We start from the raw sequence: 230686 nt of genomic DNA on the forward strand, positions 1-230686 counted from the left end.
ACCTCGGTGATGCCAACCTCAGCGGTGCCAACCTCAGCAGCGCAAACCTCGGTGATGCCAACCTCAGCGGTGCCAACCTCAGCAGCGCAAACCTCAGCGATGCCAACCTCAGCGGTGCCAACCTCAGCGATGTCAACCTCAGAGGTGCCAACCTCAGCAGCGCCAACCTCAGCGATGCCAACCTCAGAGGTGCCAACCTCAGCAGCGCCAACCTCAGCGATGCCAGCCCCCAGGGGGGTGAGGACCTCAGAGGTGCCAACCTCGGCGGTGCCAACCTCAGAGGTGCCAACCTCGGCGGTGCCAACCTCAGAGGTGCCAACCTCAGCAATTACGGATTAGGTGGCGACTTCAATGCCGACCTCAGCGATGCCAAAAACCTTACTCCTGAGCAAGTTAAATCTGCTAATAGTTGGAATAAGGCAAAATATAGCGAGCATTTTCGTACCCAGCTTGGTTTACCACCACAACAAAATGAGTTTTTATAATTAAGTGATCCCACCAGACAAAGACGAACCCTGAAGCAACTTTCGGGAACTCTGTATCTAATTTTAAAAAATGGCATCAAAGAGCGATCGCAACGCTCAGAGATTGCTTCATTGGCAATGAGTTTTTATAATTAAGCGATCGCACCAAACAAAGACAAACTCTGCATCTAATCTGAGAAAATGGCATCAAAGAGCGATCGCTTGACTCTGAAATTCATTGCCAGGATGTCTTGATACAATTGGTCTGTGCTAGTAATGATAATTTTGCCATCTACCTGAAGTTTCTTGATGACTGCTAAGGTTCCCTTAACATTTAATCCCAGTCGAGTTGCTTCTTTTCTGGCTGCGAAGTCATCCAAAATTATGTAATTTGTTTGTAATTCAGTGCCTAAAGCAATGGCCTCTGATTCTCCTCTCCCTAGTCGCATATTTAGACGATTGGCTAAGGAAAGTAATTGAATTTCTTTGACTAAGATTTTCTCGGCATCAATTAAAGCTTTTACCTGCTGACTAGCTGCATCAGATTTAGCACTGATTTCTTCTGCAACAAAATTTGGCAAATAAAACTCATCGGAAGAATCTAGAAAAATATCGAGAAATTCCAGACGCGATAAAAAGATTAATGGAGAAGAGTTAAAAACAACCTTCACACACCCTACCAATACTTTTCTATAGCGATATCTTGTTCAGTCAAGTAGGAAAATTCCAGCCCCATCAAATCTAAGAGTTGAAGAAAGACATCAGGCTCTATTTCCATAATTTCTGCGGCTTTTTTCAAACTAATAACTCTCGAAAATAACGCCCCAATCACAAACAAAAATGTTTCTTTTTGCTCAATATTATTAAATAATGGAATTTCTGAGGCAACACTTCTTAATTCTTCCTTACTACTCATAAGTATTTCAAGCTACCGACTGAATATCTTCTAGATTATCCCAAACTTTTGCAAGCGATGTATACCGACAAGTCAACTTAACGTGAAATGGGCAGTTAGAAACCTCGTCTACACAAATTCGTGGTATTTATGGAAACCACCAGTTACTTCTATTGCTGTAAAACTGAAACCGTCCAAAGCCGAGAAATTGTCCGTGGGATTTCTCACCCACCGGGAACGCAGTCACACCTAGCAAGTAGACACCAGAAAAGCTGGGATTCTTCACAGGGCGAAGGGCGATTGTAACTGTCTGTCCCGGAGTGACAGGCGGTTCAAAGTTCACAGTAACAGTTCGTGTCTTGCGTTCTGCTGTGAGTGGGCCTAGTGTTAGCCGAGATTCTTTGCGATCGCTCGTTCCGACAAATGCGCGGGTATCATTAAGATCGTAGCGGATGTTTTCTGCTCCCTCTTTCTGGGTAATAGTTACCTTCTGGAGGGGTTCTCCAGCATTCTCCGGCACGTTAATCGTGAAATAATAAGTTGCGCCCCAAACATTCGTATCTTTGTAAGTAGTCGTTGCCTCAACAAGCTTCGGCGGTTGGACAAAGTAGACAATGCCATCTCTAAGCTGCACCGCTTGAGTCAACGGAACAGCAATTCCTCCAATACATGTTGCTAACGAAAGTGTTATCCCAAACAAAGTTGCAACGCGCATAATTCAGATATAAAAAAACGCCCTTATTTCAATTTTAGTTCTTTAGGAATAAGTGACTTGGGAATAATAGAAGCTTGTTTTTCCCCATCATAAGATTTCGTGTACCACCAAGCCCAAGCAATTAAAACTGCTTGAAAGGGAAGCCTGACTACGTGTACCCAAGGTGAATTTGGTATATGTTCAATCTTAATAAGATTAACCGCCATGTTAATATTGGCAGGGTAAACAGCAATAAAAAGGGCAAGAAGTCCCCAAGCAGCAGCTTGACTTACAGGCGGGACTAATAAACCGATACCACCCAAAATCTCATAAAAACCACTGAGATAAACTAATCCTAAAGGGTAAGGTAGTTGCGGCGGCACAATTTTGACATATTCTTCTGGAACAAGGAAGTGTGTTACTCCAACCACAATTATGCATATGGCAAGGATGACACGTAATATTTCCTTATATTTATTCATGGTTTTTGCCTTATTATATACTTCCCTCTATTAATTCAGTTTGACTGACGGATGTTAATCTGCCTTGAGTCAATAGGAGTAAAAACTGAAAATACTCTAATTCAATCAGAATAAATGACCTTCAAACAGAGATAAAATATTGTTTTTTAGAATTATCTCAGGCGAAAATTGACTAAATTTGTGGCAATTTGACCAGTCCAAAAGTCGCCGTATTCTGTGGAGCCTCTAGAGAAAGGAAGTTTTAGCGTGGGTGAATCTTTGACATATTTCATCCGAATCTGATATTTAGTTGGCTTAAAGTTGTAAAAACTCAAAATTCCTCCGTACAACGCGGAACCTGTAAGCTCAATACAATTTTTGCTATACCACTTGAATTTTGCATCCATCCAATACTCCAAACTTTCCCCGGACATAATTAAAGGAATATCTGATTCTTCTACAGTTCTGGTTGCATTTCTAGCAAAACTCATTTCCATAACCTTTCCATGTGGATTTAATATTTCTGGTACAAAATGAGGTAGTTAAAATCGATAACAAATTGATGAGTTATTAGTAATTCTTACTCCAAATTTTATTGGTGTTTCTTCCCCAAAGATTGGAAGATTATACTTCCCCTCTGACACTAAGGTTTCAAAGTAAATTCCATCGACTTCAATTCCACTACTGTTATTTGATTTCTCCGGTGCCATACAAGCTATTCTTCATTACCTACCACTAATTATTCATAAAAAATATGAGCGATGCCTTTAGCCGACTTGCACCATTCATCCAAGAATATATTTATCATCACCAATGGACTGAATTACGACCAGTCCAAATTGCCGCTTGTCAAGTTATATTTGACACCGACGCTCATTTGCTAGTTACTGCTGCAACTGCTGCCGGTAAAACAGAAGCAGCTTTTCTGCCAATTTTGACTTTATTACACGCCAATCCTACTGCAACTATAGGAGCATTATATATTAGTCCAATCAAAGCTTTAATTAACGATCAGTTTGAGCGCCTCAACGACTTACTAAAAGAAGCAGATATTCCAGTTTGGCACTGGCACGGCGATGTTTCTCAAAGTCGAAAAAACAAACTTTTAAAAAATCCTCAAGGCATTTTACAAATTACACCAGAATCTCTAGAAAGCTTGTTAATCAACAAAAATAACGACCTCCTTCGCTTATTTGGTGATTTAAGGTTTGTCATCATTGATGAAATTCACGCTTTTATGGGTTCAGAACGCGGCTGTCAAATTATTTGCCAATTACAACGTTTAGCAAAGTTGACGCAAAAGCAACCGCGCCGTATTGGTTTGTCAGCAACTCTTGGTGATTACTCACTAGCTGAAAATTGGTTGAGTTCAGGAACAGATAAGCCAGTAATTACACCACAAACTGACGGGATAAAACGCCAAATCAAACTAGCTGTAGAACATTTTTATATTAGTGATGAGGCAGATGAATCAGAGACGACAGCTTATGAAAAATATATTTTCAACCTTAGTAAATCTCGCAAATGCCTGATATTTGCTAATAATCGGACGCGTACCGAATCTGTAATCGCATCTTTGCGACAAATTGCCACAGAACAAGGGCTACCAGACATATATCATGTGCATCATGGCAGTATATCTGCTAGTTTGCGGCAATCTGCTGAAAATGCGATGCGTGAACCCAATAATCCTGCTGTAACCGCCGCCACTCTGACTTTAGAATTAGGCATAGATATCGGTCATTTAGAGCGAGTTATTCAGTTAGAATCACCCTTGTCTGTAGCTAGCTTTTTACAGCGCTTAGGACGTAGTGGCAGAAGAGGTGAAGCAGCTGATATGCGCTTTATTTGCGCTGAAGAGAAACCATTATCAGAAGCTTCTTTACCAGAGCAAATACCCTGGCAGCTTTTGCAGTCTATCGCTATCATTCAACTTTATTTAGAGGAGCAATGGATTGAACCAATTAGACCGATTAAATATCCTTTGAGTTTGCTGTACCACCAAACAATGAGTATTTTAACAGCATTAGGAGAACTTTCTCCTAATGCACTAGCTAAACAAATTTTTAGTCTGCCGCCGTTTGCTGCTATTTCTCAAGAAGATTTTCTATTATTGCTACGTTATTTAATTGATATTGGTCATATTCAGCATACTGAGCAAGGGAAATTAATTCTGGGTTTAGTAGGAGAAAAAGTTGTAAGGAAATTCCAGTTTTACGCTGTATTTGCTGAACAGCAAGAATATATTGTTAAGCAAGGTGCAACCCAAATTGGCAGTATTGTCACGCCGCCTGCTGTTGGCAATCAATTTGCTTTAGCTGGCAGAACTTGGGAAGTAGTAGAAGTTGACTTTAAAAAGAAAGCTATCTATGTTAAACAAGCCGAGGGAAAAGCTAGTATTTATTGGCGCGGTAGTGGTGGCACTATTCATACCAAAGTATTACAACGAATGCAGCAAGTTTTATTTGAGAATGTCGAGTATAGTTACTTGCAAAAAAATGCTTTGCAACGTTTACGTGAGGTTCGCCATTTGGCGCAGCAGGTTGGATTAGATAAACAAAATATCTTGCAATTAGAAAAAGGTAAATGCTGCATTTTTCCCTGGATGGGTACGGTTGCTTATCGCACCTTAGAAAGATTACTAAACTCTTACTGTCGAGAATCGTTGGAAATTACAAGTATTGGCGGAGTAAATCCTTATTATTTAACGGTTAAATTAGCCAAGGATAAATTTAAATATATTTATCGTGAAATTACTTCATTGTGCGAGCAAAGAATTACTTCAGAAGATTTGCTCAGTACTTCAGAAGCACTAGAAATTCAAAAATACGATCGATTTATTCCTCATCCACTTTTACGAAAAGCTTTTGCTAGCGATTCTTTAGATATGAGAGAACTCAAACAGCAAGTCTCGCTGTGGAGAGGAGAAAACGTAGCACAATAGTTAAATTATCTATAAATTTCTATATAGCCATTTTCAATCCGGTGAGGTACAGGTAAGCAAATAGATCTAACCCCCAGCCCCTTCCCTTGTAGCAGGGCTGTTTTATAGCACAAAAGATAAGAATTTGTCAATATCATTAGAAATAAACCTTTGGGCTTGGGTGATAGAAGAATAACCATTTCGACGCAAAAGATTAAGTCGGTAACCCACGTACCCGCTGATTATTCCCATAATTATAAATAGCAACACCAGCCAGAGTTGGTGCCTTTGCCCATCTTTGACTCGAAAATCTTTTACTTGCCGTAGTTATTCAATTAGATTTGCACCCATTGTTTTCATCCCCTCGACGCTTGTCATTTTACATCTTTTAGGGCATGAAACAGCCCTGCGCTAACAAAGGGGATAAAAGCGGTAGAGAGAAGTCTTAGCAAAAGTTTTTTAGAAGCGGCTTCCGAAATAAGCAATTTCAGAGTTGTATTTAAAATCTGTAAACTAACATAATTCAATTATGCTACATAAACTATTGAAGTCTTTTCGGGACTGACGTTAAAAATAACACTTCCATTTTCATCTACCTTCATTAGCGTAATAGGTCTGTAATATAGCGCTTCTTTTCAGGAATGAGTGACGCTTCTACATCGCTACCGATAGCTAACCGCAGTGGCTGATCAAATTTACTCAGATAATCATACGAAAAATCGATACATTTAGATACTTAATATGATTGCCCTAACAAAGACATTAGTAAAAACAGTAGCTGAACCACAACAGCTAGAGAGTATTGATTTACATGACTCGAAGCGAGCCGATTTTTTACAAGAAATAATTGAAGGTTTAGAAGACGGTATATTAATTTTAAGCCAAACTGGTGAAGTAGTTCATGCTAATGCATCTGCTCATCGCCTTTGTTGTCAATTTAATCAAGGCAATTTCAACCAAAATTTTGTACCACCAGTCATTTGGAATCTTTGTGAATCGCTACTAAGCAGTCGAGATTTGTTTTCTGATAAACTCATCATTCTATCGGATGAGATTGTAGTTGATAAGTCAAATATTTTTCGTATTCGGGTAAGACTGCTAGACTTAGATGGATTTGAAGTGCCTTGCTTATTAGTGACTATCGAAAACCAATATGAGTATCTGAAAAGTTTAGCAATCACTGAAGTTAAAAAATTTGAACTGACGCCGCGAGAAGGTGAAATTTGGTTTCTCTATAGAAGCAACTACAGCTACAAAGAAATTGCCACTAAGCTTTTCATCACCATAAACACAGTGAAAAAGCACATGAAAAATATTCACACCAAGCGACAAGTATGTATTGTAGTTGAATAGTAGTATTGCAATCAAAATTGATTTGTAAAATACAAATCAATAACTGTATTTTTGCATACAGTTATTTAACAGTTTGCTCGGAATTATTTAATAAGTAAAGCTAATAAACTAACAAAAGAGGTAATGCCAAAATAATTCATAATTATAAGACGCTACGCGTAGCTTGCTTCTCCGTATGAGTAGTAAAATTGCTGCCGCTGCCATATCAGTGGTAGCTCACTACTCTCCACGCTTGAATAGTTGACTACTAAATTTTTGATAAGCGTGTAGGCTGCTGTAGAGTGTCTTTAATCAGGGCTATTTCGTTCTAGACATAAACAAACCGCCCAGAACTAAAGTTCCGGGCTAATAGCCCAAGTTCACTAAAGTGGACTAAAAGCCTTTCTAGTCGTCTTTAGACGAATGAGTGCTATTAGCCTCAAAATTTATTCCGAGGTGGGCTAGATGAGAATGAAATAGCCCTGATCTTTAATTATGAATTATTAATTATCAATCACTAATTATTCGGTCAACCCTGGTATGAGAACAAAGTTTTACATGGCGACTGAATACTTTTTATAATTCGCACTAGTCGCAACAAGTAAAATCGTGAAAAGTCAGAATAATCGATAGCCGGTCAAATTTTTATGCCAGCTTGAACTACCGAGTCTCAGGAGTTTGTTGCAGGCGTAATAAGGTATTGTAAACCTGCCGTTTTAATGTAGTATTGTTGTTTTGTAATTCTACAGTAATTTTGTTAAACTGGTCAAAGCTCAAACCATTATCTGCAACAATTTTTTGAGCGCGATCGCAGTAATTGAAAGCGATATCTTGAGCCTTTTTTGGAAGACCATTTATGCTATTAGGATCGTTACAAACAATCTTGGGAATTTCTCCATTTCCAATAAGTTTTTTAATTTCTTCAAAAGCATTTTGACGGGCTGGCTCCATTGCTAGCACGGCTTGAGCATAGCTGTTGATTTCAGTATTGTTAACTATTGGTGCTGGAGTTTGACCATAAGCTTTTGAACTCAATGAAAAAGCGTTGGAAATCACACCCGCAGTAGCGATCGCTCCGAAAAAGAATGATTGTAAAAGGATTCGCTTTCGGCTAGGTCGGGAAAAGAAATCAGAAATTTTATTCATATAGTGTGTGACACAGAACTACATCAGGGATATTATAAGAACGTTGAATTATTTTCGGAGTTGGAAGTTCCAGCAACTGCTCAATACATCAAGCTTTTATATTTGATTGTCAATTTCCTCGGCATACTTGACAAAGTTCGACTATTTTAGTTTGGAGTGTTGACATTTCTGATGCTCCTTGCTTAAGGCTCACTTCCAACTCCAGTAGTAGGGGCAAGCAAGAAATTAACTGTTGCACAGAAAGAAGCTTGATTTCTTGCTGTAAAAAGTAGATCCGTTTGGGATTACCGATATCAGCAGCCTGAGCGATCGCTTGTTGATTGCGCTCACCACTTTCCATCATAATCTTGACCCACAGCCATGTGCGAAATTGTCCAATCAGTGTGGCAACTATCCGTAATCCCGGCTCGGAAGCATTGTTCAGATCCGCCAAAGTAGTCAAAGCTTTAGCTGTATCTCCTGTTCTGATTGCTGCTGCTAATTGTAAGCTATTTTGAGTAGTATTTCTTACTAACTTCGTAACGGTATCTACGTCTAAAGGCTTATTGCTACCTTGGACATATAGCCGTAACTTCTCTAACTCATTGTAGAGAAGGCGTGTATCATTTCCTACAGATTCTGCCAGCAGATGGGCAGTATTGGCATTTAGTTTCACACCTACAGTCTGGGCTGCTTGATTAACAGATTGCACCAGTAACTCGGTTTTCCAAGGGGGAATGAGGGGAAATTCTCGGAATTCGGTAGCAAATTGTTTCAACAATTTTGTGGATTTGAGGCGTTCATCTGGCTTGTTGCGGCTGGTGAGCAATAAAAATGAGTTTTCGGGAATGACAGGTAGCGATCGCACCAATTCTGCTAAGACATTCTCTGGACAGTGCTGACACAGAGTAGTATTTATCAGCCATACCAAGCGCCCACCAGCGCCAAAAGTGGGTGTCATCACCTGATTTAACCCCTGGATAGCGGCATCAGCTCGATCTGGGGTGAATGAAGTGTAGTTAAAACTTATCCATTGGGGATCGAGGACGCGATCGCGCAGTATAGCGATCGCCTTTTCTATGGCAAAATCGTCTTCACCCCAGTAAACATAGATTGGCATAGATAAACCTCGTGGAGGGAGAGTAGGGGGAGCAGGGGAGGCAGGGGAAGCAGGGGGAGCAAGCGAACAATTATTCTTTTCGTTCTCTTTATCTCCCATATGTCCTAATCAACTTCTATTACACCCAAAAACTAAATACTTTTTAAATGACTCTCTTAATCGGGGAAATTTTCCCTAAAATCTATCAAGTGAGAGCGTGAGGCTATGAAGATTGGACGACAACTATCAGACTTACTTAAATCGGCTAGCACGACTGACGTTGCCAGAAGCCTACAGATCCCAAGTCCAGCATATTCAGGAATCTTCCAAATTTCAGCCAAATTCTGGGTTGAGACAAGCAGCGTCCTTTCCTGGCTATACGCTAATTACACCGCCGGCAGGAGAAGAATCGCAAAACTCTGCTTTCTATGCCAAATTACAGGCTTACCAACAGGAACTTTTACAGTTGCCTGTAAACCGTGATTTGATTGTGCCTGTACCTCCTGCTAGCTTCCATGTGACTTTAGCAGATTTAATTTGGGATAATGCTTACCTTGATGCTGGCGAAAAAAATCCCAAATTTGACGAAGAGCTACACTCTTGTTTAGCGGAAATGTTTCAGCAATATCAACAATTGATGACAAACAGGAGTCATCCGATTAAATGGCAAATGCTGGGGCTGATACTGATGCCAAGAGCTGTAGCTGTTTGTTTAGTACCCCAGGATGAACGCTGCTACGAGGAAATTATTAAATTTCGCCGAACAATTTATCAAAATCCCAAGTTAATTGCCTTGGGTATTGAGCAGCATTATCACTTCACAGCCCATGTTACATTAGCGTATTTTGGGGAGGTTTCATCTGACTTAGACCGCACAAGTTTCAGCACAATGCTTAATCAATTGAATGAGCAATGGCTGTTTAATTTGCCAGAATTCTCGATCGATCGCGTCGAATTGCGAAAGTTTGACAATATGACACGCTATTATCGCGAACCAGACTGGCCAATTTTAGATTTTTGACTTGCTTTGCGTATCATCTGAACAACATTAAATTTGGGTTTACTAATATAGCGGTTCTCAGTTAAGTCCAATATAGACCTAACAAGAACAGCCCCTTCTCAACAAGGGAAGAGCAGTAAACCTCAAAGCCTCTCTCCTTAAAGGAGAGAGGTCAAAATCTATTGCATCCATAGACGTGTAGCGGCTTCCCGCAGGGTAGGAGCGATCGCTACAGGTAAGGGCTACTTAGCAAGAACAATAATATTTCCGATTTCTTAGAAAAATCGCGAATCTAAGCCTTTCATTTTTCACAAATCAAATAGAAATTTTATAGTTTTTTCTCATCTAAAATTCCGGTTGTTGATAAGCAAGGTAAACAGCTTCTAAAAATACATCAGGTGTAACAGCTTCTGGCAGCTTTTCTAAATTAATAATAGCTTTAACTTGCTCGGCTAACTTGAGAGATAGTAAGGTTCTTCCCTTTAATGACATTGCACCACGTCGCTGCAAATACTCACGAATAACAGCAAAATCATCTGGCATCAGTTGCGATAAATCAGCAACTTCAATTAACTGTTCGTGAAGTCCTTTTGCCTGTTCTGAAATTGTCAATGTCGCGGATGCAGTGGGTGTTTGACCTTGAATCACAATTGTGCCAGCAGCTAAATCACCTAAGCGCTTTTCGCGGCTACCCAACATAATTAAAAAAGCGCCAATAAACAAAGTCTCATCAAAGGGTCGCAGTAAGGCACGTAGCGTTGCTTGTTGTAGCCCGATTAGTCTCCCATCATCTCGAACCACGCGAATTTTAGCAACTCGTTTACCAGGAGTTTGCCCAAACCATAAGGTTTCAAAAATTACAAAATATCCTACGTAAATCACGAAACTGGTAAGGAATGCGATCGCCATCAACCAGAAAGTGGCTGCGGTACCGAAAATATCTACCCAAAAATCTCCTAACTGGACTGAAACGATAGACCAAGCTGTGAAAAATCCCACCAAAATCACAGCCAAAACGTGATAATCAATGAGCAAAGCCCAGGCACGATTTCCGATTCCAGCAAGAGTGAATTCTAGTTCTACGCTTTCCGGAGTATTATATTTAACATTATTAAAAAGGTGCATAATCGTCTTTATACTCTGGTTTAAATTTCGCGATCGCGTAACTTCAAGCCTAATCCTTCACGACGACTCCGCAGGTCATAGTAAATAACAGCTTTAATTGCTTGCCAGAACGGTACTACTAATGTAGCGCTTAATATAGTTAGAACTATGCTTACAAAAGCTGAAAGTATGGCGTAGGTAATGTTTTCCTTGCTCAAAGGTTTTAAATAACTCTGAATAATACTGCTTACAATACTAAATGGCAGTTGAATCGGTAGCGTAATTAAATAACCAATAAATAAAATTCCTACAATTCGCCATCCCTGTCTTTTTGTTAAATCCCAACTGCGGCTAATCGTTGATACACCATCTACATCATCCTCAATGGCCAATGGAAGATCGACCACAAAAAAGCGAGCCTGTAACAACAGTAAAAATGTAAGCAAGACTGGGAAAAAAATGATTGTTAGTAGTAATCCAATAACTATAAAAGTAGGATTTAGATTATTGCCAACTGCCGTATTGGTAGCGAAATAGCTGATAGTGATTCCAATAAAAAAAGAAAAAGGAATTACTAAAATAGCTATCAAACCTATACCAACAGCAAACATTATTAAACCCAAGATTAAAAATTGCCATAGGCGAGAATTCACAACACGGCGACTCTCTTCGATACTTTCCGGTTGATTCACCAATTCTCCAAAGGCTAAACGCGAGATAATTGCTAAAATTGATGCACATTTCGCCCATCCATAAATCGGCAGTAATGCCCAGACATAAGCAGTTAATGCCAGTTTTAGATACAACTTCAGATGAGAACGATACAGTCGCATTCCTGCACTCACTACATTCCCAATACTCAGTGGTTGTATAGGACTGGGAGATCCAAAATTTTCAGACATAATGGTAAATTCCCTTGAAATTACGGAGATGAATTTGAAGCTATCTTAAGCTAAGTTAAACTCAGTGTTCCCAAAATTCATGAATATTCAACGTTGGATTGCGCGACGAGAACCTAATTGGCAACGTCTGGATGCCCTATTAAGGCAGATAGAAAAAAAAGGGTTAAAGTCCTTAGGGGCAGCAGAAATTAGAGAGTTAGCGAGTTTGTATCGTTCAGTAGCGGCAGATTTAGCTCGTGCCCGCACTCAGCAAATCGGCAATACTTTGATACAAAGTTTACAATCTTTAACAACTCGTGCTTATACGCAGATTTATCAAGGTTCGCGGCGACAAGAATGGCAGGCAATCCGAGAATTTTACCGCTGGGGATTACCATCTGTAGTTCAGAAAACATTTGCATACATTGCTGCTGCGACGATGCTGTTTCTATTGGGGGCACTAGTAGCTTGGTGGTATTCCTGGCAAAACCCCAGTTTTTTGTCGTTGATAGTACCTGAAAGCTTGATTACTAAGGTACGAGATGAGCATAAATTGTGGATGGGGTCAATTGTCGGCGTTGAACCTCTGGCATCGAGCAGTATCACGATCAATAACCTGTCGGTGTCTTTTGGGGCTGTTGCTGGTGGCATCACGGCTGGAGCATACACAGCTTATTTGATGGTATTTAATGGCTTATTGATTGGTGCTGTTGGGACTTTGGTGGGTCAAAATAATCTGGCTTATCCTTTTTGGGCGTTTGTGTTTCCGCATGGTTCTTTGGAATTGCCTGCAATTTTTTTTGCTGGGGGTGCAGGATTTTTATTAGCAAGAGCAATTTTATTTCCTGGTAAATATCGCCGTGAGGATGCACTAAAATTCTACGGTTCTCAAGCGGTGCAGTTAGTTTTCGGGATTGTACCAATGTTATTTCTTGCTGGTGCGATCGAAGGCTTTTTTTCACCTAACCCCAGCGTACCTGATGCAATTAAATATCTAGCAGGAATAGGATTATTTATACTTTTGGTAATGTATTGTAGCCGCAAGCAAACATGATGACCGCAATTGAGAAGATTCTTACTATTGAGAAAGCTGATACGCTTGATAATGAGGATAGACGTTATCTTCACAAAATTTATGTTTTTAACTTGGTTAGACAGCAACTCTTGGCTGCTGGAAATTGGCGGAAAACGAATACTAATTGACCCTTGGCTGGTTGGTTCGTTAATTTTCAGCAATTTGGATTGGCTGTTTAAAGGTTCGCGATCGCAAAATCGCCCAATTCCAGATAATATCGATCTGATCCTGCTGTCTCAGGGTTTAGAAGACCATACTCACCCACCAACACTCAAGCTGCTCGATCGCAACATCAAGGTTGTAGCTTCTCCCAATGCTGCTAAAGTAGTACAGCAGTTAGGTTATACCCAGCTAACAGTATTGGCTCATGGAGAAACTTTCACTTTAACTAATCAAGTTGAAATCAAGGCTTTCCCCGGCTCTCCCATTGGCCCTACTCTGGTAGAAAATAGTTATCTCCTCAAAGAGTTGGAAAGTGGTTTAACTGTATACTATGAGCCTCACGGGTATCATTCTCCAGAACTTCAGCAAGCTACACCCATTGATGTAGTGATTACACCGTTTATTGACATGACGCTACCTTTACTTGGGCCGATTATTAAAGGACAAAATAGTGCTTTAGAAGTAGTAAAATCATTACAGCCTCAAGTAATAATACCTACGGCGGCTGGTGGGGATGTGGCGTTTGAAGGATTGCTGATGAAATTCATTCAAACTAAAGGAACTGCTGAGGAATTTCGTTCGTTAGTAGAGAAAAACAACCTTTCGACACGGGTGCTTGAGCCGAAACCAGGCGATCGCTTTGAACTACCATTAGAAAAACGAGCATTAACAATCTAAGTAAGAAAACAGATGCGGATTGCCATGTTATGAAAGCAACATGGCAACTACTAATTTTGTTCCATAGCTGAATTATCTTGCATATACACTTCTCTAATCGGAAAAGGAATTTGAATTCCTGCTTGTTGATAGCGCTTGTGCAATTTTTTGACAAATAGATGTTTACCCATACGCTGATCGAAGTATTCACTTACGCGCATATAAAGCGTAAAATCTATACTAAAATCATTAAAAGTATGAAATCTGATATATGGTTCGCTTTCTTTTAATTCCGGTGCAATTTCTTGCATAACTTCTTTAGCAACTTCTACAGTCACTTTTTCAACTTGTTCCAAATCGCTATTATAACTGACACCCACATCCATTGTTAAAGTAATTTCCTTTGCGGGTAAATGATAATTTGTGAAAATTGCAGAAGACAACTTAGAATTTGGAACAATGACTATATTATTTGAAATTTCTTTAATAGTCGTATTGCGCCAAGAAATATCTATGACATATCCCTCATGCCCAGCATCTAATTTGACATAATCTCCGGTTCTAACTTGCTTAGAAATAATTAAGTAAAAACCAGAAAATAAATTTGCAAGTGTGTCTTGAAGTGCCAAACCAACTGCTAAACCACCAATCCCTAAAGTTGTAATTATCGGTGTAATCTCAACACCTACTGTTTGCAATATGATTAATGTTCCCAAAATTAAAACAGTGACCTTAGCAAGGTTAGAAATTAGTGATGTGGGAACCCCTTCTGCTCTGCGAATATATAAATTAACAAAACCAGCAGTCAATTTAGCTAAGACTAGCGTTACAGAATACAGCAATGCCATCGTCAAAACTTTTTGCAGTACGATCGCAATATCTGGCTTGAGGGGTGCGCTCAAAACTGCCCAAAAAAAACCGCCAATCACAAACCAAATAAAAGTCATGCGGTGCAGAGAGTGAAATATAATATTACCCCCGGCAACTCGTTTATTATTAACGAATATTTCCAGTTTTTTGAAGATAACTTTTTCACCAATTATTCCAGCTAGGAAGCCAGCTAGAATAAATGCTATCGGCGGAATCCATTCCAGCATATAAATTTTAAATTTGGAATTTTAGATTTAGGAGAGCAGCATTTTTGCTGTGATTATGGCTAAATTTTACCTCGTTGTCGGATTAGCTGCTTGAGATTTTCTTTCCTTATGGACTTGCCAATTATTTACCACCCAGATTACATTGCTCCCCTACCTGAAGGACATCGCTTCCCGATGTCTAAGTTCCGACAACTCTACGAATTGCTGTTAGCTGATGGTGTAGCAAATCAAGAACAATTTCATACCCCCGAACGTCCGCCGCCAGAATTGATAGAGTTAGTCCATACTCCAAGCTACGTTCAAGCTTACTGTGAGGGAACCCTAGATGCAAAAGCCCAACGTCGCATTGGTTTGCCTTGGAGTCCAGCATTAGCAAATCGAACTTGTGTAGCTGTAGGTGGTACGATACTCACTGCTAAACTAGCACTAAGCCAGGGTTTAGCTTGTAATACGGCTGGTGGAACTCATCATGCCTTTCCTAGTTATGGATCTGGTTTTTGTATTTTCAACGATTTAGCGATCGCCTGTCGCGTTTTACAAAAACTTGGACTTGTGCAGAAAATCCTAATTGTAGATTTGGATGTGCATCAAGGAGACGGCACCGCTTTTATCTTCCAAGACGACGACAGCGTTTTTACTTTTTCCATGCACTGCGAAGTCAATTTCCCCGGTACTAAACAAAACAGCGATTTAGATGTTCCTTTGCCAGTGGGAATGGAGGATGATGCTTATTTACAAACTTTAGCGAATTATCTAGCAGATTTACTGTCTAAAGTCAAGCCAGATTTAGTATTTTATGATGCTGGTGTTGACCCTCATATAGGCGATCGCTTGGGCAAATTAGCTCTTACAGATGCTGGCATTTTTCGCCGCGAAATGCAGGTTTTAAGTACCTGTATGAGTAGCGGTTATCCCGTCGCTTGCGTCATTGGCGGGGGTTATGCCGATGATATGAAATCTCTTGTCTGGCGGCATTCCCTGCTGCATCGGGCTGCCAGTGAAGTTTACCAGCAGTATAAACTTTGATGCAACATTTCCTCAAAAGACTTCTGGCAAAAATATTGATTTATTATCTAGAACCACAAGTGAATTATTTGTGTTCATCTGTGATTTGATTTTCCTAAATAGAAAAACTTTGTCGGCAAAGGTAGTACTGGATGAACAACGGCAAACTCAGAATCTACGAACTAGCAAAAGAATTAAATTTGGATAGCAAGAAGCTATTATTAATTTGCGAAAAACTGAAAATTGTAGTCAAAAGCCATACCAGTGCAATCTCAGAATCCGATGCAGAACGTATTCGTTCAGTGGCAAATAAACTAATAGCAAAATCCTCGAAAACTAAAACAACCTCTGAAGATTGGGGCTATATGTTTATAGCTTCAGCAATTGATAGTTTTATCCGCCATCTTGAAGGTGAAGCTGCCCTGAAATCATATCCCGAATTTAGAGAGCGGCGCGATCGCGCCAATGAGTTAATCTATGAATGTGTCGGTAAAAAGCCTTCTCTATTCTATGTGCGTCGTAAAGGTGCAGGGAAAGAGGCAAGAGAAGAAATTTGGGATTTGACAATAGCAACAGACTCCGATGATTTTACATTACCCGCAAGACTTGAAAAGCTCAGAAAAACATTAGGATTTAGGGCGGCTGTACCAAAAGATGGACGCGGCGGTATAAAAATACTTTCAGCTCAATTGTTACAACCTTCACGGGGACACGCTGATAGCTATGCTATACCTTGCCGCTTGCGTCTCTTACCTAATCATCAGCATCATCTCGACATTCCACCCGCAACATTGAAACGCATTGCCGCCGCGCCAGTTTGTGGCGAAAATGTGCCCACAGAAGATCAGCTTAGAGCTTGGAAAGCGTTTTTGCAAATTGAGGAAAAAATCGCGAAAGCGCGTCAATTTTGCGTGCGTTATGTAAGTCATAACTATAACTTCAAAAGGCGGATCAGTTTTGAAATTGATGTAGCCTCAGCCACCCTTGACGGCTTTTATCAAAATACCCTCGATATAGACAATTTTTGGGAACGAGCAAGACGCACAAAAAACGAAGATTTGAAGCTTTTTGAAACTGCTCCCGTCGGAAAAAATTGGATTAGTGGTCGTCAATTAGGGACTGTTGAAGAAGTTGACCCCAACCGTTGTATTATCAGTCTCAGGCTAGAACGCGACTTAGCTGAATATATGGCAACCGAGCGTTATAAGTTGCCAGATACAGGATTTTTGTGTTTTGAGGCAGTTGGTGATATTCAGCAGATTCAGCGAAAGAAAAAAGCTTTAGATGATTTGAATAATGGTTATACTCAAAATCCCTATTTGGGTAACTTTTTATTCGATGCTTCTCAGGCTAGACAAATCAAAACAACTGTTGAACTACAACCACAAGATTTGTTATTATCTTCTGCTAATCCTGGCCAGAAAGCAGCAGTAGAAAAAGTACTTGCCGCAAAGGATCTTGTTCTCATCCAAGGGCCACCAGGTACTGGTAAAACTACCGTAATTGCCGAGATTTGCTATCAAATTGCTCTTCGTGGTGGGCGGACTCTAATTGCATCTCAAGCCAATTTAGCAGTAGATAATGCCCTAAGTCGATTAGTTCACAACCCAGTAATTCGGGCTGTAAGAAAGGGGAGAGCCGAGAAAGTTGGGGAAGAAGGACAGCCATTTTTAGAAGACCAAGTGATTGGCAGATGGTTAGAAAACACAGCGAATGACTGCGAAAATAATCTCACTCAACGGTTGGAAAATATCCAAATTTTCAGTAAATTACTAGGCTCATCACAAAGATTCACAGCCTACTTCCAAGCAGAGGAAGAATTTAATCAGCAACAAAACAAATTCTATAAAAACCAGGTAAAATTAGAGGCAAATTTTAAAACTCAAGAAAAGCTTTACAACGAAACCGTAGAAAAACAGAAGGAGGTTGAATTACTAAATACAAGACTGGGAAATATATTAAATACTGGCCCAAATATCAAATGGGAAGCACCAGAAATTACAGATTTTTTGCCGCTTCTTAAGCCTTATACAGAAGGTAATAGTTTAGTAGAAGAATTTTTAGCAAATGTTCGTCAAGCCATCAAATATACCGACGAACTTGGCTTAGTGCGCCCGCCACTTGGCGCTTTTGGTTTAGCAGCTTGGCTGCGTGAAACTGTAGCAAGAGAAATTTCTGGATTTAAAACTGCTTTGACTTATGCTCAAAATGCAAGTAAAGCTATATCAGAACTTGCAGCATCAGTACAGATTGTTCAACAAAATTTCGCCTCATTAAATCAGCTACAACCAGATTATCAGAAATATCTTGCTAAACTGCAAAACATACAGCAAACAATCCAGATATGGGAAAACCGCAAACGCGAAATAGATTATATTATCTCAGCAGTTAAAGAATGGAAATCTACAGCACCTTCTCTTCTCTATCAAACTTTAAAAGAATGTCATCAATCAGGTTTACCACTCACAGAGAATTTAGTAGACTTGCCACTAGGTTTGTTGATGTTTGCTAATACATTAAAATTATCAATAGTACCAAAAATATATAAAATTAACCTGCCAGAATGGGAGTTATTGACAAAAGCGATCGCTTATGAAATAGACGGAAATTTTACCGATCGGCAGGGTAAACAGCATAACTTTAGTTATTTTTTACAGCAAAATTTTAATCAGATTCCAATGGTGCTATCAAAGAGCGATCGCACTCAATGGGAGCAAACTTATCAGCAGTTTAACAATTATCAGCTACTCAACCCCAAACAGCGAAAATTATTAGTTGAAAATACCCAGGTTTTCTTAATTAGAATGCAACGGATTTATGGTGCATCGTGGGAATGGAATAATATCGACTCTACTCTCACCCGAATTACACAAGAATTGCTAGAGACTATTCTTGTAAATGCACGTCAATGCGTTTTAAAAGTCAAGACGGAAACTGAACAACAGCTTCAGCATCTGCAACGACTATTAAATGAACTTCAGAAAAATGAAATCAGTCAACAGCAAATATCCATTACTCAAACTGAAGCCGAAAAAGCACAGCAAGACGCTAATTTGCAATTTGGACGAGTTATTAATATCTTGCAAGAACTTAATCAACAAAATATTCCTGCTCAATTACGCATTCTAACTGAACAATATCTCGCAACACAATCAAAGATTTGGGAGCAGCCGCAAGAATTTTCAAATCAAGTTCATTCTTGGGGAACTTCCATTAGTCAACTTGAAACTTTAATTTCATCCTTAGAACCTTTTGCTATCTTGGAGACGATAAAAAATTCTCTTTATGAGCATTTATCAAAGGTACAAGAAGAAACTGAAAATTCTCTACAGCAGCTTCAAAAACTACAAATTAGCTTACGCGAATTAGAACAAAAATTACAACCGCAGCCGTCAGGAAGTTTAATAGAGCAAAGAAGCTGGTGGTTAACAGAATGGCAGGAAATACCGGATAAATTTAAGCTTGAAAATTCTAACGCTGATTTATTTAATCTAGAGTTTTTACGCAGGATAAATACTCAATTTGAGTCTTGGCAACAGCAACTCCAAAAAGACGAAATATATCTGAATAGATATCAGAGTTTTGTACAAGATTGGATAGGAAAATTAAGAAACCCAACTGAACGCGATCGCGACGATTTAAGACGCATATATTTAGATAATGCCAACGTCGTCGGTATCACCTGCGTTCAAGCTGCAAATAGAGGTTTTTCGGAAGAATTCAAATCTTTTGATGTCGTCATTATTGACGAGGTTAGTAAGTGTACTCCACCAGAATTACTAATCCCAGCATTGAAAGGCAAAAAGCTAGTGATGGTAGGCGATCATCGACAGTTACCACCAATGCTTGATACTAGCACTTTAGAAGAAGTTGCTCAAACAATTGGCAATACACGAGATGAGCTACAGTTTTTAGAAGAATCACTATTTAAAAGCCAGTTTGAATCTGCTGATGAAAGCATCAAACAAATGCTAACTACACAATATCGAATGCATCCATTTATTATGGGAGCAATCAATCAATTTTATGACGGTAAACTAGAATCTGGTATTTTGGAGCCAGACACAAAACGCGCACATCATCTAGCAGGCGAAATTATTCAAGAATCTCAGCATCTTATCTGGGTAAAAACGCCTATCGATAATCAGTTTTTAGAGCAGCGAAACGGAACTTCTTACTTTAATACTCCAGAAATCGATACCATTGAACGTCTGTGTCAGCAGTTCGAGGCTACCTGGGCTTCTAAGGTTGCTAATGGTGAACCAAAAAAAGAAATTGCCGTAATTACATTTTATGGCGCTCAACTGAGAAAAATTGATGAACGTCTGCAATCTGAAATTTTCCCTTCGCTAGAAATTCGCACTGGTACAGTAGACCGATTTCAAGGGATGGAAAGACCTGTTGTAATTGTAAGTATGGTTCGTAACAATAGTAAAGGAGATGTAGGATTTGCTAAGAAACCAGAACGAGTTAATGTTGCATTCTCTCGCGCTCAAGAACTTCTGATAATTGTGGGTTGTCATAATTTATTTACCCATCAATCAGGTAAAGTTGGAAGTATGTATTCTGAAGTTTCAAATATTGTAAGTCTACATGGAGGTTTCATTGATGTTTCTCGCCTCTTCGGCTAAACCTATTGATGACAATCTCAAAAATATGGTAGACGAAATTGAAGCGCAAAGTCCTAGTTTATCAGTTTTAGCAGCGCGTCAACTTCGTTATAGCTTACGTCAAACTCCTGTAGAACTAAATATCAAGGAACCCCGTCAGTTTAACGTACTCGAAGAATTTATTATTCGTGCTGCTATTGAATTTCAACCTCCGCCAACAGAGGATGAATTAGCCTCTGTACTTGGCCTTGATTCTGTATTTATTAAAACTACTACTACAACTCTTCGTTCGTTACAGACTCTATCACCAACATCGCCACTAACAGTTACTCCTGAAGGTCGCTCATTCTATGAAAAAGGGTCTGTACCACAGCCACCATATCCTATACAAATTAATGCTATTACAGACCCTTTAAGCGACAAGATAATCTTTCAATCTGAATCACTAAACGAGACAGTAATAAATTTGCCTGACTTGGCAGACTTTATAACTATTGATAATACAATTGCTGATATTGCTTCCTTACCGCTTGAGAAAATTAAAAAAAGTATTCAAGCTTCAGGTTTAGCACTTCATATCCCAGAAGAGGGAAAAATTGTTACTTCCTGTAAAGTAGTAGCTTCTACTCTAAAAATTTGGAAAAAGATATCTCTTTTCGTTATCTTTGATGCCCTTGAAGATAAATTGAGCATTCAAATAAGAAATGGAAAGCAAATTTTAGAGTCAGCATCCAATTGCTTAGAAGGACTACACACTGAAGGTAAAATATCTTTACAAGCATTATGTAAATTGTCAAATGAAACCGTAAATTTTGAACATGAAGCGTTTCTCAGGCAGAAAAATACTGAAATAGAAACTAGACTCGATAAAATTCGCAAAAAGGCGCTAGAAACCGCTAAAAAATCTGGTAAGAAAATAGATAATTCTACAGTAGGAGGGGAAGCCATACAGTTACGGGATGGACAGATTGCTCAAGCTTTTTCAGAAGTTTTAAATTCGGCTAAAAGTCAGATTCTAATCTATTCTCCTTGGATTAATCAGGCGGTTGTCAATGAAAAATTCCTAAATTTATTACAGAAATTAGCTAATCGCGGAGTTTGGATTTTAATTGGACATGGAATTGCGCGGCGGCAAGAAGATGAAGAGAAACCAATTCCACCAGAACTAGAGAAAAAACTTCGAGCGATAAAAACACCTGATGGTTTACCATCTGTACAGGTTTTTTGGTTGGGAGATTCCCATGTTAAAGAAGTAATAGTTGATAAACAAATCCATCTTTGCGGATCTCATAACTGGTTATCCTATCGCGGCGATTACCTACCACGAGGTGAGTCAGTTTATAAAGTTACAATACCACATCAAGTCCAGGAAGCTTATGAATTTCTCGCTAATCGCTTCCAAAATCACGCTCAAAATTTATGGCAAAATGCTCTAGAAAACCGCGATTCTCAACTTGCTGTAGAGTCTTTATGTGTGTGGGGTGCGCTAGGTATGGAAGATATTGCACTCAAAGAGATACAGAAAAATAATTGGTTTGAACTTCTGCCTGTTTGGTTGAATGTAGCACTACAGGGATTAAAGTCGAAAAATTTACCAGGTGATTCAGCAAGTTTTAAAACTGCACTTTCGTTACTGAGTCAGATTTCTATTGAAGAAGCTTTTATTGAATTATTGCAACAGGGATGGCGTAAAGTTATAGGTGCGATCGCTACTAATAATCCCAAAACTGCTTTCAACTTACTCAGTGATGAAGTCTGGGCGCAGTTTCTCCGTCTCAATATTGCCCAAAAGAATGATTCACCAGATCATTTTATTTCGCAATATACCTAAAATAGAAAAACATAGTAGGAAGTTTTTTCGATTAAATTAACTGTTTGAAATAATCAAGTTTATTAAAATAACATGATGCCAAACTCTACAGTGCGTAAATTCAACTAGTATATTTTTCATACTTCAGTAGTAATAATTTTCCGCAAGAGAGCCAGTAAATCTGTCGTCCTGATTTGGTATGAATTATTAACAAAATGATTCTTAACCTTTGATCGACTTAAAGGTAGATCCAGAGATTCGTCTTATTCGATACAATTTATAAGCAGAGAGAGCCGAGGAGAACAAGGTGGTTTTATTAAAAGGCTTTGAGATTGAGATTTACACTGGCACGCCTCAAGGTGAAATCGTTGGTCTCTCCGACAAAATTATTGCAGATTTGGATGGATTTATGCGGGAGCCAGATAGCCGCAACGTGGAATATATAACTCAACCATCCCCTATTTACGAAAATTTATTGTGTGCCTTGCTACGTCCCCGGCGGGAGTTGCGAAACTACCTCAATCGTTTGGGCGATTACACCCTAATACCGGGGAGTACTTTATCTTTGGGTGGAAGCGATCGCTTTCTACGTTCCGATCCAGCAAACCCCTATCATGACTACATTGAGAACACCTACGGGACAAAAGTAGTCACCGCCAGCGTACACATCAATGTAGGCATCAGCGACCCAGAAGTCTTAATGCGGGCGTGTCGAGTCATCCGTATGGAAGCACCTCTATTTCTCGCCCTCAGTGCCTCATCTCCCTTCCTGGATGGCAAAACTACTGGCTATCACTCCACCCGTTGGGGCGTCTTCCCGCAAACGCCTAGCCATGTGCCGTTATTTGCCAGCCACGCCGATCATATTCAGTGGGTGGAAGATCAACTCGTTGCCGGAACCATGCAAAACGTGCGGCATTTGTGGGCATCAGTGCGACCAAATGGCGATCGCCGTCCCTATGACCTAAATCGCCTAGAACTACGAATTTGCGATTTAGTCACAGATCCAATTGCCTTACTAGCTATTACTGCCTTATTAGAAGCGCGTTTGTTGCAAATAATCGAAAATCCCAGCATCGATCCTTTAAGCCAAAGTATCTTTTCTCCTGAAGAACTCGTTACCCTGACTGCTGAAAACGAAGCTGCTGCTGCTGCTGGTAGTCTTGATGCTCATTTGAGGCATTGGCAAGATGGTAGAAGCATCCTAGCCAGAGATTGGATTGCCCAAATGTACCAAGATGTTTGGACGATCGCTAAACAACAAGGCTTTAGCTGTTTCCTTTCTCCTTTGCACAAAATCCTCCGCGAAGGCAATGAAGCTCAACAGTGGTTGCAATTACACGCAGTCGGTTTTGACACTCACCGCGTCATCACCCAGGCTATTCTCGCCACCCAAGAGCGCGAAATCGAACTCGAAGACAAATTGTGTTCCTCCCTATTGGCTTAACTGAAAAGGCATGGGGCTTTGGTTATTCTCTTAGTCCCTAGTCCCTGCCCCATCTACTGTCTTCAGACAAATGGTAGATTTTTTTGAAGACACTACTAGCCCTAATAGACACAACCACTTACTATTTCCACATAAAACTTAATATTTACTGATTTTAACCAAATATCCTCTCAGGCATTGCTCTGGGAGGCTTTGGGCTTCGTTTTAAAAATCTAATCGATGGGCGATGCTTGATTATTATTAACAAAACCTATGAATCGCCTCTGCCTTTTGGTAGATTTAATATTGACATCAAATTTTTTTATACAATACGTAAATTATACGGTCAATGCCCCAGGTAGTTTTAGTTAACCCACAAATCCCTCCGAATACAGGTAATATTGCTCGTACTTGTGCAGCTACCGGTACAGAGTTGCATTTGGTGGGGCCTTTGGGATTTGAAATTAGCGATCGCTACCTCAAAAGAGCTGGCTTGGATTACTGGCCTTATGTCAAGCTACACTATCACGAATCGCTAGAAGCTTTTAAAACCTTACATCAGGAGCGTGGAGGCAGATGGTTAGGTTTTACTGTCGGTGGAAATTGTAATTATGTAAGCTTTCAGTTTCAACCTGATGATTGGCTGCTTTTTGGTAGTGAAACCACGGGCTTACCACCAGGAATTCTGTCAGATTGCGATGCTACTCTGTATATTCCCATGAGCCAACCGGGGGTTCGCAGCTTGAATCTCTCGGTGAGTGTGGCAATTAGCTTATTTGAAACCCGTCGTCAGTTAGGCTATTTACAATAGTTGTTTACATTCACAATCACAAGTAAATATACTTATAATATATTCAGAAATGTATTAGACGAGTTATTTTGTGGCTGCAAAAATTTTCTTGGTTACCGCAATAATATGTAAAACAATATACCGAAAATTGGGTTTATCTGTAAATTGTAGTGGAAGATACTTACAAGAGAGGGAAGGTTATTATAAGAAATTTGTATATAAAACTTCGGATATTGCCAAGTTTGAATGATAGATTTTGATGAATTTGCAACATCCTAAATTAGGGAGCAAAAGTGCTAAAACCGATTCATGTCTTACGTTTGAGTTATTTTTGCTCAAGGAACGCTAGAAGGCAGCCTAAAAGTAGCCGATAGTTAATACGGTTGTTTTTTAGGGAATAATCAACGTAAAGTCTCGTGTTGAAGAAGACGGATTGGGTAGAAATATCTTGAAGATATCTACAGCAGGGGACATAACTTTTCCAAAAGTCGTAGCAATTTAATTCTTAGCAGCGACTATGGACTTGGCAAATAGTTTGTCCAGTCCCCGCGATTGGCGCAAGACAAGCGTGGACAATGGTAAAGAGGAAAACGTCCTAAGTGGTGTTAGGAGTGGTTCGGACAAGTAAACACAGCAAATTTTAAGTTTTGCTCCCATGTGTGAACTTGTTTAAATCAGAGAAGCAGGTTAATCTTGCGTAAGCATCTCTGGTGAATGCGATCTCGATCTATCGTTCGTTGCGATCTAAATCATTGACTGGTATCCAACTGAAAAATCGAGGTCAGTTAAGCGCTAGTGATCATAGGAGGTCGTCTTTGAAACGAGCATTAAAAAAGAGAGTAAAAGCTGTGTTGAACAATAACCCCAGCAGCGATGATGCCCCGGTAGAACTGCTAAATGTGATGAATCCGAAAGTTAACCGCCGGGTGCGGACAAAAGCTGCCATGATTGGCTTGGCAATCTCTATGGGAGCAACCAGCCTTTTGGTGACTCGACAAAGCGATCAAGCCCAAGCAGCAGTGCCAGTAGGCAGCCAAAAGGCTTCTTCTTCGATTCCTGCTGTTCCTGACACTGAAGTGAAATTTGCCTCCACAAAGCTGGGGTCCCAAGCAGTCTCATCAGCGAGCGTGCCGGAAAATCCTGTTATCGTGGAACCAACGGCAGCCTCACAAGTGCCTGGGCTTGAAGCTAAATGGCAAGTTGCAGCAAATGGAATGTCTTCGCAAGTTCCTGCATCAGAAACCTTTTCTCAAGGAACAACGGTTTATAAAAATTCTACCTACGTGAAGCCCCAAGTGGCACAGGGATTGAACAATACCTTAGCCGAGACTAGTTTTCCAACAGTTAATAATCTGTCTGACTCTAGTGCTAATGGTGTTGGTAGTATAAATGCATCACTAGCTGCCCAGCCACAAACAGTGGCAACATCAACCGCAGCCAACAGTGAAATAAATGCACAACTTAAGGCGCAACAAGAGTTCGCACTAAATCGCTTACAAGAAAAATCGAACCGTTTAAGAAAGAGTCTGGCGGAGTTGCGGTCTGGGGAGACCAAAAATTTATCACAAGCTGATATAGAGTTGGCGCAGCCGACAACTGTAGTTGAGAAGACTCTATTAGCTAAGTCAGAGACTTCTAGCGATGCAAGCAAAGCGAGCCTGATATCGAAGTTAAAACAGAAGACACAGACGAGCGCACTTGTACCAGCTACACCAACAGTTATTGCTTCCTCGACTCATACAGCCTACGAAGTTAAGCCTGGAGATACACTAGCAGCGATCGCCAGCAGACACAACACTTCAGTATCAGAACTAGTTAAGGCAAATAACCTCAATAATCCAAATGAACTGCGAATTAGTCAAAAACTGATTATTCCTGCTGTTCAAGTTGAGGCAACTGTAGCGACTAAGCCAACTTTTGTAGAGTCCAGCAAAACTCCAAAGGTAGCAACCTCCCCTGTGAATATTGGTAGTGCCAACTCATATCTACCTAGTTCACAATCACCAACTATTGCCGACAAGAGTAGCGTTGTTGTTCCTACACCGGTAACTGTTCAGATTCAGGCAAATAGTGCGACCGACTTAGAAACACCTGCCCCCACTGTTAGGTCTTATGGCGTCGGTGGTGACATTCCAGTGCCACAAGCTTTTGCCGAAATTCAACAGCCTAAAACACCAGCAAATAGGGTAGCAAGAGGAAACAATAATAATGACCGTTTGCGGGGCTTACAAGGGGAAATTCAGAGATTACAGCAGAAATATCGCGCTCAACAGTCTGGTAACTTAGTTATGCCAGCAGCTACCGAGACAAATAATGCTGCGATGCTCACTCCTATTTCTACCCCTAATAATTTCCCTGTGCCCAACGTCGCAGTCCGACCGAATAGTGTAGCGATACCAATTCCAGTTCCTACACCTATTAGATCTAACTATAGCTTTGAGCCAATTAAGCCCCAATTCCGTGCTACTCTCCCGACTAACGAGCCAGTAAATCCAGATTTCTTGCCTAATCTAGGCTCTGCTAGTCAGTGGACTCCTTCTCGCAATCCATCTGGCACAAGGGTTGCAACGCCTACTGGAAGAGTAAATGCCTCTGACTCCTTAGGAAAGATGCGAGGAACCACAGTTTCTCCACAGATACTACCGCCTTTGGCAGCAGTGGATCAATATCTGCCCAGACCCATTGATGAACTTACACCCCCTCCATCTTCCTCAACCTTAGCTTACACCTGGCCAGCAAAGGGTACCCTTACTTCTGGCTATGGCTGGCGCTGGGGAAGAATGCACAAAGGAATTGACGTTGCTAACTCCACTGGTACGCCAGTCGTAGCCTCCGCTGAGGGTACGATAGAAAAAGCCGGCTGGAACAATGGTGGTTACGGCAACCTTGTCGAAATCCGCCATCCTGATGGCAGCACGACTCGCTATGCTCATAACAGCAAGATTCTGGTGCAAGCAGGTCAGCAGGTGCATCAAGGAGAAACAATTGCTTTAATGGGTAGCACTGGTCATAGCACTGGCCCACACAGCCACTTTGAAATCCACCCATCAGGAAAGGGTGCTGTTAACCCAATCGCTATGTTGCCAGCTCGTCTGTAATTATTGGCTGTCTGTAAACTAAATTATTGCCTTGTTAGTTGAGGGAGTTTACCTCCCTCTTTTACTTTCTATGACCTCAACAGGAACGGAATTTTAACAAAATTGCAAAAGGGGCTAGTCTTAAGCAAATTTGTATGCTATATTAGTTAATGACTTGAATATACCTGGCTCAGTAGCTCAGTTGGTTAGAGCACGGGACTCATAAGCCTGGGGTCGTTGGTTCAACTCCGACCTGAGCCACTTTAAAAATCAGTCTATATAGGGGTTTCAGCTTCTAGTTGTACATTATAAAGTGATATTATGTCCCTTTAAATAATTGTCATTGCAAGCAGAGCGTGGCAATCTCAAAATCTTGCTATTGCTTCATTTCACTTCGTTAAATTCACAATGACATACCGAAAATGATTGATCGGGCACGATGGGAAAAGCGATCGCTTGGTCAAAAAGAAATCCGATCGCAGTTTAGAATCTAATTTTTGCAGTGATTCTAAGCTTAAATGTAGAGCTTAAAGCGTAGGCGTAGCCCGTCGTAGACATCGCTTGATAATGAAAAGACGCAATTCAAGTTCAGAACTCGGAACGCCGAGTAAAAAGGTGGAAGTTCCGAGTTAAACCTTACTGTATGCTATTATAAGCAACTGGTTAACCGTCACTATCTAGGTAAATGACCTTTGGCTGGGTCGGCGGTTGGATTTGCGATACCATAGCTTCGCCCTCAGAAGGATATTTAATCGCGATGCTTCCAAACTAGCCGACTCTTAAGGATGTCTGCACCATGAATCTGGAACGATAACTAACCAAAACAGTACGATTGTTCTACTATAAACTAATTAAAGATAGTATTATTAAGGACTGTTTCATCAGAAACTCCTTCTTCGCCGCCCAATATGTCAGACAAACAGCTAGCAGCATCCTTGAATGGACATCTTCCGTACCCCAGCCACAACAGCCAGAATACCATTCGGATTCGGGGTGCTAGGCAGCATAATCTGAAAAATATTGACTTGGAATTGCCACGCGATCGCCTAATCGTATTCACTGGCGTTTCTGGTTCTGGTAAGTCTTCCCTAGCCTTTGATACCATTTTCGCTGAAGGGCAACGTCGCTATGTGGAATCCCTCAGCGCCTACGCACGGCAATTTTTAGGACAACTGGATAAGCCGGATGTCGAAGCCATTGAAGGCTTAAGTCCAGCGATTTCTATTGACCAAAAGTCAACGTCTCATAACCCGCGTTCCACTGTGGGTACGGTGACAGAGATTTACGACTATTTGCGGCTGTTATTTGGTCGGGCTGGCGAACCCCATTGTCCGATATGCGATCGCTGTATTGCACCCCAGACAATCGATGAGATGTGCGATCGCATCATGGAATTACCAGATCGTACCCGCTTCCAAATTCTTGCACCCGTTGTCCGGGGGAAGAAAGGCACACACCGGAAGCTTTTGTCAAGTCTGGCATCTCAAGGTTTTGTCCGCGTGCGAATCAATGGCGAGATCCGCGAACTGTCAGATTCCATTGAATTGGATAAAAACTTTACCCACACCATCGAAGTGGTAATTGACCGCTTGGTGAAAAAGGCTGATATTCAGGAGCGTTTGGTTGATTCCCTGTCTACGTGTCTCAAGCAATCGGGTGGGATTGCAGCCATTCTGGTGAGTCTGCTTGGTGACGACGGACAAGAAAAGGAAGAAGAATTAGTATTTTCGGAAAACTTTGCCTGTCCAGAACATGGCGCGGTAATGGAGGAACTATCACCGCGATTGTTCTCCTTTAACTCACCTTATGGTGCTTGTCCGCACTGTCACGGAATTGGGACTTTAAGAAGATTTGCGCCTGATTTGATAGTACCCGACTGGGAAGCGCCAGTTTATGCTGCGATCGCGCCTTGGTCAGAAAAAGATAATTCTTATTATCTGGAATTACTCTATAGTGTGGGGCAAATTTATGGGTTTGAGTTACAGACAAATTGGAGCAAGCTGACAGAAGAACAGCAGCAAATTATTTTGTTTGGAGAGAAAGACGAACGAGCCGCAGAAGCACAGAGGAAGCAGAGTTTTAAAGGTGCTATTCCAATTTTGCAACGGCAGTATGAGGGTGGTTCTGAATTAATTAAACAAAAATTAGAGCAGTATTTAATCGATCAACCGTGTGAAGTTTGTCTGGGAAAACGGTTAAAACCGGAAGCCTTGGCGGTGAAGTTGGGACAATATGGAATTTTAGAATTGACTACCGTATCAATTCGAGATTGTCGGGAGAGAATTGAGCAATTTAAGTTGAGCGATCGCCAGTTACAAATTGCTGATTTAGTCCTGCGAGAAATCAAAGCCAGATTGCAATTTTTGTTAGATGTAGGTTTAGATTATCTCACCCTCGATCGTCCCGCCATGACCCTTTCTGGTGGCGAAGCCCAACGAATTCGTCTAGCAACACAGATTGGTTCTGGTTTAACAGGAGTTCTCTACGTTTTAGATGAACCGAGTATTGGTTTGCATCAACGAGATAATGGCAGATTGCTCAAAACCTTAACGAAATTGCGTGATTTGGGTAATACATTAATTGTCGTTGAACACGATGAAGAAACAATTCGCGCAGCTAACCATATAGTTGATATTGGGCCTGGTGCAGGAATTCACGGCGGAAATATTATCGCCCAAGGTGATTTTGAGGCGTTATTAGCAGCAGAAGATTCTTTGACGGGTGCATATTTATCAGGAAGGCGAGTAATTACCACACCAGCAGAACGCCGAGAAGGAAATGGGCGTAGTTTGGGAATTAAAAATGCCCATCGCAACAATTTACAAAATATAGATGTAGACATTCCGCTAGGTAAACTCGTCTCGATCACTGGTGTGTCTGGTTCTGGCAAATCTACCCTGATTAACGAATTACTCTACCCATCTCTGCAACACCATTTAACAAAGAAAGTTCCCTTACCCAGACATTTGGATAAAATTCAGGGATTAAACGCGATTGATAAAGCGATCGTTATCGATCAATCCCCAATTGGACGCACGCCACGTTCTAACCCTGCAACTTACACAGGAATTTTCGATGCCATTCGAGATGTATTTTCCCAAACAGTAGAAGCCAAAGCTAGGGGTTACAAACCTGGACAATTTTCCTTCAACGTTAAAGGTGGACGTTGCGAAGCTTGTAGCGGACAGGGTGTGAATGTTATTGAAATGAACTTTCTCCCAGATGTTTATGTGCAATGCGAAATTTGTAAGGGTGCAAGATATAACCGCGAAACTTTGCAGGTGAAGTATAAAGATAAGTCAATCTCTGATGTTCTGAGAATGACAGTTGAAGAGAGTTTAGACTTTTTCCAGAATATCCCCAAAGCGATCGCGCGTTTGCAAACTTTATTTGATGTCGGCTTGGGTTATGTCCAACTAGGACAACCTGCAACTACCTTATCTGGAGGTGAAGCGCAACGGGTAAAATTGGCAACAGAACTATCTCGACGCGCTACAGGAAAGACACTTTATTTAATAGATGAACCGACAACAGGGTTATCTTTTTACGATGTCCACAAATTGTTAGATGTGTTGCAAAGATTGGTAGATAAAGGTAATTCAATATTAGTAATTGAACACAACTTAGATGTAATTCGTTGTTCTGATTGGGTGATAGATTTGGGGCCAGAAGGTGGCGACAAAGGCGGAGAATTGATTGCTGTGGGTACACCGGAGGAAGTTGCAAAAAATCCCAGGTCTTATACTGGGCAATATTTAAAGCAAGTTTTGAAGCAGTATCCGGCGGTGAAGAAGTAGAGTTTTTTGTCTCACGCAAAGGTGCAAAGCAAAGAATAGGAAAAAAAAGACTTTTATTAAGAAGCCCCTTTTTGTTGTTGAGTGCTATCCTTGTATGGATAGGCACTATACTTTAAGCATATATTAGGGAATTATCAAGAAATGAATATGCGTAATTTATTTCCTGGCTATTACCAGCCTACAGAGGAAGAGTTTGCTGAACTATGGAAAGAATGTATTTTTTCATTTGATACAAATGTTTTATTACGTATTTATCAGTATTCTCCTAAAACTAGGGAAAGATTTTTTGACATTCTTCACAAGCTTAAACAAAGGATTTGGATTCCATATCAAGTCGCTTACGAGTTTCATAAAAATCGTTTGACTAAGATATCTGATCAGTCAAAAGCTTACGACGATATTCAGAGAATTTTAGATAAAAATCTACAAAATTTAAAAGGTGATTTAGCACATTCTTGATCTGCAATCGGCCGATCGTATCTTGGAATTTAGTGCAGTAACTTGTTATAATGCTGCACTTTAGCTCTCTTTTTCTCTTTGCCAAAACTGCCGTAAAATCTCCCCTGGTTTACGATCCCAGGTGTCGATATGCTCGTATATCAAATTATCTTGATTTAGTTTATAAGTTGAGTAGCCATTAAAAAGCAAACCTGCTTTCCAGGGAACACGCAACACTCCCCGCACTGTCCACTTTGCTAAAATTGTGTCTTCGGTTGACTGATAAACCTCATGAACATCAAAGTAAATTTGGGTAAAAAATAGCCGAGCGTGAAATCGCAAAGTCCAAAATATAATGCGATAGTTAAATTTGTATTTGAATGTATTAACCGGGTCTTTAAAATAGATATCCTGTGTATAGATATCATAGGAAATATCTTTTTGAAAAAGTGTTGGTAAATCTTGTTTGAGAGTTTCAATTATCTGTTCCATCTGCGAATGACTGTGTAGTTTGAATTTTTGCCATCGCCCCCAACTACTATCAGCTAGAGGCGATGTCTAGGCACTTAAGTGTTAAACGCTAACATTAATGTAACGAATCAAGATTCTAATTACCTCACCACTGACAGGAGATGGTAAAAGTGGAGTCCATTCGCTCACTTCGGCAAAGCCAAGAACATGCAACTGGTGAACAATACTATTCACGTTTTTGGTAGCACCGCAGGCTATTAGGCGAACAGGTTGTTTGCCTTGAGGTGCATCAGGTATAGGCGCTTTGAGTAAATCTGAAACTGAAAGAGGTTCTATCATAGTCAGTATCACCTGATTTTTAGTTGGTGAACAAGCGATCGCACTCAAGTTGTCTAGGCGAGAGGCGCGATCGCTTTGTCATCTGTACACACCAAGTTTATTCTGAATCGAGGATATTTACAACCGCTGCGGTCTAATAAAAGACTTTAGCAGTCTAATAAAGAATAATTGCTGAAACAAAGTGTTAGTATCTGCCTTGCTACATCATGGATATTAACTGAGCATTTTAGTGGTGATTCGATGGAAATTGGCAGTCATGATGGCTGAACGCAATATTAGTAACAAAGAACTGGCTCTTTTAACTGGAATGAATGCTAGGTCAGTTTCTAGGCTAAAAGTTCGTCGTCGCCTTACTAGAATTGACGAATCTACGTTGAATGCACTTTGCAAAGCCCTGAAGTGTCAGCCAGGGGACTTATTGGTTTATGAAGAGGATAAGCCTGATATTAAAGAGAAATAGCCTGATAAAGACCATCACAGACCGACTACAATCTATTAAAGATTTCTCAAAAACCTTTCCACCTTGTGCCAAATAGAAGATGTCTTCTTGTTACTCACACCACCTGCACTCAAATCTGACAGAGTGGGAAATGATGCAGACTTAGCATAGGGGCCATTTCGCAAAACTTTAGCTAGGGTATTGTTATTTTCGCGCAAACCTTCGTAAAAAAAGAATACTTCTCCTTGAATGCCAAGTTGACGATTGTATTCAATTGCCTGCACCAGATATTCTGGACTAATACAATAACTGCCAAGCTTCATCAGTATTCCCGGCGCTAACTTCGGCAGCGTCGCATCTGTGAACTGCTGGTTTACCAGTTTATCAGCGATCGCCTGATAACTTCTAAAGTCACGGCGATAAATCTGCGGCTGAATCATATCAACTATTCCCAGGTTCAGCCATGCGGGTGAGTCTTGCAGATATTCCTGGAATGCCCAATCATGGATATTAGGTGCGATCGCTACTAATAAATTAGGATTCACCGCTTTTACCTCCCGGTAGAGACGCGCCAAGAAGTCAGTGAGAATATCTGCACGCCACTGTAACCAATGTCTATCCTTGGGGTTCTCTGGCGGATTGCGATCGAATTCCTGGCGATAGCGGGTGACAGTTCCCTCATCATAGCCACCTTCAGAGGGGAATGCTGGCAAGCGATCGTCTCCTTGAACACCATCCACATCATAATTCTTTACAACTTCCAGCACTAAGTTCAAGAAGAATTCCTGCACCTGTGAGTCGAGTGCATTCAACCATTCAAAGCCGTTTTTGTTTAGTAAGTTGCCGTTGCGATCGCGTGCAGCCCATTCCGGTTTTTTCTGTAAAAGTACACCACCATTCAAATTGTAGGAACTGGCAAAACCGTATTCAAACCAAGGAATAACTTTTAACCCGACTCGCCGCGCCTCAATTATCACTTCTTCTAAAGGGTCGCGACCTACAGACATAGGGTCAATTTCGACTCCAAATGTCTGCTGCATTGTTTGACTGGGATATAAAGTTACTGCCTTATTCCAAACAACGGGAAACACCACATTAAATCCCGTCTCGGCAAGGAAATCCATCGCCTCGGCAATGCGTTCCTTTGACCTAAGAACCTTACTATCAGTAGTAGTCAGCCAAATACCACGGGTTTCTATTATTGCCATTTCTAGAAATTGAAATTCTCGGCACTGCACCATCTAAACATTGACTAGCCGACGATACCGCGCCTGTATTATTGTGTAAATCCCATAGGCAACTAAACCTAGTGCCACAATACCCAAAAGCCATGCTCCGTTAGGCTGTTGCGCTAGCGTCTGTAATACTTCATCCAAACCTTCTGCGGTAGCGGCGTCCGATTGCCTTGCGGCTTCAATTAAAAACCAACCGATAATAGAAAATACTATACCCCGTGCCGCTAAACCAAATCTGGAAATCCTCATTACCCATTGAGCTTCTGTTTCGCTTAACTCAGTTAAATTGAGTTCTTTACGAAATTTGCCACTAAAAGCTTGATAAAACTGATAAAAACCTAGAGCAATTACAAACACCCCCACAGTTCCAACTAACCATTCACCAAAGGGTTGAGAAAGCAAACGTGCTGTCGAATCTTCAGTAGAATCACTACTATTTTTACCGCTGCCTGTACCCATAACAATTTGCACGGCACTTAAGGCTAAACTTGCATAAATCAAGCCATTAACTGCGTAACCAATTCGCACTGCCAAACCTTTGGCATCATTACCTTTATTTTCTGGGTCTTTAATTGCCTGTACAAAACGCCAGATTACGTATCCAATCAAGCCAATTGCAACTAAAGCCAGCAAAAATTTACCAAATGGCTGGTTGACGATTGTTTGAAGAGCGCCTTGGGTATCAGTTGTTTTACCACCCCTACCAAAAGCCGCCTGTGCTGCTAGTAGTCCAACTATACCGTAAACTACTCCCTTAGAAACATAGCCAAATCGTCCCAGTCGCTCAACCCACAATGAAGCATGGTTTGTCAACTGTTGTGTCATGAGTAGTTGGAGATAATTATTATATCTACTTTTACCAAAATTTACCCACGATTTACATCTACCGTAAGGCAAATTGTCTAATATTTTTGCAAAGAATCACTATAGTAATACTGTCTTTTAATAGATGTGAGGCTACTCAAAATAACATTACAGTTGTTAAGTACAGTATTACTATTTAGTGTTTTTTAATGCTGAATTTGGATTAATTATGTCTCTAATAGAAAGTTCTTGGAAACACGAATATCTAACTACCAATGGGGTAAAACTACACTATGTTACCCAAGGTGAAGGCCCTTTAATGTTGATGTTGCATGGCTTTCCTGAATTTTGGTACTCTTGGCGCAATCAAATACCAGAATTTGCTCAAGATTTTAAAGTCGTCGCCCTTGACTTGCGTGGCTACAACGATAGTGATAAACCAAATGAGCAATCAGCTTATGTAATGGATGAATTTATCAAAGATGTAGAGGGACTAATTAAAGGATTAGGATACCAAAAATGTGTATTAGTTGGCCATGATTGGGGAGGTGCGATCGCTTGGAATTTCGCATACACTCACCCCGAAATGTTAGAACAATTAATTATTCTTAACCTGCCTCATCCTGCCAAATTTGCTCAAGGATTACGAACTCCCCAACAATTGCTACGTAGCAATTACATATTCCTCTTTCAACTACCCTGGATACCAGAACTACTTTTACAATCTTCCGATTACCAAGCTATTGAAACAGCTTTTAAAGGTACAGCAGTTAACAAGAGTGCTTTCACACAAGCCGATATTGACGCATATAAAAATGCTGCGGCAAAACGCGGTGCCCTAACAGCAATGTTGAACTATTACCGCAATATTTTTCAGCAGAGAATGTTAAATCCAAATTGGGGCGTTCTGGAAGTACCAACACTGATGATTTGGGGAGAAAATGACACTGCACTCGGCAAGGAACTAACCTATGACACCGCAGCTTATGTCAGAGATTTTCAAATCAAGTATATTCCTAATTGTGGTCATTGGGTGCAGCAAGAACAGCCGGAATTGGTTAATCAGTATATGCGAGAATTTTTGAGGACTAAAACTAACAGTATTTACTAAGAAGTATAAATACTTATCAAAGTAGCGAAATTATGGCGAGTCGTGCAAGCTTTTAAAAAGATTTAACAGTGATTTAATATCGGCAGTTTTTTAGGCATTGTCAAGTAAAAATCGCCAGAAATCCGAATTAACGGCATTTCTTAGATTACAGTCATCCCTGTCTCATATCACAATCAACTTGTGAGGAGATAGATTGACCTTCTGAAGATTAGTGAGATAATAGAGTTGTGAGGGACAGAACGGACGCAACTTGATTATTTAAGGGGGAAAATTATGAAACTCCAGCTATTAGCGGCCATGGCCTTAGCAACTCCCCTATTGTTCATTAGCTCGGTTAGAGCCGAGAATCCGCAGGACTTACAAAAGCTACTTTCAACTGGGGAATGCATCCAGTGCAATCTAGCGGGAGCTAACCTCAGTGGCGCTCATTTAATTGGTGCTGACTTGAGAGGCTCGAAGCTCCAAGGAGCCAACCTTGTAGGCGCTAACCTCGAAGGTGCTGACTTAACTGGTGCAAACTTGGCAGGTGCCAACCTAACATCAGCTTATGTAAGCAATGTGAATTTGAAGCAAGTCAATCTCAACGGGGTAAATTTTACTGGCGCTACGATTCACGATTCTAATGTGTATCAAGCATCTATGAACGATCTCAATCTCACTGATGCGGAAATATTTAACACTGGAATCGGGATTGGTGGAGAAGATGCCGAGATTCCCGATTGGAAATAGGCTGAACTGAGTAGGCAGGTTAAAATAAACACAACATAGCTTTTTGCAGGTTTTAAATCAGGAAAACTGGTTTTTTGCCAGCATTATCCTTAAAATCTGCCTATACAAAAATAAAAAATGAACCCCCTCTGCCTTGTAATTACTTTACTATGACCAAAGCAAGGGGGGTTTCTTATTGAGATTGAATCGAATATCCGGGTAAAAAAGTGCTTTGCAAAGATTTGATGCGAGTAGAGACGTTGCATTGCAACGTCTCTACAGAGGTATTGTTTAGTTTACAGCAGCACTAACTAAACCATTGTGCCTGAGCAAAGCGATCGTACTTGGTTCGCGACCCCGGAAAGTTTTAAACACCTCCATTGGATGCTGACCGCCACCAAGTGCCAGCACCGTATCCCGATAACGCCGACCTGTAGCTTTTATAGCTTCTTCATCTTCTAGCCCAGCTTCTTCAAAAGCGGCAAAAGCATCAGCGCTCAGTACCTCGGCCCACTTATAGCTGTAGTAGCCCGCTGCATAACCACCCTCAAAAATATGTCCAAAAGCACATAAAATCGAATCTTCTGGAAGTGGTGGTAAAACGGTAGTAGTCTTAGCTATGCGATGACGCACATCTGACGGAGTTTCATTACTATCAGGGCTATAGCGGTAGTGTAGTTCTAAATCAAGACTGCTCATGTGGATCTGCCGCAACATAGCAGTACCACTCATATAATTACGCGCCGCTAACAGCTTTTGATAATAATGTTCAGGTAGGGCTTCACCAGTTTTGTAATGCTTCGCCATTCCAAAGAAAGTGGGTCGTTCATAGCACCAGTTTTCCATAAACTGGCTAGGTAGCTCCACTGCATCCCACTCCACGTTATTGATGCCTGCGGCTCCGGGATAGTCAACCTTGGTGAGCAGATGGTGCAATCCATGACCAAATTCGTGGAACAAAGTCTCTACTTCATAGAAAGTCATCAAACTCGGTTTCCCATCTACGGGAGGACTTTGATTACACACTAAATAAGCCACAGGTAAGCGGATGACAGTGACACCATTTTCAGTGATTTTGCCCCGATTGATGCATACATCCATCCAAGCACCACCGCGTTTCTCGGCTGGACGGCTATAGGGGTCTAAGTAGAAGTAGGCTATGGGAGAACCAGTTTCGTCAGCAATTTGGAAATAACGGACATCTTCATGCCATACTGGCGCTTGACCATCGGCAGAGGTAACAGTGACGCCAAACAGCCGCTTGACTAGCCCAAATAAGCCGTCCAACACTTGGGGAAGAGGGAAGTAGGGACGCAATTCTTCAGCGGTAAAGGCAAATTTTGCTTCTCGTTGGCGTTCTGCCCAAAAGCTGATGTCCCAGTGTTGTAAATCTGTAGCTTCTGCTGCTCCCTGTGCTGCTGCAAAAGCTTTGAGTTCTGCCAAGTCTTTGACAGCAGCATCATAACTAGCGCGGCGTAGTTCTTCTAATAGGGCGTTGACTGCCTCAACGTTGGGAGCCATTTTACTAGCCAGGCTCAATTGAGCAAAACTTTTAAAGCCTAATATATCTGCGAGTTCTTGGCGCAACTTCAAAATGCGCTCAATTAAGGGGTTGTTATCCAAATCGCCACTAGAAGCGCGAGTAATATGAGCTTTGTAGAGCTTTTCGCGCAAATCTCGACGGGTGCTGTGCTGCATGAAAGGGCCATAGCTGGGGAAGTCCAAAGTAATCCGCCAGGGGCCATTTTCTGGTGTGGCGTTTTCTTCTCCAGCCGCACGAGCAACTTGGGCTGCTAAACTCACTAAGCTTGGTGGTAAACCGTCAATTTCCGCTTGTGTTGTGAGGGTTAAGCTGAAGGCTTTAGTGGCATCAAGTACATGGTTAGAGAATTTGGTAGAAAGTTCTGCTAACTCCATCTGTATGGCGTTGAAACGCTCTCTTGCCTCTCCTTCTAAGCCAACGCCAGAAAGTTCTGCATCTCGAATGGCGGCTTCTACAATCCGCTGTTGGGCTAATTCTAAAGTTGCCCAACTATCACTGGTACGGAGTGCTTTAAAAGCATTGTAGATGGGTTGGCTCTGACCAAGCTTATTGATAAATTGTACCACTAGTGGCTGTACGATTTCATGAGCTTCGCGCAGTTTCGGGCTATTTTTAACACCCATTAAATGATTCACTACCCCCCAACTCCAAGTAAGCCGTTCTGTCAGCTTTTCTAAGGGTTCTACTAAATCACTCCAAGTAGGCTGTACATTAGCCTCTAAGGTGGCAAGCTGTTGGTCAAGTTCTGCCAGCAACTGATTAAAGGCTGGTACTACTCGTTCTGGTTTAATCTCTGCAAAGGGAGGTAAACCAATGCCTTGGAGTAGAGGATTGTCGGAAATAATGGTACTTGCACTCATGGTTTTGTGTGAACTGCGGATGAATAAAAATCAACAATGATTTTGATTTATATATCTTCTAATGTACCTACCGTTGTGCTAAATATTCTCGCTTCATAGCAAAATCACAAAACAAGGGAGAATTACTTACAAAATTATCCTGATACAGCTATTTTGTTTGGTTGTGAACGATACTTGACCGAAAAGGACAAGCGGATAAAAAGAAAAAACCTCTTGTCCACACAGTTTTAAGCCCCTAGATTTATCTATGGGGTTTCCCCTTGCGCCCCTGTCTCCTTGTCCTCTTAATTGACGACAGTTCCAGAAATATCAGCGAAAGTCTCTGAGATAATATAATTGCACCCATCCTTTCAATCAGGTGGCTAATTATGACTAGCCTCTTACCCAGTTCGCAATCAACAGAAGTTTTTTACCCAAGCTCGGATGGCGAACCATTGGCAGAAAGTTATGTTCATTTATATGCTCTACTGGTAACTTTAGAAGTATTGAGACAATATTTGCTGGGTCGGCAAGCAACGGTTTTGAGTAACCAGTTTCTCTATTATGCTCAAGGTTTTCCAAGGGTACGGGTAGCTCCAGATGTAATGGTGATTTTTAATGTCGCTCCTGGAGACCGGGATAATTACAAGATATGGGAAGAGGGACAAGTGCCTGTAGTAATCTTTGAAATGACTTCGGAGGGCACTAAAAACCAGGACACGGGTTTCAAAAAGACGCTGTATGAGCAGTTAGGAGTACTGGAATACTGGTTATTTGACCCCAAGGGAGAGTGGATTAAGGAGCAATTGCAAGGGTATCGGCTGCGAGGCGAGGTGTATGAGCCAATTACAGATAGTCGATGTGAACCTTTGCAGCTGCGCTTGCAAATAGAAGGGCAACTGATTGGTTTTTATCGAGAAGACACTGGGGAAAAGTTGCTGATTCCAGAGGAGTTGGCAGAGGCACTGAAACAGGAAAGATTGGTGAGAGAACAAGCAGAGTCACAGGTGAAAAGGTTGAAAGAACAATTGCGATCGCTAGGCGTCGATCCTGATACTATTTAGCCATAGATTTACGATCGCCTATAGCGAGTGCTTCACACATCGCAAAGTGCATTTACCTACCTCAACCCGATCGAAAGCGATCGCAAAAAGACATCATAATGTACTATGTCAAACAGGTAGCTCCTTTGCCAGGATGGGCCTTACCCTGAAATAAGCAGTTTCAACCCAGAATCCTACGCTTTCAAGGCGTGAGAGTGCCCAATTAACTTAGCGCGAGCGAGCGCCCTTGCCAAACATAAAAGGGAGGCTCTATATTTATGATTTTATTTGGCAACTCATCTTTTTACTCGTAAAATCGAAGACAAGATCAAGGTCAGTACAAATAGAGTCCTTAAATTAATGAATACGTTAATCAGTCAGGGTGGAAGAGCCATCACTAAATTTCAAGTGATAGACAGGATAAATGATATCGCTTGGCAAGCTCATCAAGGTAGCGTTGCTGCGATTATTCAGCTATTGAACGAAAAGCTAGCTAAGTGTGGTGTCAGAACTAGAGCCATTTTTTCTGATGGTGTCTTACAACTTCTGTGCGAGGCGGCTAGGGTAGAGCAACTTGAGCAATCTCCCCTTGTAGAACAAATCCAGCAAATTCTTGAGTCCATCGCCCCGCGTCACATTCGCCGAGTTAATATCAATAGTCGGATTGTTCGGGAACAACAATTACTGTGGTTAAAAGAAATAGATAGCGATCGCGAGAACCAACTGCTTTGGTCGCAGGAAATTACATTAATTCAGCCTAATATTGTCAAGCAACTAATTAAAGACTTCACAGAAGCTCAAGCTGAACTAGGAAAACCAAATTTTCCTAAAACTTCAGTCTCTCGTTCTTTAATACTTATTAACAAAGACAAACACAAAAATAAACCTAAAACAAAGATATTAGCAGCGGCTGGTTTATGCTCGCTATTGTTGCTTAGTTGGCTTGTTTATGCCCAGTTAGGTAATAAACTGAAAAACCTAATGCAAGTAGAATCTTCCAAATCTTTAACTACAGAAAATCCTAACGAGCAAAAAGCCCAAACACCATCCCATGCTGCTAACAATAACCTTTCTGAGCCAACTGATGACCCATTTTCACTATCTGTGCGAATTGCAAATCTTGCTTCTGCATCTGGTAAAACAGCCACAACCTCAACTCAGTGGTTAGAGATCGCTGCTAAGTGGCAACGGGCTTCAGATTTAATGGGCACGGTGCCACAAAACCACAGCCGTTATGAGGAAGCTAGGATTCGTACTCAACTATATAAGAAATACAGCGAGGCGGCGCAGAAAGAAGCGGATAAGAGTAAATCTTAATTTTTTGCTATTGGAAGAATTTTTCAGTATAACCAATACAGATATGACAAATTTTGTCAGAGATAAAACAAGGAAATTTTGAAGTAGAAGAGCTTAATTAAATTAAAACTCGTAGTAAGCGGCTCTAGTCTTTTAAAATCTTATGCAAAGCGATAAATCGCTCACTACGAACAAAAGTTTTATCTTACATTTAATTAAATCTATCTACTTACAAAGTAATTCCCTATGTCTTCGCGTCTCTTTTGATTCTTCTCCTCTTCGGTCACCTTTTCATTGTTTATATCCCCTAACTCAGGAGTTCTCCTGTTTCTTGCAGGGAATGCAAGCGACGGTAAATGCCCTCGTGACGCAAGAGTTCATCGTGGCTACCCACTTCTACAATTTTTCCTTGCTCTAGAACCACAATTTTATCTGCTTCTCGCACTGTGCTTAGGCGGTGGGCAATTACGATGGTGGTGCAAGTGCCCTGAATCGATCGCATTGCTAGCTGAATCGAACGCTCAGACTCATAATCTAAACTAGAGGTGGCTTCGTCAAAAACCAGCACGTCTGGTTCCACTAACAACGCCCTCGCAATTCCCAAGCGTTGTCTTTGTCCTCCAGATAACCTGACGCCTCGTTCCCCCACGACGGTGTAATAACCTTGGGGTAAGTGCTGCACTACTTCATCTACTCTGGCAATTCTACAGGCTTCTTGAACCTGCTCCAAACTGGCATCCGGTCTGCCGTAGGTGAGGTTATCTAATATAGTACCGTTAAAAACGTCTACTTCTTGGTGAACGATCGCTAGCCTTCGTCTATATTTACCCACATTCAAAGTCCGAATATCTTGACCATCAATCAGAATTTGACCTGCTTGAGGTTCAAAATATCGCAACAGCAACTTCACTAAAGTAGACTTACCAGAACCGGAACGCCCCACTAATGCGACTGTTTGGTATGGCTCAATCGACAAGTTAATATCTTGCAAAACTTGACGGTTGGCATCATATCCAAAAGTGACGTGCGACAGCTCAACTTTTCCAGTAAATTTATAAGGTGATTCTGTCTGGTTGCTCTCTTCTAAAAGACTAGCTGAATCAGATGCAATTGGCTCTTGCAGAAATTCGTGAAACCGCAGCATGGAAGAATAACGACGGGCAAAAACTTCTGCCAAGCTACTAATAGGTTCTAATTCGGCATATGCCATGCTAGAAAGAGTTAAGGTCATGACAAAGTGACCAAGAGAAATTCTCCCATTTACTGTTGCTGCTAGAGTCAAACCCAGAATTGTAAACACACAAAACTGAATTACGGTTCTTTGCCAAGTACCCAATATCGTATAACCTTTGTGGATGCGCTGCTCAACCACCGTTAGTTCGCGATCTAAACGTTGCTTTTGCCGTTTCAGTTCCCTAGCTTCTCTAGCAAATGCTTTCACCGTTTTGATATTGGTGATTAATTCGGAAGTGCGGCTTTCGGTGTCCTCTCCATATTTATCCAGACGAGTTTCGTATCTAATTAGCTGTTGTAGACTCCTCAAACTGAAGCTGAGAATAATTACAAAGGAAATAAGATATAAAATTGCAATCCGCCACTCAATGAACAAGATAAACACAAAAATTCCCAGCACACGAGCCAGTTTAGGAATCAACTGTCCGGTAACTTCAGGGTAACTAAAAGTATGATTAGAAATACCTCTAGCTACTCTTCCGGCAATGCGGCCAGGGTTATTTTCATCATAAAATTCTAATGGAAGAGTTAGAACTTTAGCGATCGCTGTTTCGTTTTTTTCTCGACGCGACCTGAAGGCTATATCCCAATGAAACCAATTGGTTAACCAGGGTTGTGTTGGCGCTCTCACTACAGTGACAACGAAAATTAAACCCAGTAATACACCCAAAGATAGAGTTTTATTAACTGGGTAATTGGTGATGTCTGAAAAATTGGCGATCGCACTTTGAAGTGGTTTATCCAACGGTCGATCGGACAAAACATTTAAAATCTGCCCGATCGCATAAGGAACAACCAAATCAATAATTTCGTAAATGCTCGATGTTGTAATACTGAAAACACTCAGCTTCCAGTCAGAGCGAAAGTAATCGACAATATCTTGAAATTTGGCCATGATGCACACTGTCCAAGGGCGCGATCGTAAACTTGGAATTTATATACTACAAATGTATTACATTGTAGTCAAGGGCTATAGATTTAAATCACTCCTTTGGAGTAGTAGGCATTTGTGCGCGGACAAATTCTAGGCGATAGCGATAGAGAGCAACTGGTCGAGAACCAGCTTTAAAGTAATCTGGATCTTGGGGTGAAAGATAGACAGCAGTAACTTGATCTGCCTCAATTGCCGGATTAGCTGTTGAAAGTTTATGATAAGCGGTGGTAGATTCTACAGAGTTTAAATAGGGGCGTGAACCACCTTTAAATAGTTGTTGAAACAGTTCTGTAGTGATGAATTTGCCATCTGGGGTAGTTTCTATACCTCGTGCAGTCACAATCGAAACTAGTTGGCGACTGCTACGCAAGAACGTAATTTGACGATTAGGTGAATCTGGATCTACTTTGACTAATAACACTGCTTCATCCCCTAAATAAGCTCTTGCTAAATTCAAGCTATTAAACGCTCTATCTGCTACTAAATTTGGGGATTTGTAGTCTATCTTAGGTAATATTTTTAACCCGGAAACATGTGGTTGCTCTTTCACAAATCTTACTACAAAACTCACAGGCTGATTTAATTGCCGACGATTACCTTCAAAACCTGGAGTTACAATTTCTGGTGCCAAAGGTGCAGCTAAATCTACCAAAGTACTTGTAACTTGCCAATAGCCAGCCATCCATTCCGGGTAAACTAAATCACCGGAAGCTGGTTGCACTGAAGTTAACTTTTCCCATTGGGGAAAATTTGCTAAACGTTCAGACAACTCTCCTGCAAGAGCTTCACCACCCCACAAAAGGAATAAAAACAGCAAGAAAAAACTCCAAATCGCCTTTATTGTAAGCATTAGCAGTTTTGTAGTTAACGTTTATTATTTATCGATTAAAAATTAAGTAAGTTTGTGTAAAAAATTAAAACTTTGTAGTAAGATGTTTGACCTTACAATCCCGAATTATGGTTATAGCATGACATTGGCACTAGGTATGATTGAAGTTTATGGCGTTCCCACAGCGGTGGAAGTGGGAGATGCTATGTGTAAAGCTGCCCGTGTAACCCTTGTTGGTTATGAAAATACCGATTTGGGACAAATTACCGTATTAATTCGGGGGGTTGTGGGCGAGGTGAATGTGGCGGTGACAGCAGGACTAAATGCGGTGCTGCGAGTTAACGGTGGCGAGGTGCTTTCTTCTCATATTATTCCCCAACCCCACGAGAATTTAGAATATGTTTTACCGATTCATCGCAGCGTTAATGTGGAGCAGTTCAGTGCAGATATCCGATTTCCTCCACCCCTATCAGTTTAGCTGTATTAAATTTCTGCTGGTAAAGGTTGCCAAGTATCTCCATACTGTTCTCGTAAAAACTGCCAAGCTTCCACCTGTCCTGGTTCATATTCTCCCGGTTTTCCCCATTGCAAAAATAGGCTTAAAGCAGACTCCTGTTTATCATCTAAAAACCGGATAGCATAGGTTGTAAAATTGCCTCTTTTTGCTTCACCTGTTTCAAACTTTACTTGAATAATTCTGTCCATATTCAAGTGAAACTCAAAGCCTTCGGTGTGCATATTCGCATACTTCCCTTTAGGCAATTCTGCATAAAATAGCTTTTCTATTTTGCCTCGCGCTTCTAATACAGCAGCGCTACTAGTAACAATTAAACGCAAAGTTCCAAGAGTCTCGCAAGCTTCTAAAAATTCTTTCAAAGTAGTACTCATAAATTGTTATCCTCTGTCAGTTTTTTGACCAATGACCAATAACTAATGACTAATGACTAATGACTAATGACCAATGACTAATGACCAATGACTAATGACCAATGACTAATGACTAATGACTATTTTTCGTATTGTTCATAAGCCGCGACAATGCGCTGAACTAAAGGATGACGCACGACATCTTTTTGAGAAAATTCGCAAAAGGCAATGCCTTCAACGTGTTTTAAAATTTGTAAAGCCACTCCTAAACCTGATTGTTGGTGAAGTGGTAAATCAGTTTGTGTCATGTCGCCTGTAATCACCATCCGCGAACGGAAGCCCAAACGAGTCAAAACCATTTTCATCTGAGCGGGTGTAGTATTTTGAGCTTCATCGACAATTACAAAAGCGTTATTGAGGGTGCGTCCCCGCATATAGGCAAGTGGTGCGACTTCAATCACACCGCGTTCCATTAAACTGGGTACTTTTTCGGGGTCGATGAATTCATAAATAGCATCGTAAAGTGGGCGAAGATAGGGATTAACTTTTTGCTGTAAATCTCCAGGCAAAAAACCGAGTTTTTCACCGGCTTCGACGGCAGGGCGAGTTAAGATCAGCTTTTCAAACTGGTTAGCAAGGAGTGCTTGTACGGCGACAACAACAGCGAGATAAGTCTTGCCTGTTCCGGCGGGGCCAATGCCAAAAGTGAGGTCGCGCCTACGGAGTGCGTCGATATATTGACGCTGGCGGAAGGTTTTGGCACGGACTTCTTCACCCCGGCGACTTTTGGCGAGGACATTTCGCTGTAAATCTTGCAGTTCCCCTTGCCGATCGCTATCTATAGCTTGACGAGCTGTTAAAATATCGGCACTGGAAATGACATTGCCTTTAATCCAGAGGTCTTCAAGCGATCGCACTAATCGAGAAGCCAGATCGATTTGCCCTTCAGTACCAGAAATCAGTAATTCCTGTCCGCGTAGCACTAAAGTGGCCCCTGTTTGCCGAGATAGGGTTTTGAGATTTTCTTCTCCATCTCCGGCTAGAGCGATCGCACTGGGAATATTGGGCAGCTGAATCGTTAAGGCACCTGCCATAGTATTTCTTAATTGGTGAGGATCTGTGTTTGACAAAGGTTAATATTTTCTCGTTAACGGCGAAATTAGGCTTTTATTACTTATTTTTTGAAAAAATATTTGCAACAAATTAATCGGCTATAGTCAACTTAACGTTAAAAGGGCGGTTATAAACCGCATCTAGACAAGCAAAACCCACGGAGGTGGGTTTCAAAAACTCAATGTTTCCTTAATCCGCAGAGGCGGACTACCCTACGGGAACCCGCAAAGCGTCTATGTTTGTGTCACCGCGAATTTTATTCGCCCTCTTGAATTTCCATCTTTATAAAAATTCTGAGCGGAGGTAACTACAACCGCTCAGATTTGCTCTCTAGTTTTAACCTAGCGGAGGCGGGGTTTAACAATGGGTTTAGGCCCATCATTTCCACGTGGTTCTCTCCTAGTCGGCGGTGGCGATCGCTCTTCTGTCTCTTCATCAAAAGACATACCCTCGCGGCCCGGCGTGGTGCTGCCGTAGATATCCAGGTATGTTGATTGCCCAGCTGCGGCTGCGGCTGCGGCAATTACTGTACGAATCGCCTGAATATTGCGTCCCCCTCGACCAAACACTTTCCCTTTATCTGTGCTTTCAAAGGCGATGCGAACCCAAACCCGCTTGAGGGGCTGAGAAATTTCACAATCGACGCTTAGTGTCTCTGGAGATTCCAAAAACGGCTGCACCAAAAATCTAACCAGCCCAACATAGTCGGGGCTAGCTGTTGGCAATTTTGTTCCGAAATTATGATGCGGCTGTTGCACTGACCTGCTCAAAAACATTAGCTTTTACTAGAATGCGACGAACGGTATCAGTGGGTTGAGCGCCTTGTTGTAGTCGCTTGACGATACCGGGAACGTCTAGTCGCACTTCATCAGTTCTGGGGTTATAAAAACCCAATTCTTCTAAGGGACGGCCATCGCGGCGAGCGAGGTTGTTAATGGCTACAATGCGGTAACTTGCTTCCCGCTTTTTACCGAATCGTTTCAAGCGCAGTTTGATCATGGTTGAAGAATCGTTCTCCTGTTGTTAGATATTAGTTAGCAACTAATTGGTGAGGAAGTAACTTAAAATCTGGCTGCTGCCGAGAAATTGAGGGTTAGTTTCCTCTGCTGATAAATTCTGAGGTCGAAATGCTAATTTTAGCACTGCCTAGCATTTGCTGCTATTAGTCATTAGTCATTAGTCCTTTGTCATTAGTCATTTGCAAATTACCAATGCCCAATGCCCAATACTTCTCTACGAGAGGCTGCGCCAACGACTTCGCGGTAGTTGAGCGCAGTCGAAACTCAGTACAAGTGCCCAATAACTAAAGATTACCAAAGCCTTTTTTCTTTTTATCTTTGGGTTTTTTCTTTTTCGTGGCTGGGGCACCATCATAACCTCGCCATCCGGGGGCTGCGGGACGATTGCCTGCACCTGCGAAGGCGTTGCCCATGCCACCACCACCGCCGAACATTCCCGGCATTCCAGGGAAGCCACCTTGACCCATTTGCTGCATGAGCGATCGCATTTTTTGGAAATCACCCACCAGTTTAGTCACATCTGACTCTCTATAGCCGGAGCCAGATGCAATCCGCCGCCGCCGACTGGGAGAACTGGCTAATAAGTCGGGGTCGTGGCGTTCTTGGCGAGTCATGGAGTTGATCATCGCCTCACAGCGCTTTAGCTGGGTTTCTCCCTGCTTGAGTTGATCGTCTGAGAGCTTGTTCATCCCTGGAATCATCTTGATCAAGCCTCCCAGAGAACCCATGTTCTTCAGCATCCGCAACTGCTTGAGAAAGTCAGTAAAGTCAAACTTCGCTGACAAAATTTTCTCCTGCATTTTCTCAGCATCTGCTAAGTCAAACTCTTCCTGGGCTTTTTCTACCAGGGTGAGCACATCGCCCATACCGAGAATCCGCGATGCCATGCGATCGGGATAAAAAGGTTGCAGTGCCTCGACTTTCTCACCCACGCCCACAAATTTAATCGGCGCTCCCGAAATCTTTCGCACCGAAAGCGCTGCACCACCACGGCTATCACCATCCAGCTTGGTGAGAATTGCCCCAGTAATTCCGATCTGCTCGTGGAAGGTGCGGGTAAGATTTGCCGCCTCTTGACCAGTCATCGCGTCCACCACCAAGAGAGTTTCATGGGGTTGGACAGTTGCTTTGATGCGGGCTAATTCCGCCATCATGTCTTCGTCAATTTGCAGGCGTCCGGCAGTATCAATAATTACTGTGTTGACACCTTCTGCCCTAGCGCGTTCTACACCTTGCCTTGCAATTTCTACGGGATCGGCGTCGCTTCCTAGTTCAAATACTGGTACGTCAATTTGCTTACCCAACGTCACCAATTGGTCGATCGCTGCTGGGCGATATACGTCTGTCGCCACCAACAAGCAGCTACGGTCTAATTTACGGAGGTGTAAGGCTAACTTAGCGGTAGCTGTGGTTTTACCAGTACCTTGCAACCCAGCCATTAGCACGATGGTAGGCTGTTCCTTGGCTTCTGCTATGGGAACATTTTCTTCTCCCATCACCTGCACCAGTTCATCGTGAACAATTTTGATGAACTGTTGGTCAGGTCGCACGCCGGTAACCACCTCGGCTCCCTGTGCCTTGGCTTCGACTTCGCTAATAAAATCTTTGACTACCTGGAGATTGACATCTGCTTCCAACAGGGCGCGGCGCACTTCGCGCAATGCATCTTGAATGTTGGATTGAGAAATTTTGTCCTGTCCCCGCAGTTTTTTCCAGGCGGATTCTAAACGGTCAGATAATGCATCAAACATAATGTAATTACAGGTAGTTCGCCAATGGGGAATTCTAAACCGCCGATGAATGCGATTTGGAATTTCCGCTAAAGTTTTAACGTGCTATCTACCAGCTTAGTATTTTTCACCGCGACTGTAGCAACCAGATACGGATTGATAAAGAGGCAGAGGGGCAAAGGGGAAGGTGGGGTTCCCTCTGGGGGTAAGGGGCGGGGGTAAAGGTATGGAATTTTCCCTTCCCCCTCTTCATGACGATCGCGCGTTTATGTGTAGCGCTTATTCGATGCGATAGATTTATACTGAGCGAATCACACTACTTATCTCAACAAGACCCCAACTCTACAAAGATTGAACTTTTTCTGGAGAAATATCAATGACCATTTCAATGTATCAAGCTTCAATACCAGTGTTCATTCGCACACTGAATAACCTTATAAGTATTCTTGAAAAAGGTGCTACATATGCAGAAACCAAAAAAATAGATCGACATGTGTTGGTCAATAGTCGTCTATTCCCAGATATGTTTCCATTGTCAAGACAAGTACAAATTGCCTCTGACATAGCAAAGAGAGGTGCCGCACAATTAGCAGGGGCAGAAGCACCCAAGTTTGAGGACAATGAAACTACATTGCCCGAACTTATTGACCGCGTTCAGAAAACTATCTCTTATTTAGACACATTTAAACCCGAACAAATAGATGGTTCGGAAGATAAAACAATTACCATTACGCAGGGTGACAAGAGCCTATCTTTTGAAGGAATGCCATTTCTCCTATATTTTGTTTTGCCAAACGTTTATTTCCATGTCACAACAACCTATGACATTCTCAGACACTGCGGTGTAGAGCTTGGCAAAAAAGACTTTCTAGGCAAGCCTTAACGCTCCGCAGTCTAAGAGCGAACTGATTTTCATTCTCTGTATCGGGTGAGCGTATAGCGGCTAAATGTGTCGCCCGATAATTCCTATTATTGTTATCCAACACGTGGGGATTGGGGACTCTGTGATTGAATATTGGCTACTGCTGCGATCGCTAATTCGTAATATTATCAGTAAGTAGCTACGGTAGCCAAGATGTCGCAGCGAATCAAAGTATACTCATACTCGATATACCACTCGTCAAATTCATATATTGGTATTGCTCTTGCCGAAAAAGCTTTGCGCGGATTGCCTGTTGATATTGAACGACGACCAATCTACATACCGAAGGAACGAGGTATAAAGGTAGCTAACCTTCAAGGACGCAGTGAAAGCGCCGTGTTATCGTCGTATCACAAAGAAGATTGTCTGCGGTGGGCGAAAAAGTACGGCATTGAAATACGGCTCAAGGAGTTTGAAGAATTTGGTAGGTGGGTCAAGCGCTGGGAGAAAATGAAGTTTGGTCGCGAAGAACTTCCCGCGAGAGCCTATTACGCTGCTTGTGGAACTGGAAAGGAGCATCTGCTTGATGCCGCTTTCTTTCGAGCGACATACATTGACCTACTTGATGTCAACGATGAGTCTGTGATTAAGAAAGTAGCAAATGATGTTGGGTTGAATGGCGATCGCATTCTTGAGTTAATCTACGGAGAAGCAGCAAAACTTGCAGCAGTGGCAGCTTTGGCAGAATACGAACAGTTTGGCTGTCCCGGAGTCCCGACTTGGGTAGTCGAAGGCGAGAGATTTTGGGGAAAAGATCGCGTTGATTGGGTTGTCGATAAGGTAAAGCAATTATCTTAACTCTTTCTAAAGAGTCACCCTTTTAGAGAACTCCAAAAAATAAATTACTCAATTCCTCCATCCAAGAGGACTAGCAGATATCTTCTTCCCCTGCCTCCCCTGCCCCCTGCCCCCTGCCCCCTGCCCTAAAAGCGATGGGATATTTTTTTAATTTGGACGCTGTTGTTGGTAAAAGCGGACAACTTTTTGCACATACTCAGCAGTGAAGCCTTTGTCACAACCTGTGTAGCTACCAGTCATCCACCAACAAGCTGCGCCACGCACAGATGCAATTTCATTATTGGTGGCACGGAACTGATTGGTTAACTCACGGCGCGTGATACATGATACAACTTGTCGGGCGATCGCAGGGCTGTTTTCAAATTGCGTTGGTGTTAGTTCTCGTTTGAGACAAGTTCTTGTCCAGCCTTTGAGGGTTTCTGGTTTAACTTGCCATTCGCTGTAAAGTCCATCGTTGGGATTTTTTGTTTGCGGTGCAGCTTGTCGCAATGCTTCTACCATTGCCGCAACTTGGGTATTAGAAACCGGCTGCTGTGCTTGAGCTAATAATGGTAATAATCCGAAGCTGACAATAACTCCGTTCAGGAGTAATCCTATGGTTTTTTTTCTCATGAATTTGGAATTATTTTATATATCATGAGGTATCATATTATATTTTTTTACTTATGCGAATAGCTAAACGGAATGATTGGAAAACAGAACCTATGCTTTCTGCTTACACAAATATAACAGTAGAAAAACTTTACTCACAGGAAGAATTCGACAGAATTGCTGCTGGAGTTATTCCAGAGCAGATGGAAGATAAGTGGTTCATTTTCTATGAGGCTCCTTGGCTATATTTACATCGTAGTTGGACTGGTTTTTGCATTTTCAAAGTGCGTTTTGAGGTAGTTGGAGAAAGCGTAAAGATTGCTGAAGTGCATGTAAATCGAGATCCAGCACAACACCTTAACACCGACCATGAGCGCGATGCCTCTTTGTTAGGAATCTTGCTGGATTCACGAGCTAAACGTGATGTCCGAAATCAAATGCTCGGCTACATCAAAGGTGAATCCAGTAATTAAGCATCTATTATGAATGGCTGTCAGTATGAACTCAGGCATTGACTAGATTTTCGACAGCATCGGCATCATTTGGTAATGCGGCTGTTAAAACTTCGCTGCCTTCTGTTGTAACTAAAACATCATCTTCAATGCGGATTCCGCGCACATCGGCAAATTCAGATAAACGTTGCCAATTGATGACGTTTTGATATTTTGAGCGTAGTTGAGCATTATTTAAAATTGCTGGTACTTGATAAAAACCAGGTTCAATTGTGACTAACATTCCTGGACGCAAAGGACGATTTAAACGAAGGTAGCCTAAGCCAAAGCGATCGCTTCTTTCACGTGCCTCTTCATACCCAGCTAAATCGCCCAAATCTTCCATATCATGGACATCTAAACCCAGTAGATGACCGATACCATGAGGGAAAAACAGCGCGTGGGCATCCATTTCTACTAAATCTTGGGGATTTCCTTGGAAAATGCCTAACTCTACTAAACCTTCAGCTATGACTGTAGCAGCTAGCAAATGAATATCCCCATACTCTACACCAGGGTGTATTTTGGCAATGCAAGCATCGTGGGCTGCCAGCACCACATCATAAATATCTCTTTGGGTAGATGAAAATTTACCCGAAACTGGCCATGTTCGAGTCACATCTCCAGCCCAACCCATCTCAGTTTCAGCACCAACATCGGCAAGCAGTAAGTCACCTGGTTGTAGGGGGTGGTGATACTGCTCGTTATGCAAAACTTCACCGTGGACGGTGACAATACTGTTGTAGGAAGTGGTCATATTGCGGGCAATAATAACCCCTTCCATCGCTGCCCGAACTTCTGCTTCCAGCTTCGCTTTAGGTGTTGCTGCCATACCAGCTTTGTGGGCTTCAACAGTGACAGCCGCAGCTTTTCGCAACTGAGTTAATGCAGCTTCATCGTGAGTGAGGCGGAGAGAAACGATCGCTTTAGCTAACTGCAAGTCAATTCCTTCGGGAGGACTTTGCGGTAAAACCCATCTATTTAATAGCTGCGTCTGCTGCGTCCAAGTCGCTGCATCTTGTACAGCAAGTGTAGCGGCATCTTCTACCCAAGACTCTAATTCTGCCATTGGTCGAGCTACATCCGCCCCAATCTTCTGGGCTATTTCCCCGCGCGTTGGCATTTCTCCATGCCAAAGGGCACTGCTGGGTGACGGATCGTCGATGAATAGTTCTAGCTTGCCACCTTCTAAACGAATTGCCGCCTTCGATAACGGCAGTCCGGCAAAATAGAGGAAATGACTGCTAGCGCGGAACACAAAGGGATTTGCTGGAAAGTTGCGCGGACTGTTGCTACCTGACCACAGAATTACTGGAAAATTAATCAGGTTGGCTAGTTGTTGCCGTCGGTGGCGTAAAGTGTCGATTAGGGAAGTAGAAGTTTGTTGGATAAGCATAAATGGAAACTCAAAGAAAAGGATAAAGGCGATCGTTCTGCGTTTCGTTAGTCGTTATCTTCTTTATCGTCATCGTCTTTATCATTCTTGCGATCGCGATGTTTGTCATCATCATTTTTGTCGTTGTCGCTTTCCTGTTTAGGCTGTTGGATAGGTTGTACGGCTGGTTTTTGTTCCTCAGTTGGGGCAAGCCGCTGCGGTACTTCAACAACACAGCTAACTAATCCTCCAGAAATTAGCGCTAAGTTGACAGCAGCAAAGATGCTTCTGAAGATTTTTATCCTCATGTTTCCGTTTTGCTTTAACATTGACCCTAGTTTTTGGAGATTATATTACTAATTTCTAAGGTAACGTGAGTTCGATGAACCTCTCCCTGTCTTGAATTAAAGTTCAAATCTGCCCCTCTTGCCCGTCCTGACTTTTCACGTTATGTGGAAAAGCCAACGATTGACCTAACCCCCTAACCCTCTTCCCGACGCGGGAAGGGGGAAAATTCAAAGTCTCTCTCCTAAAAGCATGAGAGAAATAGAAGAGAGGTTTTCCAGATACCGTGAAAAGTCAGCTTGCTCATCGGAGAGGGACAGTTTTGTGTAGTAGAATCTTTTTTCCAACTTTCAAGGTGATTTTGATGGGACAAATCATTACTCAGGTTGATGCTTTTACCAATACAGTTTTTGCAGGTAATCCTGCTGCTGTTTGTGTTTTGCCTACTCCCCAAGACGAACGCTGGATGCAGAATGTCGCGCAGGAGATGAATTTATCTGAGACGGCTTTTCTAGTTAGACAGGATGATGGCTTTAATCTGCGTTGGTTTACCCCCACGGTGGAAGTACCGCTTTGTGGTCATGCAACTTTAGCTAGTGCCCATGTACTTTGGTCAGAGGGGCATTTGTCACCTGATGAAGTTGCGCGTTTTTATACCAAAAGTGGAGTGCTGATTGCTAAGTTGCAAGGTGAGTGGATTGAATTAGATTTTCCTGTCAACCACTCACGAGTAATCATCGGGCCTCCAGAACTCAAGACTGCTTTGGGTGTACCATACAGATTTGTCTTGCAGAATTCACTAAGTTATTTAGTGGAATTACAATCGGAAGATTTAGTGCGGCAAATGCAGCCTGATTTTCAACTACTCAAAACCTTACCAATTGGTAAAGTTATAGTTACTAGCTTGACTAATCCTGATTCAGATTATGATTTTGTCTCTCGCTTCTTTGCACCAGAGGTAGGTATTAATGAAGATCCGGTGACTGGTTCAGCCCATTGCTGCCTTGCTGCGTTCTGGCGCGATCGCTTGCAGAAAAATGAGTTTTTGGCTTATCAAGCATCCAGTCGCGGTGGGGTAGTGAAAGTGTATTATGACGGGAGCGATCGCGTCTTTCTCAGCGGACAAGCGGTAACTGTTATGCGAGGTGAGTTAATTACCGCATAGGTAAATGTCGCTGCGAGTTAGGTTGATGCTGAAGTGGCAGGCGGGGAATTTAACTTTTCAGACATTCTTTAATAAAAAACTTGCAAGTGAGGTGAAAAAATGGCAACTGTGTTTGATAACATAGCTCTCCAGTTTCAAAAACTTAACAAATTGCCTTATCGCTTGTATGGTGAGGCATATACATACTTAAATTTAATCGGAGATGTTGCCGGGAAATCAATCCTCGATCTAGCTTGTGGAGAAGGATTTTTCACGCGATTGCTCAAACAGAATGGCGCTGCACGTTTGGTTGGTGTGGATATTTCCTCAGAAATGATTAAATTGGCAAGACTTGAAGAAGCCTCTGTTCCACTTAAAATTGAATATATTATCGGTGATGTCATGGAAATTGGTTCTATTGGCAGCTTCGATCTTGTGGTAGTCTCCTACTTGCTGAATTGCGCTTCAACTAAAGAGCAACTACTCAAAATGTGTCAGGCCATAGCAATTCATCTTAAACCTGGTGGTCGATTCGTCAGTTTGAACAATAATCTAGAACTGCTTCCAGAGTTTTATCATAAACATCAGAAATATGGCATTGCTAGGAGATGTGCCCAGCCCCTCCAAGATGGTACTCCCATAACCTTAACATTGAGCATTCCTGATGAAGGTGAGTCTATCAGTATTGATAACTACTACCTTAGCCAAGCGACTTATGAATGGGCCTTGATGAGTGCTGGTTTTAAAGAAATCCGCTGGCACCGTCCAATAGTCTGTCCCAAAGGCATACAGAAATTTGGCTCCGAGTTCTGGCAGGATTACATTGACTATCCCGATACGATCGGCATTACCTGCCTAAAATAGCTGTCAATGCAGTTGGTTAGGCGCTGTTAGGGAGTTTTGCAAGATATCTAATCTTTGTTAGGGAACTCCAAATAAAAAAATACTCAACTACTTTTTGTGGGGTGGGCGACACGATAGCCCCAAGCCTTGGGCGGACAAGATGTCCACCCCACAAGATTGGATAATTTATTTGTTGGAAGTCCCTTAGGCGACACAATCGCATTGTTAGTCGATACAATCGCATTGTTAGTCGATACAATCGCATTGTCAGGCGAAACAATCGCATTGTCAGGCGGCACAATCGCATTGTTAGTCGAAACAATCGCATTGTTAGGCGGCACAATCGCATTGTTAGGCGAAACAATCGCATTGCAGAAGATTGGGTTAAAATTGCACGGCAATACAAATACTAAACCGCAAAAGCGTACTTTTGCGAACAAGCGACTGTCACAATATTTAAACAAGCCTATATTTGAATTTCAAAAATGTCTGCTAAAAATACAAATAATCGAAGTCGTATCCAATCTCGTGACTGGCCAATTGAGCAATTACCTGGACTGAGCCATGAGGAACAATCTCAACTCCAAAATTGTGGAATTCCTAGCACAGTAGCGCTAATCAAACAAGGTAAAACTCTACAAGAAAGAGTAGCGTTAGCAAATAAACTACAGATTCATCTTCAGTATGTAAATAAATGGATGGCTTTAGCTGACTTAGCGCGTATTCCCAGTGTCGGGACACAATATTGTGGTTTATTGCTCCATGCGGGTATTGGCTCTGTAGTGCAGTTAGCTCAAACTCCAACTCATAGATTGCACCAACAAATTATGCGCTTGCAAGTAGCAACAATGCAACGACGAGATTTGTGTCCAGCAATTGAACTAGTACAACAGTGGAGCCAGCAAGCTCAAGCAATCATTAGTTAAAAATTAAAACTCATAATTCATAACTCATGATTCTTCACTCTTTTGCTAAAACACCATTAAGGAAGATATCAGCGAGTCCTTCTGCCATTTCCTGCATTTGTTGGGGGGAAGCGTCAGGTTCTATGAGAGTGTTGTTAGAAAAACCTGCGATCGCAAACATTCCTAAAAAAACTTTAGCTACCAGCTTGGCATCTCCTTGACGATAAATGCCTTTATCCATCGCTGTTTGAAAAAATGCTTCGCCCACATCAGTCATTTTGGTAATGACTTCTAATTGAATGCGATCGCGCAAGTCGGGGTGAAACTGCACCTCCATAAAACAAACACGCATCAAATCGGCATTTTTTTGAAAGTTCCACATCCGGCGACGCATCACCTGAGCTATGGCTTTATAGCTGCCCATTTCACTTAATTCTGTCAGCAAATCGGTTAAAATCTCTACCCAGCCACTCGTAGCTACTTCCACCAAAATTGCCTTTTTATTGGGAAAATGACGAAAGAGAGTGCCTTCAGCTACACCTGCCGCCTGTGCTAAATCGCGGGTGGTAGTGCCGTCAAATCCCTGAGAGGCAAACAACCGTTGTGCTGCCTGTAAAATCCGGTTGCGCGTCTGAGCCTCTGAGGGTGGGGAAGAATTAAAAACTCGCATAACAGTTATGGTGAGATTTGCGGAACACGATTTGTAGCATTATTGTCTAACGTCAAGTCAAAAAGCCTAATAAGCTTAATACAAGATTAACGTTTTTTGCTAAGTATCTTGTTTTTTAGGTAGTGTCACTTTATCTTAATTTGCGCTTATGAACCAGATCGGTCGGTCAATTTTAGATTTTAGATTGGGGATTTTGGATTGGTCAAATAAAGTATCTGTCATATTGCGGCGGTTGTTTGTCGCTTTGTTGGCTTCGATGGTTTTGTGGTGGGGATTGCTACCAGAAATTGCTCTGGCTCAAACTCAAACGGCACCTCCCCCTCAAGAAACCAAAACTCAAACCCCGCCAGTTCAAAGTTCGATCCAACCTTATCTGGATCGAGTTATCAAACAGTTAACGGAGTTTCGCCTCGATAATGGTCTAAAATTCCTTGTCTTGGAACGACATCAAGCGCCTGTGGTTTCTTTTATTACTTACGCAAATGTCGGTGGTGTGGATGAGCCAGATGGTAAAACTGGTGTAGCTCACTTTCTGGAACATCTAGCGTTTAAAGGTACAACGCGCATTGGTACACAAGACTACAAAAAAGAAAAACCTCTATTAGAAACCTTAGAACGGTTGGATGCCCAAATTAAAACAGCGAAAACTGCTGGTAAAAAAGATGAGGTTGCTCGGTTAGAAACTGAGTTTAAGCAAGTGGAATCGCAAGCAGCCAAGTTAGTCAAGCAAAACGAATTGGGGCAAATTGTCGAACAAGCGGGAGGTGTGGGTTTAAATGCCAATACTTCAACCGAAGCCACCCGTTATTTGTACAGCTTTCCTGCTAATAAACTGGAACTTTGGATGTCGTTGGAGTCGGAGCGATTCCTCGATCCGGTAATTCGTCGTGAGTTTTATAAAGAGAAAGATGTAATTTTAGAAGAGCGACGGATGCGGATAGATAATTCACCTATTGGACAGATGGTGGAGAAATTTATCGATACTGCTTACAAAGCTCATCCCTACAGGCGTCCAGTGATTGGTTATGACAAAGATATTCGCAATCTGACACCAGAAGATGTCCAGAATTTTTTTGATACTCACTACGTACCAAGTAATTTAGCGATCGCCATTGTCGGAGATGTTAACCCGGCTGAGGTAAAAAAACTGGCGCAAACTTATTTTGGCCGCTATCAAGCAAAAACCAAAGCTGTTGAACAAATCCCGGTAGAACCGCCACAACAACAAACACGAGAAGTAACTTTACAGCTAGCTTCTCAACCTTGGTATTTAGAAGGTTATCATCGTCCGGCAATTACCCATCCAGATAATGCAGTCTATGAAATTATTGGCAGTTTATTAAGCGATGGGCGCACATCGCGGTTGTATAAATCTTTGGTAGAAAAGCAGCGTTTAGCTCTAAACGCTCAAGGTTATAGTGGATTTCCCGGAGATAAGTACCCAAACCTGATATTTTTCTATGCTCTCACGGCTCCTGGTCATACGGTTGATGAATTGGCGGTGGCTTTGCGCCAAGAAATTGACAAATTAAAAACTGAACCTGTAGCGGCAGCTGATTTGGAACGGGTGAAAACCCAAGCACGGGCGGGTTTGTTACGTACTCTCGATTCAAATATGGGGATGGCTCAACAATTGCTGGAATATGAGGTGAAAACTGGCTCTTGGCGGAATTTATTTAAGCAGTTGGATGATATTTCGGCGGTGACGACGGCTGATATTGCGCGAGTGGCTAAGGAGACATTTACGCCGAAAAATCGCACGATTGGGAAGTTGTTGTCGAAAGAAGCTTAAGAGAAACGAACCGCGAAGGCGCAAAGGGCGCAAAGGTAAAGAGATATGCAGAGGTACAAGGTGAAGGGTAAAAGGCGGATGGCGTTTAAGATTCAGAATGGGAAGGGGTTGATTTATGCTTTGATTGGTGTATTTGCGTGTTTACTTTTAACTTGTAATTTTTCTTTGGCGGCGACGGCTGAGGCCAAGCATTATACAGAGTTGCAGTTACCACCGCTACCTGAGATTAAGTTACCTAAGTATGAGCGGTTTGTGCTTCAAAACGGCTTGGTTGTCTATTTAATGGAAAATCGCGAATTGCCGTTGGTAAATGGGACGGCGTTTGTGCGGACAGGAAATCGCTTGGAACCACAACAGAAAGTCGGTTTAGCTGGTTTCACGGGCGCGGTGATGCGAACTGGAGGAACTAAGCAGCATTCGGCTGATGAACTCAACGAGATGTTGGAACAACGGGCGGCATCTGTTGAAGCTACTATTGGTGAAACTTCTGGTGGTGCTAGCTTTGACGCACTTAGTGAAGATTTAGAAACGGTGTTTGGGCTGTTTGCTGAGGTGCTGCGATCGCCAGTATTTGCTCAAGAAAAGCTAGACTTGGCGAAAACTCAAGCTAAAGGTGGCATTGCGCGTCGCAATGACAATCCAGATGGGATTGCTAGTCGAGAATTTAAGAAATTGATCTATGGGAAAGATAGTCCCTATGCTCGCACGATAGAGTATGCAACGGTGGATCGGGTTAAGCGTGAAGATTTGATCGAGTTTTATCAGCAATATTTCCACCCCAATAATATGATTTTAGGGATTGTGGGGGATTTTGATGCTAAGAAAATGCGATCGCTCGTTCAAGCTAAGTTGGGCGACTGGAACCGCAACCCAGGTGTTGCTAAACCCACATTACCAAAGGTTTCGTCAGCTAATACAGGTGGAGTCTTTTTTGTCAATCAGCCACAACTGACACAAAGTAGTGTGCTTCTGGGACATTTAGGCGGACGGTTTGACAATCCCGATTATGCAGCGCTAGATGTATTAAATGGGGTGTTAAATGGATTTGGTGGACGCTTATTTAATGAATTGCGATCGCGTCAAGGTTTAGCTTACTCTGTCTATGGCCAGTGGAGTCCTCGCTATGACTATCCTGGCATGTTTATTGCTGGCGGACAAACGCGATCGGATGCTACTGTACAGTTTGTCAAAGCTTTACAAGAACAAATCAAGCGCATCCAAAGTCAAAGAGTAACAGCAAAAGAACTCGCTTTTGCCAAAGAGTCTACACTTAACTCCTTTGTATTCAACTTTCAAGACCCCAGCCAAACCTTATCACGGTTGATGCGATACGAATATTACGGCTATCCTGCTGATTTTCTGTTTCGCTATCAAAAAGCTGTCGCCGCCACCACAGCAGCTGATGTGCAACGGGTAGCGCGAGAATACCTCAAGCCAGAAAAGCTTGTGACTCTAGTGGTGGGAAATCAAACCGCGATTAAACCGCCATTGACGCAGCTAGCAGCACAGGTGACACCAATAGATGTAACGATTCCTGGTTCGCAGCCACAGGCGAAGAATTAATCCCTGGTAATCCGCGTTTAGTCACGATAACTTGAGTAACTACTTAAATCAAATAATTTCCTTTACTATCGGGAAATGACTAAGGACAAGTTGTAGTAACAACTAGAAACTAAATCAGGAACCAAAACCTCTGGAGTTACCAGAGGTTTTTTCTCTAAAGTACGCTTTTCTGTAAAAGCGATCGCCCCATACACTTCAATAAAGGGGTTTATTAAGCAGCAAAAATTGTCGCAGCGCATTAGTCAACTGGAGTAAGCTAAATTTAGGTTTGAGCTACTGGGAGTGGAGATGATGTTGTTGGAATTAAAGCGCATCCATGTTCCACCAGGACAAAGAGTGCTACTGCGAGATGTAACCTGGCAGGAATTGGAAGCAATTCTAGAGGATTTAGGCGAACACCGTGCTGCACGAATTGCTTATGATAGGGGAATACTGGAGATTATGGCACCACTGCCAGAACATGAAGACGATAAAGAAATTATTAGCGATTTAGTCAAAGCGCTTTTGGAAGAGTTAGATATTGAGTTTAGATGTCTTGGTTCTACCACTTTCAAAAACCAAGCAATGGCTCAAGGTATAGAACCTGACCAGTGTTTCTATATAAAAAATGAATCCAAGATTCGCGGCAAGAAGCGACTAGATTTAACAGTAGACCCCCCTCCCGATTTAGCTCTAGAAGTTGATATTACTTCTCGCACTCATCCTAATATCTATGAAGCTTTAAAAGTACCTGAGCTTTGGCGTTTTGATAAAGGAAAGCTCCAAATTAATGTTCTGCAAGACGGGCATTATGTAGAGTCTCAGCAAAGCCTAAATTTTCCTAAATTTCAACTAATTGAAACAATTCCCCAATATCTGGAGCAAAGTACAACAGCAGGCAGAAATGCAACGCTCAAAGCTTTTCGTCTTTGGGTACAAAAGCAGATACAACAGCAATAACTGAATAATTCGTAAAGGGAAGAAACGCGATAAATCGCCGAATAATCAATCCTTTGTAGAGACGGCGATTTATCGCGTCTTTGCGATCGTATAATTTTTATCAAAAAACCTTAACCGAACCGTATTGAAAAGCCTACGACTCAAGATGTAATCAGCATTAGGGGCGCACAGCTAGCTGTGCACCCCTAAGAATCACCTGTATTTCACGTTACGAAAGTACTCAGGTTATAAAATCTACATTACTTAGTAATGATTCAGGTTAATGCCAGCTTCTTTTGCCATTGCTTCTAACCCATTAACTTGTAGGGTTTTGATTGCTTTGGTAGACAGCTTCAACTTCACCCAGCGATTTCCGCCTTCCCACCAAACACGCTTGTTTTGCAGATTAGCGTGCTGAAGGCGTTTAGTACGGCGGTGGGAGTGGGAAACAGCAAAAGCGTTATTTGCCTTCTTACCAGTTAGTTCGCAGCGACGGGACATTGCAAGTATCTCCAGATTGTTATTTTAATACAGCCTTTCCATTTTAGGTCTTAGGCAGCAGAAGTGGAGAAGGGAGTGGGAAGCAGGGGGCAGGGGGCAGGGAGCAGGGGGAGAAGAAGCAATGCCCAATGCCCCACTCAGCACTACTTACTAGCTTGTTCCGTTAGCTTGGTGAGTACCTCATTCGATCGCTCGACGAAAGATTTCATCCCCTCGGCGTCAAATCCTTTCTGAGACATCAGCGCTAAATCGTAAACGTGTTGACAAATCAAGTTGACTAACTGATTTGTAGACGATTCACCGTCACCTTGAATAATACTACCTTGGTTCAGATTTGCCAGATTTTGAATCAACGGATGAGCAGTATTCACCAGCAAAATGTGATCTTCGGGAAATTCTGCTGTTCCCTGCTGCATCATGGCGTTCATTTCTCGCAGGCGGCGGAGAATCTCTGGTAGAAGAACCATCGCAGGTGGTGTCCCTTGAGGATCGTCTGATTTCAAAGCTTCGGTGCGGATGTTGAGTTTGGGTTTGTTGAGGGATTTTTCAAATAACTCTTTGATCGTCTCACTCCGAGTTTTATTCGTCTTGGGATCGACAATTTCCTTATCTTTATCTTGTTCCAGCAGAGTATTATCTAAATCTGAGTCTACCCGCGTAAACTTGACATCCTGATATTCGCGCTCTAGGAAGTTGATAAAGTGAGTGTCGATGAAGGAGTCCATAAACAGGACTTCCAAGCCTTGATTTTTGTGCAGTTCTATGTAAGTAGATTGGGTTGCTTCATCAGTGCTGTAGAAAACCCGATTTTCGTTGCGTTCTTTGTTGCGTTCGAGGTACTCTTTCAGCGTGGTGTAAGGAGCGCTAGGTGTTGAGTTCTCAGAACTGGGTGAAGGAGTCACATCTTGCCAAGCATCACCGTCTGAAGACTGGACTTCAACCACTGGAGTTTCAGCAGCAACTTTTTCTGTCAGCTTGGCGGTGGTGCGGAAGACGATGATATCTTCGATTTGTTTTTTGAATTTCTCGTCGTTGAGAACGCCAAATTTTACAAAAGTACCAAGATCCTTCCAAGCGCTAATGTATTGTTCGCGGTTGTCGCGGAAAAGTTCTTTGAGGCGATCGCCTACTTTTTTGGCAATGTAATCACCAATTCGCTTCACGGTGCGATCGCCTTGCAAGGCACTCCGCGATACGTTTAGCGGAATATCGGTACTATCAATCACACCCCGCATCGGCATCAGAAATTGCGGGATAATTTCTTCGCAGTTGTCGCTAACAAAAACTTGATTGCAAAATAGTTTGATCTGCCCTTTGGTAACATCTACATCTGGCCTCATTTTCGGGAAATACAGAATCCCGTTGATGATAAAGGGATAGTCAGTATTTAGATGTACCCACAACAGCGGTTCTTCCTGAAAAGGATACAAGTAGCGGTAAAACTCTAAATAATCTTCTTGACTCAGATTACTCGGAGACTCTCGCCACGGTGCTTTTTGCTTATTTACTACTTCACCGTCGAGTTTAATTGGGACTGGCAAGAAGTCGCAGTAGGTCTTGACAAGATTCTTAATTCGTGCTGATTCTAAAAATTCCTCCTCTTCTCCTTGCAGGCTGAGAGTAATAGTAGTACCGCGAGTTGTTCGGGGCGATTCTTCTAGGGTGAATGCTGGCGAACCATCACAAGTCCAGTGAACCGCCTGCGCCCCTTCTTGATAGGAGAGAGTATCAATTTCTACCTTTTGCGCCACCATGAAGGAAGAGTAGAAACCAAGACCGAAGTGCCCAATTATCGGTTGATCTGATTTGCCTTCATATTTATGAATAAATTCTTCAGCACTAGAGAAGGCAACCTGATTGATATATTTCTTAACTTCTTCTGCGGTCATCCCGATACCGTTATCGGAGATGGATAGGGTTTTATTATCTTTGTCAATGGCAATTTCAATTTCCGGTTCGCCAATATCTCCAGCGTAATCTCCAGCGCGGGATACCATTTTCAGCTTTTGGATGGCGTCTACAGCGTTGGATACCAGTTCCCGCAAGAAGATTTGGTGATCGGAGTAAAGCGACTTCTTGATGATCGGGAAAATATTCTCAGTATGAATACTGATAGTGCCTTGTTCTAGCATAATTGGTAATTTTCGATGTTAGTATCTGAAATGATGATAGTGGCTAATACAGCCTAGTCCTCTGTTTTCCAGGATAAACCCGGAGAACATAGGAGAGCATGATACCAATTAGGATTTTAAAAGCATAACTTAAGCGATCGCACCTTTTTTGAGCATTGTTTGCCCCCATTTTCTGATTCGGATTTCCCTACTCCCGATTTTCAACGCAGGTTAACTAGCCTAGTTGAGACTGCTGTTTAAATATTGTTTGTTTTTTCCAACACCAAAAAATAGTGGTACGGATAAGTTGGATCGATAAATTCTTGCTTGACAGTTAGCCCAGCATTGGCAACAGAGTTTAAAATCCGCTCTTTGGGATATCCTTTCAAACCCATTTCCCAGTAATGTTCGTCACATACTGGCGTTGTACTCCAGAATTTTGGCACATTGAATAACAAATGCCTTGGCCTACCTGAAAAAGAGGTTTTGATCTGAAATGACAAGTATTGAGTGCAATAAGGAATCGAAATCACCAAAAATTTCTTTGTTGCTTCTGCGAGTTTTTTCAGTGCTTCTTCTGACTGTTCGTAAGGAAAGTGTTCCAGTACTTGAAACAAGACGATCGCATCAAATTTATCTTTCGGTAATGAAAAATCTGTTGTCAGATCCAAAATTATTTCTGGCTTGAGATTGGGGTCAACATCAGCAGTAGTAACGTTGTATCCATTGTTCTTCAAAATGTCCGTTAACAAAGAATTAAAAATCCCAATTTCCAGAACGTTTTTTACCTGATTACCCAGCGAAAAAATTAGACGCAACTGGTGGTGGTAACTGATAAGCCGATTTTTTGATAAATATTCCGAATTTCTAATATCTAAGGAGGTGATGAGTTGCATAAATAATGCCTACCTAACCTGAAGGATTGACAAATGTGGTGGGTATACAAATACAGGATTCCCGAAAAACTAATGAAAATAACAGCATCCCGACCCGATGACAGAAAGAATACTGAATGATTTATTTTACTTTTTCAAAAATTATGCAGACAATAGCCTAAACCTAATTTTTAGGTAGGGCAATTCATGAATTGCCCCTACCGCGTATAGTTTTGCCTAAGTCATGCGATGTCCGACTTATTTCTTAAAACCCCACTTCCATTCCTCTCCCCGAAACGGAGAGAGGCTTTAAGTCTTGCTCCCCTTCCCTTGTAGGGAAGGGGTTGGGGGTTAGGTTTGAGAGAAAGTTGCACACGGCTCCTAATTTTTTTTATTTCTTCTTTTGCCAAGCACTCAATTCTCTATAATCTCCATTATTATGAGCATCATTGCTATATTTTTTACCTATGGTTAATAGTTATGACTTACTCGCAAAACTCTACAATGCCTTTAACCCCTTTGAACCCTTACCCGCAGGCGATCCAAAATATGTAGATTGTCAGGATGTGCGGGGAGATGCGGATATTGAGCAAGAGTTGGAAAATCGGATGCGATTGGCAGATACAAATACTTGCCAATTGTATTTTGGTCATCGGGGTGCGGGTAAGTCTACAGAATTACTCAGGTTAAAGAAATATTTAGAAAATCGGCAATTTTATGTTGTGTATTTTGCGGCTGATGAAGAGGATATCGATTCAGAAGATGCCCAATATAAAGATATTCTCCTCGCCTGTACCCGCCGTTTGCTCAAAGATTTAAAAGGAATTGCCAGTCCTCGTCTGATACTTGACTGGTTAAAAAGCATAAAAGCAAGGAACCACAACCGAGCAAGGAAGTTACTTAGCATTGGCTGCTGAAAACTTTTACTACAAGTGATTAGTTTAGAGCCGTTGCTTAACTGCCTTTCTTACATCAGGGTGGCTTATTTCTTCAGAGTATATACTCTACTCTTCGGTAAGGAAGTAATAAAATTGCTGAAACTTGCATAAAGCAAAGCTTTCCAGACTATCTTGCTGGAAATTACACGTATCTGCTCAATACCTTGTCCGATTAGCTTTGAATGCAAGGTTCTCCCCAATACGTAGTAATTGCTGGAGCGAAAACCGAAGAGTCTTTTGTTGATGCTGGTTGGCAAATATACTTGGCTCGATTTTCTATAGCCAGTATTCTATGTCTACTGAAACTGAGTAACTTTACTTGCTTTAGATAAAGAAGTTAGGCGATTATTGCCGCCGTAAACACTCCCCCTCAGTTCAAAGAGATAAATTCAATAATTGACAGTTCATCTGTGTTACTCAATTTGGGGTACAATCGTAAGCCTGCCAATAAATGACGATGCTGCTGACAGGAGATGCTTCTATGGCCCGGATGTATTATGACGAAGATGCCAATTTAGACCTTTTGGCTGGAAAAACTATTGCTATTATCGGCTATGGTTCCCAAGGTCATGCCCACGCTCTCAATCTCAAAGATAGTGGTTTGAATGTGATTGTGGGATTATATCCGGGTAGTAAGTCAGTCGCAAAAGCTGAAGCAGCTGGCTTAACTGTGAAAAACGTTGCAGATGCGGCCAATGCTGCTGACTTCATCATGATTTTGTTACCTGATGAAGTTCAAAAAACGATTTACAAAAACGAGATTGAACCCAATCTAGAAGAAGGGAATGTGTTAGCTTTTGCCCACGGCTTCAATATTCACTTTGGGCAAGTTGTACCACCGGCTAACGTCGATGTGGTGATGGTAGCACCCAAAGGGCCGGGGCATTTGGTACGGCGGACTTATGAAGGTGGGGAAGGCGTACCAGCGCTGTTTGCAGTTTATCAAGATGCTAGTGGTCAAGCACGCGATCGCGCGATGTCATACGCTAAAGGTATCGGTGGGACTCGCGCTGGTGTTCTCGAAACTACTTTCCGCGAAGAAACCGAAACAGATTTATTTGGCGAACAAGCGGTATTGTGCGGTGGTTTGAGTGCTTTAATCAAAGCCGGATTTGAAACTTTGGTAGAAGCTGGTTATCAACCAGAATTGGCTTATTTTGAATGTCTCCATGAAGTCAAGCTGATTGTTGACTTGGTTGTGGAAGGTGGTTTAGCCAAAATGCGCGACAGCATTTCTAATACTGCTGAATATGGCGATTATACCCGTGGCCCGCGGATTGTCACCGAACAAACCAAAGCTGAAATGCAGAAGATTCTGGGCGAAATTCAATCTGGGCAATTTGCACGAGAATTTGTTCTGGAAAATCAAGCTGGTAAACCAGGATTTACCGCTTTGCGTCGCAAAGAAGCTGAACACAAAATTGAAGAAGTTGGTAAAGATTTACGCGCTATGTTTAGCTGGTTGAAAAAAGCTTAAGCAAAAGGAGCAAAGGACTAAAGTCACGGCTACTCCAGCGTACTTATCGGGCTAGCGCGATAAGTACGCTAGAGAAATTTCCGGGATCTCTTGTGCGTAATATCATGTCCGGATAAATAGTTATGATTCCCACAGTCATTGCACCCCACCCCCAGCCCCTTCCCTTGTAGGCTATGCATTACCCGCATCTTTCTCAACAAAACTACAAAATACTTAAAATAATGGCGCAAGGCTTGATGAGTATAGTTTTGAGAGAAGATGCGGGTAACGGGTAGAAGGTGGGTGATGGAAAATTGGGCAACTCAACAATTACAACAGGCAGATATAGGGGACATCAGAAAAGGGCGATGGAGAACCGGGTGTTAAGACGATTTGACGCTTGGCTACAGCGATTACACGATATCGCCGCAACCTGGAAACTACTTCACTCAAATTCTTAGGGAAAGTAGTTAGCGATCGCCTAGAAAATTATCTTCGTCCCTATTCTACCGCTTTTGTCAAGTATCCAGATATTGCTTTGTTCTACAATCCTTTTCCTGACTTATTTACAGCAATATTAAGAAAGATGTGACTAATGCATAGCCTAAAAGGAGAGAGGTCAAAATTGTACCTCACTGAGTCGAGAACCACTATAATTCCTTAAAATCATAAGTAGGTAATCCAGTAACATCAGTTTGGAGAGCAAACAAATCACCAGAGTAGAAACTTTTTTCGATCTCTGCTTGGCTGAGTCCAACTGAAGCAGTGGTAATGTAGAGTGTTTGCAAATCTTCGCCCCCAAAAGTACAGCTACTTGGCACTTGCACAGGTAGCTTTATCCGCAATATCTCTTCACCGTTGGGGTTGAAACGAATCACACACCATCCAGCCCACATAGCTGACCAAATATGTCCTTCACTGTCTATTGTCAACCCATCTGGGTGGAAAGTTTCATGAGTTAAATCAACAAAAATCCGACGATTAGTAATATTTCCTGTTATCGAATTAAAGTCGTAAGCATATATTTTTTGCTGAGGAGTATCTGTTAAGTAAAATGTTTTTTGATCGGGACTCCATCCCAGACCATTAGAGATAGTCAATCCTGTTTCCATGACATGCAATGAACCATCATTGTCATAGCGATAGAGACTAGCCTGGGGTTTTTCCAAAGAACACATTGAGCCAAACCAAAAACGTCCTTGAGGGTCACATTTACCATCATTGAGACGGTTATCTGGCAGATTTCCTTCAATTTCTAAAATGGGGGTAACTACACCTGTCCGGGTGTTGAGGAATGCCAGGTGATGACGCAACGCGATAATTAATCTATCTGCACCTGCTGTTGCGATCGCACCTACGACATCTCCCACATCAAAAAACAAGTCTTTCCCTGTAGCAGGATTGAACTGATGTACGCGATGGTTGTAGATATCAACCCAGTAAATTACGTTTTGGGTAGAATCCCAGATGGGGCCTTCACCTAAGCGGGCCCTGGCGAATAGAACATTGTGGAGTGGATATTGTCCCATAAGCAGTTAATTTAAATATTAAATAAAGTATACATCTTTACCCAATGTCAACTCAATCTCTACTTTTAAGTTCTTGGTTTAACTTATAACAAATGGATTTTATGCCTTTTATCATTCTTTTTATTCTAAACTATTTTGATAATAATTCGGGTTGAAATTTACTATAATTTTTTCTTCCAAATCATAATTACATTCCAGATATCTATCTTCATCCAAAAAATAAGTATTTTATTTATAGCATTCAGTAACTATTAAAATAAAATCTTTAATACTTTGACAAATTATATATAAAACATCATCTTTAGGAGTCCATACAACCGATCGATCGTCTGACAATGTTCTGACGCAATAGTAATCACCTCCGCTACCGCATAAAAAAGGAATCATATCTGGTTGCCATCCCCAACAGTCTGGATTTTTATGTACGTTCTGCAAAAGATTTATAACGCTATCTATTCTATCAATTTCGATTAAATCGTATCCAGGAAGTAAGTATGTAGGAAAATCAAAGTTATTAGGACATTCAAAACAACATCCTTTAACACATGCATATACAGCGATTAAACCTTCAGGAACTGGATGAGTTGTAATGCTATTCTGAATTTCATCATCAAGTAGACCTTTTTTTAAACAGCAGTGTATCCAGGTCTTTGTTTTTCGATAATCTTTAGGAGATTTCTGAAATATTGTTGAATATTTTTGCGATCGTTCATCTTCCAAATTCATATCTGTTGTTTAGAAAGACGAAGGACTGATAAATTAGCAGCAAAATTGCGCGAATTGAGTATTAATCCAGATGAAATCTAAACCTCAGATACCCGACTTATTTAAATAAGTCAGGTATCTAGTTATGAAACAGCTTGTAAAATTTCCTCATCTACAGAGAAATCAACATCAGCTTTATCTTTTGCATTAGCCAAATAATCATTTTCCAGAGAATCTTGTAACCCAGAAATCAAATCATATTCAGGATGCCAGTTTAATTCTGTTTGCGCTTTATTCACCGAAGCAAAGAAATGCTGCACTCGCATCGGAAAAGCTTTGCGCTTGCCGAAATCAAACTTTTTCGGATCGTAATGGACGATTTTTACAGCATCGGGTGATTTGCCAGCCGCTACAGCGCTAGCACGGGCTAAACCATCAAAAGTGACAAAGCGATCGCCAGAGATATTATAAATCTGTCCTATGGCTTGTTTATTACCCAAAACCTGGGTCATTGCTTTTGCCAAGTCTTTTACATGACCCAGCTGAGTAATATGCAAGCCATTTCCGGGGATGGGAATGGGGCGATCGCGCACAATTCTGTCAAAAAACCAGCCTTCCAACTCATTATAATTACGAGGCCCGTAAATATAAGTAGGACGAATAGACGTAAAGGGCAATCCCAATTGAGTCAGGTAAGCTTCTGTTTCATGTTTACCCTTATGGCGACTTTTAGGATCTACTGCATCGCCTTCTACATGGGGTAATTGGTCAGATTTGAGATATACTCCGGCAGAACTCATATACACAAAATGTTGCACTCGGTCTTGAAAAATCTCTGCTAGTGGTTGAGTATCAGTAAGTTCCCGCCCGTTATTGTCAAAAATGACATCAAAATTTTCTTGTGATAACTTTGCTTTTAATTGAGTAGCATCTGTGCGATCGCCTATAATTTGTCCTACTCCCTGTAAAGAAGGTGCTGCCCGATTTCCCCGATTGAACAGCACCACCTCATGCCCTTGTTCCACTAGTAGTTGAGTCAAATAGACGCCAATGAACCGAGTACCACCCATAATTAGAATTCGCATAAATTCACCATTTCTATATCAGTTGTCGTTAAGGGATGGGGAACTGGAGACTGGAGACTAGGGAAGAGGCTAAGAGGCAGGAGAATAATCAAAATGCCCAATGCCCAATGCCCCATACCCAATTACCAACCCGCAATGCCCAATCTGAGATTATCAGGTTGCAGCATCCATCTGGAACCTCTAAGGGAAAGATTGCGTCTTATGTGCTAATCTGGGTCGCTTCCCGTTAATTAATCACAAGGGGAAACTTTTCAGTTAACGTCATCAAGTTGGCCTTTGTATTTTCCATTTATTCAAGTTAGCTGTGCCCTTGAAATATGCTCTGGTTCATGAGTGGCTGACACCCAAAGCCACCGGTGGTTCAGAACTCGTTGTACGAGAAATTTTGAATCATATTGATGCTGATTTGTATGCTCTCATAGATTTTGAATCCAGTAATCCTGAAAGTTATCTATACAAGCGTCAAATTGGCAAGACGTTTCTCCAGAACTTTCCCTATGCCCGCAACGGTATACAAAAATACTTGCCTTTGTGGCCTTTGGCAATTGAACAACTTGATTTGCGCCATTATGACGTAATTCTTTCTTCATCCCACGCTGTTGCCAAAGGAATCCTTACCACTCCCGAACAGATGCATATTTGCTACTGCCACAGCCCTATGCGCTATGCCTGGGACTTGACCTTTGATTATCTGCGCCACAGCAAACTGGGTAGTGGTTTCGCTGGATGGGTAACTCGATATTTATTACATCGTTTGCGCCAGTGGGATGTATTGAGTGCCAATCGCGTTGATTACTTCATTGCCAACTCGCAACATACAGCTCGGCGGATTTGGCGTTGCTATCGGCGAGAAGCAACAGTCATTTACCCACCAGTGAATATTGCGGAATTTCCGTTTCTGTCTGAGAAAGAGGACTTTTACCTGACAGTTTCCCGGTTAGTGAGTTACAAGCAAGTATCGTTGATTGTCAATGCTTTTAATCAACTAAAACGACCATTAGTAATCATTGGTACAGGAGATGAAATGAACAAGATTCGCGAGATGGCCAACTCCAATATCCAAATACTGGGATGGCAACCCGATAATGTGGTAAAAAAATATATGTCTAGGGCTAAGGCATTTGTGTATGCAGCTTGTGAAGATTTTGGTATCGCCCTAGTGGAGGCACAGGCCTGCGGCACGCCAGTGATTGCTTATGGTGCAGGGGGCGCTCTAGAAACAGTGCGAGATATTCGCTCTTGTGCGGATACAGGGACAGGTATATTTTTCAGGACGCAAACAGAGGCGGCTTTGATGGAGGCAGTAGAAAAATTTGAAATGTACGAGGGTTCGTTCAGTTCCGAGTATATGCGATCGCACGCCGCGCAGTTTTCCCCGGAAATTTTTGCAGCTCGTTATCTAGATTTTGTAAACAAGTGCAACGAAAAAAGACCGTTTTTGGAATGATGGTCTTGCTTAATGTCTGATTTTTTTAGGCTTTTGGCAATTTCCCCCCAGAAGCACCTCATTTTGGCTTTAATATTGGGACTATGTGTGGTGTGGATTATTAAGGAGTATGATGACTGCCCAGAGCTCACTCCTCTCCGGCAAGCGAGGCGTACGGCAAGACACTAGAGCGTCTACGCGTACTTTCTTAAAACGCGGTCAAAAAACAAAGACGCCAAAAGTTAAACCCAAAGGTTTATCTTTTCAGGGTTTAAACGGAGAGTTTGCCAAACGACTGTTCGATATAGTGTTTTCGCTGTCGGTGTTAATTTTGTTCTTCCCCGTCTACTTAATTTTGACCTTGCTGATTGCTCTCAGTTCAGAAGGCCCAATTTTTTATATCCAGGAACGGGTAGGGAAAAATTACAAAGCGTTTAATTGTATTAAATTCCGAACAATGGTAAGCAATGCGGACGAAATCCTCATGCAAATGATGGAAACATCGCCCCAGTTGCGACAAGAATTTGAGAGCAGTTTTAAGCTGAAACAAGACCCCCGGATTACCAAAATTGGTCGATTTTTGCGAATTACTAGCTTAGACGAATTTCCCCAGTTCTGGAACGTTTTAAAAGGGGACATGAGTGTAGTCGGCCCTCGACCCTTAGTAGCAGAAGAGTTACCAAAATACGGTTGTCACATTGATGAGATTTTAACAATCCGTCCAGGAATTACTGGATTGTGGCAGGTGTCTGGGCGTAATGATATTCCCTACCCTCGGCGAGTCCAAATAGACCTGCATTATGTCAAATTTAGGAATTTCTGGCTTGATTTATGGATCATCTTGAAAACTGTTGATGTGGTCATTCTGCCCAAAAATAACGGGGCATACTGAGTAACTACTTAGGGTGGATTCTGTGGGGCAGTTAATGCCCCTAAGTACCAATTCTTTCCCTAAGACTAAACGTCTGTTCATTTTTGTTTATATAGTTATTTATAATTTGCGCCTTTCTACTTAGCTCAGATTTCTCTGAGTGTTCATCTATGGTTTGTTTTGCCCTTATTCAAATTTTTGCAAGAAGTCTAATTTAAAATACCTATTTTATTCAGTCTTCACAAAACCAGAAAGATATAAAGTTTTGACAAAAAAATAACTTACACAAAAAGAATCTTGTTCTATCTGGTAAAAGAAGAAGTATACACAAATTAAACAATCTTGGTCTCTCTAAGGTTGGGCTTGCATGTTAAATTACTTTTTATTAAGTATATTTATTTACGAAAAAAGTCTCTTAACAACAAGAACTCGTAGGTTTCCCATTACGCAATTCAGCAATTAGCTGCTAGGTTGTATCAGATTGGCTGTAAATTTTTAATCAAAGACAATAAGGGATAATTGAGCATGACGCAACAGAAGCGAGCGTTGATTACTGGTATTACTGGACAGGATGGTTCATATCTATGTGAGTTTTTGTTGGAACAAGGTTATGAGGTTCATGGCATCATTCGCCGGACTTCTACCTTTAATACAGACCGCATCGATCACATTTACGAAGACCCCCACAAAGAGGGAGTGCGGTTATTTCTTCACTACGGTGATTTGACGGATGGTACGACGTTGCGGCGTATTTTAGAAGAAGTAAAGCCAGTAGAGATTTACAACCTCGGCGCTCAATCCCATGTCAGAGTTAGCTTTGATTCACCAGAATACACGGTGGATGCTGTAGGAATGGGGACGCTGCGTCTGTTAGAAGCAATTCGGGACTACCAACAACGTACCGGAATTCAGGTACGATTTTACCAGGCGGGTTCTTCAGAAATGTATGGTTTAGTACAAGCAATACCTCAAACTGAGACAACGCCCTTTTATCCCCGCAGTCCTTATGCCTGTGCGAAAGTTTACGCCCATTGGCAAACTGTAAATTATCGTGAGTCTTATGATTTGTTTGCTTGTAACGGCATACTTTTTAACCACGAGTCACCACGACGGGGTGAAACCTTTGTAACTCGCAAAATTACTAGAGCCGTGGCTGGTATAGTTGCTGGCAAGCAAAAAAAGCTTTACATGGGTAATCTAGATGCCAAGCGAGATTGGGGCTATGCGAAGGATTACGTGAAAGCAATGTGGTTGATGTTGCAGAAAGACCAGGCAGATGATTACGTAATTGCTACTGGTGAAACCCACTCAGTGAAGGAGTTTTTGGAACTGGCATTTAATTATGTGAATCTCAATTGGCAAGATTATGTAGAGTTTGATGAGCGTTACCTCCGTCCATCTGAGGTAGAGTTATTGATTGGCGATTCTACCAAAGCACGGCAGAAATTGGGCTGGGCACCATCAATAACCTTTGAAGAATTAGTTTCCTTAATGGTGGAAGCAGATTTACAAGCATTGGGTCATACTTCACCCAATGGAAATGGTTCGCAATTTCCAAATGACATCGCGACTATTCGTCAACAACTTGGCGCTTTGCACTTCTGATTCGCACCACATAGGATAAAAATATGACCGCCTTAGAATTAAAAAATAAACGCATTCTCGTCACTGGTGGGTCGGGGTTTCTAGGTCGTCAGGTGATAGATCAACTGTGTAAAGCAGGGGCCGATCGCGAGAAGATTACAATACCGCGATCGCGCGATTGGGATCTGCGTGTGTGGGAAAATAGCCAGCGTGCAGTTGACCAGCAAGACATAATTATCCACCTAGCAGCTCATGTCGGTGGCATCGGTCTGAACCGTGAAAAACCCGCAGAGTTGTTCTACGATAATTTGATCATGGGAACGCAGCTAATTCACGCTGCTTATCAAGCTGGAGTGGAAAAATTCGTTTGTATTGGCACAATCTGCGCCTATCCTAAATTTACTCCAGTACCATTCAAAGAAGACGATCTTTGGAATGGCTACCCAGAGGAAACCAACGCCCCCTACGGAATTGCTAAAAAAGCACTTTTAGTCCAATTGCAATCTTACCGCCAGCAGTACGGTTTTAATGGGGTTTACCTACTGCCAGTGAATTTATATGGCCCAGAAGATAACTTTGACGCAGGAAGTTCCCATGTTATTCCAGCATTAGTTCGCAAAGTTCACGAAGCCCAAATTAAGGGAGAAAAACAACTTCCAGTTTGGGGTGATGGCAGTCCCACCCGTGAGTTTCTGTATTCAGAAGATGCAGCGCGGGGGATTGTTATGGGAACTCAATTCTATAACGAATCGGAACCAGTAAACTTGGGAACGGGTTATGAAATCTCCATCCTTGATTTAGTAACTCTAATCTCCAAATTGATGGAGTTTAAGGGTGAAATTGTGTGGCAAACTGACAATCCTAATGGTCAACCCCGCCGTTGTTTAGATACTGAACGCGCGAAACAAGCCTTTAATTTCACGGCTCAAGTGAGCTTTGAGCAAGGGCTAAAGAATACCATTGAGTGGTATCGCCAACACGCGGCATAATCATGTACTGCTGAATGTAGAGTGATACAAGCTGGGCGATGCCCAGCTTATTTGTTTGACGCTATAAATTTTCATGCACAAAGTTAATCATCAACTAAATAAAGCAGAACTACGCCGCACTCTACTTAAAAAACGTCAATCAATGTCCGTTGGAGAATGGAGAGAAAAAAGCGATCGCATTTGCTCTCATTTACAAACCTCTGCTTTATTCGCCCAAGCAAAAACAATACTTGCTTATTTTAGCTTTCGCCAAGAACCTGACCTCAGTCCACTATATGCCAACACCAAATACCGTTGGGGATTTCCTCGTTGCGTTGATAAATCCTTATGTTGGCATATTTGGACACCTAACGATTCTGTGCAAAGTGGCGCTTATGGCATTACTGAACCACACCCCGACGCTCCCCTATTAGATGCTGCCGAAGTGGATTTGATTCTTGTCCCCAGTCTAGCTTGCGACTATCAAGGATATCGTTTGGGTTATGGCGGGGGATATTACGATCGCTTGCTCAGTTTACCGCAGTGGCAGACAAAACCAACTATCGGAATTGTCTTTGATTTCGCCTATTTGTCCCAAATACTGATTGAACCTTGGGATAAACCACTACAAGCTATTTGTACGGAAACCGGATTGACTCGAAAAGGTTGAAGGATTCAGGATGATGAAGACACATCATAAAATGTTTTATGACTAATCCAACATCATCTACCACTGAGCAAGAAGCAATAATCGACGATATTATCGCAACGAGCCTCCAAGCTCAACAAAAAAACGGCCCAGACCTCCGTCAAATTCATAGCAAAAGTCATGGACTGCTTTGGGGAGAGTTTATTATTGAACCCAATCTTGCTGAAGACCTGAGAGTAGGTTTATTCAAAACGCCCCAAACCTATCCTGCGTGGATTCGGTTCTCTAGCGGTGGTTCGCCTGAAAAACGTGGTAAATTTCACTCCGATAGCCAGCCTGATGTTCGCGGTATCGCTATTAAGGTGATGAATGTGGACGGGCAAAAAGTGCTGGATGATGAAGAAAGAACTCAAGATTTTATACTCAACAATTATCCTATTTTCTTGACCAAAGACGTTCGTGATTACGCCGATCTTTCCAGAGCAGGTAGTGGACAACTTACCCCAGAAAGGCTGGAAGAACTTGGTTACGCCTTTGCTATCTTGCAAAAAATTGGCAGCCACAAGGTAGGAAATCCACTTTTGATTCAATATTGGAGTATGGCTCCGTTTAAGTTTGGTAGTCGCATTGTAAAATTATCTGTAAAATCTCAACAACCCGAACAACCGCCAAAAACACTTCCAGAATCAGAAAATTACCTCCGAGAAACGCTGGTCAAATATTTAACGGAAGAAGGTAGAGAAGCTTCTTTTGACTTCCTAATTCAGTTTTATGTAGATGATGAAAAAACGCCGATTGAAGACCACGTTCAAGAATGGCAAGAAGCAGATTCACCGTTTATTAAAGTTGCAACTGTCCGCATTCCCAGTCAGAAATTTGACTTTGAAGAACGCAAACGCTTAGATGAGGGTATATTGTTTTCCCCTTGGCATACACTCCTAGAGCATGAGCCTGTTGGCAGTGTGAATCTATCTCGCAAGAGGCTTTACAGCGAACTTGCAAAGTATCGGCGAGAACAAATTGCCCAACGATCGCGGGAACCACAACCTTATATAGCGGTTGAAGATTAGCTACGATGAATTTGCTTCAAACTGCAAGAATAACCGTTGAAAGTTGTGCGGACAGAAACTGACTTTATACTAATTGTATAAGATTAGTAAAAATTTAAATACCAAGATTCCCGACTTTTTAAATAAGCCAGGAATCTTGTTTTTAAGGAATGATTTTAACGTGAGTTCGACAAGTCTTATTTGACCTCTCCCCCAGCCCCTCTCCGACGCGGAGAGGGGAGCAAAAAGCTTAATTTTTCTTTGCTCCTCCCTTTCCGTTTCGGAGAGGGAGGCTGGGAGGGAGAGGTTCATCGAACTCACGTGATTTTAAGACTGCTATAGATGGTTTTTATGAGAATAATGGCTTAAGAATATGATAAATATTTAATTTATGCAACATAATGCCTTTTCTGAATTGGGTACAAACTATGAATAAAGATAATGAATTAACTGAAAAACTGAAGAATATGTTGACTGAATCCGCAGATCAAGAATCTGTCATTAAGTTCTTGAGATTGAGTAATTATTCAAAATCCAAATCAATTGAAATTTTAAAGAAGGCTTTGGGTATTTCTTATTATGAAGCACAAGACATTATTCATAATAGTCAAACATGGAATGATGTAAAAGAATATGACGCAAAACTAATGAACGACTTCTTTGATATTCTGGAAGAATTAGGGAGTTCAGAAAGTGAAGAGACTTAATTATATTAATATGTGAATAAATTCAAGAACAGAATTAAGTGAATTACTTTAACCTAATTTTTGATGATAGGTTAGGATAAAATTAATTAAATTCTCAACTAAAGCCATGTCTGACTCAATTCAGTATGTCACACTACTGAAACTTTAATACCAAATTATTGTGAAGCTGCATGAAACTGTAGGAGCATGGAATGATTGCCAAGCAAAGCTTTTAGCCTTTGAATTCTATGCAAATTCATACAAAATTGGTATAACAGTTAATACTTTTTAACTTGAGCATATCAATATTTAATTTTCAAAAAAGATAATTTCCTATATTAATCAAATGCTGAACTGGAAAAAATCACGATCGCAGATTCTGCTAATGTATGCGCTATTGGGAGCGATCGCACTGGTGATGCTCTTCCCGTTACTATGGCTCATTAGTACAGCCTTGAAATCGCCTACGGAAAATATTTTTCAGTCGCCGCCACAGTTGTTGCCTGCGTCACCGACACTAAATAACTTCTTTAGTGTCTGGAACTCTCTACCTTTTGGACAATACCTGTATAACAGTACTTTGGTGTCAGTGCTGACTGTGGGCTTAAATCTCCTGTTTTGCGCTTTAGCTGCCTATCCGTTGGCAAGATTGTCGTTTGTGGGGCGAGACTGGATTTTTGTGGCGATCGTCTCCACGATTATGATTCCCTTCCAAATCGTGATGATTCCCCTGTATATTTTGACAGTCCAATTGGGTTTGAGAAATACTTATTTAGGGATGATTTTTCCGAGTTTAGCTTCTGCCTTTGGCATTTTTCTGTTGCGCCAAGCTTTCATGAGCGTTCCCAAAGAAATAGAAGAAGCCGCCCGGATGGATGGCAGCTCGGAGTTAGGATTATGGTGGCATGTGATGTTACCAGCAGTTCGCCCTGCACTGGTAACTTTAGCTATTTTTGTATTTATTGGTGCTTGGAGTGACTTTTTGTGGCCTTTAATTGTCATCCAAGACGAAAATTTATACACCCTTCCTTTGGGAGTTGCGAAGCTAGCAGGGACATTTTCCCTTGACTGGCGGTTGGTAGCTGCTGGTTCAGTGATTGCGATCGCCCCAGTCTTATTACTATTTCTATTCTTACAACGTTACATTGTACCCACAGAAACTGGTAGCGGCGTCAAGGGATAAAAATCTCTCTCCCAATCCCCAATGCTCCATTCCCCAATTCAATAAGCACCAGTCTTTTTTAAGACTACCCAGATAGTTTTAACAATCAGACTCAGGTCATAAGTTACAGACCACTTGCGTTGATAATCTATATCCATCTTGACAATGGTTTCAAAGTCTGTGATGCTTGAGCGTCCATTCGCCTGCCATTCTCCGGTAATCCCTGGTTTGACTCGCAATCTGTCCCAGTGGTGTGGATCGTAATGGCTGACTTCATCAAGAGTAGGTGGACGAGTACCAACTAAACTCATGTCCCCTAACAAAACATTCCAGAATTGGGGTAATTCGTCCAAGCTAGTACGCCGCAAAAACTTACCCACAGCAGTAATGCGAGGATCGTCAACAGATTTAAAGATGTGACCTTTGGCTTGGTTTTCAACCAAATGCTTGAGTTTATCCGCATCGACAATCATGGAACGGAATTTCCAGATGCGGAAAGTTTTTCCGTTCAAACCACAGCGAATTTGGGAATAAAATATTGGGCTTGGCTCATGAATAAAGGTAGCAATTGCTACGGGAATCGCTACCATAAATGTAATAATCAGCCCCACAATAGCTCCAACAATGTCAATTAATCGTTTTCTCACGCTTAAAGTTGACGGGTGTAAAGGCTGTTGCGAACAATTAACTGAATAAAGATAAAGATTATTCACAAGGACTAACTTACTTTTATAACAGGAATTTTTGTATCAGTAGTTAGACATAGACATGATTTTTCGGCGATTTTTACTGCTTTTGTCGCCACTACTGAGTATTAATGTACACAAAATTTAGGCAATAGAATAACTAAAAAGTCAAAATTTACAGAATCTTTTAATTAAGGTGGTAGATTATAAATTTACAGTATTTTTTCCTATCAAAAAAAAAAGATATATTATATACACCCAAAAAATTACTCTGCTGAAGTACTAGTAGTGGTTTGCAAAATCCCAAACGCTTATGACGTAAGCGTTTGGGATTTTGAGTAGTATCCTTATTTCTAGCGTGCTGCACTAGTCTCAATGATGAACCTCTAAGGCAAAATTCACCGTATATGGTTCCTCCAGTGATTGCTGATTACTAGCCTCGATCGCATCTAGATAGCGACGCAAAGACAACAGTTGTTGGGAATTGGCACGATAAGTGAGACTCCCTTGTTTTTCAAAAAGTGGTGCCGTGGCGATCGCTTGATAGTCAGGATTTTCTTGCGAACTCTGAGTGAGCCAGGTTGAGTCTGTAACTGAAGGTATCAAACCCGAAGGCAGTTCTCCTTCCAAAAAAGCTAGCAGCCGTTGCTGACAAGTGCGAGTATTGATCCCCCGACCCTCAAATAACTGGATAACTTCACCGAAAGATAAGGGTCGATCTGGTAGCAGGCGCAGCAACTCTGTAAATAGGAAATAATCAGTGTACTGTTGCCTGGGTATATCTAAAATCTGGGGATGTAGAGGTACCATCGCCAAACCATAAGCAACGCGACTGCAATTAGGAGCACCGTTTTCGCCGAGATATAAATCTTGAATAATTTTAGCGTTGGGGAGTTTTTGCCGTAGCCAGCGGTTTACCGTCCCTACACAAGCCACTCCACCAGTCAGGATAGCTTGATTAATTGCTTCTGTGGGGATACCACGAGCTACCAATAACTTGTTGAGTTCTCGGTTCAGGCGGCGCACAAAGGGGATAAATACCTGGCTTTCTAAATCTCGTCGCTGCAAAATCCACCGCTGATCGGCCAATTCCAGGGTGAAAGAGTCTTGGTGTTGCAAAATCAGCTTTAGGGCTAGTGCCGCATCTAATACCGCCTGTCCCAGCAGGGAACTTTCTAGACGCTGCTGGAGGCGAATCCGAGCGGTGATATCTGGTTCCCCGACTCTGGGTAGTTCCAATCCTTCCAATCCTAAACTCTGCCAACGCATTTGGTCTAAACCAGGAATTGAGGGTTGCCATTGCCAAGGATTGCTGGCGATCGTTTTGCGTAGGCCTAGCCCGCCGGAGGCATCGCTTTGTGTTTCTGGACGTGATTGCCGAGATTTAGGTGGCAATAGCAACTGGCAGATAATATCTTGTTCAATTCCTTTGCCAGCATAGGCAAAACTGTGGAGCATGAAATCATTGTATGTCAATTGCTGCAATGTTTCTGGCACATCGACCAGCAACATTTCTGTGGCAGTTGTCCCAATGTTAACGACAAGAGTGTTGCCAATAAGGGGATGTTCGCTGGTTTTTGCAGGATGAGAACCCTGACGTTCGCTTAATTTTACTTGCTCGCCGTTAGCCGCATCGAGTTCTGGGAGTAGACTAGCGATCGCTTCTTCCACAAAAAAGACTTGCTGTGGATGTTGGATAAGTTTGCTGGTGAGTAAAGCTTCCCGCACGTTGAAGCGGTATTGTTCCGACCAGTTAGATGGGCAGGTGCAAATTACACCAGTAATATTATTGATAATCTGCGGAAAATTTTGTTCGCCGATCCCCACAGCAGCAGCCATTAAACTAGGGGTGGTACTTGTTTTTTCCGATTTGAGGGTTAGCAGTAGTTTAGAGAGCGATCGCACAACCCAAATCAAAGGGCCTGCCGAAAATTCATTTAATTGCAAAACAGGTTCCCATTTCTGCCGTTCGCTCTTGTAGGGAATGGCTACTTGTAAATAGGGCTTCAACTGCGCTGAGTAGAGATTATTTGTCGTCGGATCTGCTGTCGATCTCGGTGTTGCAGGAGTGGTAGCCGCGCGATCGGGCACTTTATCTTGGGCAACAGCCGTAGGTGCAGTCCGCTCATGTACTTCGATAATTTCGTTTTCTCCGTGGGGTACAGAAGCTGTAGGCAAATAAACCTCTGTTGGTAAACGAAATGATTGCTGGAAGGAACTTGTTCCCGGCGGATTTTCTGCTGACCAGTAGATAGGATGTACAACAAAAGTCGAGCGATTTAATAATGCGGCAGAAATTCCTGTTGTACCTAAATCAATTCCTAAATACCAGACTGATTCTAGAACATTGAGCGAAACTTGTGGATTGTTGATGGAGTCGGAAATTAAAGGTAAAGAACTTTCTTGAACAGGAGTTGTAACTTCCTTTTTTTGTTCAGTTTCTACCTGGGGATCTGCCAAACTGGAGAAAGCAGCAGTTGAGGTATTTTCTGCTATCTGGAGATTTTCTGTTTGCGGCTCAGGGGAAGTTGTGGAGATTGTGTCTTGAGTTTTACCAATTACTTCCGAGAAAATAACCAAGTTGGTAGCTGGCTGCGACTCAGAATTTAGCTGCCGATCAAAATTAGCCAAATCCCGATCTAATTGCTGCAATTGTTCTTCATCTAAAGAAATATCAGGTACAACTGGAGCTTGGTTTGACTCAACAGAAAGTAAGTTTTCTTGTGGCGAAGCAGTAATGTAGTTATCTAAAGATGGTTCTGGCTCTGGGCGATCGTCGTTAATTAACACTTGCGATGTGGCAATATCTTCTCTGGGAGACGCTACGCGTAGCTTGTCCTGTATGGGTACGGTATGTGCCAACGCAATTTCTGGTACTTCTGGAGTAACTGGTGCTGTAGTTGTGGCATTATCTACAGAGAATAATAATTCCAGCGGTTGCTGTTCAGTAGTTGCATCAAGTTCCAGCTGTTGCTGCTCGCTACCTGGATCGAGCAACAGGTCAGTTAGGGTATTAATTGTATCAACCCTAGCCGGCTGAGTGTCGAGTTGCACAGGGAAACTGTCTGTTTGTGGCACAGAGTTGTTAAGAGGCGAGTCTAAGTCAGTATCCTCAGTATCCTCTTCAAAAAATAGTTCTTCCTGTGGTTCTGATGATGAATCTGTGGTTTCTACTAAAGTCTCTTGGGTTGAAAGATCCATATCTGGTGTCACAACCGCAGAATCCACGGTTGGAGGAACAGGTGGGTCTTCAGCGATGTTCAACGGTGATGGAGAGGCTGTGGAACCAGATAAGTCATTTGTCGCAACATCGAGGCTGGGATTATTAACATCACCAGTGCCAAACAAACTGGCGTAAAGTTGGTCTACTTCATCACCAATTGACGCAGAAATATCTTGTGGTAATTCGGCTGGAGTTTCAGAAGATTGAGGCTCTAAGCCAAGTTGCAACAGCACTGCATCTAAATCCTCTCTAAGGTTAGTCTCCTGTTGATCAGAATTAATTGTGAGTGAAGATGAAGTTTCTGGCTGGATAAATTCTAGGGGTTGGGGCGCAACTTCAGCAGCGATCGCGGTTGGTTCAGCTAATGATGATGGTGTCTCAGATTCTACTCCCAACAAAGATGACTGGGAATTAAGGGATTCTTGCTGCAAATGCTGGGTCAAATTGTTGAGAAAGCTGGCCATCAGCTGTTCGCTTTGCATCCCCTTGCTATGCATTCTTGCCAGTGCTTGCGACAGGGATTCGGAATAAGTATTAATGTTGCGCTGTAGTGCCTCAAAGACTACATTCACCGTCCCATCTAGTGATAATAGGCGTCGATCCAACTCCTTGGCCAGATGTGTTAACCGATCTGGGGATTCTAAAAAAGGTTGAGTTGCAGAGGTTGCTGGTTCTGAGTTTGTACTATTTATTCCTCCTGAAGAACTGGCGGAATTCTCCCAAGTTTGTGCTACCAGTGGCGTTAAAGTTGGCACAAGACGACTCATGAGTACCTCTAAAAACTCGGTAATCATCCGATCCTGGTTTGTCAACTGCTGCGCTAAAGAGTAGTTTTGCAATCGCCTTTGCTCTAGCTGCCGAATTTCCTGAATAAGAGTGGCTCGCTCTTGCAACAGCAATTCTAATTCCGATCGCAATGGCTGAATCAAGCTCGAAAATTCAGTTTTTAATTGTCCTGCCCCAACAGTACTCTGTTCCTGACTAGGTTCGAGCTGTGGTAGTGGGTGCTGGTCATTACCTCGATCGAGAAATTTTGTTAGCAAAGGCGAAGGCGGTTCTTCAGAAGACTCTAATGCTTCTTTTTCTTGGAGCCTCACCAAAAAGTCGCGAATTCGTTCTAAAACTTCTTTAGGCTCTTGCGCCTGACCAGACAGAAATCTAGATAGGCGCTTGCCACCCCTGGCAAGTAAGTTGTCAATGTCTGCGATCAGCTTTTGAATTTCATCTGCACTGGAAGTCACTTTTATTACCTTAATTATAACTTTATGTCAACTAATATGACAATTGCTTTACAATCACTGTACCCCTATGAGGATCTTGCTACGCGCAGCATCGACCATAGGAGAAGTTTTGAGTGGCAAAAGCCGCTGCTTGGACTTGTGACTGTCATTATGTTATGGATTACTGCGAGTCGTGGCAATCTTCAGTCAGCGTTTATTAATAAGGCTTAGTTTTGCAGCTCATTAGTTGCCTATTTTTGAAAATCCCTAAAATACCTGAGCAATAATTTACTCCCTTTAGTATCATTGATGTTGTTTGCCTATATTCTTAGCTAATCAAGTTTGCAGTGCAGCTAGCCCCTAAGCAAGACTTCTGCTGGCTATAAACTACTATTTGCAAAACTTTTACCCCGTTTAAACTTATAGGTAAAGATGGTTTAGAAAAACGTTCTTGTCGCTTTCTTATGTAGCATAGTTTAGTTTTCTCTTGGAAAGGGAACTGTGCCTTGATGGCTTAGGCTGAAAATGGCGCTCTTGTTTGTTGTGTATATAGCAGCTTGAATAAAAATGTTGTAATGGAAGACCGATATAGCTTGCAACCACAGGCTAATCCCTGGATTATCACCTCGGCTCCCTTTTTTCAAGGGTTGCCAGAAACTGCTGTGGAATCAGCCCTCATCCATCTTGTCACCCGCACTCACCCAGCCAATCAGGTAATTCTGTTGGAAAATGACTGGGGCGGTTCTGTATATTTTATTATGGACGGATGGGTAAAAATCCGCACCTACAATCTGGAAGGAAAAGAGGTAACGCTGAATATTCTTGGCAAAGGGGAATTGTTTGGTGAAATGGCGGCGCTAGATGAAGTACCTCGATCCACAGATGTGATTACCTTGGCCCCTACGGTAATTGGCAGTATGCCTGCTCAAGATTTTGTCAAGTTGCTTCAGATAGAACCCTTAGCGGGAGTTCGATTGGCGCAACTAATGGCACGACGATTGCGGCAAGTAAATCGCCGATTGCGGTTGCGGGAATCTGATAGCCAGTCACGGGTGGCAGATACGTTGCTATTTTTGGCAGAAGGACAGGGAAAAAAAGGGCAAACAGGAACCGAAATCCCCAATTTACCTCATCGGGAATTGAGTAGTTTGAGCGGACTGGCGCGGGAAACGGTGACACGAGTGTTGACAAGGCTAGAAAAAAAAGGCTTGATTAAACGGGATCAAGACACTATTTGTATTCCCGATTTGTCAGCCTTGGAAAGAATGATCGTTTAAGAACTTGTCAGATATGAGTATTTTAGATTCTCTGCCAGATGAGCCGGAGGAAGATCCATCTCCTGAATCTCCAACTCCCCACAATCATTGGTTAGATAAAGAACAAGAGTTAATGCCTCCGCAACTCAAGGCTGATGCGCCCTTGAGGATGGTGGAAACGGCCTTTTTAGCCAGTACCGCGAGCTTAATTTGGTTTATTAATTTCTACTTTCCCTTGGGGCCAGTTCTGCGGATATTTTTTCCGGTGCCGATCGCTCTAGTTTATCTGCGTTGGGGCAAACGTGCGGCATGGATGGCAGCACTCACCTCCGGGTTACTGCTGACGGTACTGATGGGGCCAGCCCGCAGTTTGCTGTTTGTCATGCCCTACGGGTTCATGGGCGTGCTTCTGGGGGCAACGTGGTATCGTCGTCGTGTTCCCTGGATTGTTTCCATCAGCTTGGGTACCCTGTTGGGTACTTTGGGAGTCTTTTTTCGGCTGTGGTTGCTGTCTGTTTTGTCGGGTGAAGACCTGTGGATTTATGTGATTACCCAGGTGACTGAGTTCATTGAGTGGGTATTTTTGAAGCTGAGTTTGTTGGCGACTCCCAGTGTGTTTTTGATTCAAGTGGGAGCGATCGCTCTAATTGTACTCAACAACTTTATTTACCTTTTTGTGGTACACCTGGCATCATGGTTACTTTTTGACCGCCTGGGCAACCCTATTCCCCGTCCACCACAATGGGTACAAATCCTCATGGATTATGACAGTTAGTCATTAGTCATTAGTCTTTGGTTAAACGATCGCTGCTAACTAATCACCAATGCCCCATGCCCAATTCCCCATACCCAATTCCCCATGCCCAAATTCGTATTTATACCCAAAAAGAGCAGGGTGAAGAATGGCTGCGACGGTATCGTGGTTGTCTACCCGTATTTGCCTGTGTTTTAGGATTTACTGAAACTGGTTTAATTCCAGGGATTTCAGCGGCTGGTCGCACTCCAGAGGATCGGAAATATACTGCTTGTGCCGATGCTGAGTTTTTGTATTACGGCCCGGAACATAAAGCCCAATATCCCCTACCACCATTAGCGGCTGGGGCTTCGCCTGTGCTGATTTCTCGCGCTGTCTTTGAGTCATTAAACATACCAGTTCATTTGTTTAATGCTGGTTTACCCCAGCCTCCTGCTGTGCCAGTAATTGATTTGGGTGGCATGGCTGCTAGATGTTTAAGTGGAGGTGCTGCTATGGAAATCACAACGGTACACCACTTGTTTGAACAAGGGCTAGTTTGGGGAAAACGCCTTGCTGCCAACATCCAACAGGGCTATTTAATTATCGGTGAGTGCGTCGTCGGAGGCACTACAACTGCTTTGGCAATCTTAACTGGTTTGGGTATAGATGCTGCTGGAAAAGTTAACAGTAGCCACCCTGTTTGTAACCACGCGCAAAAATGGGCACTAGTGCAAGCTGGGCTGGAGAAGATGAGGGGGAGCAGGGGGCAGGGAGCAGGGGGAGCAGGGGGAGCAGAGGAAGCAGGGGGAGCAGAGGAAGCAGGGGGAGCAGAGGAAGCAGGGGGAGCAGGGGGAGCAGGGGGAGCAGGGGGAGCAGGGGGAGAAAATTTTACGTCCTCATTTTCCCCAGTTGACCCCTTGCAACTCGTCGCGGCTGTGGGCGATCCGATGCAGGTGGTGGTAGCTGGGATGGCGATCGCTGCTAGCCGGAGTTGTGGTGTAATGCTTGCTGGTGGGACGCAAATGCTGGCAGTTTATGCGCTGATAAGTGCGATCGCTCAAACTTACGCTTTATCATGGCAACCAGAAGAAGTCGTTGTAGGCACAACCCGCTGGGTAGCAGAAGACTCTACTGGCGCTACAGTTGACTTAGCCCTTAGCTTAGGAAAAGGCAGCTTAACTCACAGTGGAGGAACCCCTCCCTTATTAGCAACTCATCTGAGCTTTGCTGATTCTCGTTATCCCCAACTGAGAGCTTATGAGCAGGGCTTTGTGAAAGAAGGTATGGGCGCTGGAGCCGCTTGCATAGCCGCCCATCTTAGCCAAAATTGGCAGCAACATCAACTTTTAGCAGCCATTGAAGCCCAATTTGAACGGCTAAGTACAGCATTTCATTAATTCATAGCGAATTAAATTCGGCAAGACTCTGCGCCCCACCAAAGTTATAGGCGGAGGTTTCCTTTGTTGATACTTCTCTGTCTCTACGTTTAAAAAGGCTACAATTTTACGCAAAGCTGTACTGAGCCAAATCAACAGATAATAATCTAATCGTCATTCAAATTGCATCTGCGTGTTTGCCGAGCTTTTGATCTTAGGAAGCCAGAAAATCATGACTTCTCTGTGTGTAAGAGTGTCTTTCTCGCAATTTGAACTATGCAATTTTCTTTACCTTCTTGTTTTTCAGGAGAATTATCTGATGAAATTAGTAAAAAAGCTTGGTATTGCTTCCGCTAGTGTTGTTATCGGTATTACTAGTGTCGGTGCATCTTCTGCGGCACAAGCTGTACAGCTATTTGATTTTCAGTACTATTTTCCCAGTGATGAACCAAATAGTACAGTGATTTCCGCTAGCGGCATCCTTAGCACCACCGATTTAGATCCTATAAAAAACAATTACACAATCACAGGAATAACTGGGACAAGGAAAGCCCAAGGAATTACTGAGACAATCATCGGGTTACTCTCACCAGGTACATACGGAATCAATGATAATCTCTTAAATGCGAGTACGACCCTGTTAACCCAAAACGGTTTTTCTTACCTGGTTTCTGGAAGCGGGGAAGACGGAAATGGGAACGTTAACGTATTCTATAGTAGTTTCAACGAAGGTTATTCAGAGCTTTCAAGCGATGTAGATTATGGCAGCTTTAGTGTCGTATCACGTCCTGTTCCCGAACCCTACACAGTAGGTGGCTCATTGGTTGCTCTTGGTTTTGGCTGGTGGACGAAGCGAAAGCAAGCAGTAGCTTCCCAGAAGAAGCCGCATAAAGGTATCTATCTGTTAGATTCATAGTGGATCTGCGATCTAGATTGCATTAAAATGTGCCTGCTATTCTACTTTTACAGTAATACCAAGTCGTGTTCATGAACTATCACTAGACGACTTGGTATTAAAATAGGATATTAGCTGTAGCTAAAATTAAAAGCTTCCAGGATTGTCATCAAGTGCTAGCAAGAAATTAATCAGGTCTGTTTGCTGGTTGGAATTAAACCCAGACTGTCTATCTACGTAGAAGTAATGACCTGTGCCATCAAGGTTACTACGCACTAAACTAGGGTTAGCTTTATTAGCTTTCACAACTAAGGCACGAAGATCGCGATCGACCAAAGCACGCAAGCTGTTAGCTGGATCGGCAGGTATCCCAAGGCTTAGAGTGCCAGAAAGCCCTAAGCCAGTCTTGTCAACAACCGCGATCGCATTTGAGTCAACTTTCAGGCTTCCTGCCCGTACTGCTGCACCACCATCATGCAAATATGGTGCGCTTAAATAAAGACCACGCAAGGAAGTAGTTTTGTAACCGCCTTTTGGCAATATACCTTTGGGTAGAGTCGTGGGACTATCGGAGATACCCTGCGTTGGTAAATCCAGCACTTCAGCTTTAGCAGGTATGGGAACGGGAGTGTTGAAAGTATATAGCTTGGGTGGTACTAACAAATTACTCAGCCCCAAGCGAGACTGGGCACGAGCAGGATTAGTACGAATTTCATCAATTGGATGAATTTTGTTGTCAGTAAAGAATGGTGGAATATGGCAAGTTGCACAATTGGCTTTCTCAAATATTTTTGCACCACGTTTAACAGAATTGCTGTTCAACGCTTGCCAGTTTTCGGCAGTCTGGTTGGCAGGTGGTACTAAGCTATTTTGGAAAGCAGACATAGCGTTATCAGCAAATAAGAAAGTGCCACTAGCTATATCACCAGGCTTCCCTGTATTTGGGCTGAAAACCAAACCGTTGTAAGTAAACAAACTGGGACGTAGGTTTGGGTAAGTTCCTGTGCCTGGAGCAGGAATTTGGTCTTCTAATTCTGCTTGTGTAGAATTCGGTGCAAGCTTCCGCAACCACTGTGAGGGTTTTACCGGAGGCCCTTCTGGTAAACGTAGGCTGGGAACAGCGGCATTTTGAAGAAATGTACCAATATAAACTTCTGGATCTATACCAAGGGTTTTTGCACTGAGTTGAGCAGCTGCCAACAGATTGTTTTCTGAAGAATGAACACCATTGCTGACAGCGCTGAGTCCTGCAAACGGGCCTACAGCAAACTGTCCATCAAGGAAATAAGGATGATTCTTAAATGTGAACATACTGGGAATTTGAGTAGTATCGTTGATACTATCTGATGAATTCTCAGAATTACCAAAAGGCACATCCAATACTGCATCGTCGAAAGCTTTTTCAAACTTTTCAGGATCGGGTAATTCTACTTTATTTCCTTTACTGTCTAAAATAATTTTCCCATTGCCTTTGTATTGTGGATCTAGCGGATTGAAGTTTAACCGCGCAAACCCTGCGGCTGAATTTGGTGATAAGGCAACGAAAAGGAAGACAGCAAGTTCACCATTAGGCACTCCTGAAAGAGTTTTACCTTCACTAGAAAGGCTTGCATGACAGATCGCACAGGTAATATCGCCGTTAGGTGCGCTTCCTAATGCAACAACTTGTCCCTTTTGGAATTTCAAACCTGTAGGAATAACAGTCCCTTTGGGTAAAGTTCGACTACCTATAGTTAAATCCTTCTGGAGAGTAATTTTTAGGTTTGTCGTTGATTGTCCGTGCAAATTAGCGATCGCTGCACCTATTTCATTTGATAAAGCATTAAAGCCTTGCCCTAAACCAAATACCCCTTGCAGACCAAATGTGTCGCCAATCTTCCGGTTCAAGAATATATCTTCACCTTGGGCGATTAATTCCTTAGTAATTTTAACTGCCCCCACCCGTTGATAGGAAATGGGATTATTGGGATTGAGTCCCTTATTTGCAACTAGTTGTGATGCTTCTTGAGGACTCAGCAGTTTGCCAAAATAGTCGTAATAGCCTAGCGGTTGAGTCGGAGCAGGTTGTAAAAGGTCAATTTTTGCAAAAGCTGTCTGGCTTGTCATCAACCAATTTGATAACAAGATGCCAAAAACACTAATGATAAAAACGCAGATTAATAAGAAAATCTTGGTTTTTAAACCATACAAGACCCTAACGACACCAGTCTTAGGGTTGTTTTTTTTTGTTTCATAGTGAGGTATATACTAAAAGCCTATAGGTAGATATATCACACTATTACGTAAATATATGTAATAGTGTGTTTAAGTTTTTTATCAATTTGATAGGTGGATTAGTTGCTTATACTTACATATATGCTTACAAAACCATCACTCGACATTGAACCTAAAGGCTTGTCTTCCCTACCTCCAGCCATTTTTTTAATTCGTTGAACTCAGGTTAAATTTAATGAATTCTCTCTCTAAGTAATTGTTCTTCTAAGGCAGCAATGCGATTGTATGCCGCTGTTAATTGTGCTGTCAGTCGTTGTATTTGAATTTCTGGTGTTATGTTTTCTCCACCTTGACGATGCATATCTAGATAAATGCCATCTGTCAACACATCCTTGTGTTCCATTTCTGGATTGAAATTGTTACGTCCTTTAAACTGATAGCCTCCAGCAGTGCTATTTTCCCGATCGTTATCCTTTGCTTGTGTATTTGCTAAGGAACATTCTGAGAAAGCCTGAGCGACTTTACCATCAAGCTGCTCAATCACTTGGCAGAGCGCATCCAGTTTTTCGCTTAAAGTCAGGATTTGCTTCTGTAATGGCTCCATTTAATACCCTCATCCGTACATTTTTTATATGTTATTCAATTTACTCTCAATGTTAACTATACTTATGGATTATTTAAGTATTGATAATTTTTGGTGCAAATGTGACATTTAAATCATTATTTCTAAATAATAAGTAAAATTTGGTCATAAGTACTACTGAGGAAATTTATGGCGAAAAACTAATCTTTAGGTAGCTATTTGCCAAAAAAGTCTCTAATTTGACTCAAATATTCCAAAATATCGGTATTACCAAGAAAAACACTGATATTTTTCCAATTCTACTTTTTCAGCTAGTCAGCCTCTGGTGAATCTCTGCTTAATATTAGGTATAATCAAAAATCTCAAATCCAAAATCAATGGATCGACGGTCTTTTTTGCTGGGTACGAGTACACTGGCACTTTCACAACTGCTTTTTGGCTGTGGTGGAAACAACCAGACGCAACTAAAAGTACAGTTATTAAAAGGTTCTATACCTGGTCAGGTAGTTAATCAATTCCATAAAGGTTTGCAGCAACAGGTGCAATTAAAGTTTGCTCCAGTTGAGCAGATACAAGATTTATTTCAGCAATTACAAAATTGGCAGCAGAAACCAAAAGCCACCGATGAGCAGGGATTGAGTCGCTTGCTAAAGGGTATAAAGCAACTCAATCCCTTTAGGCAAGGTCAAAAAACGGCTGATGTAGACCTAGTGACATTGGGAGATTACTGGCTAAAAGCAGCTATTGAGCAAAAATTGATTCAACCACTCCAAGAGGTACAGGGAAACCAATTAAAGCAGTGGTCTGTTTTAGATGAAAGATGGAAGAAACTGGTAACGCGCAACGACCAAGGTAACTTGGATACTCAAGGGAAGGTCTGGGGTGCGCCTTACAGGTGGGGTAGCACGGTGATTATTTATAACCGTGACAAGTTGCGAAATTTAGGATGGACGCCCAATGATTGGAGTGATTTGTGGCGAGATGGAATGCAACAGCGCATTTCTTTACTTAATCAACCACGAGAAGTTATTGGTCTGGTTTTAAAGAAGCTAGGAAAATCTTACAATACAGAGAATCTTGACCAAGTACCAGACTTGGAAAAGGAATTACAGACATTAAATCAACAGGTGAAGTTCTACAGTTCCAATAACTACTTGGAACCTCTAATTATGGGAGATACTTGGCTAGCGGTTGGTTGGTCAAGTGATGTACTGCCAGCTTTGGGACGTTATCCGCAACTTGCCGCAGTTATCCCCCAGTCAGGAACAGCAATCTGGGCAGATTTGTGGGTACGTCCCGCAGGTATTACTAAGAGTACTTTATCAGATCGATGGATTGATTTTTGTTGGCAACCAAGCACAGCTAAACAAATTTCGGTGCTTACCAAAAGTAATTCGCCAATTTCTACAAATATTGCCGCTTCCGATATCCAAGAACCATTACGGAGCTTTTTGCAGAGCGATCGCGAAGTTTTTGATAAAAGCGAATTTTTGCTTCCCTTACCCCCATCAGCAATGAAACAATACGAGTCTTTGTTCGCCAAAATTAAGGTTTAATTGGGCATTGGGAGAGGAATTTTCCCCCTGCTCCCAATTCCCCATTTCCTAACTCCTGACTAGAGTAAACGCTGTAACCCTATCTTGTTCTTAACATTCGTTTGGATACTGCATAAAGCTGGACTTGTATTAAAGTTGCAAGTGTAGGTTGCCAAGGGTTCTTTTTGATAATTAAATACCCGGACGTTGTAACCAAAGTTCCGTGCAGTGCTACCCAGGCGATTTACGAAGTTGTAACGCTCTACATAGTCTAGTAAGCTCCAAATTTGCTGATTCACGATCAAGTCTACTCGTGCAGGTTCTTTTTCAGAAGGTGGATATGCTATCCAATTATCCAATAGCTTTTCCTCAGAGTTTGCTTGTGCCCACCATAAACTAGGAACGGTTAATCGTTCTGGGTTTATGGTGTTAGCTGTGATTACATAGTCTTTTGGCTTGGTCAATAAGTCTAGTTCTAGAGGCGCACTAGAAGGCGACGGTATTGGGGGAGTTTGTGCTAGTGAGGGCGGGACTAGTAAAGTAGTGAGGCTAATGGTTAGTAATAATAAAAACGATGTTTGGCGTTCGCACAATTTGGGTATATGCATAGCTGATACTAATTCGTAATGACGCTCGATAGTGAAGCGTTAGCGACGTAGGAGCGTCTGAGTCGCTAACGTAATTAAGGCACTAGTCAAAATTCGCACATTTTAAAGTTTAATGGCAACGATGCGAATTCTTCGATAGTCTGCTGTCCAAGTTCCTTGTTGATACAGCGTCGGCTTGAGATATTCCTCAACGACGCGAATTACTTGTATTTGTTGCTCGCCAGACAGTCCTTCTAAAAAAGTGCTAGCGAACATCTGAATCCAGTTTGTCATACCTGCTTCTCCTTCTGCTAAAGGAGTTGGACGAGCAAAAAGCATGGCATGAATGACATCAAAGCCTTGCTGTTCCAGTAGGGTGGCGTATTCGCCGATACTAGGAAAATACCAGGGATTTAGGGCTTGTGTGGGTATATTAATTGCTTCTAAGGCGCTTTCCAAAACTGTGGCGATCGCTTGCACATTTCCCTTACCACCAAATTCTGCCACAAAACGGCCTCCGGGTTTTAGGGATTGATGGATGGAAGCGATCGCACTATCTGCTTCTTTTACCCAATGCAATACAGCGTTGGAAAACACAGCATCCAATGGCTTATCTATTTGAAGGTTCCTAGCATCAGCAACATCAAAGCGGATATGGGGATAATTTTCTCTGGCCTTTTCGATCATCGCGGGTGCATAATCAACTCCCCTTACTTCAGCACCAGCTTGGGCAATTTTTTCTGTGAGTTGTCCAGTACCACAGCCAAGATCCAATATGGATTCTCCTGGCTGAGGGTTCAGGAATTTTAGTAAGTCCTCACCATACTGCCAGACAAAAGCGTGTTTATCTTGGTAAAGAGCAGCATCCCAAGAATTTTTAGGTATTGAAAGATTATTCATAAGTAGTGAAATTACAGTATGTTAATTTGCCGATTCATCACCGCCTAATTATCACAGTAGAAAATATTTTTAATTATGTCCAATATATATTTTCACCTTAACTAATATTTTAAAGATATGAGTTTAGGTAACAGATGGAACTACGACACTTGCGCTACTTTGTCACCTTGGCCGAAGAATTGCACTTTGGACGGGCTGCGGAACGATTACACATTGCCCAACCTCCCCTAAGTCAACAAATTCGGCAGCTAGAGGGAGAATTGGGTTTTGAACTGTTTCACCGCACGAAACGAAAAGTACAGTTAACAGAAGCGGGGCAAGTGTTTCTGGGTGAAGTCCAGCAAATTATGAGGCAATTACAACAGGCAATCGAAGTCGGGCGGCAAACCAGTCGGGGCGAAATTGGACAGTTGGTAGTCGGCTTTGTCAGTTCGGCAGCGTATAATATTTTGCCTATTATTTTGCGAACCTTTCGTAGTTGTGTTCCTGGTGTGAGCATTGAGTTGCATGAACTGACAACAGATCAACAGTTAGAGTGGTTACGAGAAGGCCGAATGGATGTTGGATTATTGCGTCCACCTGTTGAAGACAATAGATTTAGCTGCGAAACAATTTTTCAAGAGTCGTTGATGGTGGCACTACCGGAAGCGCATTTGCTAGCGAGTCAATCTGATGTTTGTTTGACATCCCTTGCCAATGAACCGTTTATTTTATTTCCCAGGATATTAGCACCAGGACTTTACGACTCGATCATTAGTCTCTGCCAGCAAGCAGGCTTTAGTCCCAAGGTTGCCCAAGAAGCTATCCAGATGCAAACGATTGTCAGCCTAGTAGCAGCCGAGATGGGTGTGGCGATCGTCCCAGCATCTTTGCAAAATTTGCAACGGATTGGGGTAGTTTATAAAACTGTACAAGAACCTAGCCCACAAGTAGCGATCGCAATGATTTGGCGAAAAAATGAGACATCCTCAACTGTGTTGCGGCTTGTGGAAATAGTTAAACAAGCTGCCCAGCAGTGGTGAATAGGGCAGCTTGCAATTATTATCGCAATGCAGACACTCCCATAGGGCCACGAGTTACGCCCAATTGATTTTGTAGTTTCAACTCGCGCCAGAGTTGAGAACCTGTAATCTCGCCTTGCAGTAGTTGAGTATAGCAATGTATTGTTTTACTCACTTGTTCTGGTGTTTCATTGACAAACTCAATACGAAACTGACGTAATCCCAGTTCTATAAGGCGCTGTACGTACTCGGCTCCGGTTTGAGCAGTGCCGTTAAATACAGTATTGCGACAACCTACATCTGCTTTGAGGACATGTTCGCTACCAACGCGATCGCGCAATTTCACTTCCTGCTTTTCACAAGGTCGTCCACAGTTAGTGTAGTCTGTACCTGTCGATAGAAAGGCACAAAATACACAATGCTCCATGTGAAACATCGGCATGTGTTGATGGATTGTCACCTCAAACCACTGGGGTGGGCAACTGGTAAGCAGGTCTTGCAGTTGGATAATATTCAGGTCGTAGGATGCCGTCAGCCTTTCTAAACCAAAGTGTTGCTGAAAGTAGTCTGCTGTTAAAGGATTAGCAACGTTGAGTGAGAAATCTCCAATACAACGGTCTTGAGCAAAGAATTGCAATTGGTCATAGTTGCGTATTAGATAGCCATCTGCTTCTGAAGCACGTACCTGCTGCAAAATCCAATTTTCCCCCGGTTTGGTAATTCGGGGTGGTGCAACCCAAATTGTGGGAAATGGGGATTGTTGCCTTTGTTTATGTACTAGCTGCACGGCTTCTCGGTAGGCGCGAGGGTCTTCAAATTCACAGTACAGTGTTTCAATACCAGCTTTAAGGGCGGCTTGGAGTTGCTTGAGGTTTCGTACTAAGACTATGAGTGTAGGAGATGAAAGGGATAAGGGAGATGAGGAGGGTAGTAGATTTTGGAAAGAAACATCAGAACGTAATTGCCAACGTTTGGGTTGACTTCGCAATTCTTCTAACTGCACGACAATTTCCCGCCGCATCCGGTTCAATTCACTGACGGGTAGCATAAAAGTACCACTGAGATGATTGGTTAGCGTTCCCAAACAAAAAGGGGTGTTACCGAGACGACCAAATTGTTCTTGTAAACGGTCTGTATCTAAAGGTTTGGTGTGCGCCTCCACCAGGGAAATTGCAGACTCTACTTGGACAATATTACCGAGTCGATCGCGGGCGATCGCAGTTAACGCCTGACCAACTTCTCCATAAACCTCCAAGTCAATCGGACGCTGAAATTGGGGGTTCTCGCCTGCAAAACTTTGACGTAGTTGCTTATCGAGTTCTGGATCGCTGGTTTTCCAAATGCGATCGCCTATATGCACTCGGCGCAGGTTCAAGTCATTTCGCCCAAATGTCAGCATGGTTTCTTTACCTTTGGACACCACAGCATAAACCCGGCCGCCTTCTTCCTTCGCCTCTGGATGACCGCAATCAAATACAATTCCATCCCCTGGTTTTACAGGCGCTTCCAATTTGACTGTTACCTGTTCGTTGTGAATGCGGCTGACTTCACCCAAATAAACCCCACGTTTTTTACCAAAGCGGGCGTGAACTAGTTCCTGATTATTAATTCCGCCAAACCAACCCGTGTAGAGTCCGCGAGAAAATGCCATTTCCAGGTTGTAGTGTTCTCGATCTGATTGACCTCTCCCCCAGCCCCTCTCCGAAACGGAGAGGGGAGCTTTTATTCCCCCTTCCTTACCAGGGAAGGGGGTTAGGGAGTTAGGTCTTTCCAATTCCGTTATTACACTATCCAAAGCTTGCCGATAAACACGGGTGACATTGGCAACATACTCTGGGGCTTTCAAACGACCTTCTATCTTGAGACAAGTTACTCCTGATTTGACTAAATCTGGCAGAACATCTAACCCTGCTAAGTCTTGAGGACTAAGTAAATATTTGCGTTCTTTTAAATTCACAACTTCGCCATCAGCGATTAAATCGTAGGGCATCCGGCAAGCTTGGGCACATTCACCTCGGTTTGCAGAACGTCCGCCTAAAGCCTCGCTAGTCAAACACTGACCGGAATACGCCACGCACAAAGCACCGTGAACAAAGACTTCCAAGGGCAGCGAAGTTTCCTGTTGGGCAATCTGCTGCTGAATTTTATTGATTTCCTGAAGAGAACATTCACGCGCCAGCACTACTAATTGACAACCGAGGGACTTGGCAAATTCCACTCCAGCCGCACTGGTGATCGTCATTTGGGTGGAAGCATGGATAGGGAAATCGGGCGACAGGTGACAGATGAGACGGCATATACCAATATCTTGAACGATCGCTGCATCCACACCTGCGGCAATAATTGTGCGGAGATATTGCTGTGCTTCTGCTAGTTCTTTGGGAAATATTAGTGTGTTGACAGTGACATAACCCTTTACGCCGCGACGATGCAGAAATGTCATCAATTGGGGTAAGTCGGCCTCAGTAAAGTTTTGTGCCCGCATTCTGGCGTTGAAGCGATCCAAACCGAAGTAAATCGCATCTGCCCCATTTTCCACAGCAGCTTTAGCACATTCCCAGTTACCTGCTGGTGCGAGTAGTTCGGGACGTTGAAGGGAGAGTTGGGAAGGGGAGCGATCGCTTTTCATCAGATTTAGGGAGGGTTAACTAGCACCATAGTGATTTTATCGAAGTTATTGGGGGATGGTGGGGCGATCGCTATTTCCTCCGTAGCAATTTAATTCCTAGTTCAGAGGGGGCAAAAACAGCATGTGATGCTCAAAATAAATATTGTGTATACATTGCCCACTAAGAATAACTACGCTGAAGGCGGAAATTAACTATGTTGAAAGAATCTAAAAGTTTAGTGCTATGCGATCGTGACAGAGATTTGTTTATATCAGTAATGCAAAATCCGCCAGAACTGAAAGGAAGACTCAAATCTGCTATTCACAAATATAGACAGAAGTATGACAAGGGATTGAAGGCTGGTAAAACCTAGACGTGTAAGTTAGGCGATCGCTTTTTACCTAGAAGGAGTGATACACGAAGAATATTCCAGGGAATACTGAGATTAAGTCTATTTTGACAACAACTATGGTTAATCCTTTTACTCAGCGGCCAGAACCACATTTGTTTAAGGGAGGAAATGCCTCAGATTATGAGGTAGTTGAAGGTGAAGCAGGTACTTGGTGTACCCGCTATAGAGCGAGTGGAGAGACAATTCAATCCGTTAGACCAGCTATTGATATGTTTAACATTGCTAATCTGGGACTAAATATACTCAATCTTGGTGTAGGTATTTACAATTCTGTCCAACTTCACAAGGTCAAAAAGAAATTAGACCGAAATCATGAGCAGATTCAATCATGTGTTGATAAGTTAGACAGAAATCATGAACAAGCTCAATTAGTCTCAGATAAATTAGACAGAAATCATGAACATATTCAGACTTATTTGAACAATATTAAAAATGCTCTTACTGTTCAACACCGCACTCTTGAGTTATTAGTTTGTAATCAGTCTAACTTAGCACAGCAAATGAATATTCTCCGTGAGGAGATGCGTACAGGTTTTCAAAATATTGTAGAAGAAGTTAAAGATTTAGAAGCTCGTAGGCGTAGAGAAGAGTTTGAGACTCGAACTTTTCTACTACTCAAAACCTATGAACGATTTACCTATACAGTGCCTGAGTTACTAGAAGCAGATCCACTTATTCAAAGAGCCGAGGAATTAGAAGCTTGGCTGCGAACTCAACTTAATCGTATTGACATAGGCAAACCGGAAAGATTACCGCTAATGGTAGCTCTTGCTTTTAGTGTCAGAGCAAAAGCTGATGCCTTTGAAGCTAAAGGAGGAGATTACACAAATTTTGCTACTAAAGATATTGGTCTACTAATAAATCAACTGCGTGATGAGGCTCGCGCATTCTGTGAAGGACGCAGTTTATATACTCTTGGAGTAGAAATGCCAGAAATACTCTACCAGTATGCCTTTTTGAATCGAAGTCTTTGCAAAGGGTATGAACTTCAGAAAAAAGTTAAGCAAGTTGATTCTGAATTTATTTTTTCAGAGGATGAGTTGAAATGGGATGATGGAATGCAGGAATTAAGAGAATTATTTCAACCTAATATTGAACATACTGAATTTTTGGGTGGAAACCAAGATATTAAGCTAAATACTCTAGCAGACTACGATTGGTACATACGTTTTGCAAATCAAGATAGATTAACTTTCAACGTTCACTCTCATCCCTCAATAAAACTTTCTGATATTCTGCGAAATATAGGTCATCCAGAACCTCAGACTGGGGGAATTAGAAAAACTACACTCAATACTCTTATGGTTTTTGGTTTGCCTGAAACAATAAATAATATTTCTCAGCTTATAAAAAATGAGTTCGAGTTAGAAAGTTTTCCTAAAATTGGCGGTTTAAACAATTTAGATATACAAAAATAATGAGCGATCGCACCCTTACCCCAATCCTTCAATATCAGCACTTTCCCCTTCAGACTCAACAGGCTCAAACTTAACTTTGTTGTATAAATCCTGTAAGGAAATCTCAAATGGTACGGTTACAAGTGCGATCGCTTCATCTTCTTCATCATATTCACGAAGCGTCCATTGCTTTTTCCCAGTTTTGGAAAATTGATCTATATGAATCTGTGTTTGGTCAATTAACAGATATTCTTGAAACGTAGAAATTGTTCGGTAAGCCTGAAATTTATTTTCGCGATCGTAGCCTTTGGTCGATTTTGATAAAACCTCAACAATAATCTGTGGATTAAGAATTATATCCTTTCGGTTGTTAAAAAACTCTGCTTCACCCGCCAGAATCATCACATCTGGATAGGTATAGGTACGCTTTTGGGGTATCCACAGACGAACATCACTCATGAAAACTTCGTAGTCTTGCTGGCGAAACGCAAAATTTAAGGCAGCACTTAGATTCAACGAGATTCGATTGTGATTTATTGTTCCACCCGCCATAGGAATTATTTGCCCGTCAATGTATTCACTTTTATAGTCAGCAGCTTCTTCTAACTCTAAATATTCCTCTGGGGTATAGTATCGCTGTTTTGTTATTTGCATAATTTTATCGGGTAGCAATGTTTAACGATACGGAGCGTCTAGTGACCCATATTTACTGAACAGTTTAACGTGGTTAGATAGAGATGTTATGTGCTTTGTATAAAGTGAGCGTAGGCGTAGCCCGCCGTAGCATTGGTGTCAACTTAAGCTAAAAATAGCTTCTCGCTTGGCCTTCACACCCGCCTTGGAATCAATTCCAAGGCTAATAGCGAAAGTTTACTAAAGTAGACTCAAGATTTTGGGTGATATCTAGTCATCTTTAGATGACTTTTGCTATGAGCAAGGAACTTCAGTTCCTTGCGGAATGAGGGTTTCGCGTTAAGTTGACACTTATGCCCGCCGTAGGCATCGCTATCTAAATTCACAAAATAGATCGCATACTATTGATAACCAGCGGCTTGTAATAGAAACAATTTGGCATAACGTCCTCCTACCTCTAACAGTTCTTCGTGAGTTCCTTGTTCTATAACTTCCCCGTTTTCTATAACTAGGATTTTGTCAGCCATTCGTACCGTCGAGAAGCGATGGGAAATCAAAAGTACCATCTGATTTTGAGTAATAGCGCGAAAATGATTGAAAATCTCAAACTCAGCTTGGGCATCTATTGCTGATGTTGGTTCATCTAACACCAAGATATCTGCTTGCGATCGCATAAAAGCACGAGACAAAGCAATTTTCTGCCACTGTCCCCCAGAAAGTTCCTGTCCTCCCTTAAACCAACGACCAAGTTGAGTCTGGAAACTTTGGGGTAATTGGTCAATAAAAGATTGCGCCATGCCTTTTTCAGCAGCAGTTTGCCACCGGGTTTTATTTTCGAGATGTTCTACATCACCCACGCCAATATTCTCCCCTACAGTGAATTGGTAGCGGACAAAGTTCTGAAAAATCACACCAATGCGACGCCGCAGCACATCCACATCCCATTCTTGCAAGTCCAAGCCATCTAAGAAAATTCGCCCAGAGTCTGGCGTGTAGAGTCGGGTAAGTAGTTTGATTAAGGTAGTTTTCCCGGAACCGTTTTCACCCACAATTGCCAGTTTCTCTCTGGGTTTCAAATGCAGCGAAATGTTTGTCAACGCTGGCTTAGAACTTCCTGGATAAGTAAATGATACATTCTCGAAACGGATACCATCTTGAGGATTTAAACCAATGGTTGCCTTACCCCAAGATTTTGGTACTTCTTCTTCCAGAAAATCATAGAGATTTGATAGATATAGGTTGTCTTCATACATCCCTCCAATAGAAGTAAGGGCATTAGAGAAAGTAGACTGTCCTTGGCGAAAAACAGTGAGATACATTGTCATATCTCCCAAGGAAATCTTACCTAGCACTGTTTCCAGTACAATCCAAGCATAAGCTAGGTAAAAAGCACCAGTACTGACTAAACCCAGGAGATACCCCCACAGTCCTCGCCGGAGAGTCAAATCGCGGTCTTCGCCATAAAGTTGCTCAAACAGGTTGCGGTAACGCCCTAGCAACATCTCTCCCAGTTGGTAGAGTTTGACTTCTGTGACAAAATCTTCTCTTGCTAGCAGATTTTCTAAGTAGTGCTGTTGACGAGTTTCTGCGGCACGCCAACTAAACAAGCGAAAGCCTTCTCCAGCAAACTTTGTTTCGGAAATAAATACAGGCATAGCTGCCAAAATCAGCACCACCACTGCCCAACCTGAGAAATTTACTAGCAAAATACCGTAGGTGATTAAGGAAAGGGCATTTTGCACTAACCCAAAGGTGCGGTTTACTAAAGAAAGAGGACGAACTGATGCTTCTCGGCGGGCATTGGTTAATTTGTCATAAAATTCTGAGTCTTCAAACTGCCTAAGATCGAGTGTCAGCGCCTTTTCTAAGATGAGTACATTCACTCGCTGACCCATTAGCGCCCGCAATAACGACTGACAAATGGTGATTCCCCGTTGACTGCCTGCTAGTAAAATTACAGCGATCGCTTCTAATCCTACATAAGATAGGGAAGGATAAATATTGACAAAACCATTGCTTTGTGAGTTAACTTGAGAGGCAAGTACCACTGCATCCACAATTAACTTACTGATGTAGGATATCGCCGCCGGTAAAAGACCAGCAACTATTGTTAAACTCGCCAGAAGAATAGTAAGCGATCTACTAGTAGTCCATACTAAGCTTACAGCCCGTCCACTGTAGCGGAAAACCGTCAGTGATTGGCGGAGGATATTTCTTTTTTTTTAATTTTCATCTTTCTTTGCGCGAGATACCCCAGCTTGGGCGGATCTACCTAACTCTATTAAATATTTATTAATTTTAACAACAAAGAACTCAGAACTCAGGAGCCAGAAGTCAAAATTACGAGACAGATATTCTGAATTCTGAATTCTGACTCTTGTTTATATTTTTATCCCCACAATCTCCTACCTGCTTTCCCATTTAATTTTTGGTGAGCATCTTCCAATAAAGCTGGAATATCTAACTTTTCTGGACACCGAGGCAAACAGTCACCGCATTCTGTACAACGGTTGCCTTTCATTCCAGGGAACCAGTGACCGGCATTTTCAAACATTCCGTAACGATATTGCCCATAGTCAGTCATATCGTATGCCACTGCAAGATTACGTAACCGCAATACCTCTGGAATATTGATATTTTCTGGGCAGGGCAAACAAGCATAACACTGGCTACACTTATCAGTTTGCAAAGCAACTTTTTGGTGATTTTCTAACCGCTCAAAAGCAGAAAATTCTGCTGATGTTAACTCTCCATCATCGTCAGCAATTCGCAAAGGTTCCCTTAATTCATCTGGGTTTGCTGGCCCTATACTCAAAGTATTAATACGGCTATCAGCAAGTAAGAATCGATAGCTTAGTTCTAAGGGTGAATACGGGTAACATAAGTCTTTTAAGGTTTGAGGTGGCGTGTAGAGGCGTCCTCCCTTGTCAGCAGGGGAAATTATAAAAATCCCCATGTCCTTTTCGGCAGCTAGTTGAATCGCTGGTGCATGCCGTTGAAAAAAATAGTAATAATGCAGATTGACAAATTCAAAAAAATCTGTATTTATTGCAGCCTGAATTACCTCTAATGGGCCGTGGCTGGAAAACCCAACGTGTCGCACTCGACCATCAGCAACAGCTTCCTCCACGGCTTGCATACAGCCATTTTTGGCTTGCACCCACTCCAAATGTTGCCAGGTGTTTAAACCATGAACGCCTAAACAATCTAAATAATCTAGCTGTAATCGTTCTAGAGATTCGTCGATGCACCGACGCATTGTGTCAGCATCTGCTGTGGCTGAGATTTTGGTAGTGACATGAAGCCTCGTTCGGGGTACTGACAACCCAGCTTTTAGCGCCCTACCAAGATACTCCTCACTTTTGCCGTAACCTCTGGCAGTTTCTAGATGATTAATTCCTAGCGCTAAGGCTTGTTCGAGAGTCTGGCGAGCATTTTCAAAATCAGCCAAGTAGCGCATTGTTCCCAGAGAAAAAACCGAGAGGCGCAGATTCGTTTTCCCAAAGCGTCGGTATTGCATCTTTAACAAAGTTAGGAGTCATTCAATTTTAGATTTTAGATTTTAGATTTTTACTTCAATCCCTTCTCCGTTTGGGAGAAGACTCGCTAACAGCAGTTACTCATGGGGGAAACCCCCTACAGCCCTTCGGGCATCCTACGGCAGGCGCTAGCCTCTCCCTTTGGGAGAAGACCGCGCTGCTTCACCAAAATCCAAAATTCAAAATCTAAAATTGCCTAACTGTCACCATTACCAAAGCGCTTAATCAAATCTTCGGGACGGAGATTGGAAATAAATTCACGAAAGGCTTGCTGTTCGGCTTCATCTGCATCGCGATCGACAGGGATAGAAGCATCGGCAATGACTTCTTCCATTACCCAAATGGGGGTATTTGTACGGAGGGCAATGGCGATCGCATCGCTAGGACGCGCGTCAATTTCTTTTTTCACCTCGCCTTGCTGGACAATTAAAGCCGCATAAAATGTATCCTTTTGCAGGGAATGAATAATTACTTTTTCTAGAGTCATGTTCCAAGTCTCTAGAAGATTCACAATCAGGTCGTGGGTTAAGGGTCTGGGAGGCTTCTGATTCTCCAGTGCGCCCATAATTGCCCTAGCCTGTTCCTGACCAATGTAAATTGGCAAAGCCCGCCGATCTGAAGAATCTTTCAAAAGGACGATCGGGCTGCGGGTTATGGCATCTAATGCTATGCCAGCGACTTTCATTTCAATCATTGCCTAAGCCTCTACAATGCTTTGAGAGCCTTGGATGCTGTGTAACAAATAGTACCCCTTTTTAGGCGGTTTGGCGAGAGTAATAAACATAAGCATTCGTTCTCTATAATTGCTTCTATTAAACTCCGAACTTGTGGTGAAAACCAGAGTAAGTCAAATTGGTCTTCTTAGACAATAACCTTCTTACCCAAGTATGCCTTGTGAAGGATGCTAATGTGTTAATATCCCTATACGAAAAAAAGTCAGAAAATATACTTGGATGTTCGAGATTTCTGTGACAATTACCAATTGATTTCAGCCAAAATTAGGTAATAAATAGAGTTAGTTTGACAAAAAAGCCGTGTTTACAGGATTAACCCAAGCATTAGGAACGATGGAACCCTTAGGGGGCGATTCTTGGCAAATTACTTGTGTAAGCCAGTCAGGTGAAGTAATTATGCAAGATTTGGCATATGGTGACAGTGTTGCTGTAGATGGTGTTTGCCTGACAGTGGAAAAAGTTTTAAAAGACGGGTTTATTGCCACTGCTTCACCGGAAACTCTACGCCGCACGACTCTGGGAGGTGAGCAAACGCAACAGAGATATGTCAATTTAGAAGCGTCGCTAAAGGTGGGCAGCAAAGTTGGCGGTCATTTTGTGATGGGTCATGTAGACGGCATCGGTCGATTGCTAGTGGCAGAACAAACTGCTAGTTCTTGGGAAATGACCTTTATTGCATCCGAGGCGATCGCACGGTACATTGTCCCCAAAGGTAGCATAGCTGTCAATGGCATCAGTCTCACAGTTGCTGCATATGAGCCAGAAGTCTCCCAATTCAAGGTGGCGGTCATTCCCCTCACCTATGCCGAGACAAATCTTCGCTATTTGGTTCCTGGCAGTTCGGTGAATCTAGAAGGGGATATTCTCGGCAAATACGTGGAAAAATTCCTTTATGGCAATCCACACACGACAACCCCTCATGATAATAGTATAGATGACATTACACCCGCATTCTTAGCAGAACACGGGTATTTGTAATTTAGGAATGGGGAGTAGAGAGTGTTGAATAGGGTATTAAAAATGGGGTATGGAGCATTAGTTATTCTTTCCCTGCTCCCCCTGCCTCCCCTGCTCCCCCTGCTCCCCCTGCCCCTCAGCTTCTTCTAGCTGCCTGGTTCTTGACTAACCTGGGCGGTTTGCAAGCCTCGCACTAATTGGCTGAGGGCACTTTGTAATTCCACGCCTGGGTCAGTAGCAACCCACCCGTTCGGTGTCAGGTGACGGACTTCAAAGTGTAGGTGAGGGCCTGTGGAGTTGCCAGTGCTGCCAACTCGCCCGATGACAGTTCCAGGTTGTACCCACTGACCGGGTTGAACAAAGATTTCTGACATGTGACCGTAGAGAGTTTGTTCAGCCGATTTGTGATTCACGGTAACGGTTAAACCATAACCGCCCAACCAGTTAGCAGTTTCCACTTGACCAGCAGCAGCTGCCAAAACTGGTGTTCCCGTAGGCGCACCCAAGTCTGTACCAGCATGGAAGCGCTGATTACCTGTGATTGGATGAACTCGCCAACCAAACAAAGAAGTAATAGGAGCGGGAATAGACAAGGGATACATCATTCCCGTACCGCTATAGGCGACTCTCCCCGTGTAGGGGATTTGCGGCAATACTGATGCCAGTGAGAAGTCGTAAGCTACGTTGCTAGGACGGGGTGCAATGTTGCCATCTGCCATTGGTGGAGGTAAAGTCCCGCCACTCGGTGCGATGGGAGTTGCGCTTACTGTAGTGGGGCTGAACTCGCTGGGAGTCGGGATAAATCGATTCGGGCGAAATGCGCTCTTGGTGACACCGCTAGAACTAGTTTGAGCAGGACGCCATCTACTGGTGTTACCAGTAGATGCTGCAATCTGCCGCACGGGTGGAACTACTGCTAATTGGGCGTTTTGACTTCTTCTGAGCCAATTGGGTGCTGCTTTACCATTAGAATCAGCGACACTCCTTTGGGGTACTTTGGCGCAAACGCCGCCTAATACGCTTTGCCCTGACGGCAAAGTGGCTCGACAACCACTGGAGCGTTCTGTAAGAATTACAGAATTTGGTGCTTGATAAGTACCTGTAGCACCATTGTCATAACTATTAGGATCGATATAGGCGTTATTATAATCCTTGGTTTTCCCCGCCGTTGCACTGACAGGGCTGTTGGAGTTATTTGATGGTTGAGCAACTTCTGGAAGTTTTTCAGGTAATGAGCGGGTACGAGTATTGGGTTTTTCCTGTCTCACCCGTGCAGGAGTAACCTGGGAGGTTTCTACTTTGGGCTTTGACTGTCTAATAATCACAACAGGTTGGGCAGCTTCGATTTTTCGTGTAGACTGCCTAATTGGCTCTTTTGATTGAGCAACCTCTGGTTTGCTTAGTCTCTTTCTGAGTCTGGCTCGCCGTTGGGAAAATTCCGGTTGGGCTTGAGCGGCTTCGGGCGTAACAGTCAGTTTTTTAACTGGATTTGTAACTGCTGTTGGCTGGGAACTTTCAACTGTGGGAACGATGTTGTCTATTTGTGTTTCCGTTTGGGCAAACACGAAGCCCCCGCTAAGGAGGCTGACGCTACTCAGCCAACAGAGGCTCTGAGCTGGTAGAGTCGAGGCAAAACGTTTTTTCGTCAGACCTTGCTGCCATAAGTAATGCAAACGATGAGGGGCAGAATTATTGCGCTGCGTCATTTGTTCTCTCAGTTGTGTGTAATTAGCCTAAAGAGATGATGCTAGTGGTTTGTCTTGCCCAAAGAGCGAAATTTTGAACAAACCCAAATTTAAACGGAAGATTTATGGTACCCCAAACTGATTGTACCGGGTTCAATATAAATTTCCGGTGTAATTAGTTCCTTTGTATCATGTGTTTCTAAATCAACTCGTAAATTTCCTTGAGGAGTCACTCCAACTACTGTACCTGAAAGATTATTGACATAAACCTGTTCGCCCATGTTTGTAAGCAAGTCTAGATAGCGAGACAAGACTATGCTTACTCCTTCTTGAAAAAGGCACTCCATACCGGATTCTATTCCTAGCAAGACTCTAGAGGTGAGCATTTCTAGACAAGAAATTGGTCTGAAATCTTGGGAAGCTTGCCATGATTCCAGATTGATTCCAGTTTCGGGTACTGGGTTTGTCCAGTTAATACCAACACCAATTACTGCTTGAGTGATTTGTCCTTTGTTTATCTTGGTTTCTGTCAATATGCCGCCTAGTTTGCGACCATTTAAAACTAAATCATTGGGCCATTTTATCCCAACATCTACACCGCACTGACGCAATTGAGACGCAATTCCCCAAGCGGTAGCGAAAGTTAGCTGGTAGCTATCAGTAGCCTCTATTTTTTGGTCGAAAGAAATCGCCACGGAAACATATAATCCGCCAATGGGAGAAATCCACTGGCGTCCCCATTGTCCCCGCCCAGCAGATTGTTGAGTTGCGATTACTACTGTTCCGGAAATAGCTCCTTGGTTGAGCAAGTTCCAGACGGTTTGGTTGGTTGAGGAAACGCTTTCAAAAAAGTGGAGGGAAAATGGTAAATATGTGTATTCGCGCCCTGCTTTCAAGGCTGCTTCCAAGTTTTGCAGATTAAATCCCACAGCAGTTAACCCAAATTCCGTTGTTCAAGTTAGCATTGATTGGCTGATGAGTGATTTCTGTTTAGGTTTGGTTCAAGATGCACACTTGGCACTGGCACAATTGGGAAGGACTGCCTTATCTAACTTGTAGTATTCTGGAACGTTGGCATCACGGCTTCTTTACCCAGCAGTTTTGGCCGCGATCGCCACAAGTTATCGCAGAAGTATTGCAACCAGAGGCATCAGTCTATCGCTTAAAGCAGGTTCATGGCAATACTGTTCTCACTCCCCAAGAAGTTGAGAGCTTCTTAAGCTCTGCTGGGGAAGATTTTGCATCGGCAGATGGTTTAGTTAGCGAACAGCCTCTACAAGCTCTTTGGGTAGCTAGTGCAGATTGTACACCCGTGCTGATTGGGGATGTAGAAACTGGACGAGTGGCAGCATTACACGCAGGCTGGCGGGGAACTGCCAAGAAGATTGTCCCCATAGCGATCGCTCGACTACAATCTCAAGGCAGTCAACTCGATGATTTGAGAATTGCGATGGGCCCGGCGATCGCTGGTGAAGTTTACCAAGTCTCGCTCGAAGTGGCTGCCGAAATCGGGGCTAGTATTGTACCACATGATGACGAAGAACAAATTGTTCAAGCATTGCATGAATTACCAAATTCACCTTTGCTGGAAGATCCTAATCCCGGAAAGGTAAGGCTGGATGTGCGGCGGGTGAATACCTTACAACTGGAAAATATGGGAATTAGTGCAGAACAAATTGCGATCGCACCTTATTGTACTTTCCAAACTCCAGAACATTTCTTTTCTTACCGTCGGGAGAAAGAGAAAAAGGTTCAATGGTCAGGAATTGTTAGCGGTAAAATAAGTCACTAGCATTCAAATGTGTTTTGGCTGATAGAGCGATCGCTTTATCAGCTTGGATTCAATATATAAATTCGCCATGTTGTGGATCAAAAATACGGCATTTTAACTGATGACAGAGATCCTGAATAATTCTCAAATCGCACTTGCCAACATGGGGCGAGAGATAAATCAACTTTACGGGTTCATCATATAAACAGACTTTCCATATAGAAGAATCACTAGGATTTTCTCTAGTGCATCCTGGAAAGTAATAATAACCATCATGGAATTCAACGTCAGGATAAAGTTCATAAATTACAGAAATTATTTCTGTACTAGTACCAATTTCTAAAGTACTCTCTTCATTGATATGGTTTATCGAGATTAGGTCAGGTGATACTCGCATTAGCCAAAAGCTGAGACTCATGACTGACAAAAACTTAACTTAAAGCTTCACTCAACAACTCGCAGTGCAGTAAAATACCATCCACCAAAGATTGGATTTTCTCTGATGATAAGTTCTTAGCCTATATTCTCATCACAGGATAGTTAGGATGTTCAGGATTCGGAATAAGTCGCTGATTTCTACAGTCCACCAGTAAATCCAGCGTCTCAAGCACCGTTTGTCCAATCAAAACTATATCACCTGTAACCAATGTTGCTTCGGTAGTTTCCCGTCCTGCCAATTCAATAATTACGGGTTCAGTTACTCCTATAGATTCTTCACTACCATTGGCGTATTGAGCAATCTGCTGTCCTCGAATTCTCAAACCAAGTTGCTGGACAATAGACATGGGTAACACAGTACGTACTGCCCCTGTGTCCACTAATGCTTCTGTTTCATACACCCGCAGCATATTTGGATTTAGCATTCCTCGGCTGACAAGCGCTTCATCAATGGCATTAGTGAGCTTGATTTTGACGCGAACTGCACCCATAGGTTGATTGCTGGCAGAATTGGCAAGATTCAGATTTACCATAATCTGTATGTTTTGGAAAATTCTTTAATCTGCTTCTAGAGTATCCTGTATTCCCCAAGTGTTTACTTAATGTTCTAATTTCACACCCGATTCAAAGGTTCAAATTTCATCACCTGTTTTTGACGCAACGAACTAATTGCTAAGACTAAAATACTCAAGGTGATTCCTAAAATGGCATAGCTCGGTAGGGCGAAGATAGTTACTTTCATAAAGTAGGGCAATTCCCCTGCTTTTACGTTCCAGCGGTTAGCTAGAGAGCCGATGAGCCAGCCATGAATAACCGCTGTTTGGACTGCTAAACAGCAAACTCCTGCTAACCAAATAGAGATTCTTTTCCTAGAGAATTTACAATGCCTAATCTGATACAGCAAATCATTTAGCAAAAAAACAACAGCAGGTACTAACATTACAGAACTAGTTTGCTGTGAATAGTTGATGGCAATACTCAAGCAAGAAAATAGTACCATTTCTGCCAAGTATATTTTTTTTGACCAGCCTGTGAGAGATTGTTGTAGATACCAATACCAACCCACCAAACCAAGGAGTAGCAAAATAATTAAGTCTGATAAAAGCTTGGCAAAAAATGGGTTATTAGGAAATAATCTCGGGCCCACAACCACCAAATCGAGCCGAGTAATCGAAATATAGGGACTCACTGATGGATCGTTGAGCCAGAGCGAAAATCCACGAGATGCATCTGGTAAGAATTGTGTCAAAGTATTGCCCGTCAAGGCTAGACCTAAAAAGCCTAGAGAAGTTACTGTAACAACAGATACAAAAACTAGAGTAAACCGTCTTTTAAGTAGAAAGTACAGAACGAATAATGCAGCTAATGTTGGTTTACAAACCGCAAGCCCCAAGCAAACTCCTGCGAGAATATCCCGATCTTTTTTAGCCAAGATAAACATCCATAAGAGCAGAACTGCAACAAAAGTGGCAAGATTACCAACATGAAGATCGTGAACTAAGCCATAAATTAAGGCAACCGAGATTGTGCAAATAGTCCTCAAAGCTGGCGACTTCGACTCCAACAGGATATTCGCTCCCCATAAAGCCAAACCGATTGCTAATATATGCATTACAGTCCAGATTGTAAATGCAGTATCGATCGAAAAATAACCGAGAAACCAGATGAGAGGAATAATATTCGGTGGATAGACAAACGGTGGAATAAATCCACACACCTTAGTTAGAGTACAGAAACTTTGGTTAAAAATCTCGACATTAAAAGGACTCAAATGCTGATGAGCCAATTTACTTGCCACATAAAACCACTTAAAATCCCATAAAGGTGGATTTGGTTGATTTAAGAAATAAACTAGCCAACCTGTATAGCAAATAAATCTTGTAACGACTAATACAACACCTGCTTGGACGAGAAAATTAACAATTGGTTGACGAAAAAATTGGATCGACTGTTGAATCGCAGAAGATTTTAAGAATAAAGAATTTTTCCAGGCTGTCTTTTCATCATCTAATCGCCAATTATTTTTGAGAACTAATGCAACTGAAATTAATATAATTAGGTTCCAAAAGCCAAAGCTAATCATCGGAATAATCTCAGTATTTATTTATGGATTTTGTAAATACTATCGTTTAAATGAGCGATTCTAGACGAAATGTCAGTATAAACCTCATCAATTTATAAAGTTTTGACAATTACTTCAACAAATTGAAATAAATTGACTTTTTACTCTTTATTACATAAAGCTTGGCTCAATAACTCGCGGTGCATTAATGCCCTATCTACTAAAGATTGTATTTGGTCTGGTGATAACGGATCGCCATTAGCATAATGCTCCATCCAAGCCAAACCAATCAAATTGGGGTCATCGGGTAAACTCGCTAAATCCCAACCAGGCATTTCCAAGTCTTCCATGAGGCGATTTACTTTGGGGTCATAACTGAGAGCAAAGCAGCGACAACCAACAGATGCAGCCATAATCAAGCTGTGCAGACGCATTCCAATAGCCATCTCCACGCCGCGAAACACACCTTTTAAAAGTTGCGGATCTTCCAGACATAAAATCTTGCTGACATCTTTAAGGTGTGGTTGAATGGCTTCGGCAATACTTAAATCTTCACTTTTTTGAAATGGTAGCAATAAAATAAAAGCCTGCGTGGCTTTTTGAAAGTCAACTAAAGCACGGGTTAAATTTGCTAGACGTATTTCCGTAAGTTGGGGATGCGATCGCAACGTTACCGCAACTCTCGGCGCAGGTAAATCCCAAAGTCCCGGTACTGGTTTCGATTCCAACGCCCAAACCGGGTCAGGAGCTATAATACAAGGAATTTGCCAATCAGATAATAAAGCCGCACTGGCGCGATCGCGGACACTAATTTTGGTACAATTACCAAAGGTTTGCTTTGCCAACCAACGAGTTTGCGGACGCACTAAGGGGCCAATACCCTGCGCCCAAGCAACAGTTTTCAAACCCATTTTCTGCGCCAATGCCATCAGTCCCCCATAATAAAATGGGCTAATGGTACTGGTAACATCTTGAATGAGACTCCCGCCGCCCCAAATCAAGGCATCACTTGAGCGTAAAGCTTGCAGTACAGGTAAGGGAGCCATGCGATCGCAGGTTTCTACATTGTAGCGATCGCGCGTTTCCTCTGGATTACCCGAAAGCACCACAGGCGTAACGTGAGATGGTAACATTTGCAAAAGCGTTGCCAATAAAGCTTCGTCACCACCATTACCTTTACCGTAATATCCAGACAATAACGCCCGCATTTTGACCATTTTGGATTTTAGATTAACAACTTTTTTTATACAGAATATCTGTCGTTAATACAGATATTAGACTCATTCACAATTTCTCTTTTCAAACTTCGTAACAGAGGAAAATAAAAAAGACTCCTGTACAGAGGCGATTAATCGCCTCTCTCCCAATTCTTGTACAGACGCGATTAATCGCGTCTCTCCCAACTCCTAACTCTCTTATGCATACCCTTTCGATTCCTACCTGGATTATTCATATTTCTAGCGTTATTGAGTGGATTGTCGCTATTTGGTTAATTTGGACTTATGGCGAACTTACTGGTAATCGCAATTGGTGGGGATTATCCCTTGCCATGTTACCAGCTTTAGTCAGCGCCATGTGTGCTTGTACCTGGCATTATTTCGACAACGCCGAATCTCTAGAATGGCTGGTAACGCTTCAAGCTACCATGACCTTAGTTGGTAATTTTACGCTTTGGGCAGCGGCGTATTTGATTTGGCGTTCTACCAAATCTGTTAACACTGTTGAACCAAACCCTATTAAATCAGAGCAATGATTTCTAAAGAAACCCTGTTTGCACTTTCACTGTTTCCCTATTTGGGTTTCTTGTGGTTTATCAGCCGCAGTCCGCAAATGCCGCGTTTAGCGCTGTATGGATTTTATGGCACTCTCGTCTTTGTTGCCATCACCATCCCAGCCGGAATTTATGCTGTATTGCATTATGGCAAGTCTTTGGCAGATGTGGATTGGTTGCACGGTGGTGCAGAACTATTTTTGACGCTTTCTAATATTTTGCTTGTGCTGGGTTTTGGGCAAGCTGTAAGGCAATTAAAAATGAAAAATGAAAAATAGGAACCCCAGCGATAGCTAGGGTTTTGATTGCATTGAGTTATGAGGAAGAGTTAAATGGATGTAATTCCAGCAATTGATTTACTAGAAGGTCGCTGTGTGCGACTGTATCAGGGAGACTACGATCGCTCGCAAGTTTTTAGCGAAAATCCTGCTGATGTTGCCAAAAAGTGGGTAGATGAAGGTGCTACCAGATTGCATCTAGTTGATTTAGATGGTGCCAAAGCAGGTAAAGTAGTAAACTTGGGGGCAATTGAAGCGATCGCTCATGCGGTGTCAGTGCCCATTGAAATTGGTGGAGGATTGCGCGATCGCACCAGCGTGCAACAATTATTCAATCTAGGCATACAGTGGGCGATTCTCGGCACCATCGCCGTAGAACAACCCCAGCTAGTGCAAGAACTCTGCCAAGAATTTCCCGAACAGATTATCATCGGTATTGATGCGCGTAACGGCCGCGTAGCAACTCGCGGTTGGTTAGAAACCTCGGAAGTTTTAGCAACCCAACTGGCTGTACAAATGCAAGAATTGGGTGCAGCCGCCATCATTTACACAGATATTCACCGGGACGGTACACTTACAGGCCCCAATTTAGAAGCTTTGCGAGAACTTGCTGCGGCAATTTCCATCCCGATAATTGCTTCTGGCGGGGTAAGTTCTCTTACCGATTTGTTGAGTTTGTTGGCATTAGAACCTCAAGGCGTGACTGGTGTGATTGTCGGACGTGCCTTGTATACTGGGGATATTTTACTCAAAGAAGCATTACGAGCGATCGGGCCTGGGCGGATTCAGGATATTCCACCGAATCTAGGTTTTTCTACTTTTGCTTGACATTTTCTGTCTTTTGTGAAACACCCCACCACTGTACTTGAGACTCCGAGTACAGTGGTGACTCTCTTAACCAGTCCGGCTATTTTTTTAGTAAATATCTATCAACAAGTCTATGTAAATCGACTGGCAGTTAGAGGATGTTGAAAAGTCCTCTTGCCGATATCAAAGAGCTAATTTGTAAACCATTTTCTGGCTACTTAGGTGTAAATATTACGATGTTTTTGGGAAACCTAGATAGTAAGGTCTCAAAAATTAAGCAGTATGGTCAGCATTCCCGGATATCACGTTAGCAAAGAACTCTACAACGGTTCTCGAACCTTAGTTTATCGTGCCGTTCGAGAGACTGACCAAAAATCTGTGGTGATTAAGCTGATGAAAACTGCTTATCCCAGCTTTAGCGAATTGGTACAGTTTCGCAACCAGTTCGCCATCGCCAAAAATCTGAATCTACCTGGAATCATTCAAACATACAGCCTGGAATCCTTTCAGAATGGCTATGCGTTAGTAATGGAAGACTTTGGGGGAATTTCTCTCAACCAGTGGCAAGGGAGAGGAGAGAATCGGGGGATAGGGGGAACAGCACAAGCTCTGATTGAGTTTTTACAAGTAGCGATCGCACTGTGCAATACATTAGATATTATAATTCGTAATCGCATCATTCACAAAGATATTAAACCCGCCAATATTTTAATTAATCCAGAAACTAAAGAAGTTAAGTTAATTGACTTTAGTATTGCATCTCTGTTACCACGAGAAACTCAAACCCTGATGAGTCCTAATGTGTTAGAAGGGACACTTGGCTATTTGTCTCCAGAGCAAACTGGACGGATGAATCGGGGAATTGATTACCGGACTGATTTTTATTCACTGGGTGTAACTTTTTACGAATTACTAACAGGGGAATTACCATTTAAATCGCAAGATCCGATGGAATTGGTACATTGTCATATTGCCAAACTTCCACCACTTTTAGGGAATAGGAAAGAGATTCCTCAAGTTCTGTGTGACATCGTGATGAAACTGATGGCGAAAAATGCCGAAGACCGCTATCAGAGTGCATTTGGGCTGAAATATGATTTAGAAAATTGTTTACACGAGCTAAAAGAAACGGGAGTAATTGCAAGTTTCTCAATTGCTCAACGGGATGTGTGCGATCGCTTCATTATCCCAGAAAAACTCTATGGTCGCGAGCATGAAGTTGAAACTCTGCTAAAAGCCTTTGACCGCGTTACCAACAATCAGACAGAACTAATGCTGGTGGCTGGTTTTTCTGGGATTGGTAAAACTGCTTTGGTCAACGAGATTCACAAACCCATTGTCCGACAAAGGGGCTACTTCATTAAAGGCAAATTTGACCAATTTAATCGTAATATACCCTTCTCAGCTTTTGTCCAGGCGTTTCGAGATTTAATGGGACAATTGCTGAGTGAAAGTGATGTCCAATTGTCAACTTGGAAAAATAAAATTTTACAAGTGCTGGGCGATCAAGGGCAAGTCATTCTTGAGGTAATTCCCGAACTAGAACAAATTATTGGTCAACAACCACCTGCAACGGAACTTTCTTCAAGTGCAGCACAAAATCGCTTTAATTTACTCTTCCAAAAGTTCATTCAGGTATTCACGACAAAAGAACATCCATTAGTAATTTTCCTCGATGATTTGCAATGGGCCGATTCTGCATCGCTCAAATTGATGCAGTTGCTGATGAGCGAGTCAGGAAGTGGATCTTTACTTTTAATTGGAGCTTATCGAGATAATGAAGTCTCTACCGCACATCCGTTGATGTTGACTTTAACGGATATTCGCAAAGCCAATGCCACAATTAACACCATTACTTTAACTCCGTTAACTAAAGCCAGCTTAAATCAATTGGTGGTTGAAACCTTGAGTTGTTCGGGTAAAATTGCCCAACCTCTAACGCGACTCGTCTATCAAAAAACTCAAGGAAATCCATTTTTTACTACGCAATTTCTCAAAGCATTGTATGAAGATGGATTGATTACTTTTAATTTTGCTCAACGTTACTGGCAATGCGATATTGCTGCTGTGAAGGCACTTGCGCTCACTAATGATGTCGTAGAGTTCGTAGCGCGACAGTTGCAGAAGTTGCCAGCAGAAACGCAAAATGTGTTGAAATTAGCTGCATGTATTGGCAACCAGTTTGATTTGCTAACTTTAGCAATTGTTTCTGAACAATCAGAAACCGAAACGGCAGCATCTTTATGGAAAGCTTTACAGGAAGGGTTAGTTTTACCTACTAGTGAAGTTTATAAATTCTTTCAAGATAGTGGGTATGATTCTGACTCAAAACCCTTCAATTTCAATTTCCAAATCCCCACCTACAAATTTTTACACGATCGCGTGCAGCAAGCGGCTTACTCTCTAATTCCAGATGAGCAAAAACAATTTACCCATCTTAAAATTGGTCAATTACTCTTGCACAATACATCTGAGTCTCAGCAAGAGGAGCGAATTTTTGAGATTGTCAGTCAGTTAAATTGTGGAATAGCGCTAATCACCCAGCCGGCTGAACGTCAACAATTAGCTCAGTTGAATTTGAATGCTGGTCGAAAAGCGAAAGAAGCAACTGCTTATGGTGCAGCAATTCATTACCTCAATTATGGAATGCAATTGTTGACGATTAATAGTTGGGAAATCGCCTACGAACTGACTTTAAATTTATACGAAGAAGCCGCCGAAGCTGCCTTTCTCAACAATGAATTTGAGCAAATGGAGTCTCTTATCCAGGTTGTCATCCAAGAAACAACGACCTTACTGGATAGAGTGAAAGTTTATGAAGTTCTACTCCAAGCTTATCAGGTGCGGGGTCAACCATTAGAAGCGATCGCAACTGGGTGTGAACTTCTCGCTCAACTTGGGGTGACATTACCTAAATCAGTAACACCTCCAGACATTCAGCAATATGTAGTAAACACACTCTCCACATTGGCAGGCAGAAGTATTGAGGGTTTAGTTGATTTGCCATTGATGAATGATACCAAAGCTTTGGTTGCTTTGCGGATTATGGCTAGCATTGCTCCCGCCATCCACCAAACTTCTTCCTATCTGTTACCAATTATTGCCTGCGAACAGGTGAATTTATCTCTTAAATACGGCAATGCACCACTATCTGCACCAGGGTATGCAGATTTTGGAATTGTACTTAATACTTGTAACCAACTAGATTCAGGCTACGAATTTGGCAAGCTAGGTTTAATGCTTGTGGATAGATTTCAAGCAAAATCTGTTCAAAGCATGACTATATTTAAGGTTGCTGCATTGAATCAATGTAATAAACAACATGTTCGCACCTCAATTAGTTTATTACAAGAATCCCATAATATTGGATTAGAGACAGGCGATTTTTTTCATGTGCTTGCATCGATGATTTTCAAGTTATTCTATGTTTATTTAAGTGGCACAGAAGTTTTGGAAATCCTGCTGGCAGATATTAAAGCCTACGAGTCTAATTTTGCCAAAAATCAGCGCTTATTAAATTGGTCTAGCATCGTCTGTCAAAGCATTAAAAATCTAACCGAATATAGCAATAATCCAGAGTGCCTCATTGGTGAATATTGTCAAGAAGAACAACTTCTATCTGCGCTCATTAAACAAAACGACGAATTAACACTCCATATATTTTTCCTAAACAAGTTAACACTCAGTTATTTGTTTGAGAATTTTTCGGCGGCGGTTGAAAATGCAAATCAGGGAGAGCAATACCTCAACGGTGGCACAGGAATGCTATCTGTGCCTGTCTTCTACTACTACGATTCTTTATCCCGACTGGCTGTCTATCCAACTGCTGAACCATCTCAACAGGAGCAATTACTCTTAAAGGTTGGTGAAAACCAGGAAAAATTGCAGTTTCGAGCCAAATTTGCACCGATGAATTTCCAGCACAAATTTGATTTGGTGGAAGCAGAACGCCATAGAGTTCTGGGCGAAAAAATGGCAGCAATGGAACTGTACGATCGCGCCATAACTCTAGCGAAAGAAAACGAATACATCCAAGAAGAAGCCTTGAGCAATGAGCTAGCTGCCAAGTTCTACCTCGACTGGGGCAAAGAAAAAATCGCCCAAGCTTACATGCAAGAAGCTTATTACTGCTATGCCCGTTGGGGCGCTCAAGCCAAAACTGACAACCTAGAAAAACGCTATCCCCAACTCCTATCCCCCATCTTACAAGGGCAACTTAATCGCTTTCAACTGAGTTCAACCGTCGATGCATCATCATTCCCACATCAAACCATCCACACACATCTTTCTAGCAGCAGTCTTTCTAAAGCCTTCGATTTTGACGCCATTTTTAAAGCCTCACAAGCTCTTTCTAGTGAAATTCAATTAGAGCAATTACTTACTACCCTCTTGCAAGTGGTGATGGAAAATGCTGGGGCACAAAAAGCTGCCCTGCTTGTACTCCAACAGGACAACTTAGTGATTGAGGCTATAGCCACTATCAATGAAGGAGTCACTTTGGTATCTGTACCATTGTCAACCAGCGAAGGCATTCCCATTACACTGGTAAACTCTGTGAAACGCAGCTTAAAAACTGTTGTGCTGGATGATGCAACAGCACAAACTGATTTTATCGCCGACTCATATTTCATGCAGCAACGACCTAAGAGTGTGTTGTGTACGCCGATGTTAAATCACGGTAAACTCATTGGGCTGCTATATCTAGAAAATCCGTTGACAATTGGTGCATTTACGAGCGATCGCACCGAAGTTATCCAACTGCTATGCACCCAAGCTGCCATCTCTCTAGAAAATGCCCGTCTTTATCAAGAATCTCAAAATTATGCCCAACAACTAGAGCAATCCCTAGCTCAACTTTGTGCCAGTGAAGCCCGCTTTCAGAAACTCGCTGATAATATTCCTGGGGCAATTTACCAACTATGTTTAAATGCTGACGGTTCAGCTTCAATGCCCTACGTAAGTTCTGGCTGCTACAACCTTTATGAGGTGACAGCAGAGGAAATAATGACAGGAACGCAAAGTGTTCGTTCTCTGGAACATCCAGATGATTTTGCCAGCATTCAGCAGGCGATAATCTACTCTGCTGAAAACATCACACCATTTCGACACCAGTGGCGAATTATCACACCTTCTGGAACCGTAAGATGGCTTCAAGGTGCATCCCAACCAGAGCGACAAGCCGATGGCTCGATTATATGGGATGGCGTAATCATAGATATCAGCGAACGCAAACTTGCTGAAGCTGCACTACAAGAATCTGAAGCTGATTTACGCCACAAATCTCAGGATTTAGAACAAGCGCTGCAAAATTTCCAACAAGCCCAATTACAAATGGTGCAAAATGAAAAAATGGCAACCTTGGGCAATTTGGTTGCAGGGGTGGCACATGAAATTAATAATCCCATTGGATTTCTTAAAGGCAGCCTCAACAATGCCAAAGAGTATATTCAAGACTTACTCGCCCATATCAAACACTATGAACAACATCATCCCACTCCTGCGATCGCAGTCATTGAGCATGGCGAAGAAATTGACCTAGAATTCCTGACTGAGGATTTACCAAAGCTATTAGGCTCGATGAAGGTAGCTTCAGAACGGATTGAAGACATTAGTACCAGCCTTCGCACCTTCTCCAGAGCTGATACAGCCGATAAAGTTGCTTGTAATCTCCATGAAGGGATTGAGAGTACGCTGTTGATTTTGAAGTATCGCCTCAAAGCTAACGAAAAACGTCCAGCTATCAAAGTTATCACCGAATATGGAAACTTGCCACCGGTCAAGTGCTTTTTAGGACAGCTAAATCAAGTATTTATGAACATCCTTGCTAATGCAATTGATGCCTTAGATACATCCATTGAGAATCGTTCTTTTGCCCAAGTGGAAGCCGATCGCCAGCAAATACTGATTCACACCAAATTATCCAGCGACCAACGCACGGTAGTAATTCGCATCAGAGATAACGGTGAGGGAATACCAGAGGAGTTTAGAGCACGGATTTTTGACCACCTGTTTACAACTAAAGAGGTTGGGAAAGGAACGGGATTAGGATTAGCGATCGCTCGTCAAATTGTTGAGGAAACCCATGATGGGCGGTTAAGTTGCAATTCTGTGCTTGGCGAAGGAACAGAATTTGTCATTGAGATTCCAGTGTCTTAATGAGTACTACTCTGATTTAAAGAAGTGCAGACCCATATGCTGAACGGGAGCATCTCACTTTCGTAAAAATATATCTAGCCCTGGCGAATAGAATTCACGGCTATACAGACAAAACCCACCTCCGTGGGTTTCCAATTTCTTGAGTCCGCGCAGGCGGACTTGGTTTGTGTAGCCGCGATTTCTAATCGCCAAGTATATTTGCAAAGGTGAGATGCTCCCTGCTGAACTTTGGCAAAGAAGGCTTTCACCTTTATCAATAAATGTATCCATATATGGCTTATTTGTTACAATTTAAACATCAAGAAATCGCAGTTTTAAAGCCTAAAAAAATGCTCTGAATATAGTCTGAGCAGACTTTCTAGCAGTTAAGCTGACAACAGGTTAAAAAAGTGAATGTATAATCGGTGACTGACAATATTTATGGCAAAAAGGCTATTTATGTCAGACCAATTCACGTTTACTGTTACCAATCAAACCGAACAGACAATTACAGAATTGTGGGTATCTGTCGATGATGAAGAGTGGGCTTCATTTACCTTGAATGAGTCAGGGATTCCATCGGGTGAAACATCAACAATTGTTTGGGCTGAATATACAAATGATTCGCCCTGTGAATGGTACATCTCTGCTGTATTTGAAGATGAATCAGAAACTGAATCAGCCCTATTTAACTTCTGTGAAGAACCAGATTTAACAATCGGATAAATATCCCTACTGCGATCGCCACCGGAAAGGGCGTGTACGCCATCGCGCTTCATAGATGAAAGGCGATCGCACTAACCAGCGAAAGCGCCTAGAGTGAAGCGTTCAATCCCAGATTAGCTCCCTCAAGAGCGATCGCTATCTTATATATTGAGGTACATCAGAGCAAGCTCCTCCCTTGCGGGGAGGGGGTTCTTGTACCTCACTCAACTAATAACCGCTATATTAAGATTTATATTTATTTCGTTAAAAGTAAAGGTTCCTACAGGGGTAACATTATCTACTAACTTTTTTATTTAAACTTAAAGTTTATGCCCGATGTTTCCGTAATCCACAATATCCGTAATGTAGATAAGATTGTAGTATATTTTAAAATATAGTATTTATGTCTAGTCAAGAACAAAATTCCAATCAAGGATTTAAGCAAACACAAGCTAGCGCAACAAAGAAGAAGAAACTGCAACCTCCCTCAGATATCAAAAAACCAAAGAAAACTGAATAAAAAGCGTTATATTTCCTTGTAGAGACTTAAACTAAGTCTCTACAATTATCATCAAAAATAAATCAGCTTATTTATTTTTCACTTGAGTCTTTGCCTGTTCTAAAGCTATTTCTTTGATTGCTTGATATGAATTAACATTTGAAGTACCTTCAATAGCTTTAACTGCCAAATCCTGGACTTGTTTGAGAGCAGATTCAAGTTGTTTAGAAAGATTTTGAATCCGCGTCTCTTGATTAGTAATAGTTTGTTCTAGAGATTGCAGTCTTTGTTCATAGAAACGCTTTTGCCCTTCCACTTCCTTAGAATATAAATCTGATTTTACTTTAGCTTGGTAGTGGGCGATGCCTTTGCCTTCTTCTGTAGCTTTTTTGATAGCTGCTTCTTTATCTTTCGGAAAAGCCTCTACCTTTGCTTTTAATTCTTCAAATTGTTTCTCTCTCTCAGAAATTGCTTTTTCCCGTTCAGCCCACTGTTTCTCTGTTCCTTGGAGCAATTCTTCCAGTTGCTTATATAGTCCTTTCTGCTCTTGTTCGTATTCGTCACTTTGCAATTGCCGCTGGAGTTCTAAATTATACTTATACTCTGACGCATCGCGTTGCCGAGTTTTATTCAAGTTTTCATTCCGTTCTTTTATCGCCCGTTGCTGTTCCTCTTGTTCTTTTCCCCAAGTATTCTTTTGCTCTAAGATTTCTTGAAATAACACTTCAGAACGCTGACTATATTCTTCCTGATAAGCTTTAGTATTATCTTCATAAGCTTGGATCAGATTATCCAAGATATCATCAGAAATTTCTAAATTGTGTAGCTGTGTTAATTGTTGGATTTCTTCTTCTAAAGTTCGCCTAATTTCTTCTAATTTAGAGGCTTTTGTGGTTAGCTGTTCCGATAATTCATTAGCAGCACTGCCAAAACCTAATTGAATGTTCGCCAAGCTTTCAATTGTATTGTTCATCTTCTGTTGGACGCTAGAAAGCTGATTCATAGCTGTTTTTTGTTCTAATTTAGGCTGTTCTTTAGTTCCAGGCTGGTTTTCTTTGGCAACTTGTTCAAATTGCGATTTCAGTGCTGCTTTTTCTTTAGCCAACTCCTCATACGCCTGAAGAATTTCTACTTTAGTATTCTTATCAGTCGGTTTTTTTACCACCACAACAAACCTCCTCTTCAGGAATTAAAAATGATTAAGATGCAACCCACTCATAACTATTTAGGATTAGAACTACCAAAAGCCCTCATAGCTAAGTCTTGCGCTTGTTTTAATGCAGTTTGCAATTGAGCAGAAATTCCTTCTATTTGCTCAGACTGTTTCTTAATTGTTTCTTCCAGAGATTGAATTTTTTGTTCATAACTTTGTTTATTAGCTTCCCACTCTTTATCAAATAAATCAGCCTCAATTTTAGCCTTTTGGGTTGTTTCTCTAATTGCCTCTTCTCTAGATTTCTTAACAGCTTCCTCCAGTTCATTAGGAAATGTAGTTACTTTTTGCTGATAGTCTGCAAAGAGTGGTTGGCGTTCAGCGAATATTTTTTCTCGTTCTGTCCAATCTTTCTCTTTCTTTTGAGAATTTTCTTGTATTTCCCTTTGTTGTTGGCGCTTTATCGCTTCGTAGCTGTCTGTATTGAGTTTACGGCTAGTTTCTAACTTATACTGAGATTCTTCTTGTTCTTTCTGGCGATCTTTGGCTAATAAATCGTTATATGCTTGGAGCTTTTCTTCATACTCAGCTTGCTCTTTTTGCCATTCTTTCCGCCTGATTGTAATTTCTTTCTCTAATGTTTCCCTTTTGCTGATAGTATCTTGTTCTAGGGTTTTTAATTTTTCTTGGTGTTCTTGACTTAAAATATCTAGAGTATCCGCTACAACTCTGATTTGTTGAAGCTCTTGTAAGCGTTGATTTTCAATTTCTATAGCTCGGTTCAATTCATCTAACTTGGAATTTTCCTGAGCTAGTTTTTCAGATAATCCATTGAGAATACTGCCAAACTCTAATTGTAAATCAGCTAAACCTTTGACAATACTATCAACCGTATATGCAGAAGCTGCTTCCAGAATTTCTTGACTTTTTGCCTTTTCTGCTTCCTCTTGTTTGGTTGCTATTTTAGATTCCAGCTTTTTTCTTTGGATAATAATTTGTTGAAATGCTTGCATTAGTTGTTGTTTGCTGTCCTTGACTCCAACTGTAGTCATCTTTCAACTCCCTTCAATAGGCAATGATTTATTGGGTAGCAAGCCATACCAAGGACTACCCTATGCAGACATCAGAGTAGCTTTTAAATCAACATTTTTAACGCAGTGTAAATACGGAAAGATCGGCGTAGGACACTTAGGTAGTACGAATTTTCCACATATATGTCCTTTTATGTCTTTCTGTTTTTCAGGTATAGTTTTCCCTTTGGCGCGTTAGTACTTTTGTACTAAAGTAAATATACCCAACTTAATCTGCTTTTGTCAAGACAACCCTTCATGTAAGGGAACTGCAAAAAATAAATTATCCAGTTTTTGGAATCAAAACGACTTTTCCTCCCCCTGCCCTAAAAGCAATGGGATATTTTTTTATTTGGAAGTTCCTACCCTAATTGCGTCACAGTGATTTATGATTTAGGAGGGTGCTGTGGCATATGTTACTTTTTGTAAAGAAAATCTAAAAGAATCAACCCTAGTAGAAGTGTGGTTGCAGTAAAGCTGGATAATAGATTCAATCATCCTAATTGATACAAGCACAGTCCTAGACTTTTGTGATATCAATGTATACCAGTGAATCGACCAAATATTCTGCCAGAACGGACATTGGGCAAACCAGCCGTATTCTAGTAGTAGAAGATGAAGAATTAATCCAGGAAATGCTAGCTGTAGCTCTGGAAGAAGAAGGTTACGGGGTGATAACTGCCCCAGATGGGCGGTCTGCTATAGAGTATCTCAAAAGTTTTGAAACCAATTCCGGGGAACCCCCCTTCGATCTGATCGTTCTTGATTTGATGCTGCCGCAAATTAATGGGCTAGATATATGCCGTTTGCTGCGTCATCAAGGTAACCCAGTACCAATTTTAATGCTCAGTGCTAAGGGTAGTGAAACTGACCGCGTTCTGGGGTTAGAGGTGGGAGCAGATGACTACCTGACCAAACCTTTTAGTATGCGCGAATTAGTGGCTCGTTGTCGCGCTTTACTCCGCCGCCAACGCCTAAGTAATTTACCGCAACTACCAGTATTAAAATTCAAGGATGTCACCTTGAATCCTCAAGAATGTCGCGTCCTGGTTCGCGGTCAAGAAGTGAATCTTTCCCCCAAAGAGTTCCGGCTGCTGGAACTGTTTATGAGTTATGCCCGCCGGGTATGGTCGCGGGAACAATTGCTCGATCAGGTTTGGGGGCCAGATTTCGTCGGCGATAGTAAAACTGTAGATGTTCACATTCGGTGGTTACGCGAAAAATTAGAGCAAGACCCCAGTCATCCTGAATATATTGTGACTGTACGAGGTTTTGGCTATAGGTTTGGATAATTAGTTTGGATAGTTGTTAGTTTTTAGTAGTCACCAAAAAACTAACAACTCAAATGCTTTTATTGGGATTTTTTCTGGGTTTAGCGGTAGGCATTGGGTTTTGGATTTGGCAACAGGTTCAACTTAAGCGCTACCTGGGGCGCTTACTCCGGCCGTTAACCTCGCATTCTTACAAGATGGGACTGCTGCTGATTCCTGGGTTGCGGCAGGAAATAGAGATGGTGAAACAGCAGCGGCAAGATTTGCAGCAGTCGTTGCAAACTTACCAAGACCTATTAGATTTTGCACCAGTGGGATATTTGCAGGTGGATGAGGAAAATCAACTGCTATGGTGCAATCGGCAGGCGCAGGAAATTTTGTATCTGCAATGGCAACCAGAACAGGTACGCTTGTTACTGGAGTTAGTGAGGTCTTATGAACTTGACCATTTAATTGAGCAAACTCGCGATCGCCAAAAACCCCAGACGGGAGAATGGGTATTTCATCCATCTTGTGATGATGCGGCAGAGATGCCAGCAATAAAATCTCTGGCTTTGCGGGCGTCTAGCTTGCCTTTACCCAATGGACAAGTGGGAGTCTTTTTAGAAAATCGTCAACCCCTATTAGATATAAATAAAATACGCGATCGCTCTTTTTCCGATCTAGCCCACGAACTCAGAACGCCACTAACTTCGATTCGCTTGGTTGCAGAAACTTTACAAACCCGCTTGGAACCACCTTTAAATCGCTGGGTTAACCGCCTAATGCAAGAAGTCGATCGGCTGATTAACTTAGTGCAAAGCTGGCTAGACCTCACGCAAATGGAAGCAAACCCAACCATGCAATTGCAAGCTAAAGCTGTAGAATTGCGATCGCTCATTGCATCTGTTTGGGAAACACTAGAACCCTTGGCACAACGCCAACATTTGTCTCTTTCTTATTCTGGCCCAGAAAATCTTTGGATTAAAGCAGATCAAGCCCGTATTTATCAAGTTTTTCTTAATTTGCTAGACAATAGCATTAAGTACAGTCCTCCTCGTACAAGTATTTACGTTGAAGCGAAAATCTTATCAATCAAGGATAATGATGCTGCTTCCCCAATTCTGGAAATAAATCTTATTGATTCTGGAGTCGGCTTTTCTGAGGCAGATTTACCCCACGTTTTTGAGCGATTTTATCGAGGAGATAAAGCGCGAACCCATTCCCCACAAGATGGTAACTCCATAGGCGCGATCGTTGGCAATGGTTTAGGTTTAGCGATCGTTGAGCAAATTCTGATCGCCCACGGTGGTTCAATCAAAGCTATGAACCATCCAGAAACCGGTGGTGCGTGGATGCAACTCCAATTTTCTGAAGTTATGGCAAACTCTTTAAGCCAAGACTATAGTTAGTAATATCTTCACGTTTGAGACAACAAGTGTGAAAGCTGTCAATTACAGTCCTAATCCTCAAAGACCTCAACTCGCACGTGCCATTAGGCGCTTAGAACGGGATGTCTTACGCATGGGTGCTTTGGTAGAACAATCATTTCGCCTCAGCCACCAAGCGTTATTTGCTCGTAACTTAACAGCAGCTGAGGAACTCCCCCGATTAGATAAAAAGATCGATCGCTTTTATAGACAAATCGAATCAGACTGTACGGCGATTATGACGCTGCAAGCGCCTACGCCTCAAGATTTGCGCTGCTTGAGTGCCTTTATGCAGCTGGTGCGCGACTTGGAGCGCATTGGCGATTATGCTGAGGATTTAGCTGAGATTGCAATTAAAATTTTCCCTTACGCGCCTCATCCGTCAATGCCCGACATTGAAGCTATGTCCCTTCACGCGCAGTCGATGCTAGCAACTAGCTTGAAGGCTTTGGGAGATTTCGATGAAGCTGGTGGACGCCGTTTAAAGCACCTAGATGATACCGTAGACGATGCCTACGATCGCGTTTATCAGACTTTAGCCCAACAACGCGATGTGCCAGGCGTAGTCGAGCCAATAGTACTGCTGGCACTGGCAATTCGTTGTCTGGAACGCATGGCAGATCATGCCACTAATATCGGTCAAAGGGTAGCATATATTGTCACCGGTCAACGAGCTTAACTACCGTTCATCAGTTCACAGCTTAAAGCCACTGCCTCTACAAACAAAGGCTGACGACTAGTACAGCTAGCTTTGCGTAAAACTGTGACGAATTGAGGGTTAACTCATCCCACGGCTACGAAAACATCGCAAGTCTTTCCGACACGCTGCCGCGATCGTTTTCTTGAATTGCCGCGGGTAAATCGAAGTCATTAGTACTAATGACTAATGACTTTGGAGTCCAATACGGTTCAGATAACTTTTTTCTCCCCCCTGCAACGCCAGCCTCCCCTGCTCCCCCTGCCTGCCTCAACGGATAAGATTTCTTAACCCAAGCGTATTGCTTTGGAGGCGGGTGGCTATCCCGAACACCCCCCTTGTTGGGATGGGATTCACGGCGATTTTCTTTGAAAGTTAAACCCTCCAGCAGCGCAGACTTTTTAAAATTGATTCGCTGCGATTCGATCAAATCCTGTACTTAGTCTTAAGAAAATACTAAATAATTAAAAATAAGTTAACCAAATATTTTACTAAAAGCTTACCTATTCTTAAACTTGCACAATTAAAGTAACGGATAAACAACTGAAAAATTCCGGTCTATCTTCCTGATAGATACCTCAAGGCATAAGTTGTTTCCATAAGAAATTAGAGTTAGTCTCTAGCTCTAATTGAGAAGAATACATTTTTAACTACACAGGTAAATTTTGATACAAACTATTAGAGTTTCTTAATCATTGTAAATAGCGAGATTCCCTGAGAATTATGTAGTTACGGTTAATGATGTATTCCACAACTCCTACTTCAAACTCTTCTGTCGTGTCAAATAACTCTGCTTTGGGCGGACAATTACCCCAGCAGATATTTACCCGTAGAGAACTAATTCCACTTCAAAATGACGTACTTTGGCGGATCGATCGCGGTGCAGTTCGTACCTTAACGTGGAGTGAAGATGGAACATTCATCACTCTCGGTTATTGGGGATTAGGGGATCTGATTGGTTATCCTTTGTCTAGAGTCAAGCCCTACCAGATTGAATGCCTCACAGGCGTGGAAGTAAGCATTGTGCCACCTCATTTGTGGCATCAAAATATTAATGCTTTGTTGTCTCATATTCAACAGGCAGAGGATCTACTAAGCATTGTGCATCGAAAACCAATTTCGCTACGCTTATGGCAATTTTTAATCTGGTTAAGTAAAAAATTTGGACGTGATGTAGAGAAGGGCAAGTTAATCGATTTAAATGTTACTCATCAAGATATTGCTGAAGTGTTAAATACCACACGAGTAACAGTTACCCGGCTCTTACAACAGTTGGAGGAACAAGGAACAGTATTACGTCACAAACGCCGCATTATTTTGCGCTTACCAGATAAATTAATTGAAAATTATAGTTCAGCACTAGATTAAATGACTTTATTAAATGACTTGTATTTATCAAACTATAAAGGTATAATCCTGACTGTGGTTTGTGTGTAATATTCCTGAAAGTAAAGTGTTTTAAGCATTTTACTGTGATTCGAGTAGTAGGTGTGAGTGAGAGTAAAAAATATGACAAATCGATTCTGGAATCTTTTTAAGGTTAGTCCAGTTGTTTTAGCTGCTGCATTTTTCGCTGCCAATAGCGCTGTAGCTGCTGAAGTCAACGAACAGGTAACAAATGTTGCCCAGTTATCTGAAGCTCAAGAGTCTAACGACATGAGTCAGGTAACATCAGTTTCGCAGTTTTCGGATGTGCAGCCCACAGATTGGGCATTCCAAGCTTTACAATCCTTAGTTGAGCGCTACGGCTGTATTGCAGGTTATCCCAACAGTACCTATCGTGGTAACCGTGCTTTGACCCGTTATGAATTTGCCGCAGGTTTGAATGCCTGTTTAGATCGGGTTAACGAACTAATTGCTACAGCTACTGCCGATTTGGTCAGCAAACAAGACCTGGCTACCTTACAGCGCTTACAAGAAGAATTTTCTGCTGAACTAGCAACTCTGCGCGGTCGTGTCGATGGATTAGAAGCCCGCACTTCTGAGTTGGAAGCTAATCAGTTCTCTACTACCACCAAGCTGGTTGGAGAAGCAATTTTCGCCGTGTCTGATGTTTTTGGTGACAATAGAGCAGTTCCTGGTGGTACTCCGACTCAAGACTTGGATTCTAACACCACTTTTAGTGACCGGGTTCGTTTGAACTTGTTCAGCAGTTTCACTGGTAAAGACCAGTTGCAAATCCGTCTGAATGCTAACAACACCATCTCTAATGCTGCTGTGAGCGGTACTAACATGACGCGTTTGGCGTTTGATGGTAGTAACAACAACTCTGTTGTAATCGATAAAATCAACTATGCTTTCAACTTAACAGACGCAGTACGTGTGAAAGTTGATGCTAGTGGTGGTGAGTTCTACGAAAACGTTAATACCTTCAACCCTGACTTTGCTAGCTCTGCTAGAGGTGCTCTCTCTCGCTATGGACGTTTCAGCCCCATATATCGTCAAGGTCAAGGTGGCGCAGGTTTGACAGTTACTTTCAATCCTACCGGCCCGATCAGCTTGAGTGGTGGTTATCTAGCTAGGACTGCTAATGACCCTACCGTAAATAATGGATTGTTGAATGGTGATAACACTATCTTTGGTCAGTTATCTTTCCAACCTAGCAAAGTCTTTAATATTGGTCTAACCTACGCCCGCACTTATCAAGGTGATGCGATCGCCAACAGCCTCTTCCAAGGTACAGGTAGTACTTTTGCGAACAATCCCTTTGGGGCTAACACTCGTACCGAATCCAATAACTACGGTGTAGAAGCTACCTTCCAGTTTGGCCCTAAGTTGGCTCTTAGTGGTTGGGGAGGTTATACAACTGCTGATGCTGTTGCTGGTGCTAATGTGGGCACAGATGCAGATATTTGGTACTGGGCTGGAGCACTTGCTTTGAGAGATTTTGGTGGCAAAGGCAACGTTTTAGGTGTCATCTTTGGTCAACCACCCAAAGTTACTGGTGGCAGCATAAAAAATGTCGCCGCCAATACTAACTTAGACGACGATCGGTCTTATCACTTAGAGGGTCTTTACAAGTTCAAAGTTTCCGATAATATTCAAGTTACCCCTGGCTTGTTGGTAATCTTCAATCCAGAGCACAACGACGCTAACGACACTGAATACGTGGGCACTCTACGTACTACCTTCACCTTCTAAAATTGGTGATGGGAAAAGCTCAGAATTAGATAAACAAAAGCCCGCCTTGAGGTGGGCTTTTGTTCAAGAAAAATTAGCTATGTGGGATTATAATCTGGCTGACTAGATATATCTGTTGAGGGGCGATCGCTACTCCAAGCCCACCACACAGAACCACAGTGGCAATAGTAGAACTCTTGCCATTTGCGACGACGGTCTTCTGTAAGTACAGGCGATCGCCGATTTAGCCAAACTTTTTCAGCTTCCAGGCTGCTTGAGCGGCAGCTAGGACAGCAAAACTCATAGGCATGTATTGCCTTATTCGTCCATTCAGGTGGGAGGGAAGCAAAAGCGTCCATGTCGTTATAAATGTAGTATCAATGGTTATCCAAAACTTTAAGGTTTTGAACTTGGGGGCAAAGGAGTACTATAAAATCCCGCGCCACACTATCAAACTGCTTAATCAATATTCTTATGGCTTTATCTGGTCTCACAAATCACAATTTGCAGAGGTTTTCACCAATCAATAGAACAGCCATTTAGAAAGACTGCCAGAGCATCTCACAAATCAAAGATTAACACGAATGATAACTAAAATAGTTACCATGCACATTATGGCTAATAATTAAATTTATGGAGCCAAATGTTGAAATTCGCCGTTTGTTAGATGTGATGCCTGCTTCTGGTCGGATGACGACAAAAATCGTTAGTAAACCAGAGCAGGCAAAAGTGATTGACGCCTCCTTTCCCCAACCCTGGAATCAGGCGCGACCGATATATATTAATTTCGATTTGTGGCGTCGCTTGACAAAGCCGCAACGAGACTTGCTGCTGTTGCAGATGGTTAGCTGGTTGACGGGCGTGAAGTGGTTTAAACCCGACATTTATCAAGGCGTAGTACTGGCGGGGCTGTTAGGCGGATTCTTGGAAGCAGCACAGTCAGATGTGGTGGGTGTAGCCGTAGCCGGGGGATTAAGTGCGCTCGCTGCTTTTCGGATCTGGCGCACTAATAAATCTCAAGAGTCAGAGTTAAATGCCGATGCAGCAGCAATTCGCATAGCACAACGGCGCGGTTATTCCGAAGTTGAAGCAGCGCAACACTTGTCATCTGCAATTGAAGCGGTAGCCAAAATTGAAGGGCGTGCCAGTTTAAATTTTACTGAGTTGATTCGTTGCCAAAACCTAAAAGCGATCGCGGGTTTATCACCAGTGGGTATACCAGAAAATTATCAGAACTAGAAATCAACGTTTGTGCTACCCATTTGTAGCAACTTGAAAGTGAAAAGGCTTTGGAGGATGTTTATAAAGTTTAATTTATTACTGCCTTGGCGGCTGGAAGTCACACGCCAAACGCTTCAAGTCGGCAAAGCCGCTGTGAAAATCTCTATTTGCGATCTCTCCCTGTTTTCTGCGTCTGGAGAGGAGCATCCCAAATGTGTAAAAACAAATTTGTCATTGCGATCGCTACGCTACGGGAACGCCAAAGACTAACATTCCGCTTCTCTTCATTCGCAATGACGACTCATTATCTTAGTCGATTTGTAAAATTGGGATGCTCTCGTCTGAAGTGGTCGTTTAAAAAACTATTTTTCACAACTCATTCAAGATTGCTACATATCACTTTTATCCAAAGAAAGTTCATTTTCAACTAACAATGCTAAACAAACAAATCATCAAATATACTTCAAAATTGTCTTTTCATTCTCCTTGGTTTATTATCATTCTTTTTTCTGTTCTTGGTTTAATAGGTATTCTCAACCATTCGATGTGGCGAGATGAACTAAATCCCTGGCTTATTGTCAGAGATAGTCAATCTTTTGGAGATTTAATTGCAAATATTCATTATGAAGGTCATCCAATTCTATGGTATTTTTCTCTGGCGCTCTTGAGGAAAATAGTTGATAATCCTACGATCATGCAAATTTTTCATTTGGCAATTACTGTTGGTTCGGTTACTATTTTTTGCCTATATAGCCCTTTTAACTATCAACAAAAATTTTTGTTTTCCTTTGGGTTCTTTCCTTTTTACGAATATCTTTTAATTTCTCGAAACTATGCCTTTAGCATGTTGTTTGTTTTTGTATTCTGTACGATTTTTTCATCAAGAAAAATAACTTATGCTTATTTAGCAATTTTATTGGGTTTACTAGCAAATAGTAGTGCTTATGGTTTATTAGTATCATTTTCTTTATTATTGACTTTGCTAGTTGAATTTTGTTTTGATAGCGAACATCGCCAACAGTATTTTAGTCAAAGCCAAAAATACGACTTATTTTTAAGTATTGTAATTATCACAGTTTCTTTTATCTTATCCATTTATATTATTACTCCTCCAACAAATAGTTATCTTCATGGTGGGTTAAATAATGGTTGGGTAATGCAATTAGATATTCGGCATTTTTTGAGAAGCATTGGGAGAATATTTGGTAGTTATTTATTAATTATTCCTGCACACAAAAAATGGCTGGATTTAATTGTTTGTGCGATAATTGCTCTATTTATTGTAATTTTAACCTTAATTAAATTATCTAAAAAGCCAGTTCCTTTATTTTTCTACATTATAGGTAATTGTGTAATATTTGCCTTTACATACTTGAGATTTATAGGTATGCCTCGGCATTTTGGACATTTTTATTTAGTTCTGATAGCGGCTTTATGGCTAGGGAGTTATTATCAAGACTCTATAGTTTTACTAAATAAGTTCTCTCTACGTCCAAATTCAATTAGATTTGTTCAACAATGGCATCATATCGCTTTCATGGTAATTCTTTATGCCCAGTTTGGGGGAGGTATTTATAGTTTTTCAAGAGATTTAGTTGTACCATTTTCTGCCAGTCGAGAAACATCTCAATATATTCAAAAATCTAGCTTAGATAAAGAGTTTATTGTTGCCAGTCGAGATGCAAATATGGCTCCTTTATCTGGTTATCTCAATCGTAAGTTTTACTATCCTGAGCTTCAAAAAATGGGAAGCTTTACCCTATTTAAAGAAGGTCGGCAAGATGTCGAACAAGCTGAGATATTAAGCCAAATTAATTCTCTCCTCAAAAATCAAAATCAGCAAAAGAAAATTTTGCTGATTTTAAATAACAAACTGAATGTCAACCGCAATGATTTAAAGATTGTTTCTATCAAAGATTTTCAGAGAGGCTGGCTGGATAGCGAACGATATTATCTTTATTGGGTAGATGAAGCATAAGGAGAATGCGCTAACTTTGCAGTTTTTACGCAGATTGCAGTCAATCTTCAAAGGTTAGAGAAGCGTTAAAATACCCAGAAAATAACTACTCCGTTTCATCTTGGACAAACACTGACAGGCTAAAGGCTGCGGTATTTTTACTAAATCCGCTTGCCCGGACTTTTGAAACCTGCCGAATGTAGGCTTTATGCATTTAATCCAACGCTTTTAGCCTTTGTACACGATAGGTGAACTGTATCAGCCTCCAACTAGCGCGATTACAGTCCCAGTAAATCAACTATAAAATGGTGTTTACGTCCTTGATTACCTTGCCACCAGTGATAACTAGCTGCAATACGTGAAGCTATCTTACACTGGAATAAGAGAATATGTGTTTAACTGATTTAGATGTCAGAGACTGAGGAGTTTTTTCATACCTTCTCAGTGTTGCTGATGAAGTGCTTACCTCGTGTGCTAAAACTTAACTTAAACTCTCTCAGTTACTAACGGAGTTGATGGGAATGAGTACCTTAATTTTTATTGTCTTAATCGGGCTTTACGGAGGCGGCGTTTGGAAGTTTTGGAATGGGTTTGGGCGGACTAATTTTAATCCAACCTTGACCAATCGCATTGGTTTATCTTTGCTATGGCCAGCTTTGTTTATTACAAATCAATCCTATCGTCGAAACTTTAGAAAGGCGCTGAAGGGCTAGAGTTTACTATTAAGTCTAACGTCATCCCTTACTGAGGGTGGCATATATCTCAATATTAATCTAACCCTTCAACCTCGCTTGCCTAGTAGGGAAGCGAGGTTGGTTTTGCTCATTTTAGGTAGCAGAGGTATTAGGGAGGGATAAGTTCGTTAACCGTTCGGAAGTATTTCAGCTGATGAATTTACGAATTATTTGCCATTGGTTAATAGATGGATTGCTGCACCTACAGCCGCACCATCAACAGCATTACCAAGGGTATCTTTGCTATCGCCAGTAACAACGCCAGTTACTGCGCTAGCACCAGCACCAACTCCTACATCTTGACCAATATTCCGATGACCGCGAGCGCGAGCGCGATTGCTTCTTAGACCATTTGCACCATTGACGGCTGCGCCAGTGACACCGCCTTTGACAGCATTGCCTAATACACTACCATTTCCCCTAACAGCTCCGGTTACCACATTGGTAACAGCCCCAATACCTGCATCTCGTAGTACTTGGTCATCAGCAGCAGCAGGTTTCGCGGGAACTAAGCTGACGCCAGCTAAACTTGCAGCCATGAGGCTGGGTAGAAGTGTGCGTTTTAGGATGTTATTCATTGTATTACCTTCTCAAAACATCAAACAATTGGCTAAAAACCAAAGTTACTGGAGTCGAAATAAAATCTAATTTTTTTATTTATCTAAAACAACAGTAACTATTTATTGTTCGAGAACATCTATATGGTCGCATTTGCAAAGCTATAACTACATCCCCTGAAAGCATGAATATAGATTCAGTCTACAGAAGGCCTTGCTGATTTATTAGGTCATTCTGGAGATTACATATTGACAAAATCAATTAAATATGGATTAAAGGTTTTCTCATGATTGGCAAGTGATTTCTCATGAAAAATCGCGTAGTGTTTACCCTATCTATCTAAAGATAGTTGCCAAAATAATTAAACTAACTAGTCGGGGTTAATATTTAATTATCTTAGTTTAGTAGCCAGGTGTTGCGTAGGCGTAGCCCGTCGTAGACATCGCTCCCATCCTGTCTGTAGCAAATTACCTTGATTATCCCACCAGCGCAACCATATCATGGGAAGCTCCTAGATGTGAGGGGTAATAAGTAATATGGCATTTTTATAGTTAGTTGGGAGGGTGCGATCGCCTCAGCTAACTACAATAGATTGAATTTCTATCGGGGGTTGAATCTCTGTTTCAACTTGAGCCTCGACAATTGACGTATAAATTGGAATATCAACTTGTATGGCTTCAAAGCTCACAACTAGAGAGTATGGAACACTAGCTTCTGGGTCATTGTTCCAACCTTCATGTCCAACAACTGCAATAGAAAATGCTTCTGTGAGTTCAAATGAATCTACAACAGCCCAATCTTTTTGAAGGGTTCCTGCACTTCTGGATACATCTTTAATTATTCCGTGATTATTTTGTTTTCCTAGCATCCATTTAAAAATACCCTCTCCCTTTTCAGCATCCTCTGGAGCATCATACTCTTTTAAAATCCTTTTCAGAAAGCGTTCTGGATCTTCTCCTTTTTTACTACATTCCCAATCCAGCCAAGTTGAAAGATATTTTCGGCGATTTCTACGGGTTCGACGTGGTTGGGCTTTGTACGATAAAGTAACCTCCAGAAGAATCTTAAATCGCTCTCCTTGAGAACGTAATTTTTCTGGGAGTTTTACTTGGTAAACATGAGCTTGTTTAGCTACAATACGCCGCTCTTCTGTTGTCATCAAAGTGATTCTATTGGGAGCATTACCCAAAGCACGATCAACATCGGGAAGACCATAACCAATTTGACGAAGAACGTGCAATTTTTTAACATCATCTGCCATTGTCCATTCAGGCCACCTTGCTGATTGGACTATTAATGCACGGTAAAGAAGGCAATTCTCATTGGGTAAATCAGCAGCTAAACGTGCAGCAATATGGCTTACTTTTGGTACTGCAAATGATGTTCCCACTTTGTCAGCAGCAAGTGCAGGCCCACCATTCAATGTTGAACGCACTAATTCAGGACAAACATTTTGAGGATATGTAATGTTAGGTGGTGTACCTTCGTCTATAACAAAATCCCCACCATATTCAACGACTTCTGGCTTAATTGTCTTCCAAATTCCCAATCCAGAACATGAAAAAGCTGAAGGTTTATCCTTCTGTGAGATAGAAGAATAGGGAAATTGATGGTAATAACTTAGAGCAATTGAACCAACTGTTAAAGCTTGAAAGCTTTGTGCAGGGTTAGCAATTCTACATGAATTTTCTAATAGATAATCTGGATATGGTCGATTGGCTGCCAGATGTTCTTTCACAGATAATCTTGTATAGCCTATTTTCCCGCCTTCGGAAGGTAAATTACCAGCTGCGACAATAAACAGGATATCCTTTGTCCATGTCAGATTATCAATAGTTGCTGCCCAAGAACTCATATATTGGGTTCGACAGGGAACAGACCCAGCAATACAATGATTAAAAATTCTTGTTTTTGTTTGGTCGTAGTAAATTTTTACAATTTCACATAGAAAAATTGGGGGAAATAGTTGTTTAGGGAGTTCGCAGTTAGCATCTAGAACTCTTGCATTTTGAATCCAGCAAATAGATTTTTCCTTGCCACTGCGGGGTATAGTCCTGGGATAAAGAACCGCACCAGCTACTCTAGTTCCATGTCCACCGTTGCCATAATAGTCAGCAGCTGTATGAGTTTCTCCTGGAACCCAAGACCTTGAACTTTGTGAATCAATCGCTGCTTTTAAAAGAAAATGACTTTCTTGAATACCACTATCAATAACACATACATTAGGAGCATTTGATTCTGGTGGCTCTAGTTGAAAATCGATATTACCAACATCTGATAAAGTTTCAGACTTAACAAATTCAGTTATATTATCAGGTAAACTGACATCAAAAATATACGGAAAATTTAAAACTAAATCTTTTAATCCCTTACCAGAAATTTCAATTCTGCAAGAAAAACTATCTGGTAGTTGAGCCGAATTAGGAATATGTCCATCAATAATATTGAAAATTTCTCCTTGATATCCTTGAACAAAATCTGTAAATTCATCTTCTCTTTCCGACTTGATATCATCCCATTGTTGGTATGTTGAATCACGTTTATTTATCCATTCACGAACTCGTCTAGTATACTTTTCATCGGTTTCGTTAGGCTTTTGTTCTGGATAATCAGAAAATTGAGACTTAGTGCCTATACAGGAAATTCCCACATCTACTATAAAAATGTTATCGTCAGTGATTTGTTCCCATTCATTAAGCAATTCTGGTGATAAAATATATTCTGGTCTTTTAGTTCCATTCAAAATTTCCCATATTTCGGCAATTTTATTACCACCTCGTTCTGCTTTAATAAATTGTTCTATTTTTGTTTGTAGTTTACTAAGTTCTGGATCATTAGCAGAAGCCCCAATAATATATCCATCTTCTAATTCAGCAATGACCTCAATACCATACTTTCTCAGATCCTCTACATCGAAAGCAATAGGATCTATCTTTAAAATGATAGGTTTAGATTTTTCAGGAAGTGGTGGCTTTCCTTCTTGCTCACGTTTTTCTTGAGTATCTTGCCAATCAAAGATTAAGGATTCAACTGAACCTTTGAGTTTACTTCCATGTCCCTGGCGATTCCCCAGATTATCGACTGTGATGGAATTCTTTTTTCCTCCTCCTGTTGGTGGTACAGCGCTTCCTTGTTTTGTCAACCTAAGCGTAATATGCGGAAAACCCTGAGAACTTTCAACCATTTATTTATCCAGACACCAAAAATTAATACTAGGAAACTTTGATTTCTGCGATCGCTTCTTCTAAGTGTTCTTGAATAACTAGCTCCTCTCGCTCAAGGATTGCTCTTTTAGCTGCATCTTGTGCAACTCTCACAGCTTGAGCGGCAGAAAAATCTCTCATCTGCTCAATGAGCCTTGGCCAGTTGATAGATCCCACTTCAATTGCAGATAGTGTTTCCTTTAGTATAAATTCTAGCTCCTGTTCTCCGGGTTTGGGTACTGCGATCAAATCATCAAATCTTCTCCAAAGAGCAGTATCCAGAGATTTATTCAAATTCGTTGCTGCTACTAAAAGCCCTGAAGAAGGTTGATACTCATCCAAAATTTGAAGAAATGTATTGACTACTCGCTTAATTTCTCCTACTTCTTGAGAGTCTTCTCGTGTCTTAGCAATTGAGTCACATTCATCAAGAAACAATAAACATGGACTTTTTGAGGCATCCTCAAATACAAGTCTTAAATTGCTGGCAGTTTCGCCTAAAAAAGACGACACCATTGCATCAAACCGAACTTTCAAAAGTGGTAATCCTGTATTCCAAGCTAAACGTTCTGCTCCTAGCGTCTTTCCACACCCAGGAGGCCCATATAAAAGAATTTTTTGTCTGTAACGCAATCCATGATGAGCAAGCCTATCTCTAGCCGCATACTCGCGTTCAATTCGACAGAAACGTTTTTCAATATTTATTGGCAACACCATGTGATGCCGCAAATGATCCCTTGGTATGATAGTTACTAGGGGAAGATTAAATCGCTTACTGGTTGATAATTCAGTTAATGAGTGTAAGTTTTCTGGTATTGAAGAAGCAGGTTTGCTGATGTTAGTAGGCTTCTCTTTCTGGCTTTTTTTAGTGATATTCTCTAACTGGTCAGCTAAGAGAGTATGCCCCTTAGTGCGTTCTTCCTCAATCACTAAATATGTCAGCTTGTCAATCGCTTCTTGATCTGAACTAGCGATCGCTCTAAAAAATCTCTTGAGAAGCTCTGCTTTCATACTGCCTCTCAGTATAAATAGTAATTTTGGACTAATTTAGTACTATTGTACTATAAAAGTATAGTGCGTTATAAATCATAACGCGATCAGCTTGTTTCTAATCATTATATTAAGTTATATAACAAAAAATCATTCTTCTGCTTAGGAATTTACTATATCTAAACATAAGACATTGCTTTAAGGTCTATATCATCTTCCCCTTCAATCAATAACAAAGTCATCATATCTCCCTCAACAAACCCTGTTAATCTGAAATCAGACATAGCTTTTAGTTCCTCCATAGAAACTTTCTCAGAATAGTATTTAAATATCATTTTAATTGCTTTATCTTTATCTAGATAATAGTGATAGCTATTATCCTTTTGCATCAAATGTTCTACAATTTTTGTTATCCGGGCTAGAAGTACGTCTCTTTCCTCAGAAACTTCCTGCATAACTTCCTCCCAATTAGTAACTTATTACTCCAATTATAGCTAATCTTTCTTTACATAAAAAAGGCGGGCTTTTCAGCCCACCCTACACTATTTTGAGAATATTCTGTTGCTATTAACCCAACAATTGTTTAGCCTTAGCTAACACATTATCAACGCTAAAACCAAACTTCTCTAAACAAACACCGCCTGGAGCTGAAGCACCAAAGCGATCGATACTAACAGTATCGCCTTCAGTACCCACGTATTTGTGCCAACCGAAACTAGCGGCAGCTTCTACAGACAAACGCTTGGTGACAGCTTTCGGCAGAATGGACTCTTTATAAGCCGCATCCTGTGCTTCAAACAGTTCCCATGAAGGTAGCGAGACAACACGAACTTTCTTACCTTCAGCTTTAAGTTTTTCGGCTGCGCCGACGGCGAGGCTCAGTTCTGAACCAGTACCAATCAGGATGATATCAGGTGTACCTTCGCTATCCACCACGGTGTATCCACCCTTTGCTACGCCCTCAACCGATGTACCAGCCAAGTTGGGAACGTTTTGACGGGTGAACGCCAATAGAGATGGAGCGTTTTGCTTCGCTTTTTCAATCGCTATTTTATAAGCGCCAGAGGTTTCGTTACCGTCTGCGGGACGAAACACTAATAAATTAGGAATAGCTCGTAAGGAAGCTAGAGTTTCAATGGGTTGGTGTGTTGGCCCATCTTCACCTTGTCCAATGGAATCGTGAGTCATCACCCAAATCGAACCAGCTTGGGAAAGGGCGGATAAGCGGATGGCAGCACGCATGTAATCTGTGAAGATCAAGAAGGTAGCACCGTAGGGGATTAATCCTGAAGTGTGCAGGGCTATACCATTACAGATTGCGCCCATAGCATGTTCCCGCACACCAAAGTGGATGTTGGGGTTTTCGTAGTGTCCTTTTTGGAAGTCGCCCTTACCCTTGATTTCGGTCAAGTTGGAGTGGGTTAAGTCAGCCGAACCACCAATCAATTCAGGTAGAACTGCCGCTAGTTTGTTGAGGCAGTTTTCTGAGTGTTTGCGGGTGGGTATTCCTTTATCTTCTGGGGTGTAGGTGGGTAGTACCTTATCCCAACCGTCGGGTAGCTTGCCGCTTAGGTAGCGTTCAAATTCAGCCGCTTCTTGGGCATACTTAGCTTTGTAGTCCGCAAAGGTTTTGTTCCATTCGGTTTCGTAGCTTGCGCCGCGCTCAACTGCTTTGCGTGTGTGGTTGAGGGCTTCTTCGGGTATTACGAAAGGCTCGTATTCCCAACCCAAATTTTTCCGAGTTAATGCTATTTCGTCTCCACCAAGGGCAGCACCGTGAACGCCAGCAGTGTTTGCTTTATTCGGGGAACCGTAACCAATAATGGTTGTTACTTTGATGAAAGATGGCTTATCGGTGACAGCTTTAGCCGCTTCAATTGCTTTGGCGATCGCTTCTAAATCGGTATTGCCGTCTTCGACGTGTTGGACGTGCCAACCGTAAGCTTCAAAGCGCTTGGAAACATCTTCGGTAAATGCCACATCTGTGGAACCGTCGATGGAAATGTGGTTGTCGTCGTACAGAGCGATGAGTTTGCCTAATCCCAAGTGTCCTGCAAAAGAACAAGCTTCACCGGAAATTCCTTCCATGTTGCAACCGTCACCTACAATTACGTAGGTGTAATGGTCAACAATCTTGCTATCGGGTTTGTTAAATTTAGCGGCAAGGTGCGCTTCGGCGATCGCTAAACCAACTCCATTGGCAATCCCTTGACCCAAGGGGCCAGTGGTAACTTCCACGCCTGGGGTCATGAAGTTTTCGGGGTGTCCGGGGGTTTTGGATTCCCATTGACGGAATTGTTTGATATCTTCAATGCTTACACTGTCGTAGCCTGTCAAGTAAAGCAGGGCGTACTGCAACATCGAGCCATGACCGGCAGACAAGACAAAGCGATCGCGATTAAACCATTTGGGATTCTTGGGATTAAACTTCAAAAAGCGATCCCAGAGAACAAAAGCCATCGGAGCCGCGCCCATTGGTAGTCCTGGGTGTCCCGATTTTGCTTTTTCTACGGCATCAATAGCCAAGAAGCGGATCGAGTTAATAGCCAGTTCTTCGACGGACAATTCTTTGGCGGATTGGGTTGCAACAGTCATAATCTCTTGTTTTTAACGACGGGTTAGCACTCTTCGTAGCTTCTCTTGCTGGGGTTATTTTAGATTCCCCACAGTATCCTCATCATCCCATTCCCGCTTGTCGATGGACAAGCGGGATCTCCTGAGTTTATGGTGATAAATCAAGCTGATAATTGGGTCATGCTGAACGCTTACTTTATATCGGAATGATATTTCTGATACTTTTGGCACAGTCATCTCAGGAGAGCCGACCAGCAATAAAATGGCAAATTTTTAGACGTATTTCTTAAAGGCCAGTGTGACATTATGACCGCCAAACCCAAAAGAATTGGATATTGCCACTTCGACTTTTTGAGCGCGGCTAAAGTTAGGCACGTAATCTAAGTCACACTCTGGATCGGGATTTTCCAGATTGATTGTCGGTGGAATTTGGTCATTAGCGATCGCCAGTACTGTTGCGACTGCTTCAATACCTCCAGAACCGCCTAATAAATGACCTGTCATTGATTTGGTGGAGCTAATTGCCACCTTATAAGCATGTTCTCCCAAAGCTTTTTTGATTGCTGAGGTTTCAGTTGAATCATTAGCTGGGGTACTAGTGCCATGAGCATTAATATAGCTAATCTGTTCGGGAGTTATCTTGGCATCTTTGAGCGCTAGTTCTATTGCTCTAGCGGCTCCCAGCCCACCAGGGACAGGGGAAGTCATATGGTAAGCGTCACAGGTCATACCATAGCCGATCATTTCGGCATAAATGTGAGCGCCGCGACTGAGAGCGTGTTGCAGTTCTTCGAGAATTAAAATTCCTGAACCTTCACCCAAGACAAATCCGTCGCGATCGCGGTCAAAGGGACGGCAAGCATGAGCCGGATCGTCATTGCGAAAAGAGAGGGCTTTGCAAGCGGCAAACCCAGCCATCGATAATGGTGTTACAGCAGACTCTGTTCCGCCGCAAATCATCGCCTGGGCATATCCCCCTTGAATTAAGCGAAAAGCATCGCCTACAGCGTTAGAGCCAGCAGCGCAGGCAGTTACTGGGCAGGAATTTGGCCCTTTAGCACCCGTGTGAATTGCCGTTAATCCTGCTGCCATATTGGCGATCATCATCGGTATCATGAATGGACTACAGCGATCGGGCCCACGGTTGAGGTAGATAGTTTGCTGGTCTTCTAATACCTTAATGCCACCAACGCCAGAACCGATCATGACACCTACCTGTTCTGCATTCAGTTCATTAATAACTAACTGCGCGTTAGCTAGAGCCTGTTTTGCTGCCGAAACCCCAAATTGGGCAAATCGATCCATGCGCTTGGCCTCTTTGCGCTCCAAGTAATCATGTGGATCGAAGTTTTTTACTTCACCAGCAATGCGGCAATCATGGCGAGATGCATCAAAAAATGTGATGCGGTCAATGCCATTACGTCCACTCAATAATCCATCCCAAAATTCTGTTGCTGTGTTACCGATAGGTGTAATCGCGCCAACACCAGTTACAACAACGCGTTTACGTGTATAATCTGTCATGATTCAGTTAAAGGTGGCGAAAAAGCAGCAGGCATTAAATAGTACTGAGTTTCGTTAGCGTTAGCGGGGCGTTTAGCCCGTCCTGAGTTCTGAGTTTTGGAAGCACCCAAGCATGGAGAAAACTCCGAACTTTTGCCTCCTAAAACTCCAACTCCTAAACTTTTAACCGTTCAGCACTCAGTGAGTCAAAGCAGTGGTTTTTGTCTAGATGCCCAGAGGGGGCGAGACAAAGCCATCTAAACTTCAAAGACTCAAAACTTTTTTAAGCTGATGCGGTAACTTTGTTATTGATGTAATCTACTGCGTCTTGAACCGATACAATCTGTTCGGCAGCTTCGTCGGGAATTTCGATATCAAATTCTTCTTCCAAAGCCATCACCAGTTCAACGGTATCTAAGGAATCTGCTCCTAAATCTTCCATAAATTTGGACTGGGGAGTGATTTTGGTAGCGTCTTCAACACTCAGTTGTTCGATGACGATTTTTTTGACCTTATCAAAAAGTTCCGTTTGGCTCATAAATAATAAAAGTCCTTAACCAGTTGCTAGGTTCTGCTCTTTATGGGAGACATTGTTTTGAGCATATACATCTTATCGTCAAGCGCGATCGCCCGCATACTGCCAAGGGTTTTTCTGTTAGAAAACCTTTCTTCTAAAAAAATGGGGCAAGTTTTCTTGTAACACTTGGGCAGTGGAGCGTGCTACGCCATCACTGATACTGTGTAAATGCTTCGGTTGTCTAATTATTGCTAATTTTTTTTACAATGTCTCTATCAGTATTTACAGCCTTGCTAGCAATAAGAATATGTAGATGCTGCGGCTTTGAACCTAGACGGTTAAAGGGTCGCTGAACGTCAAACATCAGAGCTTCAGTGCTAACAAGGGATGATAAAACAGTTATTGTTTAGAGCGATCGCTCTAACCCAAACATACCTCTATGCTATCTCAGACACTCAAATACGCTTACTTTCCCGGTTGTGTTGCCCAAGGGGCCTGTCGGGAACTTTACCAGTCAACTCAAGCACTTACTCAAGCACTGGGCATTGAACTGGTTGAACTTAAAAAAGCTGCTTGCTGCGGTTCTGGCACATTTAAAGAAGATTCTCAACTGCTGGAAGATACAGTCAACGCCAGAAATATTGCCCTAGCAGAAGAATTAAATTTGCCCTTACTTACCCATTGCAGCACTTGTCAAGGTGTTATCGGTCACGTCAACGAACATCTAAAAGAATGTAAGACTTCTGACCCGGCTTATATTCAACAGGTTAATGGCTTGCTGCATAAAGAAGGCTGTTCCCCTTATCGCGGCAGTACCGACGTTAAACATCTTCTCTACGCCTTGGTAACAGATTACGGTTTAGAGGAAATTACCAAACGTGTCACCCGGAAGTTAACTGGATTAAAATGTGCGGCTTTTTATGGCTGTTATCTCCTCCGCGCCCAAAAGTCGATGCCCTATGATGACCCCTTCCAACCGGAAGCAATGGAAAATATGTTTCGGGCGGTGGGTGCAACACCAATTTATTACCGAGGTCGGACGCAATGTTGTGGTTGGCCCCTGGCTAGCTATGCCACTACCCAATCTTTCAAGATGGCGGGGATGCATATTCAGGACGCTTTAGCATCTGGTGCTGACTGTATAGTTACGCCTTGTCCTCTGTGCCACTTAAATTTAGATTCGCGTCAGCCAGAGGTAGAAAAGGTGATTGAACAGAAGTTAGGTTTACCAGTGTTGCATTTACCCCAGTTGATTGCTTTAGCACTTGGGGTTAGTCCAAAAGAACTGGGTTTAGAACGCCACGTTGTTTCCACAAAGTCAGTGTTGGAAAAATTAGGATTTTAGTTTTAGGACTAGCCTTTTCAATGTGATTGGTATAATCTCTTTTTTTCTCTCTGCGCTCTCCGCGTCTTTGCGGTTCAAAAGTCTTTTATTTAACCACAGAGGCACAGAGAACACAGAGTTAAGAGGTTAAAGAGAGTTTATTGAGCAAAATTTTACCTACCTTGAAAGGCTAGTTCTAATACCAATTTGAAAAAAGAATGCAACAAATAGACCATTTGTAGAGACGCGATTCATCGCGTCTTTACCCAAGAATGTGTTGCAATCATTAATTGAATTGGTATAAATAAGTTTATGGAGTACAAGGGGCTTAGAGGTTGTTTGAAAAGTGTTTGGCTGTGATTTTAATTACCCCCTTTAGTCCCCCCGATGTATGAGGCTACAGTGTACACACAAGTATGACCAGCATAGGTTTCAACTCTTTTAGTAGTTTCGTAGGGTGCGTTATGGACGCAAGTCCTAACGCACCGAAATCATTGACGGTGCGTTACGCTGGCGCGATAACACACCCTACCAAACTGTCTGCATATACATTTGAGTTTTTTCTGGCTACTTTTTGTCTAAGTCGCAATAAGCAGAATAAGCTTGAGTTTTATATATTAAACACAATCATGAAAAAGGTTTTATATGGAGAGAAAGTTAGCAATTAGACAGTTTTACAAAGAAAAAATTAGAACTAATCTTGAAGATAATATCTGCGATATTTTTCAAGAAAAATTTGAAATAGGATGTGTTATTTTTACTCCTGAAGATACATTTAAAGATGAAGCTATTAACATTCAAGAATTTGCGATTAAAGCTTTAAAAGAAGAAGTACCAGCAGGTATTTTGAATGCTTTTAAACGACATATTTGGTACGCAAAACGCGCTGCAAGTGAAATACGTGTTTTTAAAATCTCTATCAATAAAGTTATAAGTTTCGCTATTTGTATCCACGGTTATGTAGATGATGGGTGGGATAATAGCGGTGACTTTATTGAAATTTACGATGAGCAAGGTGAACTAATGGGATCGAAGATATTATTATATGCAGATGAAGAAGATTGGAAAAAATGGAGATGGATGGATCGCCCAATTCTATCTAATGATTTTCACTCATTTGCACCTCCTTGGTTAGAGGAAGGAATATTGTACAAGATATTAGATAGGGTCATCTTCTACTTTTTTCTACAATTTTCTAAAGTTGGTATAAAATTATCAAGGAACTTTTTTTGTCATGTGTCAATAGGAATAAAAACAAAATCCTCTTGAAAAAGAATGGAGAATGGGACGAGCAAGATGCCCATCCCACAAGAGTTCTTTTAAATTTGGTTATGCAATTTAGATAACTTTCAGCTTAATCATTGCTATTTTTGAATTGACGTTGCAATTGTTTTAGCGATTGATACATATCTGGCAGACGACCATAAACAGCACAGACCTTGAGATATAGTTTGTAAGGCAGGGCTGGAGTTCCGCAGACAACTTCTCCTGGTGCAACATCGCTGTGAATTCCAGTTTGAGCAGATGTCATCGCCCCATCTCCCATCTTCACTTGGTTGACTATTCCTGTTTGTCCAGCTAAAATAACGCGATTTCCCAGCTTAACACCTCCCGCCATGCCAACCTGACCTGCGATCGCACAGCCAGCACCAATTTGGCAACCGTGACCTATTTGCACTAAGTTATCAATTACTGTATTGCGACCTACCCGTGTTTCTCCGACGGCTGGGCGGTCAATGCCACTGTTACAGCCAACTTCCACGCCATCTTCTAAGACTGTATAGCCGGATTGTTCCATTTTGAACCAACCAGTGCGGGTAGGAACGAAACCAAAGCCTTCCGCACCGATAACAGCACCACTGTGAATAACGCAATCTGCACCGATGCGAGTGCGTTCGTGGATGGTACAGTTAGCGTGTAAAGTGGTGCGATCGCCTATTTTGGCATCTGGATAAATCACTACATTGGGATGAATAATTGCGCCATTGCCAATTTCCACCCTTTGTTGAATCACAGCATGGGGGCCAATATAAACATCATTACCAACTTTTGCCGTGGAGTGAATCACAGCGGTGGGATGAATTTCTGGAATGGGGCGATATGGTTGGTAAAAAAGTGCGATCGCTTTGGCAAACAACAGTCGCGGATCTGAACTCGCTATCCAGACAATACCCCTTTCCTGTGCAAGCACCTGTAATTTTTCGTCTTGAGGCAAAATTAAAGCACTAGCATTGGTCTTACCGACAAAAGACCCAAATTTTGCACCTTCTACGTAGCTGAGAGTACCGTTGGTAGCTTCATCAATGGCTGCTACCCCAGTAATTTCTGGGTCATAGTCTGGGTTGCTAGTCAGGCTATGATTGGTGACCGCTTCACCAAATTGACGGAGGATTTCGCTGAATTTCATTGTTGGGTGTGTTCAAAATTGATCTACAATGGCAAAATAATTTTCCCTCTTTATGAGCCAATACAGTAATTTTGTAGACGCGTAACAGTGAGCCAGCGCCTTGGTGAGGCAATCAGACAGTTCCTAACATTCGCTCAAGGTTGAAGTACTTCAACTACCGAATAATTACTAATTCACAATTAACCCCGTGTGCGACTTTTTCTTAAACCTAATCCCCAACCCCTTCTCTACAAGGATTGGGGAGCAATAATCAAAGCCTCTATTACTATGGGCTACCGTGTATACACAAGTCGTCCTCTACCCACATTTTTGTCATAGTGAAACTGTAACTCTGACCGATATCCCGCCCAGAACTGAAGTTCAGGGCTGATAGCTAAAGTCCACTAAGCGTGGACTAAATGATTAATTCAGTCCACGCTTAGTGGACTTGGGCTATGAGACTCGGAATTCATTCCGAGGCGGAATAGAAACGCAGTGCGAGATTTATTAACAAAGATATGGCTGCGGTAAGACTTGTGTGTACACCGTAGATTCCTATGGGGGAGCCACTGCGCCCTTGCGGTTTCCTGACTTAAAGCATGTGGCGTGAGAGGAATGGAAGCGAGGTTCCAAGAATAAGCCGCACATCGCGTTAATTAACAATTATGAATTATTTTGACATTCTTCCTTTTTTGTCCAAAGCCAAATTAAAGAACAAGCTTCTTGGCGATCGCGTACCTGGTTGACTGTGTAACACTTTACTTGAAGTGTCAAGACGCAAAATGAGTTGATAGTGTTAGCCTTGGTGCTAATTGTAGTTTTTTATACTGTAGCTTCCACTTTTGAAATACTAGCTTCAGAACGTGCTTCGATCTTCAAAATTTCTCGTGCCTGTGTTGGCGTTGCTACCTCACGACCGAGTGTATGCGCCATATCCACAACCTTTTCGACTAACTGACCGTTGTGCGGCTTCCCAAAGCGAGTATAAGGGTAATCGCCAAGTCCAATGCCAACATGTCCTCCTAGTGTAATTGCCCAGGATGCCAAAGGCATGACATCTCCATTCCAACACATCACTAGCCAAGGTTGACCAGAGGGTATAGAATCTAATGCCGCCTGCAAGTTAGGGAGTGTTGGTAAAATGCCAGTCGGCATAATTTCCCCAGTAAAAACTAACTCCCAAAACGTATTCCGTGACAGGAGTCCCATTTCTTGAAAACACCGTGCCGTGCGAATTTGCCCTATATCCCAGCAAGCGCAACTTACAAAAATACTGTGTTGGTTTAGTATCTTTAGTAGCTCCTGAATATGAGCGCGGGAATTACTATAAACTTGGTCGGATGTCTCAAACTGCTTTGCTTTCGGGTTCCAAAAGTCTACGTTAAAAGAGCCAAATTCTAGAGGAACCATGTCCACTCCCAGTGCTGGCTCGGCTTTTGCTGTCAAAATGTGGGCGACACGTTTCTCTACACTTCCTTGTGTTGCTACGTAGCCAAGAGTAGGATCGACAATCAAATCCGTTTTTTCTCGAATTCCCTGAATCACTTCAAGATACAGTTCGGCATCGTTAACCCACTTGCCACTGTTTGGTTCACGCGCGTGCCAGTGAAAAATAGAGGCTCCCGCTTCCCAAGCACGCACCGCTTCTCTAATAATTTCTTGGGGAGTGTATGGAAAATTAGGATTATCCTTACGATAGTCCATATCATTACAGCGACATTCGATGATGAGCGGTAATTGAGCGTTCATGTTCCGCCTCCTAAAATAAGCTTTATTTATAGGTTTTCGGTACTACCTTTCAGGGAATTTGCATTAACTCTCGGTGGTAGAACCGATAACCAGTCAGTTATGTTTTATTATCAGTGCGATCGCTTCTATACCTATTATGATTTTGCAAATGTTTATTATTGTCTGATTGTGTGAGCGCTAAGGGACTTCCAAATAAAAAAATATCCCATCGCTTTTAGAGCAAGGGGAGGAAAAGTCGTTTTGATTCCAAAAATTGGATAATTTATTTTTTGGAGTTCCCTAAGAAATTGCGATCGCACCTAATAGGTTGACTTTAACCAATGCAGCGCTAGGAAGTTTCGCCTTACTACGAACTCCCTTAAGCTGCCATAATCCCTGTAGCGGGACTAATCGCTAGTCGCCATTGCTATCCCTGCTAAATACCCGGTTGTCCAAGCACTTTGGAAATTAAACCCACCGGTAACGCCATCAATATCTAAGATTTCTCCGGCAAAATAAAGACCAGGAACTAACCGACTTTCCATTGTCTTGAAGTTGACTTCTTTGAGCTTGACGCCGCCACAGGTAACAAATTCTTCTTTAAAGGCTCCTTTACCGTTGATTAAATATTGTCCTTGAGTAAGTTCTTGCACCAGTTGATTTAAGGTTTTACTAGATATTTCTGCCCAACGGTCTTCTGTGGTAATGCCTACACGGGCAATGATATATTGCCAAAGACGATGGGGTAGATCGACGCCGCGATGCAATGCGATCGCTTTCTTTCCCCATTCATCCTTAACTGCTAAAACTTTTTCTCGCACTTGTTCTTGGTGCAAATTAGGCAGCCAATTAATCAATAATGTGGCTTGATAGCGGCTTTCGTGCAGAACTCTCGCACCCCAAGCAGAAAGCTTCAGAACTGCGGGGCCGCTCAAACCCCAGTGGGTAATTAGTAATGGCCCAGTCTGTTGTAGTTGGGATTTTCCGCCCCCCGATAACCGCAATTGCGCCGGGTTAACGCTAACTCCGGCTAACTCCCGCAGCTTTTGATCGAGAATATTGAAGGTAAATAACGAGGGTACTGGTGGTTCAATTTGATGACCTAACTCTCGGACAATTTTATAACCCGCAAGGCTGCTGCCGGTCGCCAGAAGTAAGCGATCGCATTTAATCGTCTCTTCCGACTTCAGAAGAATATCAAACTCCCCATCTGCTGCGGTCACCGAAGTTACATGTGTACCGATACGGAGTTTTATCCCAGATGTCGCCACCGCTTTAATCAGACATTCCACAATGGTTTCTGAAGTATTGGTGACAGGAAACATCCGGCCATCGGTTTCAGTTTTGAGATAGACACCGCGAGTAGCAAACCAAGCTACTGTATCTTGAGGCTGAAAACGAGTAAAAGCACCCCGCAAAGCTTTTGCACCTCTGGGGTAATTTTGCACTAACTCCTCAGGTGAAAAGCAAGCGTGAGTAACGTTGCAGCGTCCGCCACCAGAAATTAGCACTTTCGCCAGGGGTTGGCGACTGGCTTCGAGTAAGGTAACTTGGGCATCAGGATTGGCTTTAGCACAAGCGATCGCGCCAAAAAATCCTGCTGCCCCACCCCCAATAACTACGATTCGTAACGGTAGCAAGTTCTAAAATTTCTCAATAGCACGTACTTTACTAGGCTAGCGGTTATCTTCACTCTTCAACTACTTCAAATTGGTCTTTTGTAGCACCGCAAGTCGGACATACCCAATCATCTGGTATATCTTCAAAGGCTGTTCCCGGTGCTATATCGCTATCTGGATCGCCTACTTCTGGGTCATATTCATAGCCGCAAACAGTACATAAATACTTTGCCATGTTCGTTTCCCCTAGTAAATTGTTGCCATTGCTTCACTATTAAATACTTTTGGCAGTGAGTCAAAATAGGCACGCTACAATTCTTAAACGAGACTACGGCATGAAAATCAAACCGCTTTGCAAAGTCATTAGTCATTAGTCATTTGTCATTAGTCATTAGTCATTTGTCATTAGTCCAAGAGAAACCACTCCCTTGTGGACGTGACTTGAATTAGCCCGTAGTCATTAGTTTTTTTCGCCCAAGAGGGCAGAGGTATATACCAAAAACTCTTGTATCTTAGGCGAATGACCAATGACCAATGACCAATGACAAATGACAAATGACAAATGACCAATGACCAATGACAAATGACAAATGACTAAAAACGCCACCATGTCCTCTGGGCGTAACTGATAATCCCGATCGCGATCGCCCCTAGTAGCAGTAGCCAAATAATTCCACCTGGAATAAAAGTGAGAATACCAATACCTCTCAGTACCCAGACGGCAACACTAATGCCGAGAAGGATACCAAAAATCTGGATTAATCTACGATTTAAAGAAGATTGACTCACCTATTTTTCCTCTCAATTCAACAGACATTACACTTGATATTGACAATTAGATATGAAGTTATGATGAAGTTGCTGTTTCATCAGAAATAACACGTAAAATTCGAGAAATGCTATCCAGACGTTAGGGTAAGGCGCTTGATATTAGGTTGTGTTTGTGCCATCTTAGCTGTTAATAACTCAGTTTTTCATCTACAAATATTGCTCTAATAAAAATCACTTAAGTAGTAATTGTGTTAATTGTGATAAGAAATACAGTTTTTATAGTAAAGTGTCTGAAATAATTACCAAAAAATCACCATTCCAAGGTAAAAATAGGCATTACACTAGAACTAAAATTTAGTGGGTTGGATCTAAATCAAGTTTAATCGCTTGTAGATTTCAACTCAGTTAGGTGGATGAGTTGAGGAGTAACTAAAATCATTATGTCTGCGTCTTATATATCAAACTCAATTATTGTAGGTTCAGATATGGCTTGGAATCAAGATAAGCAAAGTTTACTGGTACAGGGTGAAATTTTGGTAGAAACGCGATCGCACAAAACCTGGGGTGGCGCGGTGACAGCCTGGATGTATTTGCCGATGGTGCGATCGCACGTTTGGCAGCAATTAACTGATTATCCTCGGTGGGTGCAATATTTTCCCGATATCACCAAGAGCGAGGTAGTACATAAAGGTGAAGTCAAACGTTTGTATCAAGCAGCACAAAAAGCCTTCTTCTTTTTCACGGCTCAAGTGGAAATTTACCTCAGTGTTGTAGAAGTGCTGGGGCAGCAAATTCAATTTCGCATGGAAAAAGGGACTTTTGAAGACTTTAACGCCAATTTAGAACTCAAAGATTGTGGTAATGGCACAATACTTGCTTATACCGTGCAAGCTACACCTCTGATTCCAATTCCATCTATTTTCATTCAACAAGCAATGAACTTAGAGTTGCCTGCAAATATGCGTAAAATGCGACAAGTGCTTTGTAAGAGTCAAAATAATTCGTAATTATTACTCCACGTATGTTTCACAAAAAAAAACGCCAAGACGCTCTTGCTTGACTTTGCGTCTTGGCGTGAGATTATCTTCAATTAGCTAGTAAATACCTCAGCAGGTAAGCGGCTAAAAGAAAGACGCTCATTTTGCACATCTACAAAGATGGTGTTGCCGTCGTTGAATTCGCCGCGCAAGATGGATTTAGCGATTTGAGTTTCTAACTCTCGCTGAATCGCCCGCTTCAGTGGACGCGCTCCATATACGGGGTCATATCCTACTTCTGCTAAAAAGTCAAGGGCAGCATCCGATAATTTCAGGGAAATTTTGCGATCGCTCAATCTTTGCCGCAATCTTTCCACTTGCAACAGCACAATATGCCGCAATTCTTTCTTATCTAAACCGTGGAAGATGATGATTTCGTCAATCCGGTTTAGGAACTCTGGACGGAAGCTATTCCGCATTGCTTCCATGACTCGACGGCGCATTTCGTCGTAGTGGCTGTTATCTCCGGCGACATCAAGAATGTACTGCGAACCGATGTTGCTGGTCATGATGATAATAGCGTTTTTGAAGTCCACCTTATGACCTTGGGCATCAGTAACGCGACCATCATCGAGAATTTGCAAGAAGATATTAAATACATCGGGGTGTGCTTTCTCGATTTCGTCGAAGAGAATCACTGAGTAAGGACGGCGACGAATCGCTTCTGTAAGTTGTCCGCCTTCTTCGTAACCCACGTATCCTGGAGGCGCACCGATTAAACGAGAAACGGCGTGTTTCTCCATATACTCCGACATATCGATTCGCACCAGCGCATCTTCGCTATCGAACATATATGCCGCCAGCGCTTTCGCCAACTCAGTTTTACCCACACCCGTAGGCCCAAGGAAAATAAAGCTAGCAATGGGACGATTGGGATCGGCCAATCCAGCCCGCGATCGCTGAATTGCATCGGCTACAGCCGTGACTGCTTCTTCTTGTCCAACTACGCGGCGGTGTAGTTCGTCTTCTAAATGCAGCAGTTTTTCTTTCTCAGATTCCACCAACTTACTGATGGGAATTCCTGTCCATTTAGAAATAATTTCCGCAATATCAGCTTCTGTGACTTCTTCTCGTAATAGTGATTTACCACTTCTTTGAGTGCTTGCCAATTCAGCTTCTACTGCTTCCAATTGACGATGCAAACTGGTTAAATTGCCGTATTTCAACTCCGCAGCCCGATTAAGGTCGTAATCGCGTTCTGCTTGTTGAATCTCTAAGTTGACCCGTTCAATCTCTTTTTTCACAGACTGAATTTTGTCAATGATATCTTTTTCAGATTGCCATTGAGTATTCAGCGTTTTTTGTTCTTCTTTGAGATCGGCAATTTCTTTTTCCAATCTTCCTAGACGTTCGCGAGAAGCGGCATCGCTTTCTTTTTGTAGCGAAAGCTTCTCCATTTCCAATTGCAGAATCTTGCGATCGATTTCGTCGAGTTCTTCTGGTTTGGAGGTAATCTCCATTTTTAATCTAGCGGCGGCTTCATCTACCAAGTCAATTGCTTTATCTGGTAAGAAGCGATCGCTAATATATCGACTCGACAATATCGCGGCTGCAACTAAAGCACTATCCGAAATCTTCACCCCGTGGTGGTTTTCATAACGTTCTCTCAAGCCACGTAAAATCGAAATACTATCTTCTACACTGGGCTGATCGACATAAACTTGCTGGAAACGTCTTTCTAGTGCCGCATCTTTTTCGATGTATTTGCGGTATTCATCCAACGTTGTCGCCCCAATACAACGCAATTCGCCCCGCGCCAACATCGGTTTTAACAAGTTACCAGCATCCATCGCGCCTTGAGTTGCACCAGCGCCGACAACGGTGTGAATTTCATCAATAAATAAAACAATATTGCCGCCAGATTCAGTAACTTCTTTTAATACTGCTTTCAAGCGTTCTTCAAATTCACCCCGGAATTTTGCTCCTGCAATCAAAGCACCCATATCTAAAGCAATTAGCTTGCGGTCTTTGAGGGATTGAGGTACATCACCCGCGATAATGCGCTGTGCTAATCCTTCGGCGATCGCCGTTTTACCAACACCTGGTTCGCCAATTAGCACAGGATTATTCTTGGTGCGGCGAGAGAGAATTTGCACAGTGCGACGAATTTCATCATCTCGCCCAATCACTGGATCGAGTTGACCTTTACGTGCAGCTTCTGTCAGGTCACGCCCGTATTTTTCCAGTGCTTCGTATTTGCCTTCTGGATTTTGATCGGTCACTTTTTGGCTCCCCCGAACTTGTTTAATAATATTTTTGAGTTTGCCTTCGTCTAAACCAAACTCTTGGAATAAAGCTTTGCCAAAGCGGTCATCTTTAGCGTAAGCCAACAATAAGTGTTCAATTGAAATATATTCGTCTTGAAACTCTTTGCGATATCCGTCTGCTCGATCTAGAAGTGTATCTAAGCTGCGTCCCAAGTAGACAGAACTGCTGCTACCGGATACTTTTGGCTGACGTTGGAAAAATTGTTCGGTGCGATCGCGCAGTTTTTGGAGGTTAACACCCGCTTTTGTGAGAATCCCTGTTGCTAGACCATCTTGTTCTAGCAGGGCTTTCATCAGGTGTTCGCTTTCAATTTGCTGTTGTTGATATTGTTTAACAATATCCGGGGTGTGAGCGATCGCTTCCCAGGCTTTCTCTGTAAATTGGTTAGGATTAGTAGGTTGCATAGGCTTTTTCAGGAACAAACCATATTAGACATCATAAAAGCGCAAAGCACTGCTGACCTCAGATCGGGGCGGTTTTCCGTAGGTTAGACTCCGAGGAAAAGAAAATTTTTGTTCTCATATCGTTATTGTAAGAAGATGAGCGCGATCGCCTAGATCGGTGTTCACGTCTTGTAAAAGTGGTATTTTCCCGTAGTTCCCATTTCTTATTTGTTATTCTCACTCATTGCACTTCACACGATACCTGAAGTTGCATCAAATCAAAATGATAGTCATAAAAATAGGAAGCGGAACGATAGTTATTAAATTTTCTACTTCGATATGCTGTAGTTAAGCTTGCAATCGCTCATGATATTGGTCGTCTATTTTGTTACTACCGTGCTGTACGATTACGGAAACAAATCCAAGCGAATCCATAGTTGTCGGGCTACCACTTGAGAAGCACTGTTTATCTCCAAATATTTTATGGTGACTTTTCGAGGGAAGTAATGCAATACGCTTGGGTTAAGGCTAAAAACTAAAAATATGGCACAACATATACGTACAGTAGTTAAAATCTTGTGTTAACTACTACTAGATAATAGATAAATTTTACTTAGCTAGACATAATATTGATGGCATTAGTTACTGAGCGTTGGAATAATTTAAATGTTTTTTATCAGAAAATTTATTGGTAATCTTATACAAATCATACAACTTATACAACTTATACGCTATTCAAACATTGATTTAAACATGAGCTTTAACAATAGGATGTTATGGTAAAAATTGTTAATAAAAATTTTACTTAGTAAACCAAATAAAAGGTTTATCTTGGCGATGTGGCCATGAAAGCTAGTGTCTTTAGTATATTAGTGGCCGCAATCAAAGCTGCTATAGAAATCCGATTTGATTACTGAACTTACTTGCATAGGGAGGGAACTCTTGACTCGAAAGAAGGGAATTAATATGTATCTAGCTTCGCAAGAATTAAATATGAGTCCTATAAGAGAGTTAGATACTTTGAAAGGTAATAGCACGTTCGCCGTTTTTGTGCCTACTGATAAGACCTTTATTGAACTTCAAGCCAGCACACAATAGATTCACTACTTAAAGACATTTCAAAGCTCAATAAAATCTCAATTTTGAAACTCTGATGCATATAAATAATAGATTTCCTACTCATCCTTCATTTCTTCAAGGGCTACGAGTACTCCTTGTAGATAATGATGTCAATTTCTGCAATTCGTTGACGCCGATGTTGCAATCCTATGGTGTGGAGGTGCAAGCAGCGTTTTTAGGAGAGCAAGCTCTGGAAATATTTGTGCAATGGCAACCTGATATTCTCTTAAGTGATATTTCCTCGCCAAAGGAGGATGGCTATGCTCTGATTCACCAAGTGAGAACACTTACGGGAGAGCGAGGCAAAGTAGTACCAGCGATCGCTCTAACAGGCACTGTAACAGAAGATATGTATCAACACGCACTTTTAGCTGGGTTTAGTCTATGCTTTGCTAAACCCGTAGTTATTGATGATTTTGTTGCGGTGCTTGGTATTTTAGCAATTGCTAACAATCCTCATCTTCCTGCTAGCTAGCTTTAATTAATGTCTCAGATATAGTAGTCTAACTCTTTAGAAGTAATGATATGGGTCATTTATTTGTGGAGATAATTATTTTTAAACCGCTAATAATTAACTTGATAAACGATAGGATTAATCTCACGATCTATCAAATGTATATTTTAACTCAATTAACTTTGCTTTTAAGTAGCGGAATTATTGGTATTGCATTTATTTTAGCTTCTTATTTATTGGCAATGACTTGGATTTAGGAAACTTACATTGTTTATTTAAGTTGTATTTAAACTATTATTAAATACAAGGCAAGTAAGTAAACTGACCTAAAATATAAACCTAATCTGCCAAACCATTGCAGTGCTAAACTTCATCCTATGACATCCGATCGACCCTTTGAGCAACCTGTATCTGAATCTACCGCTAGTGAAGCGTTCGACATAGAGCAGCAAGACATTGCAGATGCTTTATTTCCCATCGTTGGCATTGCCGCCTCTGCGGGTGGATTAGAGGCATTTACGGGGGTACTCAAGCATTTGCTTATCGATACAGGGATGGCATTTGTGCTGATTCAACACTTAGATCCTAACCATAAGAGTCTGTTGAGCGAGATTCTAGGAAGAACAACTCAAATGCCCGTCAATGAAGTGCGAGACGGCGTGACTGTGGAACCTAACCAGGTCTACATTATTCCGCCTAACACTAAGATGATGCTGTCTGGTGGGGTGTTGCAACTCACGCCGCGAGAGAAAGTTCATGGTAAATATATGCCTGCTGATGCGTTCTTTACTTCATTGGCAGCAGATCGAGGGCACAAAGCGATCGCAGTTGTTCTATCTGGGGCAGATGGAGATGGTTCGCTAGGGCTGAAGGCAATCAAGGCAGCTGGAGGCGTGACTTTTGCTCAGTGTGAAGACACGGCAAAATTCGATAGTATGCCCAATACTGCTGTTGCCACCGGGAATGTGGATTTTGTGCTACCGCCGCAAAAAATCGCCGAGGAACTCGTAAACCTCAGTCGCAATCCTTTTATTTCTAACTCTTTGCCACCGATCGCAATTGAGAAGTTGCCCGAACAGGGAGATGCCCTGGCGACTATATTTGTGTTGTTGCGATCGCAAACTGGCGTTGACTTTAGCCACTACAAGCCCAATACCCTCGATCGCCGAATCCAGCGGCGAATGCTGTTGTATAAACTAGAACGCTTGGAGGATTATGCCGAGTATTTGCAAAAAAATCCGGATGAAGTCAAGGCGCTCTATGAAGAAATTCTGATCCACGTCACCCATTTTTTCCGCGATCCCGAAGCATTTGAACTCTTGAAAGAGCGAGTCTTTCCTAGCATCATCCAGAACAAATCAGCAGAGTTGCCGATTCGGATTTGGGTAGCTGGGTGTTCGACGGGCGAAGAAGTGTATTCCATCGCTATCTCCTTGCTGGAGTTTTTATCGAATAAAGTAACCTCGCCGCCGATCCAAATTTTTGCCACAGACATCAGCGAGATAGCGATTGACAAAGCGAGAACGGGTATTTATGCAGAGAATCAAATGGTGGAAGTCTCACCAGAGAGCCGCCGCAGATTTTTTAATGCCCTTGAGGGCGGTGGATATCAAATTAGCAAAGCTGTCCGCGAACTGTGTGTGTTTGCCCGACAAGACTTGGGCAGCGATCCCCCTTTTTCTAACTTAGATTTAATTAGCTGCCGGAATGTACTGATTTACTTGGGCGAAACGTTGCAAAAACGGATATTGCCCATCTTTCATTACAGTCTTAACCCGACTGGCTTTTTGCTGCTAGGGACTTCAGAAAGCACAGGTAAATATTCGGACTTGTTTACTCTAATTGACAAAAAGTATAAAATATATAGCAAAAAGCTAACTGCAATTCGTCCAACTTTTTCGTTCATTACCAGCAATTATCCGATAGTAAAAGTGGACGAATCAAAGCCGACCAATGAGAATTCATCGGATGATTTGGACTTAGAGAAAAAAACTGACCAACTAATCTTGAATCACTATGCCCCAGTGGGTGTGGTGATTAATGACAAGATGGATGTGCTGCAATTTCGGGGAGAAATCGATCTCTACCTCAAACTTGCACCTGGGAAACCGAGTCTTAACTTATTCAAAATGGTGCGCCAAGGCTTGCTCATCGAGCTACGGGCAACAATTTATCAGGCACAACGGCAAAAAATTCTAGTTAGAAGAGAAGGGTTACAAATTGAAGAGGGCGATCTTGCAAAAATCATCAATCTTGAGGTGATTCCATTCAACCCTGGGACTGGCGAAGAACTCTACTTTCTGATTTTATTTGAATCAGCCCCACCCACAATTAATAACCCCAGCACAGTAAATCCTGAGAGCCAAGAGCAGTCAGACTTAGCGCAGGAGATTGTTCGGCTAAGGCTTGAACTTGCAACCGCCATCCAAGAGCGGGCTGCAACTCAAGAATATCTACAAGCGGTGATCCAAGAGCAGGAGCATATCAATCAAGACCTGAAAGTTGCCAATGAAGAAATCCTGTCGAGTAATGAAGAGTTGCAAAGCACCAATGAGGAGCTAGAAACTGCCAAAGAAGAGATTCAGGCAACCAACGAAGAACTCAACACCACTAATGAAGAACTTCGTAGTCGAAATCTGGAATTACATCAAGTTAACAACGATCTCACGAATTTGCTTGCCAGTATTAATATTCCCATTTTGATATTGACTTCGGACTTACGCGTTCGACGTTTTACGCCAATGGCGCAGCGACTTTTCAATTTAATTCCCGCCGATGCTGGACGACCTTTGAGCGATATCAGAGCGAATCTCGATGTTCCTGAGTTAGAAACTCTAATTTTGGAGGTACTTGACACACTCAGCATCAAAGAATTAGAAGTCCAAACTCTGGGGGGACATTGGTACAACCTCCGCATCCGTCCTTATCGCACCACAGAAAACCAGATTGACGGTGTAGTGTTGGTGTTAATAGATATTGATGTTCTTAAACGCAGTGCAGTAACGTTAGAACAAGCCAGAAATTACGCTGAAGCGATTGTGGAGACGGTACAAGTGCCGTTAATCGTCCTTGATTCTGATTTCCGGGTGAACAAAGCCAATCACTCGTTTTATGAAACATTTCAGGTTTCACCATCAGAGACAGCGCAATCTCTGATTTTTGAACTAGGAAACGGTCAGTGGAACCTGCCCGGACTGCGATCGCTCTTAGAAGACATTCTCGCCAACGATACCAGTATTCAAAACTTGGAGATAGAGCATCGTTTTGAGCAGATTGGGCAGAAAACCATGCTGCTCAATGGTTGGAAAATTATTCAACAGGGAGATGCCCAAATGATTTTGCTGGCGATTGAAGATATTAGCGATCGCAAACAGTTTGAGTTAGAGCGATCTAAGCTTCTAGCAGAGGAGCAGTCAGCCCGTCAACAGGCGGAAATTGCCAACCGAGCCAAAGATGAATTCCTGTCGAACCTCTCCCATGAACTTCGTAACCCGCTCAATATTATACTGGGCTGGGCACAACTTTTCCGTAACCGCGATTTAGATTCTTCAGCAGTCACTCGTGCCTGGGAAGTAGTGGAGCGGAGTGCTAAAGTGCAAGCTCAGTTAATCGATGATATGCTGGATGTATCACGGATTACGAGTGGAAAGCTTCATTTAAACACTCGTCTAATCGATCTAGTTTCAGTAGTGGATGCCGCCATTGAGTCTGTCCAAGTGTCCGCAGAGGCGAAAAGCATTGAAATTGTTTCAGACTTGAACTCGGCGACGGTTGTCGGAGATTTTGACCGTTTACAGCAAGTTCTGTGGAATTTACTTTCTAACGCGATTAAGTTCACTCCAGCCGGTGGGCGAGTGGGAATTATGCTCGAAGCTGTATATACTCATGCCCAAATTCAAGTCAGCGACACAGGAATTGGCATCTCGGCAGACTTGCTGCCATATATTTTCGATCGCTTCCGCCAAGGAGATTCCAGCAGCAGCAAAACAACTCAGGGACTTGGATTAGGCTTGTCAATCGTCCGTCATCTTGTAGAACTTCACGGTGGAACAGTTCAAGCGCAAAGTCCAGGTGAGGGACTAGGAACCACGATCGTTGTCAGGCTGCCTCTGCGCTTAATGCCACCGGAAATTACACCGCCAACTTATTTAGAGCCGATCGTTTTGTCAGAGACTCAGCCCACATTAAACGGTAAAAATCCACCCTTGAGCCTTGAAGGATTATGCATCTTAGCTGTAGACGATCAAGCGGATAGCCGCGACTTAATCAAGTCGATTTTAGAAAATTTCGGGGCTGAAGTAGTGGTTGTGACATCGGCAAGGGAAGCGATCGCTGCTTTAACTGAATCTCCTGGCAAATATGATGTGCTTCTAGCAGATATTGGGATGCCAGAGGAGGATGGTTTCTCCCTGATTCGTCAGGTGAGAGCGCTTGAAGCTGAAACTGGGGGACAAATTCCAGCAGCAGCAATCACTTCCTATGCCACCCAGCAAGAGCGGCAAAGGGCAATTGATGCTGGTTTCCAAACGCATCTAGCTAAACCGATTGAGCTTACTCAATTGGTATTGATGATTGCAAATTTGAGTGGACGAGTCACAGATAATTCGTAATGACGCTCCTGCGTCGCTAACGCTGCGCTAACGTAATTCGTAATTTGTAATTGAAAGTACTGTATTTGATTTTTGAAAATGCGCGGTGTCCAAATTCCCGACTTCTTTGAGAAGTCGGGAATTTAATTTTTCACGAATGATTTAGAATTGCCATATCAAATGTTTGAATAAACGTTTGAATTACGTATAAGTTGTATAGTCTCCACCTAAAACATTCTCAAGTTATAGATGATGTTTGACATCTTTACTTAAAAAGATACAAAACATATTTCATTTATTTTATTAAAACAGAAAGTATCAACTATGAATTGAGGAGTTTTACGCATGACTGCAACCTTCATGAAAATGCCAAAGTTTAGCAATACCCAATGGGTGAGCTTTGTTGGTGGAGAAGGGATTGTACGCAGCTACACTCCTGAATCTGGCACATGGACGTATCTTATTGAGATGGCATTAGGGCGAGAGCCTGACTTTGGCAGAGTTGGTGCAGAAACCATGATACTCCTCACCGAGGCAGATTTGCGGACGACAGGCTTTTGACAAGGCTACAACCTAGTATTCCTCTCATCCGCTAGCTGACTTAGTGCAGGGTTGATTTAAATACAAACACGCAAGTATTGTTAAGGAAGATTTGAGCCAAAAAAGTGGTAATGCCTCCTGCAAATCTCAACTGAGGCTCGATTGTATTCAATGACTTTCTAAATATGTTCTTAAACATTTGGAACTTTTAGCAGCCGAGTAGCCGCGTGTCATATCTTGTTAAGGAATTATCATGAGACAACTTGTTATTGCTGAACGCGTAAGCCTTATTGGTCATATCGTGTCAACGGTATTTGGATTGGTAGGGATACTACTGGTTGTACCTAATGCCCAAGTAATTTTCAATTTATCCAAGGTTGGACAAACTGCCATGCAATGGAGTATGGCAGGAGGCGGTGTAGTTTATATGATTTTAGGTGCAGCAGGTGTTTTCTTGTATGCTATGCGGATTTTGGGTTTAGGCCGCGCCTTGGCATTTCTGTTGCCATCAGTATTTATTTCTCTAGGAAGTGAACTACTAGGAACCAGTACTGGTTTTCCATTTGGCCATTATAGTTACCTAAGCGGTTTAGGTTATAAGATTGCGGGTTTAGTCCCATTTACAATTCCCTTGTCGTGGTTTTATTTGGGATTTGTTTCTTACCTACTGGCACGCGCAGGTTTAGAAGTGGACAAAAAACCCAACTTGTGGCGGCATATAAGTGCGATCGCTTTGGGTGCTTTATTACTAACCTCCTGGGATTTTGTTCTCGATCCTGCAATGAGTCAAACTTCTCTACCCTTTTGGTATTGGCAACAACCAGGCCCCTTCTTTGGAATGCCTTACCAAAACTTTGCGGGGTGGCTGGGTACTAGCTCAGTATTTATGGCTGTGACTGCACTGTTGTGGAGAAATAATCCAATTGACTGGGAGCGATCGCAACTTAATATACCTTTTGCAGTTTATTTAAGTAACTTTGGTTTCGCTACAGTCATGAGCTTAACAGCTGGATTCTTTGTACCCGTGTTGCTAGGCTTGTTGCTGGGTGTAGCTCCCGCAGTGCTGCTGTGGTTGAAAGGCTCATCTACAACTGTCCCAGTTCCCATTGAATCACCAGAAATCTCTGTAGCTAGAGTCATTGCAGTGAAATGAAAGGGCATTGAGCATTGGGTATAAGAGGCAGAGGGGCAGAGAGGCAGAGGGGCAGAGGGGAAAAACTTACTGCAACTTTTCCCCTACTCCCGTGCTCCCCTGCTCCCCTACTCCCCTGCTCCCCTGCTCCCCTGCCCCCTGCCATTCCTGCTTGGAGAGTTCTTTTCTCGGCAACAACAAACTAGCTTCAATCTCCTGCCGCACAACGCCTGTTACTTCACAGTTGCTATTGAGGCAATCGAGAAGCAACTGATTGGCATCGTAATATTGTTGCAATACTTGCTGTTGCTGTGGGCTGAAGTGCCAGTGATGCTCAATGTTTCGATGCTTGGCGATCGCAGTTTTTAACTGTTCTATCCAAGCAGGATAACTTGTTTGCCACCATGTCTGAATGCTTTCTCTACTCTGTTTTGGATCGGGCAGTAGGTCTTTAAGTTGTTGTAAAGCTTGATGTAAGCCAGCATCTTGAACAATTACTAAAGCACTACTCAGAGCATCGTTGCACTCATAGACATCGGCAAAATTAGATTCGCATTCCATTACTAGGTTATCTAATGCCGCATCCAAAAAAATATCTCGCTCGAAGATGCAGACAAGAGCAAAGTGCGAGATCAGGTGAGGAGTTCGAGCCAAAGTAAAGTAAAACGCGCGAATTGCAATAGGCTGGGGGAGAGTGGCAAGGGACTTGTGACTTGCCCAGGTTAAAAATTTTTGCAAATATGGATCTTCAGCTACTAGCGCATCAACTTCTTGCTTCATCAATACTACTAAGAAATCTGCACTCCGCAGCATGGCAACTGTTAACAAAAAGATTTCACGCCACCTGGGTTCAGTAATATGAGTCACCAGACGTTCTAACGGTTGTTCTAATGCTTGTAAATTATAACTGGCAACGATTTTTCGAGCAGTCAGGTATTCTTGAAACGTCAAATAAGAGAAAGAGAAAATCCCCCGTACTCGTTCTGCTAGTAATCCATGTTGCAACTCTATCGCCTGAAGTACCCCTTCACTATCTAATTCCAATTCCTCTGGTTCTGTGGAAGCATTCGGCAAATCACCGATATAATCGCTAATGTATTGCTCAACAATGCGTTGTTCAAAAAAGTAATTACCCTGCTCAAATGTCGCGCTAGCAACCTGACTCAGCAACTTAAGTTTTTGTGGTAATGAAAAACCTTTGTACACTTCATCCCGCTCAATTGCTTTAGTTTCGTCCCATTTACCCAGCAGCAGGTCTAAACACTGCTTATAAAACGCAGCTTTTTGGGTTGGAAATTTGTTTTGGTGATGAAAAACCCAGCAGGCGAGATGCAAAAACAAGGGAGTGATAGCAAGTCTTTGAAATTGTAAATTTTCGGGCAAATTTAGTTTCTCAATAAACTCAAATGCCTGTTCTTGTTTATTTTGGATGTTCGTTTTTGTAACTGCTGTAAACCACTTCTGAGCAAAAGCAACAATTTGCTCTTGACTAAAAGAGGCAATTTCAACATCTGTAAAGCGTCTGAGGTTGAAAGCTTTAGCCGCCGTGCGGCAGGTAACGACAAACATATTCTTTTGATACTTTTCAGATAGTCTGCGAATCTCATTGACGACACCAATGCTCTGTTGATGGAGTACTTCATCTAATCCATCCAGCAACAGCAACACTCTGCCCTCCAACAACAAAGTTTCCAGCACAGATGGATCTGAAATTCCACAGGTGAAGAATTCTTTGCAAATATAGTTGAGTAAATGGAACTCTCCTGCAACTCTCGTTTCGTCGGCAAAATCTCTTAAGGTGACAAAAATAGGAACCCGATTTGCAGCAAATCTCCCTCGGTTGCATTGAATCGCCAGATATTGTAAAAAAGTGGTTTTACCTGCTCCCGGTTTACCCAACACCCGCAGCTTTGAGTAAGTTTGAACTGCTGCGATCCCCGCCACTTGTGTCTGGGATACTCCACCTAAACCAAAGCGATCGAATTCTTGTGATGTAAAGTTTTGCAAATCAGCAAACTCTAACCACTGAAGGCTGGCAATTTCCTCCAAAATGTTGACATCGATGTAAATGTCGTCGATTCTAACCGGGCGAGTAACATCTAATAACTGCAAAGTGCCGCACTGGTCTTGAATTTTGTCGAAGCGTTGCGATCGCACAAATTGTACTAGAGCATCAATATCCAAAAATTCAGCAGCACCAAGTTCTTTTGATTCAGGAAATTCTTCTGGAGGATTAGCCGCAATCTCCCGCCAATTCAACGACAACACAGAACAAATTTCTATAAAGATATAACGCTCAACGGGACGCCCAGTAAAAAACCGCCAAATTGGTTGGCGAGTCTTTAAGTTGACTTCAAAAGCCAAATCGTCTTGTGTCCACCCTTTATGAGCAAACGCTTTTTTGGCTTGTTCAATCCCGGTAACTGATGCTTCGAGCGATCGCTTTACCATAGAAGCTTACACACATCAAATAAGAATTATTCAATTTGACATTATTGCAACATACAGTTTCGGAACTACTTAGAAAGTAAGTTAGCTATTTTTGCTATTTTTAAATACTAATGATTTCATTTAAAGCATCTTCAGCCAATGTCCTGTGATTGTATTATCCTCAGTAGAATATGACACCCAAAGTATCTTTTATGACTTTATATTTAATGTCATAGAAAGTTTTTTTATATCTAGTAGCTGTAATGCTACGGCAAGTTCAAATTTTATGTACGATTCAGTACTTGTAACAAGTATTGTAGCACTTCTTTATACTTGTCTATAAAATCTATAAAGTTAGCTTGTTATATTTAATATTTAAATAACTTATAGCATTTCCTAAGCAGCAAAGTTACACCCAAATCTTTTTTACCAAGGTTAGTACCTTTGAAAACGTACCTCACTAAGTACGGAACTGCTATAGCTTAAGAAGTAAAGAGTAAAAAGATAATCCCGCACAAATAAATTTAGGGGATTTGATAAAGACGTATTGTTTCACAGGCACGATAGGTTTTTTCACCATCAGCATTAAAGATTGGCAAGATTGCAAGTGTTGTTATGCTTCCAGTTTGAAATCCTTTGCCTCAAATTATGCCTCTAAGCTAATCGTCCTTTAAATTGCACTATTTTCATAGTAATAAAAGCTGCAAACCCTCTCCCCCTTGCTCCCTGCGCCCTGCCCCCTGCGGTCTTAATGTGCTTTCTTATATGCTTAACAGCCTCCTGCCCCTACACAGAGTTAACATAATCTCAGGTCGCCTAGTGGATGCTGAAAATGATTGACCCCTACGACTTTGAAGATGATGACTTTGATTTTGAGGATGAAGATTTCTTGAAAATAAAACCCATCAGCCAAATGACTGAAGGGGAAAAGCTAGTGCGATTTAAGCGGTTCTTCGACAGCAGTAGCCGTGCGATGTTGCAAGATTGTCTATTTCGCATCGTCAATTACGAAGATGGTACAGGGACGTTAGAAATTCTTTGCCCTAATGAAGTTGTAAGACAACGCCTTTCCAAGAAAAAGCGCAAAATTACTAACAACATCAACACCTGCTGGAGTCATATCAGATGGTTTTCGCTATGCGTCCAGCAAGATAGTGAGTTGCATTGCCAGAAGTTTACCCGTAACGGCGATTTGGTGACATCTTAAGCTGGGGACTGGGGATTAGGGACTGGGGACTGGGGATAAAGAAAGTGTTTTCCCAATGACAAATGACAAATGACAAATGACTAATAACAAATGACTAAAAAACAAAAATTTCCTTACCTAGTTGGTTCTAAGTGGACAGCACAGCAAAAAGTTGATGGCTGGCGGCACTTTCAAGTAGTCAATCGGAAAAATCAGGCTAACTGGGTTTACGCCGAAATGGTTGCTGCTTGCGATCCGAAAGTCCGTTTTTGGATAAATGCCAAATTATTACAAGATAACTCCCAGTGGCAAGCTGGCTGGCAAACATTACAGGAAATCCACGGGCTTGAAACTGACGTGTCCTGATTAGCCTCCTTAGCCTCGTTCCCAGTCAGAGACTGGGAATGCCCTCAAGAGGGCTGCCGCCTCCTAAATCTGGGAATTTAATAAAATTTTACAAAAACTGACTAACTTACTCTCAAGCAGCAATTAAATGGTTGCGACTACAGACTGAAAACTGGCAATTTATCTGCGATACCTTCTCTAGGTTCGCGCAGCGTGTCGCAGACAGACGCTACGCGTAGCTTGCTTCCACGAAGTGTTACGGTGAGCTACGCTAACGCAAATTCCAGTAGTATTTCCAGCATCAGGCTGCATATACCTCTCTTTACCCTTGACTCTGCGCCCCAATGCCTTGAAAACACGTTGTAATGCCATCAGCTAATTCTATAAAAAGCATTCAAAAAAGCCGATTTCAGATTTTTGTATTTTGTAACTATTTTTATAAAAATAAGTAATAAAAAATGTTAATTTATGATTTTTAGAGCAAATAAACTCTTTAAACCTCATAAAAACCCAAATAAATATGATTGTGCTTGAATTCATCGGATAAGACCGTTTTCCAAATTAAGAGCCACTTTCTTTTCTAGGTAATTTGCCCAATAATGACATTCACAGACCTCACGCATCGCCATCTCAGGAAAGGTGAAGGCAAATGTTTGAGCCACAAGTTTGACAAGTAGCTATAAGAGGCAAATAAAAGTGAAACTAGCAGTCTACGGAAAAGGTGGTATCGGTAAATCCACAACTAGCTGTAACATATCAGTCGCCCTAGCTAAACGTGGCAAGAAAGTGCTGCAAATTGGTTGCGACCCCAAACATGACAGTACCTTTACCCTGACTGGGTTTTTAATTCCGACAATTATCGACACCCTCCAAGAAAAGGACTATCACTACGAAGATGTCTGGCCAGAAGATGTAATTTATAAAGGCTACGGCGGTGTTGATTGCGTAGAAGCTGGTGGCCCACCTGCGGGTGCTGGATGCGGTGGATACGTAGTCGGCGAAACCGTAAAATTACTTAAAGAACTCAACGCCTTTGACGAATACGATGTAATTCTCTTTGACGTTCTGGGTGACGTAGTTTGCGGTGGTTTTGCAGCACCACTCAACTATGCGGATTACTGCCTGATCGTTACAGACAACGGCTTTGATGCTTTATTTGCTGCCAATCGGATCGCTGCTTCAGTCCGCGAAAAAGCAAGAACTCACCCACTGCGTTTAGCCGGGTTAATTGGCAACCGCACCTCCAAACGCGACTTGATTGAAAAATATATAGAAGCAGTGCCCATGCCAGTTCTAGAAGTTTTACCTTTAATTGAAGATATCCGTGTTTCCCGTGTGAAAGGTAAAACTTTGTTTGAGATGGCAGAGCAAGATCCTTCCCTAGACTACGTTTGCGACTACTATCTCAACATCGCCGACCAAATTCTGGCGCGTCCCGAAGGTGTTGTACCTAACGACACACCAGATCGGGAGCTGTTCTCTTTGTTGTCCGATTTTTATCTAAATCCGGGTAAACCCCAGGTTCCTAATTCAGAAGAGGAACTAGACTTGATGATTGTATAAATCACCAAGTTCTCAGGATGGGGGACAATAACATGGCATTCTTTAACAGCTTTACGGATTCAATAAAGCAAAAGTGGTTGCAATTTTTCCAGAATAATCGAGACTGGATTACCCTGCACATGGAAGTGGAATCAGTATATACCCCTGATGGCGGGAAGCGACCACCTTCTTACCTCATCCTGGGAGTTCTTAACGCCCTAGAGCCAAAGCTAGCGCAGTTAATGTTGCCCTTTGCCAAACTCAATCCTGACGCCGATACCCTAATTGAGGTGCTGGATTTGCATTTTGACCCAGATTTAGCTCTTGGTAATCGCTTTATCGGCAACCCAGAAGTAGAGAGATACGTAGAAGAAGCAGTATCTGTCATTGATGAAAAGCCTGAAGATGAAACATTGACACATGCTCATACAAATGGCTTTGCGGCGGTGGCGGTAGTTCAAGAGTTCGCAATCCTGGATTCTGAAGATGAAAGCCTGGGGATCGGCGAGTTGGAGGAAACAGAAAATGGCTTTGGCGATATTTCCTTAACCAACGGACACGATTCAAAAGATGAATCTCTCGAAATCTCTAGTCTAGAAGCAGATGAATCTCTCGAAATCTCTAGTTTAGAAGCAGATGAGTTTGGAGAAATTGCCTTCGACACAACACCTGCAACGGAAGTAAAGCTGGATGAAGACGAGGGGCTTGAAGATAGTTCACTAGATGAGAATGCGTTTAAAGACGTGTTATCAGATGTCTGGGGGGATGAAACAGCTTTGCAAAAGGCTGAAGAAAGTAACGATTTTTTAGGGGAAGAACTGCCAGCAGGCGTTTTTGATGAATCAGAAATTGCCCGTCTCTTCCCCAACGCTTAATTATTGCCGTTCCTCGCAATTTTAAGTTTTAGATTTGGGGTTTTGGATGAGGAATTAGGGAAATTGTCGTTAGACAGAGGATACTTTTGTTGTCCCAGTCTTCAATCCAAAATTATCAATCTAAAATCTAAAATTGGTTGACCTGCCATTAAATATCAAGGGGAGAAAAAACCAAAATGACTGTCGCTCAACAACCAGAAGCTTTAAGCTTTGAATGTGAAACTGGAAATTACCATACCTTTTGCCCAATTAGCTGCGTGGCGTGGTTATACCAAAAAATTGAAGATAGCTTCTTTTTGGTAATTGGGACAAAAACTTGTGGCTACTTCCTGCAAAACGCGATGGGGGTGATGATTTTTGCTGAACCCCGCTATGCAATGGCAGAATTGGAAGAGGGCGATATTTCGGCACAACTGAATGATTATGAAGAGTTAAAGCGGTTGTGCTTGCAAATTAAACGCGATCGCAATCCTAGTGTAATTGTCTGGATTGGCACTTGCACCACCGAAATTATCAAAACAGATTTGGAAGGTTTGGCACCAAAACTAGAATCTGAAATTGGGATTCCCATCGTTGTCGCGCGGGCAAATGGTCTAGATTACGCCTTCACCCAAGGGGAAGACACCGTATTAGCAGCAATGGCTAACCGTTGTCCTGATAAGGCTCCGGTGGCGGAAACAGAGAAGAGCGAACGTAATGCGATCGCAAAATTGCTAAACTTCGGTAAAAAGAAAGAAGATGTCGCCCAAGATGAATCTGAGTACGTAGATCATCCACCCTTAGTTCTCTTTGGCTCACTTCCCGATCCCGTGGTTACTCAGTTAACCTTGGAACTGAAGAAACAAGGCATCAAAGTTTCCGGCTGGCTACCCGCGAAGCGCTTCACAGAACTGCCAGTATTGGAAGAAGGGTATTATGTCGCTGGTGTCAACCCCTTCCTCAGCCGTACAGCTACCACCTTAATGCGCCGCCGCAAGTGTAAACTCATTGGCGCACCCTTCCCCATTGGCCCCGATGGTACTCGCGCTTGGATTGAGAAAATCTGCTCGGTGTTTGGTATAACTCCCAAGGGATTAGATGAACGGGAAGCACAAATTTGGGCAGGCTTGGAAGATTACGTGAAACTGATTCGTGGTAAATCTGTATTCTTCATGGGTGATAACTTGCTGGAAGTTTCCCAAGCAAGATTCTTAATCCGTTGTGGGATGACAGTTCACGAAATCGGCATTCCCTACATGGATAAGCGCTATCAAGCTGCTGAGTTGGCATTGTTAGAGAAAACTTGTCAGGAAATGAATTCACCCCTGCCAAGGATTGTAGAGAAGCCGGATAATTACAATCAACTTCAGCGAATTTATGAGTTGAAACCAGATTTGGTAATTACTGGTATGGCTCACGCTAACCCATTGGAAGCACGCGGTATTAATACAAAGTGGTCTGTAGAGTTCACTTTTGCTCAAATTCACGGCTTTACGAATGCGCGTGACATGTTAGAGTTGGTAACTCGTCCGTTACGTCGGAATAATAATTTGAAAGATTTGGGTTGGGATAAGTTGGTAAGAGAAGAAGCGAAGATTTAGATTTGAGTTTGGATTTAGCAACAGCATAATACTATGTTAGGGGCGAACTTTTGGGTTCGTCCTTTTTTTATGAACCGCAGAGGCGCAGAGAACACAGAGGAAGAGATGGGGATAATCAAAAATGCTAAAATTTTTATATTACTTTTAGTTTTTACTTCTTAAATTAATGGAAATTACCAAATTGTCTCCCCAAGGACAAGTAATTATTCCCCAATCTTTGCGGGAAGCTCATCAATGGGAAGTAGGTCAAGAATTTATGATTATTGATATGGGTGATGGAATTCTTTTAAAGCCTAAGAAACTTCTTCCAGAAACTAAATTAGATGATGTAGCAGGTTGTTTAAAATATCAAGGAAAACCTAAAACTCTTGAAGATATGGACAATGCAATTCGCCAAGGTGTAGAGGAATCGCAGCGTTTTTAAACGCAGAGTGACGCGGAGTATTGCTAAATTTAATTCGCTACGAATGAATGAAATGCTGTACTTAGTTCAGATGGAAGGCTGTAACTCTAGAGGTTTGGATGGAATTATGTACATGAATTCTGCGCCGTCTGGTTTAATTTCTGTAGACGGAGTTAATTTAAGCCAGTCATGAAAGCTGATTCCTAATTGGGATATTGCTTGTAATTCTGTTTGGTAAGATTCAAAGCGGCGATTGGTTTCAATAATAGCTTCAAGCTTTTCTAATGGGTTATATAATACTGTTTCTTCTTCTTTTTTAGATGTTACCCATAATAATACTTCTTCTAGTAAATTGCCGTGCATTCGCCCTGCTACTCCCTGAACGCTTACCCTAGAATAACCTAAATAACCACATATTCCAGTAATCACGCCATTGACAGTAATGTAAGAAGCAGAAAGTAACAAAGGGTAGTTTTTGTAAAACTTTTCCTGTTCTTCGTCATCAAGATAAGAAAACACTTTATCAAAATATTTGTTAACGCACTTACTAAGAAATTCTGTACCTTCTTGCAGACAAAGATATGCAGTTGAAATTTCATTTAATTCCAAGTAGCAATTTACTCTAGCTATGTAGGTTAAAAATATCGATGATAAATATTCATCTGCTACTTGAATATCTTCTTCTAATGCTATATCAAAGTAGCCAGTATAAATATGTTGAGCCTCTAAAAATCGGTTAATAGCTAAATTCGCCATATTGACACGATTCTCAGGTTTAGTCATTGTAAAAGCATCACGCGCTAAATCAAGAGCAGCACGAAAATTAGCATAAACGGAAAGGTCAAATTTAAGATTGAGTTTATTGACATCTTCTTGTACAATTTTAAGGCGCTGTTCAATTTCCCCTAAGCGTTTAATTACAACGACAAATCCTATTACTGAAACACCCAGATTAAGAATACTTGCTGCTGAACCAAATTGAGAAAGTATTGTTGATACTTGAGTTAAATAAGGTACTGTTTCACGTAACATAGCAACTATCTGCTTTGTCCGAAAATCACGAATAACACCTCCAACACGTTCGTAGGCTTTAGTTTTCAAGCCTTCATTAATCCAGTCAGGAATTAAAAATGTTGCTGTAACCGTTTCCATAATTTTCTTTCATTTGCTAAAATTTCAACAGCGTGATGTCTGCTAGCTATTCGCTTCGATTCTGCACAGCAAATACCTGCGCTTTACTCAGTATTCCCAATTTGAGTTTTATTCTGTCTAATAGCGATCGCTCTTTTTAACCAACCGCCCACGATAACAAAGAAAAGCGATCGCTCTTTTTAACGAGAAGATGCAGAGCGATCGCAGATACAATCATAGGTAAAAGCAAGCAGGTAGAAAATGGCTGAAACTGTCACCCTTCAACTTCCTGAAACACTGGCACAAAAAGCAAAGGAAATCGCTGCTTTCACACATCGGCGACTTGAAGATGTATTACTAGAATGGATTGACCGCGCCATTACCAAACTACCTGTGGAGTCTCTACCCGATGAGCAGGTTTTGGCTATATGCGATATGCAGATGGAAACTCAGCAGCAAGAGGTTTTCAGTGAGCTGCAAGCGCCTCACCGAGAGGGACAGCTTAATGATGCAGAAGTTCGTCAACTAGATGAACTCATGCAGGTCTACCGACGTGGCTTAATAAGTAAAGCAAGAGCCTTAAAAGTGGCTGTTAAACGCGGCTTGAAACCAGCACTCAATTAAAAGTTACAATAAGGTGGTAAAGATAGGAGTAAATATGAATTATGCTTAGTGGGATTAAACAAAAAGCTGTTGTTGGAAAAGATGGTAGGATTGAACTTTCAGCAACGGAACTACCAGAAGGAACAGTTGTAGAAGTCATTGTCCTAATTGAACCATCAACTGAAGAAGATGAAACTAACTATCTTCTGAAATCAGAAACTAACAAAAATCATCTACTCAAAGCTTTGGAAAATGTAGCAGCAGGAAATCTAATTTATGTAGATTTAGATGAATATGAAAAAAGTTGCCTTTGAACCAGAAGCTTTTGAACAATTAGGCCAGTGGGCAACAGAAGACAAGAAAATTTTCAAAAAAATATTGGAACTGATTAGAGATATACAAAGAGATCCTTTTGCGGGGATAGGGAAGCCAGAACCATTAAAATATGAACTACAAGGTTATTGGTCAAGGCGGATCACAGATGAACATAGATTAGTTTACAAGGTGCAAGAAGATTTATTGATTATTTTGACTTGCAAATATCATTATGATCAATAAAGGTTATTCAGGTTGGAATATTATTTTAGTTCAGGCGATCGCTATTTTTTAACCCGAAGATGCAGAGCGATCGCAGATACAATCATAAGTAAAATGCAATCTGGTAGAAAATGGCTGAAATTATTGTCAAAAGCCTTAAAGAGTACAAATACTCACGTGGTTAGGTGAAGGAAATTTAACATCTGGTAGAAAATGGCTGAAATTATTGTCAAAAGCCTTAAAAGTGGCTGTTGAACGCGGCTTTAAACCCACTTTTAACTAACAGCAAAGTCTGTATATTTACGCACAGATGGTAACTGGAAACCTAAAACAATATCCTCTTTTGGGACACCTAATTCAACTAATTCATTAGCAATGCCTACCTCTGTCCCATCTTGCTGAATCCAGATTTTATCGTCAATAATATCTAGATGAAGAACAGGCCCATATATGCGGTCTTGCTCGCGCCAACCTACATAAACTAATTGATAACGATCGTGTTCTGTATCAAAAATTATCTGTGCTTGAATGCGATTATCCCAAACAATACTCGCATGTTGTTGAAGCAAGTCCTTAATATATTGTCGATATTCGTCTAGCTTTGCCATTGGGCGATCGCCTCCTGTTCAATATTATAAATTAGTAAACAGAGTTGATTACTTTGAATGACAGATTGGATAAATGGAAGTATAAAAAACTCATTGTAAACTGTACTAGGAACTGCTAAATATAAAGTGCGGTTAGCTTCTTGTTTTTGTAAAGCAATTCGGTAAATGATAAATTGTCCTAATGCAGCATAAAGTTCTGTTATTTTTGATGGACTTAAAAAACTTTTAATTTCAACAGCTATTTTTTGCCCTTGTTTTTCGGCTGCGATAACTTTTTCTGCTCCTAAATCAACATATAGCTCAAGTGTTCCCGCCTGGAGAGCATAAGGATCGTGAGTGATTAACCACCCTTCTTTCTCAAGTGCTGTTTTGACAACTGTATGAAAAGCATCTTTAGCAGACACGGGTTTATTTCCAATTTATGGCGGTGCTTGATTTAAGAATTTCCATTTCAATAATACATTGACAATCTAGCGAAATTTTTTACGAGATAATATAGATTGGCATAAAGCTAACTCTTGTTCGCGTAGCTTCTTTGCAAGCAGAGGATCGTCATTTCTCAACCGATACTCCTAACGACTTGCAGAAATTCCCTTAGTACAGGTGTTATATCTTCTTCCCGCCACACTATAGCCGTTTCTACTAATGGTGTTTTCTCCTCTACAGCGCGATAAACGACACCAGCCCTCTGAATATTTTGCAATGAAGACGGTGCGATCGCAATCCCCATTCCCGCCGAAACCAATCCGATAATTGTCTGCATCTGAATCGCTTCTTGAGTCACTTTCGGACTGAAATTTCCTTGCTGGCAAAGGTTTACGATTTGGTCGTAAAGTCCGGGGCCCAAATGCCGAGGGAACATGATAAAGTTTTCGTTTACTAGCGATCGCACTGAAATCTTTTCTTGTTCAGCTAAGGGATGAGTTTCTAACATAGCCACAATTAAAGCTTCTCGCTGAATGCACTCTTGATTGAGTGTGTTGTCTTCTAATGGTGGATGGGCAAAGCCTACATGGATGCGACGTTCTTGTAGCGCTTGCTCTTGTTGAGTTGTGGTTAATTCCTGCAAAATCAACTCTACTTCTGGAAACTGTTCTCGAAACCGTCGCAAAATTACAGGAAGCAAATCGTAAGTTACCAAACTGGTAAACCCGATTCGCAATTGTCCCTTTTCACCTCTTCCTGTTTTTTGGGTTAGCTCAATTGCTTTTTGGAGTTGAGCTAAAAGTTGATAAGCTTCTTGCAAAAATACTTGTCCAGCTTCCGTTAACTGTACCTGTCGCTTGGTTTTGCGGTGAAACAGTTCTACTCCCAATTGCGCCTCTAGTTGCTTAATTTGCTGGCTTAAGGGCGGTTGAGCAATGTGCAATCGCTCGGCGGCTCTACTGAAGTGCAGTTCTTCAGCGACAGCAATAAAGTAGCGCAGGTGTCGCAATTCCATTTTTTTGATATTTTATAAGTTTCAATTGTATTTAAATATATATTGGACATCTGAAAAGTACCTGCTTATGATACTCATACAAATATTGCAGGGAATCAGAGCAATGCAGGAAAAGTATACTCCAGGCTATTCAAGTAATGCGACGAATTTCATGGCAAAACGCAGCTTAGATACTCATGGTGCGTTTTTCAAGCCTTATTTACGTCCAGGGATGAAATTGTTAGATTGTGGCTGCGGGCCTGGGACGATCGCTTTGGGTTTAGCAAAAGCGATCGCTCCTGGTACGCTTACAGGTATCGATCGCGAAGCTTCTCAAATCCAGATAGCTGCTGAGACTGCTTTTACCCAAGGTGTTAGTAATGCTAATTTTCTGGAGGCGAATATTTATGCTCTACCCTTCCCGGATAACTCATTTGATGCAATCTTTTCTCATGCGCTGTTTGAGCATCTCCAAGAACCAGCGCAGGCGTTACGGGAACTGTGGCGAGTTTTGAAACCGGGGGGAATTGTTGGGCTTCGTAGTCCTGACTGGGGCGGGTTTTTGATTGCACCATCTACACCAGAACTGGAAAAAGCATTTTCTTATTACAAGTGGCTCCAGCAGCAAAATTCTGGTAATCCTAACGTGGGTAGAGAGTTACGCGCTCTGGTACGCGAAAGTGGGTTTACTAATATTAAAGCTTCGGCTTCTTATCAATGTTCTGAGCCACTGAGTGAAGGTACAGAATATTTGGCGCTACGAATTGAGGCTTCTGCAAAGGTGGATGGAGCTATAGAGAAAGGTTGGACTGATGAGCGCTCGCTTACAGCAATGAGTCGTGCTTTACGAGAATGCAGTCAGCACCCAGATGGATTTTTTGCTGCTGCTTGGTGTGAAGTTGTGGGACAAAAGGGTTAGAAGTGAAACGCAAAGGGGAGGCAGCGCGTTGCGGGGGTTCCCACGCTACTTGCTTTATGCCGGGGAACCCGTCCACCGCAGTGACTCCCCGTTGTAGCGACTGCCGTCGCGCAGAGGTAAGCGCAGAGTAGCGCGGAGGTTTTAGAGAATTTGTGACAAAAATTTGCGTGTTCTTTCTTCTTTGGGGTGGCTGAAAAATGCGTCAGGGGTGGCTGACTCGACGAGGGAACCGCTATCCATTAAAATAACTCGGTCGGCGACTTCACGCGCGAATCCAACTTCGTGGGTGACGACTACCATTGTCATCCCATCACGGGCGAGGTTTCGCATTACATCCAAAACTTCTCGTACCATTTCTGGATCTAAGGCTGAGGTGGGTTCGTCAAACAGCATAATTTTAGGTTGCATAGCTAAAGCACGAGCGATCGCTACTCGTTGCTGTTGTCCTCCAGATAACTGTCCTGGATATTTTTGCGCCTGTTCTAAAATTCCTACTCTTTCTAATAGTTGCATTGCCAATTCTTCGGCTTTTGCCTTTGGCGATCGCCTAACCCAAATTGGTGCTAAAGAGATATTTTGCAGTACTGTGAGATGAGGAAATAAATTAAATTGCTGAAACACCATTCCCACTTCTTTGCGAATCGTTTCAATATTTCGCAAGTCATGGCTGAGGGTAATGCCGTCGATTTCAATTTTTCCCTTTTGGTATTCTTCTAGAGCGTTAAATGTGCGGATAAAGGTGGATTTTCCCGAACCAGATGGCCCCATCAATACTACTACTTCTCCACGATTAACTGTCAAGCTCACACCCTGAAGAACATGGAATTTTCCATACCACTTGTGAACATCTTCAGCAACAATTATCTGTTGGATATCTGACATATTATTTACAGTCCAAATTAATGAATATATTTTTATAATGACCAATGACCAATGACTAATTACTCAATTGTCTCTCTAACCGTCGAGAAGCTAACGACATGGAGTAACAAAATAGCCCGTAAATCAATCCAATAAACAGATAAACTTCTGCATAACGACCGAGAAACTGTGGTTGTGCCAATATGGAACGCGCAATACCTGTGAGTTCTACTAATCCGACCAAAGATAAGAGGGAAGTGTCTTTAAATAAGCCGATAAACTGACCAACGATCGCAGGAATAACGCTACGTAAAGCTTGAGGTAGGACAATCAATATCACTACCAAAGGTGTATTTAATCCTAGTGCTTTCGCTGCTTCAATCTGTCCGCGAGGAATTGATTGCAGTCCACCACGCACGTTTTCTGCCATGTATGCGGCACTAAATAAAACTAATCCAGCAATTGCTCGTAGTACCCGATCTAAACGCACATCTGCTGATAGAAACAATGGCAGCATTACCTGAGCAAGGAACAAAATTCCAATCAGTGGTACTCCCCTAACAATTTCAATGTACAGGATAGAAAACCAACGCACTACGGGCAAATTGCTTGTGCGCCCTAAAGCCAGTAAAACCCCAATGGGAAAGGAAAGCACAATACTGACTGCTGCCATTAGTAGGGTAAGTAGCAAACCATTCCACAAATTTGTAGATACAGGCTGCAATCCCAATCCACCACCAATTAGCCATAAAATTATCGGGAAAGATAATAACCATAATAAGGAAAGCCAAGGAGTTAGTACCTTAGTAAACTTTCCTCCAACCCAAAAACCTACAAATAGTAAAACTGCAATTAACAATAACCAGAGGCGAGATGTAAAGTCTAGTGGTAAAACAACTAACAAAACGCCGATGATAAAAGCAAACAAAGCAATTCCCCACTTTGTTAACTGTTGCTTGCTAAAGAATACACCCCCAGTTATAGCGCCTAAAGTCGAAGCGATCGCCAGCACAATCCAAATTCGCCAATATAGCGTTTGGGGAAACAGACCAACTAAAAATAAACGTAAATTAACCTGAATTACCGCCCATTGTGCTTGAGTAGTTGCCCAAGTTAAAACTCCTCGTACTACCCAAAATATCAACACCAGACAGACAACAGTTAACAAGCTGTTGTACCAAGTACTGAACAGGTTTTTACGCAACCAAGCTAATTTGTCATTTGTCATTGGTCGTTTGTCATTTGTAAAGACTCATACTTCAACCTCAGAAAACTAACTTCCGAGTTAAAAGGTGCAACTTCCGAGTTAAAAGGTGCAACTTCCGGGTTCAAAGGTGCAACTTCCGGGTTCAAAGGTGCAACTTCCGGGTTCAAAGGTGCAACTTCCGGGTTCAGAGGCTCAACTTCCGAGTTCAGAGGCTCAACTTCCGAGTTCAGAGGCTCAACTTCCGAGTTCAAAGGCTCAACTTCCGAGTTCAGAGGCTCAACTTCCGAGTTCAGAGGCTCAACTTCCGAGTTCAACTGCTTTCTTATCCGCCTCATCTCCCCGATCGCCCTTATCTCTCTTTAATTTGCACGGTGCGATTGAATAAATTCATAACTACAGAGATGGTTAAACTCAGTGTGAGATAGGTGAGCATAATCAGTAATATCACTTCTACGGCTTTCCCCGTTTGGTTAAAAGTGGTGGAGGCGACAAAATAAATATCAGGGTAGCCAATCGCGATCGCTAAACTGGTATTTTTCGTCAAATTAAGATATTGACTCGTCAAGGGTGGAATGATTACCCGCAAAGCTTGGGGAAAAATCACCAGCCGCATTACCAACCCTGGTTTTAATCCTAGCGATCGCGCTGCTTCCCACTGTCCTTTAGCTACTGATTGAATCCCACCTCGGACAATTTCAGCGATAAACGCACCCGTGTAAAAAGTTAATCCCAACAGCAAAGTTGAAAACTCTGGGGATAAGGTAAACCAAGGAAGTTCTAAGCCATTTTGACTAAGCCCAATAAAACCCCAAAGGGATAGTTTATTTTCTGTTTTAGGAAACGTGAGGAAAACAGCAAAGTACCAAAACAGTAATTGCAGCAGTAAGGGAGTATTGCGGAAAACCTCCACATAAACCATAGTGATATTCCGCACTAGCCAGTTGTCAGAAAGTCGGGCAACCCCAGCACTTACCCCCACAATTGTCGTGAGAAAAATCCCTACAACCGCCACGCGCAAAGAGTTAATTAATCCCACCCACAAAGCATGGCTGTAGGTGTCAGTAGGTTTGTAGCTAATCAGCGTCTCGCCAATCTCAAAAGATGCTTGTTGCTTGAGAAAATCAAAACCAAACTGAATACCCAATTGCCGCAAATTGCGCTGGAGATTGCCCCACAGTATTACTACTACAACTGCTGCAAAAAATACGGCAACTAATTGCAAAGCAATTCTCCAAAAACGGACATCACGCCATATAGACGGTTTTAAATTAGTCATTTATTATTTCTCCCCCTGCTTCCCCTGCCTCCCCTGCTCCCTCATCTCTTCTACCGGAACGGCGGAGAATAAAGCAATCCGCCCTTGTTCCAGAGTTGATTTTGACCGCGAGCTAGATTCAGTTTTGTCTTGGGGCCGAGGTTGCGATCGTAAATCTCAGCGTAGTTGCCGACGTGCTTAATTATTCTGGCTGCAAAGTCGTTAGTTAAGCCGAGTCCTTCGCCAAGGTTGCCTTCTGTACCCAAAAAGCGCTTAATATCTGGATCGGTACTAGTAGCGAACTGACCTACATTCTGGGAAGTAATGCCTAACTCTTCAGCTTTTACCAGGGAATAAACCACCCACTTGACAGCATCACCCCACTTAGCATCCCCTTTGGCAACTGCTGGTGCAAGGGGTTCTGAAGAAATCACTTCATTAAGAATCAGATTATCTTCTGGTTTGGGTAGAATTGTGCCGCGAGAAACCAATGCTGAACGGTCAGCTGTAATGCCGTCGCAACGACCTTCTGCATAGGTAGCAAAGGTAACGTTAACGTCTTCAAACACAACGGGTTTGAAAGTGATGCCCCGTTTTCGCATTTGGTCTGATAAGTTCTGTTCGGTAGTAGTCCCAGTTTGAACGCAGATAGCTTTATTTTTAAGGTCTGCTAGGGACTTAATGCCGCTACTTTTGCGAACCATTATGGCTTGTCCGTCGTAAAAGACTACAGGTGCAAATTCTAGACCAACTGAGGTATCGCGGCTAAGTGTCCAAGTAGTATTGCGGCTGAGAACGTCTACTTCGCCAGTTTGCAAAGCTGTAAACCGCTCTTTGGAATTGAGATTGCGAAATTCTACTGCATCTGGTTTATCAAATAAAGCTGCGGCGATCGCGCGACAAATATCCACATCGATGCCGCTGTATTTACCATCAGTTCCCACAAAGCTAAACCCTGGTACATTGCCACTAACACCGCAAGTTAGCTGACCACGGCTTTTAATATTATCCCAACGATTTCGAGCTGCTGGCGCTGCTGAAGTATTCCCTGGAGTGCCGGGTGTACTTGCTGTTTGTCCTGAATCTCCACCACAAGCAGCGATCGCAAAGACTAGGGGTGCGATCGCTAAAATTAAAGCTGATTTACGCATAAATTTCATTGATATTCGACAATAAAAATGTATTGTTCACTACAATCATTCAGTGAAAACAAGTTGTTGCTTGTAATATAAAACTCTACCAGTCTCTGTGCTATATTTCTTTTCTTTTAAAAGCGGTAGTTGAAGTTTTTATTTATATTTTCAAAAGCCTCAGAGACTATGTAGAAATTATCTCAACTTGGCTTCGGCTTTCTAGTTTGATTTAAAATCCTGCCACCATGCTCGTAGCAATACACTCATTAAAACTAGAAGACAATATTAAAATTCAAGCGAGTTAGTGATATGTCCTTCGCTGAGTAAGATTTGAAAAATAGTGATTATCGCTTCTTTAAGAATGAGCAAGAGTCGTTCAGAAAATATCATTCACCGCGCCGAACGATCGTCTATTTTTCCTATCTTCAATGCTCCATGCCCCATAGCCAATGTCCTAATTGCATACTTCCATGCGATCGCTTGTATCCACACCAACTCAAACAACTACCCCTACCAGGTTAAACTAGGTCTGGTAACAGCTGCTCCACCGTTCCTTATGAGGCTTTTATGGGAGCTAACCTCAAACAGATTGCCAACTATTTAGACAACCTTGGTTGGGACTACCGTTTTGATGATGAAGAAGACCGAATTATAACAGGTGTGGAGGCTGATAACCTAGAAGATTTCCTAATAGTTGTCCAGCTGGATGAAGAGGGAAAATTTTTCCGGGTATTTGCCCCTCAAGTTCTAGGAGGAATTCAAGACCATCCTCACAAGGGAGTTATCCTACAGACAATGCTTGCCATTTCTTGGGAAACCAAAATGTTGCAATGGGAGTATGACCCATCCGATGGTGAAATTCGTGCCATTATTGAGTTTCCTTTAGAAGACTCAATTCTCACAGAAAAACAATTTCACCGTTGTCTGAGTGGGTTAATTCAGATTGTGGATGGCATAGCAATACCTCGCCTGAAAGAAGTGATGGCAACAGGTCTCGATCCGGGGAATATAGAACTTGGGGAAAGACTATTACTCAGTATCCAAGAAGAAGCCCCAGGATTGCTAGATTTGCTGGAAAAAGCAATGGAAGCGCGAAAAAAGCGAGGAAGTTTTAAGAGCGAGTGAGACGGATCGTTACTTAAATCGCTATACTCCAAAGTGATACCCTCACTATATACTGAAATTTTCTGGGGCTGGATATTATGACATCCTATGCAACCTCCTCTGCCAAAGCGGAAATGAGTGAACTACGGCGGTTGAAAGGCTTATTACCGCCAGAATTACAGAGCTGGGTCACGGTTGAAGGCACAACTGAGGTCAATCCACCCCTGGTTCGTTGCGAAGAAATTGGTAAAGACCAGGTAGAAATTCAAATTGACTTGGTGAAATGGGATGCCCTCGCAATGGATCAGCGTAATCTGCTGTTCTGGCATGAAGTTGCTCGCGTTCAAAATGACACGATTCCTAAAGATGGTTGGGAAATGGCAGCATTAGCCATCGGTTTAGGTGGTGCTGTAGGCGAATTGTGGGTACAAGATGGATTGCTTCTGGTGTTAGCTTTGTCGCTGTGTGGTGTGTCAGGCTGGCGACTGTACCAAAAGAATAGTGGGGAAAAGCAACTGAGAGAATTGCTCAATGCTGATGAGAAAGCGATCGCTTTGGCAACTCGTTTTGGTTATACCCTCCCCAATGCCTACAAGAGTCTCGGTAGCGCCTTGAAAACCCTGATTGACAATACTCCTAGTAAGCGCCAACGGTCGAAATACGAAGCAAGACTTTCTGCCCTCAAACGCAGTGCAAATAAGGCAAAAGCTAAATCTAAAACTCCAGATGAGGGCGGGTTGTAGTTAGGAGAGACGCGATGAATCGCGTCTGTACAGGAGTTATGAATTATGAGTAAACTCGAAACTTCAAACTCCTCGTTCCTTACTTTTCACTCTGCCTCCAACTGGGAATGTTCGCTGAGGGGCTGCTGCCTCCGTGATTAGCGGCAGCACCCCAAAGACCATTTCATAAAATCTTACTTTTTTCTTGATTACATCTTTATCAAACTCAAATTTTACAGAAATTTTTACAGTTGGTTCAGCATTTTATGCGTCTGGGGGATCACACGCACTTGCTTGACAAACCGCTTCATTAAAGCTTGCCACGTCAAAACTCGATCGCTCGAAGGCGCAAGCAGAGGTATTGGGGAAAATTGTTCAGATACTGCCAAAGGCGTAACAGGTTGTAAAAATACTGAGATATCTGGACTAACCTCCGCCACCAGCAAAGCTGAACGTTCCAACTCGGCGGGATCTGTATTTTGAGACACAATTATCTTGACAAAAACATTTAAATATGAATCATGACATAATTGAAGAAATTTACTATGTTCTTGCCAATAACTTTCGCCGCTAACACTGGGCAATTTGAAATCCATACCCACAGAGTCTAAGTAGGGAAGAATCATCGCTAGTTGTTCTGGGCGATGTCCGCCAGTTTCTAAGTATATGGGTAAACCAGTTTTGGCTCGCACTTGGGGTAGAAACTGGGTTAAAAAGGGGGCATGAAGAAGTGGTTCACCCCCAGTTAAGCTAATGCTATCGTGTAGACAAGGTAAATTTTGTCGTTCTACCCATTCAATTAAAATGGGTAATGGCACAGGGTTAGAGTGGATTTCAAAGTCGCGCAATCCAGGCGATCGCTCTATCCGACAAGTAGAAGGTGCATTCCAAGTGTGGGCGCTATCACAAAAATGACAGCGCAAATCACACAGAGCAAAACGAATAAAAATCTGACGTGTCCCTACATTCAGTCCTTCCCCTTGAATGGCAGAAAACACCTCAATCAGGCGTGCAGTAGGTGTAACCGTAGTTTTAGCAATCATTTGATGATAGCAACGCGATCGCGCTGCGTCGGCACAACAGCAAGGATGTTTTTTGGCTTCTTGTTCTATTGTGAATCGTCGCTGGCGATCTCCAATCTCAGCCCCAGTAAATAGCAATTAGTCCTTATTACTACTGATTCCAATATTAGGTTAAGTAATTTTGTAGGACAAAATAATGTTTGACAGATTACATTATACATGGCAACGAAAGTGCAGAGCTTCATGACTAGCCAACCGACAGAGGTCGATTTTCCAGTTCATTCCCTAAACGACACGGCTATAGTGCAGGTGCCTACGCGGTTGAGCGTGCTGGAGGCTTTAGGCTTTAAGCAAGCCTGCCAAGGCTTAATCCAGCCCAATTCACATCCCAAGCAAATCATCATTGACTTTCACCAAACTACTTTTATGGATAGTAGTGGTTTAGGTGCCCTGGTAAGTAATTTTAAATACGCCCAGTCCAACGGGATTACATTAACACTGCGGAATGTAACACCTCAAGTAATGGCAGTCCTAAAACTCACGGGATTGGATCAGGTTTTTCCCTTAGAGCTTGTGGATGATGCGCCGCTAATAAAACAGGAAGACTTAGTAGATAATCGGAAGACAACTTCCCGTAAAGTAGAGCAGTTACCCACTACTCACCCTTCTGTGGCATCTTGGATGAAACGGTTATTAGACATTGTAGGGTCAGCGATCGGTTTATTAATTACAGGAGTTTTGTTTATTCCGATTGCGATCGCGATTCAAATTAACGATCCCGGCCCCATTTTATTTAGTCAAACCCGTTGTGGTTGGATGGGGAAAAGGTTTGAGATTTGGAAATTCCGCTCCATGTGTGTGGATGCGGAAGCGAAGAAATCTCAAGTTAAAAACCAAGTGCAAGGTGCTTTTTTCAAAAATGAGAATGACCCCAGAGTTACAAAAATAGGGCGCTTTTTACGGCGAACTAGTCTTGATGAATTACCTCAATTTTGGAACGTCCTCAAAGGAGAGATGAGTTTAGTAGGCACCCGACCACCTACACCCGATGAAGTGGAACGCTACGAAGTACCAGAGTGGCAACGTTTAGATGTTAAACCCGGTATGACTGGCGAATGGCAAGTGAATGGGCGTTCTACAGTCCGTAGTTTTGAAGATGTAATTCGCCTAGATTTGCAGTATCAAAAAAATTGGAGTTTAGTGTATGATTTAAAGCTAATTTTCAAAACTATAGCTATTCTGTTTAACAGAAACAGTGGTGCTGTTTAGCTAACTACTCTTATTCACAATTTTTTGCTAACTCCCAATCACAATAATTGTTAGATACACCCAAGCCTATTTTTAGGCTTGGGTAAATTTTAAGTTTACTTACAGCACCATGCAAGAGACATAAAAGAGCCTTAGTGGCCATATTTTTTAGCCTAATACAAAGGCGCAAAGGAAAACTCTGCGCCTCTGGGCGAACTTAACCCACAAACTTCTCAACACCAACTAATTCAACCTGCTGCGCTTCTGGCAACAAACGCTTCATGCCTTGCTTAACAAATCCCTGCAAAAAACCAATCTGTTGATTTTGCCCAAATACCTTTTGCAAGGTTTGCCGCAAATTCTCCAAATTCAAACCAGTCCCAGAATCTATTGCTATTTCCTGCTGTTGGAAATATTCAACTAGACTTAACCCTGCTACTCTAGTCAGATAAGCTGCACTAACTCCCTGCACTACGCCACCTGCCACAAAGGTAACGGCATTACTTTTCAGAACAGTACTAATCGCCTTGGTAGAAAGTTCAACTAAACCCAGTTTCAGCATCAAACTTCCCATTGTTCCAGCTACAGTTTGTGCCTGTTCCAAAGAAAATTTCTGCTGATAGATATTACCCAAATCCATTACCATTTGAGCATTAATTGCCGCAGTTGCCAGAATATCAAGGGCTGGGACTGGGTTAGCAAAGGCAGCAGCAGCAGCTATCCATTGATATTGTTCAATAATTGGGGTAGCGCGATCGCGTCTGGTTTCATTCAACCAGTTTTTCGCCTCAGCTTTCAACAACCCGGCTTTTCTCATGGTAGTTAGCCAAACTAGCCGTTGTCCGGGTTGTACCAATTCACCCAACTGCTGCGTCAACTGCTGGATATCTGCTGCTGGTTGTTCCATCCACTCTTGCACAGCACCATCAGCCTCATGCTTTCGGACTTTGATGGGAATTGGAGAGGCCGCAGTTGCAACTACATTTCCCTGCATCCGCTGTTTTAATGACAGCAAGATGCTGGCGCTTTCATCGGCTAAATAGCGATCTTGTTTGTTAAAAACCAGGATTGTAGGCTGATTTGCTGCTTTTAGCTGCTGTAAGGTTTGAAATTCTGAGTCTGTCAAATCACCGTTTGTTAGAAATAGAACAAAATCAGATTTTGCCATTTCTGCTAAAACAGCTGCATCTGAATTGTCACTCGTTTCTCTAAACAAAGGTGCTGTTTCTTCTAGAGACACTAAATTTCGCGTCTCTAAATTTTGCTTTAGCACTTGAATTAAAGTGCTTTTACCCACGGATTTACCGCCAGTCACAGCAACTTTAATTTCTTGTCTGTCTAACTCCAACAGCAATTGGGCAACTTGTTCTCTGAGTGTCTCTAATGCTGTGTGGTTTTCTGCTTCTTGTGCCAGCTGGTTAATTACAGTTTCAGTTTTAGCGATCGCACTTTCCACAGTCGTCCGATCCACCACCATACCATCTAGCTGCTCTAAACTGTGTTTCGGGCGATTGTGCTGGAATAACCACAAACCACCGCCTACAGCTAAGGCACTTAATAAACCAAACTCACCCACCTGCACTATAGAATCGTGCCAACTATCCAACATCCACAGAGAAAAGGACAATCCCAATCCTCCCACTAAAATTGGTCGCTGCAACTTCACAACCATGATTCTCCGCGCCTTTTAGATGGCTATTTCTTCCAGAATAGATCAAAAACCTGTTTCTCCGAATGTAAGAGGCGATCAAACACAACTTTCTTTACCTACAGATGTTTGTAAAATTAACTCCCAAGCTTCACGGTATTGTGACGGTTGTTATGCGGAAACTTTCTATATACCTGTATAATATTTGTAACAACTTAAGTAAATATGCGGCAAGCCTGTGTATATAATACAAGTTATATTCCAGCTACTCAAACACTCAGCAATTTCATATATGGAAACTGTCTATAGGTGAAATATTTTGAACTTTTCTCGCTAAATATGTTAAATATTGTAGCAATAAATTTAACTGCAATATTCTTTGGGACAATTCTTTTTGTCTGTTTGCTTAAGATTGATCCGAACAGAATTTGGCTTAATTTGCTAATCAGCTTATTAGGTGGTCTAATCGGCTGGGTATTGGGGAACGTTGCATCACCTGTTAGCCCGGATGAAAAGCAAGTTTTTAGTGAATTAGCAAAAGTAGTAGCGACATTCTTTTCTGGCTATTTATTATCCAAGCTAGACAGATTTATTGAGGGCGTACTATTTAAAAATAATCAGATTGATAAAAATTCCTGGATTTCTGTATGCTTCTTCTCATCAGCACTCATTCTTGCTAGTGTTACTGTTTTTCTAAACAGAACCTATGGGTTAAAGTCAATAAATTAACCTAAAACAGAAAATCAACCTCAATAAGAATAAGAGGCGCTTGCCGAGGGAGAATCGAAATTTTGCAAGTTTACCAAGATGATAGATTGTCGTTGCGAATGAAGCGTTCGCAGTAGCGTCTCTAAGAGTTGCGGAATCGCCTTTGGCGTTCCCGTAGGATAGCAATCGCAAAGTCTGGATATTGCGATTGCTTTGCTCCATTTCATTACGTTGGGAATGACAGCTTCTAATTAAAACTAAAACAAAACCTCTGAATCTTAACAGATTCAGAGGTTTTATTTTAATTTGGTGGCGGGAAGTGGATTTGAACCACTGACCTTCGGGTTATGAGCCCGACGAGCTACCAGGCTGCTCTATCCCGCGTTGCTCTCGACTTATTTATAATAACCTATAGTCAAGAGTTTGGCAACTACAAAAACGATAATTCTCCAATTACTTCTAAACGCTTGTATTTTCCCAAGGTGACAAACTTTTCTGAGAGGCTTTCGGCGGCGCTGGGACTAATCCAACCCATTTGCTGGAGTAAGTGAATAGCCACGGCGTATTTTGCTCGTTTTGCCCCATCCATGACTTTGATTGCCAATCCCAAGCCTTCACCGAGTCTACCAATGCACTGCACTCCTTCGGCACCAGTTTTACTGACCAGTTCCCCTGGAGTTAAGCGCATCAGTTCCGTATCAAATTCTCCATCTCCAGCTACCATCGCGGGGTGATGAGTCATAGCACGAACAATGCGCTCCATATCCAAGTTGGTACTAGAGGCCAACAGTGCATATAAAGATGCCATGTGACCGAGTTGCATCAGATAAGTTGGTGCGCCACAGTCATCATGAGCGCTGATAAATTCTGCGGCTGGCATTCGCAGCAACTCTGCTACTTTCCCCAAAATCAACTGCTGGATTGGGTGTTTCCGATCCAAGTAGTTATTCAAGGGCCAATGGCGTTGCTGACAAACAGCTAACATTCCTGCATGTTTACCAGAGCAATTGTATTCCAGAGGACTGTGCTTACCTTCAGGAATTGGACACTGGAGTATAGTCGGGTCAAGATCGGCCCGCCAAAGGATGTTAAATACCTGTCGGACTTGATCTATTCTTCCTTTGTGGGAACTTGTAATAATTGCTAAGTCGCGATCGCTAAGTTGATAGCGTTCCAGTGTACCTGTTGTGGTGACAGCGAGTGCTTGAAATGGTTTGAGCGCTGAACGGATAAATGCAGCAGTTTCAGAATTTCCGGCAACGGTTAGAACCCGTCCTCGTTCGTCGCAGACAACAGCTTGGACTATATGCCTGGATTCAATAATACCTTCCCGCAGCAACCGGACTTCCAGTGCTGTGGCTTGAGTTCGTTTTCCCATTGTCATGGGTTTATATTTATCACCTTTTTTAATTAATTAGTCATTAGTTATTAGTCATCAGTCCTTAGCTAATGACTAATGACCAATGACTATTTAAAACAAATGCCAAACTATAGTACCAATAACGTACATTCCCGCCAAGCCAGCGCAGGTAAATTGTAACCGCCGCAGAATGGGTTTGATTTCGTATGCCACAATTAAGCGATCGCGGTTGAGGATTTCCTGTGGTTTTGTCCAAGTTTGTCCGTCGTACCAGCCTGACTCTTCATAGAAGACTGTCGGACTGCAAAGGCGATCGCACACGTAGAACCAGCCTAAGTACAACCTTACCAGTGCCAGCACTACCCCAACACTCGCGGCGGCCGCACCACAAAGCATAAAATGTGCAATATACTTGTGAGGGGGAAAACTTGCAGCAGCCACAGGCCCTGCTACCAGCCAAGATAAACCCCAAATCCAAGCTATTTTCGTGATATACTCGCGCCAATCTAAAGTGCTATCACGAAACAGCCAGGAAGTTTTTAACTCTTCGTACTCATTGAGCGGTTGTTGGTCTGTAGGAACTGGGCAATTTGATACCGAAGACCTAATCATGTTGGCTTACTCTCACCCTCATCAGATTCTGGAAGGGAAATACGCTCTGCATGAATCCAGAACGCTTCTAAATTATAAAACTCCCGTTCCTTGGGCATCATGATGTGAACAATCACATCACCGTAGTCTTGTAGTACCCAACTACCCTCGACTTTTCCTTCTGTCCTTATAGGACGCCGTTGCAACTCAGTTTCGACTTTTCCTTCAATTGCTTGAGCGATCGCTCTTACTTGTACCTTAGAATAGCCAGTCATCATCACAAAATAATCCGCCAGGTAAGAGACTTCTGCTACTTTGAGCAATATAATCTCACCTGCTTTGCGATCCGATCCAGCTTCTGCTATCGTTGCAGCTAATTTTCCGCTTGCCTCTTCGGTTTGGGCGTGGCTCTTTGCCACACTCTTCGTCAGTGGCACGGATTGTAATGGGAAATTTCCTTGGAAATAATCAGTCATTAAACCTCAGGTGCTTTTTTTTTGAAACAATTGTTTACATTTACTTACAAATCACAAACAATTGATCTGAAAATGTGTCAATAGGTTTTTTTGAATACTAACAAAAAAACGGATGTCTATGGGGGCTAGTTTGATAATTGACTGCTTAGATTTCGACATCCGCAACTGCTGATTGCGGATGGCTATTGTCTAGTGATAAATTAACCATCAGCTTTTGGGCAAGAATTTTCACTGAAAATAGCGTTCAAAAATTCGTTTTTGATTGTCATTAGGATATATCAGCAGCAATGCAGGTAATTCAGAGAAGGGGATTTTTGCTAGCCCTTACAGAGCGATCGCTCAACTGACGGCTGAACCCACTGAAACAACAGCACTCAGCGTTACCTATATTCACTCTCATAATAATTTGAAGACGGGAACTGGAAGCGAATTAACCAGCGATCGATTTAATGATGAGGCAGATGCGATCGTTGCTAATTCATTTGGTGCAGAAGCTGCTTGGCAACTTAGCCCAGTTATCACTCTCGGTGGTAGAGTTGGTTTTATTCATGCAAAAGCAGAAGATTTACCAGCAGATCCCAATGCGTCTATCATTACATGGGCAGTGCTACTAGCTCTCAGAGATATCGGACGAAAAGGCAGCTTTGCAGGATTTACTGTAGGTCAACCTCCCAAAGTAACTCATAATAGTTTCGGCGATAGCTTCAAAGATAAGGATACGTCTTTACATCTGGAAGCCTTTTACCATTTACAAGTCACGGATAATCTGGCAATAACTCCGGGATTATTTGTGATTACGAGTCCAGAACATAATCATAGTAATGGCAGCATTTATGTTGGTACTGTTCGGACAACATTTACCTACTAAGTCAGCCCACCGTCAACAGGGTACAAAAATTATGCTGCAACAGCTAGAGCCACTGGAGCAGGATCGTTGGGGTTTTGAGTTTAGCACTTTGGGCAATCTAACCCCACTGCTGTAGATTAAACTTCTTGTTTGGTAACTATTGTGGACTGAATTGCTCCACGCTCTGCCGTCAATGAGTAACACAACGACTCATACTGATTTAAAGCTTGCTCAAAAGCATAGTTCTCAACGGCATATTGGCGACTTTTATAACCTAGAGTTTTGACTTTTTCGGGGTTTTGGTACAAATCTAAAATTGCCATTGCTAAAGCTTGGGGATCTTCTGGAGGAACAATAACTCCGCCGCCACTTTGCCTAACGGCTCTTGCTGCTGTACCATTATCAGGCACAGAGGCAACTAAGGCCGCTCCACTGGCAAGTAGCACTTGAATTTTTGACGGCATATTGAAGGATACAACATTTTTCTTTTGCACCACCAAGCCAACATCCGCAGCTGCCAACATTTGTGGCAAAGATTTGCGGGGTTGGAATGGCAGTAGCAAAACATTATCTGCCCCGCAATCTAAACATTCTTGTTGCAATCGCTCTAAACCTTTTGCCTCTCCAACGATCGCAAAAACAATATCTGGGATATGGCGCAACACAGAAGCAGCTTTGACAACGCTTTCTAAGCCTTGGGTTAGGGCAATGTTGCCAGAATAAAGTACTACAAATTTGCCATTTAGGTTATGTGCTGCGCGGAAAGGGTTATTTTCTTTAGGCAAAGGGCGGATAAAATTTACATCAACCCAGTTGGGAATTTGGACAATTTTGTCAGCTTCTACGCCCTTAGATCGCAAATTGTCCACAAATCCATCGGCGATGACACTAATTTTACTGGCAGAGTGGTAAGCAAATTTTTCCAACACTGTAAATAACTTTATAAGCCATTTATTTTTCAGTAGACCGACGTGAACGGCTGCTTCTGGTAATATATCTTGTAAATTTAAGATTACAGGACAAGCACGTAACCATCCTAAAAGAGCAACTGGCACACAGCTTGGCAAAGATGGCGATGTTGAGAGAATCACGTCTGGCCGCCAACCAAAGAGGGCAGGTACAAAACTAGTGACAACGAAACTAGCATCTAGTAACACCCGATCTAATAGGTTGGGTTGTGGACGAATCCAAACGTAACTGCGTTGAATTTGAACGCCATTTTTGTATTCGTTGAGATACCACTTGCCCCGATATTCCTGGTAAATTTGACGCTCGGGGTAGTTGGGCATAGCGGTGACTACGCGCACTTGATGCCCACGCTTCACTAGTCCCTCTGCTAGTTCAGTCATCAGTGGGGCAATACCAATTGGCTCTGGATAGTAGTTGTAGGAGTAAATTAAAATCCGCATAAAAATTAGTCTGAAGTACCCCGGTTTTTTATTTAATGACAATACTTTGTCTTAAATATCCTTTGGAGTTTGGAAACTCCTATATTTAATTGTGACTTCAGACTCTTTTTCTGTCAGGGATTTTCCTTAAAGATTGAGTAAACTTTGATATGAAACACTTAGAGTAACTGTGAATTTTTTTTACTATTGAAGCAGTCTTCAAATTGTTTCTTTTTGATTGGTACGTAAGTATAAACCCTAGTTTGTCCGATATTAATTAAGGCTGTTTCACGGTATTAGTTATTAAACGAGCTAAATGAGCGATCGCCCTTGTATTTTCTCCTTTTTTGCTGGTTCAGGTTTCCTAGATTTAGGTTTTGAAAGCAGCGGTTTTAACATTGTTTACGCCAATGAAATCTTCCCTCCATTCATGGCTGCATACCGCTATTCACGGCAGGTTCTCAATCTGCCGTTGCCAGAATACGGGTATTATGACGGAGAAGCAGGAGACGTAACCCAACTTCTCGAAGGTTCACAAACACAACACCTTCAGGAGTTAGTACAAGACTGCCGTAAATCTAATAATATTGTGGGTTTCATTGGCGGGCCTCCCTGTCCTGATTTTTCTATTGGTGGGAAAAATAGAGGACGTTTAGGAGATAATGGCAAACTTTCTGCTTCTTACGTTGAATTAATTTGCCGCAATCTTCCAGATTTCTTTTTATTTGAGAACGTTAAAGGATTATGGAGAACGACAAAGCACCGTTTATTTTTTGAATCGCTCAAGCAACAATTAATAGAAGCAGGCTATATATTAACAGAGCGGTTAATTAATGCTATTGAATATGGTGTACCCCAGGATAGAGAAAGAATTATTCTCATTGGTTTCCGAAATAATTTTATTAAGGATATAGGAAGAAAATTCGCTAGTGAAAACTTACTAACTGAGAAGTATTTCCCTTGGAAAAATCACATTTTATATCCTCGAAAAAAGGTTTTTGATTACCCTTGGCGTAAATGCGAACCATTCCAAGAAAATTCCATAATGCCTTGTCCTGATGGCATTCCTCAAGAACTAACCGTAGAACACTGGTTTAGAAAAAATAATGTGCTAAAGCATCCCAATGCTGAGAACTGTTTTCAACCAAGGGCAGGTATCATAAAATTTGCTGCTATTGATGAAGGAGATGATTCTAAAAAGTCTTTCAAGCGTCTTCACAGATGGCGTTACTCTCCGACAGCTTGCTATGGAAATAATGAAGTACATTTGCATCCGTATAAAATCCGGCGAATATCTGTAGCGGAGGCTTTAGCTATACAATCTTTGCCTGCAAACTTTGTACTTCCAGAGAATATGTCACTTACGAATATGTTTAAAACTATTGGTAATGGCGTCCCATATTTGGCGTCGAAGGCGTTAGCTAAAACTATTTTTGATTTCTTAGGAACTGGCGTTACAAATGCTGCTGATATTTCTCAGCTTACTACTGCCTAATGTCAACTTAAACACTTACAGTAATTCCGCGACATTTACAAAGCTGACATACAAGAAAAGTCAGCAGCTTGTTTTCAGGATAAACTCGTAATAAATATGGTTTAATATATATATAAGAAATGTTTTAATTTTTTATAAAGTTTAATAATCAATCACTGGCAGAAGACACGATGGCAGCAGACTATCCGGATATTGATATTGCGCCATTTATCGATCACTCCCTCTTAATGCCAACGGCTACTCCAGAGCAGGTTGAGCAGTGGTGTGAAGAAGCATACAGATTCAATTTTGCGGCGGTTTGCTTGTACCCCGCCTATGTCAAACAAGCAGTCGAACTCCTGCACGGTAAGAACCCGAAAGTCTGTACGGTGATTGGCTTTCCTACTGGTGCAACGACTTCAGCAGTGAAACTGTATGAGGCTCAAGAAGCGGCAGATAATGGGGCCACTGAGTTGGATGTGGTAATGAACTTGGGCTGGTTGAAAGCGGGTAAAACTGAACAAGTCCACCGGGAGATTGCCGAAATTTGCGAAGAGACTGGGCAAACTGTCAAGGTAATTTTGGAAACCAACCTGTTGACAGATGCAGAAAAAAAAATAGCTGCTGAAATAGCTATGGAGGCGGGAGCGGCATTCTTAAAAACTAGTACAGGTTGGAATGGTGGTGCAACAGTGGCAGATGTACGCCTTTTGCAGGAATTGGCAAAAGAAAGAGTAGGAATTAAAGCCTCAGGTGGTATCCACACTATCAATCAAGCTCTAGACTTAATCGTAGCGGGTGCTACTAGATTAGGCACATCTCGCGGTATGGATTTGATCCGCCAGCGCGATAACCTGGGAAAGGGTGAATAGTCATTTGTTTCCCGTCCTACCCTGCGGGAAACTGCGGGCACGTCTATGTCATTTGTCCAAAGTCTAAAACCTAATGACTAATGACTAATGACCAATGACCAATGACTAATGACTAATGACTAATGAGTAGAACCTACAAAGCAACGGGAATTAATCTTAAAACCCAAGTGCTGGGAGAATCAGATAAAATAGTGACGATTTTGACACCAGAATTCGGTCTGATTCGAGCAGTGGCTCCAGGGGCACGCAAGCACAACTCCAGCCTGGGCGGCAGGAGTGGTATGTTTGTTGTGAATGAACTATTGATTGCCAAAGGGCGATCGCTTGATAAAATTACTCAAGCACAGACGTTAAAAACTTATCCTGGTTTAGCTAAAGATTTGGGAAAATTGGCTGCCAGCCAGTATTTAGCAGAAATAGTCCTGTGTCAAGCTTTAAGCGAACAACCTCAAGAAGAACTTTATGAGTTGTTCAATGAACATCTCCATCGGTTGGAGGCGTTGTCTAGTGCAAATGCATCCGGTGTTTTGGCTCATCTGGCTCATGGGGTGTTTCACCTTTTAGCCTTAGCAGGAGTAACGCCGCAAGTACAAATCTGCTGCCTATCTGGACGGCCCCTCAAGCCAGACTTTGCAGACCCCAACTGGCAGGTAGGATTTAGTATCCCTGCGGGTGGAACGGTTTGCTTAGAAGCTTGGAAAGATTTACGAAAAGAGGGAGAGAGGGAGAGGGGGATACAAAGAAATTCATCTTTTTCTCCATCACCCAATCGCCCGATTATCCCGTTACCTCCAAAACCTGGCTCCCAAACAGTTGTTGTGCATCGGCAAGAAATACCTGTGATTTCTAGTCGTCTGGGTGCTATGGAACTAGCTTTGCTTCAACATCTGTCACAACCAGAGATAATGCAAATTGATGGTGCTAGAGATCGTAACTGGTTATCTGTTGAGCAGATTTTGCGCCAGTATGCTCAGTATCAATTAGGTCGCCCTATTCGCTCTGCTACCTTGATCGACTCTTATTTTGCTGCCAACCATGATGCAACCGTCTGATTTGGATAAAAAAATCCTGCCTTTGTCACCAAGTCTCGCCAAAAAACATAATAGGGGATCAGATCCTACAGCTAGGAATCACTTGAGCGCCGTTTCTAAGTGTACACCTAGTGAAATGAATGGACAAGAAATCTCCCCAAAAGACGTTTCTAAAACCGATAAAAATTGGACAGATCAGATACCAAAAACTGATGTTCCAAGTCAATCAGAAACAAAATCTGAGGAAAAATTAACCACTGTCCAAGGAGATAGCAATGGGCAAATGCCCGTTGCTACTATCCCAGAAAAAGAACCACCAACATTAAATGGATCTGGTTCTGGTGGAGAATCTATTTCAGGAAATGTTAAACAACAGGGGTTTTTGCCTGTATTAAAAAACCCTAATTTCCTGGCTCTTTGGGGCGGTCAAGTTTTCTCCCAACTAGCAGATAAAGTTTATTTGGTGCTGATGATTGCTTTGATTAATACTCAGTTTCAGGCTAGTAATCAGAGTATTAGTGGTTGGGTGTCAGTTTTGATGATGGCTTTTACGATTCCCGCCGTATTGTTTGGTTCCGTTGCTGGGGTATTTGTCGATCGCTGGTCGAAAAAAGCTGTGCTGGTAGCAACGAATATTTGGCGCGGCATCCTGGTTTTGTCTATTCCCTTCCTGCTGTGGTTGACTCATGACTGGAAACCCATAGGAGTACTGCCAGTAGGTTTTTTGATCATTCTGGGCGTGACTTTTTTAGTTTCCACACTGACGCAGTTTTTTGCACCGGCAGAACAGGCGGCAATTCCCTTAATGGTAGAAGAACAGGATTTACTCTCGGCAAATTCGCTTTACACAACAACGATGATGGCATCGGTGATTGTTGGGTTTGCTGTGGGGGAACCATTGTTAGCGATCGCCGATGGACTTTGGCTGCAAATTGGTGGTAGTGGTAGTTTGGGCAAAGAATTTTTAGTAGGTGGTAGTTATGCGATCGCTGGACTAATTTTATTCCTCCTCGCAACTAATGAAAAACACCACGACCCCGATACAGAATTCCCTCACGTATTCTCTGACTTGCGGGATGGTTTTGCCTACCTCAAAGCAAATCATCGCGTCCGCAATGCTTTGCTTCAGCTGATTATCTTATTTTCTGTCTTTGCAGCTTTAACTGTTCTAGCCGTTCGCATGGCAGAAATAATTCCCAATATGAAAGCTTCCCAGTTCGGCTTTTTACTAGCAGCCGGTGGTGTAGGCATCGCGGCCGGAGCAACAATTCTCGGTCAATTTGGTCAACGCTTCTCCTACACCCAGCTAAGTCTGTACGGTTGTATGGGCATGGCAGCATCCCTGATTGGTCTATCAATATTTACAACTCAACTGTGGTTAGTTCTGTTACTGGTAGCGCTATTAGGTATCTTTGGGGCGCTAGTGGGAATTCCCATGCAAACAGCAATCCAAACAGAAACACCTCCAGAAATGCGTGGTAAAGTTTTTGGTTTACAAAACAATGTAATTAATATTGCTCTCTCCTTACCTTTGGCATTAGCAGGTGTCGCAGAAACCTTTCTGGGATTACAGGTAGTTTTTTTAGGATTAGCTGCGATCGTCTTTTCAGGAGGTATATTAACCTGGTATAACTCACATAAGTAGTTATCAGCTAATAGGGATTATTATTCATTACGTTGAAGTGATTACTAATTTCCTTAAAGCTTTTATGTTCGTGGTAAACTGTGGTCAGTGAAAATTTATCACATACTTGCGGGATATCAATCTGGCATTAGTCAGAATAAGTTGTTTAAATATCAGAAATTAACAACTTATAAGTAGAATAAATAAAGCCATAAATCCACTGGTTTAATCAGCTTAAAATAAGCTTTTTAAACTACATTGTGTTGGGAATCTGTAATAAGTAAAAAAACCAGCAAGTATAGCTAGATAAGATAAAAATCACGAAGGACACACAAGTAATAGCTCAAACCCGCTTTTCTTACAGCTAAATAAAGAATGCGTATAGCCTGGATTGGAAAAAAATCACCCTTTTGCGGCAATGTCACCTACAGTCGAGAAATTACAAATGCCTTGCTAGATAGGGGACATCAAGTTAGCTTTCTTCACTTTGCCCAAGAAGAATCTGAACCTGACAACTGGCCAAATCTTCGAGAGGTTTCCCTCCCTTTCATTTACAAGTCCCAGGTTTATACAATTCCCACTTTTAAAGCGACCAAACTTTTAACGGAGTCGCTGCGAGAAATCAAGCCAGATGTAGTCCATGCTTCCTTGACGCTATCTCCTCTAGACTTTTTTCTACCGGAAATCTGTGAGGAACTGAGGTTGCCTCTAATTGCCACTTTTCACACACCGTTTGCTGGCAAGGGGGCAAAGCTGATATCGGGAACACAACTTTTGGCTTATCAGCTCTACGCACCTTTTTTAGTTAACTACGATCGCGTGATTGTATTTTCCCAAATTCAGCGAGAATTATTGGCAGGGATGGGTGTGCGGGAAGAAAATATTGCTGTAATTCCCAACGGTGTTGATACTGTTAAATATTCTCCAGGATTTTCTCAAATCAAAGCGGAATTTAAAGCCGAACGCTTGTTTGTCTATCAGGGTAGAATAGCGCCAGAGAAAAATGTCGAAGCCCTGCTTCGAGCTTGGAAGCAGTCGGCAATGGGGCCTGGTACTAAGTTGCTAATTGTTGGCGACGGGCCTTTAAAGTCTTCCTTAGAGCCGTTTTATGGTTCAGAATACGGCATTATCTGGTTGGGATTTGTCGCTGATGAAAACCGACGCATCGAAATTTTGCGGGGCGCAGATGTATTTGTTTTGCCTTCATTAGTAGAGGGTTTATCCCTATCTCTGTTAGAAGGAATGGCATGTGGGTTGGCTTGTTTAGCAACAGATGTGGGTGCAGATGGAGAAGTTTTGGAAAAGGGCGCAGGTGTAGTTATTAGCACCAAAACAGCGCGATCGCAATTAAGAACCCTCTTGCCAGTGCTGCAAGACCATCCAGAGTTAACAACCTTACTGGGGCAAAAAGCCAGACAGCGTATATTAGACCGTTATACCCTAAGTAAAAATATTACTCTGCTGGAAGAACTTTATAAAGAAGTTTTAGCACAGCGACCTTTACCGCTAAGTCGCAGAGCGTAGGGAAAGAGAAGAAGGGCGATCGCACTGTAAATTATTAGATGACAATGAGTGCGATCGGGCAAAATACAGATACCTGACTAAGAAGTCTCTTACCCGTTTTACAAGATATCTAGAGTTAACGAAATGAAGTATGATGCAAGTCAGATAAAGGTGATAAATATCCCTGACTTAGAGCAGCTAGAAGGTGGAAAGTGCTGCCGAACATACGTCTATTGCTTCACAAATCCGTTGCCCGAACAAAACGTTATCGACCAAATTGCAAATAGTTTGGAGAAGAGATTCACCTTTTCCAAGGAAGTATATGAGATTCCTGAAGATGTTGAAATTTGTGCATCTATTTTCATGGAGCGTTTACAAGATAACGAAGCCAGAGTTCGTGTTTTGACAAATCAACCAGAAGAAGATTGCGTTTACATCTTTGGGACACACACTCTGCCACGCAAAATTGAGGAAAGGTTTGGAACTGTACAGTCGATTCAGGGGGAACAGCGAGAGACTTGGATTACTGACAGACAGTAGGGTATTATCTATCAGTCAATTAATCTTTGAATTATCCACTAAAGACCATCCTAAACTGGTTGGCTGTTCATAAACCCGCTTTAAAGTATTTACATCTCTGGCAGAAATAGGCGACGGTTTACGAACTTGAGAAAAATATAGCGCATCAGTTTGTAGCGGACTATGACCCCAAATTCCTAGTGCATGGCCAAATTCGTGGCGGCTAGCTGCAATGAGATACTCACCTGTTTGACTGGGGCTTAACAAGATGGTGAAGCGGTGGGATAAAACGTTGTTGCTGGTGTATAACTCGTAAGTAGTTTGTGCCGATCGCGCACGGGTTATATTACTACCAGGGGAAATTTGTAGAGGTGGCGCTTTTCGTACAATCGTAATATCACCAACTTCTGGCTGTTCGACTATTGTTAAAGGTAAATAAATACTCCACTCTCGGACACCCTGCAAGACAGCGTTAACCCATGCTTGAGCTTGTTTTTCGCTGACGGCTTTTGGTGGTTCTACGTAAACTCGAACAGGGAATTGCGACCAGACTAAATAACCAACTTGAGTTGTTGTGACTTGGGAAAAGTAGTCACCACTGTTAGTGCTATCTTGCCACTGTGCGAGTGTGGGCGGTAAGGGATGGGGTTTTGGGGGAAATAATGGAGGAAGAGAGATTATTGAGGCTGAATATACATATTTTGGTATTATTGTAAACCCATAACTCGACTGGAGATTAGTAAAAATGATTAACAGCCCTATGCCAAGAAAGAAGGCAAGAGCTGTAATTAACCGTCGTGAAATTAAATTTATTCGGGTGTTAAGTATCGGGTGTTGGGTTTTTCTCCCCATTGACCTATCCTTATTTAGGCAGCCAACCAGCACTTAAAACTACTGTTAAACCGAGAAAAATTACTGTCAATGCCCAAGTAATTCGGTTTAAGGTGTTTTCTGCACTCTTGGTGCTGCTAAATAGCTGGGCTTGTCCGCCAATGGCCCCAATACCATCACCTTTGGGACTATGCAGTAAAACCAAGATAATCAAACCAGTAGCGGAAAATGCCCAAATGCCTTGCACAATATTAGTAGCTATCATCGTAGGAATCTCATTTATAAAAAGTTTCAAAAAAGAGGAGTCAGGGTTGGAGTTAGGAGTTAGAAGTTAGGAGTTGGGAAAGTTTTAATTCATCACTCTTTACTATTAACTCCTAACTTTTTTACAGTCCTACTTGCACAGGGGTGCGAGTGCGTTGCAACTCATATTCTGCTATTTTCAGCAGCGATCGCCCGGTCATTTCTGGTGGCTGAGGCAGCTGTAAAATCTCTAGAATCGTGGGAGCGATGTCGGATAGCTTGCCATCGCTTCGCAGTTCGACATTTGTACCATATCCAGGGATTTTAACTCTCTCTCCTTCTACCAAGATGAAGGGGACTGGGTTAGTGGTATGAGCTGTCCAGGGATTACCCCCTTCATCTAGCATATACTCAGCGTTGCCGTGATCGGCAGTGATAATTGTTGTACCACCGGCTTTGATAACGCTCTCTAACAAGCGTCCCAAACAGCGATCGACTGTTTCAATTGCTGTAATGGTAGCTTCGATTTGACCAGTATGCCCTACCATGTCTGGGTTGGCATAGTTAATTACAACTAAAGAATACGTACCCTTTTGAATCGCAGCGATCGCTACATCTGTAACTGCTGCTGCTGACATCGCTGGGGCGCGATCGTAAGTCGCTACCATCGGGCTGCTTACTAGTTCCCGATCTTCTCCGACAAAAGGTTCCTCCAGACCCCCATTAAAGAAATAGGTGACGTGGGCGTATTTTTCTGTTTCGGCGGTGCGGAATTGATTCAGACCATGATTGGCTATGACTTCTCCCAGAATGTTACTGAGATTCTGCGGCTCAAAGGCTACAGCCACGGGTAAGTCTGAATCATACTGTGTAAACGTGACAAAAGACAGTGGTGTGATTTGCTGTCTTTCAAAACCGTTAAATGTGGGACTGACCAAAGCTTGAGTCAGTTGTCTGGAGCGATCGGGGCGGAAGTTGAAAAATATCACCCCATCCCCTGGTTGTATTGCGCCGGGCGCAATTCGGATTGGGTTGACAAATTCATCTTTTATCCCTTGGTCGTAAGATGCTTGCAAGACTTCCACAGCCTTGAGACCATTACCGACACTATCTTGTATCATCATGTCGTAGGCGCGTTTGACCCGATCCCAGCGGCGATCGCGATCCATCGCGTAGTAGCGACCGCTGAGGGTGACTATGCGCCCAATTCCTATGCGGTCTATATAATCTTGTAGCAGTGCGATTGTTCTTACACCGTCAGTTGGGGCGGTGTCACGACCATCGGTGATAGCGTGAATACAAACTTCTGGAATTCGCTGGTTTTTGGCTAAGTCAAGTAGTCCGAATAGATGGGTGATATGAGAATGTACCCCTCCCTCAGAACAAAGGCCTACTAGATGCAGCTTGCTATTCCGAGAACGAACTTCCTGGCAAATTTTGACGAGTGCTGGGTTTAAGGCAATAGAACCGTCTTCGACCGCATCAGAGATGCGTACCAGTTCTTGCGGTACAACTCGCCCAGCACCAATGTTCAAATGACCTACTTCCGAGTTGCCCATTTGACCTTCTGGCAACCCTACGGCTTTTCCTGATGTGCGGATGAGGGTATGCGGGTAAGCTGCCCATAAACTTTCCACAATGGGAGTTTTAGCAGCAACAATAGCGTTTCCTCGCTTCTCCTCGCAGTAGCCCCATCCGTCTAAAATGACTAGCACCACAGGAGCAACAGGTGCTTTGGTCATAGTAAAATTGCCCTTTACTTTTTGTAATACCCGAATGATACCACTGCTAATCGACGCCGCAAGTGAATTTTTGCTTATTAATTTCTTTTCTGAAAGACTTGCAGTTTTTTGAAGGATTTTTTAGGTTTTAGCAATTTTTCTGTAATGTTGTCGATTGCTAATAACAAGTAATTACTTAGTAGTAGGATTTTGTCACTACTACTAAGTCCGTATTCAATCGGTTATTTCCTTTTAGTGGAAGCTTTTGCAGCTTTTTTAGCAGCTTTCTCAGCCGCGATCGCAGCTAACTTTGCTTGTTCTTTTTCTTCGGCAATTTTCTGGAGATAGTAATGATAGTCTCCTAAGTAAACCCGGAATTCCCCATCACGGATTTCGACGATTTTGTTAGCTACTTGAGAAATAAAGTAGCGATCGTGGGAAACTACAATTGCCGTACCGTCATAATTTTTGAGCGCTTCTTCCAGCATTTCTTTCGCTGGAATATCTAGGTGGTTTGTCGGCTCATCTAAAATTAGTAAGTTCGCGGGACGTAAGAGCATTTTTGCCAACGCCAAACGAGCTTTTTCTCCTCCACTTAATGCCCCAACTGCCTTAAATACAGTATCACCTGTAAATAAGAAGCGTCCCAAAAGCGTGCGAACTTCTTGATTATCCCAGTCTGGAACTTCATCATGGATAGTTTCCATGACAGTTTTCTTCAAATCCAAGGCTTCAGCTTGATTTTGCTCAAAGTAACCAGGAATAACATTGTGATCCCCTAATTGGACACTACCTTCAGTGGGTGGTTCCATACCCATAATTACGCGCAGAAGGGTAGATTTTCCAGCACCGTTGGGGCCAAGAAAAGCAATGCGATCGCCCCTTTCAATTAATAGATTTGCTGCCAAAAACAAGATTTTATCACCATAAAGATGAGTTAAATCTTTAATGTCCACTACCTCGCGTCCACTGCGGGGTGCAGGGGGAAAACGGAAATGTAGAGTTCTCATACCACCAACGGGTGCTTCAATGCGCTCAATTTTGTCGAGTTGCTTTTCCCGGCTTTTTGCCTGGGTACTGCGGGTAGCACTGGCGCGAAATCTATCAACAAAGGTTTGCTGTTTCTCTAATTCTTTTTGCTGACGTTCGTAAGCACTCAGTTGTGCTGATTGACTTTCAGCTTTTTGTTCCAAATATGCCGAGTAGTTACCAAGGTAGGTACTGGAAACACCACGTTCAGTTTCCACAATTTGAGTGCAGAGGCGGTCAAGGAACTCCCGGTCATGGGAGACTATTACCATCGGCGTAATCAGCCCTCTAAGGTAATTTTCCAACCACTCAATGGTTTCTAAATCTAGGTGGTTAGTCGGTTCATCCAGCAGCAACAAGTCGGGTTTTTGCAAGAGAATTTTTCCTAAACTCATCCGCATTTGCCAACCACCACTGAAGGCACTGACGAGGCGATCGCCATCTTCTAGCCCAAACCCCATTTCTGGTAAAATTTTCCCGATGCGTGCATCTAAGTTGTAGCCATCCAAGGCTTCAAATTTGCGCTGCAAGCGATCCAACTTGTCGATCAGTCGATCCAGTTCCTCTGGGCTAGCCGTTTCCATTTCTTGTGGGATGTGCGCCAGAGATAACTGGACTTCGTTGGCTTCTTGGAAGACAGTCCAAAATTCTTCTCTAACGGTGCGGGTGGGGTCTACTTCAAATTCTTGGTTGAGGTAGGCTATGTGTAAGCTATTAGGACGGATAATTTCGCCTGCGGTTGGTTCCATTTCCCCAGAAATGATCTTTAACTGGGTAGATTTTCCAGCACCGTTGACACCGACTAAGCCAATGCGATCGCCTGGTTTAACTTCCCAGTTGATATCTTTGAGAACTTCGCCTGTGGGATAAATTTTACTTATATGTTCTAGTCGCAGCATTAAGTTTCTCTCAGGTAGGGAGTGGGTGGTTGAGGACGAAGTACTAACACCGCCTCTAATATTAACAAAAATTAACTATAAATTCGTCGTGAGAAAGTCTGGAAGCCGCAAACCAAATTTGGCTTGAGCCACGGATAAAATTTACCACATCCATCTCAAGGCTGGCTTTATACTACTTGTCTAACTTCTTCGACACTCAAATCTAACGCCTCTGCTACTTGTTTTACAGTCAACCCTGCTGCCAACATTGCTGGTACTGCTTTTAGTTTCCCTTTAATCTCACCTCTAACCTCACCTTGTTCAATGCCTTGTTCAACACCCTCCTGAAAGGCTTCCTGATAAAATCTGGTTTGCTTTAACTCGCTTAAGCCAAACATTTCCTCCATCTCCTCCCTACTCATTGTGGGAAATTTATAAGCCAAAATAGTCTCTATAAATTGTAATAATTGCTGCTGTTTTGGTGGTGAACTTATTTCTGACTTGGTTCTATCTATCAACTCCCTTGCTTGGACAATTGCTATATCGTCGGTTGCAATTACTAATTTAGCAGTTGCAATACCAATTGGAAGCGATGCACCTTCACCTAATTCATTCAAATAAATCCGCCTGACGCGCCCACTTGTGAAAAACTCACGGTAATGTTTGATATCTCCTGTATCTACATTCCTGTTGGGGTATAAAACCACAGCACCCCAGTCATTTGATGGTTGATTCTGACGGAGGTATAAAAATATTTCTGCAATTAGCCGTGAATAAATTTCCCCATCAGCTTGAAATTGCACTTCAACAAAGTAAATCTGCTTCTCACTTTCTTGTGTAGGCAGAAACACACCATCGATTCTAAAGGCTGTTTGTTTGATTTCAACTGATGAAAATTGATAAAGGCTAGCTGATTCTGGAGGATTACCAATAAGTTCAAAGAAGATATCAGGGAATTCTTGAAACAGCCGATAAAAGATGATGTCTGTTTTCACAATTTTATTTGAAAATTTTGATTTGCTGTTTATGTGTTGCTTGATTCTTCACAACCATCTCGCACTTTCAGCAATTGCTCTTTTGCCATCCCTAATATACGTGAAAGGGGCGCTAATAAACTATCATCAAATGCTTGTCCCGCATAAATATTATTCAGTTCGGTAGGGGATAATTTAAAGGTGTCACAGAATTTAGCAAACTCCTGGTTACTCAAGTCAAGCTCTTTTTGCCTATCACTAAGTAAAACAGCGATCGCTCTAGTTCCATGCTTCGGACGTTCACTAGTTTTTACATATTTTTCCATTAAATAATTGACTTTTCTGGTATCGCCACCAATTTTTTTAATTAAATCAGTACAAGCCATTTTTAGCGCTTTCTTTAAAACTTCTTCTTCATTTAAAATTTTAATAATTTCACTGGCATATTCTGGTTTAAAAAATCCCACCAAATTCCCTTGATGATAAACTGGTATATAAGGATTGTTGGTTTCAAGCTGCCAATCTAAAGGCTCATTGCGTAGCGACATAGCTGCACCCCTAAATATTTTAAGATTGCACCATTTTAAAACCATTTATTCCTTAACTGCCAGTAAAATACCCTAGCACTGGCGATTAGAAATCGCAGCTATACAGACAAAACCCACCTCCGTGGGTTTCAACTTGCTGGAGTCCACGCAGATGGACTTAGTTTGTGCAGCCGTTATGTATTTCTACCAGAACCTTTAACTCAGCGAAAATTAGCGCTCGCCAAGTGAATCAATGCGATTTTCCTACTCACACGCCTAGTTTTGTGATTCGTATTCTTCAAAAATTATTACGGCAGCTTCTAAGTATCGATCTAATAGACGACGATCGAATATATCAGGTAATACTAATTCAACAGCCGATATGGCTTCCATTATTCCACCATGCTCTTCTCCAACTTTAAAAGCTGCGATAGAACCCCATAGTCGAGCTATTGCAGTTTGAATTTCTTCCCTTTCAGGCAAATACCATATTTCTCGACTAATTTCATTACACTGTAAAGGAGTTAAAAAATTTGGCTCTGACAAAGCTTGCTGAATATATTTATTAAGCTGGGAGAGTTTGTCCGATTCAATCTCGGATGAATATATTTGTATACATTCTATTGCCCATTGGATTGCCGAACTATAGTGATGCTTTTGTAATTTCAGTGCAATTGGATAAGCCCAAAGTATTTTTTTTTGCGCTATAGTTTGTTTTACATTTTCTATTACTTCTTTCATAGATGTAACTATATCTAACTAACTTGGAGTAAAACTTATAAGTATATAATTTCTTTCACTTTATTGTACTTAAGGTGTCTCCAAATAACAAATGAGTGTCATAAAAATTGTAGTAATTATCCTTCCCAATCTTGACGAGTATCACACAGAAAATTATCTGCGATCGCATCATCAAATAAATAAGAGCATTGCTCTGCAAAAGTTCGTAATGGTAAGTTAGTTTCTCGTAGCGCCAAATCAACTAGCCTTCGCTTCATCCCCGGATGCTTCAGCCACAGCCGCCAATCTATCTGCCGCAGCTTGCACAATTTGAGCTACTTGAGCCAAAGGCATGTGCTGGATTTGTCTAAGAATCAGACTCAAATCTGAGGTTTCTGGAATTGGCTTGCCATCTATGCAGCTGATTAACTCTTCCATTGTGTAGCCTGCTTTCGATGCGATTTGAGCCAAATTTTCTGTATCTGGAACCTTCACACCTTTTTCCCACATCTGAACAGCAGTAGCAGATACCCCCAAAAGCTTACCAAATGCTCGCTGACTCATTGAACCGCGAGCTAGTTTAATGATTTCAATCAGTTTTTGTTTGCTTTCGATCTTCACTGCTTATATAGCTAGCCAACTGTATTTACAAGTCTACTTTCAATATTACAAGTTTACTTTTATATTGACAGCCTTGTATTTTAGTACTAAACTATATCTCTGGTTGTAAAACGGCAACTACAGGTATCAAGCTAGTAGAATAACCCATCTATCTTTAATCAACCCAAAAAACTTAGTTTGCTACAGCGTTTGTGCTAGTAGCTAAACTTTGCTGCGAGAAATAATATCGAAGGTGCATCATGTTTCGCAAGCCACGCAAAATTAACCAATATCGCCGCAAAGGTAAAAATCTTATAGCCACTAATAAAATTAAACCAGAACAGTGGAACATTTCTGACGCAGAAACCAAAGAAGCTTTAAAAGTTAAAGGCTACGATGTTAAGCAAATCAAAAAAATCCACCTTCTGAAGCATCAAGTGTGTATTTCTTACTGGGATGTAAAAGGCAATATATGCAGCAGCTTTTTTAGCTACCGGATTTTTGCGCGTTGGCAAGAAGAAGTAGAGAAATTAATTTATACCTGTCAAACCCTGAAGGAATGGGCGAAGCTAAACTACGTTATGAAGTACGAATTTGCCTATTACCATTATCCCAGTGAAATAGAAGATGTACTCGACACGATATTAGAAAACCACCTGTGTCTGTTAAAAACAACAGAACAACAAGTGATTTTACAGTATCTTTAAGAGCAAAAATTAGTTAGCGGCAGAAGTCGCTAACTCTGCGAGACGTTCTTGTTGGTCTAGAGATATACAAGATTGGATAAGCGTCTCTAAATCACCATCCAAAACAGGGGTAAGGGAATAATTCTGACCTAACCGATGATCGGTAGCGCGGTTATCTTTATAATTATAGGTGCGAATTTTTTCCGATCGCGATCCAGTACCAACCTGCGATCGCCGCATGGAAGTTACTTCTGCTTGTTGTTCGCCTAACTTGATGTCATACAACTTCGCCCGCAGAATTTGCATCGCCCGTTCTTTGTTTTGCAACTGGCTGCGTTCTTCTGTACAGAAAATGCGTATTCCCGTTGGTTTGTGCATCAAGTCAACGGCTGTTTCAACCTTGTTGACGTTTTGTCCACCAGCACCACCAGAACGGGCTGTGGTCATTTCAATATCTTTCGGGTCAATATGAATTTCCACATCATCCACCTCTGGCATAATCGCCACGGTAGCTGTGGAAGTATGAACCCGTCCCCCAGATTCAGTTGCCGGCACGCGCTGCACACGATGCACTCCAGCTTCAAACTTTAACTGGCTGTAAACATCATTACCTTTAATTTCGAGAATGACCTCTTTCCAGCCACCCATTTCTCCACGAGATTCGCTCACTAGAGAAACTTTCCAACCTTGAGTTTGAGCATAGCGGGTGTACATCTGCATCAAATCGCCAGCCCAAATACTTGCTTCATCGCCACCAGTACCAGCGCGAATTTCCAACATGATATTCTTTTCATCATTGGGGTCGCGTGGTAGCAGCAAGACTTTCAAGCGAGACTCTAAATGTTCTATTTTTTCTTCAAGTTCTTTTACTTCCAGTGATGCCATTTCTTGCAACTCTGGGTCACTTGCAGATTCTTTGTAAACCTGACGCGCTCCGATCAAGTCTTCTTGGGCTGTTTTCCAAATTTCATAAGTATCAACAACCTCTTCCAAAGAAGAACGAGACTTAGCAATTTCTTGATACTCATCAGGATTGCTAGCGGTATCGGGGTCGCCAAGACGACGTGTTAATTCATTAAAAGTTTGTTCAACGGATTTTAGTTTGTCCAGTAAGTATGATTCAGCCATGACGATTGCGATCGCTCCTTAAAAAAATAACAAATTGGCTCGAGCATATAAATGAAAATCGACCCAGCTGATGCAGGGCCGTCGTTAACAGCAGAGCCAACTCGCTACTTTTTGTCTTGTTCGTCGCCAGATGTTTGAGTGCTGCTCATACCGTACTTGCGGAGGAAGCGCTCTACTCGACCCTCAGTGTCAATAATCTTCTGAGTGCCGGTGTAAAATGGGTGATTTCCAGACCAAACATCTACATGCAATTCTGGCTTGGTAGAGCCAATGGTCATAACAACTTGACCGTTGCAGTAAACTTTAGCATCTGGATACCACTTGGGATGAATATCAGATTTAGCCATTGTTCTTTGTGGGATGAATCTATACTAATTATAACTTTCAGCGTTCAATTACGGCTACAAGAAGGGGACAGTGAAAAGGTTACAGGTAATAGAAAACTATTACCTGTCTCCCGTAACCTATCACCTTCTTCACCAATGCCCAATCGCTTAACGCTTAGAGTACTGAGGTGCTTTCCGGGCTTTATGTAAACCATATTTCTTCCGCTCTTTTGCTCTCGGATCGCGAGTCAAATAACCTTCGGTTTTCAAAGGTGGGCGGTTGTCTGGGTCTAGTTGGCACAAAGCACGAGCAACTCCCAAGCGAACAGAATCAGCCTGTCCGGTCAAGCCGCCGCCTTCTGCTTTTACCAAAATGTCATATTCGTTTTCTAATCCCAGAGTTTCCAGGGGTGCTTTAATCACTCCCAGGTAGTTGGGGTTGAATTGGAAATACAAGGTTCCATCTTTACCGTTCACAATCAATTGACCGGTGCCTGGAACCAAGCGTACCCGTGCTACTGCGTTCTTACGACGGCCAGTACCCCAGTATACGGCGCGACCGCTATTGGCATCTGCTACTACCATTAATTTTCTTCTCCAGGAATTGTACTAACTTTTAGTTCTTTAGGTTTTTGAGCATCATGCGGATGTGTAGGCCCAGCGTAGACTTTCAGCTTGGTGAACAACTGCTTACCGAGGCTATTTTTAGGTAGCATACCTTTAACAGCCTGTTCTAAAATTCGCTCAGGTATACGCTGTTGCAATTTAGCGAAAGTTTCCGTTTTCATCCCACCGGGACGACCAGAATGGCGACGGTAAAGCTTTTGAGTGCGCTTTTTGCCTGTGACTGCGATTTTTTCGGCATTAATGACGATTACGAAGTCACCTGTATCTAGGTGGGGTGTGTATTCGGGTTTCTTTTTGCCTCTTAAAACCTGGGCAATTTCGCTGGCGAGGCGACCGAGACGTTTATCGGTGGCATCTACTATGTACCACTCACGCTCAAGGGATGCTTGAGAAGGAAGGTATGTTTTAACTGTTGTCATTTGTTATTTGTCCTTTGTCATTTTTAATTTGTCATTAGTCATTTGTCTTTTGTCATTTGTAGTTACTAAGAACCAATGACTAATGACTCTTGACTAGTGACGAACTTTGGCAAGGTGTCGTACCAAATCTCTTTCGGAAAGGGAAAATCGGGATAGCCGACTCGCAACAAGCATAAGCCTTGGGGCGGTGCGGCGTGTTTCACTTCTTCCCGGCGTTGTTCTTTCCAGAGTTCGGTGAAGCTAGAAAGTGTTCGTTGTTCAGAACCTACTTGTACCAGCATCCCTACTAACAGCCGTACCATGCCATACAAAAATCCATCTGCCTGTATTTCAATATGGATAAATGGCCCACTGCGACGACACTCTGCTGCTTGCACCTCTACCCAGGAATGCGATCGCTTTGAGCCTGCACGATGAAAAGCAGCTAAGTGATGCTTTCCCAAGAGAGGTTTCAGGGCAGCTTGGATTAAGGATTCATCCAGGGGTGCATAATAATAATGCCAACTGAAGGGTCTTACAAACAAGTTAAGTCGATCTTCAGTGTATATTGTGTAGCGATATCGTCGATAGGCTGCACTAAAGCGAGCGTGCCAACGATTATCTACACTAGCTGAAGCCCTGATTAATATATCTGGCGGCAGATAGCTATTTAGGATTGTTGCCCACTTGTGAGGCGGAATTAAACCTGTTGCTTCAAAATGGGCTACTTGAGCAGCAGCATGAACTCCAGAATCGGTTCGCCCGGCACCATGTAATGTTACATGGTAGCCAAGAATAGTCGCGATCGCTCTTTCTATCTCTTCTTGAACTGTCCGGTGTTGTTTTTGCCGTTGCCAGCCATGAAAATGAGTGCCCAGGTATTGGATTACCAAGGCTACTCGATGAGTTTGTGTAGGCTGGTGGCTTTCTAACATACAGATTTTGTCCTTTGTCTTTTGTCATTTGTCCTTTGTCACTTGTCCTTTGTTATTCACTAATGACCAATGACTAATGACTAATGACCAATGACCAATGACTTAAACCAATTCAATTATTGCCATTTTTGCATTATCGCCCCGACGCGGTACAGTACGCAGGATGCGGGTATAACCGCCCTGGCGATCGCCATATCGAGTAGGAGCTTGCTCAAATAGAGCGTGAACCAGTTGTTTGTCGAAGATATAGCCAAGAGCTTCCCGACGTGCTGACAAGGAGCCATTTTTGGCTAGGGTAATCATTTTTTCCACTTCACTTCTTAGAACTTTCGCTCTAATTAAAGTGGTGGTGATCTTACCATGACGGATCAGCTCGGTGGCGAGCGATCGCAGTAAAGCACGACGTTGATCGGCTGGTTTACTGAGTTTTTTGACGCGGCAACGGTGACGCATAATTATGCACTATGAATTATGAACTGTTTTCTTAAGGATGTTTAGAGCCTCTTTCCATTGGCAGGGTGATGCCCAAGCGTCGCTGCAAAGCTTCCACAACCTCTTCTGCTGACTTCTGCCCAAAGTTCTTAATTTCTAAGAGGTCTTCTTGGGTATAATCCAACAAATCTGCCACAGAGTTAACTTGTGCCCGTTTGAGACAGTTATATGCCCGTACAGAAAGTTGCAACTCTTCGATGGGTATCTGGGCAGTTGGGTCGTCTGGAATATCGGAACCTGTGTCTGTTGGTTCTAGGGAGATGTCTTTCAACGGGTTGAATAAATCTACCAAGATCGCAGCAGCAGAAGATAGTGCTTCTTGAGGAGAAATACTGCCATTTGTCCAAACTTCCAACAGTAGTCGGTCTTTTGGAATCAAGCCTTCCCCACGAGATTCTTCAACACTGTAGTTGACTTTTCGCACCGGCATAAATATCGAGTCGATTTGGAGAAAATCCAACGATGTGGCTTCCTCACGTCCTCGCTCTACGGTGCGATAGCCTTTACCTTTCTCGATCCGAAATTCCATTTCCAGCTTTCCACCCTCAGCGATGGTGGCTACATACTGGGTCGGATCGATAACTTCTACTTCACTGGGCAAATCAAAATGCGCCGCAGTGATTGTTGCTGGGCCGCTAACAAGTAATCTACCAATCTGAGGCTGCGAAGAATAGTTTTTTAGGATTACTTCCTTCATTTTCATGAGGATTTCCAGCACATCTTCCCGCACGCCCGGAACTGTGGCGAACTCATGTGAAACGCCTGCAATCCGCACTGCTGTAACTGCTGTACCTTCTAGATTAGACAGTAAAACCCGCCGCAGTGCGTTGCCAACAGTTGTTCCTTGACCGCGATCTAGAGGTTCCAGAACAAATTTACTGTAATGGTTCCGACTTTCTTCGGTATTCGACTCTACACATTCAATTTGAAACTGCGCCACGGATGAGCCTCCCTTTTTCTAAGGTGCTGCTAGCAGACAAATCAATTGCCTCCCGAATTGACTTTATGTCCTGTAGGTTATAGGTCTATCAAACTACTAGTAGGAAATTACAATATAGTTTGACGCTCCTATTAAGCTTGCAGGCGCTGATAATATTTTGGGTAGCCCGAAGTTTAACAGCTTCCCCTGCGGGAAAATCTGAGCGCTTCTGGTTGACCAAGCTTTTACTCAATGACCGTTTGCACGTTAGACGCCCAAGCGATTGTTTTAAGTAACTTTACTTACTTTGGTTGTAACTTTTCGTCCTCACTGCCCAAGTCTTGGTGTTTAAACTCGACGGCGCTTGGGTGGACGACAACCATTGTGAGGAATCGGGGTAATATCCCGAATGAGCGTAATTTCCAGCCCTGCTCCTTGAAGTGCCCGGATAGCGGTTTCTCTACCTGCTCCTGGGCCACTGACCATTACCTCAATTTGGCGCATTCCTTGATCGATGGCTCGACGGGCTGCACTTTCAGCGGCGGTTTGTGCTGCAAAGGGAGTTCCCTTTTTTGCTCCCTTAAAACCGCTAGAACCAGCACTAGCCCAGGAGATGACATCTCCATTTTGATCGGTAATGGTGACAATGCTATTGTTGAAAGTAGACTGGATGTAGGCCATCCCATTGGGTACATTCCGTTTCTGCTTCTTGCTCCCGGATTTTTTAGTTGGTTGTCTCGCCATACTTGTTTAGTTGATTTAAGGTAAAACTTGCTCTGATTAGCAAGCGTTGCAAAATTATTTCCCTGGAGCCTTCTTCTTCCCAGCCACTGTCTGCCTTCTTCCTCGACGGGTTCTGGCATTGGTGCGAGTTCTTTGTCCTCTGACTGGTAAGCCCATACGATGACGACGGCCTCTGTAGGTACCAATGTCAACTAAGCGCTTGATGTTCAAAGACTCCAAGCGCCGCAAGTCGCCTTCAACTTGGTAGTTGCTTTCTATTTCCCCTCTCAGGGCTGTCACATCGGCATCACTTAAGTCCTTAACGCGGGTGTCTGGGTTCACACCAGTTGCCGCTATAATTTCTTGAGAGCGTGATAATCCAATTCCATAGATGTAAGTTAGACCGATCTCGACGCGCTTATCGCGTGGAAGGTCTACTCCGGCAATACGTGCCACAATGAACTCTCCCTATTGTTCTCGCAATTACTGTTGGTTGGAAAAACGCGATTAATCGCGTCTTTTCGTTTTAATGATGATATGCGTCCTGCAACTAGCTCTGTTGGTAAGAGCATTATCCTTGACGTTGTTTGTGCTTGGGGTTCACGCAAATCACCATGACGCGACCACGACGTTTGATCACGTTACACTTTTCACAAATTTTCTTGACTGAGGCTCTAACTTTCATGCCTTTTATTCTTTGACTCCAAATATAAAATTATAGCATTTCTAGGGAAATTAATCCAGTTAAGTGACTAGTAAACAGTCAAAAAAATTGTTTTATGGTAAGATTCTCTACATATACTTACTTCTTTCGTAATCGATAGGTGATTCTGCCTTTAGTCAAGTCGTAGGGAGTTAACTCCACCTTGACGCGATCGCCACGTAAAATCTTGGTATATTGACGGTTCACCGGAAGATATGCCAAGACGAAATCTCCATTGTCTAATTGAACTCGGAACTTCTGAGCATTTTTTAAGATTGAGCCATCATCCCTTTTAACTAGAAAGCTGTCACGAGGTAATAACTCTGTAACGCTGCCTTCCATTTGAATGGCTTCTGGCTTAGTCAATAATTTACTTACCTCCGATAAAGATTTTACTTGCATTTACTTCTTACGCAAGCGATAGGTAATTCTGCCTTTGGTCAAGTCGTAGGGAGTTAACTCCACCTTGACGCGATCGCCGGGCAAAATCTTGATATAATTTCGGCGAATCTTGCCGGAAATATGTGCCAGCACGTTAAAGCCATTGTCCAAGTCAACGCGAAACATCGCATTGGGCAAGGACTCTGTAACCGTGCCTTCCATTTCAATCAAATCTTGCTTAGACAATTTGTTTTTTCCTCAACTCAACAATTTCGTGTTCAGTTGCAGCACTTAATCTGCAAGAGAACACACTTTAAGAAATATATCAACAGTTTATTAATATATCTTAGCTAAAATTGCTCTGTTTCTTGATAGGGGGAAATGGGGGAGATGAGGGAGCAGGGAAGAAAATATTACTTTATCTCCCTCGTCCTTCTCATCTCTATAATCTCCATAATCATCAAGCGATTACCTTTTGCAGTTCACCAGTGACATCTTCTTGGGACTGATTGCCATTTACTGTTAAAAGTTTTTGGCGATCGCGATAATAATCAATTAAGGGTGCAGTTTCAGCGCGGTACACTTCTAACCGACGACGAATCACCTCTTCGGTATCATCTTTTCGTCCTCTAGATAGCAAACGTGCGATCACAACTTCATCTGGTGCATCTAGATTGACTACCCTTTCACCACTTTGATGTATTGTTTCCAGCAATTCTTCTAGAAAAGCGGCTTGCGTCACTTTGCGGGGAAAACCATCAAGAATCCAACCCTTTTCTGCATCTGGTTGGTTGAGGCGCTCCTGTACCAAGTCCTGCACTAGCTGATCGGGTACTAACTCACCGCTATTTACATAGTTTTGAGCCTTGATTCCCAAATGAGTCTGCTCTTTCATGGCTTGCCTCAATATTTCACCTGTAGAAACATGGGGAATATTCAAGTGTTCAGCCAAGGTTTGAGCTTGTGTTCCTTTACCAGCTCCAGGTGGTCCCAAGAAGATTAGTCGCGTCACTATTGTTTCACCATTCCTTCATAGCGCTGAGATATCACGTAAGTTTGTATTTGTCTTGCAGTATCAATTGCCACGCCGACTAAGATTAACAAAGATGTAGCACCCAACCCCTTGAACGTAGGTACTCCTAAAGCTCTTTCTACACCGGTTGGGATAATAGCAACCAGCCCCAAAAAGATCGCACCCAAAAAAGTGAGTCGGTTTGATACGCGTTCGATATACTCGCTAGTTGCCTTACCAGGACGAATGCCAGGAATACTAGAACCCATTTTCTTCAAGTTCTGCGCTACATCTACCGGGTTGAGAATCAACGAAGAATAGAAGTAGCTGAAGAAAATGATAGAAATCATGTACACCAAGGCATAGACCCAAGAGCCAGAACCGCTTGGACTGAGATAAGTGTTAATTATATTTGCCAATTCAGCATTCTTGGCGAAATTGGCAATCAGCAGTGGCAAACTTAGGATGGCTGCGGCAAAAATAATTGGCATTACGCCGCCTTGATTTAGTCGCAAGGGTAAAAAGCTACGTTGCTCCGCCAAAACTCGACGACCTACTTGGCGACGAGCCGAAATAATTGGGATGCGGCGCATTCCTTCCTGCACAACCACAATCCCAACAATGGTTGCCAGGAAAACTAAGATCAGTACTATGACGCGACCAACTGTTTCCCGACCGCCGACTTGCACCAAATCGATAGTATCGCCTAAAGCTTTCGGTAATGAAGCGACAATATTGACAAAAATCAATAATGATGCGCCATTTCCAATCCCACGTTCTGTAATTAGTTCTGATGCCCACATTACGAACATAGAACCAGCAGTCAGAGCGATCGCAGTTTCAGCTACGAAGATAGGCCCTGGCTTTAAGGCAAATTGCTGGAGGAATAACGCCGAAAAAGCTGTACTTTGAAGAATCGCCCAACCTACAGTTACATAGCGGGTAATTTGCGATATTTTTCGCCGGCCTGCTTCGCCTTCATTTTTCTGTAAATTTTCTAAAGTTGGAATTGCCGCCGTGAGCAATTGGATGATAATGGACGCATTAATGAAGGGTAAAATTCCTAAAGCAAAGACTCCTAAAGTCGAAAGTCCTCGCCCAGAAAATATATCCAATAAACCGAAGATGGAATTATTGCCTGATATGGCTTCGGCAAATTTCGGTCTATCAATCCCTGGGACGGGTAAGAAGATGCCCAGGCGAACCAAAATTAAAATACCGACGGTGACAAGCAGCCTACCTCTGAGGCCAGCTGCCTGTGCCATCTGCATAAAAGTTTCTTGAGCCGTTGGGGCTTTATCTCGACTGATCATAGAGTGCTACCTTTATAGTGAACCAAGCACTGGCAGCGAGTTGGCTTGCATTTAAGTGCGCTGTTCCGGCTCACTCATAAGACTTCACAACTACCACCAGCTGCCTCAATTTTGCTACGAGCTGAACCTGTGAAAGCTGCCGCTTGTACTTTCAGCGGAATGCTCAATTCCCCGTTACCTAAAATTTTCAATGGCCCTTTGACAGCAGTCAGGATACCTGCGGCTTTCAAGGAGGTCAAAGTTACTTCTGTATTAGCGGGAAGGGAGGCTAGCTTCTCTACATTAATCGTAGTGTAAATCTTCTGATTGACAATCGGAAAGCCCTTCAGTTTAGGTAACCGACGGTACAATGGCTGTTGACCACCTTCAAAACCTGGCCGGGTTCCACTACCAGAACGAGATTTTTGACCCCGCATACCTAAACCAGCACTAGCGCCTTGACCAGCAGAAATACCTCTGGCTACACGCTTCTTGCGTTTCTTTGAGCCTTTTTGCGGCTTAACATCATGGAGTCTCATAATTTATCAAGTTCTCATTTGTCGTTTGTCATTTGTCTTTTGTCATTTGTCATTTGTCCTTTGTTATTCACTAATGACTAATGACTAATGACTAATGACTAAATTAGATGTAGAGATTTTGAATAGGAATACCGCGATCTTCGGCGACTTCAGAAAGGGTACGCAGTGTAGATAAGGCATTGACTGCGGCTCTAGCATTATTGAGCGGATTGTTGGAGCCTAGTTGCTTGGCTAAGACGTTACGAACTCCTGCCAATTCCAACACAGTCCGCACAGCACCACCCGCAATTACCCCAGTACCAGGTGAGGCTGGGCGCATCATCACCTTCGCACCGCCACCGACACCATCAATAGGATGGGGGATGGAGTTGGATTTGGTGATTGGAATATCGATGAGGTGTTTTTTGCCGTCGGCTACGCCTTTTTTGACGGCACCTATTACATCTGAAGCTTTGCCTACTCCAACTCCAACCTGACCGCGTTCGTTACCAACGACAACGATCGCTCGGAAGCTGAGTTTTTTACCACCTTTGACCACTTTACTTACGCGTCGGATTTGGATAACCCGCTCTTGCCAAGTAGTTTCTTCTTTTTTGGCACGCTTTGTTCTACTTTTACGCTCTGTTGCCATAATTTATGCTCTGGTGAACGTCAGTTGTCAGTTGTCATTTGTCTTTTGTCATTTGTCCTTTGTCATTTGTCCAATAACTAATGACCAATGACTAATGACCAATGACTTTAGAAATCTAAACCAGCCTCGCGTGCTGCATCAGCTAGTGCTTTGACACGACCATGATATAAGTTACCACCGCGATCGAAGACTACTTTGGTGATACCTTTTTCTAGCGATCGCACTGCGATCAACTTCCCAACTTGCACTGATGCGTCGCGGTTTGCACATGACGCTAAACTAGATTTCAACTCTGGTTCTACAGTCGATGCTGCCACGATGGTTTGATGCTGAGTATCATCAATTATCTGGGCATAAATATGCTCATTAGAACGAAATACCGCTAAACGCGGACGTTCTGGGGAGCCAATAACTTTGCCACGAACGCGCCGATGACGACGGTTTTTTGATTCTCTACGAGTAAGTTTCATTTCTACTTCTTACCACCCTTACCAGTCTTACCAGCTTTCCGTCTGACCACTTCACCGGCATAGCGAATGCCTTTACCTTTGTAAGGTTCTGGTGGACGAACGGCGCGAATTTTTGCGGCTGTGTTACCTACGATTTCTTTGTCATAGCCACTGACAATAACGTTAGTGGTACCTTCTACTGCAAACTGAATTCCTTCTGGTGGTTCAATTTGCACCTGATGGCTGTAACCCATATTTAAAAGTAGGTTACGCCCTTGAAGTTGTGCGCGGTAACCAACACCTTGAATTTCCAAACGGCGCTGAAAACCTTGAGAAACTCCCTCGACCATGTTGGCAACTAAAGTGCGGCTCAAGCCGTGCAGTTGCTTTGAGGTACGAGTTTCATCCCGACGATTTACCTGTAATATGTCTCCCTCTTGAGAGAGTGAAACATTAGGTGTGAGAGTGCGAGAAAGTTCTCCTTTCGGGCCTTTCACCACAATATTCGTACCATCGATCGCCACTTGAACTTTGGCGGGAATAGTAATTGGACGTTTACCAATACGAGACATGACTTTTTGTCCTTTGTTATTTGTCCTTTGCCTTTTGTCCTTTGTCTTTCATTAATGACAAATCACAAATGACTAATGACCAATGACTACCAAACGTAACAAAGCACTTCGCCACCCAAGTTCTGACGCCGCGCTTCGCGGTCAGTCATAATGCCACTGGATGTAGAAATAATGGCAATGCCAATGCCGCCTAGTACCCTTGGTAATTCTTTTCGATTTGAATAAACACGCAAGCCAGGCTTACTTACCCGCTTTAAGGCGGTGATCAGAGGCTGACGGTTTTTACCCTTGTATTTCAGGGAAATCACCAGATTGCGTTTTACCCCTTCTTCTGCTTCTTCGATTTCAGCAATAAAGCCTTCCTCCCGTAGCACTTTGGCAATGCTCCGGGTCAATTTTGTCGCTGGCACTTGTGTAGTTTGATGCCGCGCCAGGTTGGCATTGCGGATGCGCGTCAGCATATCTGCAATTGTGTCGTTAGCCGCCATCGTTCCCTCTATAGATGAACTTATTGATCGCGAAAGGGCATTCCTAATTCTTTAAGTAAGGCGCGTCCCTCTTCGTCGTTTTTTGCTGTGGTGATAATGGAAATATCCATCCCACGCACTTGATCGATGCTGTCGTATTCGACTTCTGGAAAAATTAGCTGTTCTCTGACACCCAGAGTGTAGTTGCCGCGTCCGTCAAAGCTTTTAGGGCTAACGCCACGAAAATCTCGAATTCTGGGTAGTGACAGGCTAACTAGTCTGTCGAAAAAGGCATACATCCGTTCGGCTCTGAGAGTCACCATGATCCCCACAGGCATCCCTTGACGAATCTTAAAGCCAGCGATCGCCTTTTTCGCCCGTGTCACCACTGGTTTTTGACCTGTTACCAAGGCAATTTCGTTGATGGATGCCTCTAGAGACTTCGCATTTTGAGCTGCTTCACCCAAACCTCGGTTAATCGTAACCTTGACCAACTTCGGTACTTGATGAACGTTGGTATATTGAAACTGATTAATCAGTTTGGGGACGATTGTCTCTTGATATAAGCTTTTGAGTCTTGTTGTCGCCATAGTTTTTTTGTCCTGATATCCCTGGGCTTGGTCAGGGAACCTTTAATTTGGGATTTTAGATTTTGGATTAAATTTAAAATCTAAAATTTCAAGTTGGCTAATTCTTATTTATCCAGAATCTCGCCAGTTTTCTTGAGTTTTCTGACTTTCTTGCCTTCTGAGGTAAAGGTATAACAAACACGACTGGCAACGTTTTGCTTCGTGGAATAAAGCATCACGTTAGAGCTATGAATCGGGAATTCTTGGGTGACAATCCGCCCTGATTCCCCTTCTTGCTGGGGTTTGACGTGCTTAGTTTTAATGTTTACACCTTTGACAATAACTTTACTCAGTTGGGGAAGTGCCTGGATAATTTCACCAACTTTTCCTTTGTCTTTGCCAGCAATCACTTGTACGGTGTCGCCAGTTTTGACGTGCATTTTGTGGAATACTTTGGGCGTACCCTGTTTGGTTGCCATTAAAGCACCTCCGGAGCCAGAGAAACAATTTTGGTAAAGTTTTTATCGCGCAATTCCCGAGCAACTGGGCCAAAAACCCGTGTGCCTCTGGGATTACCGTCTTTGTTGATGATCACGGCGGCGTTATCATCAAAGCGAATGCTCATGCCGCTGTCACGACTTACAGCTTTCCGAGTCCGGACAATTACTGCTTCCACGACATCAGACTTTTTTACAGCCATGTTGGGTGTAGCATCTTTGACAACAGCGATAATCTTATCGCCGATGCCGCCATAACGGCGGTTGCCTCCGCCTAAGATGCGGATGCACATTAGTTTACGGGCGCCGCTGTTATCTGCGACATTCAGGTAAGTCTGGGGTTGAATCACAATTATTCTCCCTTGTAATGTTGTTAAAAACTAACAACGATGAGGTTTAAGCAGGTTTAACGTTCAGGACTTCTGTGATTTTCCAGCGCTTGGTTTTACTCAGGGGTCTAGTTTCCTGAATGCGAACGCGATCGCCTACTTTACACTTATTTTCTTCGTCGTGAACTTTATATCGTTGGGTGTTAACCACAATCTTGCCGTACTTGGGGTGAGGAGCGCGGTTTTCTATGGCGACTACCACAGTTTTTTGCATTTTATCGCTCACTACCAAGCCAACTCGTTCTTTAACTGCCATAATCTCCTACTTTTCTTCTTTAGCCGATTGACTTGCTGCCCGTTTGCGTTCTGTCTCTAGCGTCAGCAATTGGGCTAGGCGGTGTCGAGTCTGTCTGAACTGGTGGGGCTTTTCTAATTGTCTTGTAGCTTTTTGCAAGCGCAACTGAAATAGTTGTCTTTTGATCGCGACAATTTCTTCAGAAAGTTTTTCGTCGCTTAATTCTCTAGCTTCTGAAATTTTGGGAAGAGGCATAAGCTACTCCTGCTCCTGTGGTTGAGAGCGCACAATAAACTTAGTTTTGATGGGCAGTTTAAATGAAGCCAAACGCATCGCTTCACGAGCGATTTCTTCAGAAACCCCACCGATTTCAAACAAAATCCGCCCTGGCTTGACTACAGCTACCCAAAACTCTGGATTACCTTTACCGGAACCCATCCGGGTTTCAGCAGGACGCATGGTTACAGGTTTATCAGGAAAAATCCGAATCCAGATTTGTCCACCCCGACGAATATAACGGGTCATTGCCCGACGAGAAGCCTCGATTTGCCGGGAGGTAATCCAAGCTGGTTCTTGTGCTTGGAGTGCAAAATCACCGAAGTTGAGGGTGCTACCACGGGTGGCTAGTCCCTCCATCCGTCCGCGCTGTTGTTTGCGGAATTTAGTTCTTCTAGGGCTTAACATGGTTTGTCACTTGTCATTTGTCATTTATCATTTGTCATTTGTCATCTGCCATTTACTAATAACTAATGACTAATGACTAATGACGATTTATCCTTCATTTGAGCGGTCTTCAAATTGCTGGCGACGACGTTGTTGTTGACGGCGACGGGGTTCGCGATCGCGATCGCGGGGGTCACGTTCGCGATCGCGGTTTGCTGGTGGTAATGGATCTGGTTCCTGTCCAGGAATAATTTCTCCCTTAAACACCCATACTTTGATACCCAAAATGCCGTAAACAGTTTTTGCTGTGCAATAAGAGTAGTCAATGTCAGCCCGTAAGGTATGTAAAGGTACTCTACCTTCACGAGTCCACTCTGTCCGGGCAATTTCTGCACCGTTGAGGCGACCGCTAACTTGGATTTTAATACCTTGGACGCCAGCACGTTGGGCACGCTGAATTGATTGCCGCACTACCCGCCGAAAAGAAACCCGGCGTTCCAATTGTTGAGCAATGTATTCGGCAATGAGGTAGGCATCAGCATCAACTCGTTGAACTTCAACTACGTTAATGCGAATTTGGCGATTACTGCCCAACAGTCCTTGGAGTCCGGTGCGTAAGGATTCGATGCCTTGCCCACCACGACCCACAACTACGCCTGGTCTAGCTGTACGTACTTCTAAGTCGATTTGGTCAGCTTTGCGCTCAATTCGCACCTCGGAAATTCCGGCGTTATTTTGAGCGAGTCTACCCAGCTTTTGTTCTATATATTGACGAAGTTTGTGGTCTTCTTGTAGAAGTTCTGGATAGCGATCGGGAACAGCAAACCAACGGGATTGATGTTCATGTGTAATACCCAGGCGAAAACCAACTGGATGAATCTTTTGTCCCACAAATGCTTCCTCTAAAATTTCTTACTTTACGCAATTTATTCCTGTAAACGTGCTTATTTTTCTGGGGCGGCTGCAACAGCCACAGTAATATGACACGTCGGCTTGCGAATTTGGTAAGCTCGACCTTGCGCCCTTGGCTGGAACCGCTTTAATGGCGGCCCTTGATCGGCATATGCCTGAGTAATCACTAGTTGAGTCCGATCTAACCCAGCGTTGTGTTCGGCATTGGCAGCAGCGCTTCTGAGAACCTTCAATATGGGTTCAGTGGCGCGATAGGGCATGAATTCCAGAATAATTAGCGCTTCTCGGTACGATCGCCCGCGAATTTGATCGAGTACGCGACGCACTTTGTAGGCCGAGATGCGGATAAAACGAGCGATCGCTTTTACTTCAGTAGTATTAGTAGCCATAATTTTCTCCAATTTTGTCATTTGTCATTGGTCATTTGTCACTTGTCTTTAGCTAATGACTAATGACTTCACGACTAATAACTACCTACCTGCTTTTTTGTCGCTTTTTCCATGACCCCTGTAGGTGCGTGTCGGAGCAAATTCTCCCAACTTGTGTCCTACCATCTGTTCATTTACAAAAACTGGAACGTGTTGGCGTCCATTGTGAACAGCTATGGTATGACCTACCATTAGGGGCAAAATCGTCGAAGCTCGCGACCAAGTTTTAATAACTTCTTTTCTGTTGTTGTCGTTGAGCTTTTCAATTTTCTTTAGGAGATGGTCTGCAACGAAAGGACCTTTTTTTAGAGAACGACCCATAGTTCAATTTTGGATTTAGGATTTAGGATTTAGGATTTAGAATTTCGGATTTTGGATAATTAGGTATCTAATCAGGTTTCACAAATTTTCAATGTTCACAAGTAGACCCCAATCTAAAATCCAAAATCTAAAATCTAAAATTCTATGACTCACGACCACCGCGACCGCGTTTAGAAGACTTCCGGCGACGACGTATAATCAATTTGCTGCTAAGTTTCTTGCGATTGCGTGTCTTCGCACCCAATGTGGGTTTACCCCAAGGTGTAACAGGCCCAGATCTACCGATAGGTGCCCTACCTTCACCACCACCATGTGGGTGATCCACTGGGTTCATGACGCTTCCTCTAACCTTAGGACGGCGACCTTTCCAGCGATTTCGTCCGGCTTTACCTGCACTCAGGTTTCTCGCATCGGTGTTGCCTACTTGCCCAATGGTGGCGTAGGACTCGCGTCGAATCAAGCGAACTTCTCCTGAAGGCAACTTGAGAGTTACATAATTACCTTCTTTTGCCACAACTTGAGCGCTAGCACCAGCAGCACGCACAATTTGACCACCTTTACCAGGGGTCAGTTCTACGTTGTGAACACTAGTACCCAAGGGAATCTTCGAGAGCGGTAACGCATTACCATCTTCAAAGGGAGCTTCAGGCCCAGAAATAATTATTGTTCCAACTTTCAACCCGTTGGGGTGAAGGATGTATCGTTTTTCGCCATCTTGGTAATACAAAAGGGCGATTCGGGCATTGCGGTTAGGATCGTATTCAATCGCTGCGACTTTGGCAGGAATATTATGTTTATCCCTTTTAAAATCGATGATCCGGTAAAGTTGTTTGTGTCCGCCACCCCGGCGACGACTAGTAATTCGCCCGTGATTATTCCGACCTTTGGCGCGATGCTTCGAGGTTGTTAGGGATTTCTCTGGCTCGGTTCTGGTAATTTCCGCAAAGTCAGATATTGTAACTTGGCGAGTGCTGGGGGTATAAGGGCGATAAGAACGAGTACCCATAATCTATTTTGGATTTTGGATTTTGGATTTACTTAATTTTGGATTTTGAATTTTGGATTTTGGATTTAATGAGTGTTTAACTAATTGCGACCATTTTTAGGACTTATTGAGTAAACTACTCAATCTAAAATCTAAAATCTACAATCTAAAATTCCTAGACTTCTGGGAATAGAACTTGTCTAATCTTGTCTTCATCCCCAGGTGCGACGGTGACAATGGCTCGCTTATATTGGGGTTTATAACCAATAAATTTACCAACGCGCCGCTTTTTACGCGGTGGTAGGGTGGTGTTGACTTTTACAACCTTGACTTGAAACAAGTCTTCGATCGCAGCCTTGATTTCTGGCTTAGATGCCTTTGGAATTACTTCAAAGGTATACTTATTTTGCTCCATCAAGATAGTCGCCTTTTCGGTGACTATTGGGCGACGTACTAAGTCGGCAAGGTCGCGGGGGTCAAAGCTAGGCACTGTAGACCTCCTGAATTTTTTCTAGGGCTGATGCCGTAACTACAATTTTGTCAGCGTGCAGTAAATCAAAAACATTTAACTGGTCGGCTGCAATTAGTTTTAAATTTTCAATGTTGCGGGCTGACAAATAAACATTATCTGTATCCGCAATTTGAGACAAAATCAACAGTGCCTTGCTTTCTGGCACTACTCCCCAACGAGCAAGTGCTGCCACTAAGTCTTTTGTCTTCGGGCGAGATAGCTCGGTGCTAAATTCTTCTACTACGATTAAGTCGTCAATACGACCGACAAATGCTGTCCGCAGTGCTAAACGTCGCTCTTTGCGGTTCAACTTTAGGTCGAAGTCTCTGGGCTTTGGCCCAAAGATCACACCACCACCACGCCACAGTGGTGAACGAATAGACCCTGCACGAGCGCGACCAGTACCTTTTTGTCTCCAAGGTTTACGGCCACCGCCTCTAACTTCAGCACGAGTTTTTGTACTAGCATTTCCTTGACGAGCATTGGTTAATTGCCGTACTAAGGCGCGGTGCACAATATGAGACGCTGTTTCTTCCTTGGCAACGCGCAACTCGAAGGTCGTCTCGCCGACCTGTTCTCCTTGCCAATTTTTAACTACGCTTTCAACCATCTTTGTTATTTGTCCTTTGTCCTTTGTGAGCCACTGCGGTCTTGGGGTCTCCCCAAGTAAAGCACGTGGCGTCATATGTCATTTGTCTTTATGCCATTTGTCTTTAGCCAATGACTACTGACTAATGACTTTTGACTAATGACTTTTGACTATCCCACTATTTTTGCAGGCAAAATACTTACTAGAGCACCCGGTTTACCAGGAATGGCTCCCTTAATTAGCAATATGTTGCGTTCTGCATCAACTCGCACTATGGTCAGCTTACGGATTGTGATGCGTTTACCACCTAAACGCCCTGCCATCCGCTTACCTGGATAAACACGGCCTGGTGTTGTACCAGCACCAATAGAACCTGGCGCTCTGTGGTTTTTGGAACCGTGTGACATGGGACCACGACCAAAGTTGTTGCGCTTCTGGTTTCCTGCAAAACCGCGACCGATGCTTGTGCCGACTACATCGACAATTTGACCCGCACTAAAAATATCTGCTTTAATCTGTTGACCTAAAGCATAATCACTAGAACTTTCGGTGTGATATTCATTTAGGTGACGCAATGCTGGGGCAGATGATTTAGCCAAATGGCCCAGTAGTGGTCTATTCAGTGCCTTTGGTTTAACTTCGCGAAAACCAACTTGAATGGCAAAGTAACCGTCGGTTTGTTTCGTTTTAACTTGTGTAACGGTGCATGGCCCTGCTTGAATGACAGTAACAGGAATAGCTACTCCTGCTTCGTCAAATATTTGGGTCATGCCCAGCTTGGTGCCGAGAATACCTACAGACACAGTAACTGGTTCTCCTTTCTACTTGCTGGCCTTGGAATTGGACTCTAGAGGACACGTTTTGTACGCATCAGTTTAGGCTGGGTTAGCCTGCGAAATTTGGAATGGTTTAAATAAACCGCTCCAAATGCTTTCGGACACAACAAACCGTGTCCGTACTGCTTGGTGAATCTGTTTAGCTTCACTCACTAGATCGCTAGAACAGGCACAAGTCCCTTCCGATTGGGAAGGAGTAACTTCTGGAATCAATGCAAGGCGCTACAGCTTTAAGCTGTGTGCAGCAATGCTTTCGTCCAAGCAATTGCTCTGGCACTTTCTGGAGGCAGCGCTGTCAGCGGGTTTTCCGATTTTTAGACGCCCAGAAGACGGCTTCCCGGAGTTTGGCTACTGCCGTGTTGCAGTTGGACTTAAGCGGTTTTTACCACTCAGTATCCGTTAACTGAGACTGACGTAATGCCATGAAACCAACATTGCTGCTCAGTTTTACTTCCTTAAACACCTTAAACTATTGTTTAAGATTTTGCCTGCTTTTTCAGAGGCACAGGAGTAAATGTCCTCTGGAGCTTTGGATTGGCTTTGATTCTTCCTCCATAAGCTCCATATTGACCTGAAAGCTTTCTTAGTTTACCAGTCTACGAGCAATCTGAGTTAGATTATCCAATTTGGATTGAGTCATCAGTTTCTGATGCTAACACTACCTCAGAATGGCAGTAAGAAGGCAGCCTAATTTGCGTGTTTGGTCACAATCTAATAATATAAATTATTTATTTATGTTTGTCCAGTAGTTTATAGAGCTATTTTTGGGGTGTGGGGAAGAAGCAGGGGAGCAGGGGGCAGGGCGCAAGGGGGAGAATAAAAAATTACCTCTTTCCTCTCTGCCTCTTCTCAATGTCCCATGCCCAAAGAAAATGCTTTAACTTAATCTCTCGATTCAGGGTAAATAATAGAGATATCTAAGTGGGATAAGACGAAAATCTATGGCACTAATTACCACTGGCAACGGTTTAATCCGCGATCTGGAAAAATTTGGCGCTCTTGGAGTGTATGTACCTCTGGAAGGAGGTTATGAAGGTCGATATCAGCGCCGACTACGCGCAGCTGGCTATACCACCCTTCACATTACCGCTAAAGGACTGGGCGACGTAGCTACGTATCTTACCAGAATTCATGGAGTCAGACCTCCTCATCTTGGTAAAAAAAGTAGTGGTAGCGGTGCGGCAGTAGGTTATGTGTACTATCTGCCGCCAATTATCAATTCTCATCTCGAACAGCTTCCACCAAAGTCTAAGGGGCTGGTGTTGTGGATTATTGAAGGGCATATTCTTTCCAACCAGGAACTTGAGTATTTAACGAATTTGCCTCAGCTAGAACCACGAGTGAGAGTAGTCATTGAGAGGGGTGGCGATCGCGCTTTCCGTTGGACTTCTCTAGAAAAAACTCTGTTAGCTAGTTAGTCCTTTGTTATTAGTCATTAGTCATTTGCTCATGACTAATGACTCAATTCAATCAGCATTTCAGTAATGGTGGCTCGAAAACCACAAGATGCAAATAACCGCCGTGAAGTCTCGTTAGCAATTGCTGTATCTAGACGAATTTGCTTGATGCCCATTTGATGAAAGCGTTCAATACTTAGCATCACCATCTGCCGCGCAATACCGTTTTGGCGATATTCCGGCTCGACCCAGATATCATGAATAAAAGCAAATTCCTGTAACCGATAAATTGGTATTTCGCGCTCAACTGTTGCCACCAGAAAAGCTACAAGTTGCCCTTCATTTTCGGATACTAAAAATACACTGCGATCGCGGGAAGCGTCGGCAAAGCCATCGCTATTTGCCAAACGCATCAACCATTTTTCATAACGCTGTTCTGGATTCGGCAGAAAACCATACTTGGCAGAATCCCAAGACTCATGCAAAGCACAAATTTTGGCAACCATTGGTAAAACTGCGGGTACGTCAGATGTTGTAGCAGGGCGGATCGGCATAAATTCATTCTGGAATTTGTTCCAGAAACGATATGAGTGGGTATCTGGAATGGTTATAAGGTTTAGAGACTATGGCAAACGGCTTTCTGATTTTGAGGAGGAAATTTTAGTTCGTTGTCCACAGTGCGATTGCCCTGCCAAAATATTGACTGTAAAATCTGAGCAATCAAGTCTTAGTTCAATCAAAAGAATTACCTGTCAGCACTGTAGCTATACAAAACAACAGCCAAAGGATGGGAAGCGAAAAGCCGCATTGCTACTGTGGCAAAACAATTCTAGCTATGGAATATTAGACCATTTTTTTGGCTTGCCCCTGTGGCTACAAACCTCCTGTTGCGGTCAGGTGCTATGGGCGTATAATGAAGCACATTTGAATTTTTTAGAAAGCTATGTTCGATCGAGGTTGCGAGAACGCTTGCCAGATAATACATTAGGCTGGCACAATGGCAGTCTTGCCAGTCGCTTGCCCCGATGGATAAAGCTTACGCAGCATCGGGAAAAAGTTTTACACAAAATTCAACAGTTAAAGCACAGGTTGTAATGAAAGCTTTAATCTTGTTGGTGAGCGAATTTATAAGCACCCCATAAAGAAAGAGCGATCGCAACTACCAGCAAAATCGGTATGCTGTACCAAGGAAACTGAGACAAGGGTAAATGAGCTGCTGCACGCAGTCCGATGCTGGCGTAGGTTAACGGTAACAGGTAAACTACGACTTTGAGGGCAGCTGGTAATGTACCAGGGTCAAAGAAGGTTGCTCCTAAAAACGACATGGGGATAATTATAAAGTTGTTGTAGAGTCCAACTGATTCGAGCGATCGCACACTCAACCCCACAATCACCCCTAACCCAGCAAATACAGCACAATTTAGCACCACCAACAGTAAAAACAGTGGGTTGAGAAAATTCCAGTTTCCAGTCAACAGCACCGCTACCAAAATCACGGAACCGGATGTCATTAACCCCCGCACTACTCCCGCCAGCATTTTTCCGATATACAAAGCTAAGGGATGTATAGGAGTTAACAACAATTCCTCGAAGGTTTTGGTAAATAGTCTGTCTCCACAAATCGAAAATGTCGTTCCAGCAAAGCTAACTGTCATTGACGATAGCGCCACCATCCCCGGTAATATAAATTCTAAATAGTTGTTATAGTTACCACTAATCCCTGAGCCGGGTTTGATGGAACTACCCAAACCCAAGCCAAAAGCTAAAATATATATCAGTGGGGATATTAAGCCTGATGCAGCAATTGGTAGGATTCTGACACGTAAATCTAACCAATCTCCCCAAAAAATAGTCAGACTATCAGCTAGAAAGATTTGAAGTTGCGAAGTTTTGAACTTCTTGCTTGAGAATAATGCTCTTTGAGATGCCACTTGCTTCTAATCAGTTATTAAAACTTTCTTAAATTTTAAGTTAGATTGTTTGACATATCAATTACCAGGAGTAACAAAAATATCTCATACGAATACGAAAAATTCGCTTTGGAAATTTATAAGCACAGGTTTCCTCCGGTCAGACTTTCCGCAAAATTACAAACAAAAGCTAGATAATCCAAGCATTCTAACTGCATCCTTTTTGTAAATTGAATCAAGGCTATCTGATAGATATCAAAAATATGCTATAATAATTGGTTAATAAAATATATAAGGTAAAGACAGTTATTCTGTGATTTACATATGAAGCAGCACAAAGGTAATAACAATTCCTTAAGCGGCAAATAAATTAAAATAGTTACCAATTCTTCAAGATGGAAACAATAACCTACAAGGTTGAAATTCTGTCCAAATATCTAGATAAGTTCCTATTTCTATCATTTAAGAAGAATACTGTCCAAAAACTCGCAGACAATTACAGTCAACAATAGGCATACTGAAAGAGGGAGAAGACTTTAGACCACTCCCTGCCAAATCGGCGTGAAGGTGATTAAGCAAAAATGAGACGCAAACCCCCTGGTAGATCGGCTACTACTCCTAAACCCTCTATTTTCCAATCCCCTATGTTTAACCTCTTCACCATTGCAATTATGGGAGGGGTGTTGATTTTGGGTATTGGGATTGGCATTGCTTTTAGTTCTACAACCACGTTGGCCCCATCAAATGTGGCTTCCCGTGAATTCATTGACACCAAAGCACCAAACCCGGAAATTTGCGTGCAGTACGGAGCCAGCGCGATGGTGATGGACGCGAGACTGTTCGTCACTCTCAACCCCTTCAATGTCTATGTTGCCCAGCCGAGTATGCGTCCTGGATGCGTAATCCGACAAAATAACTGGGCGCTTTTAGAGCAACGTAAGCTAGTGACATCCGATCAGGTAAATGAGTGCAAAAATCGCCTGAACACCTTTGGGTTTACAGGTAATTTGGACAGTGATAAACCTGATATTAGGTGTATATATCAAAATGAAGCTGCTCAAAACTTCTTCACTGCTCAACCAGGAGCAGTTGGAACACCTCAGGAAACGGATAGATTTTAGATTTGGGCAT

At 42.3% G+C, this 230686-nt stretch carries 227 protein-coding genes, 2 tRNA genes and 1 pseudogene; 100 read left to right on the forward strand and 130 right to left on the reverse strand.

Annotated elements, in window-relative coordinates; translation table 11 throughout:
• On the forward strand, nucleotides 1-485 hold a 485-nt coding region (locus tag V7L01_RS22055), incomplete at its 5' end, for a pentapeptide repeat-containing protein (RefSeq protein WP_335038469.1).
• A 167-nt stretch (nucleotides 486-652) separates the two neighbouring features.
• Here the strand turns inward: V7L01_RS22055 and V7L01_RS22060 are convergent.
• From V7L01_RS22060 to V7L01_RS22080, 5 genes are all read right to left on the reverse strand, one after another.
• Nucleotides 653-1135 carry a DUF3368 domain-containing protein gene (locus V7L01_RS22060; protein ID WP_335038471.1) on the reverse strand — a complete coding sequence of 161 codons (483 nt, stop codon included), beginning with the start codon at nucleotides 1133-1135 and terminating at the stop codon, nucleotides 653-655.
• Nucleotides 1136-1140: 5 nt separating this feature from the next.
• Nucleotides 1141-1380, reverse strand: a complete 240-nt coding sequence (locus tag V7L01_RS22065) for a hypothetical protein (RefSeq protein ID WP_335038473.1) — start codon at nucleotides 1378-1380, stop codon at nucleotides 1141-1143.
• Nucleotides 1381-1507: 127 nt separating this feature from the next.
• Nucleotides 1508-2074 carry a DUF2808 domain-containing protein gene (locus V7L01_RS22070; RefSeq protein WP_335038475.1) on the reverse strand — a complete coding sequence of 189 codons (567 nt, stop codon included), beginning with the start codon at nucleotides 2072-2074 and terminating at the stop codon, nucleotides 1508-1510.
• Between the two features lie 23 nt (nucleotides 2075-2097).
• Nucleotides 2098-2535, reverse strand: coding sequence for a DoxX family protein (locus tag V7L01_RS22075; RefSeq protein WP_335038477.1), 438 nt, complete (start codon nucleotides 2533-2535; stop codon nucleotides 2098-2100).
• Between the two features lie 152 nt (nucleotides 2536-2687).
• Nucleotides 2688-3011: a hypothetical protein gene (locus tag V7L01_RS22080; RefSeq protein WP_335038479.1), complete on the reverse strand. Its 324-nt coding sequence runs from the start codon at nucleotides 3009-3011 to the stop codon at nucleotides 2688-2690.
• Between the two features lie 257 nt (nucleotides 3012-3268).
• Between V7L01_RS22080 and V7L01_RS22085 the strand changes: the two genes are divergently transcribed.
• Together V7L01_RS22085 and V7L01_RS22095 are read left to right on the forward strand one after the other, a co-directional pair.
• On the forward strand, nucleotides 3269-5458 hold the full coding sequence (locus V7L01_RS22085; RefSeq protein ID WP_335038481.1) for a DEAD/DEAH box helicase: 2190 nt from the start codon (nucleotides 3269-3271) through the stop codon (nucleotides 5456-5458).
• A gap of 720 nt (nucleotides 5459-6178) precedes the next feature.
• On the forward strand, nucleotides 6179-6790 hold the full coding sequence (locus V7L01_RS22095) for a helix-turn-helix transcriptional regulator (protein WP_335038483.1): 612 nt from the start codon (nucleotides 6179-6181) through the stop codon (nucleotides 6788-6790).
• A 639-nt stretch (nucleotides 6791-7429) separates the two neighbouring features.
• Here the strand turns inward: V7L01_RS22095 and V7L01_RS22100 are convergent.
• Nucleotides 7430-7915, reverse strand: a complete 486-nt coding sequence (locus V7L01_RS22100) for a DUF4168 domain-containing protein (protein ID WP_335038485.1) — start codon at nucleotides 7913-7915, stop codon at nucleotides 7430-7432.
• Nucleotides 7916-8024: 109 nt separating this feature from the next.
• Nucleotides 8025-9014, reverse strand: coding sequence for a DNA polymerase III subunit delta (holA, locus tag V7L01_RS22105; RefSeq protein WP_335038487.1), 990 nt, complete (start codon nucleotides 9012-9014; stop codon nucleotides 8025-8027).
• Nucleotides 9015-9225: 211 nt separating this feature from the next.
• Here holA and V7L01_RS22110 point away from each other — a divergent pair, with 211 nt between their 5' ends.
• A complete protein-coding gene (locus tag V7L01_RS22110) occupies nucleotides 9226-10014 on the forward strand; it encodes a DUF1868 domain-containing protein (protein WP_335038489.1) in 789 nt (262 codons plus the stop codon).
• Between the two features lie 324 nt (nucleotides 10015-10338).
• Here the strand turns inward: V7L01_RS22110 and V7L01_RS22115 are convergent, their stop codons facing one another.
• Together V7L01_RS22115 and V7L01_RS22120 are read right to left on the reverse strand one after the other, a co-directional pair.
• Nucleotides 10339-11118 (reverse strand): RDD family protein, encoded by a 780-nt coding sequence (locus V7L01_RS22115; RefSeq protein ID WP_335038490.1) that lies wholly within the window; start codon nucleotides 11116-11118, stop codon nucleotides 10339-10341.
• Nucleotides 11119-11138: 20 nt separating this feature from the next.
• Nucleotides 11139-11999: a DUF975 domain-containing protein gene (locus V7L01_RS22120; protein ID WP_335038492.1), complete on the reverse strand. Its 861-nt coding sequence runs from the start codon at nucleotides 11997-11999 to the stop codon at nucleotides 11139-11141.
• 79 nt (nucleotides 12000-12078) lie between these two features.
• On the opposite strand from V7L01_RS22120, the gene V7L01_RS22125 reads away from it, so the two are divergent.
• Complete coding sequence (locus V7L01_RS22125) at nucleotides 12079-13032, forward strand: stage II sporulation protein M (RefSeq protein WP_335038494.1); 954 nt, start codon at nucleotides 12079-12081, stop codon at nucleotides 13030-13032.
• Between the two features lie 81 nt (nucleotides 13033-13113).
• Nucleotides 13114-13893, forward strand: a complete 780-nt coding sequence (locus tag V7L01_RS22130) for an MBL fold metallo-hydrolase (protein WP_335038496.1) — start codon at nucleotides 13114-13116, stop codon at nucleotides 13891-13893.
• Between the two features lie 50 nt (nucleotides 13894-13943).
• Here V7L01_RS22130 and V7L01_RS22135 read toward each other — a convergent pair whose 3' ends face one another.
• Complete coding sequence (locus tag V7L01_RS22135) at nucleotides 13944-14969, reverse strand: mechanosensitive ion channel family protein (protein ID WP_335038498.1); 1026 nt, start codon at nucleotides 14967-14969, stop codon at nucleotides 13944-13946.
• A 108-nt stretch (nucleotides 14970-15077) separates the two neighbouring features.
• Here V7L01_RS22135 and V7L01_RS22140 point away from each other — a divergent pair, with 108 nt between their 5' ends.
• The 9 genes from V7L01_RS22140 (at nucleotide 15078) to V7L01_RS22180 (ending at nucleotide 31943) form a co-directional block, all read left to right on the forward strand.
• Nucleotides 15078-15995 (forward strand): histone deacetylase family protein, encoded by a 918-nt coding sequence (locus tag V7L01_RS22140; RefSeq protein WP_335038500.1) that lies wholly within the window; start codon nucleotides 15078-15080, stop codon nucleotides 15993-15995.
• Between the two features lie 131 nt (nucleotides 15996-16126).
• Entirely contained in the window at nucleotides 16127-20605 is a 4479-nt protein-coding gene (locus tag V7L01_RS22145) for a translation initiation factor IF-2 N-terminal domain-containing protein (protein ID WP_335038502.1), read from the forward strand.
• Nucleotides 20583-22415: a hypothetical protein gene (locus V7L01_RS22150; RefSeq protein WP_335038504.1), complete on the forward strand. Its 1833-nt coding sequence runs from the start codon at nucleotides 20583-20585 to the stop codon at nucleotides 22413-22415. Before V7L01_RS22145 ends, V7L01_RS22150 begins: the two co-directional genes overlap by 23 nt.
• A 286-nt stretch (nucleotides 22416-22701) precedes the next feature.
• Nucleotides 22702-23841: a glutamate--cysteine ligase gene (gshA, locus tag V7L01_RS22155; protein WP_335038506.1), complete on the forward strand. Its 1140-nt coding sequence runs from the start codon at nucleotides 22702-22704 to the stop codon at nucleotides 23839-23841.
• A 328-nt stretch (nucleotides 23842-24169) separates the two neighbouring features.
• Nucleotides 24170-24631, forward strand: a complete 462-nt coding sequence (locus V7L01_RS22160) for a tRNA (cytidine(34)-2'-O)-methyltransferase (RefSeq protein ID WP_335038508.1) — start codon at nucleotides 24170-24172, stop codon at nucleotides 24629-24631.
• Between the two features lie 794 nt (nucleotides 24632-25425).
• Nucleotides 25426-27708, forward strand: a complete 2283-nt coding sequence (locus V7L01_RS22165) for a peptidoglycan DD-metalloendopeptidase family protein (RefSeq protein ID WP_335038510.1) — start codon at nucleotides 25426-25428, stop codon at nucleotides 27706-27708.
• A gap of 166 nt (nucleotides 27709-27874) precedes the next feature.
• A tRNA-Met gene (locus V7L01_RS22170) sits at nucleotides 27875-27948 on the forward strand.
• A gap of 647 nt (nucleotides 27949-28595) precedes the next feature.
• The gene (uvrA, locus tag V7L01_RS22175; protein WP_335038511.1) at nucleotides 28596-31484 is read left to right on the forward strand and encodes an excinuclease ABC subunit UvrA; all 2889 of its coding nucleotides are present in this window, start codon (nucleotides 28596-28598) and stop codon (nucleotides 31482-31484) included.
• Between the two features lie 141 nt (nucleotides 31485-31625).
• Nucleotides 31626-31943, forward strand: a complete 318-nt coding sequence (locus V7L01_RS22180; RefSeq protein ID WP_335038513.1) for a PIN-like domain-containing protein — start codon at nucleotides 31626-31628, stop codon at nucleotides 31941-31943.
• Between the two features lie 60 nt (nucleotides 31944-32003).
• Here V7L01_RS22180 and V7L01_RS22185 read toward each other — a convergent pair whose 3' ends face one another.
• Nucleotides 32004-32414, reverse strand: coding sequence for a DUF2358 domain-containing protein (locus V7L01_RS22185; protein ID WP_335038515.1), 411 nt, complete (start codon nucleotides 32412-32414; stop codon nucleotides 32004-32006).
• A gap of 81 nt (nucleotides 32415-32495) precedes the next feature.
• A complete protein-coding gene (locus V7L01_RS22190; protein ID WP_335038517.1) occupies nucleotides 32496-32732 on the reverse strand; it encodes a hypothetical protein in 237 nt (78 codons plus the stop codon).
• Between the two features lie 232 nt (nucleotides 32733-32964).
• On the opposite strand from V7L01_RS22190, the gene V7L01_RS22195 reads away from it, so the two are divergent.
• The gene (locus V7L01_RS22195) at nucleotides 32965-33192 is read left to right on the forward strand and encodes a helix-turn-helix domain-containing protein (protein WP_335038519.1); all 228 of its coding nucleotides are present in this window, start codon (nucleotides 32965-32967) and stop codon (nucleotides 33190-33192) included.
• 35 nt (nucleotides 33193-33227) lie between these two features.
• Here V7L01_RS22195 and V7L01_RS22200 read toward each other — a convergent pair whose 3' ends face one another.
• The gene (locus V7L01_RS22200) at nucleotides 33228-34379 is read right to left on the reverse strand and encodes a glycoside hydrolase family 10 protein (protein ID WP_335038521.1); all 1152 of its coding nucleotides are present in this window, start codon (nucleotides 34377-34379) and stop codon (nucleotides 33228-33230) included.
• Nucleotides 34380-34412: 33 nt separating this feature from the next.
• The gene (locus V7L01_RS22205) at nucleotides 34413-35231 is read right to left on the reverse strand and encodes a DUF1206 domain-containing protein (protein ID WP_335038523.1); all 819 of its coding nucleotides are present in this window, start codon (nucleotides 35229-35231) and stop codon (nucleotides 34413-34415) included.
• Between the two features lie 208 nt (nucleotides 35232-35439).
• Here V7L01_RS22205 and V7L01_RS22210 point away from each other — a divergent pair, with 208 nt between their 5' ends.
• The gene (locus V7L01_RS22210) at nucleotides 35440-36321 is read left to right on the forward strand and encodes an alpha/beta fold hydrolase (protein WP_335038525.1); all 882 of its coding nucleotides are present in this window, start codon (nucleotides 35440-35442) and stop codon (nucleotides 36319-36321) included.
• A 273-nt stretch (nucleotides 36322-36594) separates the two neighbouring features.
• Nucleotides 36595-37050 carry a pentapeptide repeat-containing protein gene (locus V7L01_RS22215; protein WP_335038527.1) on the forward strand — a complete coding sequence of 152 codons (456 nt, stop codon included), beginning with the start codon at nucleotides 36595-36597 and terminating at the stop codon, nucleotides 37048-37050.
• 270 nt (nucleotides 37051-37320) lie between these two features.
• Here the strand turns inward: V7L01_RS22215 and V7L01_RS22220 are convergent, their stop codons facing one another.
• Nucleotides 37321-39432, reverse strand: coding sequence for a M3 family metallopeptidase (locus V7L01_RS22220; protein ID WP_335038529.1), 2112 nt, complete (start codon nucleotides 39430-39432; stop codon nucleotides 37321-37323).
• Nucleotides 39433-39800: 368 nt separating this feature from the next.
• Between V7L01_RS22220 and V7L01_RS22225 the strand changes: the two genes are divergently transcribed.
• Nucleotides 39801-40475, forward strand: a complete 675-nt coding sequence (locus V7L01_RS22225; protein WP_335038531.1) for a Uma2 family endonuclease — start codon at nucleotides 39801-39803, stop codon at nucleotides 40473-40475.
• A 339-nt stretch (nucleotides 40476-40814) separates the two neighbouring features.
• Entirely contained in the window at nucleotides 40815-41771 is a 957-nt protein-coding gene (locus V7L01_RS22230) for a hypothetical protein (protein WP_335038533.1), read from the forward strand.
• A gap of 286 nt (nucleotides 41772-42057) precedes the next feature.
• Here V7L01_RS22230 and V7L01_RS22235 read toward each other — a convergent pair whose 3' ends face one another.
• Together V7L01_RS22235 and V7L01_RS22240 are read right to left on the reverse strand one after the other, a co-directional pair.
• Nucleotides 42058-43878 (reverse strand): ABC transporter ATP-binding protein, encoded by a 1821-nt coding sequence (locus V7L01_RS22235; RefSeq protein WP_335038535.1) that lies wholly within the window; start codon nucleotides 43876-43878, stop codon nucleotides 42058-42060.
• An 88-nt stretch (nucleotides 43879-43966) separates the two neighbouring features.
• Nucleotides 43967-44767, reverse strand: a complete 801-nt coding sequence (locus V7L01_RS22240; protein ID WP_335038537.1) for a DUF6816 family protein — start codon at nucleotides 44765-44767, stop codon at nucleotides 43967-43969.
• Between the two features lie 118 nt (nucleotides 44768-44885).
• On the opposite strand from V7L01_RS22240, the gene V7L01_RS22245 reads away from it, so the two are divergent.
• On the forward strand, nucleotides 44886-45224 hold the full coding sequence (locus V7L01_RS22245) for a carbon dioxide-concentrating mechanism protein CcmK (RefSeq protein WP_335038872.1): 339 nt from the start codon (nucleotides 44886-44888) through the stop codon (nucleotides 45222-45224).
• Nucleotides 45225-45229: 5 nt separating this feature from the next.
• Here the strand turns inward: V7L01_RS22245 and V7L01_RS22250 are convergent, their stop codons facing one another.
• From V7L01_RS22250 to ffh, 5 genes are all read right to left on the reverse strand, one after another.
• A complete protein-coding gene (locus V7L01_RS22250) occupies nucleotides 45230-45634 on the reverse strand; it encodes a ChuX/HutX family heme-like substrate-binding protein (RefSeq protein ID WP_335038539.1) in 405 nt (134 codons plus the stop codon).
• 119 nt (nucleotides 45635-45753) lie between these two features.
• Nucleotides 45754-46707, reverse strand: coding sequence for a PhoH family protein (locus V7L01_RS22255; RefSeq protein WP_335038540.1), 954 nt, complete (start codon nucleotides 46705-46707; stop codon nucleotides 45754-45756).
• A gap of 360 nt (nucleotides 46708-47067) precedes the next feature.
• Complete coding sequence (locus V7L01_RS22260; protein ID WP_335038542.1) at nucleotides 47068-47502, reverse strand: KH domain-containing protein; 435 nt, start codon at nucleotides 47500-47502, stop codon at nucleotides 47068-47070.
• The gene (gene rpsP, locus V7L01_RS22265) at nucleotides 47465-47725 is read right to left on the reverse strand and encodes a 30S ribosomal protein S16 (protein ID WP_012409382.1); all 261 of its coding nucleotides are present in this window, start codon (nucleotides 47723-47725) and stop codon (nucleotides 47465-47467) included. Before rpsP ends, V7L01_RS22260 begins: the two co-directional genes overlap by 38 nt.
• A gap of 304 nt (nucleotides 47726-48029) precedes the next feature.
• Nucleotides 48030-49496, reverse strand: coding sequence for a signal recognition particle protein (ffh, locus tag V7L01_RS22270; RefSeq protein ID WP_335038544.1), 1467 nt, complete (start codon nucleotides 49494-49496; stop codon nucleotides 48030-48032).
• A gap of 355 nt (nucleotides 49497-49851) precedes the next feature.
• On the opposite strand from ffh, the gene V7L01_RS22275 reads away from it, so the two are divergent.
• Both V7L01_RS22275 and V7L01_RS22280 read left to right on the forward strand, forming a co-directional pair.
• Complete coding sequence (locus tag V7L01_RS22275) at nucleotides 49852-50358, forward strand: DUF1993 domain-containing protein (protein ID WP_335038546.1); 507 nt, start codon at nucleotides 49852-49854, stop codon at nucleotides 50356-50358.
• 192 nt (nucleotides 50359-50550) lie between these two features.
• The gene (locus tag V7L01_RS22280) at nucleotides 50551-51195 is read left to right on the forward strand and encodes a DsbA family protein (protein ID WP_335038548.1); all 645 of its coding nucleotides are present in this window, start codon (nucleotides 50551-50553) and stop codon (nucleotides 51193-51195) included.
• A 147-nt stretch (nucleotides 51196-51342) separates the two neighbouring features.
• Here the strand turns inward: V7L01_RS22280 and V7L01_RS22285 are convergent, their stop codons facing one another.
• On the reverse strand, nucleotides 51343-51807 hold the full coding sequence (locus V7L01_RS22285) for a hypothetical protein (protein WP_335038551.1): 465 nt from the start codon (nucleotides 51805-51807) through the stop codon (nucleotides 51343-51345).
• A 53-nt stretch (nucleotides 51808-51860) separates the two neighbouring features.
• Between V7L01_RS22285 and V7L01_RS22290 the strand changes: the two genes are divergently transcribed.
• Complete coding sequence (locus V7L01_RS22290; protein ID WP_335038554.1) at nucleotides 51861-52259, forward strand: hypothetical protein; 399 nt, start codon at nucleotides 51861-51863, stop codon at nucleotides 52257-52259.
• Between the two features lie 31 nt (nucleotides 52260-52290).
• On the opposite strand, the gene V7L01_RS22295 is transcribed toward V7L01_RS22290, so the two are convergent.
• Entirely contained in the window at nucleotides 52291-53673 is a 1383-nt protein-coding gene (locus tag V7L01_RS22295; RefSeq protein WP_335038556.1) for an aminopeptidase P family protein, read from the reverse strand.
• A 47-nt stretch (nucleotides 53674-53720) separates the two neighbouring features.
• Nucleotides 53721-53981, reverse strand: a complete 261-nt coding sequence (locus tag V7L01_RS22300; RefSeq protein WP_335038558.1) for a hypothetical protein — start codon at nucleotides 53979-53981, stop codon at nucleotides 53721-53723.
• Between the two features lie 320 nt (nucleotides 53982-54301).
• Here V7L01_RS22300 and V7L01_RS22305 point away from each other — a divergent pair, with 320 nt between their 5' ends.
• Together V7L01_RS22305 and V7L01_RS22310 are read left to right on the forward strand one after the other, a co-directional pair.
• Nucleotides 54302-55102 carry a PhzF family phenazine biosynthesis protein gene (locus tag V7L01_RS22305; RefSeq protein ID WP_335038560.1) on the forward strand — a complete coding sequence of 267 codons (801 nt, stop codon included), beginning with the start codon at nucleotides 54302-54304 and terminating at the stop codon, nucleotides 55100-55102.
• 99 nt (nucleotides 55103-55201) lie between these two features.
• Nucleotides 55202-55945, forward strand: a complete 744-nt coding sequence (locus V7L01_RS22310) for a class I SAM-dependent methyltransferase (RefSeq protein WP_335038562.1) — start codon at nucleotides 55202-55204, stop codon at nucleotides 55943-55945.
• An 83-nt stretch (nucleotides 55946-56028) separates the two neighbouring features.
• Here V7L01_RS22310 and V7L01_RS22315 read toward each other — a convergent pair whose 3' ends face one another.
• Nucleotides 56029-56265, reverse strand: a complete 237-nt coding sequence (locus V7L01_RS22315; protein WP_335038564.1) for a hypothetical protein — start codon at nucleotides 56263-56265, stop codon at nucleotides 56029-56031.
• 144 nt (nucleotides 56266-56409) lie between these two features.
• Between V7L01_RS22315 and V7L01_RS22320 the strand changes: the two genes are divergently transcribed.
• Nucleotides 56410-56850 (forward strand): DUF4332 domain-containing protein, encoded by a 441-nt coding sequence (locus V7L01_RS22320; protein WP_335038566.1) that lies wholly within the window; start codon nucleotides 56410-56412, stop codon nucleotides 56848-56850.
• A gap of 34 nt (nucleotides 56851-56884) precedes the next feature.
• Here the strand turns inward: V7L01_RS22320 and V7L01_RS22325 are convergent, their stop codons facing one another.
• Nucleotides 56885-57499, reverse strand: a complete 615-nt coding sequence (locus V7L01_RS22325; protein WP_335038567.1) for a TetR/AcrR family transcriptional regulator — start codon at nucleotides 57497-57499, stop codon at nucleotides 56885-56887.
• Between the two features lie 148 nt (nucleotides 57500-57647).
• Here V7L01_RS22325 and V7L01_RS22330 point away from each other — a divergent pair, with 148 nt between their 5' ends.
• Both V7L01_RS22330 and V7L01_RS22335 read left to right on the forward strand, forming a co-directional pair.
• Complete coding sequence (locus V7L01_RS22330) at nucleotides 57648-59291, forward strand: M16 family metallopeptidase (RefSeq protein WP_335038569.1); 1644 nt, start codon at nucleotides 57648-57650, stop codon at nucleotides 59289-59291.
• Nucleotides 59292-59336: 45 nt separating this feature from the next.
• Entirely contained in the window at nucleotides 59337-60854 is a 1518-nt protein-coding gene (locus tag V7L01_RS22335; RefSeq protein WP_335038571.1) for a M16 family metallopeptidase, read from the forward strand.
• A 65-nt stretch (nucleotides 60855-60919) separates the two neighbouring features.
• On the opposite strand, the gene V7L01_RS22340 is transcribed toward V7L01_RS22335, so the two are convergent.
• Nucleotides 60920-61093: a hypothetical protein gene (locus V7L01_RS22340; protein ID WP_335038574.1), complete on the reverse strand. Its 174-nt coding sequence runs from the start codon at nucleotides 61091-61093 to the stop codon at nucleotides 60920-60922.
• Nucleotides 61094-61145: 52 nt separating this feature from the next.
• On the opposite strand from V7L01_RS22340, the gene V7L01_RS22345 reads away from it, so the two are divergent.
• The gene (locus tag V7L01_RS22345) at nucleotides 61146-61793 is read left to right on the forward strand and encodes a Uma2 family endonuclease (RefSeq protein ID WP_335038874.1); all 648 of its coding nucleotides are present in this window, start codon (nucleotides 61146-61148) and stop codon (nucleotides 61791-61793) included.
• Between the two features lie 243 nt (nucleotides 61794-62036).
• Here V7L01_RS22345 and rpmB read toward each other — a convergent pair whose 3' ends face one another.
• The 3 genes from rpmB to V7L01_RS22360 form a co-directional block, all read right to left on the reverse strand.
• On the reverse strand, nucleotides 62037-62273 hold the full coding sequence (gene rpmB, locus V7L01_RS22350; protein WP_335038576.1) for a 50S ribosomal protein L28: 237 nt from the start codon (nucleotides 62271-62273) through the stop codon (nucleotides 62037-62039).
• Between the two features lie 143 nt (nucleotides 62274-62416).
• Nucleotides 62417-64405, reverse strand: a complete 1989-nt coding sequence (gene htpG / locus V7L01_RS22355; RefSeq protein WP_335038577.1) for a molecular chaperone HtpG — start codon at nucleotides 64403-64405, stop codon at nucleotides 62417-62419.
• A gap of 236 nt (nucleotides 64406-64641) precedes the next feature.
• Nucleotides 64642-65280: a class I SAM-dependent methyltransferase gene (locus V7L01_RS22360; protein WP_335038579.1), complete on the reverse strand. Its 639-nt coding sequence runs from the start codon at nucleotides 65278-65280 to the stop codon at nucleotides 64642-64644.
• Nucleotides 65281-65726: 446 nt separating this feature from the next.
• Between V7L01_RS22360 and V7L01_RS22365 the strand changes: the two are divergent.
• The 3 genes and pseudogenes from V7L01_RS22365 to V7L01_RS22375 form a co-directional block, all read left to right on the forward strand.
• Nucleotides 65727-66119: pseudogene (locus V7L01_RS22365) on the forward strand (ATP-binding protein); the annotation flags it as partial.
• A gap of 559 nt (nucleotides 66120-66678) precedes the next feature.
• Nucleotides 66679-67674 (forward strand): ketol-acid reductoisomerase, encoded by a 996-nt coding sequence (ilvC, locus tag V7L01_RS22370; RefSeq protein ID WP_335038876.1) that lies wholly within the window; start codon nucleotides 66679-66681, stop codon nucleotides 67672-67674.
• Nucleotides 67675-68053: 379 nt separating this feature from the next.
• Nucleotides 68054-68245 (forward strand): hypothetical protein, encoded by a 192-nt coding sequence (locus tag V7L01_RS22375; protein WP_335038581.1) that lies wholly within the window; start codon nucleotides 68054-68056, stop codon nucleotides 68243-68245.
• A gap of 58 nt (nucleotides 68246-68303) precedes the next feature.
• Here the strand turns inward: V7L01_RS22375 and V7L01_RS22380 are convergent, their stop codons facing one another.
• From V7L01_RS22380 to V7L01_RS22390, 3 genes are all read right to left on the reverse strand, one after another.
• The gene (locus V7L01_RS22380) at nucleotides 68304-69182 is read right to left on the reverse strand and encodes an SMP-30/gluconolactonase/LRE family protein (RefSeq protein ID WP_335038583.1); all 879 of its coding nucleotides are present in this window, start codon (nucleotides 69180-69182) and stop codon (nucleotides 68304-68306) included.
• A 228-nt stretch (nucleotides 69183-69410) separates the two neighbouring features.
• Complete coding sequence (locus V7L01_RS22385; protein ID WP_335038584.1) at nucleotides 69411-69908, reverse strand: SMI1/KNR4 family protein; 498 nt, start codon at nucleotides 69906-69908, stop codon at nucleotides 69411-69413.
• 122 nt (nucleotides 69909-70030) lie between these two features.
• Entirely contained in the window at nucleotides 70031-70972 is a 942-nt protein-coding gene (locus tag V7L01_RS22390; protein ID WP_335038586.1) for an NAD-dependent epimerase/dehydratase family protein, read from the reverse strand.
• 107 nt (nucleotides 70973-71079) lie between these two features.
• On the opposite strand from V7L01_RS22390, the gene V7L01_RS22395 reads away from it, so the two are divergent.
• From V7L01_RS22395 to V7L01_RS22435, 9 genes are all read left to right on the forward strand, one after another.
• Complete coding sequence (locus V7L01_RS22395; RefSeq protein ID WP_335038588.1) at nucleotides 71080-71202, forward strand: hypothetical protein; 123 nt, start codon at nucleotides 71080-71082, stop codon at nucleotides 71200-71202.
• Between the two features lie 74 nt (nucleotides 71203-71276).
• Complete coding sequence (locus V7L01_RS22400) at nucleotides 71277-72419, forward strand: glycosyltransferase (protein WP_335038591.1); 1143 nt, start codon at nucleotides 71277-71279, stop codon at nucleotides 72417-72419.
• Nucleotides 72420-72531: 112 nt separating this feature from the next.
• Nucleotides 72532-73290, forward strand: coding sequence for a sugar transferase (locus V7L01_RS22405; RefSeq protein WP_335038877.1), 759 nt, complete (start codon nucleotides 72532-72534; stop codon nucleotides 73288-73290).
• A 504-nt stretch (nucleotides 73291-73794) separates the two neighbouring features.
• On the forward strand, nucleotides 73795-74874 hold the full coding sequence (gene gmd / locus V7L01_RS22410) for a GDP-mannose 4,6-dehydratase (protein ID WP_335038593.1): 1080 nt from the start codon (nucleotides 73795-73797) through the stop codon (nucleotides 74872-74874).
• Nucleotides 74875-74897: 23 nt separating this feature from the next.
• On the forward strand, nucleotides 74898-75842 hold the full coding sequence (locus V7L01_RS22415; RefSeq protein ID WP_335038594.1) for a GDP-L-fucose synthase family protein: 945 nt from the start codon (nucleotides 74898-74900) through the stop codon (nucleotides 75840-75842).
• A 73-nt stretch (nucleotides 75843-75915) separates the two neighbouring features.
• Nucleotides 75916-76491: a 5-formyltetrahydrofolate cyclo-ligase gene (locus V7L01_RS22420; protein WP_335038596.1), complete on the forward strand. Its 576-nt coding sequence runs from the start codon at nucleotides 75916-75918 to the stop codon at nucleotides 76489-76491.
• 38 nt (nucleotides 76492-76529) lie between these two features.
• Nucleotides 76530-77540 carry a catalase family protein gene (locus V7L01_RS22425; protein WP_335038598.1) on the forward strand — a complete coding sequence of 337 codons (1011 nt, stop codon included), beginning with the start codon at nucleotides 76530-76532 and terminating at the stop codon, nucleotides 77538-77540.
• Nucleotides 77541-77947: 407 nt separating this feature from the next.
• Nucleotides 77948-78226 carry a hypothetical protein gene (locus tag V7L01_RS22430; protein ID WP_335038600.1) on the forward strand — a complete coding sequence of 93 codons (279 nt, stop codon included), beginning with the start codon at nucleotides 77948-77950 and terminating at the stop codon, nucleotides 78224-78226.
• Between the two features lie 325 nt (nucleotides 78227-78551).
• Complete coding sequence (locus V7L01_RS22435) at nucleotides 78552-79388, forward strand: carbohydrate ABC transporter permease (protein WP_335038601.1); 837 nt, start codon at nucleotides 78552-78554, stop codon at nucleotides 79386-79388.
• A 38-nt stretch (nucleotides 79389-79426) separates the two neighbouring features.
• Here the strand turns inward: V7L01_RS22435 and V7L01_RS22440 are convergent, their stop codons facing one another.
• Both V7L01_RS22440 and V7L01_RS22445 read right to left on the reverse strand, forming a co-directional pair.
• Nucleotides 79427-80080 (reverse strand): sugar transferase, encoded by a 654-nt coding sequence (locus V7L01_RS22440; RefSeq protein WP_335038603.1) that lies wholly within the window; start codon nucleotides 80078-80080, stop codon nucleotides 79427-79429.
• Between the two features lie 345 nt (nucleotides 80081-80425).
• A complete protein-coding gene (locus V7L01_RS22445) occupies nucleotides 80426-84517 on the reverse strand; it encodes a hypothetical protein (RefSeq protein WP_335038605.1) in 4092 nt (1363 codons plus the stop codon).
• Between the two features lie 554 nt (nucleotides 84518-85071).
• On the opposite strand from V7L01_RS22445, the gene V7L01_RS22450 reads away from it, so the two are divergent.
• From V7L01_RS22450 to V7L01_RS22465, 4 genes are all read left to right on the forward strand, one after another.
• Entirely contained in the window at nucleotides 85072-85773 is a 702-nt protein-coding gene (locus tag V7L01_RS22450) for a Crp/Fnr family transcriptional regulator (protein WP_335038607.1), read from the forward strand.
• A 13-nt stretch (nucleotides 85774-85786) separates the two neighbouring features.
• Nucleotides 85787-86527, forward strand: coding sequence for a DUF2232 domain-containing protein (locus V7L01_RS22455; RefSeq protein ID WP_335038609.1), 741 nt, complete (start codon nucleotides 85787-85789; stop codon nucleotides 86525-86527).
• Between the two features lie 56 nt (nucleotides 86528-86583).
• On the forward strand, nucleotides 86584-87885 hold the full coding sequence (locus V7L01_RS22460; RefSeq protein WP_335038610.1) for a nicotinate-nucleotide--dimethylbenzimidazole phosphoribosyltransferase: 1302 nt from the start codon (nucleotides 86584-86586) through the stop codon (nucleotides 87883-87885).
• 298 nt (nucleotides 87886-88183) lie between these two features.
• Complete coding sequence (locus V7L01_RS22465) at nucleotides 88184-88780, forward strand: PEP-CTERM sorting domain-containing protein (RefSeq protein WP_335038612.1); 597 nt, start codon at nucleotides 88184-88186, stop codon at nucleotides 88778-88780.
• Between the two features lie 126 nt (nucleotides 88781-88906).
• Here V7L01_RS22465 and V7L01_RS22470 read toward each other — a convergent pair whose 3' ends face one another.
• Together V7L01_RS22470 and V7L01_RS22475 are read right to left on the reverse strand one after the other, a co-directional pair.
• Nucleotides 88907-90865, reverse strand: a complete 1959-nt coding sequence (locus V7L01_RS22470; RefSeq protein WP_335038614.1) for a di-heme oxidoredictase family protein — start codon at nucleotides 90863-90865, stop codon at nucleotides 88907-88909.
• A 340-nt stretch (nucleotides 90866-91205) separates the two neighbouring features.
• A complete protein-coding gene (locus V7L01_RS22475; RefSeq protein ID WP_335038617.1) occupies nucleotides 91206-91577 on the reverse strand; it encodes a hypothetical protein in 372 nt (123 codons plus the stop codon).
• A 356-nt stretch (nucleotides 91578-91933) separates the two neighbouring features.
• On the opposite strand from V7L01_RS22475, the gene V7L01_RS22480 reads away from it, so the two are divergent.
• Nucleotides 91934-93112: an extracellular solute-binding protein gene (locus tag V7L01_RS22480; RefSeq protein WP_335038619.1), complete on the forward strand. Its 1179-nt coding sequence runs from the start codon at nucleotides 91934-91936 to the stop codon at nucleotides 93110-93112.
• 59 nt (nucleotides 93113-93171) lie between these two features.
• On the opposite strand, the gene V7L01_RS22485 is transcribed toward V7L01_RS22480, so the two are convergent.
• Together V7L01_RS22485 and V7L01_RS22490 are read right to left on the reverse strand one after the other, a co-directional pair.
• A complete protein-coding gene (locus tag V7L01_RS22485; protein ID WP_335038621.1) occupies nucleotides 93172-93699 on the reverse strand; it encodes a hypothetical protein in 528 nt (175 codons plus the stop codon).
• A gap of 102 nt (nucleotides 93700-93801) precedes the next feature.
• A complete protein-coding gene (locus V7L01_RS22490; protein ID WP_335038623.1) occupies nucleotides 93802-94578 on the reverse strand; it encodes a methyltransferase domain-containing protein in 777 nt (258 codons plus the stop codon).
• Nucleotides 94579-94712: 134 nt separating this feature from the next.
• On the opposite strand from V7L01_RS22490, the gene V7L01_RS22495 reads away from it, so the two are divergent.
• On the forward strand, nucleotides 94713-95600 hold the full coding sequence (locus V7L01_RS22495) for a LysR family transcriptional regulator (RefSeq protein WP_335038625.1): 888 nt from the start codon (nucleotides 94713-94715) through the stop codon (nucleotides 95598-95600).
• A 19-nt stretch (nucleotides 95601-95619) separates the two neighbouring features.
• Here the strand turns inward: V7L01_RS22495 and V7L01_RS22500 are convergent, their stop codons facing one another.
• Nucleotides 95620-98208: a U32 family peptidase gene (locus tag V7L01_RS22500; RefSeq protein ID WP_335038627.1), complete on the reverse strand. Its 2589-nt coding sequence runs from the start codon at nucleotides 98206-98208 to the stop codon at nucleotides 95620-95622.
• Between the two features lie 194 nt (nucleotides 98209-98402).
• Between V7L01_RS22500 and V7L01_RS22505 the strand changes: the two genes are divergently transcribed.
• Nucleotides 98403-98561: a hypothetical protein gene (locus V7L01_RS22505; RefSeq protein ID WP_335038629.1), complete on the forward strand. Its 159-nt coding sequence runs from the start codon at nucleotides 98403-98405 to the stop codon at nucleotides 98559-98561.
• A gap of 95 nt (nucleotides 98562-98656) precedes the next feature.
• Nucleotides 98657-100018, forward strand: a complete 1362-nt coding sequence (locus tag V7L01_RS22510) for a hypothetical protein (RefSeq protein WP_335038631.1) — start codon at nucleotides 98657-98659, stop codon at nucleotides 100016-100018.
• Nucleotides 100019-100033: 15 nt separating this feature from the next.
• Here V7L01_RS22510 and V7L01_RS22515 read toward each other — a convergent pair whose 3' ends face one another.
• From V7L01_RS22515 to V7L01_RS22530, 4 genes are all read right to left on the reverse strand, one after another.
• Nucleotides 100034-100651, reverse strand: coding sequence for a Uma2 family endonuclease (locus V7L01_RS22515; protein ID WP_335038633.1), 618 nt, complete (start codon nucleotides 100649-100651; stop codon nucleotides 100034-100036).
• 380 nt (nucleotides 100652-101031) lie between these two features.
• Nucleotides 101032-102840 carry an ABC transporter ATP-binding protein gene (locus V7L01_RS22520; protein ID WP_335038879.1) on the reverse strand — a complete coding sequence of 603 codons (1809 nt, stop codon included), beginning with the start codon at nucleotides 102838-102840 and terminating at the stop codon, nucleotides 101032-101034.
• Nucleotides 102841-103019: 179 nt separating this feature from the next.
• A complete protein-coding gene (locus tag V7L01_RS22525) occupies nucleotides 103020-104150 on the reverse strand; it encodes an aldo/keto reductase (protein ID WP_335038635.1) in 1131 nt (376 codons plus the stop codon).
• 215 nt (nucleotides 104151-104365) lie between these two features.
• On the reverse strand, nucleotides 104366-104863 hold the full coding sequence (locus V7L01_RS22530; protein ID WP_012406891.1) for a bifunctional nuclease family protein: 498 nt from the start codon (nucleotides 104861-104863) through the stop codon (nucleotides 104366-104368).
• A gap of 340 nt (nucleotides 104864-105203) precedes the next feature.
• On the opposite strand from V7L01_RS22530, the gene V7L01_RS22535 reads away from it, so the two are divergent.
• Nucleotides 105204-105881 carry a riboflavin synthase gene (locus V7L01_RS22535; RefSeq protein WP_335038637.1) on the forward strand — a complete coding sequence of 226 codons (678 nt, stop codon included), beginning with the start codon at nucleotides 105204-105206 and terminating at the stop codon, nucleotides 105879-105881.
• A gap of 125 nt (nucleotides 105882-106006) precedes the next feature.
• Here the strand turns inward: V7L01_RS22535 and V7L01_RS22540 are convergent, their stop codons facing one another.
• Together V7L01_RS22540 and V7L01_RS22545 are read right to left on the reverse strand one after the other, a co-directional pair.
• Nucleotides 106007-107566, reverse strand: a complete 1560-nt coding sequence (locus tag V7L01_RS22540) for a peptidoglycan DD-metalloendopeptidase family protein (RefSeq protein ID WP_335038639.1) — start codon at nucleotides 107564-107566, stop codon at nucleotides 106007-106009.
• An 89-nt stretch (nucleotides 107567-107655) separates the two neighbouring features.
• A complete protein-coding gene (locus V7L01_RS22545) occupies nucleotides 107656-108474 on the reverse strand; it encodes a biotin--[acetyl-CoA-carboxylase] ligase (RefSeq protein WP_335038641.1) in 819 nt (272 codons plus the stop codon).
• A gap of 77 nt (nucleotides 108475-108551) precedes the next feature.
• Between V7L01_RS22545 and pgeF the strand changes: the two genes are divergently transcribed.
• Nucleotides 108552-109337: a peptidoglycan editing factor PgeF gene (pgeF, locus tag V7L01_RS22550; protein ID WP_335038643.1), complete on the forward strand. Its 786-nt coding sequence runs from the start codon at nucleotides 108552-108554 to the stop codon at nucleotides 109335-109337.
• Nucleotides 109338-109386: 49 nt separating this feature from the next.
• Here the strand turns inward: pgeF and V7L01_RS22555 are convergent, their stop codons facing one another.
• From V7L01_RS22555 to csaB, 4 genes are all read right to left on the reverse strand, one after another.
• Complete coding sequence (locus V7L01_RS22555) at nucleotides 109387-109734, reverse strand: hypothetical protein (RefSeq protein ID WP_335038645.1); 348 nt, start codon at nucleotides 109732-109734, stop codon at nucleotides 109387-109389.
• A 100-nt stretch (nucleotides 109735-109834) separates the two neighbouring features.
• Nucleotides 109835-110287 (reverse strand): retroviral-like aspartic protease family protein, encoded by a 453-nt coding sequence (locus tag V7L01_RS22560; protein ID WP_335038647.1) that lies wholly within the window; start codon nucleotides 110285-110287, stop codon nucleotides 109835-109837.
• Between the two features lie 80 nt (nucleotides 110288-110367).
• A complete protein-coding gene (locus tag V7L01_RS22565; protein WP_335038649.1) occupies nucleotides 110368-111837 on the reverse strand; it encodes a glycosyltransferase family 87 protein in 1470 nt (489 codons plus the stop codon).
• 140 nt (nucleotides 111838-111977) lie between these two features.
• A complete protein-coding gene (gene csaB, locus V7L01_RS22570; RefSeq protein ID WP_335038881.1) occupies nucleotides 111978-113024 on the reverse strand; it encodes a polysaccharide pyruvyl transferase CsaB in 1047 nt (348 codons plus the stop codon).
• Between the two features lie 209 nt (nucleotides 113025-113233).
• On the opposite strand from csaB, the gene V7L01_RS22575 reads away from it, so the two are divergent.
• From V7L01_RS22575 to V7L01_RS22590, 4 genes are all read left to right on the forward strand, one after another.
• Entirely contained in the window at nucleotides 113234-113569 is a 336-nt protein-coding gene (locus V7L01_RS22575; protein WP_335038651.1) for a DUF2499 domain-containing protein, read from the forward strand.
• Nucleotides 113566-113865 (forward strand): DUF3593 domain-containing protein, encoded by a 300-nt coding sequence (locus tag V7L01_RS22580; protein ID WP_335038653.1) that lies wholly within the window; start codon nucleotides 113566-113568, stop codon nucleotides 113863-113865. Before V7L01_RS22575 ends, V7L01_RS22580 begins: the two co-directional genes overlap by 4 nt.
• Before the next feature lie 54 nt (nucleotides 113866-113919).
• Nucleotides 113920-114693: a 1-(5-phosphoribosyl)-5-[(5-phosphoribosylamino)methylideneamino]imidazole-4-carboxamide isomerase gene (gene hisA / locus V7L01_RS22585; protein ID WP_335038655.1), complete on the forward strand. Its 774-nt coding sequence runs from the start codon at nucleotides 113920-113922 to the stop codon at nucleotides 114691-114693.
• 261 nt (nucleotides 114694-114954) lie between these two features.
• Complete coding sequence (locus V7L01_RS22590) at nucleotides 114955-120828, forward strand: ATP-binding sensor histidine kinase (protein WP_335038657.1); 5874 nt, start codon at nucleotides 114955-114957, stop codon at nucleotides 120826-120828.
• 54 nt (nucleotides 120829-120882) lie between these two features.
• Here the strand turns inward: V7L01_RS22590 and V7L01_RS22595 are convergent, their stop codons facing one another.
• Nucleotides 120883-121098, reverse strand: coding sequence for a hypothetical protein (locus V7L01_RS22595; protein ID WP_335038659.1), 216 nt, complete (start codon nucleotides 121096-121098; stop codon nucleotides 120883-120885).
• A gap of 168 nt (nucleotides 121099-121266) precedes the next feature.
• Between V7L01_RS22595 and V7L01_RS22600 the strand changes: the two genes are divergently transcribed.
• A complete protein-coding gene (locus V7L01_RS22600; RefSeq protein WP_335038660.1) occupies nucleotides 121267-121533 on the forward strand; it encodes a hypothetical protein in 267 nt (88 codons plus the stop codon).
• 566 nt (nucleotides 121534-122099) lie between these two features.
• On the opposite strand, the gene V7L01_RS22605 is transcribed toward V7L01_RS22600, so the two are convergent.
• Nucleotides 122100-123179, reverse strand: a complete 1080-nt coding sequence (locus V7L01_RS22605; RefSeq protein ID WP_335038662.1) for a hypothetical protein — start codon at nucleotides 123177-123179, stop codon at nucleotides 122100-122102.
• Nucleotides 123180-123232: 53 nt separating this feature from the next.
• Complete coding sequence (locus V7L01_RS22610) at nucleotides 123233-124216, reverse strand: hypothetical protein (protein WP_335038664.1); 984 nt, start codon at nucleotides 124214-124216, stop codon at nucleotides 123233-123235.
• A 557-nt stretch (nucleotides 124217-124773) separates the two neighbouring features.
• On the opposite strand from V7L01_RS22610, the gene V7L01_RS22615 reads away from it, so the two are divergent.
• From V7L01_RS22615 to phoU, 3 genes are read left to right on the forward strand one after another with little or no spacing between them, the layout of a single operon-like run.
• Entirely contained in the window at nucleotides 124774-125526 is a 753-nt protein-coding gene (locus V7L01_RS22615; RefSeq protein ID WP_335038666.1) for a response regulator transcription factor, read from the forward strand.
• 53 nt (nucleotides 125527-125579) lie between these two features.
• The gene (locus tag V7L01_RS22620) at nucleotides 125580-126896 is read left to right on the forward strand and encodes a sensor histidine kinase (RefSeq protein ID WP_335038668.1); all 1317 of its coding nucleotides are present in this window, start codon (nucleotides 125580-125582) and stop codon (nucleotides 126894-126896) included.
• Between the two features lie 28 nt (nucleotides 126897-126924).
• Nucleotides 126925-127593 (forward strand): phosphate signaling complex protein PhoU, encoded by a 669-nt coding sequence (gene phoU, locus V7L01_RS22625; protein WP_335038670.1) that lies wholly within the window; start codon nucleotides 126925-126927, stop codon nucleotides 127591-127593.
• Between the two features lie 115 nt (nucleotides 127594-127708).
• Here phoU and V7L01_RS22630 read toward each other — a convergent pair whose 3' ends face one another.
• The gene (locus V7L01_RS22630) at nucleotides 127709-128041 is read right to left on the reverse strand and encodes a hypothetical protein (protein WP_335038672.1); all 333 of its coding nucleotides are present in this window, start codon (nucleotides 128039-128041) and stop codon (nucleotides 127709-127711) included.
• A 308-nt stretch (nucleotides 128042-128349) separates the two neighbouring features.
• Between V7L01_RS22630 and V7L01_RS22635 the strand changes: the two genes are divergently transcribed.
• A complete protein-coding gene (locus V7L01_RS22635) occupies nucleotides 128350-128979 on the forward strand; it encodes a Crp/Fnr family transcriptional regulator (protein WP_335038674.1) in 630 nt (209 codons plus the stop codon).
• A gap of 141 nt (nucleotides 128980-129120) precedes the next feature.
• Nucleotides 129121-130752, forward strand: coding sequence for an iron uptake porin (locus V7L01_RS22640; protein ID WP_335038676.1), 1632 nt, complete (start codon nucleotides 129121-129123; stop codon nucleotides 130750-130752).
• A gap of 77 nt (nucleotides 130753-130829) precedes the next feature.
• On the opposite strand, the gene V7L01_RS22645 is transcribed toward V7L01_RS22640, so the two are convergent.
• Nucleotides 130830-131090, reverse strand: coding sequence for a hypothetical protein (locus V7L01_RS22645; RefSeq protein WP_335038678.1), 261 nt, complete (start codon nucleotides 131088-131090; stop codon nucleotides 130830-130832).
• 274 nt (nucleotides 131091-131364) lie between these two features.
• Here V7L01_RS22645 and V7L01_RS22650 point away from each other — a divergent pair, with 274 nt between their 5' ends.
• The 4 genes from V7L01_RS22650 (at nucleotide 131365) to V7L01_RS22665 (ending at nucleotide 134622) form a co-directional block, all read left to right on the forward strand.
• Nucleotides 131365-131970 (forward strand): DUF3318 domain-containing protein, encoded by a 606-nt coding sequence (locus V7L01_RS22650; protein WP_335038680.1) that lies wholly within the window; start codon nucleotides 131365-131367, stop codon nucleotides 131968-131970.
• 57 nt (nucleotides 131971-132027) lie between these two features.
• Nucleotides 132028-132222, forward strand: a complete 195-nt coding sequence (locus tag V7L01_RS22655) for a hypothetical protein (protein ID WP_335038682.1) — start codon at nucleotides 132028-132030, stop codon at nucleotides 132220-132222.
• Between the two features lie 163 nt (nucleotides 132223-132385).
• The gene (locus tag V7L01_RS22660) at nucleotides 132386-133930 is read left to right on the forward strand and encodes a hypothetical protein (RefSeq protein WP_335038684.1); all 1545 of its coding nucleotides are present in this window, start codon (nucleotides 132386-132388) and stop codon (nucleotides 133928-133930) included.
• 500 nt (nucleotides 133931-134430) lie between these two features.
• The gene (locus V7L01_RS22665; RefSeq protein WP_335038686.1) at nucleotides 134431-134622 is read left to right on the forward strand and encodes a hypothetical protein; all 192 of its coding nucleotides are present in this window, start codon (nucleotides 134431-134433) and stop codon (nucleotides 134620-134622) included.
• Between the two features lie 188 nt (nucleotides 134623-134810).
• Here V7L01_RS22665 and V7L01_RS22670 read toward each other — a convergent pair whose 3' ends face one another.
• The 7 genes from V7L01_RS22670 to acpP all read right to left on the reverse strand — a co-directional run bounded on the left by V7L01_RS22670 (nucleotide 134811) and on the right by acpP (nucleotide 144009).
• Nucleotides 134811-135221 carry a hypothetical protein gene (locus tag V7L01_RS22670; RefSeq protein WP_335038688.1) on the reverse strand — a complete coding sequence of 137 codons (411 nt, stop codon included), beginning with the start codon at nucleotides 135219-135221 and terminating at the stop codon, nucleotides 134811-134813.
• A gap of 554 nt (nucleotides 135222-135775) precedes the next feature.
• Complete coding sequence (locus V7L01_RS22675; protein ID WP_335038689.1) at nucleotides 135776-138385, reverse strand: S8 family peptidase; 2610 nt, start codon at nucleotides 138383-138385, stop codon at nucleotides 135776-135778.
• 28 nt (nucleotides 138386-138413) lie between these two features.
• Nucleotides 138414-139415, reverse strand: a complete 1002-nt coding sequence (locus tag V7L01_RS22680) for an ATP-binding protein (protein ID WP_335038691.1) — start codon at nucleotides 139413-139415, stop codon at nucleotides 138414-138416.
• A 158-nt stretch (nucleotides 139416-139573) separates the two neighbouring features.
• Nucleotides 139574-139849 carry a hypothetical protein gene (locus V7L01_RS22685; protein WP_335038693.1) on the reverse strand — a complete coding sequence of 92 codons (276 nt, stop codon included), beginning with the start codon at nucleotides 139847-139849 and terminating at the stop codon, nucleotides 139574-139576.
• A gap of 112 nt (nucleotides 139850-139961) precedes the next feature.
• A complete protein-coding gene (gene tkt, locus V7L01_RS22690) occupies nucleotides 139962-141989 on the reverse strand; it encodes a transketolase (protein WP_335038695.1) in 2028 nt (675 codons plus the stop codon).
• A gap of 252 nt (nucleotides 141990-142241) precedes the next feature.
• The gene (gene fabF, locus V7L01_RS22695) at nucleotides 142242-143492 is read right to left on the reverse strand and encodes a beta-ketoacyl-ACP synthase II (protein WP_335038696.1); all 1251 of its coding nucleotides are present in this window, start codon (nucleotides 143490-143492) and stop codon (nucleotides 142242-142244) included.
• Between the two features lie 262 nt (nucleotides 143493-143754).
• Nucleotides 143755-144009 carry an acyl carrier protein gene (gene acpP / locus V7L01_RS22700; protein ID WP_335038698.1) on the reverse strand — a complete coding sequence of 85 codons (255 nt, stop codon included), beginning with the start codon at nucleotides 144007-144009 and terminating at the stop codon, nucleotides 143755-143757.
• A 418-nt stretch (nucleotides 144010-144427) separates the two neighbouring features.
• Here acpP and V7L01_RS22705 point away from each other — a divergent pair, with 418 nt between their 5' ends.
• Together V7L01_RS22705 and V7L01_RS22710 are read left to right on the forward strand one after the other, a co-directional pair.
• Nucleotides 144428-145333: a CoB--CoM heterodisulfide reductase iron-sulfur subunit B family protein gene (locus tag V7L01_RS22705; RefSeq protein ID WP_335038700.1), complete on the forward strand. Its 906-nt coding sequence runs from the start codon at nucleotides 144428-144430 to the stop codon at nucleotides 145331-145333.
• Between the two features lie 624 nt (nucleotides 145334-145957).
• On the forward strand, nucleotides 145958-146581 hold the full coding sequence (locus tag V7L01_RS22710) for a hypothetical protein (protein ID WP_335038701.1): 624 nt from the start codon (nucleotides 145958-145960) through the stop codon (nucleotides 146579-146581).
• A gap of 85 nt (nucleotides 146582-146666) precedes the next feature.
• Here V7L01_RS22710 and lpxD read toward each other — a convergent pair whose 3' ends face one another.
• The 5 genes from lpxD to V7L01_RS22735 form a co-directional block, all read right to left on the reverse strand.
• Nucleotides 146667-147719, reverse strand: a complete 1053-nt coding sequence (gene lpxD / locus V7L01_RS22715; RefSeq protein ID WP_335038703.1) for a UDP-3-O-(3-hydroxymyristoyl)glucosamine N-acyltransferase — start codon at nucleotides 147717-147719, stop codon at nucleotides 146667-146669.
• Between the two features lie 801 nt (nucleotides 147720-148520).
• Nucleotides 148521-149447, reverse strand: a complete 927-nt coding sequence (locus V7L01_RS22720) for a 3-keto-5-aminohexanoate cleavage protein (protein ID WP_335038705.1) — start codon at nucleotides 149445-149447, stop codon at nucleotides 148521-148523.
• Nucleotides 149448-149833: 386 nt separating this feature from the next.
• Complete coding sequence (locus V7L01_RS22725; RefSeq protein ID WP_335038707.1) at nucleotides 149834-151066, reverse strand: NAD(P)/FAD-dependent oxidoreductase; 1233 nt, start codon at nucleotides 151064-151066, stop codon at nucleotides 149834-149836.
• A 49-nt stretch (nucleotides 151067-151115) separates the two neighbouring features.
• Nucleotides 151116-151280, reverse strand: coding sequence for a rubredoxin (rd, locus tag V7L01_RS22730; protein ID WP_335038708.1), 165 nt, complete (start codon nucleotides 151278-151280; stop codon nucleotides 151116-151118).
• Between the two features lie 359 nt (nucleotides 151281-151639).
• Nucleotides 151640-151834 (reverse strand): hypothetical protein, encoded by a 195-nt coding sequence (locus tag V7L01_RS22735; RefSeq protein WP_289799327.1) that lies wholly within the window; start codon nucleotides 151832-151834, stop codon nucleotides 151640-151642.
• Between the two features lie 422 nt (nucleotides 151835-152256).
• Here V7L01_RS22735 and V7L01_RS22740 point away from each other — a divergent pair, with 422 nt between their 5' ends.
• Nucleotides 152257-152823, forward strand: a complete 567-nt coding sequence (locus tag V7L01_RS22740) for an SRPBCC family protein (RefSeq protein WP_335038710.1) — start codon at nucleotides 152257-152259, stop codon at nucleotides 152821-152823.
• Nucleotides 152824-152906: 83 nt separating this feature from the next.
• Here V7L01_RS22740 and clpB read toward each other — a convergent pair whose 3' ends face one another.
• On the reverse strand, nucleotides 152907-155525 hold the full coding sequence (gene clpB / locus V7L01_RS22745; protein ID WP_335038712.1) for an ATP-dependent chaperone ClpB: 2619 nt from the start codon (nucleotides 155523-155525) through the stop codon (nucleotides 152907-152909).
• Nucleotides 155526-156657: 1132 nt separating this feature from the next.
• Here clpB and V7L01_RS22750 point away from each other — a divergent pair.
• From V7L01_RS22750 to cruF, 4 genes are all read left to right on the forward strand, one after another.
• Nucleotides 156658-157098, forward strand: coding sequence for a response regulator (locus tag V7L01_RS22750; protein ID WP_335038713.1), 441 nt, complete (start codon nucleotides 156658-156660; stop codon nucleotides 157096-157098).
• 356 nt (nucleotides 157099-157454) lie between these two features.
• Nucleotides 157455-161687, forward strand: a complete 4233-nt coding sequence (locus tag V7L01_RS22755; protein ID WP_335038715.1) for a chemotaxis protein CheB — start codon at nucleotides 157455-157457, stop codon at nucleotides 161685-161687.
• Nucleotides 161688-162011: 324 nt separating this feature from the next.
• The gene (locus tag V7L01_RS22760; RefSeq protein ID WP_190940623.1) at nucleotides 162012-162227 is read left to right on the forward strand and encodes a hypothetical protein; all 216 of its coding nucleotides are present in this window, start codon (nucleotides 162012-162014) and stop codon (nucleotides 162225-162227) included.
• A gap of 232 nt (nucleotides 162228-162459) precedes the next feature.
• A complete protein-coding gene (gene cruF / locus V7L01_RS22765) occupies nucleotides 162460-163359 on the forward strand; it encodes a gamma-carotene 1'-hydroxylase CruF (protein WP_335038718.1) in 900 nt (299 codons plus the stop codon).
• Nucleotides 163360-163425: 66 nt separating this feature from the next.
• Here cruF and V7L01_RS22770 read toward each other — a convergent pair whose 3' ends face one another.
• On the reverse strand, nucleotides 163426-165789 hold the full coding sequence (locus V7L01_RS22770) for an NACHT domain-containing protein (protein ID WP_335038719.1): 2364 nt from the start codon (nucleotides 165787-165789) through the stop codon (nucleotides 163426-163428).
• Between the two features lie 811 nt (nucleotides 165790-166600).
• Here V7L01_RS22770 and V7L01_RS22775 point away from each other — a divergent pair.
• Together V7L01_RS22775 and V7L01_RS22780 are read left to right on the forward strand one after the other, a co-directional pair.
• Nucleotides 166601-166975: a hypothetical protein gene (locus V7L01_RS22775; protein ID WP_335038721.1), complete on the forward strand. Its 375-nt coding sequence runs from the start codon at nucleotides 166601-166603 to the stop codon at nucleotides 166973-166975.
• Nucleotides 166976-167065: 90 nt separating this feature from the next.
• On the forward strand, nucleotides 167066-167320 hold the full coding sequence (locus V7L01_RS22780; RefSeq protein ID WP_335038723.1) for a TIGR02450 family Trp-rich protein: 255 nt from the start codon (nucleotides 167066-167068) through the stop codon (nucleotides 167318-167320).
• 177 nt (nucleotides 167321-167497) lie between these two features.
• Here the strand turns inward: V7L01_RS22780 and V7L01_RS22785 are convergent, their stop codons facing one another.
• Nucleotides 167498-167671 carry a hypothetical protein gene (locus V7L01_RS22785; protein WP_335038725.1) on the reverse strand — a complete coding sequence of 58 codons (174 nt, stop codon included), beginning with the start codon at nucleotides 167669-167671 and terminating at the stop codon, nucleotides 167498-167500.
• Nucleotides 167672-167995: 324 nt separating this feature from the next.
• Here V7L01_RS22785 and bchL point away from each other — a divergent pair, with 324 nt between their 5' ends.
• From bchL to V7L01_RS22805, 4 genes are all read left to right on the forward strand, one after another.
• Nucleotides 167996-168862, forward strand: coding sequence for a ferredoxin:protochlorophyllide reductase (ATP-dependent) iron-sulfur ATP-binding protein (gene bchL / locus V7L01_RS22790; RefSeq protein WP_012410753.1), 867 nt, complete (start codon nucleotides 167996-167998; stop codon nucleotides 168860-168862).
• Nucleotides 168863-168894: 32 nt separating this feature from the next.
• Nucleotides 168895-169716: a DUF5331 domain-containing protein gene (locus V7L01_RS22795; RefSeq protein WP_335038727.1), complete on the forward strand. Its 822-nt coding sequence runs from the start codon at nucleotides 168895-168897 to the stop codon at nucleotides 169714-169716.
• A gap of 176 nt (nucleotides 169717-169892) precedes the next feature.
• Complete coding sequence (locus V7L01_RS22800; protein ID WP_100901325.1) at nucleotides 169893-171296, forward strand: ferredoxin:protochlorophyllide reductase (ATP-dependent) subunit N; 1404 nt, start codon at nucleotides 169893-169895, stop codon at nucleotides 171294-171296.
• Between the two features lie 166 nt (nucleotides 171297-171462).
• Nucleotides 171463-171720, forward strand: coding sequence for an AbrB/MazE/SpoVT family DNA-binding domain-containing protein (locus V7L01_RS22805; protein WP_335038729.1), 258 nt, complete (start codon nucleotides 171463-171465; stop codon nucleotides 171718-171720).
• Between the two features lie 66 nt (nucleotides 171721-171786).
• On the opposite strand, the gene V7L01_RS22810 is transcribed toward V7L01_RS22805, so the two are convergent.
• Nucleotides 171787-172851, reverse strand: a complete 1065-nt coding sequence (locus tag V7L01_RS22810; RefSeq protein WP_335038731.1) for a hypothetical protein — start codon at nucleotides 172849-172851, stop codon at nucleotides 171787-171789.
• A 240-nt stretch (nucleotides 172852-173091) separates the two neighbouring features.
• On the opposite strand from V7L01_RS22810, the gene V7L01_RS22815 reads away from it, so the two are divergent.
• The 3 genes from V7L01_RS22815 to V7L01_RS22825 are packed head-to-tail and all read left to right on the forward strand — an operon-like array spanning nucleotide 173092 to nucleotide 173991.
• On the forward strand, nucleotides 173092-173454 hold the full coding sequence (locus V7L01_RS22815) for a hypothetical protein (protein WP_335038733.1): 363 nt from the start codon (nucleotides 173092-173094) through the stop codon (nucleotides 173452-173454).
• A 41-nt stretch (nucleotides 173455-173495) separates the two neighbouring features.
• A complete protein-coding gene (locus V7L01_RS22820; RefSeq protein ID WP_335038735.1) occupies nucleotides 173496-173747 on the forward strand; it encodes a hypothetical protein in 252 nt (83 codons plus the stop codon).
• Nucleotides 173728-173991, forward strand: coding sequence for a Txe/YoeB family addiction module toxin (locus V7L01_RS22825; RefSeq protein WP_335038737.1), 264 nt, complete (start codon nucleotides 173728-173730; stop codon nucleotides 173989-173991). Before V7L01_RS22820 ends, V7L01_RS22825 begins: the two co-directional genes overlap by 20 nt.
• Before the next feature lie 254 nt (nucleotides 173992-174245).
• Here V7L01_RS22825 and V7L01_RS22830 read toward each other — a convergent pair whose 3' ends face one another.
• From V7L01_RS22830 to V7L01_RS22840, 3 genes are all read right to left on the reverse strand, one after another.
• Nucleotides 174246-174578, reverse strand: coding sequence for a XisI protein (locus V7L01_RS22830; protein WP_335038739.1), 333 nt, complete (start codon nucleotides 174576-174578; stop codon nucleotides 174246-174248).
• Entirely contained in the window at nucleotides 174566-174982 is a 417-nt protein-coding gene (locus tag V7L01_RS22835) for an element excision factor XisH family protein (RefSeq protein WP_335038741.1), read from the reverse strand. Before V7L01_RS22835 ends, V7L01_RS22830 begins: the two co-directional genes overlap by 13 nt.
• A 155-nt stretch (nucleotides 174983-175137) precedes the next feature.
• Nucleotides 175138-176019 carry a LysR family transcriptional regulator gene (locus V7L01_RS22840; RefSeq protein WP_335038743.1) on the reverse strand — a complete coding sequence of 294 codons (882 nt, stop codon included), beginning with the start codon at nucleotides 176017-176019 and terminating at the stop codon, nucleotides 175138-175140.
• A gap of 103 nt (nucleotides 176020-176122) precedes the next feature.
• Between V7L01_RS22840 and V7L01_RS22845 the strand changes: the two genes are divergently transcribed.
• Nucleotides 176123-176917: a methyltransferase domain-containing protein gene (locus V7L01_RS22845; RefSeq protein ID WP_335038745.1), complete on the forward strand. Its 795-nt coding sequence runs from the start codon at nucleotides 176123-176125 to the stop codon at nucleotides 176915-176917.
• 141 nt (nucleotides 176918-177058) lie between these two features.
• Here V7L01_RS22845 and V7L01_RS22850 read toward each other — a convergent pair whose 3' ends face one another.
• From V7L01_RS22850 to V7L01_RS22870, 5 genes are read right to left on the reverse strand one after another with little or no spacing between them, the layout of a single operon-like run.
• On the reverse strand, nucleotides 177059-177799 hold the full coding sequence (locus tag V7L01_RS22850) for an amino acid ABC transporter ATP-binding protein (protein WP_335038747.1): 741 nt from the start codon (nucleotides 177797-177799) through the stop codon (nucleotides 177059-177061).
• A gap of 55 nt (nucleotides 177800-177854) precedes the next feature.
• A complete protein-coding gene (locus tag V7L01_RS22855) occupies nucleotides 177855-179006 on the reverse strand; it encodes an amino acid ABC transporter permease (RefSeq protein ID WP_335038749.1) in 1152 nt (383 codons plus the stop codon).
• On the reverse strand, nucleotides 179003-179320 hold the full coding sequence (locus V7L01_RS22860; RefSeq protein ID WP_335038751.1) for a hypothetical protein: 318 nt from the start codon (nucleotides 179318-179320) through the stop codon (nucleotides 179003-179005). Before V7L01_RS22860 ends, V7L01_RS22855 begins: the two co-directional genes overlap by 4 nt.
• A gap of 14 nt (nucleotides 179321-179334) precedes the next feature.
• Nucleotides 179335-180261 (reverse strand): amino acid ABC transporter permease, encoded by a 927-nt coding sequence (locus V7L01_RS22865; RefSeq protein WP_335038753.1) that lies wholly within the window; start codon nucleotides 180259-180261, stop codon nucleotides 179335-179337.
• Between the two features lie 50 nt (nucleotides 180262-180311).
• Nucleotides 180312-181391, reverse strand: coding sequence for an amino acid ABC transporter substrate-binding protein (locus V7L01_RS22870; RefSeq protein WP_335038755.1), 1080 nt, complete (start codon nucleotides 181389-181391; stop codon nucleotides 180312-180314).
• Nucleotides 181392-181940: 549 nt separating this feature from the next.
• Between V7L01_RS22870 and V7L01_RS22875 the strand changes: the two genes are divergently transcribed.
• Both V7L01_RS22875 and V7L01_RS22880 read left to right on the forward strand, forming a co-directional pair.
• A complete protein-coding gene (locus tag V7L01_RS22875; protein ID WP_335038757.1) occupies nucleotides 181941-182498 on the forward strand; it encodes a hypothetical protein in 558 nt (185 codons plus the stop codon).
• A gap of 77 nt (nucleotides 182499-182575) precedes the next feature.
• Nucleotides 182576-183220: a DUF3318 domain-containing protein gene (locus tag V7L01_RS22880; RefSeq protein ID WP_322648053.1), complete on the forward strand. Its 645-nt coding sequence runs from the start codon at nucleotides 182576-182578 to the stop codon at nucleotides 183218-183220.
• 224 nt (nucleotides 183221-183444) lie between these two features.
• Here the strand turns inward: V7L01_RS22880 and V7L01_RS22885 are convergent, their stop codons facing one another.
• Nucleotides 183445-184242, reverse strand: a complete 798-nt coding sequence (locus V7L01_RS22885; RefSeq protein WP_335038883.1) for a 7-carboxy-7-deazaguanine synthase QueE — start codon at nucleotides 184240-184242, stop codon at nucleotides 183445-183447.
• A gap of 198 nt (nucleotides 184243-184440) precedes the next feature.
• Between V7L01_RS22885 and V7L01_RS22890 the strand changes: the two genes are divergently transcribed.
• Nucleotides 184441-185490 (forward strand): anti-sigma factor antagonist, encoded by a 1050-nt coding sequence (locus V7L01_RS22890; protein WP_335038759.1) that lies wholly within the window; start codon nucleotides 184441-184443, stop codon nucleotides 185488-185490.
• A gap of 196 nt (nucleotides 185491-185686) precedes the next feature.
• Here V7L01_RS22890 and V7L01_RS22895 read toward each other — a convergent pair whose 3' ends face one another.
• Entirely contained in the window at nucleotides 185687-187141 is a 1455-nt protein-coding gene (locus V7L01_RS22895; protein WP_335038761.1) for a YcjF family protein, read from the reverse strand.
• Between the two features lie 315 nt (nucleotides 187142-187456).
• Between V7L01_RS22895 and V7L01_RS22900 the strand changes: the two genes are divergently transcribed.
• Entirely contained in the window at nucleotides 187457-187846 is a 390-nt protein-coding gene (locus tag V7L01_RS22900; RefSeq protein ID WP_335038762.1) for a hypothetical protein, read from the forward strand.
• Nucleotides 187847-188132: 286 nt separating this feature from the next.
• On the opposite strand, the gene V7L01_RS22905 is transcribed toward V7L01_RS22900, so the two are convergent.
• The 4 genes from V7L01_RS22905 to rsfS form a co-directional block, all read right to left on the reverse strand.
• A tRNA-Met gene (locus V7L01_RS22905) sits at nucleotides 188133-188209 on the reverse strand.
• A 46-nt stretch (nucleotides 188210-188255) separates the two neighbouring features.
• A complete protein-coding gene (locus tag V7L01_RS22910) occupies nucleotides 188256-189209 on the reverse strand; it encodes an asparaginase (protein ID WP_104906437.1) in 954 nt (317 codons plus the stop codon).
• Between the two features lie 87 nt (nucleotides 189210-189296).
• Nucleotides 189297-189797, reverse strand: coding sequence for a CGLD27 family protein (locus V7L01_RS22915; RefSeq protein ID WP_335038764.1), 501 nt, complete (start codon nucleotides 189795-189797; stop codon nucleotides 189297-189299).
• Nucleotides 189794-190252 carry a ribosome silencing factor gene (gene rsfS / locus V7L01_RS22920; RefSeq protein ID WP_335038766.1) on the reverse strand — a complete coding sequence of 153 codons (459 nt, stop codon included), beginning with the start codon at nucleotides 190250-190252 and terminating at the stop codon, nucleotides 189794-189796. Before rsfS ends, V7L01_RS22915 begins: the two co-directional genes overlap by 4 nt.
• A gap of 262 nt (nucleotides 190253-190514) precedes the next feature.
• Here rsfS and V7L01_RS22925 point away from each other — a divergent pair, with 262 nt between their 5' ends.
• On the forward strand, nucleotides 190515-191120 hold the full coding sequence (locus V7L01_RS22925; RefSeq protein ID WP_335038768.1) for an iron uptake porin: 606 nt from the start codon (nucleotides 190515-190517) through the stop codon (nucleotides 191118-191120).
• Nucleotides 191086-191235: a hypothetical protein gene (locus V7L01_RS22930; RefSeq protein WP_335038770.1), complete on the forward strand. Its 150-nt coding sequence runs from the start codon at nucleotides 191086-191088 to the stop codon at nucleotides 191233-191235. Before V7L01_RS22925 ends, V7L01_RS22930 begins: the two co-directional genes overlap by 35 nt.
• Nucleotide 191236: 1 nt before the next feature.
• Here the strand turns inward: V7L01_RS22930 and V7L01_RS22935 are convergent, their stop codons facing one another.
• On the reverse strand, nucleotides 191237-192508 hold the full coding sequence (locus V7L01_RS22935) for a glycosyltransferase family 4 protein (protein ID WP_335038772.1): 1272 nt from the start codon (nucleotides 192506-192508) through the stop codon (nucleotides 191237-191239).
• 295 nt (nucleotides 192509-192803) lie between these two features.
• On the opposite strand from V7L01_RS22935, the gene V7L01_RS22940 reads away from it, so the two are divergent.
• The 6 genes from V7L01_RS22940 to V7L01_RS22965 all read left to right on the forward strand — a co-directional run bounded on the left by V7L01_RS22940 (nucleotide 192804) and on the right by V7L01_RS22965 (nucleotide 199531).
• Nucleotides 192804-193982: a DNA cytosine methyltransferase gene (locus tag V7L01_RS22940; protein ID WP_335038774.1), complete on the forward strand. Its 1179-nt coding sequence runs from the start codon at nucleotides 192804-192806 to the stop codon at nucleotides 193980-193982.
• A 170-nt stretch (nucleotides 193983-194152) separates the two neighbouring features.
• The gene (gene deoC / locus V7L01_RS22945; protein ID WP_335038776.1) at nucleotides 194153-194833 is read left to right on the forward strand and encodes a deoxyribose-phosphate aldolase; all 681 of its coding nucleotides are present in this window, start codon (nucleotides 194153-194155) and stop codon (nucleotides 194831-194833) included.
• A 122-nt stretch (nucleotides 194834-194955) separates the two neighbouring features.
• Complete coding sequence (recO, locus tag V7L01_RS22950; RefSeq protein ID WP_335038778.1) at nucleotides 194956-195885, forward strand: DNA repair protein RecO; 930 nt, start codon at nucleotides 194956-194958, stop codon at nucleotides 195883-195885.
• Entirely contained in the window at nucleotides 195872-197509 is a 1638-nt protein-coding gene (locus V7L01_RS22955) for an MFS transporter (RefSeq protein ID WP_335038885.1), read from the forward strand. Before recO ends, V7L01_RS22955 begins: the two co-directional genes overlap by 14 nt.
• A gap of 354 nt (nucleotides 197510-197863) precedes the next feature.
• Entirely contained in the window at nucleotides 197864-199012 is a 1149-nt protein-coding gene (locus V7L01_RS22960) for a glycosyltransferase family 4 protein (protein ID WP_335038780.1), read from the forward strand.
• A 123-nt stretch (nucleotides 199013-199135) separates the two neighbouring features.
• The gene (locus tag V7L01_RS22965; RefSeq protein WP_335038781.1) at nucleotides 199136-199531 is read left to right on the forward strand and encodes a hypothetical protein; all 396 of its coding nucleotides are present in this window, start codon (nucleotides 199136-199138) and stop codon (nucleotides 199529-199531) included.
• A gap of 15 nt (nucleotides 199532-199546) precedes the next feature.
• Here V7L01_RS22965 and V7L01_RS22970 read toward each other — a convergent pair whose 3' ends face one another.
• From V7L01_RS22970 to V7L01_RS23010, 9 genes are all read right to left on the reverse strand, one after another.
• Complete coding sequence (locus V7L01_RS22970) at nucleotides 199547-200362, reverse strand: peptidase (RefSeq protein ID WP_335038782.1); 816 nt, start codon at nucleotides 200360-200362, stop codon at nucleotides 199547-199549.
• A 10-nt stretch (nucleotides 200363-200372) separates the two neighbouring features.
• Nucleotides 200373-200606: a preprotein translocase subunit SecG gene (secG, locus tag V7L01_RS22975; RefSeq protein ID WP_335038784.1), complete on the reverse strand. Its 234-nt coding sequence runs from the start codon at nucleotides 200604-200606 to the stop codon at nucleotides 200373-200375.
• A 121-nt stretch (nucleotides 200607-200727) separates the two neighbouring features.
• Nucleotides 200728-202326, reverse strand: coding sequence for a 2,3-bisphosphoglycerate-independent phosphoglycerate mutase (gene gpmI / locus V7L01_RS22980; protein ID WP_335038785.1), 1599 nt, complete (start codon nucleotides 202324-202326; stop codon nucleotides 200728-200730).
• Between the two features lie 221 nt (nucleotides 202327-202547).
• On the reverse strand, nucleotides 202548-204233 hold the full coding sequence (locus V7L01_RS22985) for an ABC-F family ATP-binding cassette domain-containing protein (RefSeq protein ID WP_335038787.1): 1686 nt from the start codon (nucleotides 204231-204233) through the stop codon (nucleotides 202548-202550).
• Between the two features lie 167 nt (nucleotides 204234-204400).
• Nucleotides 204401-205207: an Rpn family recombination-promoting nuclease/putative transposase gene (locus V7L01_RS22990; protein ID WP_335038789.1), complete on the reverse strand. Its 807-nt coding sequence runs from the start codon at nucleotides 205205-205207 to the stop codon at nucleotides 204401-204403.
• 29 nt (nucleotides 205208-205236) lie between these two features.
• Nucleotides 205237-205779 carry a hypothetical protein gene (locus tag V7L01_RS22995; protein ID WP_335038790.1) on the reverse strand — a complete coding sequence of 181 codons (543 nt, stop codon included), beginning with the start codon at nucleotides 205777-205779 and terminating at the stop codon, nucleotides 205237-205239.
• A 210-nt stretch (nucleotides 205780-205989) separates the two neighbouring features.
• Entirely contained in the window at nucleotides 205990-206454 is a 465-nt protein-coding gene (locus tag V7L01_RS23000; protein WP_335038792.1) for a hypothetical protein, read from the reverse strand.
• Between the two features lie 116 nt (nucleotides 206455-206570).
• Nucleotides 206571-206711 (reverse strand): hypothetical protein, encoded by a 141-nt coding sequence (locus V7L01_RS23005; protein ID WP_335038793.1) that lies wholly within the window; start codon nucleotides 206709-206711, stop codon nucleotides 206571-206573.
• The gene (locus V7L01_RS23010) at nucleotides 206692-207054 is read right to left on the reverse strand and encodes a helix-turn-helix domain-containing protein (protein ID WP_104906418.1); all 363 of its coding nucleotides are present in this window, start codon (nucleotides 207052-207054) and stop codon (nucleotides 206692-206694) included. Before V7L01_RS23010 ends, V7L01_RS23005 begins: the two co-directional genes overlap by 20 nt.
• A gap of 239 nt (nucleotides 207055-207293) precedes the next feature.
• Here V7L01_RS23010 and V7L01_RS23015 point away from each other — a divergent pair, with 239 nt between their 5' ends.
• Nucleotides 207294-207740, forward strand: a complete 447-nt coding sequence (locus V7L01_RS23015; RefSeq protein WP_335038795.1) for a hypothetical protein — start codon at nucleotides 207294-207296, stop codon at nucleotides 207738-207740.
• Between the two features lie 9 nt (nucleotides 207741-207749).
• Here the strand turns inward: V7L01_RS23015 and prfA are convergent, their stop codons facing one another.
• The 32 genes from prfA to rplC form a co-directional block, all read right to left on the reverse strand.
• Nucleotides 207750-208847, reverse strand: coding sequence for a peptide chain release factor 1 (gene prfA / locus V7L01_RS23020; RefSeq protein ID WP_094349108.1), 1098 nt, complete (start codon nucleotides 208845-208847; stop codon nucleotides 207750-207752).
• A gap of 104 nt (nucleotides 208848-208951) precedes the next feature.
• Nucleotides 208952-209194: a 50S ribosomal protein L31 gene (rpmE, locus tag V7L01_RS23025; RefSeq protein WP_194141725.1), complete on the reverse strand. Its 243-nt coding sequence runs from the start codon at nucleotides 209192-209194 to the stop codon at nucleotides 208952-208954.
• A gap of 147 nt (nucleotides 209195-209341) precedes the next feature.
• The gene (gene rpsI / locus V7L01_RS23030) at nucleotides 209342-209758 is read right to left on the reverse strand and encodes a 30S ribosomal protein S9 (protein WP_104906415.1); all 417 of its coding nucleotides are present in this window, start codon (nucleotides 209756-209758) and stop codon (nucleotides 209342-209344) included.
• Nucleotides 209758-210219: a 50S ribosomal protein L13 gene (gene rplM, locus V7L01_RS23035; RefSeq protein WP_229483378.1), complete on the reverse strand. Its 462-nt coding sequence runs from the start codon at nucleotides 210217-210219 to the stop codon at nucleotides 209758-209760. The genes rpsI and rplM overlap by 1 nt, the downstream gene beginning before the upstream one ends.
• A gap of 65 nt (nucleotides 210220-210284) precedes the next feature.
• A complete protein-coding gene (truA, locus tag V7L01_RS23040) occupies nucleotides 210285-211133 on the reverse strand; it encodes a tRNA pseudouridine(38-40) synthase TruA (RefSeq protein ID WP_335038798.1) in 849 nt (282 codons plus the stop codon).
• Nucleotides 211134-211235: 102 nt separating this feature from the next.
• The gene (gene rplQ, locus V7L01_RS23045; protein ID WP_094349105.1) at nucleotides 211236-211586 is read right to left on the reverse strand and encodes a 50S ribosomal protein L17; all 351 of its coding nucleotides are present in this window, start codon (nucleotides 211584-211586) and stop codon (nucleotides 211236-211238) included.
• Nucleotides 211587-211617: 31 nt separating this feature from the next.
• Entirely contained in the window at nucleotides 211618-212565 is a 948-nt protein-coding gene (locus V7L01_RS23050; protein ID WP_334784398.1) for a DNA-directed RNA polymerase subunit alpha, read from the reverse strand.
• Nucleotides 212566-212892: 327 nt separating this feature from the next.
• A complete protein-coding gene (gene rpsK, locus V7L01_RS23055) occupies nucleotides 212893-213288 on the reverse strand; it encodes a 30S ribosomal protein S11 (protein ID WP_010998331.1) in 396 nt (131 codons plus the stop codon).
• Between the two features lie 54 nt (nucleotides 213289-213342).
• Nucleotides 213343-213723, reverse strand: coding sequence for a 30S ribosomal protein S13 (gene rpsM / locus V7L01_RS23060; protein ID WP_069070762.1), 381 nt, complete (start codon nucleotides 213721-213723; stop codon nucleotides 213343-213345).
• A 115-nt stretch (nucleotides 213724-213838) separates the two neighbouring features.
• Nucleotides 213839-213952: a 50S ribosomal protein L36 gene (rpmJ, locus tag V7L01_RS23065; protein WP_015129703.1), complete on the reverse strand. Its 114-nt coding sequence runs from the start codon at nucleotides 213950-213952 to the stop codon at nucleotides 213839-213841.
• A gap of 117 nt (nucleotides 213953-214069) precedes the next feature.
• The gene (gene infA, locus V7L01_RS23070) at nucleotides 214070-214336 is read right to left on the reverse strand and encodes a translation initiation factor IF-1 (protein WP_334840418.1); all 267 of its coding nucleotides are present in this window, start codon (nucleotides 214334-214336) and stop codon (nucleotides 214070-214072) included.
• A 36-nt stretch (nucleotides 214337-214372) separates the two neighbouring features.
• Nucleotides 214373-214597: a translation initiation factor IF-1 gene (gene infA, locus V7L01_RS23075; protein ID WP_006276978.1), complete on the reverse strand. Its 225-nt coding sequence runs from the start codon at nucleotides 214595-214597 to the stop codon at nucleotides 214373-214375.
• A gap of 214 nt (nucleotides 214598-214811) precedes the next feature.
• Nucleotides 214812-215363 (reverse strand): adenylate kinase, encoded by a 552-nt coding sequence (locus V7L01_RS23080; RefSeq protein ID WP_335038800.1) that lies wholly within the window; start codon nucleotides 215361-215363, stop codon nucleotides 214812-214814.
• Entirely contained in the window at nucleotides 215363-216676 is a 1314-nt protein-coding gene (secY, locus tag V7L01_RS23085; protein WP_335038802.1) for a preprotein translocase subunit SecY, read from the reverse strand. Before secY ends, V7L01_RS23080 begins: the two co-directional genes overlap by 1 nt.
• A 74-nt stretch (nucleotides 216677-216750) precedes the next feature.
• The gene (rplO, locus tag V7L01_RS23090; RefSeq protein ID WP_104906408.1) at nucleotides 216751-217194 is read right to left on the reverse strand and encodes a 50S ribosomal protein L15; all 444 of its coding nucleotides are present in this window, start codon (nucleotides 217192-217194) and stop codon (nucleotides 216751-216753) included.
• A gap of 103 nt (nucleotides 217195-217297) precedes the next feature.
• On the reverse strand, nucleotides 217298-217825 hold the full coding sequence (rpsE, locus tag V7L01_RS23095; protein WP_094349099.1) for a 30S ribosomal protein S5: 528 nt from the start codon (nucleotides 217823-217825) through the stop codon (nucleotides 217298-217300).
• Nucleotides 217826-217932: 107 nt separating this feature from the next.
• Nucleotides 217933-218295: a 50S ribosomal protein L18 gene (rplR, locus tag V7L01_RS23100; protein ID WP_099101131.1), complete on the reverse strand. Its 363-nt coding sequence runs from the start codon at nucleotides 218293-218295 to the stop codon at nucleotides 217933-217935.
• A gap of 2 nt (nucleotides 218296-218297) precedes the next feature.
• Nucleotides 218298-218846, reverse strand: a complete 549-nt coding sequence (rplF, locus tag V7L01_RS23105) for a 50S ribosomal protein L6 (RefSeq protein WP_335038804.1) — start codon at nucleotides 218844-218846, stop codon at nucleotides 218298-218300.
• Nucleotides 218847-218932: 86 nt separating this feature from the next.
• Complete coding sequence (gene rpsH, locus V7L01_RS23110; RefSeq protein ID WP_094349096.1) at nucleotides 218933-219334, reverse strand: 30S ribosomal protein S8; 402 nt, start codon at nucleotides 219332-219334, stop codon at nucleotides 218933-218935.
• Nucleotides 219335-219354: 20 nt separating this feature from the next.
• Complete coding sequence (gene rplE, locus V7L01_RS23115) at nucleotides 219355-219903, reverse strand: 50S ribosomal protein L5 (RefSeq protein ID WP_118167585.1); 549 nt, start codon at nucleotides 219901-219903, stop codon at nucleotides 219355-219357.
• 104 nt (nucleotides 219904-220007) lie between these two features.
• A complete protein-coding gene (gene rplX, locus V7L01_RS23120) occupies nucleotides 220008-220361 on the reverse strand; it encodes a 50S ribosomal protein L24 (protein ID WP_109011925.1) in 354 nt (117 codons plus the stop codon).
• Nucleotides 220361-220729, reverse strand: a complete 369-nt coding sequence (rplN, locus tag V7L01_RS23125; protein WP_334690016.1) for a 50S ribosomal protein L14 — start codon at nucleotides 220727-220729, stop codon at nucleotides 220361-220363. Before rplN ends, rplX begins: the two co-directional genes overlap by 1 nt.
• 46 nt (nucleotides 220730-220775) lie before the next feature.
• Complete coding sequence (rpsQ, locus tag V7L01_RS23130) at nucleotides 220776-221024, reverse strand: 30S ribosomal protein S17 (protein WP_094328457.1); 249 nt, start codon at nucleotides 221022-221024, stop codon at nucleotides 220776-220778.
• A gap of 6 nt (nucleotides 221025-221030) precedes the next feature.
• Complete coding sequence (rpmC, locus tag V7L01_RS23135) at nucleotides 221031-221258, reverse strand: 50S ribosomal protein L29 (protein ID WP_322717806.1); 228 nt, start codon at nucleotides 221256-221258, stop codon at nucleotides 221031-221033.
• A gap of 3 nt (nucleotides 221259-221261) precedes the next feature.
• Nucleotides 221262-221687 (reverse strand): 50S ribosomal protein L16, encoded by a 426-nt coding sequence (gene rplP / locus V7L01_RS23140; protein WP_012410718.1) that lies wholly within the window; start codon nucleotides 221685-221687, stop codon nucleotides 221262-221264.
• Nucleotides 221688-221774: 87 nt separating this feature from the next.
• Nucleotides 221775-222557, reverse strand: coding sequence for a 30S ribosomal protein S3 (gene rpsC / locus V7L01_RS23145; protein WP_335038806.1), 783 nt, complete (start codon nucleotides 222555-222557; stop codon nucleotides 221775-221777).
• 53 nt (nucleotides 222558-222610) lie between these two features.
• Nucleotides 222611-222967: a 50S ribosomal protein L22 gene (rplV, locus tag V7L01_RS23150; RefSeq protein WP_069070777.1), complete on the reverse strand. Its 357-nt coding sequence runs from the start codon at nucleotides 222965-222967 to the stop codon at nucleotides 222611-222613.
• Nucleotides 222968-223048: 81 nt separating this feature from the next.
• Nucleotides 223049-223327: a 30S ribosomal protein S19 gene (gene rpsS, locus V7L01_RS23155; protein ID WP_012410721.1), complete on the reverse strand. Its 279-nt coding sequence runs from the start codon at nucleotides 223325-223327 to the stop codon at nucleotides 223049-223051.
• Nucleotides 223328-223469: 142 nt separating this feature from the next.
• Entirely contained in the window at nucleotides 223470-224333 is an 864-nt protein-coding gene (rplB, locus tag V7L01_RS23160; RefSeq protein ID WP_335038807.1) for a 50S ribosomal protein L2, read from the reverse strand.
• 154 nt (nucleotides 224334-224487) lie between these two features.
• Nucleotides 224488-224802: a 50S ribosomal protein L23 gene (locus tag V7L01_RS23165; RefSeq protein WP_069070779.1), complete on the reverse strand. Its 315-nt coding sequence runs from the start codon at nucleotides 224800-224802 to the stop codon at nucleotides 224488-224490.
• Complete coding sequence (rplD, locus tag V7L01_RS23170) at nucleotides 224795-225433, reverse strand: 50S ribosomal protein L4 (protein WP_335038809.1); 639 nt, start codon at nucleotides 225431-225433, stop codon at nucleotides 224795-224797. Before rplD ends, V7L01_RS23165 begins: the two co-directional genes overlap by 8 nt.
• Before the next feature lie 149 nt (nucleotides 225434-225582).
• Nucleotides 225583-226215, reverse strand: a complete 633-nt coding sequence (rplC, locus tag V7L01_RS23175; RefSeq protein ID WP_335038811.1) for a 50S ribosomal protein L3 — start codon at nucleotides 226213-226215, stop codon at nucleotides 225583-225585.
• Nucleotides 226216-226495: 280 nt separating this feature from the next.
• Here rplC and V7L01_RS23180 point away from each other — a divergent pair, with 280 nt between their 5' ends.
• Both V7L01_RS23180 and V7L01_RS23185 read left to right on the forward strand, forming a co-directional pair.
• The gene (locus tag V7L01_RS23180; protein WP_335038813.1) at nucleotides 226496-226651 is read left to right on the forward strand and encodes a hypothetical protein; all 156 of its coding nucleotides are present in this window, start codon (nucleotides 226496-226498) and stop codon (nucleotides 226649-226651) included.
• A gap of 538 nt (nucleotides 226652-227189) precedes the next feature.
• Entirely contained in the window at nucleotides 227190-227666 is a 477-nt protein-coding gene (locus V7L01_RS23185; protein WP_335038815.1) for an NAD(P)H-quinone oxidoreductase subunit N, read from the forward strand.
• A gap of 35 nt (nucleotides 227667-227701) precedes the next feature.
• On the opposite strand, the gene V7L01_RS23190 is transcribed toward V7L01_RS23185, so the two are convergent.
• Nucleotides 227702-228199 carry a GNAT family N-acetyltransferase gene (locus V7L01_RS23190; protein WP_335038817.1) on the reverse strand — a complete coding sequence of 166 codons (498 nt, stop codon included), beginning with the start codon at nucleotides 228197-228199 and terminating at the stop codon, nucleotides 227702-227704.
• A gap of 49 nt (nucleotides 228200-228248) precedes the next feature.
• On the opposite strand from V7L01_RS23190, the gene V7L01_RS23195 reads away from it, so the two are divergent.
• Nucleotides 228249-228740, forward strand: coding sequence for a hypothetical protein (locus tag V7L01_RS23195; RefSeq protein WP_335038819.1), 492 nt, complete (start codon nucleotides 228249-228251; stop codon nucleotides 228738-228740).
• Between the two features lie 8 nt (nucleotides 228741-228748).
• Here V7L01_RS23195 and V7L01_RS23200 read toward each other — a convergent pair whose 3' ends face one another.
• A complete protein-coding gene (locus V7L01_RS23200; protein WP_335038820.1) occupies nucleotides 228749-229576 on the reverse strand; it encodes an ABC transporter permease in 828 nt (275 codons plus the stop codon).
• Nucleotides 229577-230136: 560 nt separating this feature from the next.
• Between V7L01_RS23200 and V7L01_RS23205 the strand changes: the two genes are divergently transcribed.
• Nucleotides 230137-230676 carry a DUF3172 domain-containing protein gene (locus V7L01_RS23205; protein WP_335038822.1) on the forward strand — a complete coding sequence of 180 codons (540 nt, stop codon included), beginning with the start codon at nucleotides 230137-230139 and terminating at the stop codon, nucleotides 230674-230676.
• The last annotated feature ends 10 nt before the right edge of the window (nucleotides 230677-230686 follow it).

This window comes from Nostoc sp., from assembly GCF_036917095.1.
Lineage (GTDB): Bacteria > Cyanobacteriota > Cyanobacteriia > Cyanobacteriales > Nostocaceae > Nostoc.

Bases quoted from the DNA above. Each gene is read 5' to 3' on its own strand.
- V7L01_RS22065 (WP_335038473.1), bottom strand. From the start codon at position 1,380: ATGAGTAGTAAGGAAGAATTAAGAAGTGTTGCCTCAGAAATTCCATTA.
- V7L01_RS22070 (WP_335038475.1), bottom strand. From the start codon at position 2,074: ATGCGCGTTGCAACTTTGTTTGGGATAACACTTTCGTTAGCAACATGT.
- V7L01_RS22075 (WP_335038477.1), bottom strand. From the start codon at position 2,535: ATGAATAAATATAAGGAAATATTACGTGTCATCCTTGCCATATGCATA.
- V7L01_RS22080 (WP_335038479.1), bottom strand. From the start codon at position 3,011: ATGGAAATGAGTTTTGCTAGAAATGCAACCAGAACTGTAGAAGAATCA.
- V7L01_RS22085 (WP_335038481.1), top strand. From the start codon at position 3,269: ATGAGCGATGCCTTTAGCCGACTTGCACCATTCATCCAAGAATATATT.
- V7L01_RS22095 (WP_335038483.1), top strand. From the start codon at position 6,179: ATGATTGCCCTAACAAAGACATTAGTAAAAACAGTAGCTGAACCACAA.
- V7L01_RS22100 (WP_335038485.1), bottom strand. From the start codon at position 7,915: ATGAATAAAATTTCTGATTTCTTTTCCCGACCTAGCCGAAAGCGAATC.
- holA (WP_335038487.1), bottom strand. From the start codon at position 9,014: ATGCCAATCTATGTTTACTGGGGTGAAGACGATTTTGCCATAGAAAAG.
- V7L01_RS22115 (WP_335038490.1), bottom strand. From the start codon at position 11,118: ATGCACCTTTTTAATAATGTTAAATATAATACTCCGGAAAGCGTAGAA.
- V7L01_RS22120 (WP_335038492.1), bottom strand. From the start codon at position 11,999: ATGTCTGAAAATTTTGGATCTCCCAGTCCTATACAACCACTGAGTATT.
- V7L01_RS22125 (WP_335038494.1), top strand. From the start codon at position 12,079: ATGAATATTCAACGTTGGATTGCGCGACGAGAACCTAATTGGCAACGT.
- V7L01_RS22130 (WP_335038496.1), top strand. From the start codon at position 13,114: ATGTTTTTAACTTGGTTAGACAGCAACTCTTGGCTGCTGGAAATTGGC.
- V7L01_RS22135 (WP_335038498.1), bottom strand. From the start codon at position 14,969: ATGCTGGAATGGATTCCGCCGATAGCATTTATTCTAGCTGGCTTCCTA.
- V7L01_RS22140 (WP_335038500.1), top strand. From the start codon at position 15,078: ATGGACTTGCCAATTATTTACCACCCAGATTACATTGCTCCCCTACCT.
- V7L01_RS22145 (WP_335038502.1), top strand. From the start codon at position 16,127: ATGAACAACGGCAAACTCAGAATCTACGAACTAGCAAAAGAATTAAAT.
- V7L01_RS22150 (WP_335038504.1), top strand. From the start codon at position 20,583: ATGTTTCTCGCCTCTTCGGCTAAACCTATTGATGACAATCTCAAAAAT.
- V7L01_RS22160 (WP_335038508.1), top strand. From the start codon at position 24,170: ATGCCCCAGGTAGTTTTAGTTAACCCACAAATCCCTCCGAATACAGGT.
- uvrA (WP_335038511.1), top strand. From the start codon at position 28,596: ATGTCAGACAAACAGCTAGCAGCATCCTTGAATGGACATCTTCCGTAC.
- V7L01_RS22180 (WP_335038513.1), top strand. From the start codon at position 31,626: ATGAATATGCGTAATTTATTTCCTGGCTATTACCAGCCTACAGAGGAA.
- V7L01_RS22185 (WP_335038515.1), bottom strand. From the start codon at position 32,414: ATGGAACAGATAATTGAAACTCTCAAACAAGATTTACCAACACTTTTT.
- V7L01_RS22190 (WP_335038517.1), bottom strand. From the start codon at position 32,732: ATGATAGAACCTCTTTCAGTTTCAGATTTACTCAAAGCGCCTATACCT.
- V7L01_RS22200 (WP_335038521.1), bottom strand. From the start codon at position 34,379: ATGGCAATAATAGAAACCCGTGGTATTTGGCTGACTACTACTGATAGT.
- V7L01_RS22205 (WP_335038523.1), bottom strand. From the start codon at position 35,231: ATGACACAACAGTTGACAAACCATGCTTCATTGTGGGTTGAGCGACTG.
- V7L01_RS22210 (WP_335038525.1), top strand. From the start codon at position 35,440: ATGTCTCTAATAGAAAGTTCTTGGAAACACGAATATCTAACTACCAAT.
- V7L01_RS22215 (WP_335038527.1), top strand. From the start codon at position 36,595: ATGAAACTCCAGCTATTAGCGGCCATGGCCTTAGCAACTCCCCTATTG.
- V7L01_RS22220 (WP_335038529.1), bottom strand. From the start codon at position 39,432: ATGAGTGCAAGTACCATTATTTCCGACAATCCTCTACTCCAAGGCATT.
- V7L01_RS22225 (WP_335038531.1), top strand. From the start codon at position 39,801: ATGACTAGCCTCTTACCCAGTTCGCAATCAACAGAAGTTTTTTACCCA.
- V7L01_RS22230 (WP_335038533.1), top strand. From the start codon at position 40,815: ATGAATACGTTAATCAGTCAGGGTGGAAGAGCCATCACTAAATTTCAA.
- V7L01_RS22235 (WP_335038535.1), bottom strand. From the start codon at position 43,878: ATGGCCAAATTTCAAGATATTGTCGATTACTTTCGCTCTGACTGGAAG.
- V7L01_RS22240 (WP_335038537.1), bottom strand. From the start codon at position 44,767: ATGCTTACAATAAAGGCGATTTGGAGTTTTTTCTTGCTGTTTTTATTC.
- V7L01_RS22245 (WP_335038872.1), top strand. From the start codon at position 44,886: ATGACATTGGCACTAGGTATGATTGAAGTTTATGGCGTTCCCACAGCG.
- V7L01_RS22250 (WP_335038539.1), bottom strand. From the start codon at position 45,634: ATGAGTACTACTTTGAAAGAATTTTTAGAAGCTTGCGAGACTCTTGGA.
- V7L01_RS22255 (WP_335038540.1), bottom strand. From the start codon at position 46,707: ATGGCAGGTGCCTTAACGATTCAGCTGCCCAATATTCCCAGTGCGATC.
- V7L01_RS22260 (WP_335038542.1), bottom strand. From the start codon at position 47,502: ATGTTTTTGAGCAGGTCAGTGCAACAGCCGCATCATAATTTCGGAACA.
- rpsP (WP_012409382.1), bottom strand. From the start codon at position 47,725: ATGATCAAACTGCGCTTGAAACGATTCGGTAAAAAGCGGGAAGCAAGT.
- ffh (WP_335038544.1), bottom strand. From the start codon at position 49,496: ATGTTTGATGCATTATCTGACCGTTTAGAATCCGCCTGGAAAAAACTG.
- V7L01_RS22275 (WP_335038546.1), top strand. From the start codon at position 49,852: ATGACCATTTCAATGTATCAAGCTTCAATACCAGTGTTCATTCGCACA.
- V7L01_RS22280 (WP_335038548.1), top strand. From the start codon at position 50,551: ATGTCGCAGCGAATCAAAGTATACTCATACTCGATATACCACTCGTCA.
- V7L01_RS22285 (WP_335038551.1), bottom strand. From the start codon at position 51,807: ATGAGAAAAAAAACCATAGGATTACTCCTGAACGGAGTTATTGTCAGC.
- V7L01_RS22290 (WP_335038554.1), top strand. From the start codon at position 51,861: ATGCGAATAGCTAAACGGAATGATTGGAAAACAGAACCTATGCTTTCT.
- V7L01_RS22295 (WP_335038556.1), bottom strand. From the start codon at position 53,673: ATGCTTATCCAACAAACTTCTACTTCCCTAATCGACACTTTACGCCAC.
- V7L01_RS22300 (WP_335038558.1), bottom strand. From the start codon at position 53,981: ATGTTAAAGCAAAACGGAAACATGAGGATAAAAATCTTCAGAAGCATC.
- V7L01_RS22305 (WP_335038560.1), top strand. From the start codon at position 54,302: ATGGGACAAATCATTACTCAGGTTGATGCTTTTACCAATACAGTTTTT.
- V7L01_RS22310 (WP_335038562.1), top strand. From the start codon at position 55,202: ATGGCAACTGTGTTTGATAACATAGCTCTCCAGTTTCAAAAACTTAAC.
- V7L01_RS22320 (WP_335038566.1), top strand. From the start codon at position 56,410: ATGTCTGCTAAAAATACAAATAATCGAAGTCGTATCCAATCTCGTGAC.
- V7L01_RS22325 (WP_335038567.1), bottom strand. From the start codon at position 57,499: ATGCGAGTTTTTAATTCTTCCCCACCCTCAGAGGCTCAGACGCGCAAC.
- V7L01_RS22330 (WP_335038569.1), top strand. From the start codon at position 57,648: ATGAACCAGATCGGTCGGTCAATTTTAGATTTTAGATTGGGGATTTTG.
- V7L01_RS22335 (WP_335038571.1), top strand. From the start codon at position 59,337: ATGCAGAGGTACAAGGTGAAGGGTAAAAGGCGGATGGCGTTTAAGATT.
- V7L01_RS22340 (WP_335038574.1), bottom strand. From the start codon at position 61,093: ATGCGCTGCGACAATTTTTGCTGCTTAATAAACCCCTTTATTGAAGTG.
- V7L01_RS22345 (WP_335038874.1), top strand. From the start codon at position 61,146: ATGTTGTTGGAATTAAAGCGCATCCATGTTCCACCAGGACAAAGAGTG.
- rpmB (WP_335038576.1), bottom strand. From the start codon at position 62,273: ATGTCCCGTCGCTGCGAACTAACTGGTAAGAAGGCAAATAACGCTTTT.
- htpG (WP_335038577.1), bottom strand. From the start codon at position 64,405: ATGCTAGAACAAGGCACTATCAGTATTCATACTGAGAATATTTTCCCG.
- V7L01_RS22360 (WP_335038579.1), bottom strand. From the start codon at position 65,280: ATGCAACTCATCACCTCCTTAGATATTAGAAATTCGGAATATTTATCA.
- ilvC (WP_335038876.1), top strand. From the start codon at position 66,679: ATGGCCCGGATGTATTATGACGAAGATGCCAATTTAGACCTTTTGGCT.
- V7L01_RS22380 (WP_335038583.1), bottom strand. From the start codon at position 69,182: ATGGGACAATATCCACTCCACAATGTTCTATTCGCCAGGGCCCGCTTA.
- V7L01_RS22385 (WP_335038584.1), bottom strand. From the start codon at position 69,908: ATGAATTTGGAAGATGAACGATCGCAAAAATATTCAACAATATTTCAG.
- V7L01_RS22390 (WP_335038586.1), bottom strand. From the start codon at position 70,972: ATGCGAATTCTAATTATGGGTGGTACTCGGTTCATTGGCGTCTATTTG.
- V7L01_RS22395 (WP_335038588.1), top strand. From the start codon at position 71,080: ATGCCCCATACCCAATTACCAACCCGCAATGCCCAATCTGAGATTATC.
- V7L01_RS22405 (WP_335038877.1), top strand. From the start codon at position 72,532: ATGACTGCCCAGAGCTCACTCCTCTCCGGCAAGCGAGGCGTACGGCAA.
- gmd (WP_335038593.1), top strand. From the start codon at position 73,795: ATGACGCAACAGAAGCGAGCGTTGATTACTGGTATTACTGGACAGGAT.
- V7L01_RS22415 (WP_335038594.1), top strand. From the start codon at position 74,898: ATGACCGCCTTAGAATTAAAAAATAAACGCATTCTCGTCACTGGTGGG.
- V7L01_RS22420 (WP_335038596.1), top strand. From the start codon at position 75,916: ATGCACAAAGTTAATCATCAACTAAATAAAGCAGAACTACGCCGCACT.
- V7L01_RS22425 (WP_335038598.1), top strand. From the start codon at position 76,530: ATGACTAATCCAACATCATCTACCACTGAGCAAGAAGCAATAATCGAC.
- V7L01_RS22430 (WP_335038600.1), top strand. From the start codon at position 77,948: ATGAATAAAGATAATGAATTAACTGAAAAACTGAAGAATATGTTGACT.
- V7L01_RS22435 (WP_335038601.1), top strand. From the start codon at position 78,552: ATGCTGAACTGGAAAAAATCACGATCGCAGATTCTGCTAATGTATGCG.
- V7L01_RS22450 (WP_335038607.1), top strand. From the start codon at position 85,072: ATGGAAGACCGATATAGCTTGCAACCACAGGCTAATCCCTGGATTATC.
- V7L01_RS22455 (WP_335038609.1), top strand. From the start codon at position 85,787: ATGAGTATTTTAGATTCTCTGCCAGATGAGCCGGAGGAAGATCCATCT.
- V7L01_RS22460 (WP_335038610.1), top strand. From the start codon at position 86,584: ATGCCCAATTCCCCATACCCAATTCCCCATGCCCAAATTCGTATTTAT.
- V7L01_RS22465 (WP_335038612.1), top strand. From the start codon at position 88,184: ATGAAATTAGTAAAAAAGCTTGGTATTGCTTCCGCTAGTGTTGTTATC.
- V7L01_RS22470 (WP_335038614.1), bottom strand. From the start codon at position 90,865: ATGACAAGCCAGACAGCTTTTGCAAAAATTGACCTTTTACAACCTGCT.
- V7L01_RS22475 (WP_335038617.1), bottom strand. From the start codon at position 91,577: ATGGAGCCATTACAGAAGCAAATCCTGACTTTAAGCGAAAAACTGGAT.
- V7L01_RS22480 (WP_335038619.1), top strand. From the start codon at position 91,934: ATGGATCGACGGTCTTTTTTGCTGGGTACGAGTACACTGGCACTTTCA.
- V7L01_RS22485 (WP_335038621.1), bottom strand. From the start codon at position 93,699: ATGCATATACCCAAATTGTGCGAACGCCAAACATCGTTTTTATTATTA.
- V7L01_RS22490 (WP_335038623.1), bottom strand. From the start codon at position 94,578: ATGAATAATCTTTCAATACCTAAAAATTCTTGGGATGCTGCTCTTTAC.
- V7L01_RS22495 (WP_335038625.1), top strand. From the start codon at position 94,713: ATGGAACTACGACACTTGCGCTACTTTGTCACCTTGGCCGAAGAATTG.
- V7L01_RS22500 (WP_335038627.1), bottom strand. From the start codon at position 98,208: ATGAAAAGCGATCGCTCCCCTTCCCAACTCTCCCTTCAACGTCCCGAA.
- V7L01_RS22505 (WP_335038629.1), top strand. From the start codon at position 98,403: ATGTTGAAAGAATCTAAAAGTTTAGTGCTATGCGATCGTGACAGAGAT.
- V7L01_RS22510 (WP_335038631.1), top strand. From the start codon at position 98,657: ATGGTTAATCCTTTTACTCAGCGGCCAGAACCACATTTGTTTAAGGGA.
- V7L01_RS22515 (WP_335038633.1), bottom strand. From the start codon at position 100,651: ATGCAAATAACAAAACAGCGATACTATACCCCAGAGGAATATTTAGAG.
- V7L01_RS22525 (WP_335038635.1), bottom strand. From the start codon at position 104,150: ATGCAATACCGACGCTTTGGGAAAACGAATCTGCGCCTCTCGGTTTTT.
- V7L01_RS22530 (WP_012406891.1), bottom strand. From the start codon at position 104,863: ATGATTGAAATGAAAGTCGCTGGCATAGCATTAGATGCCATAACCCGC.
- V7L01_RS22540 (WP_335038639.1), bottom strand. From the start codon at position 107,566: ATGACGCAGCGCAATAATTCTGCCCCTCATCGTTTGCATTACTTATGG.
- pgeF (WP_335038643.1), top strand. From the start codon at position 108,552: ATGCACACTTGGCACTGGCACAATTGGGAAGGACTGCCTTATCTAACT.
- V7L01_RS22555 (WP_335038645.1), bottom strand. From the start codon at position 109,734: ATGAGTCTCAGCTTTTGGCTAATGCGAGTATCACCTGACCTAATCTCG.
- V7L01_RS22560 (WP_335038647.1), bottom strand. From the start codon at position 110,287: ATGGTAAATCTGAATCTTGCCAATTCTGCCAGCAATCAACCTATGGGT.
- V7L01_RS22565 (WP_335038649.1), bottom strand. From the start codon at position 111,837: ATGATTAGCTTTGGCTTTTGGAACCTAATTATATTAATTTCAGTTGCA.
- csaB (WP_335038881.1), bottom strand. From the start codon at position 113,024: ATGCGGGCGTTATTGTCTGGATATTACGGTAAAGGTAATGGTGGTGAC.
- V7L01_RS22575 (WP_335038651.1), top strand. From the start codon at position 113,234: ATGCATACCCTTTCGATTCCTACCTGGATTATTCATATTTCTAGCGTT.
- V7L01_RS22580 (WP_335038653.1), top strand. From the start codon at position 113,566: ATGATTTCTAAAGAAACCCTGTTTGCACTTTCACTGTTTCCCTATTTG.
- hisA (WP_335038655.1), top strand. From the start codon at position 113,920: ATGGATGTAATTCCAGCAATTGATTTACTAGAAGGTCGCTGTGTGCGA.
- V7L01_RS22590 (WP_335038657.1), top strand. From the start codon at position 114,955: ATGGTCAGCATTCCCGGATATCACGTTAGCAAAGAACTCTACAACGGT.
- V7L01_RS22595 (WP_335038659.1), bottom strand. From the start codon at position 121,098: ATGGATACATTTATTGATAAAGGTGAAAGCCTTCTTTGCCAAAGTTCA.
- V7L01_RS22600 (WP_335038660.1), top strand. From the start codon at position 121,267: ATGTCAGACCAATTCACGTTTACTGTTACCAATCAAACCGAACAGACA.
- V7L01_RS22610 (WP_335038664.1), bottom strand. From the start codon at position 124,216: ATGACTACAGTTGGAGTCAAGGACAGCAAACAACAACTAATGCAAGCA.
- V7L01_RS22615 (WP_335038666.1), top strand. From the start codon at position 124,774: ATGTATACCAGTGAATCGACCAAATATTCTGCCAGAACGGACATTGGG.
- V7L01_RS22620 (WP_335038668.1), top strand. From the start codon at position 125,580: ATGCTTTTATTGGGATTTTTTCTGGGTTTAGCGGTAGGCATTGGGTTT.
- V7L01_RS22635 (WP_335038674.1), top strand. From the start codon at position 128,350: ATGATGTATTCCACAACTCCTACTTCAAACTCTTCTGTCGTGTCAAAT.
- V7L01_RS22640 (WP_335038676.1), top strand. From the start codon at position 129,121: ATGACAAATCGATTCTGGAATCTTTTTAAGGTTAGTCCAGTTGTTTTA.
- V7L01_RS22645 (WP_335038678.1), bottom strand. From the start codon at position 131,090: ATGGACGCTTTTGCTTCCCTCCCACCTGAATGGACGAATAAGGCAATA.
- V7L01_RS22650 (WP_335038680.1), top strand. From the start codon at position 131,365: ATGGAGCCAAATGTTGAAATTCGCCGTTTGTTAGATGTGATGCCTGCT.
- V7L01_RS22655 (WP_335038682.1), top strand. From the start codon at position 132,028: ATGTTTATAAAGTTTAATTTATTACTGCCTTGGCGGCTGGAAGTCACA.
- V7L01_RS22660 (WP_335038684.1), top strand. From the start codon at position 132,386: ATGCTAAACAAACAAATCATCAAATATACTTCAAAATTGTCTTTTCAT.
- V7L01_RS22665 (WP_335038686.1), top strand. From the start codon at position 134,431: ATGAGTACCTTAATTTTTATTGTCTTAATCGGGCTTTACGGAGGCGGC.
- V7L01_RS22670 (WP_335038688.1), bottom strand. From the start codon at position 135,221: ATGAATAACATCCTAAAACGCACACTTCTACCCAGCCTCATGGCTGCA.
- V7L01_RS22675 (WP_335038689.1), bottom strand. From the start codon at position 138,385: ATGGTTGAAAGTTCTCAGGGTTTTCCGCATATTACGCTTAGGTTGACA.
- V7L01_RS22680 (WP_335038691.1), bottom strand. From the start codon at position 139,415: ATGAAAGCAGAGCTTCTCAAGAGATTTTTTAGAGCGATCGCTAGTTCA.
- V7L01_RS22685 (WP_335038693.1), bottom strand. From the start codon at position 139,849: ATGCAGGAAGTTTCTGAGGAAAGAGACGTACTTCTAGCCCGGATAACA.
- tkt (WP_335038695.1), bottom strand. From the start codon at position 141,989: ATGACTGTTGCAACCCAATCCGCCAAAGAATTGTCCGTCGAAGAACTG.
- fabF (WP_335038696.1), bottom strand. From the start codon at position 143,492: ATGACAGATTATACACGTAAACGCGTTGTTGTAACTGGTGTTGGCGCG.
- acpP (WP_335038698.1), bottom strand. From the start codon at position 144,009: ATGAGCCAAACGGAACTTTTTGATAAGGTCAAAAAAATCGTCATCGAA.
- V7L01_RS22705 (WP_335038700.1), top strand. From the start codon at position 144,428: ATGCTATCTCAGACACTCAAATACGCTTACTTTCCCGGTTGTGTTGCC.
- V7L01_RS22710 (WP_335038701.1), top strand. From the start codon at position 145,958: ATGGAGAGAAAGTTAGCAATTAGACAGTTTTACAAAGAAAAAATTAGA.
- lpxD (WP_335038703.1), bottom strand. From the start codon at position 147,719: ATGAAATTCAGCGAAATCCTCCGTCAATTTGGTGAAGCGGTCACCAAT.
- V7L01_RS22720 (WP_335038705.1), bottom strand. From the start codon at position 149,447: ATGAACGCTCAATTACCGCTCATCATCGAATGTCGCTGTAATGATATG.
- rd (WP_335038708.1), bottom strand. From the start codon at position 151,280: ATGGCAAAGTATTTATGTACTGTTTGCGGCTATGAATATGACCCAGAA.
- V7L01_RS22740 (WP_335038710.1), top strand. From the start codon at position 152,257: ATGTCTGCGTCTTATATATCAAACTCAATTATTGTAGGTTCAGATATG.
- clpB (WP_335038712.1), bottom strand. From the start codon at position 155,525: ATGCAACCTACTAATCCTAACCAATTTACAGAGAAAGCCTGGGAAGCG.
- V7L01_RS22750 (WP_335038713.1), top strand. From the start codon at position 156,658: ATGCATATAAATAATAGATTTCCTACTCATCCTTCATTTCTTCAAGGG.
- V7L01_RS22755 (WP_335038715.1), top strand. From the start codon at position 157,455: ATGACATCCGATCGACCCTTTGAGCAACCTGTATCTGAATCTACCGCT.
- V7L01_RS22760 (WP_190940623.1), top strand. From the start codon at position 162,012: ATGACTGCAACCTTCATGAAAATGCCAAAGTTTAGCAATACCCAATGG.
- cruF (WP_335038718.1), top strand. From the start codon at position 162,460: ATGAGACAACTTGTTATTGCTGAACGCGTAAGCCTTATTGGTCATATC.
- V7L01_RS22770 (WP_335038719.1), bottom strand. From the start codon at position 165,789: ATGGTAAAGCGATCGCTCGAAGCATCAGTTACCGGGATTGAACAAGCC.
- V7L01_RS22775 (WP_335038721.1), top strand. From the start codon at position 166,601: ATGATTGACCCCTACGACTTTGAAGATGATGACTTTGATTTTGAGGAT.
- V7L01_RS22780 (WP_335038723.1), top strand. From the start codon at position 167,066: ATGACTAAAAAACAAAAATTTCCTTACCTAGTTGGTTCTAAGTGGACA.
- V7L01_RS22785 (WP_335038725.1), bottom strand. From the start codon at position 167,671: ATGGCATTACAACGTGTTTTCAAGGCATTGGGGCGCAGAGTCAAGGGT.
- V7L01_RS22795 (WP_335038727.1), top strand. From the start codon at position 168,895: ATGGCATTCTTTAACAGCTTTACGGATTCAATAAAGCAAAAGTGGTTG.
- V7L01_RS22800 (WP_100901325.1), top strand. From the start codon at position 169,893: ATGACTGTCGCTCAACAACCAGAAGCTTTAAGCTTTGAATGTGAAACT.
- V7L01_RS22805 (WP_335038729.1), top strand. From the start codon at position 171,463: ATGGAAATTACCAAATTGTCTCCCCAAGGACAAGTAATTATTCCCCAA.
- V7L01_RS22810 (WP_335038731.1), bottom strand. From the start codon at position 172,851: ATGGAAACGGTTACAGCAACATTTTTAATTCCTGACTGGATTAATGAA.
- V7L01_RS22815 (WP_335038733.1), top strand. From the start codon at position 173,092: ATGGCTGAAACTGTCACCCTTCAACTTCCTGAAACACTGGCACAAAAA.
- V7L01_RS22820 (WP_335038735.1), top strand. From the start codon at position 173,496: ATGCTTAGTGGGATTAAACAAAAAGCTGTTGTTGGAAAAGATGGTAGG.
- V7L01_RS22825 (WP_335038737.1), top strand. From the start codon at position 173,728: ATGAAAAAAGTTGCCTTTGAACCAGAAGCTTTTGAACAATTAGGCCAG.
- V7L01_RS22830 (WP_335038739.1), bottom strand. From the start codon at position 174,578: ATGGCAAAGCTAGACGAATATCGACAATATATTAAGGACTTGCTTCAA.
- V7L01_RS22840 (WP_335038743.1), bottom strand. From the start codon at position 176,019: ATGGAATTGCGACACCTGCGCTACTTTATTGCTGTCGCTGAAGAACTG.
- V7L01_RS22845 (WP_335038745.1), top strand. From the start codon at position 176,123: ATGCAGGAAAAGTATACTCCAGGCTATTCAAGTAATGCGACGAATTTC.
- V7L01_RS22850 (WP_335038747.1), bottom strand. From the start codon at position 177,799: ATGTCAGATATCCAACAGATAATTGTTGCTGAAGATGTTCACAAGTGG.
- V7L01_RS22855 (WP_335038749.1), bottom strand. From the start codon at position 179,006: ATGACAAATGACAAATTAGCTTGGTTGCGTAAAAACCTGTTCAGTACT.
- V7L01_RS22860 (WP_335038751.1), bottom strand. From the start codon at position 179,320: ATGAGGCGGATAAGAAAGCAGTTGAACTCGGAAGTTGAGCCTCTGAAC.
- V7L01_RS22865 (WP_335038753.1), bottom strand. From the start codon at position 180,261: ATGACTAATTTAAAACCGTCTATATGGCGTGATGTCCGTTTTTGGAGA.
- V7L01_RS22870 (WP_335038755.1), bottom strand. From the start codon at position 181,391: ATGCGTAAATCAGCTTTAATTTTAGCGATCGCACCCCTAGTCTTTGCG.
- V7L01_RS22875 (WP_335038757.1), top strand. From the start codon at position 181,941: ATGGGAGCTAACCTCAAACAGATTGCCAACTATTTAGACAACCTTGGT.
- V7L01_RS22880 (WP_322648053.1), top strand. From the start codon at position 182,576: ATGACATCCTATGCAACCTCCTCTGCCAAAGCGGAAATGAGTGAACTA.
- V7L01_RS22885 (WP_335038883.1), bottom strand. From the start codon at position 184,242: ATGATTGCTAAAACTACGGTTACACCTACTGCACGCCTGATTGAGGTG.
- V7L01_RS22890 (WP_335038759.1), top strand. From the start codon at position 184,441: ATGGCAACGAAAGTGCAGAGCTTCATGACTAGCCAACCGACAGAGGTC.
- V7L01_RS22895 (WP_335038761.1), bottom strand. From the start codon at position 187,141: ATGGTTGTGAAGTTGCAGCGACCAATTTTAGTGGGAGGATTGGGATTG.
- V7L01_RS22900 (WP_335038762.1), top strand. From the start codon at position 187,457: ATGTTAAATATTGTAGCAATAAATTTAACTGCAATATTCTTTGGGACA.
- V7L01_RS22910 (WP_104906437.1), bottom strand. From the start codon at position 189,209: ATGACAATGGGAAAACGAACTCAAGCCACAGCACTGGAAGTCCGGTTG.
- V7L01_RS22915 (WP_335038764.1), bottom strand. From the start codon at position 189,797: ATGATTAGGTCTTCGGTATCAAATTGCCCAGTTCCTACAGACCAACAA.
- rsfS (WP_335038766.1), bottom strand. From the start codon at position 190,252: ATGACTGATTATTTCCAAGGAAATTTCCCATTACAATCCGTGCCACTG.
- V7L01_RS22930 (WP_335038770.1), top strand. From the start codon at position 191,086: ATGTTGGTACTGTTCGGACAACATTTACCTACTAAGTCAGCCCACCGT.
- V7L01_RS22935 (WP_335038772.1), bottom strand. From the start codon at position 192,508: ATGCGGATTTTAATTTACTCCTACAACTACTATCCAGAGCCAATTGGT.
- V7L01_RS22940 (WP_335038774.1), top strand. From the start codon at position 192,804: ATGAGCGATCGCCCTTGTATTTTCTCCTTTTTTGCTGGTTCAGGTTTC.
- deoC (WP_335038776.1), top strand. From the start codon at position 194,153: ATGGCAGCAGACTATCCGGATATTGATATTGCGCCATTTATCGATCAC.
- recO (WP_335038778.1), top strand. From the start codon at position 194,956: ATGAGTAGAACCTACAAAGCAACGGGAATTAATCTTAAAACCCAAGTG.
- V7L01_RS22955 (WP_335038885.1), top strand. From the start codon at position 195,872: ATGCAACCGTCTGATTTGGATAAAAAAATCCTGCCTTTGTCACCAAGT.
- V7L01_RS22960 (WP_335038780.1), top strand. From the start codon at position 197,864: ATGCGTATAGCCTGGATTGGAAAAAAATCACCCTTTTGCGGCAATGTC.
- V7L01_RS22965 (WP_335038781.1), top strand. From the start codon at position 199,136: ATGAAGTATGATGCAAGTCAGATAAAGGTGATAAATATCCCTGACTTA.
- V7L01_RS22970 (WP_335038782.1), bottom strand. From the start codon at position 200,362: ATGGGGAGAAAAACCCAACACCCGATACTTAACACCCGAATAAATTTA.
- secG (WP_335038784.1), bottom strand. From the start codon at position 200,606: ATGATAGCTACTAATATTGTGCAAGGCATTTGGGCATTTTCCGCTACT.
- gpmI (WP_335038785.1), bottom strand. From the start codon at position 202,326: ATGACCAAAGCACCTGTTGCTCCTGTGGTGCTAGTCATTTTAGACGGA.
- V7L01_RS22985 (WP_335038787.1), bottom strand. From the start codon at position 204,233: ATGCTGCGACTAGAACATATAAGTAAAATTTATCCCACAGGCGAAGTT.
- V7L01_RS22995 (WP_335038790.1), bottom strand. From the start codon at position 205,779: ATGGTTTTAAAATGGTGCAATCTTAAAATATTTAGGGGTGCAGCTATG.
- V7L01_RS23000 (WP_335038792.1), bottom strand. From the start codon at position 206,454: ATGAAAGAAGTAATAGAAAATGTAAAACAAACTATAGCGCAAAAAAAA.
- V7L01_RS23005 (WP_335038793.1), bottom strand. From the start codon at position 206,711: ATGAAGCGAAGGCTAGTTGATTTGGCGCTACGAGAAACTAACTTACCA.
- V7L01_RS23015 (WP_335038795.1), top strand. From the start codon at position 207,294: ATGTTTCGCAAGCCACGCAAAATTAACCAATATCGCCGCAAAGGTAAA.
- prfA (WP_094349108.1), bottom strand. From the start codon at position 208,847: ATGGCTGAATCATACTTACTGGACAAACTAAAATCCGTTGAACAAACT.
- rpmE (WP_194141725.1), bottom strand. From the start codon at position 209,194: ATGGCTAAATCTGATATTCATCCCAAGTGGTATCCAGATGCTAAAGTT.
- rpsI (WP_104906415.1), bottom strand. From the start codon at position 209,758: ATGGTAGTAGCAGATGCCAATAGCGGTCGCGCCGTATACTGGGGTACT.
- rplM (WP_229483378.1), bottom strand. From the start codon at position 210,219: ATGACAACAGTTAAAACATACCTTCCTTCTCAAGCATCCCTTGAGCGT.
- truA (WP_335038798.1), bottom strand. From the start codon at position 211,133: ATGTTAGAAAGCCACCAGCCTACACAAACTCATCGAGTAGCCTTGGTA.
- rplQ (WP_094349105.1), bottom strand. From the start codon at position 211,586: ATGCGTCACCGTTGCCGCGTCAAAAAACTCAGTAAACCAGCCGATCAA.
- rpsK (WP_010998331.1), bottom strand. From the start codon at position 213,288: ATGGCGAGACAACCAACTAAAAAATCCGGGAGCAAGAAGCAGAAACGG.
- rpmJ (WP_015129703.1), bottom strand. From the start codon at position 213,952: ATGAAAGTTAGAGCCTCAGTCAAGAAAATTTGTGAAAAGTGTAACGTG.
- secY (WP_335038802.1), bottom strand. From the start codon at position 216,676: ATGATCAGTCGAGATAAAGCCCCAACGGCTCAAGAAACTTTTATGCAG.
- rplO (WP_104906408.1), bottom strand. From the start codon at position 217,194: ATGAGACTCCATGATGTTAAGCCGCAAAAAGGCTCAAAGAAACGCAAG.
- rpsE (WP_094349099.1), bottom strand. From the start codon at position 217,825: ATGGCAACAGAGCGTAAAAGTAGAACAAAGCGTGCCAAAAAAGAAGAA.
- rplR (WP_099101131.1), bottom strand. From the start codon at position 218,295: ATGAAACTTACTCGTAGAGAATCAAAAAACCGTCGTCATCGGCGCGTT.
- rplF (WP_335038804.1), bottom strand. From the start codon at position 218,846: ATGTCTCGTATTGGTAAACGTCCAATTACTATTCCCGCCAAAGTTCAA.
- rpsH (WP_094349096.1), bottom strand. From the start codon at position 219,334: ATGGCGGCTAACGACACAATTGCAGATATGCTGACGCGCATCCGCAAT.
- rplE (WP_118167585.1), bottom strand. From the start codon at position 219,903: ATGGCGACAACAAGACTCAAAAGCTTATATCAAGAGACAATCGTCCCC.
- rplX (WP_109011925.1), bottom strand. From the start codon at position 220,361: ATGGCAACCAAACAGGGTACGCCCAAAGTATTCCACAAAATGCACGTC.
- rpsQ (WP_094328457.1), bottom strand. From the start codon at position 221,024: ATGGCAGTTAAAGAACGAGTTGGCTTGGTAGTGAGCGATAAAATGCAA.
- rpmC (WP_322717806.1), bottom strand. From the start codon at position 221,258: ATGCCTCTTCCCAAAATTTCAGAAGCTAGAGAATTAAGCGACGAAAAA.
- rplP (WP_012410718.1), bottom strand. From the start codon at position 221,687: ATGTTAAGCCCTAGAAGAACTAAATTCCGCAAACAACAGCGCGGACGG.
- rplV (WP_069070777.1), bottom strand. From the start codon at position 222,967: ATGGCTACTAATACTACTGAAGTAAAAGCGATCGCTCGTTTTATCCGC.
- rpsS (WP_012410721.1), bottom strand. From the start codon at position 223,327: ATGGGTCGTTCTCTAAAAAAAGGTCCTTTCGTTGCAGACCATCTCCTA.
- rplB (WP_335038807.1), bottom strand. From the start codon at position 224,333: ATGGGTACTCGTTCTTATCGCCCTTATACCCCCAGCACTCGCCAAGTT.
- rplD (WP_335038809.1), bottom strand. From the start codon at position 225,433: ATGGTTGAAAGCGTAGTTAAAAATTGGCAAGGAGAACAGGTCGGCGAG.
- V7L01_RS23180 (WP_335038813.1), top strand. From the start codon at position 226,496: ATGCTTTCGTCCAAGCAATTGCTCTGGCACTTTCTGGAGGCAGCGCTG.
- V7L01_RS23185 (WP_335038815.1), top strand. From the start codon at position 227,190: ATGGCACTAATTACCACTGGCAACGGTTTAATCCGCGATCTGGAAAAA.
- V7L01_RS23190 (WP_335038817.1), bottom strand. From the start codon at position 228,199: ATGCCGATCCGCCCTGCTACAACATCTGACGTACCCGCAGTTTTACCA.
- V7L01_RS23195 (WP_335038819.1), top strand. From the start codon at position 228,249: ATGGTTATAAGGTTTAGAGACTATGGCAAACGGCTTTCTGATTTTGAG.
- V7L01_RS23205 (WP_335038822.1), top strand. From the start codon at position 230,137: ATGAGACGCAAACCCCCTGGTAGATCGGCTACTACTCCTAAACCCTCT.